We start from the raw sequence: 230,686 nt of genomic DNA, 5'->3' as shown, positions 1-230,686 counted from the left end.
CCACTGACAGGGAAAACAGGCGGCTGGCAAGAAAGCAAAGATGACCGTGAGGGAGGTCACAGATTCTCTTCATGAGCATCAGGGAAGAGGATGTGATGTTGTCCGCAGTTCCCGATCTTTCCGGCTGTTTCTTGAAAAAGCGGCAGGTTTTACGAATTTTGCGGTCAAAAATTGAAGGCTGGATTGCGGACCCTTAATTACTATTTGTGACACTGATTGATAACATTTCTCATTTCGAGGGTGCCGTTATGACCATTTTGCACAGCGTGGATTTCTTTAAGTCCGGGACTTCTGCTGTGGCCATTGAGCCACGCCTCCCTCAGGCGGCGTTCCCGGAACATCATCACGATTTCCATGAAATCGTCATCGTTGAGCACGGCACGGGGATTCATGTGTTCAACGGTCAGCCCTATACCATCAGCGGCGGTTCGGTGTGCTTTATTCGCGATCACGATCGTCATCTCTATGAACATACGGACAATTTATGCCTGACTAACGTGCTCTATCGCGCGCCGGATGCCTTTCGCTTTCTGAATGGCGTCAATCAGCTGTTACCGCAGGAGCAAGAGGGGAATTACCTCTCTCACTGGCGGGTGAACCAGGCCGTGCTACAGCAGGTACGACAGATCGTCGGACAGATGGAAGACGTCGGCCTCGAACCGGATATGCATACGCTCGCCGGACGGGAGATTCTCTTTATGCAGCTGCTTGTCCTGCTGCGTAAAAGCAGCCTCGCGGAAGGGGCGGCCGACAACGAAGCGCGGCTGAATCATCTGATGGCCTGGCTGGAAGATCACTTTGCCGAGGATGTCTGTTGGGAAGAGGTGGCGGATAAGTTTTCCCTGTCGCTGAGGACATTGCATCGCCAGCTGAAGCAACAGACCGGCCTGACGCCGCAGCGCTACCTCAATCGGGTGCGACTGATGAAGGCGCGTCACCTGCTACGCCATAGCGATGAGAGCATCACGGATATCGCCTATCGTTGCGGTTTCGGCGACAGTAACCACTTTTCGACGCTTTTTCGCCGCGAGTTTTCCTGGTCGCCGCGCGATATCCGTCAGGGACGGGACGCCATTCTTCAGTAACGCGAGAGCAGTCAACGTTTTAGCGAGCAAAAACGCGAATAATAAACCGTTATTGGCGGTGGAGTTCTGGTAGTGGCTGGTCAGCTGATTCTGCGCAAAGATGAGTTTTTTGCCTCTCCTTCTCAGGCGGTAGCGGTTGCCGACCGTTATCCGCAAAATGTCTTCGCCGAGCATACCCACGAGTTCTGCGAACTGGTACTGGTATGGCGGGGAAATGGCCTGCATGTCCTTAACGATCGCCCATGGCGCATTACCCGTGGCGACCTGTTTTATATTCGCGCCGAAGACAAACACTCCTACGCCTCGGTGAATGATTTAGTCCTGCAAAACGTCATCTATTGCCCGGATCGTCTGCGGCTTAACTTTGACTGGGCGGCCCATATTCCCGGTCTGTTTGGGACGTCGTGGATGCCGCACTGGCGGATCGGCAGTTCTGGTATGGCTCAGGTTCGCCAGGTGATTACTCAGCTGGAGCAGGAGAGCGCCCGCGGCGATGCGCAGTCTAATAACATGGCCGAGCTGCTGTTTGCGCAGCTGGCGTTGATTCTTCATCGCCACCGCTATGCGACCGATAACCGGGCGGCGACCCAAAGCGAAACGCTCCTCGATAAGCTGCTGACCGAACTGGCCGGCAGCCTGAACCGACCTTTTATTCTTGAGCTGTTTTGTGAGCGGGAGGGGTGCGGCGAGCGTGCGCTGCGTCAGCAGTTTCGCCAGCAGACCGGGATGACGATCAACCATTACCTGCGTCAGCTGCGTATCTGCCACGCGCAGTATTTATTGCAGCACACCGAGCGGTTGATTGGTGACATTGCGATGCAGTGCGGATTTGAAGACAGTAACTACTTTTCCGTCGTCTTTAATCGCGAAATTGGCATGACCCCAGGGCAGTGGCGGCAACGCAGTCGCGTTGCCGCATAGGGCATTAGCTGGCCATGCCGAGGCCAACGATATTGGCGGCGATGATAATCACCACGCAGCCCAGACTTAACACGCTGACCGGACGACGCCCGGCATTGTTCCACTCTTTCAGCACCAGCCCGACCAGCCCGCCGCACAGCACATAGAAGCTCATATGCAGCATCCAGCTCATGTAGTCATACTGCGCGGGAATGCTGGCGTGGCCCCAGGCATAGAAGAAAAACTGGAGATACCACATCAGACCGCCCAGCGCCGACAGCAGCACGTTGGCGATAATCAGCGGTTTTGCCAGCGAGAAGTCGGCTTTGATCGACAGGTTTTTGACTTTAGCCAGACGAATAAAGCAGAAGCCAAGGTTGACCAGCGCGCCGCCGCCCATAATCACCACATAGCTGGGCAGCGCGGTATACAGCGGGTCAACTCCCAGCGCTGCCGCGGCATCATGCATTGGCCTGGCGGCGTTCATCGCAAAGGACATCCCGGCAGAGAAAATGCCGCACATCACCGCCAGCATGAGCCCTTTTTTCAGATTGAAGTCTTCGGCTTTAATGCCCATCTTGCGCTCTTTCAACTGGCCGGCCCGGGTGACTATCGCCACGCCGATCACCGCAACCAGCACGCCGAGCAGCGTCATCTGGCCACCCTGGGTATGAAGGAGCACATCGATCTGCCCGTTGATAATTGGAGTCATCAGCGTGCCGACAATCAGGGTAATCCCGATGGCGATACCGATCCCCATCGACATACCGAGGTAGCGCATGGTCAGGCCGTAGTTAATATTGCCGATCCCCCACATGGCGCCAAACAGAAACACCGGCAGGAGCGTGGGGGCGTTGAAGGAACGGTAATAGGCCCAGAAATCAGGCAGCAGCATCGCGCTGATAGCCCAGGGAAGAATCAGCCAGGAGACAATCCCGCCGATTGACCACATGGTTTCCCATGACCACTGTTTAACTTGTTTGAACGGGGCATAGAAACAGGCTGCACTGGCCGCACCTATCAAATGCCAAAAAATACCCATCGTAATCGCGTGATTCATTGATTTTATCCTCATCTATTTTTTTATCGGATAAATCTTCTTCCGACACGATGAGTGTAAAAATCGGTCAGTTTTCTCGCCTTCAGGCTGTTGCCATGTGACGCTGAACTCTGGCAACCAACAACTTAATTACTTGTTCCAGCTCACAAAATTGCAGGTATACCCTGCGGTTATAACCTTATTAAAAATACGGCATTGATAAGCGTTTTCAATATCATTTAATTAACTATAATGAACCAACTGCTTACTCGGCATTAACACTTCCTGCCGCTTGACAATAATGGAGATGATTATGAGTTATACACTGCCAGCCCTGCCGTACGCTTATGACGCCCTGGAACCGCACTTTGATAAGCAGACGATGGAAATCCATCACACTAAACATCACCAGGCCTACGTTAACAACGCCAACGCTGCGCTGGAGAGCCTGCCGGAATTTGCTGACCTGTCTGCTGAAGAACTGATCGCCAAACTGGATCAGCTGCCGGCTGACAAAAAAACCGTACTGCGTAACAACGCGGGCGGCCACGCTAACCACAGCCTGTTCTGGAAAGGCCTGAAAACCGGTACCACCCTGCAGGGCGACCTGAAAGCCGCTATCGAACGTGATTTCGGTTCCGTTGATAACTTCAAAGCGGAGTTTGAAAAAGCGGCTGCGACCCGTTTCGGTTCTGGCTGGGCATGGCTGGTGCTGAAGGGCGACAAACTGGCCGTGGTTTCTACCGCTAACCAGGACTCCCCGCTGATGGGCGAAGCTATCTCCGGCGCTTCCGGCTTCCCGATTCTGGGCCTGGACGTTTGGGAACACGCTTACTACCTGAAATTCCAGAACCGTCGTCCGGACTACATCAAAGAGTTCTGGAACGTGGTTAACTGGGACGAAGCAGCAGCGCGTTTTGCCGCCAAAAAATAAGGTTGCATTGTGCTGAACGAGAAGCGAGTCTGATGACTCGCTTTTTTTATATCCGCAGCAAAGGAGCAGCGATGCACTATCCGGTGAATGTCTTTGTGGGCAAGGTAAGGGATTACGACGGCAGCCGTCCAAGCGCCATCGGGAAAATTCAGGTCGACGGTGAACTGACCCTCGGCGAACTGGGGCTGGAGGGCGATGAACAGGCGGAGACGAAAATACATGGCGGGCCGGACCGCGCGCTGTGCCACTATCCCCGTGAACACTACGCCCATTGGGCTCTTGAACTTCCGCAGCAGGCGGATCTTTTCTGCGCCCCGGCGTTTGGCGAGAATCTCTCGACCGAAGGGCTGACCGAAAAAGAGGTCTGTATCGGCGACATCTTTCGCTGGGGAGAGGCGCTGATTCAGGTGACGCAGCCGCGTTCACCGTGCTTCAAGCTTAACTATCATTTTACTGTCAGCGATATGGCGCAGCTTATGCAGAACAGCGGTAAAACCGGCTGGCTGTATCGGGTCGTGGCGGGCGGGCGGGTATCCGGCGATGCGCCGCTGGAGCTGGTTTCCCGACTAAGCGATGTGAGCGTCCATGAGGCGGGGGCCATTGCCTGGCATATGCCGTTCGATGACGAACAATACCATCGCCTGCTCTCGGCGGCGGGGCTGTCGGTGAGCTGGAGCCGTACCATGCAGAAACGGCGCCTGAGCGGGCAGATAGAAGACAATTCGCGGAGATTGTGGGGAAAATAATTCGCCGATAACGCCGCAGGCGCTGGCTGCGAACGATCCCTGAGGCGGCGCGCTGCGCCTGTCCGGGCTACCCGTCTGCGGACAGTTGTGGTAGCCCGGCTAAGCGCAGCGTAAGCCGGAGAAGAGCGATCAGGTGCGCTTATACAGCGGCAGCCAGATGGTCAGCCGCAAACCGCCTAACGGGCTGTCATCGGCTTTGACCCAGCCGCGATGCTGCTGAATCGCCGCCTCGACAATCGCCAGCCCCAGACCGGTGCCGCCGGACTCGCGATCGCGTGCCTCGTCGGTACGGTAGAACGGACGGAAAATCTGCTCGCGATCCTCCGGACTGACGCCCGGACCATCATCATCGACGTTGACCGTGATGCCGTCTTTATCCACCGAAAAACTGACCGAAATTTTGGTGTGCGAGTAGCGCAGCGCGTTACGGACGATATTTTCCAGCGCGCTTTCCAGCGCATTAGGATTGCCGTACAGCGGCCACGGACCCGGCGGATACTCGACGGTGAAGGATTTTCCAACCTGCTCGGCTTCAAACGCCGCGTTATCCAGCACTTCGCCCCACAGCTGATTGGCCTTCACCGTTTCACTGACCAGCGCGTTATTCGCCTGATTGCGCGACATCACCAGCAGGTCGTTAATCATGCTGTCCAGCCGGTGGGCTTCGGTCTCAATACGCTCAAGCTCTTTGCTCTCGCCGCTGCGACGGCGCAGTAAGGCCGTACCCAGCTGCAGGCGCGTGAGCGGCGTACGCAGCTCGTGGGAAATATCGGACAGCAGGCGCTGCTGACCGGTCATCATGCGTTCCAGTGCCGTGACCATCTGGTTAAAACTGGCCCCGGCGGCTAAAAACTCCTGCGGGCCGGCTTCCAGTTCCGGATGTTGACGCAGGTTGCCCTGGGCGACCTCATCGGCGGCGTTTTTCAACTTGCGGGCCGGTTTGGCCAGACTCCAGGCCAGCCACAGCAGCAGCGGCGAACTGACCAGCATCGTGACGATAAGCAGGAGCAGCGGGCGGTCGAACAGCAGGTTGATAAAGTCTGACTGGGATGTGCTGGCAGGGCGGATCAGATAGAGCTGGTAATTATCTTCCCCATCCCTGACGGAAAACGGCCCGACCATTTCCAGACGGCCGTAGCGTTTTTTCTGCGGATGATCGGCATTATCGGCCTGGCCGATAAAGTTACGAATGATCTGCATTTCGTTGCGTTCTGCACCGATCACGCGGCCTTCGCTGGTGACCAGCAGTAAACGCTGTCCCGGCGGAGCCCACTTATCGATAGCGCGAAACAGCCGACGCCACCACATCAGGTCATTGGGGGGATCGGTCGCCAGTTCGGCCTCGACGTGCTGTTCAATCATGGTGCCCTGACGCTGTTCGCTCTCCAGCAGTTCGGTCATCTGGCGCGAGTCCAGCTTGGGCAACATCAGAACCAGCATCAACACCAGCGCCAGCGTGAGCCAGAAAATAGCGAAGATGCGTGCAGTTAAACTTCCTATCATGAAGCCGAAACCATCAGGTAGCCGCGTCCGCGCAGGGTTTTAAACCACGGATGGCCGTCTTTGCGTTCCGGCAGCTTACGACGCAGATTGGAAATATGCATGTCGATGGCGCGATCGAACGGCGTCAGGCGTTTTCCCAATACTTCCTGGCTCAGATGTTCACGAGAAACAACCTGGCCAAGATGCTGTGCCAGCAGGTAGAGCAGGGTGAACTCCGTGCCGGTCAGTTCCAGGGTCTGACCATCGAAATTGGCTTCCTGGCGGCCGGGGTTGAGGCTCAAGGCGTCAACTTCCAGCGTCGGGGAACCGACTTCGGTAGTTTGCTGCTGCTCACTCCAGTGAGAACGGCGCAGAATCGCGCGTATACGCGCCACCAGCTCACGATCGTTGAAGGGCTTAGGCAAGTAATCATCCGCGCCCAGCTCGAGGCCGAGAACGCGATCCAGCTCGCTGCCGCGGGCAGTTAGCATGATAACCGGGGTCTGGTGTGTCTGACGTAACTCTTTAAGCGTATCGATACCGTTTTTCTTCGGCATCATCACATCAAGCAAAAGTAAATCGATGCTGTCGTCCAGAAGGGCCAGCGCCTGTTCCCCGTCATGGGCCACGAGCACGTTAAATCCTTCCATATCGAGCAGCTCTTTTAACAGGGAGGTGAGCTCCCGGTCATCATCAACTAACAGGATTTTATTCATTGTTTAAATACCTCCGAGGCAGAAATTACGTCATCAAGGCTCGCTAATCCATGACTTTACGTTGTTTTACACCCCCTGACGCATGTTTGCAGCCCGAATCGTAGACTGTATCTCGTTGAATCGCTACACAGACACAAACGTATTGGGAGTATGTGATGCGCAATGTTATTGCTGCCGTCATGGCCTCAACGCTGGCGCTAAGTGCATATAGCCAAGCCGCTGAAGTCGTTACCAGCGTTAACTGGCTCCCCGGAGATGACGGGGCGCAGCGCACCAGCCAGAGTCATATGTTTGACGGCATAAGTTTAACCGAACAGCAACGCCAGCAGTTACGAGATCTTATGCAACGGGCACGCCATGACAGGCAACCCATTAATGTTAGCGAAATGGAGACAATGCATCGTCTTGTCACCGCAGAAAATTTTGATGAAAACGCTGTGCGCGCTCAGGCTAATAAAATGGCGCAGGAACAGGTTACTCGCCAGATTGAAATGGCGAAGGTTCGCAACCAGATGTACCACCTGTTAACGCCGGAGCAGCAAGCGGTTCTTAATGCGAAACACCAGCAACGAATGGATCAGTTGCGCGAGGTTGCAAGGATGCAAAAAGGTTCAGCAACCATGCTGTCGAGTAGTAGCAATACCGTGCAACCCCAGTAGTAGACCCTGTTTTCCTTGCCATAGACACCATCCCTGTCTTCCCCCACATGATGTGGGGGTTTTTTTTGCCTGTCATTCGGCGAAACGACTCCCGCCTTGCTCCTCGTTGCGACAACAGTTCAGGTTATACTAAGCGCATCGCCGAAGAGGAGCATGTATGAATCAATCTTATGGGCGGCTGGTGAGCCGTGCGGCTATTGCGGCGACGGTGATGGCGTCCGCGTTACTTTTGATCAAGATTTTTGCGTGGTGGTACACCGGGTCTGTGAGTATTCTGGCTGCGCTTGTGGACTCGCTGGTGGATATTGCCGCCTCGTTAACGAATCTGCTGGTCGTGCGCTATTCGCTCCAGCCGGCAGATGAGGAACATACTTTTGGTCACGGTAAGGCAGAATCGCTGGCCGCGCTGGCACAAAGTATGTTTATCTCCGGGTCGGCTCTGTTTCTGTTTTTGACCGGTATTCAGCACCTGGCGCGTCCGGAACCGATGCAGGCGGCGGGTGTCGGTATTGCCGTGACGCTGATCGCGCTGGTCAGCACGCTGGTGCTGGTAACGTTCCAGCGTTGGGTGGTCAGAAAAACGCAAAGTCAGGCGGTGCGAGCAGATATGCTTCATTATCAGTCTGATGTTATGATGAACGGCGCAATTCTGGTGGCGCTGGGCCTCTCCTGGTATGGTTGGCATCGTGCCGACGCGCTGTTTGCTCTCGGGATTGGCATCTATATTTTATATAGCGCTCTGCGTATGGGTTATGACGCCATTCAGTCGTTGTTAGACCGCGCGCTTCCTGACGAGGAACGTCAGGAAATTATCAATATCGTGACCGAATGGCCAGGCGTCAGTGGGGCACACGATCTACGGACGCGGCAGTCAGGGCCGACTCGCTTTATTCAAATACATTTGGAAATGGAAGATAACCTCCCGCTGGTTCAGGCACACGTGATTGCCGATCAGGTGGAGCAGGCAATTCTGCACCGTTTCCCGGGTTCTGATGTCATTATCCATCAGGATCCCTGTTCTGTGGTGCCGCTGGCGCGGCAGGGCGTTTTTTGAGCTTTGGGTTATAGTCTGTAAACTCGATGTAAAAGTGTGGGGCAGATCGGCATTTTTTGTATAAATTACCGCCATTTGGTCTGACCTGAATCAATTCAGCCAGAAGCGTTTGATATACTATTGCAATTATCGTCGTGCACTCCTGGTGAAGGAGCGCTTCAGGCAACAGGATTATTTTTTGCTTCCTAAGTTCAGAGGTAGTCATGATTAAGAAAATCGGTGTATTGACAAGTGGCGGTGATGCTCCGGGCATGAACGCAGCAATTCGCGGCGTTGTGCGCGCAGCATTAACGGAAGGTCTGGAAGTTTTTGGAATCTATGACGGTTACCTCGGCCTGTATGAAGATCGCATGGTTCAGCTCGACCGCTACAGTGTTTCCGACATGATCAACCGTGGTGGCACTTTCCTCGGGTCAGCACGCTTCCCCGAGTTCCGCGAAGAACATATTCGTGCCGTTGCGCTCGAGAACATGAAAAAGCGTGGCCTGGATGCGCTGGTCGTTATCGGCGGTGATGGTTCTTACATGGGGGCGATGCGTCTGACTGAAATGGGCTTCCCGTGCATCGGCCTGCCAGGCACCATCGATAACGATATCAAAGGCACTGACTACACTATCGGTTTCTTTACCGCGCTGAGCACCGTAGTGGAAGCCATTGACCGCCTGCGCGATACCTCTTCTTCCCACCAGCGTATTTCGGTTGTTGAAGTGATGGGGCGTTACTGCGGCGATCTGACTCTGGCTGCGGCGATTGCCGGCGGGTGTGAGTTCATCATGGTGCCGGAAGTGGAATACACGCGTGACGATCTGGTCGCTGAAATCAAAGCCGGCATCGCCAAAGGTAAGAAACACGCCATCGTGGCCATTACCGAACATATGTGCGACGTGGACGAGCTGGCGCACTACATTGAGAAAGAAACCGGCCGTGAAACCCGGGCGACCGTTCTGGGCCACATTCAGCGCGGCGGTTCCCCGGTTCCTTATGACCGTATTCTGGCATCCCGCATGGGCGCCTACGCGATTGAACTGCTGCAGCAGGGATTCGGTGGCCGCTGCGTCGGTATTCAGAACGAGAAGCTGGTGCACCACGACATCATCGACGCTATCGAGAACATGAAGCGTCCGTTCAAAAATGACTGGCTGGATTGCGCGAAGAAACTGTACTAATTCTGGCGTGAAACAAACGAAAAGGCCTTCTCAGAGAGAAGGCCTTTTTAATTAGTGGGCAGGCTATTCGATATCCAGTGCATCCTCGGACAGGATGATCCCGGTATTATCGGCATACAGATGGTCACCGGAGAAGAAGGTCACGCCGCCGAAATTGACGCGTACGTCGCTTTCGCCGATACCTTCGCCAGCAGCCCCCACGGGAATGGCGGCCAGCGCCTGGATGCCAATATCCAGATCTTCAAGGTCGTCAACCTGACGCACCGCGCCATAGACGACAATCCCTTCCCACTCATTTTGTACGGCAAGACGCGCCAGGTCAGCGTCAATCAACGCACGTCGGACGGAACCCCCGCCATCGATCAGCAAGATGTGACCACGGCCGTTCTGTTCGAGCATATCGTATAGCAACCCGTTATCCTCGAAACATTTCACCGTGATGATTTGTCCACCAAACGACGACCGCCCCCCAAAGTTGGAGAACAGAGGTTCCACTACGTTGACATCCTCCTGGTAGATGTCACAAAGCTCGGAAGTATCGTATTTCATAGGCTTAACGTTCAGTTGCTGCGAGAGATTTTAGTATATCTCGCGAATCGTATTGTTGGCAAAATCATCAATTGTTAATTGATATTTGTCAGTTAACCCACCAGCTTGCTGCAAATAATCCCAATGACAAACAGCAGGTTGGTCAGCAGCGCTGCTTTCACCGTGCGTTCCAGCATCGGGCGCATCGCCACCGGCTCGCGCTCGCGCATCACAAATCGCGCCTGCTTCACCAGCAGCGGCGTGGCGAGCAGGAACAGCCAACCCCATGGGCTATGCAGAGAAATCAGGGTAAACAGCGCCAGGCACAGCGGCGCACCGATGAGCAGGCAAGCGTGATAGCGGCGAGCGTTGAGCGGCCCCAGACGTACTGCCAGCGTGTTTTTGCCGTTCTCTCTGTCGCTGTCGATATCGCGCAGATTATTGATATTCAGCACTGCGGCGGCTAACAGACCACAGGCGGTAGCGGGGAGGAAAATGGTTGCTTCAATCGTGTGGGCCTGGAGATACCAGCTCCCTGCGACGCTAAGCCAGCCAAAGAAGACCAGCACCGAGATATCGCCAAGGCCGATGTAGCCATAGGGCCGGGTGCCGACGGTGTAGGTGATCGCGGCGATAATCGCTAAACTCCCCAGCACCATGAAACCAATAAAATCGGCCATCGTCTGCCAGGCGCAGAACAACAGCGCCAGCCCGGAGAGGCAAATCAGCACCACGGTAACGATCAGCGCGCGTTTCATCTGCGGCTGGGTAATGGCCCCTTTTTGCATGCCGCGTAGCGGCCCGATACGGTCGGGTTTATCGCTGCCCTTAACGGCATCGCCATAATCGTTCGCCAGGTTGGATAAGATTTGCAGCAGGCCGGCGGTGATCAGCGCCAGCAGCGCCACCCAGGGATCGAAGTACCCCTGATGCCACGCGAGCGTCGTACCGACAACAATGGCGGAAAAGGCCAGCGGTAGCGTTTTTGGCCGCAGGCTTTCCAGCCAGGCCTGGGTTCGGTTTATCGGTTGTTCAGTCATAATTCCTGGCCAAAAAAATGGGGCTATATATAGCCCCATCGATTGTGATGAAAATACATTGAACCGGATTATAGGATAAAACGGCTCAGATCTTCATCCGCCACCAGCACATCCAGATGCTTACCAACATACTCGGCATCAATAATGATGCTCTGACCACCCATTTCGCTGGCGTCAAAGGAGATGTCTTCAATCAAACGCTCCAGCACGGTGTGCAGACGACGAGCGCCGATGTTTTCGGTGGTTTCGTTAACCTGCCATGCCGCCTGCGCAATGCGCTTGATGCCGTCTTCCGTAAACTCGATGTTGACGCCTTCGGTCGCCATCAACGCTTTATACTGAACGGTGATGGAGGCGTTCGGCTCGGTCAGGATGCGCTCGAAATCTTCCGTCGTCAGCGCTTTCAGCTCGACGCGAATCGGCAGACGACCCTGTAGTTCAGGGATCAGGTCAGACGGACTGGCCACCTGGAATGCGCCAGAGGCGATAAACAGAATGTGGTCAGTTTTCACCATGCCGTGTTTGGTCGACACCGTGCAGCCTTCGACCAACGGCAGCAGGTCGCGCTGCACGCCTTCGCGAGAGACATCCGGGCCGGAGCTGTTGCCGCCGCGCTTACAGATTTTGTCGATCTCATCGATAAATACGATACCGTGTTGTTCTACGGCGTCGATGGCATCCTGTTTGAGCTCTTCCGGGTTGACCAGCTTCGCCGCTTCTTCTTCAATCAGCAGCTTCATTGCGTCTTTGATTTTCAGCTTGCGCGGTTTTTGCTTCTGGCCGCCCAGGTTCTGGAACATCGACTGCAGCTGGCTGGTCATCTCTTCCATGCCCGGAGGGGACATGATTTCCACACCCATCGGTGCAGCGGCAAGATCGATCTCGATTTCTTTATCGTCGAGCTGACCTTCGCGCAGTTTTTTGCGGAATGCCTGACGGGCGGCAGACGGTTCCTGAGGCTGTTCCGCCTGGCCCCAGTTGTTTTTTGCCGGCGGGATCAGCACATCAAGAATGCGCTCTTCCGCCAGCTCTTCCGCGCGATAGCGGTTTTTATCGATCGACTGCATGCGGACCATTTTGATCGCCGCATCGGTCAGGTCGCGGATAATCGAATCCACTTCTTTCCCGACATAGCCCACTTCGGTGAATTTTGTGGCTTCAACTTTGATGAACGGCGCGTTGGCCAGTTTCGCCAGACGACGGGCAATTTCCGTTTTACCCACACCGGTCGGACCGATCATCAGAATGTTTTTCGGCGTGACTTCGTGACGCAGCTCTTCGTTCAGCTGCATACGGCGCCAGCGGTTACGCAGCGCGATAGCGACAGAACGCTTCGCCGCGTCCTGGCCGATAATATGTTTGTCGAGTTCGCTGACAATTTCGCGTGGGGTCATTTCAGACATGGGAGATCCTTACGCTTTAGAGGCTAATTCTTCGATGGTGTGGAAATGGTTGGTATAAATGCAGATATCACCTGCAATATTCAACGCCTTCTCTGCGATATCGCGTGCGCTCATATCGGTATTTTCCAGCAGAGCGCGGGCAGCGGCCTGAGCGTAGGGACCACCGGAGCCGATAGCAATCAGGTCGTTTTCTGGCTGCACCACGTCACCGTTACCGGTGATGATCAGCGAAGCGTTTTCATCCGCCACGGCCAGCAGAGCTTCCAGTTTGCGCAGCATACGATCGGTACGCCAGTCTTTCGCCAGTTCCACGGCGGCTTTGACCAGGTGCCCCTGATGCATTTCCAGTTTACGTTCAAACAGTTCAAATAGCGTGAAGGCGTCGGCGGTGCCGCCGGCGAAGCCCGCGATCACTTTGTCGTTGTAGAGACGACGCACTTTTTTCACGTTACCTTTCATGACGGTATTGCCAAGCGTGGCCTGGCCATCACCGGCAATAACCACATGGCCGTTACGGCGAACACTAACTATTGTTGTCACGAGCAGACCCCTTGGTTACAAAAGCGGAATAGGGGCCCCGCGCTTCACGCGGGGCAGAATGCAATTATAGATGGGGGGGATTTTTAGGGTTTCAACCCCTGGCGGCGAGACGAATGCAGTTTGCGTGTCCGGCCATCTTCAGGCGAGTGATCATATCGTTGGCGCTCTCCTTGCCCTTCAGTGGCCCAATGACCACGCGATTCCAGCCATTGTTGGTGGTAATGCGCGAGGAGAACCCTTCAAACGCCAGCTGCGCCCGAACGGTTTCCGCCTGTTCTGCGCCTTTAAAGGAGCCGCACTGAATCATCCAGCTACGATCGTCTTTCTTCTCCGCCGCTGCTTTCGGCGCCTCTTCAACGCGAGCAACCGGCGCAGCTGCCTGGGCTTTAGGCTGTGCGGCGGTATGCGCAGGCGTCTGCAGCAGATCCTGATACGGCTGTTGCGTCGAGGCGGTTTGTTTCGGCTGTTGTACCGGCTTTGGCTGCTGGTACGGCTGCTCTGCAACGCGCTGCTGCGCGCGCGGCTGTTGTTGCACCGGCGCCTGCTGCTGGGTTTGCGCCCATTGTTGCTGAGCCTGCTGCTGCTGTTGTACCTGCTGCTGCGCCAGACGCTGACGCTGCAGCGTTTGCTGGCGCTGAGCCGGGGTTTGTTCGTTCCACGGCACCTCGGTCAGCTGGGTCGGCTGCTGGCGCATATCCGCCTGCATTTGTGCCAGCAGCTGGCGCTGTTCATTGGTCAACTGCTCGGGCTTCATGACTTCCCCGCCGGCCGTCGGTTCAGTAGGCGCACGTACGCCAGGCTGGCGACTTTCCAGCTCTTTGATATAGCGCCAGCGCTCTTCCGGTTTCGGCGGGAGACCATTACCTGCCACCTGACGGTTTTGCAGCGCTTCCGCTTCTTCTTTTTTATGGTGCGTGATGAAGTACAGCCCACCGATAAAGGCCACCAGCACTGCCGCCGCGATCGCAACCATAGTCGGTGAAACCGCCGGAAGGCTGCTCTGTTTATTCCTTGAGCTTCGGGTATTACCCTTTTTGCGCCGCGAAGGAGCCGGTTGGCTGCGGCGTACATAATCTCGTTGTGCCACTATCGTTTCGCTGTTTTATTCGTTCGTCAGTCCGCCATGTTACTTAAGCGGCGGGCCTTTGACCAGAAGAGCAGGCCCGAAAACCTGATGGTTATGCTCTGATTTTGCGTGTACTGCCGCGAACGATCAGTTCGCAGTCCAGCAATCGTGAACCGCTGTTCACATTGTGACCATGTAGCTGATCCAGTAACAGGAGCATTGCTTCGCGGCCAATATCAAAGCGCGGTTGCGCAACGGTCGTCAATGGCGGATCGCAAAATTCGGATAAAGAGATATTATCGAAACCGACAATAGACAGATCGTCAGGTACCTTCAGTCCCCGGCGTTTTGCCAGCGACAGCGCCCCCAGCGCCATGATATCGCTATGGCAGAAGACCGCGGTTGGCGGCACCGGCAGCGCCAGAAGCTGTTCCAGCGCGCTGGCCCCGGCTTCATAGGTAAAGTTTCCGCGAGCGATATAGTGCGGATCGATGGTGATCCCGCTACGACGCAACGCCTGCACATAGCCCTGGAGGCGATAGTGGCAGAGCGGCATCTCTTCCGGGCCGGCGATACAGCCAATACGCTGGTGACCCAGTTCGTGCAGATAATTCACGGCATTAAATGCGGCGGTGAGGTTATCGATGTGCACCGTGGGCAGCTCCAGCTCCGGCGCAAATTCATTCGCCATCACCATCGGCGGTAGATTGCGCTGTTCTTCAACGCCTGCGTCAAACGGCAGACGGGAGCCTAGCAACAACATACCGTCGATCTGCTTGGTAATGATCAGGTCGATAAAAGTCTTTTCCTGCCGGTTCTGGTGGGCGCAGTCGCCGATCAGCACCAGATAGCCCTGTTCTGCCGCGGTAATCTCAATGCCGCGGATAATCTCGCTGAAAAAGGGATCGCAAATATCCGGTACGATGACCAGAATCGTACGCGACTCGTTACGTTTCATATTGCGTCCGAGCGACTGCGGCAAATAGCCGACTTCCAGCGCCGCCTGCTCCACCCGGTTACGGGTAGTCTGAGAAACCTTATCCGGATTCATTAACGCTCGGGACACGGTTGCCGTTGAAACGTTTGCCTTCAGGGCGACGTCTTTCATTGTGGCGGCAACCACCTGTTTTTTGGGCTTCACCTGTTTTCTCCTCGCTGACTGGCGCAGACACTTCCCTTGTGTTCTGACATCAGCAACATTTTTAGCAGATAGTCGACGCAGAGAGTTACAGAATTTTCATGAAAAACGTGATGGTTGTTGAATTTTTTCGATCCGTCTCGCAAGAGAAGGCTTAACCTTCAATAGGATCGACGTCCAGGACCCATTTTACCTTGCGCGCTTCCGGCAGCGTATTGATCAAGGCCAGCGTACCGCTGACGATATGCTGCAAGCGAACGCGTGAAGGGTGCTGGAGCAGAATTTGCCAGCGCCAGCGGCCCCCGCGTTTGGGCGCCAGCGCCGGAACCGGACCCAGCACCCACAGTTTGTCATCGGCCAGCGGACTGGCCTGCAGTAAATTACGCAACTGCTGCAGGAACAACGGCGCCTGCTGATTGTTATGGTCTTCGGCACGAATCAGGACATGGCTGGTCCACGGCGGCAGCTGCATGGTCTGCCTTTCGGCCAGCGCCTGTTCGGCAAAGGCGTCGTAGCCTTTATATAACAGCGTTTGCAGCAGCGGATGTTCCGGATGGTGGGTTTGCAAAATCACCTCTCCCTGTTTACCCGCGCGTCCTGCGCGGCCAGAGACCTGGGTATAGAGCTGAGCGAAGCGTTCTGCCGAGCGGAAATCGGCGGAAAACAGCGCACCATCGACATCCAGCAGCGACACCAGGGTAACATCCGGGAAATGATGACCTTTGGCCAGCATTTGAGTGCCGATCAGGATGCGTGCGCCGCCGCGATGAATATCGGAGAGGTGCTGTTCGAGCGCGCCTTTACGGCTGGTGGTATCCCGGTCGACGCGAGAGACCGGCACACCGGGAAACAGCGGCGCCAGCGCCTGCTCCAGCTGTTCGGTGCCCAGTCCGACCGGCACCAGATGCGTAGAGCCGCAGGAGGGGCACTGGCGCGGGATCGGACGCTGGCTGTCGCAGTGGTGGCAGCGTAAATGATGCTGTGCCTGATGCAAGGTGTAGTAGCTGTCGCAGCGCGGACACTCTGCGATCCAGCCGCAGTCATGGCACAGCAGCGCCGGGGCGAAACCGCGGCGGTTCAAAAACAGAATCACCTGATTATCGGCCTGCAAATGCTGACGCATGCGGGCAATCAGCGCCGGGGAGAGTCCCGCCTGCAATTGCTGTCCTTTCAGATCCAGCACGTGCTGCTGCGCCGGACGAGCGTTACCCGCACGCTTTGTCAGCTTCAGCTGGCGATATTTCCCCTGGCGGACATTGTATAGCGTCTCCAGCGCCGGGGTTGCCGAGCCAAGAATAATCGGGATTTGCTCGCTATGAGCGCGCCACACCGCCAGATCGCGGGCGTGATAGCGCCAGCCTTCCTGCTGCTTATAGGAGCTGTCGTGCTCTTCATCGATAACGATCACGCCCAGGTTTTTAAATGGCGTGAACAGCGAGGAACGCGTGCCGATGACGATAGCTGCTTCGCCATTTTTGGCCTTCAGCCACGCGGAAAGACGTTCGCTGTCGTTAAGGCCGGAGTGCAGGACTTCAACCGGGGCGTTAAATCGCTGACGGAAACGGGCGATGGTTTGCGGCGTCAGGCCAATTTCCGGCACCATCACCAGCGCCTGTCGGCCTTGCGCCAGCACGTTTTCCAGCACGCTGAGGTAAACTTCCGTTTTCCCGGAGCCGGTAATCCCCGCCAGCAGCCAGGTTGAAAACCGATCCGATGCGCTGTGAATCGCCCCGACGGCCGTGGCCTGCTCGGTGTTGAGGCGCAGCCGCTCGCCGGGTACAGCAAAGTGGGTTCGCCAGTCGGTGAGGGCGGGCGCTTCGCTTGCCAGCTCGCAAAGCCCTTTCCCGCGCAGGGCCTGCAACGCCGCATCGTTGAACTCCAGCTCCGCAACCTGGTGACGCCAGATCCTTCCCTGACGCAGTGCGGCCAGAGCCTGCTGCTGTTTCGGCGAGCGTTTGAGGCTGTTGATATCGACAGCCTGGCCCTGCTCGGTCGCGAACCAGTACCACTGCGGCGCTGCGCTGGCCGGTTTCCCCTGGCGAAGCATGATCGGCAGGGCGTGGAACAGCACATCGCCGATGGGATGATGATAGTAGTCAGCCGCCCACAGCAGCAGTCGCCAGACGGCAGAGGAAAATACCGGTTCGGCATCCAGCGTGGCGATGACCGGTTTGAGCTCATCCAGCGGCAGCTCGCTGCGTTCGCTGACGGCGGTCACAATCCCAATACGCTCTTGCTTACCGAACGGCACGCGCACGCGGCAGCCTGCTTTGACCGGCATTCCCTCAGGTAGCAGGTAGTCAAAGGTACGGGGCAGCGGGACGGGCAGGGCAACGTGGGCGACGGGCATGTCATCTTCCTGACTTGAAATCTGGCCGGTTAGTATACACATTGTGATAAGGGCTCGCGGATCAGTTTGCATATGCTGGTCAAATTCTGTATGATTCGCCGCCTTTGGTGCGCTTCGTGCAGCATCAGAATCTATTACCCGGGGATTACGCTTAGCGGAATTGCGCCGGGAAATTATTAACATCGCGTGGTGTCTGGCGTTAGGGCTGGAAGAGCGACGCGGCCTTAACTGAGGTTCTCCCATGAAAAAAGATATTCATCCGAAATACGAAGAAATTACTGCTTCTTGCTCTTGCGGTAATGTCATGAAAATCCGTTCTACCGTAGGTCACGACCTGAACCTCGACGTGTGCGGTAAATGCCACCCGTTCTACACTGGCAAGCAGCGTGATGTTGCGACCGGTGGCCGCGTTGACCGCTTCAACAAGCGCTTCAGCGTTCCAGGCACCAGCAAGTAAGTTGCCGGAAGAAAAAGCCGCCCACGGGCGGCTTTTTTTGTTTCTGTCGTTATGCCCGGCATGCAGATTCAGGGTGGGCAGAGACGTAAAAAAGGGCGGAAGGTCACTTCCGCCCTTTTTTATTGACTCAGTATTCCCACGTATCCGGGTCGATACCCATCTCGCGCATAATCTGTTTCGCCGCTTCCGGGATCTCATCGCTGCGCTCTTTACGCAGGTCTTCATCGTTGGGTAACGGTTGACCGGTAAATGCATGCAGGAACGCTTCACACAGCAGTTCGCTATTGGTGGCGTGGCGCAGGTTGTTGACCTGACGACGCGTGCGTTCATCGGTGAGGATCTTCAACACCTTCAGAGGAATGGATACCGTAATTTTTTTTACTTGCTCACTCTTCTTACCGTGCTCAGCGTATGGGCTGATATATTCGCCGCTCCATTCAGCCATGAGATACCTTTAATCCTCTAGTCATTAGTTAAGGGCCAGAACCACGGTCCGGGCCATAATTGCGCGTAGTTTACCGTAGAGGGGGCGTTCTGACACCCGATAAGCCCCTGCAGAGATGCGCTAATGCATATAATTTTAACGGCTATTCTCTATTTGCTCAATCTATACGCAAAGAAGTTTAGATGTCCAGATGTATTGACGTCTATTGTGACAATGATTACTCTGGTGCCTGACTTTTCACCGATTCAGCCCAGGAACTGCCCAACATGACGCGTAAACAGGCCACCATCGCAGTGCGTAGCGGTTTAAATGACGACGAACAATACGGTTGCGTTGTCCCGCCGATTCACCTTTCCAGTACCTACAACTTTACCGGCTTTAATGAACCCCGTGCCCACGACTACTCCCGCCGCGGTAACCCTACCCGCGATGTGGTGCAGCGCGCGCTGGCGGAGCTGGAAGGGGGAGCGGGCGCCGTTCTGACCAATACCGGTATGTCGGCGATTCTGCTGGTGACGACCGTGTTCCTGAAGCCCGGCGATCTGCTGGTGGCCCCTCACGACTGCTACGGCGGCAGCTATCGTCTGTTTGATAGCCTGGCGAAGCGCGGCTGCTATCGGGTTCTGTTTGTCGATCAGAACGATGAACAGGCGCTGAGTGCGGCATTGTCTGAAAAACCGAAGCTGGTGTTGGTCGAAAGCCCAAGTAATCCATTGCTGCGCGTGGTGGATATTGCGAAAATCTGCACGCTGGCTCGTGAAGCGGGTGCGGTGAGCGTGGTGGATAACACCTTCCTGAGCCCGGCGCTGCAAAATCCGCTGGCGCTGGGAGCCGATCTGGTGCTGCATTCGTGCACAAAATACCTGAACGGGCATTCTGACGTGGTCGCCGGGGTGGTGATTGCGAAAGATCCGGCTGTTGTCACCGAACTGGCATGGTGGGCGAATAATATCGGCGTAACCGGCGGCGCATTTGACAGCTACCTGCTGCTGCGTGGTTTACGTACGCTCTCTCCGCGTATGGAAGTCGCACAGCGCAATGCGCTGGCGATTGTCGACTATCTGAAAACCCAGCCGCTGGTGAAAAAACTGTATCATCCATCTCTGCCGGAAAATCAGGGGCATGAGATTGCTGCCCGTCAGCAAAAAGGTTTTGGCGCGATGTTAAGCTTTGAGCTGAAGGGCGATGAGCAGACGCTGCGTCGTTTTCTGAGCGGATTATCGCTGTTTACGCTGGCCGAATCGCTGGGGGGCGTAGAAAGTCTGATTTCGCACGCTGCGACGATGACCCATGCAGGTATGGCGCCTGAGGCGCGCGCGGCGGCAGGGATTTCAGAAACGCTTCTGCGTATTTCGACCGGTATTGAAGATGGTGAAGATTTAATTGCCGACCTGGAAAATGGCTTCCGGGCAGCAAACGAGGAATAAACATGAGTGTGAATGCGCAGGCAGGGGCGAAGGGTCGTCAGCTGCACAAATTTGGTGGGAGTAGTTTAGCGGATGCGAAATGTTACCTGCGCGTCGCGGGGATCATGACGGAATACTCGCAGGCCGGTGACATGATGGTTGTCTCCGCCGCTGGCAGCACCACCAACCAGCTGATTAGCTGGCTGAAGCTCAGCCAGACCGATCGCCTTTCTGCGCATCAGGTACAGCAGTCGCTGCGCCGTTACCATATGGAGCTGATCGCCAGCCTGCTGTCGGCAGAAGCGGCAGATACGCTGATCGCGTCGTTTATTCACGACCTAGAGCGTCTCGCCGGCTTGCTGGATAGCGGCGTGACCGATGCGGTCTATGCTGAAGTGGTCGGCCATGGCGAAGTGTGGTCTGCACGTCTGATGGCCGCGGTGCTCAACCAGCTGGGACTGGAAGCGGCATGGCTTGACGCACGTAGCTTCCTGCGCGCCGAACGCGCTGCGCAGCCGCAGGTGGATGAAGGTCTGTCTTATCCGCTGCTGCAACAGCTGATGGCGCAACATCCCAACAAACGTCTGGTGGTGACCGGCTTCATCTCGCGCAACAGCGCCGGGGAAACCGTCCTGCTGGGGCGTAATGGTTCTGACTATTCCGCGACCCAAATTGGTGCCTTGGCCGGGGCGTCTCGCGTCACTATCTGGAGCGATGTGGCCGGGGTCTACAGCGCGGATCCGCGTAAAGTGAAGGATGCGTGCCTGCTGCCGCTGCTGCGCCTGGATGAAGCCAGCGAGCTGGCGCGCCTGGCGGCTCCGGTCCTGCACGCCCGTACCCTTCAACCGGTCTCCGGTAGCGATATCGATCTGCAGCTGCGCTGTAGCTACACGCCTGAGCAAGGCTCCACGCGCATTGAGCGCGTGCTGGCGTCCGGCACCGGCGCGCGAATTGTCACCAGCCATGATGATGTCTGCCTGATTGAGTTCCAGGTGCCCGCCGGTCAGGATTTCAAGCTGGCGCACAAGGAGCTGGATCTTATCTTTAAACGCGCCCAGCTGCGCCCGCTGGCGGTGGGGGTGCATGCCGATCGTAAGCTGCTGCAGTTCTGCTATACCTCGGAAGTGGCCGACAGCGCGCTGCGTCTGCTCGATGAAGCGGGTCTGCCGGGCGAGCTGCGTCTGCGTCAGAAGCTGGCGCTGGTGGCGATGGTCGGGGCGGGCGTCAGCCGTAACCCGCTGCATTGCCACCGTTTCTGGCAGCAGTTGAAAGGACAGCCGGTCGAGTTTACCTGGCAGTCTGAAGAGGGGATTAGCCTGGTGGCGGTGTTGCGCGCAGGCCCGACGGAAAGCCTGATTCAGGGCCTGCATCAGTCCCTGTTCCGGGCAGAAAAACGTATTGGCCTGGTCCTGTTTGGTAAAGGCAACATCGGTTCGCGCTGGCTGGAGCTGTTTGCCCGTGAACAGAGTACGCTCTCAGCCCGCACCGGCTTCGAGTTTGTCCTCGCCGGCGTGGTGGACAGCCGCCGCAGCCTGCTTAACTACGACGGTCTGGATGCCAGCCGCGCGTTAGCGTTCTTTAACGATGAAGCCGTTGAGCAGGATGAAGAGTCGCTGTTCCTGTGGATGCGCGCTCATCCCTATGATGATTTAGTGGTGCTGGACGTGACCGCCAGCGAGCAGCTGGCCGATCAGTACCTTGATTTTGCCAGCCACGGCTTCCACGTCATCAGCGCCAATAAGCTGGCCGGGGCCAGCAGCAGCGACAAATATCGTCAGATTCACGATGCGTTCGAGAAAACGGGCCGCCACTGGCTGTACAACGCTACGGTCGGCGCGGGTCTGCCGGTGAACCATACCGTGCGCGACCTGATTGACAGCGGCGATACTATTCTGGCGCTGAGCGGTATTTTCTCCGGCACGCTCTCCTGGCTGTTCCTGCAGTTTGACGGCACCGTGCCGTTTACCGATCTGGTCGATCAGGCCTGGCAGCAGGGGCTGACGGAGCCGGACCCGCGCGTTGACCTGGCGGGGAAAGACGTGATGCGTAAGCTGGTTATCCTTGCGCGCGAAGCCGGTTATGACATCGAGCCCGATCAGGTGCGCGTCGAATCGCTGGTGCCTGCGCACTGTGAAGAGGGTTCTGTGGATCACTTCTTTGAGAATGGCGAAGAGCTGAACGAACAGATGCTGCAACGTCTGGAGGCCGCCCGTGAACTGGGGCTGGTTCTGCGCTACGTGGCGCGTTTTGATGCCAACGGAAAAGCGCGGGTTGGCGTTGAAGCCGTCCGCGAGGAGCATCCGCTGGCGGCGCTGCTGCCGTGCGATAACGTGTTTGCTATCGAGAGCCGCTGGTACCGCGATAACCCACTGGTTATCCGCGGCCCGGGTGCCGGCCGCGACGTGACCGCTGGCGCTATTCAGTCGGATATTAACCGTCTGGCACAGCTGCTCTAATCCTGCCTCTGCCCGAGACCAGACCGGCGTCTGGTCTCGGAGTATCAATGCGCCGCAAAGACCTCTTTGGCGGCGAACAGGCCATTTAAGGCCGCCGGGAATCCGGCATACACCGCCATCTGCATGATGACTTCGATAATCTCCTCCTGCGACAAACCGACGTGCAACCCGGCGGCAATATGCACTTTTAGCTGCGGTGCGGCATTGCCCAGCGCGGTTAAGGCGGCAATGGTGGCGATTTCACGGCTGCGTAAATCGAGCCCCGGGCGGGCGTAAATATCGCCAAACGGGAATTCAATCAGGTAGCGGGCAAAGTCCGGGGCGATGGCCTGCAGGCTTTTGACGACGGCATCGCCGCCTTTACCGTCAACGCGCTGCAACATGTCCAGGCCGGTGGTATAACGCTCGGATGTCATGATCTTTCCTCATAATGATGATGGGTTGGGAAGAAGGTTAGAGGCGTTGATCGGACTTGAGTAATACCCTTTTCGTGATACCTTTCAGGTATGACAAGTTTACGCTTACAGACTCTTGATATTCGCCTGCTGCGCTATTTTGCCGTGGTGGCGGAAGAGAATAATATCAGCCGGGCGGCGCAGCGGTTGTTCATCTCGCAGCCGCCGCTGAGCCGTCATATCCGTCATCTGGAAACGTTGCTGGGCGTGACGCTTTTTGTCCGCCATACCAAAGGGCTGATTCTTACCGCAGAGGGTGAGCGGGTGCTGGAGCTTATTCGTCCGCTTCTGGCGCTGCAGGAGGCGACGCTGAGTGCGCTGGGGCAGCTGTCCGATGACCGGCAGCAGCCCTTACGTCTGGGGCTGACGACTGCCTTCGAACAGGGTATTTTTGCGTCTCTGGAATCGGCGTTGGGTCGCCAGGTCAGGGCGCTCTCCCTCCTTCGCCACTCCTCGCCTGCCCTGGCTCAGCAGGTGCGCAAAGGCAAGCTGGACGCCGCGCTGATTGCGCTGCCGCTGGATGCCGCTGGATTAACGCTTTCTCCTTTGCCCTATCATGAACCGCTGATTGCGGCGCTACCCGCGTCATGGCCGGAATCCGCAATCTCCCGGCTGGTCTTAGAACAGCTGAATCATCGGCCGCTGTTTTGGTTCAGGCGCGAACGTAATCCGGCCTTTTTTGACGCAACCCGGTGCATTTTTGAGCGTATTGGCTACGTGCCGGCGTATGTGGAGGAGCCCGCTGAGCATGACGTACTGCTGGCACGTATCGCACGCGGAGAAGGGATGATTTTGCTGCCGGCATCATTTGCCGCGATACAGCGTCAGGGGGTGGTATTTCATCCGCTGGAGGGGACTCGCTTGCGTTTGTCGCTGGGATTAGTGACGCGACCGGAAGATGAAGCTTTGCGCGCGTGGTTGCTGCCGTTTATTGAGGAATCATTATCTTAGCGTTGAGTTGCATGAATTAATCTCATCTTCACTGAATATTCCTCACTCTTTACGCTGATTTTTCTATTGACGCCTGCTCTCTTTTCCGTCATTTTTACATCTGGACGTCTAAACGTATAGAAGTTCGCAACACAACAAACAATAAAATGCGATTGATGAGGTAAGGTATGAGCTTTTTTCACGCCAATCAGCGGGAAGCCCTGAATCAGAGCCTGGCAGAAGTGCAGGGCCAGATTAATGTGTCCTTTGAATTCTTTCCGCCGCGCACCAGTGAAATGGAGCAAACCTTGTGGAAATCCATCGATCGCTTAAGCAGCCTGAAGCCAAAGTTTGTCTCGGTGACCTATGGCGCCAACTCCGGCGAGCGCGACCGTACTCATAGCATCATAAAGGGGATTAAGGAGCGTACCGGTCTGGAAGCGGCACCGCATCTGACCTGTATTGACGCCAGCCGCGATGAACTGCGCACGATCGCCGAAGACTACTGGAACAACGGTATTCGCCACATCGTTGCCCTGCGCGGCGATCTGCCGCCGGGTAGCGGTAAGCCTGATATGTATGCCGCAGATCTGGTGACGCTGCTGAAAGAGGTCGGGGATTTTGATATCTCCGTTGCGGCCTATCCTGAAGTTCACCCGGAAGCCAAAAGCGCGCAGGCAGATCTGCTGAACCTGAAGCGTAAAGTCGATGCGGGTGCTAACCGCGCGATTACCCAGTTCTTCTTTGATGTTGAAAGCTATCTGCGCTTTCGCGATCGCTGCGTGTCCGCCGGTATCGATGTCGAAATTATTCCAGGCATCCTGCCGGTTTCTAACTTCAAACAGGCGAAAAAGTTTGCCGACATGACTAACGTCCGTATTCCCGTATGGATGTCTAAAATGTTTGAAGGGCTGGATAACGATGCGGAAACTCGTCAGCTGGTGGGGGCGAATATCGCCATGGACATGGTGAAGATTTTAAGCCGTGAAGGGGTGAAGGATTTCCACTTCTACACGCTGAACCGTGCTGAGATGAGCTACGCCATCTGCCATACGCTGGGCGTGCGTCCGGCGGTATAAAAAATGGCCCTCATCGAGGGCCATGTTGTTTTATTCCCACTCGTCCAGAAAACGCTGGCCGTACTGATCGGCGACCAGTAGCGCGGCGTAGACTTCATCAGCGGTCGCGCCGCCGGGCATATTGTGGATAGTTTCTCCCTCTGCGCAGGCCGCTTCCGCGACGGTACGCATTTTGCCGGGAATATCGCCCTTAATATCCAGCTGAGCCAGGGTGAGAGGCAGCCCGACGCTGTGACACAGCGCGGCGACGGTTTCAATCTCTTCCACCGGGGCATTTTCCAGAACCAGCTGCGTCAGTGTCCCGAAGGCGACCTTTTCACCGTGATAGTAGTGATGCGCGTCCGGAATGGCGGTAAGGCCGTTATGGATCGCATGCGCTGCCGCCAGCCCGCCGCTTTCAAAACCAACGCCGCTGAGATAGGTGTTGGCTTCGATAACTTTCTCCAGCGCCGGCGTGACGACATGTTGCTCCGCCGCCAGCATCGCTTTTTCACCTTCTTCAATCAGCGTGTTGTAGCACAGCTCAGCCAGCGCCAGCGCCGCCTGAGTGCATTTGCCCCCGGCCATTGTCGTGGCGCCGCTGCGTGAACAGGCCCGGGCTTCAAACCAGGTGGCCAACGCATCACCGATGCCCGCTGCCAGCAGGCGCGGCGGAGCGCCGGCGACAATTTGCGTATCGACAATCACCATGTTCGGGTTGCGCGGCAGCATCAGATAGCTGTCAAACTCGCCTTCGTCGGTATAGATAACGGAGAGGGCGCTGCAGGGGGCATCCGTTGAGGCAATTGTCGGGGCAATCACTACCGGAAGATTCATAAAGTGGGCTAATGCTTTAGCGGTATCCAGCGTTTTTCCGCCGCCGATTCCCAGCACGGCATTGCAGCGAGCAGCGCCGGCGATTTCACGCAAGCGATTGATTTCATTATGCGAGCATTCACCGCCAAACGGCACGATTTCAGCAGCCAGACCCGCATCGGTCAGGCTTTTACGCAGCTTTTCTTCGGCAAAACCCAGCACAAACTTGTCGCCGACAATGAGCCAGCGTTCGGCCAGCGGTTTGAGATAGTTGCCAAGGCGGGTGATAGCATTCGCACCCTGAATATATTTGCCTGGGGATTGAATAATGCGATCCATTTCGATTCCTCCTGGTTGATCGTGGCGCCGCCCTCTGGCGACGCGACAATCGGGTTACAGGTTCAGATTGCCAAAAGCGTTATTCCAGTCTTGCTCAAACTTCTCTATGGCTGACTCTACCGCAGGGGTGCCGAGCATTTGTTGCGCTACGTCTAAGGGAAGGGTGATAGCTTCACAGCCGGTCAGCAGGCAATCCAGCGCCTGACGCGGAGTTTTAAAGCTGGCGGCCAGCACTTTGCTCCCCGGCGCGTGCTGTTCCAGCAGGGATTGCAGCTCCTGCACCATGCGAATCCCGTCCCCCCCCTGGGCATCGACGCGGTTGACATAAGGGGCAACATATTTTGCCCCCGCCAGCGCTGCCAGCAGCCCCTGCGCGGCGCTATAGACCGCGGTACCCAGCGTCGGGATGCCTTCTTTCTTCAGTAATTTGATAGCGGCGAGGCCTTCAGCGGTGACCGGGATTTTAACCACGATGCCCGGAACGGCATTACTCAACCGTTTGGCTTCCGCCACCATGCCCTCAGCATCGCGACTCATCGTCTGGGCAAACAGCGTTCCATCGGCTCCAATGGCCTTTTGCAGACGCGGGAGAACATCCCAGATCGGCGTTTTGCCTGCGGCGATAATGCTCGGGTTGGTGGTCACTCCGGCCAGCGGATAGATTCGTGCCAGACGTTCAACTTCTGCTACGTTCGCGGTGTCCAGATAGAGTTCCATAGCCTTTCCTCAATTCAGTGATGTTGAGGTAAGGATACGGCTTCTCCTCGGCGGGTCGCCAGATGACAAATTTGCCAAAAACTGGATAAATGTACGCATTGCGGGTAAGGATGATTTAGATCACATTTTCCAGCTATATCTGGCGAACCTGGGCAGGGCGAGCGTAAAAACGCGATGGCTTACTTACAAAAATCTAGTTTCTGCTTAGCGCGGCTTCTCCGTCAGCTGGCTGTGATACTGGCGGCGATACTCGGAGGGAGAACGCTCGGTATTCTTGCGAAACAGACGGCAGAAATAGTTGCTGTCGACAAAACCACAGGCGTGAGCGACATCTTTGATTTTCATGTCGTGGCCTTTTAACAGCATTCGGGCCTGCTCAAGTCGGATGTGATTCAGATACTCGTTAAACCCCATGGGCCCGCATTTCTGGAACAGATGGGAGAGATAGTTTGGCGAGAGATAAAATTCCTGTGCCACCGATTCGCGGGTTAACGGTTCGGCAAAGCGAGCGTCGATGTATTTGCGGATCGCTTCAAAGAGCGCCTGACTTCGGGAGGCGGTTTGCACCTGGCTACCAAGCAGGTCGGCGCAGTGGCTCAGCAGGCTGATAACGATGTATCTCGCGGTGTGTTGTTCCTGCGGTTGCATCTGCATCTCATTGAGCGCCTGGAGCAGGAAGGAGCCGGTCCGGGGGCCGCGGCGCGGTACCTGAAGCCTCTCCTCAACATTCACCATACTGCCGTTCCAGCGCGTCAGGGTGAGCTCTAACTGCTGCTTGCCAAACACAATGCTCAGAACGGTACAGGGCGACTGCCAACGGGGAGAATGCCATCCGCCGGCGTGAATAAACAGCACGTCATGCCGGGACAGCACGGGCGGATCGGCTTTGATACCGGCATCGTGAAGCTGCCCATCAAGCATGATGTCGAGGCGTGGAAAATCCGCCTTCTGCACGTTACCGGAAGCCGGACGGCTGTCGGTGGCAAATCGGATCTGCCGGATCGTCGCCGGGCTTTTGATTAACGCGTCGATGTGCTGATTGAGGTCGGTATCCATTCTTGCTCCGTAGAAGGCGCCACATTTTTATCATACCGGACAGCGTGGAAAGGGTAAAAGCAGAGGGTAATGAAGGGGAATCGTATTGCAGATTATACATGATATGTTATATCGTAACATAACATTGCAAATGTTAACTCAGGAGAGAGTGATGACCAAAAAGATTTCTGCCCTTGCGCTGGGGGTTGGCATGCTGTTAGCCAGTGCTCAGACCTTTGCTCACGGCCACCATAGCCATGGCCCCGCGTTAACGGAGGCGGAGGTGAAGGCCAGCGAGGGTATTTTTGCCGATGCCGACGTTAAAGATCGGGCGCTGAGCGACTGGGATGGGATCTGGCAGTCGGTGAATCCGTATCTGCTGAAGGGGGATTTGGATCCGGTGCTGGAGCAAAAAGCCAAAAAAGCGGGCGGCAAGAGCGTGGCGGAATATCGGGAATATTATAAGAAAGGGTATGCCACCGATGTGGACCAGATTGGGATCGAAGATAACGTGATGGAGTTCCACGTTGGCAAAACCGTTAATGCCTGTAAATACACCTATTCCGGCTATAAGATCCTGACCTATGCTTCCGGCAAGAAAGGCGTGCGTTACCTGTTCGAATGTCAGCAGGCGGAATCAAAAGCGCCGAAATTTGTTCAGTTCAGCGATCATATTATCGCACCGCGTAAATCACAGCATTTCCATATCTTCATGGGCAATGACTCGCAGGAGGCCCTACTGAAAGAGATGGATAACTGGCCGACGTATTATCCTTATGCTCTGCATAAAGAGCAGATTGTCGACGAAATGCTGCACCATTAATAAAAATCCCCGGCCGCGTGATGCGGACCGGGGAAAGCGTAACCGGATCGGGCGCGATCCGGTTTTTTCCCGGTAAATATCGTCTTACCGGGAACGGCTGATAAATTAGCCCGTGTTGCGCATACCTGCGGCAACGCCCGCGATGGTGACCATCAGCGCTTGTTCGACGCGCGGATCCGGCTCTTTACCTTCTTCTTCCGCCAGACGCGAACGGTGCAGCAGTTCTGCCTGCAGGACGTTCAGCGGGTCGGTATAGATGTTACGCAGCTGGATAGATTCGGCGATCCACGGCAGGTCGGCCATCAGGTGGGAGTCGTTTGCAATATCGAGCACCACTTTGATCCCGTTGGACAGCAGCTCACGCAGCTCCGCGCCCAGTTTCCATAGCTCCGGTTTCACCAGACGCTGATCGTAGTATTCCGCCAGCCACAGGTCAGCCTTCGAGAACACCATTTCCAGCATGCCCAGACGGGTAGAGAAGAACGGCCAGTCGCGACACATGGTTTCCAGCTCGCTCTGCTTGCCATCTTCTACCACTTTTTGCAGCGCGGTACCTGCGCCCAGCCAGGCCGGCAACATCAGGCGGTTCTGGGTCCAGGCGAAAATCCATGGAATAGCGCGCAGGGACTCGACGCCACCGGTGGCGCGACGTTTTGCCGGACGCGAGCCGAGCGGCAGTTTGCCCAGTTCCTGCTCCGGCGTTGCGGAGCGGAAATAAGGGACAAAGTCTTTATTTTCACGCACGTAGCCACGATACATGTCACAAGAGATGTCCGACAGCTCGGCCATGATGTGACGCCATTCCGGTTTGGGTTCCGGCGGCGGCAGCAGGTTGGCCTCCAGGACTGCGCTGGTGTACAGCGACAGACTGCTGATGGTGACTTCCGGCAGACCGTATTTAAAGCGGATCATCTCGCCCTGTTCCGTCACGCGCAGGCCGCCTTTCAGGCTTCCCGGAGGCTGAGAAAGCAGCGCCGCGTGCGCCGGGGCGCCGCCGCGACCGATAGAGCCGCCGCGTCCGTGGAACAGCGTCAGTTCAATACCGGCTTTTTCGCAGGTTTTGATCAACGCATCCTGCGCCTGGTATTGCGCCCAGGACGCGGCCATCACGCCGGCATCTTTCGCCGAATCGGAGTAGCCGATCATGACCATCTGTTTGCCCTGAATAAAGCCGCGATACCAGTCGATGTTCAGCAGCTGGGTCATTACGTCATTGGCGTTGTTCAGATCGTCCAGGGTTTCAAACAGCGGTGCAACCGGCAGAGCAAAGCCGATACCGGACTCTTTCAGCAGCAGGTGAACCGCCAGCACATCGGATGGCGTCTTCGCCATGGAGATCACGTAAGCGGCGATGGATCCGTGCGGCGCTTCGGCGATCACCCGGCAGGTATCGAGCACTTCGCGGGTTTCATTGCTTGGCTCCCACTGACGTGGCAGCAGCGGGCGTTTGGAGTTCAGTTCGCGGATCAGGAAGGCCTGTTTGTCGGCTTCTGACCAGCTTTCGTAATCACCGATGCCGAGATAGCGGGTCATCTCCCCCAGCGCTTCGGTATGGCGGGTGCTTTCCTGACGAATATCGATACGCACGAGCGGTACGCCGAACGATTTCACGCGGCGCAGGGTATCGAGCAGTTCGCCGTTGGCGATAATGCCCATGCCGCAGGACTGTAGCGACTTATAGCAGGCATAAAGCGGTTCCCACAGCTGTTCGTTCTGGGTAATCAGGCCGACAGGTTTCGGCAGCTTCTGTCCTTTCAGGCGAGCTTCCAGCCAGGCCTGGGTTTCCATCAGCTGGGTACGCAGTTTTTTCATCAGATAACGATACGGTTCCTGCGCGCCTTCCGCACCGGCCAGCTCCCGCAGTTCGTCGGTACATTCGACCATCGACAGTTCGGAAATCAGCAGCTGAATATCTTTCAGGAACAGGTCGGTGGCTTTCCAGCGGCTCAGCAGCAGCACCTGACGGGTGATATCGGCGGTCACATTAGGGTTACCGTCGCGGTCACCACCCATCCAGGAGGTGAAGCGCACCGGTACAAAGTCAACCGGCAGCTGATAGTTGAGGTTCTCTTCCAGCTGTTCATTCAGCTCGCGCAGGTAGTTTGGTACCCCTTCCCACAGGCTGTTTTCAACAACGGCAAAACCCCATTTCGCTTCATCAACCGGGGTCGGGCGGTACTTACGGATTTCATCCGTATGCCATGACTGGGCGATCAGCTGGCGCAGACGGCGCATCAGCTGATGGTGTTCGTAATCCGCGATATCTTTATTATCAAGCTGCTTCAGGCAGTTGTTCACTTCCACCATTTTGTGGATCAGCGTACGGCGGGTGATCTCGGTGGGGTGAGCGGTTAACACCAGCTCCAGAGACAGGGACTCCACCGCTTTTTTAATGGTGTCTTCGTTGAGATGAGGTTGGTCTTTGAGTTTTCTCAGGGTGCGGGCAATCACTTCCGGATTGCTGGCCGCTTCGCCGTTTGGCGAAATACTGTGGTACTGCTCCGCCGTATTCGCCAGGTTCAGGAACTGGCTGAAGGCGCGAGCGACCGGCAGCAGCTCGTCGTTGGACAAGTTTTGCAGCGTGGTGAGCAATTCCTGGCGATTGGCTTCATTGCCGGCGCGAGAAGACTTGGACAATTTACGGATAGTTTCGACACGATCAAGAATGTTCTCTCCCAGTGCATCCTTGATGGTATCGCCTAGCACCTTACCGAGCATACTGACATTACTACGCAAAGCGGAATATTGTTCGTTCATGTTACCCCAGACACCCCATCTCATTTTATTTTGTTATACCCGGCACTCTGCAACGTTGAGCGGCGGATAAGCAGCCGTCTTTTATAAAGCCACGTAAAAACCCCCACGTCAATTGTTGCGAAATCGCTTCAGCAAACGAATAAATGGCGGCAATTTGCGAAATTTAACTCAGACGTCGCTTGATAAGCGTTGCTTATGGAAATGTGACCAGAATCACCGTCCCGCCCCAGGAAAAGGGGCGGGATCCGCTGGCTTTTAGTGCCAGCAGAAATGGTGGACAACCTGCGTAATCAGCTCACGGGTCGGCTTGATAAAGCGGGTTTCCAGATATTCATCCGGCTGGTGGGCCTGATTAATAGAGCCTGGACCTAAAACCAGCGTCGGGCAGAGCGTCTGAATAAACGGCGCTTCGGTGCAGTAGTTCACGACTTCAGTTTGTGCGCCGAGTAGCTTTTCAACGACCTGGACCAGCCGGTGGTCCGGCGGGCATTCGTAACCCGGAATCGGCGGATGCAGCTCGGAGACGGTCAGGCGACCCGGCCAGCGTTCGCTAACCGGTGCCAGCGCTTCATCCAGCAGTCCGTTGAGATCGTTGAGCGTCATGCCCGGAAGCGGGCGAATATCCATATGCAGCTCGCAGCAGGCGCAGATTCGGTTTGACGCGTCGCCGCCATGGATAGCCCCGAGGTTGAGCGTCGGATAGGGTACGGTGAAGGCATCGTAGTGATAGCGCTCTTTCAGCGAGTCGCGCAGCTGCATGATGCGACCAATGGCATCGTGCATCAGCTCAATGGCGTTGACGCCGCGCGCCGGATCGCTGGAGTGGCCGGACTGCCCCTGGATACGGATGGCGTTGGACATATGGCCTTTGTGCGCGCGTACCGGCTGCAGAGAGGTTGGTTCGCCGATGATGGCGCAATCCGGGCGTAGCAGGGTCGTTTCGGCAAAGTAACGGGCGCCGGCCATGCTGGTCTCTTCATCGGCGGTAGCCAGGATGTAGAGCGGCTTTTTCAGCTTACTGACATCGACATCGCGCAGTGCATCAAGAATAAAGGCAAAAAAGCCTTTCATGTCGGCGGTGCCGAGGCCGTACAGCTTGTTTTCGTGCTCGGTGAGGGTGAAAGGATCGCGGGTCCAGCGGCCGTCATCAAAGGGAACGGTATCCGTATGGCCGGCGAGAAGCAGGCCGCCAGCGCCGTGGCCGGTACTGGCCAGCATATTGAATTTGTTGCGCGTATCTGGCACCGGCTGCACTTCGACATTGAAGCCGATTTCGCGGAACCAGCCGGCGAGTAAATTGATTAAAGTCTCATTACTTTGATCCAGCGCCTCTTCGGTTGCGCTGATGGAAGGTGTGGCGATCAATGCGCGGTAAATCTCGATAAAGGGTGGTAAATTGTTTTTCATTGTTGACACACCTCGGGTCATGATAGTATCAATATTCATGCAGTATTAGTGAATAAAAATACATTATCGTTGAGCGTAAGAAAACCCATAAAATGTAGGGAAAGTGCTTACGGCTTAACAGGGTGAGGAAGAGAAATGCTTCCTGGACAAATATGACGTAAGAAGGTGAAGAGCCCCGATGTTGAAGACGCTGATTGTGGGTGCCAGCGGTTATGCCGGCGCAGAGCTAGTGACCTATGTAAATCGCCATCCTCATATGACCATAACCGCTTTGACGGTCTCCGCGCAAAGCAATGATGCAGGGAAATCAATTTCCGATTTGCATCCGCAGCTGAAAGGCATTGTGGATTTACCGCTGCAGCCGATGTCAGATATCAGCGAATTTAGCGCCGGGGTGGATGTCGTCTTCCTCGCTACCGCCCATGAAGTGAGCCACGAGCTGGCGCCGCAGTTCCTTGCCGCAGGCTGCGTGGTGTTCGACTTATCCGGCGCCTTCCGCGTAAATGACGGTGCGTTCTACGAAAAATATTACGGCTTTACTCATCAGCATCCGGCCCTGCTTGAGCAGGCGGTATATGGCCTGGCAGAGTGGAGCGTCGACAAACTGAAAGAGGCGAATCTGGTCGCCGTACCGGGCTGCTATCCAACGGCGGCTCAGCTGTCGCTGAAGCCGTTGATCGATGCGGACCTGCTGGATCTTACCCAGTGGCCGGTGATCAACGCCACCAGCGGCGTCAGCGGTGCGGGACGTAAAGCGGCCATCGGCAATAGCTTCTGTGAAGTCAGTCTGCAGCCGTATGGCGTGTTCAACCATCGTCACCACCCGGAAATCTCGACCCATCTTGGCGCAGAGGTGATTTTTACGCCTCATCTCGGCAACTTTAAACGTGGGATTCTGGAAACCATTACCTGCCGCCTGAAGCCGGGCGTCAGCAAAGAGCAGGTTGCCGGTGTGTTCCAGCAGGCGTATGCCGATAAGCCATTGGTACGTTTATACGATAAAGGCGTGCCCGCATTGAAAAACGTCGTAGGTCTGCCATTCTGTGATATCGGTTTTGCGGTTCAGGACCAGCATATCATCGTGGTGGCGGCGGAAGATAACCTGCTGAAAGGCGCGGCAGCACAGGCAGTACAGTGCGCGAATATTCGTTTCGGCTTCGCTGAAACGCAGTCTCTTATTTAAGGTGTGATGATGAACCCATTAATTATCAAACTCGGCGGCGTTTTACTCGACAGCGAAGAAGCGCTGGAGCGTCTGTTTACCGCGCTGGTCAATTATCGTGAAACGCATCATCGCCCGCTGGTTATTGTTCACGGCGGCGGCTGTGTGGTGGATGAGCTGATGAAGCAGCTCAACCTGCCGGTGAACAAGAAAAACGGTCTGCGGGTGACGCCTGCGGATCAGATCGACATTATTACCGGTGCGCTGGCGGGAACCGCGAATAAGACGCTGCTGGCATGGGCGAAGAAACACCATATTATGTCCGTTGGCCTTTTCCTTGGCGATGGTGATAGCGTGAAGGTCACTCAGCTTGATGAAGATCTGGGCCACGTTGGCCTGGCGCAGCCGGGATCGCCGGCGCTGATTAACACCCTGCTGGCCGGCGGCTACCTGCCGGTAGTCAGTTCGATCGGCGTGACCGATGAAGGAGAGCTGATGAACGTGAATGCTGACCAGGCGGCCACTGCGCTGGCGGCGACCCTCGGCGCGGATCTGATTCTGCTTTCCGATGTCAGCGGTATTCTCGATGGTAAAGGCCAGCGCATCGCGGAGATGACCGCGGCGAAGGCGGAGCAGCTGATCGAACAAGGCATTATCACTGACGGCATGATCGTCAAGGTGAATGCCGCGCTGGATGCGGCGCGCGCGCTGGGACGCCCGGTGGATATCGCCTCCTGGCGTCACGCGGAACAGCTGCCGGCATTATTTAATGGCACGCCTATCGGCACGCGTATTCTGGCTTAATATTTCATGCCCGGCGGCGTATTGCTGGCCGGGCCTACAAGACTGTAGGTCGGGTTAGCGAAGCGTCACCCGGCAGAACTAAACGAATTTAAGGAAAATGGTTATGGCACTTTGGGGCGGGCGTTTTACTCAGGCAGCAGATCAGCGGTTCAAGCAGTTCAACGACTCTTTGCGCTTCGACTATCGCCTGGCGGAGCAGGATATCGTTGGCTCTGTTGCCTGGTCTAAAGCGCTGGTGACGGTGGGCGTTCTGAGTGCCGCTGAGCAGCAGCAGCTGGAAGAGGCGCTCAGCGTGCTGCTGGAAGAGGTGCGGGCGAATCCGCAGCAAATTCTTGCAAGCGATGCGGAAGATATCCACAGCTGGGTGGAAGGTAAACTGATCGACAAAGTGGGCCAGCTGGGTAAAAAATTGCATACCGGGCGGAGCCGTAACGATCAGGTCGCAACCGACCTGAAGCTGTGGTGTAAAGATACCGTTGCGGAGCTACTCTCTGCGAACCGCCAGCTGCAAAGCGCGCTGGTGGATACGGCGCAGAACAACCAGGATGCCGTTATGCCGGGTTATACCCACCTGCAGCGTGCGCAGCCGGTGACGTTCGCCCACTGGTGCCTGGCCTACGTTGAGATGCTGGCGCGGGATGAAAGCCGCCTGCAGGATACCCTTAAGCGTCTGGACGTCAGCCCTCTGGGCTGCGGTGCGCTGGCGGGTACCGCCTATGATATCGATCGCGAGCAGCTGGCTGACTGGCTGGGTTTTGCTTCGGCGACCCGCAATAGCCTGGACAGCGTTTCTGACCGTGACCACGTACTGGAGCTGCTCTCCGATGCGTCGATTGGCATGGTTCACCTGTCACGTTTCGCCGAAGATCTGATTTTCTTTAATACGGGCGAAGCCGGTTTTATTGAATTATCCGATCGCGTTACCTCCGGTTCCTCGCTGATGCCACAGAAAAAGAATCCGGATGCGCTCGAACTTATCCGCGGAAAATGTGGCCGTGTTCAGGGTGCCCTGACCGGAATGATGATGACTCTGAAAGGTCTGCCGCTGGCCTACAATAAAGATATGCAGGAAGACAAAGAAGGGCTGTTCGACGCGCTCGATACCTGGCTTGACTGCCTGCATATGGCGACGCTGGTGCTGGATGGTATTCAGGTCAAGCGTCCGCGTTGTGAAGAGGCGGCGCAGCAGGGCTACGCAAATGCGACCGAACTGGCGGATTATCTGGTTGCAAAAGGCGTACCGTTCCGTGAAGCGCACCATATTGTCGGGGAAGCGGTTGTTGAAGCGATCGCCCAGGGCAAACCGCTGGAAGATCTGGCGCTGGCCGACCTGCAGAAGTTTAGCAGCGTGATTGCCGACGATGTCTATCCGATTCTGTCGCTGCAGTCTTGTCTGGATAAGCGCTCGGCAAAAGGCGGCGTCTCGCCGAAGCAGGTTGCCCAGGCGATTGCTGACGCGAAACAGCGTCTGGTGTAAATCCTCGCCGCTCCTGAATGATTCCAGTGGGATGAGTGAGAAAAGAGGCTCGGGCTATGTCCGGGCTTTTTTATGCAAAAAAAAGCGGACACAAGGTCCGCAAAAGTTCACGTTGGCTTTAGTTATCTGGTCAGGGAATATGCTGAGGCAATGTCGTGATTTTCTGACTTTTGCCTCGTTTCTGGGTTTATTATTGAACAGAAAACTTGATAGGGATAATCGTTCGTTGCTATGCTATCTATCGCCATGAACTATCATGGCGACGGAGGATGAATAATGAATATTCGCGATCTTGAATACCTGGTTGCGCTAGCCGAGCACCGCCACTTCCGGCGCGCGGCGGACTCCTGCCACGTCAGCCAACCCACGCTTAGCGGACAAATTCGCAAGCTGGAGGATGAACTTGGGGTCATGTTGCTGGAGCGCACCAGCCGTAAGGTTCTGTTTACCCAGGCCGGACTGTTGCTGGTGGATCAGGCGCGTACCGTGTTACGCGAAGTCAAAGTGCTCAAGGAAATGGCAAGTCAACAGGGTGAAACCATGTCCGGGCCGCTGCATATTGGCCTGATTCCGACCATTGGTCCTTACCTGTTGCCACAAATCATACCGATGCTGCACCAGACGTTTCCCAAGCTGGAAATGTACCTGCATGAAGCCCAAACGCATCAGCTGCTGGCCCAGCTGGACAGCGGCAAGCTGGACTGCGCGATCCTCGCGCTGGTGAAAGAGAGCGAGGCCTTTATCGAGGTGCCGCTGTTTGACGAGCCGATGATGCTGGCAATCTACGAAGATCACCCGTGGGCAAATCGCGATCGCGTGCCGATGTCCGATTTGGCCGGGGAGAAGCTGCTGATGCTGGAAGATGGCCACTGCCTGCGCGATCAGGCGATGGGGTTCTGTTTTGAGGCCGGTGCGGATGAAGATACGCATTTCCGCGCGACCAGTCTCGAAACGCTGCGTAACATGGTGGCCGCAGGCAGCGGGATCACGCTGCTGCCGGCGTTAGCGGTGCCGCAGGAGAGAAAACGCGATGGCGTGGTCTATATTCCGTGCATTAAGCCGGAACCGAGACGAACGATCGGGTTGGTTTACCGCCCCGGTTCCCCGCTGCGCAGCCGCTACGAACATCTGGCGGAGGCCATCCGCAGCACCATGGATGGCCATTTCGACAAAGCGTTAAAACAGGCGGTTTAAGCCGTTTAGCGCGGCAACCCGATAGGCTTCCGCCATGGTCGGGTAGTTAAAGGTGGTGTTGACGAAGTACTCAATGGTGTTGCCACCACCTTTTTGCTCCATAATCGCCTGGCCGATATGAATAATCTCGGCCGCGCGCTCGCCAAAGCAATGAATCCCAAGGATCTCTTTCGTTTCCCGATGGAACAGGATCTTCAGCGTGCCCACGCTCATGCCGACGATTTGCGCCCGTGCCAGATGTTTAAACTGCGCGCGGCCCACTTCGTACGGTACCTTCATGGCGGTCAGCTGCTGCTCGGTTTTACCGACGGAGCTGATTTCCGGGATGGTATAGATGCCGGTGGGGATATCCTCGATCAGATGGGCAGAAGCCTCACCTTTAATCAGCGCCTGCGCGGCGATGCGACCCTGATCGTAAGCGGCTGATGCCAGACTTGGATAACCGATGACGTCGCCTACGGCATAGATATGTGGCAGCGCGGTCTGATACATGCTGTTGACCTTGAGCTGACCGCGGCTATCGGTTTTCAGACCAATATTTTCCAGTGCCAGGGAATCGGTGTTACCGGTACGCCCGTTGGCGTACAGCAGGCAATCTGCTTTTAGTTTTTTACCCGATTTCAAATGCATGATCACGCCGTCATCAACGCCTTCAATCTTCTCGTACTCTTCGTTGTGGCGAATAACCACACCGCTGTTCCAGAAGTGGTAGGAGAGGGAGTCGGACATCTCCTGATCGAGGAATGCCAGCAGACGATCGCGGGTATTTATCAGGTCCACTTTGACTTCCATACCGCGGAAAATGGACGCGTACTCACAGCCAATCACCCCGGCACCATAGATAATGACGTGGCGGGGCTCGTGCTGCAGGCTGAGAATAGAATCGCTGTCGTAAAGGCGCGGGTGGGAAAAGTCGACATCAGCCGGATGATACGGACGGGAGCCGCAGGCGATGACGAATTTCTCCGCGGTGATCGTTTCGACGGTGCCGTCGTGACATTCCAGGGCGAGCGTGTGTTCATCAACAAAGTGCGCGTTGCCCTGCAATATTTCGCAGTGGTTGCGCTCATAGAAACCCTGACGCATATGGGTCTGCTGGTTAATGACGCTGTCGGCATGGTTAAGAATGTCGGCGAAGGAAGAACGAAGAAGACGGGAATGGTCGCTGTAGAGAGGGTTTTGGTTAAACTCGATAATACGACTGACGGCATGGCGGAGGGCTTTCGACGGGATGGTACCCCAGTGGGTACAGCCGCCGCCGACGTTATGATAGCGCTCAATAACGGCGACGCGCGCTCCCTGTTTAACCAGTCCCATCGCAGCACCTTCACCGCCAGGGCCGGAACCAATCACTATTGCATCATAATCCCAAGAGTGTGACATGGCATTACTCACCTGTTTTATACATAAAATAAACACGATGATAACATTCGCCGGGCTTTAACCCAATTATCGTTGTGCTTTTTTGCGGCATAAAAGCAGATTCGGCTCGTAAACAATCATTCACAAACCTGGCTAAACCGATTAGTTTTAATCTCTGGTATAGTGCCAACAGGTCTATTGGAAGGATTCAGACATCGTGATGGGCGTAAGAGCGCTACAAAAAGAGAAAACCCGACGTTCGCTGGTCGAGGCCGCATTCAGCCAGCTGAGCGCTGAGCGGAGTTTCGCCAGCTTGAGTTTGCGCGAAGTTGCGCGCGAGGCGGGGATTGCACCAACGTCCTTTTATCGCCATTTTCGCGATGTTGACGAACTCGGTCTGACGATGGTCGACGAGAGCGGGCTCATGCTACGTCAGCTGATGCGTCAGGCGCGGCAGCGTATCGCCAAAGGCGGCAGCGTGATTCGCACCTCTGTCTCCACATTCATGGAATTTATAGGTAATAACCCAAACGCTTTCCGTCTGTTGTTGCGGGAACGTTCTGGCACATCCGCGGCGTTTCGTGCCGCCGTGGCGCGTGAAATTCAACATTTCATCGCGGAACTTGCCGATTATTTAGAAATCGAAAACCATATGCCGCGCGCCTTTACCGAAGCGCAGGCTGAAGCTATGGTCACTATCGTTTTCAGCGCGGGCGCTGAGGCGCTGGACGTCAGTCCTGAACAGCGTCGGCAGCTGGAAGAGCGACTGGTACTGCAGCTCAGAATGATCTCGAAAGGCGCGTATTACTGGTATCGCCGCGAACAAGAAAAAATGTCAAATCATTCCGAATAACGTGAAGGACGAGCAATGAAACACTCAGTTCAAGATAAAGGTACGCTGCTGCTGGCGCTGATCGCTGGTTTATCCATTAATGGAACCTTCGCCGCGCTGTTCAGCTCGATTGTTCCCTTTTCCATCTTCCCGGTTCTGTCTTTGCTGCTGACAGTTTACTGTCTGCATCAGCGCTACCAGAACCGCAGTATGCCCGTGGGGCTGCCAGGCCTGGCGGCGGCCTGCTTTATTCTCGGCGTTCTGCTGTATAGCACCGTGGTACGCGCGGAATATCCGGACATCGGCTCCAATTTCTTCCCGGCCGTGCTGTCGGTGATTACCGTGTTCTGGATCGGCTACCGGATTCGTAACCGGAAGGATGCGGCGGCAGAGTAACCGCTTAACGCCAGAACCCGGCAAGTATCGTGGGGCCGGGTTCTGTAAAAATCGCCTACTTGCGGGTTAATAAGACGCCGCACTCCATATGATGGGTGTACGGGAACTGATCGAACAGCGCCAGACGCGTGACGTCATGGGTCTGGCTTAAGGTTTCCAGATTCTGGCACAGGGTCTCCGGATTACAGGAGATGTACAGAATACGCGGGTACGCCTGCACCATCTTCTCGGTTTCACTATCCAGCCCGCTGCGCGGCGGATCGACAAAAATCGTCTCACACTGATAGCTTTTCAGGTCAATACCCTGCAGACGATTAAACTCCCGGACACCGTTCATGGCCTGCGTAAACTCTTCCGCCGACATACGGATAATCTGCACGTTATCAATATGGTTAGCCGCAATGTTGTACTGCGCTGCCGCGACCGACGGTTTGGCGATTTCCGTTGCCAGTACGCGATCGAAGTTGCGCGCCAGGGCCAGCGAGAAGTTACCATTGCCGCAGTACAGTTCCAGTAAATCTCCCGTCGCCTCTTTGGTGGCGTCCAGCGCCCACTCCAGCATCTGGATATTCATGGCGGCATTCGGCTGAGTGAAGCTGTTTTCTACCTGGCGGTAGATCATTTCGCGACCGGCAACCGGCAGACTCTCATCGATGTAATCTTGATCGAGCTCGATTTTGGTTTTGGTGGCCCGGCCAATCAGATGCACGTTGAGGTTTTTCGCGCGCAGCGCATCGCGCAGGATCTCGGCCTGCTGGCGCCACTCATCGTCGAGTTTTTTGTGGTACAGCAGCGATACCACGGCCTGGTTGCTCAGGGTCGTCAGATAATCGACCTGGAACAGTTTATGGCGCAGAACCGGGTTATCGCGCACGCCGTCAAGAATCTCGACCATCAGTTGATTGATGAGCTCACTTGCCGCCGGGAAGCTATCGACGCGAATCCGGGATTTCGTCTGCTGATCGAACATGATGTGGTACAGGTCGTCACCGTCATGCCACAGGCGGAATTCAGCACGCATACGATAATGACTTACCGGCGAACGAAACACCTCCGGAACCGGCGCGGCAAAAGGCACCATCATTTTTTGCAGACGGACGACTTTTTCTGCCAGCTGCGCTTCATATTGTTCGGTCGGAAGGTGTTCTGGGGTCATGATGCATCCTGAATAAAATAAGTACGCGGGGATTGTAGGGAAAGCGTTGGGGATGTCCAGCCCGGAGAAGGGATCAAATATAATTATAGAAGTCTGGACATCTATATGTTTCTAATTATAGCATTGTGTAACCGGTCCTGTGAGTTAAAAGGGAACCCAGTGCAAATCTGGGGCTGACGCGCAGCGGTAAGGAAGGTGGGATGAACGCATTATGCAGACACTGCCGATGTCAGGTGGGAAGTCCTCATCCATAACACGCCCCAAGCCCGAAGACCTGCCGGAATACGTCGCATTTGGTTTCTATCATCGCGTGCTACTGATGAAACCAGCGGCATCCTTTATATGTTACGGATGCTTTTACAATGATTAAAAAAGCTTCGCTGATGACGGCTCTCTCCGTCACGGCATTTTCCGGCTGGGCGCAAGACAGCAATTCAGATACGTTAGTGGTGACAGCAAATCGTTTTCAACAGCCGGTCAACACGGTTCTTGCACCGACCGACGTAGTTACCCGGGAAGATATCGATCGCTGGCAGGCGAAGGATTTGAATGACGTTATGCGTCGACTGCCTGGGGTGGATATTGCCCAGAATGGGGGGATGGGACAGAGCTCTTCTTTATTTGTCCGCGGGACCGAGGCCAAACAGGTTCTGGTGCTGATCGATGGCGTTCCCATGCCGCGCCCCGGTATTACAAACAACCCTGACCTCAATCAAATACCGCTTTCTCTGGTACAACGCGTGGAATACATCCGCGGCCCGCGTTCGGCTATTTATGGTTCCGGCGCGATGGGCGGCGTAATTAACGTCATCACCCATTCTGATAAAGAAGAATCTAAGGTCACCGCAGGCGTCGGTTCTGAAGGCTATCAGCAATACGACGGCACGCTTCGCCATCGTTTCGGTGATACGGTGGCGACGGTCGCCGGTTCCTATGAGGGCAACAAGGGCTTTAACGTTCAGCCTGACTCGAGCTGGTCTCACGATCAGGATCGCGATGGTTTCCGCAGCAAAGCGTTCTGGGGCGGTCTTGAACATAAATTTAACGATAATCTGAATGGCTTCTTCCGCGGGCGTAGCTATACCAATAATAGCGATTACGATCTGGGAAGCCCGCCATACAGCCCTGCCTACAGTGCAGATGAAGAGCAGCTCTATAACCAGAGCTGGGACGCGGGCCTGGCATTCAGCTCCGGGATCTACTCTTCACAACTGATTGCCAGCTACCAGAAGGTCAAAGACTACAACTACAGCAGCATATACGGCCGGTACAATGATGGTACGACGCTCGATCGGATGACTCAGCGTAACCTGCAGTGGGGCAATAACGTTATTGTTGGCCACGGTTCGGTGAGCGCCGGCGTCGACTGGCAACAGCAGCGGCTGACCTCGTCGGATACGGTCATATCGGATACCTACAAGCGTGATAACACCGGCCTGTATCTGACCGGTCAGCAGCAGTTTGGCGATGTGACGCTTGAAGCGTCCGGTCGCGAAGACCATGACGAGCAGTTTGGCTGGCACGGGACCTGGCAGACCACCGCCGGTTGGGAGTTTGTGGAAAACTATCGCGTGACCCTCGGCTATGGTACCGGCTTCCTCGCGCCTTCACTGGGACAGCAGTTTGGTTCGACCCGTTTTGGTATCAGTTCAAATCCGAACCTGAAACCTGAAGAGTCCCAACAATGGGAAGCCGGACTTGACGGTCTCACCGGCCCGCTGGACTGGCGCCTGTCTGCGTATCACTACAAGATCACCAATCTGATTACCTATTACTCGGATCCTGTCACCTATGAAGGCGAGTATGACAATATCAATGCCGCAACCATTAAAGGTGTTGAGTGGACCGGTAATATCGACACCGGCATTTTCAGCCACCGCGTCACGTTGCAGTACGTCGACCCGCGTAATGATGACAATGGTGAAGTCCTGGCCAGACGCTCTAAGCGACAGGCGAAGTACCAGGTGGACTGGACGATGTTCAACGTCGATATGGATGTATCGTGGCAGTATTACGGTAAACGCTACGATAACAACACGTCTCAGTACAATAATACGCAGCGCATTTTGCCAAGCTACAGCACGCTTGATGTATCTGCCGCGTATCCGATCACCGATCGCCTGACAGTTCGTGGTAAAATAGCTAACCTGTTCGATAAAGATTACGAGACAGCTTATGGCTACCAAACTGCAGGACGAGAATACTACTTGTCTGGCAGCTACACCTTCTGATCCACGTCCCACCGTGCTGGTGTTTGACTCCGGCGTCGGTGGGTTGTCGGTTTATCATGAGATTCGGCAGCTGCTGCCGAATCTGCATTACATCTACGCTTTCGATAACGTGGCTTTTCCTTACGGGGAGAAGAGTGAAGAATTCATCGTTGAACGCGTGCTCGAAATCGTCACTGCCGTTCAACAACGTTATCCGCTGGCGCTGGCCGTCATTGCCTGTAACACCGCCAGCACGGTCTCTCTTCCCGCCCTTCGTGAAAAATTCGCCTTTCCTGTTGTGGGCGTCGTCCCGGCGATTAAGCCTGCGGCCCGCTTGACGGCGAATGGCGTCGTCGGCCTGCTGGCGACGCGCGGTACGGTCAAACGCCCCTATACGCGTGAGCTGATCAGCCGCTTTGCGAATGAATGCAAAATAGAGATGCTGGGCTCCGCGGAGCTGGTCGAGCTGGCGGAAGCGAAGCTGCACGGCGAACCGGTCCCGCTGGAGGAGTTGCGGCGTATTCTGCGCCCGTGGCTGCGAATGGCGGAGCCGCCTGATACGGTGGTGCTGGGCTGCACGCATTTTCCTCTTTTACAGGAAGAGCTGCAGCAGGTGCTGCCGGAAGGTACCCGGATGATTGATTCCGGTGCTGCGATTGCTCGTCGTACCGTCTGGCTGCTGGAACATGAGGCGCCAGATGCGAAATCCAGTGACCCGAATATGGCTTATTGCATGGCGCTGACGGCAGAAACTGAACAACTTTTACCCGTTTTACAGCGTTACGGCTTTGAGAAGCTCGAAAAACTGCCACTTTAATGGCGTTTTGCACAAAAAAGAGACGGTTGAAAAGTTTTTTTAAAACAGGGCTTGTCAACGTCTCAGAACTCCCTATAATGCGCCTCCACTGACACGGAACAACGGCTTACAGGCCGCCGGGTTAGCGGGGTTCAGCGATGAACGCCAACAGATAAAAGCAAAAATAAATGCTTGACTCTGAATGAGGAAAACGTATTATACGGGACCTCGCGACAGAGCGCTCAGCGCCGTCGCACTGCTCTTTAACAATTTATCAGACAATCTGTGTGGGCACTCAAAGTGACATGGATTCTTAACGTCCTCGGACGAAAAATGAATACCAAGTCTCTGAGTGAACACGTAATTCATTACGAAGTTTAATTCACGAGCATCAAACTTAAATTGAAGAGTTTGATCATGGCTCAGATTGAACGCTGGCGGCAGGCCTAACACATGCAAGTCGAGCGGTAGCACAGAGAGCTTGCTCTCGGGTGACGAGCGGCGGACGGGTGAGTAATGTCTGGGAAACTGCCTGATGGAGGGGGATAACTACTGGAAACGGTAGCTAATACCGCATAACGTCGCAAGACCAAAGTGGGGGACCTTCGGGCCTCATGCCATCAGATGTGCCCAGATGGGATTAGCTAGTAGGTGGGGTAATGGCTCACCTAGGCGACGATCCCTAGCTGGTCTGAGAGGATGACCAGCCACACTGGAACTGAGACACGGTCCAGACTCCTACGGGAGGCAGCAGTGGGGAATATTGCACAATGGGCGCAAGCCTGATGCAGCCATGCCGCGTGTATGAAGAAGGCCTTCGGGTTGTAAAGTACTTTCAGCGAGGAGGAAGGCGTTAAGGTTAATAACCTTAGCGATTGACGTTACTCGCAGAAGAAGCACCGGCTAACTCCGTGCCAGCAGCCGCGGTAATACGGAGGGTGCAAGCGTTAATCGGAATTACTGGGCGTAAAGCGCACGCAGGCGGTCTGTTAAGTCAGATGTGAAATCCCCGGGCTCAACCTGGGAACTGCATTTGAAACTGGCAGGCTTGAGTCTTGTAGAGGGGGGTAGAATTCCAGGTGTAGCGGTGAAATGCGTAGAGATCTGGAGGAATACCGGTGGCGAAGGCGGCCCCCTGGACAAAGACTGACGCTCAGGTGCGAAAGCGTGGGGAGCAAACAGGATTAGATACCCTGGTAGTCCACGCTGTAAACGATGTCGACTTGGAGGTTGTTCCCTTGAGGAGTGGCTTCCGGAGCTAACGCGTTAAGTCGACCGCCTGGGGAGTACGGCCGCAAGGTTAAAACTCAAATGAATTGACGGGGGCCCGCACAAGCGGTGGAGCATGTGGTTTAATTCGATGCAACGCGAAGAACCTTACCTACTCTTGACATCCAGAGAACTTAGCAGAGATGCTTTGGTGCCTTCGGGAACTCTGAGACAGGTGCTGCATGGCTGTCGTCAGCTCGTGTTGTGAAATGTTGGGTTAAGTCCCGCAACGAGCGCAACCCTTATCCTTTGTTGCCAGCGGTTCGGCCGGGAACTCAAAGGAGACTGCCAGTGATAAACTGGAGGAAGGTGGGGATGACGTCAAGTCATCATGGCCCTTACGAGTAGGGCTACACACGTGCTACAATGGCATATACAAAGAGAAGCGACCTCGCGAGAGCAAGCGGACCTCATAAAGTATGTCGTAGTCCGGATTGGAGTCTGCAACTCGACTCCATGAAGTCGGAATCGCTAGTAATCGTAGATCAGAATGCTACGGTGAATACGTTCCCGGGCCTTGTACACACCGCCCGTCACACCATGGGAGTGGGTTGCAAAAGAAGTAGGTAGCTTAACCTTCGGGAGGGCGCTTACCACTTTGTGATTCATGACTGGGGTGAAGTCGTAACAAGGTAACCGTAGGGGAACCTGCGGTTGGATCACCTCCTTACCTGAAAGAACCTGCCTTTGTAGTGCTCACACAGATTGTCTGATGAAAAGTAAATAGCAAGGCGTCTTGCGATTGAGACTTCAGTGTCCCCTTCGTCTAGAGGCCCAGGACACCGCCCTTTCACGGCGGTAACAGGGGTTCGAATCCCCTAGGGGACGCCACTTGCTGGTTCGTGAGTGAAAGTCGCCGACCTCTATATCTCAAAACTGATTCTCAGGAATCACGTTTGAGATATTTGCTCTTTAAAAATCTGGATCAAGCTGAAAATTGAAACGACACACTGTTTCCTTTCTCCGTAATAAGAGAGGAAAAGCGGTGTGTTCGAGTCTCTCAAATTTTCGCAACGCGGACTGTTTTACGAAACAGTTTCGGGTTGTGAGGTTAAGCGACTAAGCGTACACGGTGGATGCCCTGGCAGTCAGAGGCGATGAAGGACGTGCTAATCTGCGATAAGCGTCGGTAAGGTGATATGAACCGTTATAACCGGCGATTTCCGAATGGGGAAACCCAGTGCAATTCGTTGCACTATCGTTAAGTGAATACATAGCTTAACGAAGCGAACCGGGGGAACTGAAACATCTAAGTACCCCGAGGAAAAGAAATCAACCGAGATTCCCCCAGTAGCGGCGAGCGAACGGGGAGCAGCCCAGAGTCTGAATCAGCGCGTGTGTTAGTGGAACGGTCTGGAAAGTCCGGCGGTACAGGGTGATAGCCCCGTACACTAAAATGCACACGTTGTGAACTCGAAGAGTAGGGCGGGACACGTGGTATCCTGTCTGAATATGGGGGGACCATCCTCCAAGGCTAAATACTCCTGACTGACCGATAGTGAACCAGTACCGTGAGGGAAAGGCGAAAAGAACCCCGGCGAGGGGAGTGAAAAAGAACCTGAAACCGTGTACGTACAAGCAGTGGGAGCCTCTTTATGGGGTGACTGCGTACCTTTTGTATAATGGGTCAGCGACTTATATTCTGTAGCAAGGTTAACCGTATAGGGGAGCCGCAGGGAAACCGAGTCTTAACTGGGCGTTAAGTTGCAGGGTATAGACCCGAAACCCGGTGATCTAGCCATGGGCAGGTTGAAGGTTGGGTAACACTAACTGGAGGACCGAACCGACTAATGTTGAAAAATTAGCGGATGACTTGTGGCTGGGGGTGAAAGGCCAATCAAACCGGGAGATAGCTGGTTCTCCCCGAAAGCTATTTAGGTAGCGCCTCGTGAACTCATCTTCGGGGGTAGAGCACTGTTTCGGCTAGGGGGTCATCCCGACTTACCAACCCGATGCAAACTACGAATACCGAAGAATGTTATCACGGGAGACACACGGCGGGTGCTAACGTCCGTCGTGAAGAGGGAAACAACCCAGACCGCCAGCTAAGGTCCCAAAGTCATGGTTAAGTGGGAAACGATGTGGGAAGGCACAGACAGCCAGGATGTTGGCTTAGAAGCAGCCATCATTTAAAGAAAGCGTAATAGCTCACTGGTCGAGTCGGCCTGCGCGGAAGATGTAACGGGGCTAAACCATGCACCGAAGCTGCGGCAGCGACACTATGTGTTGTTGGGTAGGGGAGCGTTCTGTAAGCCGTTGAAGGTGGCCTGTGAGGGTTGCTGGAGGTATCAGAAGTGCGAATGCTGACATAAGTAACGATAAAGCGGGTGAAAAGCCCGCTCGCCGGAAGACCAAGGGTTCCTGTCCAACGTTAATCGGGGCAGGGTGAGTCGACCCCTAAGGCGAGGCCGAAAGGCGTAGTCGATGGGAAACAGGTTAATATTCCTGTACTCGGTGTTACTGCGAAGGGGGGACGGAGAAGGCTATGTTAGCCGGGCGACGGTTGTCCCGGTTTAAGCATGTAGGCGGAACGATTAGGTAAATCCGGTCGTTTATTCAACGCTGAGGTGTGATGACGAGGCACTACGGTGCTGAAGTAACAAATGCCCTGCTTCCAGGAAAAGCCTCTAAGCATCAGGTAACAACGAATCGTACCCCAAACCGACACAGGTGGTCAGGTAGAGAATACCAAGGCGCTTGAGAGAACTCGGGTGAAGGAACTAGGCAAAATGGTGCCGTAACTTCGGGAGAAGGCACGCTGATGGTAAGTGAAGTGACTTGCTCATGGAGCTGAAATCAGTCGAAGATACCAGCTGGCTGCAACTGTTTATTAAAAACACAGCACTGTGCAAACACGAAAGTGGACGTATACGGTGTGACGCCTGCCCGGTGCCGGAAGGTTAATTGATGGGGTTATCCGTAAGGAGAAGCTCTTGATCGAAGCCCCGGTAAACGGCGGCCGTAACTATAACGGTCCTAAGGTAGCGAAATTCCTTGTCGGGTAAGTTCCGACCTGCACGAATGGCGTAATGATGGCCAGGCTGTCTCCACCCGAGACTCAGTGAAATTGAACTCGCTGTGAAGATGCAGTGTACCCGCGGCAAGACGGAAAGACCCCGTGAACCTTTACTATAGCTTGACACTGAACATTGAGCCTTGATGTGTAGGATAGGTGGGAGGCTTTGAAGTGTGGACGCCAGTCTGCATGGAGCCAACCTTGAAATACCACCCTTTAATGTTTGATGTTCTAACGTAGACCCCTAATCGGGGTTGCGGACAGTGTCTGGTGGGTAGTTTGACTGGGGCGGTCTCCTCCCAAAGAGTAACGGAGGAGCACGAAGGTTAGCTAATCCTGGTCGGACATCAGGAGGTTAGTGCAATGGCATAAGCTAGCTTGACTGCGAGCGTGACGGCGCGAGCAGGTGCGAAAGCAGGTCATAGTGATCCGGTGGTTCTGAATGGAAGGGCCATCGCTCAACGGATAAAAGGTACTCCGGGGATAACAGGCTGATACCGCCCAAGAGTTCATATCGACGGCGGTGTTTGGCACCTCGATGTCGGCTCATCACATCCTGGGGCTGAAGTAGGTCCCAAGGGTATGGCTGTTCGCCATTTAAAGTGGTACGCGAGCTGGGTTTAGAACGTCGTGAGACAGTTCGGTCCCTATCTGCCGTGGGCGCTGGAGAATTGAGGGGGGCTGCTCCTAGTACGAGAGGACCGGAGTGGACGCATCACTGGTGTTCGGGTTGTCATGCCAATGGCATTGCCCGGTAGCTAAATGCGGAAAAGATAAGTGCTGAAAGCATCTAAGCACGAAACTTGCCCCGAGATGAGTTCTCCCTGACTCCTTGAGAGTCCTGAAGGAACGTTGAAGACGACGACGTTGATAGGTCGGGTGTGTAAGCGTAGCGATACGTTGAGCTAACCGATACTAATGAACCGTGAGGCTTAACCTTACAACGCCGAAGCTGTTTTGGCGAAGAGACGAATGTTCAGCTTGATTACAGATTAAATCATCACGCAGAAATGCGGGGTGAAAACAGAATTTGCCTGGCGGCGATAGCGCGGTGGTCCCACCTGACCCCATGCCGAACTCAGAAGTGAAACGCCGTAGCGCCGATGGTAGTGTGGGGTCTCCCCATGTGAGAGTAGGGAACTGCCAGGCATCAAATTACGCAGTAAACTGATGTAAAAATCAGTAGTTGTAGAAAAATTCGGTGGAGCGGTAGTTCAGTCGGTTAGAATACCTGCCTGTCACGCAGGGGGTCGCGGGTTCGAGTCCCGTCCGTTCCGCCACTTATTAAAAGTTAAGCCTGCTAAGTTAATTAGCGGGCTTAATAGTAAGAGATTTAGGGGCGTAGCTCAGTTGGTAGAGCACCGGTCTCCAAAACCGGGTGTCGCGAGTTCGAGTCTCTCCGCCCCTGCCATATATAATCCTTTGCTCAGGCAAAGGATTTTTTTTGTCTGTTATTTTCCATCCCCAGAATCTGCCAACATCCTCCGTCCCTGGAGGCGTGCATTATTCCAGTATGTTTGTCTTCAGTATTTCGCGGATCTGTACCTGTTTATCGCTGTTTTGTAGCCAGATAGCGTACAGGGGGCGAGATAGCGTTGTACTGTCCGTCACCGTATGCAGGCCGCTTTTATCCTTCGCCCAGCGTGTCGGCAGCCATGTACAACCATTTAGCGCGGCGAGTTGCTGATAGGCCAGTTCAGCAGAGCTGGTTGTCAGCAGAGGAACATCATCACTGCCAATCAGTCCGACCTCATTTTGTTGGAAGTCCGGGCCCCATTCAAGGCGCAGATAATTCAATTCATTCTTAGTTTTAAATGGCGAGGCACAGTAGAGTGCCAGCGTAAAATTACCAAGCAACTGGCTGCTTAATTCGTCCATTTTCGGCGATTCTGTCGTGATCAGTAGATCAAGCTGTCGCTCATGTAACTGTTTAACAAGCGATTGTCGCTGCGCAATCCGCGCTTCAAACTGCAGGTTACAGGGCTCTTTGTAGAGCTTCCCCAGCCATCCGTTAAGCATGCATTCCCACAAAGATGCGCTGCCGCCAATTGAGAATTCATTATGTCGGGAAGCATTCGCAACCTCTTTTCGTGCCGCCTGCCAGGTGTTCATCAGGGTTTCGGCATAAGGAAGGAGCTTATCGCCGGCTGACGTCAGGCGGATATTATTGCGATGGCGGGTAAAAAGGTTCACGCCAAGCTGGTTTTCCAGCTGACGAATACGAAAGCTGACGGCCGACTGCGTCAGATAAAGCGCCTCTGCTGCTCGTCCAAAGTGGCGAGTTCTGCTCACCTCAAGGAAAGTTTTGAGCAATTCCGTATCCACACTCTTCTCCGCAAAATTATTTGTCGTAATGATTTAAATCTTTTGTTTTACACTCTGTCAAGCGTAACTAATACTCCGCGCCATAAATAGCTCGGCCAAAGAATCAGGAGCGTGTAGGATGGCGGAAAGCTTTATGACGACTAATCGTTTTTTCGATAATAAACATTATCCGCGCGGGTTCTCCCGTCATGGTGATTTCACCATCAAAGAGGCACAACTGCTGGAACAGCATGGTTATGCTCTTAACGAACTGGAACTGGGTAAACGCGAACCTGTCACCGAAGATGAAAAACAGTTTGTTTCGGTATGTCGTGGTGAACGTGAGCCAGCCACGGAAATGGAACGCGTCTGGATTAAGTATATGGCGCGTATTAAGCGGCCTAAGCGTTTTCATACGCTGTCCGGCGGTAAACCGCAGGTTGAAGGCGCTGAAGATTACACCGAAAGCGATGATTAACAAAAAAGGGCGTAAGCCCTTTTTTTATGCCATGAGTTTTTGCAAATGGTTCAACATCCTGTCTATCGCTCGATAGCCAAGAGCCTCCTGCAGGTGGTGGCGCTCAATACAGGGCTCCCCTCCTATATCGGCGATGGTCCGGGCGACTTTCAGCAGACGCTGCCAGGCGCGGATAGAAAGCCCCAGCTGCGATAATACCTGTTCCAGCCAGATAGCATCCTCTTTACTGAGCGGACACCAGATTTTCATTTCGTTACTCTCCAGCTGGGCATTGAGTTTCTCCTGCCGGGCCAGCTGTTTGTCTCGGGCGACGAGAACCCGCTTCCTCACGCTGGCGCTATTTTCCACGCCAGAGGCTGCCTGGCTAAGCGCTCCCGGGGGCGGTAGAGGAATTTCCAGCGAGAGATCGAACCGGTCGAGGAACGGTCCGGACAGGCGGCTCAAATAGCGTAGGGTTTGTTCCGGTGATGCGCGATTATGATGGCCCCGGTAATGCCCGGTGGGGCTGGGATTCATGGCCGCAATAAGCTGAAAATGTGCCGGATAGTCAATTTTCGCACGGGTTCGTGAAATATGTATTTTTCCTGACTCTATCGGCTCCCGCAAAGCATCCAATACCCGACGTTCAAACTCCGGTAGTTCATCCAGAAACAGCACCCCATTGTGTGCCAGCGAGATCTCTCCGGGTATCGGGATTGAACCGCCCCCCACCATTGCCGCGAGAGAAGCACTGTGATGTGGACTGCGAAACGGTCGCCGACGCCACTGTTTTGTTGCGCGATAGCGGCTCAACAGACTAAGGATAGCGGCGCTTTCGAGCGCCTCCTGATTGCTTAACGGTGGCAGAAGACCTGGCAGCCGGCTGGCAAGCATGGTTTTTCCTGTTCCGGGAGGGCCAATCAACAGCAGGTTGTGGCCCCCTGCGGCAACGATTTCCAATGCACGTTTTCCTTGCTGCTGGCCAATCACATCACTCAGATCAGGTAGAGAGTCATCAGGATGCTCTTCCTCCGGTATGGAAGGATTGAGCGCATGGCGTCCCTCGAGAAACGCACACACCTCCTGCAGATGCCCGGCGACAAGACACTCGTGGCCCTCAATGAGCCCCACTTCCGCCGCGTTATCCTCAGCGACGATAATTTGTCGCCCGGCTTTTATCGCTTCCATTGCACTGGAGATAGCGCCAGGAACGCCACGTAGCGCCCCTGTGAGCGCGAGCTCGCCGATAAACTCATATTGCTTCAACCTGGACGCATCTAACTGCTCCGACGCGACCAGAAGCGCGAGAGCGATGGGGAGATCGTATCGCCCGCCTTCTTTTGGCAAATCGGCAGGGGCCAGATTGATGGTGATCTTTTTGGCCGGAAACGTATAGCCGCTGTTAATTATCGCGCTGCGTACCCGGTCGCGAGCCTCTCTGACCGTGGTTTCAGGAAGCCCTACCATGGTTAATCCCGGAAGCCCGTTGCTGATATGAATTTCGATCGTAATAAGCGGGGCACTGATACCAAAAGCAGCCCGTGTGTAGATAATCGCGAGTGACATAATGCCTCCTGAGTACGAGCATTATGTCGGCAGAAAAAGGGGCAGTAATGAGTAAGAAATGCATTTTACGCGGCATGTTCCAGCGAATATCGCCGGATATTGTGACATTTCACACATGATGGAAGCGGCATCGCAGACGCTCATCATGGTGAAAGAGCATATTGGCGGAAACCGCCGCAGCATCATAGAAAAGGGTGATAAATTGAATTTTTTTCATTTTATATTTTTTCTATTAAAAACAATTGTTTTACAAAAAACTGTTAGCACGATCAGTAAGTGATGTATAAAAAAATCTTGTGTTTATTGTGATGTCTGTGGTAACTCTTTAGGTATTCCTTCGAACAAGAAGCCAGAAAGTACAGAAAATGACAGCCCTTCTACGAGTGATTAGCCTGGTCGTGATTAGCGTGGTGGTGATTATTATCCCACCGTGCGGGGCTGCACTTGGACGAGGAAAGGCTTAGAAATCAAGCCTTAACGAACTAAGACCCCCGCACCGAAAGGTCCGGGGGTTTTTTTATAACTTAAAAACGATAAGCGAGGAGCAGACAATGACGAATAGCATAAAATTCTGTTTCTCCCGATCTATGACGGGGAACTAACTATGAATGGGGCGCAGTGGGTAGTACATGCTTTGCGGGCACAGGGGGTCGACACGGTTTTTGGCTATCCTGGTGGCGCGATTATGCCGGTTTACGATGCATTGTATGACGGCGGCGTGGAACACCTGTTGTGCCGCCACGAGCAAGGAGCGGCCATGGCAGCTATCGGCTATGCTCGCGCCACCGGCAAAACCGGCGTATGCATCGCCACATCAGGTCCAGGTGCGACGAACCTGATCACCGGCCTGGCTGATGCGTTACTGGACTCTATCCCTGTTGTCGCCATCACCGGTCAGGTCGCGGCGCCGTTTATCGGCACCGATGCTTTCCAGGAAGTGGACGTCCTTGGTTTGTCGCTGGCCTGTACGAAACACAGTTTTCTCGTGCAGTCGCTGGAAGAGCTGCCGCGAGTGATCGCTGAAGCTTTCCAGGTCGCAAACTCTGGCCGCCCAGGTCCGGTTCTGGTTGATATCCCTAAAGATATCCAGCTGGCGAAGGGCGAGCTTGAACCGTATTTCTCGACGGTTGATAACGACATTGCCTTCCCCCATGCAGAAGTTGAGCAGGCGCTGCAGATGTTAGCTGCCGCGCAAAAACCGATGCTGTACGTCGGCGGTGGCGTGGGTATGGCGCAGGCGGTTCCTGCGTTACGCGAGTTTATCGCCATTACGCAAATGCCGGTCACCTGCACGCTGAAAGGTCTGGGCGCCGTTGATGCGGCCTATCCGTACTATCTGGGAATGCTGGGGATGCACGGCACCAAAGCGGCCAATCTGGCGGTACAGGAATGTGACCTGTTGATCGCCGTTGGCGCCCGCTTCGATGACCGTGTTACCGGGAAGCTGAACACCTTTGCTCCGCACGCCAAAGTTATCCATCTGGATATCGATCCGGCGGAGCTGAACAAGCTGCGTCAGGCACATGTTGCCCTGACGGGCGATCTGAATACATTGCTGCCAGCGTTGCAGAAGCCGCTGACCATCGACGCCTGGCGCCAGCATAATCAGGCGCTGCGTGATGAGCACGCATGGCGCTACGACCACCCGGGTGAGGGTATTTACGCACCGCTGCTGCTCAAACAGCTCTCCGACCGTAAGCCGGCCGATAGCGTTGTCACAACCGACGTGGGTCAACATCAAATGTGGTCAGCGCAGCATATGACCTATACACGTCCTGAGAATTTTATTACCTCCAGCGGTTTGGGCACGATGGGTTTTGGCCTGCCGGCGGCGGTTGGCGCTCAAGTTGCACGTCCGAACGATACCGTTATCTGCGTCTCCGGCGATGGCTCGTTCATGATGAACGTGCAGGAGCTGGGTACCGTGAAGCGTAAACAGCTGCCGTTGAAGATCCTGTTACTGGATAACCAGCGTTTAGGCATGGTGCGTCAGTGGCAGCAGCTGTTTTTTGAGGAGCGCTATAGCGAAACCACCCTCACCGATAATCCCGATTTTGTCACGCTGGCCAGCGCCTTCGGCATTCCTGGACAGCACATCACCCGTAAAGACCAGGTTGAAGCGGCTCTCGACACCATGCTTTCGAGCCAGGGGCCATACCTGCTTCATGTCTCAATCGATGAGCTTGAGAACGTCTGGCCGTTGGTACCGCCCGGTGCCAGTAATGCAGAAATGCTGGAGAAATTATCATGATGCAACATCAGGTCGCTTTACAGGCTCGCTTCAACCCGGAAACCTTAGAACGCGTGCTGCGCGTGGTTCGTCACCGCGGCTTTCAGGTTTGTTCCATGAATATGGAAACCGCGGCAGATGCCGGCAACATAAATATCGAATTGACCGTTGCCAGCCAGCGGCCCGTCGAATTACTGTTTAGTCAATTAAGTAAGCTGGTCGACGTCGCCTGCGTCGAGATCCAGCAACCAACATCACAACAAATCCGCGCATAAGCGCAAGGGAAGAAAAATGACGACGAAAAAAGCTGATTACATTTGGTTCAACGGCGAGATGGTTCCGTGGGGAGAGGCGAAGGTTCACGTGATGTCTCACGCGCTTCACTACGGTACTTCCGTGTTTGAAGGCATCCGTTGCTACGACTCGCATAAAGGACCGGTGGTGTTCCGTCATCGCGAACATATGCAGCGTCTGCATGACTCAGCCAAAATCTATCGTTTTCCGGTCTCTCAAAGCATTGATGAGCTGATGGAAGCCTGCCGCGAAGTTATCCGCAAAAATAACCTGACCAGCGCGTACATTCGTCCACTGGTCTTTGTTGGCGACGTCGGCATGGGTGTTAACCCGCCTGCGGGATACAGCACTGACGTGATCATCGCGGCGTTCCCGTGGGGAGCTTATCTTGGCGCTGAAGCGCTGGATCAGGGGATCGATGCGATGGTTTCTTCCTGGAACCGTGTCGCGCCCAACACCATCCCGACCGCTGCAAAAGCCGGTGGTAACTACCTCTCTTCCCTGCTGGTTGGCAGCGAAGCGCGCCGCCATGGTTATCAGGAAGGGATCGCGCTGGACGTTAACGGCTATATCTCCGAGGGCGCGGGTGAGAACCTGTTTGAAGTGAAAGATGGCGTGTTGTTCACGCCGCCATTTACCTCTTCTGCGCTGCCGGGCATTACCCGCGACGCGATCATTAAACTGGCAAAAGATCTGGATATTGAAGTCCGCGAGCAGGTGCTGTCCCGTGAATCTCTGTATCTGGCTGATGAAGTCTTTATGTCTGGTACTGCTGCGGAAATCACCCCGGTGCGCAGCGTGGACGGTATTCAGGTTGGCGAAGGTCGCTGTGGCCCGGTCACCAAGCGTATTCAGCAGGCCTTCTTTGGTCTCTTCACCGGTGAAACCGAGGACAAATGGGGCTGGTTGGATCAGGTTAACCAATAAATATACCCGTCATATTTCAAGCATAAGCATAAAAAAATGGGGTGGCACGCAGCGCCCCATGTCACAGAGACTGGGAGTAACTAAAGCATGCCTAAGTACCGTTCCGCCACCACCACTCACGGCCGTAATATGGCGGGTGCCCGCGCGCTGTGGCGCGCAACCGGGATGACCGATGCTGATTTCGGTAAGCCGATTATCGCCGTTGTTAACTCCTTCACCCAATTCGTACCGGGTCACGTACATCTGCGCGATCTGGGTAAGCTGGTTGCTGAGCAGATTGAAGCCTCAGGCGGCGTTGCCAAAGAATTTAACACCATCGCGGTGGATGATGGGATCGCCATGGGGCATGGGGGTATGCTTTATTCACTGCCATCCCGTGAACTGATCGCCGACTCGGTTGAGTACATGGTTAACGCGCACTGCGCCGATGCCATGGTCTGCATTTCCAACTGCGACAAAATCACCCCGGGGATGCTGATGGCCTCCTTGCGCCTGAATATTCCGGTGATTTTTGTTTCCGGTGGCCCAATGGAAGCCGGGAAAACCAAGCTTTCTGACAAAATCATCAAACTCGACCTTGTCGATGCGATGATTCAGGGGGCGGATCCAAAAGTCTCCGACGAACAGAGTGAGCAGGTCGAGCGTTCCGCCTGTCCGACCTGTGGTTCCTGTTCGGGGATGTTTACCGCCAACTCGATGAACTGCCTGACCGAAGCGCTGGGTCTGTCCCAGCCGGGTAATGGTTCTCTGCTGGCGACTCACGCCGACCGTAAAGAGCTGTTCCTCAACGCAGGTAAACGTATCGTTGAACTGACGAAGCGCTATTACGAGCAGGATGACGAATCTGCGCTGCCACGTTATATCGCCAGCAAAGCGGCGTTCGAAAACGCCATGACGCTGGATATCGCCATGGGGGGGTCGACGAACACCGTTCTGCACCTGCTGGCCGCCGCGCAGGAAGCGGAAATTGACTTCACGATGAGCGATATCGATAAGCTGTCCCGCAAGGTTCCGCAGCTGTGTAAGGTGGCGCCGAGCACGCAGAAGTACCATATGGAAGATGTGCACCGCGCGGGCGGCGTACTGGGTATTCTCGGCGAGCTCGATCGTGCCGGGCTGCTGAACCGCGATGTGAAAAACGTTCTCGGTCTGACTCTGCCACAAACGCTCGATCAATATGATGTCATGCTGACCAAAGATGACGCGGTGAAAAAAATGTTCCGCGCCGGCCCGGCGGGTATTCGGACGACTCAGGCGTTCTCGCAGGACTGCCGCTGGGATACGCTGGATGACGATCGTGCCGAAGGGTGTATCCGTTCGCTGGAGCATGCTTACAGCAAAGACGGCGGTCTGGCGGTGCTGTACGGCAACTTTGCGGAAAACGGCTGTATCGTTAAAACCGCAGGGGTGGATGACAGTATTCTGAAATTCACCGGCCCGGCGAAAGTCTACGAAAGTCAGGACGAAGCCGTTGACGCGATCCTTGGCGGTAAAGTGGTGGCGGGCGACGTCGTGGTTATTCGCTATGAAGGGCCGAAGGGTGGTCCGGGAATGCAGGAAATGCTCTATCCGACGACCTTCCTGAAGTCCATGGGCCTGGGTAAAGCCTGTGCGCTGATCACCGACGGACGTTTCTCTGGCGGTACCTCGGGCCTGTCGATTGGCCACGTCTCGCCGGAAGCAGCCAGCGGCGGCAATATTGCGATCATTGAAGATGGCGATATGATTGCCATTGATATTCCAAACCGGGGTATTCAGCTGCAGCTGAGCGATGCCGAAATTGCCGCGCGTCGTGAAGCACAAGAGGCCCGCGGCGATCGTGCCTGGACGCCGAAAGCGCGTGAACGTCAGGTCTCCTTCGCACTCCGCGCGTATGCCAGCCTGGCAACCAGCGCCGATAAGGGCGCGGTTCGCGATAAATCAAAACTGGGGGGTTAATGATGGCTGAATCACAACCCCTGTCTGCCGCCCCCGAGGGGGCGGAATATCTCAGGGCGGTGCTGCGCGCACCGGTCTATGAAGCGGCGCAAATTACGCCGTTGCAAAAAATGGAAAAAATCTCGTCGCGTCTTGATAACGTGATTCTGGTGAAGCGCGAAGATCGCCAGCCGGTTCATAGCTTCAAGCTGCGTGGGGCCTACGCAATGATGGCAGGCCTGACGGAAGAGCAAAAAGCGCAGGGCGTGATCACCGCTTCTGCGGGCAACCACGCCCAGGGGGTTGCGTTCTCGGCATCGCGTCTTGGCGTGAAGGCGCTGATCGTCATGCCGGTTGCCACGGCGGATATCAAAGTGGATGCCGTGCGTAACTTTGGCGGTGAGGTCCTGCTCCACGGCGCTAATTTCGATGAAGCAAAAGCGAAAGCTATCGAACTGGCGCAACAGCAGAACTTCACCTGGGTCCCGCCGTTTGACCACCCGATGGTGATTGCCGGGCAGGGAACGCTGGCGCTGGAGCTGCTACAGCAGGACGCACATCTGGACCGCGTGTTTGTCCCGGTAGGCGGCGGTGGTCTGGCCGCAGGCGTAGCGGTGCTGATCAAGCAGCTGATGCCGCAGATCAAAGTGATCGCGGTGGAAGCAGAGGACTCCGCCTGTCTGAAAGCCGCGCTGGACGCCGGGCATCCGGTCGATCTGCCGCGCGTCGGGCTGTTTGCCGAAGGCGTGGCGGTGAAACGTATCGGTGACGAGACCTTCCGCCTCTGCCAGGAGTATCTTGACGATATCGTCACCGTCGACAGCGATGCGATTTGCGCGGCGATGAAAGACCTGTTCGAAGATGTCCGCGCCGTGGCTGAACCGTCTGGTGCGCTGGCGCTGGCAGGAATGAAAAAGTATATCGCGCAGCATGACATCCGCGGCGAGCGGTTGGCACATGTGCTTTCCGGGGCCAACGTTAACTTCCACGGCCTGCGCTACGTTTCCGAACGCTGCGAGCTGGGAGAGCAACGTGAAGCGCTGCTGGCGGTGACCATTCCGGAAGAGAAGGGCAGCTTCCTGAAGTTCTGTCAGCTGCTGGGCGGTCGTTCAGTGACCGAGTTCAACTACCGTTTTGCTGATGCCAAAGATGCCTGCATTTTTGTCGGGGTTCGTCTGAGCCGCGGTCTGGAGGAACGCAAAGAGATTTTGAGTCTGCTGCACGAAGGCGGCTATAGCGTTGTCGATCTTTCTGATGACGAAATGGCGAAACTTCATGTGCGCTATATGGTCGGTGGGCGGCCGTCAAAACCGCTGCAGGAGCGACTGTTCAGCTTCGAATTCCCCGAATCACCGGGGGCGCTGCTCAAGTTCCTGCATACGTTAGGGACCCACTGGAACATCTCGTTGTTCCATTACCGCAGCCACGGAACCGATTATGGCCGCGTGCTGGCGGCGTTCGAGCTTGGCGATCATGAGCCGGATTTCGAAACCCGACTCCATGAGCTGGGCTACGACTGCCACGACGAAACCAATAACCCGGCGTTCAGGTTCTTTCTCGCGGGCTAATGCCTGATGGCGCTGCGCTTAGCGGGCTGACAATCAGATCCCCGTCCGGGTAAGGCGTTTCGCCGCCATCCGGCAAAAACGTCAGTGGTTAGGCAGAATCGACCAGAAAGCATCAATAAGCGGCTCATACAGCCGCTTTTTTTGTGCGCATACGCCCAGTTCAAACGGCGTTTTCTCATCGCTGCGCTCTAAAATCATCACGCGATTGCGTACCGGTTCCGGACTGTTCTCCAGTACTACTTCCGGAATTAAAGCCACGCCGCAGCCGAGCGCGACCATCGACACCATCGCTTCATGGCCGCCCACGGTGGCGTAAATCGAGGGATTGCTGATTTTATGGCGGCGAAACCACAGTTCGATGCGGCGACGCACCGGCCCTTGATCGGCCATGATAAACGGTACGGTTGACCAGTCGGGCTTCTCCTGGCTCACCTGGGTGCGCACCGGACAGGCTAATGCCGGGGCGATCAGCACGACCGCCAGGTTTTCCAGCATCGAAAACGCCACGGAGCCCGGTAGCGTTTCCGGCTTGCCGGCAATCGCGAGATCGGCCTCGCCGGTGACGACCTTCTCCATCGCATCGGCGGCATCGCCGGTGGAAAGCTTGATCTCCACCGAAGGGTGGGCAGCGCGGAAGCGATCGAGAATCGGCGGCAGATGGCTGTAGGCTGCCGTTACCGAGCAGAAGATATGCAGCTCGCCGGAAAGCGAAGGACCTTGCTGATCGATGGCGTGACGAAGCTGCTGGTACTGTAGCAGCGTCTGCTGTGCGAACAGGCGCAGCTCTTCGCCCGCTTCGGTCAAGGTGACGGTACGGTTATCGCGAACAAACAGCGGCTGCCCGAGATCTTCTTCCAGGCGCTGGATCTGGCGTGAAAGGGTGGAAGGACTGACGTGCATCGCCCGCGCGCTGCGGCCAAAATGGCGGCTTTCGGCCAGATGCAGGAAGGTTTTCAGATCGCGTAAATCCACACTCCGTACTCCACGGTTTTGCATTGCAGAAATTGCAACGTGACGTTGTGAATATATCAATTTCCGCAATAAATTTCCTGTCATATAGTAAGTTCATTCTCTCTTGCACAGACACGGCAAGCGAACCGAACAATAAGACAGTACAACATCACGAGGTATCACCATGGCTAACTACTTTAATACACTGAATCTGCGCCAGCAGCTGGCGCAGCTGGGTAAATGTCGCTTTATGGGCCGCGACGAATTCGCCGATGGCGCGAGCTACCTTCAGGGTAAAAAAGTGGTCATTGTCGGCTGTGGCGCGCAGGGTCTGAACCAGGGCCTGAACATGCGTGATTCCGGCCTGGATATCTCCTATGCGCTGCGTAAAGAAGCGATTGCTGAAAAGCGCGCATCCTGGCGTAAAGCGACCGAAAACGGCTTCAAAGTGGGTACCTACGAAGAGCTGATCCCGCAGGCTGACCTGGTGGTTAACCTGACGCCGGACAAACAGCACTCCGACGTTGTGCGTTCCGTTCAGCCGCTGATGAAAGATGGCGCGGCGCTGGGCTACTCCCACGGCTTCAACATCGTCGAAGTGGGTGAGCAGATTCGTAAAGACATCACCGTCGTGATGGTGGCGCCGAAGTGCCCGGGTACCGAAGTGCGTGAAGAGTACAAACGTGGTTTCGGCGTACCGACTCTGATCGCGGTTCACCCGGAAAACGACCCGAAAGGCGAAGGCATGGCGATTGCTAAAGCCTGGGCCGCGGCAACCGGTGGTCACCGTGCGGGCGTTCTGGAATCATCCTTTGTTGCGGAAGTGAAATCTGACCTGATGGGCGAGCAGACTATCCTGTGCGGTATGCTGCAGGCCGGTTCTCTGCTGTGCTTCGACAAGCTGGTGCAAGAAGGTACCGATCCGGCATACGCCGAAAAACTGATTCAGTTCGGCTGGGAAACCATCACCGAAGCGCTGAAGCAGGGCGGTATCACCCTGATGATGGATCGCCTGTCTAACCCGGCGAAACTGCGTGCTTATGCGCTGTCCGAACAGCTGAAAGAGATCATGGCGCCGCTGTTCCAGAAACATATGGATGACATCATCTCCGGCGAATTCTCCTCTGGCATGATGGCTGACTGGGCCAACGACGATAAGAAACTGCTGACCTGGCGTGAAGAGACCGGTAAAACCGCGTTCGAAACCGCACCGCAGTTTGAAGGCAAAATCGGCGAGCAGGAGTACTTCGATAAAGGCGTTCTGATGATCGCGATGGTGAAAGCGGGCGTTGAGCTGGCGTTCGAAACCATGGTTGATTCCGGTATCATCGAAGAGTCTGCTTACTACGAATCACTGCATGAGCTGCCGCTGATCGCGAACACCATCGCGCGTAAGCGTCTGTATGAAATGAACGTGGTTATCTCCGATACCGCAGAATACGGTAACTACCTGTTCTCTTATGCCTGCGTACCGCTGCTGAAAGAGTTCATGACTACCCTGCAGACCGGCGACCTGGGCAAAGCGATTGCCGAAGGCGCGGTAGACAACGCTCAGCTGCGCGACGTGAATGAAGCCATCCGCAGCCACGCTATTGAGCAGGTGGGTAAGAAACTGCGCGGCTATATGACTGATATGAAGCGTATTGCAGTAGCGGGTTAACCCGATTGTCGGGTGGCGCTCCGCTTACCCGACCCACACAACCGCAAGATGTAGGCCGGGTAAGGCGTAGCCGCCACCCGGCTTTTTATTTGCGGTACAGGACTTTGATAATGTGGTAGCCAAACTGAGTGTGTAGCGGGCCGGTCGGCTCCAGCTCAGGGCAGGAGAAGACGACTTTATCAAATGCCGGAACCATCTGGCCCTGTTTGAACTCGCCTAAATGACCGCCCTTTTTGCCTGACGGGCAAGTGGAGTGCTTTTTCGCCAGCTTCTCGAAATCGGCGCCGTTTTTAATCTGCTCCAGCAGGTCGAGTGCCAGTTTCTCTTCTTTCACCAGGATGTGCATTGCTGCCGCTGTTTTTGCCATGATCGTACCTTGATAATTGACGATGAATCAGAGGGCAATATTAGCATGCGCTAGCGGCGGTAGAGCACCTTAATGATGTGGTAGCCGAACTTCGTTTTTACCGGTCCGTAGGGCTTTAGCAGCGGGCAGGTGAAGACGGCTTTATCAAACGGCCCGACCATCGCCCCCTGCGTAAACTCACCGAGATCGCCGCCGTTGCGTCCGGACGGGCATTTCGAATAGCGTTTTGCCAGGTGATCGAAGCTGACGCCTCGCGCCAGTTTAGCGAGGATCTCCAGGGCCAGTTTCTCTTCTTTTACCAGGATATGCAGGGCTGCTGCGGACTTTGCCATTGTTTTGTTCTCTGGATTATCGGTGTTGCCAACACTTTACCATTAGCCGGTAAATCTCCACCCGGCTTTCTGCTACAATCCCCACCCCGTTCGAAGATTGAGCAAGACTCCCATGCGTTTAAACCCTGGCCAACAACAAGCCGTCGAATTTGTTACCGGACCGTGCCTGGTGCTGGCGGGCGCCGGTTCCGGTAAGACCCGCGTTATCACCAATAAAATCGCTCACCTGATCCGCGGATGCGGCTATCAGGCGCGCCATATTGCGGCGGTAACCTTTACCAACAAAGCGGCACGTGAAATGAAAGAACGTGTCGGGCAAACGCTGGGGCGCAAAGAAGCGCGGGGCCTGATGATTTCCACCTTCCATACCCTGGGGCTGGATATTATTAAGCGCGAATATGCTGCGCTGGGGATGAAATCTAACTTTTCTCTGTTCGATGATACCGACCAGGTTGCGCTGCTTAAAGAGCTGACCGAAGGGCTCATCGACGACGATAAAGTCGTGTTACAGCAGCTGATCTCGACGATCTCCAACTGGAAAAACGATCTGCAAACCCCGGCACAGGCCGCGGCAGGCGCAAAGGGTGAACGGGATCGGATCTTTGCCCACTGCTACGGGCTCTATGATGCCCATATGAAGGCCTGCAACGTGCTGGATTTTGACGATCTGATCCTGTTGCCGACCCTGCTGTTACAGCGCAATGAAGAGGTGCGTGAACGCTGGCAGAACAAGATTCGCTATCTGCTGGTGGATGAATATCAGGATACCAACACCAGTCAGTATGAGATGGTGAAGCTGCTGGTGGGGCAGCGTGCGCGCTTTACCGTCGTCGGCGATGATGACCAGTCGATCTACTCCTGGCGCGGAGCACGGCCGCAGAACCTGGTCCTGCTGAGCCAGGATTTCCCGGCGCTGCAGGTGATTAAGCTGGAACAGAACTACCGTTCTTCCGGGCGCATACTAAAAGCCGCTAACATCCTGATTGCCAACAACCCGCACGTCTTCGAAAAACGCCTGTTTTCCGAGCTGGGATATGGCGCAGAGCTTAAAGTGCTTTCAGCGAACCATGAAGAACATGAAGCGGAGCGGGTGACCGGGGAACTGATCGCCCACCACTTTATCAATAAGACGCAATATAAAGATTACGCCATTCTCTACCGCGGCAACCATCAGTCGCGGGTCTTTGAAAAGATGCTGATGCAAAACCGCATCCCGTACAAAATTTCGGGCGGTACGTCGTTCTTTTCACGGCCCGAGATTAAAGACCTGTTGGCCTATCTGCGCGTGCTGACCAACCCGGATGATGACAGCGCTTTCCTGCGTATCGTTAATACGCCAAAGCGCGAAATCGGCCCGGCCACCTTGCAAAAGCTGGGCGAGTGGGCGATGACCCGTAACAAAAGCTTATTTACCGCCAGTTTTGATATGGGCCTCAACCAGACGCTAACCGGTCGCGGCTATGATGCGCTCACCGGGTTTACGCAGTGGCTGGCTGACATCCAGCGCCTGGCGGAGCGCGAACCGGTCGCCGCGGTGCGCGATCTGATTCGCGGGGTGGATTATGAATCCTGGCTGTATGAGACCTCTCCGAGCCCGAAGGCCGCAGAAATGCGGATGAAAAACGTCAATCAGCTGTTCAGCTGGATGACGGAGATGCTCGAGGGCAGCGACATAGACGAGCCAATGACCCTGACCCAGGTGGTCACCCGTTTTACTCTGCGCGATATGATGGAGCGCGGCGAGTCCGATGAAGAGTCGGATCAGGTGCAGTTGATGACCCTGCACGCCTCAAAGGGGCTGGAGTTTCCCTACGTCTATCTGGTGGGTATGGAAGAGGGGCTGCTGCCGCATCAGAGTAGCATCGATGAAGACAACGTGGATGAAGAGCGCCGCCTGGCGTATGTCGGGATTACCCGCGCGCAAAAAGAACTGACCTTCACGCTGTGTAAAGAGCGTCGTCAGTACGGAGAGCTGGTGCGCCCTGAGCCCAGCCGTTTTCTGCTGGAGCTACCGCAGGATGACCTGATCTGGGAGCAGGAGCGCAAGGTTATCTCGCCGGAGGAGCGGATGCATAAAGGGCAGGCCAACGTCGCCAATATTCGCGCGATGCTGGCAAAAGCGAAAGGGAAGTAGTACGACCGCGTATCTCCCGGTGGCACACAGCGGGAGATTTTACTGAGCCCGCTGCTTATCAGGCGAAATTAAGCCACTTCGAGAGCCCAGTGGACATAGCTTTGCCACTGGCACTCCTGCTCCACCATCTCCCGACCCAGCGGATGACTTTCCAGCCACCCCTCCGGCAGCGTCAGCACCAGTTTCTCGCCGTCGACGGCGAGTGAAATGGCCGGCAGCAGATCGTCGCGACGGCGGCTGGCAAACAGGATTGCCAGACGCAGCAGCCGACACAGGTGCTCAGCAACCCGCGGTTTCACCGCATTTTGCTGATGGAGCGAGGAGAGGTCGATGGTATTGGTCTGGTTGAGCAGCAGCGTGGCGAGCAGTTTTTTCTGCGCCGGCGTGAAGCCGGGGAGATCGAGGTTGCTCACCAGATAGGCGGCGTGCTGCGGGGCGCGTTTAAAATCGACGCTCAGGCCAATTTCGTGCAGCTCGCAGGCGCTGGCGAGCAGCTCGCGGCTGAGCGATTCCAGCTCCCAGGCATCGTCCAGCTGATTCACCAGATGTGCGGCGAGTTGGGTTACACGCTGGGCCTGCTCGGTGTCGATCATGAAGCGGCGTTGAATATTGCGCAGCGTACGGCTACGGATATCCTGATCGACGGACAGATGCAGCATGCCGTAAACCAGGCCTTCACGGAGCGCACCGCCCGCGAGGGTCATACACTGAATATTCAGTTCGCTGAAGATGGCGATAAGTATGGCCAGCCCGCTGGGGAAAACCAGCGCTCGTTCTAAGGTTAAACCTTCGATTTCCAGCTCTTCCAGGCGCCCGCACTGGATCGCACGCTGCTTGAGCTGCTGCAATTTAGCCAGGGTGATACGCTCGTCCATTCCCTGCGCCATCATGATTTCCTGCAGAGCCTGAACGGTACCGGATGCGCCGACGCAAACTTTCCAGCCGTGGTAATTCAGGATGTCAGTAATCGGACGCAGAACTTCCCGAGCCGCATTTTCTGCGAGATCGAAGTTTTCTTTTGTCAGGTTGCGATCGGCGAAGTAGCGTTCCAGCCAGGTGACGCACCCCATCGACAGGCTAAAAAGAGAGGTGGTCTGTGCCCCCGTACCAGTCACCAGTTCGGTACTGGCGCCGCCAATATCGACAACCAGGCGCCGGTCTTCGCCGCCGGTCGTATGGGCAACGCCTTGATAAATCAGACGGGCTTCTTCTTCACCGCTGATTACCTGCACCGGACAGCCGAGAATTTCCCGGGCCTTGGCTAAAAACTCGTCGGCATTGACGGCCAGGCGCAGCGTGGCGGTGGCCACAACGCGAATCTGAATGGGGGGGATATCCTGCAGGCGTTCGGCAAACAAACGCAAACACTGCCATCCACGCTCCATCGCTTCCGCGGAGAGCGTGTTATCGCTGTTCAGGCCAGCGGCCAGACGCACTTTGCGCTTGATGCGGCTGAGCGTCTGGATGCTCCCGGCCACCTCGCGTACAACCAACATATGAAAGCTATTAGAACCAAGATCGATAGCTGCATAAAGCGAGGTGGAACTGAGCATAAATGTATTTAACCTGAACGACGACGGTTACGAGGCGGACCGCTGCGACGCGGGCCATTGCCAGTGCGCGGGCGCGTCAGGCGCAGCGGCTTAGGCAAATCTGTCATAAGTGCATCTGGGTTGTACTTGCTGACCGGAATAGAGTGACCGGTGTAGGTCTCAATCGCCGGAAGATTCAGCGCGTACTCTTCGCAGGCCAGGCTGATGGAGTGACCGCTGGCGCCCGCGCGACCGGTACGGCCGATACGGTGGACGTAATCTTCACAGTCGTCCGGCAGGTCATAGTTAAAGACATGCGTTACGGCCGGGATATGCAGACCACGTGCAGCAACGTCGGTCGCCACCAGAATGTCGATATCGCCACGGGTGAACTCTTCAAGAATCCGCAGACGTTTTTTCTGTGCGACGTCGCCGGTTAACAAGCCGACGCGATGACCGTCTGCTGCCAGGTGGCCCCAGATATCTTCGCAACGATGTTTAGTGTTCGCGAAAATAATGGCGCGATCCGGCCACTCTTCTTCCAGAAGCGTCTGCAGCAGGCGCATTTTTTCTTCGTTGGAAGGATAGAACAGCTCTTCTTTAATCCGGTGACCCGTTTTCTGTTCCGGCTCGACTTCAACATATTCGGCGTTGTTCATTTGTTCAAACGCCAGTTCGCGGACACGGTAAGAAAGGGTTGCGGAGAACAGCATGTTCAGACGCTGATTGGTCGGCGGCATGCGACGGAACAGCCAGCGGATATCTTTAATAAAGCCGAGATCGTACATGCGATCGGCTTCATCCAGTACGACGACCTGAATCGCACCAAGGTTAATGTGATTCTGTTTAGCGTAATCAATAAGACGACCGGTGGTCCCGATCAGAATATCGACGCCGCTTTCCAGCACTTTCAGCTGCTTATCGTAGCCATCGCCGCCGTACGCCAGACCCAGCTTCAGGCCAGTGGCCGCAGCCAGCGGTTCTGCGTCAGCGTGAATTTGTACCGCCAGCTCACGCGTAGGAGCCATGATCAGCGCACGCGGTTGGTTTACCTGGCGGTCAGCGCTGGCCGGGTGAGAGAGAAGGTAATGAAACGTTGACGTCAGGAACGCCATCGTTTTTCCGGTACCGGTTTGCGCCTGCCCGGCGACATCACGACCTTCCAGCGTTAGCGGAAGAGCGAGTGCCTGAATGGGCGTACAATTATGAAACCCTTTCTTTTCAAGGGCTTCAATCACTGCCGGGTGCAGGGCGAAGTCGGAAAACTTCTGTTCTGTTAAATGTGTTTTGCTCATAGTGTGGTAGAATATCAGCTAACTATTGCATTAAGAAAGCGTATCCGTTGAAATAACGTCAACCTTTCGTTGGCTATACGCGAAATGACTTAAGGTGCATCTACGGCAACCTGATGAATCCTCGAAAGCTTAGACTACTCAGCGAGTCGAGGAGAATTAATCTACCGGGAACGGTTTGAAGGCGGTTTGCTTTGGCTCCTGCAAGACGACATCCATGAGGGATCGGATCGCGCAGTGGCCAGTAATAGAGGCATCCTGAAAAATAACGTGTATAACGTAGCATCGGCACGTCGTTGATGTCTGCGACACCAACACACCAGGCTTATTCCTGTGGAGTTAAATATGAGCGATAAAATTATTCACCTGACTGACGACAGTTTTGACACGGACGTACTCAAGGCTGACGGGCTAACCCTCGTCGATTTCTGGGCAGAGTGGTGCGGTCCGTGCAAAATGATCGCCCCGATTCTGGATGAGATCGCTGAAGAGTATCAGGGCAAACTGACCGTAGCTAAACTGAACATCGATCAGAACCCGGGTACTGCGCCGAAATACGGCATTCGCGGCATCCCGACTCTGCTGCTGTTTAAGAACGGCGAAGTGGCGGCAACTAAGGTTGGCGCACTGTCTAAAGGCCAGCTGAAAGATTTCCTCGACGCCAACCTGGCGTAAGCAGTTTGCCATTCCGGCGTCCGGGTTCCTATTTTTAGCGGAACTCTGGACGCCCGGCCAGAGTCGTGCTAAGTTAACTTCAGACTTCGTTTTAAACATACCTTATTGTTTGAATCTTGTTTTACCCGAAGCGTCCCGCAGAAAATGCGCGAGAGGCTACAAATTCCGGGCTTTTCACTCATTCCGTTTTGTCGTTCCAGCTCTGCGTTCTTTCCTGTGACCAGGCAACGTACAGGCACGAGATGAAGGCCGTTAACAGGCATGGATGTTCCTGCCATACCATTCACAACATTAAGTTCGAGTTCTACCCCGAGTTTAAGAACCCACACCATTATGAATCTTACCGAATTAAAGAATACGCCGGTTTCTGAGCTGATTACTCTCGGCGAAAATATGGGGCTGGAAAACCTGGCCCGTATGCGTAAGCAGGATATTATTTTTGCCATCCTCAAGCAGCATTCGAAGAGTGGCGAAGATATCTTTGGCGATGGCGTACTGGAGATACTGCAGGATGGATTTGGTTTCCTCCGCTCCGCAGACAGCTCCTACCTCGCCGGTCCCGATGACATCTACGTATCCCCAAGCCAAATCCGCCGTTTCAACCTCCGCACTGGTGACACCATTTCCGGTAAGATTCGTCCTCCTAAAGAGGGTGAGCGTTACTTTGCGCTGTTGAAAGTTAACGAAGTTAACTACGACAAGCCGGAAAACGCGCGTAATAAGATCCTGTTCGAGAACTTGACGCCGCTGCATGCGAACTCACGTCTGCGCATGGAACGTGGTAACGGTTCAACCGAAGACTTAACCGCACGTGTGCTGGATCTGGCTTCGCCAATTGGTCGCGGTCAGCGTGGTCTGATTGTTGCACCGCCGAAAGCCGGTAAAACCATGCTGCTGCAGAATATCGCGCAGAGCATCGCGTACAACCATCCTGACTGCGTGCTGATGGTGCTGCTGATCGACGAACGTCCGGAAGAAGTGACCGAGATGCAGCGTCTGGTTAAAGGTGAAGTGGTTGCTTCTACCTTTGACGAACCGGCTTCTCGCCACGTTCAGGTTGCCGAGATGGTTATCGAGAAGGCGAAACGTCTGGTTGAGCACAAGAAAGACGTTATCATTCTGCTCGACTCCATTACTCGTCTGGCACGTGCCTACAACACCGTTGTTCCGGCTTCCGGTAAAGTATTGACCGGTGGTGTGGATGCCAACGCCCTGCATCGTCCGAAGCGTTTCTTCGGTGCAGCACGTAACGTGGAAGAGGGCGGCAGCCTGACAATCATCGCCACCGCGCTGATTGATACCGGCTCCAAAATGGATGAGGTTATCTACGAAGAGTTTAAAGGCACCGGTAACATGGAGCTGCATCTCTCGCGTAAAATCGCTGAAAAACGCGTCTTCCCGGCTATCGACTACAACCGTTCCGGTACCCGTAAAGAAGAGCTGCTCACCACCCAGGAAGAGCTGCAGAAGATGTGGATCCTGCGTAAAATTATCCATCCGATGGGTGAGATTGACGCGATGGAGTTCCTCATCAACAAACTGGCGATGACCAAAACGAACGATGACTTCTTCGATATGATGAAGCGCTCGTAAGTTAAAAAAAAGCCCAAAAACGCCACGCAATCGCGTGGCGTTTTGTTTTTTGGGTTTGTATGATCCAGGAAGGGAAAAGGAAGCAGGGATTATCGTATGATTAGCGCACCACTCCAGGCAGAGATGATTTTAACAGACTAAAATCTATACAATAAATTTGTAATGTTCTGCTTTACCCCTTCAGGAGTTGAGACATCGTCGTTATACTTCCCGGATTAACCATGCTGAGAGCACATGTGTTGTGAATTTACTCACTGCTATTACTGAATTAATCAGTATTTTCTTATTCACTACCCTTTTTATATTTGTTGCCCGAAAAGCAGCAAAAAAAGTCGGGTTAGTGGATAAACCTAACTATCGAAAACGGCACCAGGGTTTGGTTCCGTTAGTGGGTGGCATCTCAGTTTATGCTGGCATTTGTTTTACTTTTGCCATCGCTGATTATTACATTCCCCATTCATCCTTATATCTGGCCTGTGCCGGCATCCTTGTGCTGGTCGGTGCGCTGGATGACCGGTTTGATATCAGTGTAAAAATTCGCGCGGTGATTCAGGCCGCCATTGCCGTTGTCATGATGACGGCAGGAAATCTGCACCTGAGTAGTCTGGGCTATATTTTTGGTTCGTGGGAGCTGGTCCTCGGCCCCTTTGGTTTCTTCCTCACCCTTTTTGCCGTCTGGGCCGCGATTAACGCCTTTAATATGGTCGATGGTATCGACGGCCTGCTCGGCGGTCTGTCATCGGTCTCCTTTGCGGCAACCGGTATTATTCTGTGGTTTGACGGCCAATACAGCCTGGCAATGTGGTGTTTTGCGATGATAGCCGCCATTCTGCCCTATATTTTACTTAACCTCGGCGCGCTTGGCCGTCGTTATAAAGTTTTTATGGGGGATGCCGGCAGTACCATGATTGGCTTCACCATCATCTGGATTCTGCTGGAAACGACCCAGGGCAAAACGCATCCCATTAGCCCGGTGACCGCCCTGTGGATTATTGCGATTCCGTTGATGGATATGGTGGCGATTATGTATCGTCGCCTGCGTAAAGGCATGAGTCCGTTCTCTCCGGATCGCCAGCATATTCATCATTTGATCATGCGTGCCGGGTTTACTTCCCGACAGGCGTTTGTCCTGATCACGCTGGCGGCCGCGCTGCTGGCGCTGGTGGGCGTGGTGGCGGAATATACCCGTATCGTTCCTGAATGGGTGATGTTAATTCTCTTTTTGTTGGCCTTTTTCCTTTATGGCTACTGCATTAAACGCGCATGGAAAGTGGCGCGACTGGTTAAGCGCATCAGACGCAGAATACGGCGACACAGCGGCAATAATCCAAAATTAACCAAGTAGAACTGGGGACGTGATGACTCAACCATTACCGGGAGCACAAGCAGTGAACGTTGAGAATGAGCTGGATATTCGCGGGCTGTTTCGCGCCTTATGGGCAGGAAAAATCTGGATAGCCGGTATGGCCGTGCTATTTGCGCTGATCGTTCTGGTTTACGCCTTCTTTGCTCGCCAGGAGTGGAGCGCAACGGCGATAACCGATCGGCCAACCGTGAATATGCTGGGCGGTTACTATTCTCAACAGCAGTTCTTACGCAATCTGGATATTAAAGCCAATCTGGTTCCTGTCGACCAGCCGTCGGCGATGGATCAAGCCTACAAAGAGTTCATCATGCAGCAGGGATCCTGGGATACCCGCCGCGATTTTTGGTTGCAAACCGACTATTACAAACAGCGCCAGTCGGGCAATGCCCGCGCGGACGCTGCGCTGCTGGACGATCTGATTAACAATATTCAGTTCATGCCCGGCGACCCGCTAAAAAATGTTAACGACAGCGTGAAGCTGACGGCCGAGACCGCGGCGGATGCCAATAATCTGCTGCGCCAGTACGTGGCCTTCGCCAGCCAGCGTGCGGCAGGGCATCTGAATGACGAGCTGAAAGGTGCCTGGGCGGCCCGCACCGTGCAGATGAAAGCACAGGTGAAGCGCCAGGAAGAGGTGGCGCGCGAAATTTTCAACCGTCGTACTCACAGCGTGGAAGAGGCGTTGAAAGTGGCGCAGCAGCACAACATCTCCCGCAGTGAAACGGATATCCCGGCCGATCAGCTGCCGGATTCCGAGCTGTTCTTGCTCGGCAGGCCAATGCTGCAGGCGCGGCTGGAAAACTTGCAAGCGGTGGGGCCGGAATACGATCTCGACTATGACCAAAGCCGGGCCATGCTGAATACGCTCAACGTCGGACCGACATTAGATCCACGTTTTCAGACTTACCGGTATTTGCGTACGCCGGAAGAACCGGTAAAACGCGATAGCCCGCGGCGCGTATTTCTGATGGTGATGTGGGGTATCGTGGGCGCGCTCATCGGCGCAGGCGTTGCATTATCGCGACGCAGAGTCCAGTGAATGCGGCCTGTGATGGAGCATTAATCAACTTCATCACCTAATCGAAGAGAATCGATGTGAAAGTACTAACGGTATTTGGCACCAGACCCGAAGCCATCAAAATGGCACCTCTGGTTCATGCGCTGGCAAAAGATCCTCACTTTGAGGCGAAAGTTTGCGTCACGGCGCAGCATCGGGAGATGCTCGACCAGGTGTTGAAACTTTTTTCTATTGTGCCGGATTACGACCTCAATATTATGCAGCCAGGTCAGGGCCTGACGGAAATCACCTGCCGTATCCTCGAAGGGTTAAAACCGGTGCTGGAATCGTTCAAACCGGACGTTGTGCTGGTTCACGGCGATACCACGACGACGATGGCTGCAAGTCTGGCCGCGTTCTATCAGCGTATCCCGGTCGGACACGTCGAAGCGGGGTTGCGAACCGGCGATCTGAGCTCGCCGTGGCCGGAAGAGGGGAACCGTACGCTGACCGGACATCTGGCAACCTACCACTTTGCCCCGACAGAAACCTCGCGGCAGAATCTGCTCCGCGAAAATATCACCGATGGCCATATCACGGTCACCGGCAATACGGTCATTGATGCGTTGTTCTGGGTTCGCGACCGGGTGCTGGGCGATGAGGCGCTGCGTAACGTACTGATGCAGCGCTACCCTTTCCTGGCGAACGGCAAGAAGATGATTCTGGTCACCGGCCACCGCCGGGAAAGCTTTGGCCGCGGGTTTGAGCAAATTTGCCACGCGCTGGCAGAAATCGCCGCCAGCAATCCCGATGTCCAGATTGTGTACCCGGTGCACCTGAACCCGAACGTCAGCGAGCCGGTGAACCGTATTCTCGGTCATGTCGATAACGTGATGTTGATTGAACCGCAGGATTATCTGCCGTTTGTCTGGTTGATGGATCGCGCATGGCTGATCCTCACCGACTCCGGCGGTATTCAGGAGGAGGCGCCATCGTTAGGGAAACCGGTACTGGTGATGCGTGAGATGACGGAGCGCCCGGAGGCGATTGCCGCAGGTACCGTGCGTCTGGTCGGGACCGACAGCCAGCGTATCGTCGCTGAAGTCACGCATTTGCTGCAGGATGATGCCGCGTATCAGGCAATGAGCCGGGCGCATAATCCTTACGGCGATGGTCAGGCATGTCGCCGTATTTTGTCCGCACTTAAAAATAATCAGGTAACGCTATGAGTTTTTCTACCATTTCAGTGATTGGCCTTGGATATATTGGCCTGCCAACCGCTGCCGCGTTCGCCTCCCGGCAAAAGCGGGTGGTCGGCGTTGATATCAATCAACATGCCGTGGAGACCATTAACCGTGGCGAGATTCATATTGTAGAGCCGGATCTGGCGAGCGTGGTCAAAACGGCGGTTGAGCAGGGCTATTTATGTGCGACGACCGAGCCGGTTGCGGCAGATGCATACCTGATTGCCGTACCCACCCCGTTCAAAGATCTGCATGAACCGGATATGGTCTTCGTCGAGTCGGCGGCAAAATCCATTGCGCCAGTGCTGAAGAAGGGGGCGCTGGTGATTCTGGAGTCCACTTCTCCGGTTGGTTCGACGGAGCAAATGGCCGCGTGGCTCGCTGAAATGCGCCCGGACCTGAGCTTCCCGCAGCAGGCTGGTGAAGCGGCGGATGTCAATATTGCCTACTGCCCGGAGCGCGTGTTGCCAGGCCAGGTCATGGTCGAGCTGATTAAAAACGACCGCGTTATCGGCGGTATGTCGCCGGTTTGCTCCGCCCGCGCCAGCGAGCTGTATAAAATTTTTCTCGAAGGCGAATGCGTGGTCACCAACTCCCGCACCGCCGAGATGTGTAAGCTGACCGAAAACAGCTTCCGCGACGTTAACATTGCGTTTGCGAACGAGCTGTCGCTGATCTGCGCTGAGCAGGACATTAACGTCTGGGAGCTGATTCGCCTGGCGAACCGTCATCCGCGCGTGAATATTCTGCAGCCGGGACCTGGGGTAGGAGGACACTGCATCGCCGTCGACCCGTGGTTCATCGTGGCGCAAAATCCGCAGCAGGCGCGGCTGATTCGCACCGCTCGTGAAGTTAACGACCATAAACCTGACTGGGTTATCGAGCAGGTCAAAGCCCGGGTCGCCGATTGTCTGGCCGCCAGTAATAAACGCGCCAGTGAGCTGAAGATCGCCTGTTTTGGCCTGGCTTTTAAGCCGAATATCGACGATTTGCGCGAAAGCCCGGCGATGTCGATCGCTATGCAAATCGCCCGCTGGCACAGCGGTGAAACGCTGGTCGTGGAACCCAATATTCACCAGCTTCCGGCGAAACTTGACGGTCTGTGTACGCTGGCCTTGCTGGATGACGCATTGGCGAACGCCGATGTGCTGGTGATGCTGGTTGACCATCACGAGTTTAAAGCCATCAGCGGCGATAGTGTGACGCAGGATTATATTGTCGATACCAAAGGGGTGTGGCGGTGAGTACGGTTCTGGTCACCGGTGGGGCCGGGTTTATTGGCTCAGCGGTTGTTCGCGAAATCATTCACGCAACTTCTGACACGGTCGTCGTCGTTGATAAGTTGACCTATGCCGGTAATTTACAATCACTGTCTCCTGTTGCCCAGGATGCCCGATTTGCTTTTGAACAAGTGGATATTTGTGATCGAACTGAACTCGATCGCATTTTTTGCCGCTACCAGCCCGACATCGTGATGCACCTTGCGGCTGAAAGTCATGTCGATCGCTCCATTGACGGTCCGGCGGCGTTTATTGAAACCAATATCGTCGGGACCTATACGCTGCTGGAGGCCGCACGTGCTTACTGGAATGGGGCTGACGATGAGAAAAAATCGGCGTTTCGCTTCCACCATATTTCGACAGACGAGGTATATGGCGATCTTCACGATAGCGGCGCGTTTTTTACCGAAATGACGCCTTATGCGCCTAGTAGTCCTTATTCCGCTTCTAAAGCCAGCAGTGATCATCTGGTGCGCGCATGGCAGCGCACCTATGGCCTGCCAGCGCTGATCACGAATTGTTCAAATAACTATGGACCGTATCATTTCCCAGAGAAGCTGATTCCGCTTACCATCCTCAATGCGCTGGCAGGCAAGCCGCTGTCGGTTTATGGCAATGGCCAGCAAATTCGCGACTGGCTGTACGTTGAAGATCACGCCAGAGCACTGTACCTGGTGGCGACACGCGGTAAGTCGGGCGAAACTTACAATATCGGTGGGCACAACGAGCGTAAGAATATTGAGGTAGTGGAAACCATTTGCGATCTGCTGGAAGAGCTGGCACCGCACAAGCCGAATGGCGTGGCGCACTATCGCGATCTCATCACCTTTGTCGCCGATCGCCCTGGCCACGATCTTCGCTATGCCATCGATGCGTCGAAAATTGAAACTGAACTAGGCTGGACACCGGATGAGACTTTTGCCAGCGGTATGCGCAAAACGGTTCAGTGGTACCTGACAAATGAAACCTGGTGGCAGCAGGTTCTGGACGGTAGCTATCAAGGTGAGCGTCTGGGACTGCAGGCCTGAACGCCCGGGAGAGAACAATGAAAGGTATTATTCTGGCAGGTGGTTCGGGCACCCGTTTGCATCCAATTACCCGCGGAGTGTCAAAGCAGCTGTTGCCTGTCTACGATAAGCCGATGATTTACTATCCGCTTTCGGTGCTGATGCTGGCCGGTATTCGTGAGATTCTGGTGATCACCACGCCTGAGGATCAACGTGATTTTCAGCGCCTGCTCGGCGATGGGGAAGAATTCGGTATTCAGCTGCATTATGCCGTGCAACCAAGCCCGGATGGCCTGGCGCAGGCCTTTATCCTCGGAGAAGAGTTCCTTAATGGTGAACCTTCTTGTCTGGTGCTGGGTGATAATATCTTCTTTGGCCAAAGCTTCAGTCCTAAGCTACGCAGCGTCGCGTCGCGTACTCAAGGTGCGACGGTATTTGGGTATCAGGTCATGGATCCAGAGCGTTTTGGCGTAGTGGAGTTCGACGATAATTTTCGCGCGCTTTCTCTGGAAGAAAAACCGCAGAATCCCAAATCTAACTGGGCGGTAACGGGTCTCTACTTCTATGATGGCAAAGTTGCTGAATATGCGAAGCAGGTGAAACCGTCATCGCGTGGCGAGCTGGAAATTACCAGTATCAACCAGATGTATCTGGAGGATGGTGCGCTGACCGTTGAGCTTCTTGGGCGTGGTTTTGCATGGCTGGACACCGGTACGCACGATAGCCTGATCGAGGCCAGTATGTTCGTACAAACGGTGGAAAAGCGTCAGGGCTTCAAAATTGCCTGTCTTGAAGAAATTGGCTGGCGCAACGGTTGGTTGGATGATGACGGCGTGAAGCGGGCAGCCAAACGTCTGGAAAAAACCGGCTATGGCCAATACTTACTGGATCTTGTCCGTGTTCGCCCGCGCCAGTATTGAACCCCTGGAGTGGGAAAATCGCTTCTTCGGCATCCAGAGCGCGATTGTGCGCTTTGGCGATGACGCCCCGCCGCTGACGGCTCAGGCGCTGGCCGGCTGGACGCGTTTGCAGGCGAAGATTGCGGCGGATGATGGCGTGCGGCTGGATGCGCTACAGCAGCTGGGTTTCCAGCTCGTAGAAGGCGAAGTCGATCTGGCACTGCCGGTCGGTCGGTCTGCCGATGCGGGCTGTGAAGTGGCTACGGCGGCAGAGATTCCACGACTGCGCGAGCTGGCGGCGCAGGCCTTTGCGCAAAGCCGCTTCCGCGCGCCCTGGTATGCTGCCGATGCCAGCGGCCGTTTCTACGCCCAATGGATTGAAAACGCGGTGCGGGGAACCTTCGATAACCAGTGTCTGATTTTTCGCGCCGCCGATGGCGACATTCGCGCTTTTGTTTCACTGCGTCAGCTCAATGAGACGGATGCCCGAATCGGCCTGCTGGCCGGTCGCGGCGCGGGTGCTGAACTGATGCAGGCCGCACGGCATTGGGCCGAACTCCGCGGGCTGTCTACACTGCGGGTGGCAACCCAGATGGGGAACACCGCCGCGCTTAAACGTTATATTCTCAGCGGTGCGAATGTGGAAAACACCGCGTACTGGTTATACAGGTGACATGATGATTCCATTTAACGCACCGCCGGTGGTGGGAACCGAGCTTGATTATATGCAATCCGCGATGGACAGCGGAAAACTGTGCGGCGACGGCGGATTTACCCGCCGCTGCCAGCAGTGGATGGAGCAGCGGTTCGGGACTGCCAAAGCACTGTTGACGCCTTCCTGCACCGCTTCGCTGGAAATGGCCGCGCTGCTGCTGGATATCCAGCCGGGCGATGAAGTGATTATGCCGAGCTATACCTTCGTCTCCACCGCCAACGCCTTTGTATTGCGCGGGGCGAAAATCGTCTTTGTCGATATTCGTCGCGATACGATGAATATCGATGAAACCAAAATTGAAGCGGCAATCACTGAGAAAACCCGCGCTATTGTGCCGGTACACTATGCCGGCGTGGCCTGCGAGATGGACACCATCATGGCCCTTGCCAGCAAGTACAATCTGTTCGTGGTGGAAGATGCCGCGCAGGGCGTCATGTCGACTTACAAAGGGCGAGCGCTGGGCACGATCGGCCATATCGGCTGTTTCAGTTTCCATGAAACCAAAAATTATACTGCCGGTGGTGAAGGTGGCGCGACGCTGGTTAACGATCGTAAGCTGATCGAACGTGCGGAAATTATCCGCGAAAAAGGGACCAACCGTAGCCAGTTCTTCCGCGGGCTGGTGGATAAATACACCTGGCGCGATATCGGCTCCAGCTATCTGATGTCTGACCTGCAGGCGGCATATCTGTGGGCGCAGCTGGAAGCGGCGGAACAGATTAACCAGCAACGTTTAACGCTCTGGCAGCGCTATTATGATGCGCTGCTGCCACTGGCTCGGGCCGGTCGCATCGATCTGCCGGTCATTCCGGCCGACTGCGGGCACAACGCGCACATGTTTTATATTAAGCTGCGCGATATTGACGATCGCAGTAACCTGATCGCCTGGCTAAAAGAGGCCGAAATTCTGGCCGTGTTCCACTACATTCCGCTGCATAGCTGCCCGGCGGGGGAGCACTTTGGCGAATTCCGCGGTGACGATCGTCATACCACCCAGGAGAGCGAACGTCTGCTGCGCCTGCCGCTGTTCTATAACCTGTCGTCAGCCAATCAGCGTACGGTGATTAATTCGCTGCTGAGCTATTTCTCCTGATATGTCGCTGGCTAAAGCTTCACTGTGGACCGCCGCGTCCACGCTGGTCAAAATTGGGGCCGGACTGCTGGTGGTTAAACTACTGGCTGTCTCCTTTGGCCCGGCAGGGGTGGGTCAGGCCGGTAACTTTCGCCAGCTGGTGACCGTGCTTGGCGTACTGGCGGGCGCCGGTATTTTCAACGGCGTCACCAAACTGGTCGCGCAGCATCATGACGATCGCCAGCAGCTGAATAAGGTCGTCGGCACCTCCTCAGCGATGGTGCTTGGCTTCTCAACGCTGCTGGCGCTGGTCTTTCTGCTGGCGGCCGCGCCGGTCAGCCAGGGGCTGTTCGGCCACACGCACTATCAGGGGCTGGTGCGGCTGGTGGCGCTGGTGCAGATGGGCATTGCCTGGGCAAACCTGCTGCTGGCCTTGATGAAAGGTTTTCGCGATGCGGCGGGTAATGCCCTGTCGCTGATCGCCGGTAGCCTGATTGGTGTCGTGGCCTATTACGCCTGCTATCACTTCGCGGGCTATCAGGGGGCGCTGCTCGGGCTGGCGCTGGTGCCGGCGCTGGTGGTGATCCCGGCGGCAATCGTGCTATGGCGGCGCGGGACAATCCCGCTCAGCGCACTGCGTCCGCGTTGGGATAACGGCCTTGCGGGACAGCTTTCCAAATTTACCCTGATGGCGCTGATTACCTCGGTGACGCTGCCGGTGGCTTACGTGATGATGCGTAACCTGCTGGCGGAGCATTATGACTGGGAGGCGGTTGGGATCTGGCAAGGGGTCAGCAGCATTTCCGATGCCTACCTGCAGTTTATCACCGCATCGTTTAGCGTCTACCTGCTGCCTACGCTCTCCCGATTGACGGCCAAATCAGAGATTACCCGTGAGATCGGCAAATCATTAAAATTTGTCCTGCCAGCGGTGGCAGTGGCGAGCTTAACCGTCTGGCTACTGCGCGACTTTGCCATCTGGCTGCTGTTTTCTGACCGCTTTACGGCGATGCGCGACCTGTTTGCCTGGCAACTGGTCGGCGATGTGCTGAAGGTCGGCGCCTATGTTTATGGCTATCTGGTGATTGCGAAAGCGTCGCTGCGTTTTTATATACTCACGGAAATCAGCCAGTTCACGCTGTTGACCGCATTCTCGCACTGGCTGATCCCGGCGCACGGCGCGATTGGCGCAGCGCAGGCGTATATGGCTACGTATATTGTTTATTTCGCCCTCTGTAGTGGCGTATTTTTACTCTGGCGTAAACGGGCATGACAGCACTGATACATGTACTGGGATCGGATATCCCACACCACAACCAGACCGTGTTGCGGTTCTTTAACGACGAGCTGGCCGTCCATGACGAGCAGGCGCGTAGGTTTATGGTCGTCGGTGATGCAACGGGAGTGCGCGAGGCCTGTCCGGCCTTGTCTGTCACCTGTTATCCCGGAAAAAAATCCCTGGCACAGGCGGTGATAGCTCTGGCAAAAGCCGATCGCCAACAGCGCTTTTTCTTCCACGGCCAGTTTAATACCGGGCTGTGGCTGGCGCTGTTGAGCGGGGGGATTCGTCCTGCCCAGTTTAACTGGCATATCTGGGGTGCCGATCTGTATGAAAATTCGTCCAGCCTGAAGTTTCGCCTGTTCTATCCGCTGCGGCGTCTTGCCCAGGGCCGGGTCGGGCGCGTTTTTGCCACCCGGGGCGATCTCAGCTGGTTTGCTCGCCGTCATCCGCGCGTGCCCGGCGAACTGCTCTATTTTCCGACGCGCATGGATCCGGCGCTCAATTCGCTGGCCGATAGCGCACCGCACGCCGAGACGCTGACGATTCTGGTCGGGAACTCGGGTGACCGCAGTAATGAGCATATTGCGGCGCTGCGCGCTATCCATCAGCAATTTGGCGATACGGTAAACGTGATCGTGCCGATGGGGTATCCGGAAAACAATACGGACTATATTAACGAGGTCCGTGAAGCGGGCGCTGCGCTATTTAGCGCCACGCACCTGCAGATTCTCAGTGAGAAGCTGGCGTTTCCTGATTATCTGAATCTGCTGCGCCGCTGCGATCTGGGCTATTTCCTGTTTGCTCGCCAGCAGGGCATCGGCACACTATGTTTATTAATTCAGGCAGGGATACCCTGCGTGCTGAACCGGGAAAACCCGTTCTGGCAGGATATGACGGAGCAGAATATTCCGGTGCTGTTTACCGGCGATGCGCTGGATGTTGCCGTGGTGCGTGAAGCCCAGCGTCAGCTGGCAAGCGTTGATAAGAACCAGATTGCTTTCTTCCGGCCGAACTACCTGGCGGGCTGGCAGCAGGCATTGCAGATTGCCGCGGGGGTCAACGCATGACATTAATGCAATTTTGCGGGCTGCTGGTGGTCTGGCTGCTGTCAACGCTGTTTATCGCCACCGCGACGTATTTTGAGTTTCGCCGCGTGCGCTTTAACTTCAATGTGTTCTTCTCGTTGCTGTTTCTGCTGACTTTCTTCTTTGGTTTCCCGCTGACCAGTATCCTGGTGTTCCGCTTTGATGTCAGCGTTGCTCCGCCGGATGTGCTGTTGCAAACCTTACTGGTGTCGGTCTGTTTCTATGCGGTCTATTACGTGACCTATAAAACGCGTCTGCGTTCGGCCACGCACGACAGCCAGCGGCGGCCGCTCTTTACGATGAACCGCGTGGAAACGCATCTGGCATGGATCATTCTGCTGGGCCTGGCGCTGCTGTGCGTCGGGATTTTCTTTGCCCACAATGGCTTCCTGCTGTTTAAGCTCAACTCCTACAGTCAGATCTTCTCTGCCGAAGTCTCCGGCGTGGCGCTGAAGCGCTTTTTCTATTTCTTTATCCCGGCGATGCTGGTGGTCTATTTCCTGCGCCAGGATTATAAGGCGTGGATATTCTTCCTGCTCAGCACCGTGGCGTTTGGGCTGCTGACCTATGCCATCGTCGGCGGGACCCGCGCGAATATCATTATCGCTTTCGCCATTTTCCTGTTTATCGGCATTATTCGCGGCTGGATCAGCCTGTGGATGCTGGCGGCGGCTGGCGTCCTGGGCATCGTGGGAATGTTCTGGCTGGCGCTTAAGCGCTATGGCATGAACGTCAGCGGCGATGAAGCGTTTTATACCTTCCTCTATCTGACCCGCGATACGTTTTCGCCGTGGGAAAATCTGGCGCTGCTGCTGCAAAACTACGACAAGATTGCCTTCCAGGGGCTGGCGCCGATGATCAGGGATTTCTACGTCTTTATCCCCAGCTGGATGTGGCATAGCCGACCATCGATGGTGCTCAATACCGCTAACTACTTTACCTGGGAAGTGCTGAATAACCACTCCGGCCTGGCAATCTCGCCGACGCTGATCGGCTCGCTGGTGGTGATGGGGGGGATCTGGTTTGTTCCGCTGGGCGCGGTGGCGGTCGGACTGATTATTAAGTGGTTTGACTGGCTGTATGAGCTGGGTAACCGCGAGAGTAACCGTTATAAAGCGGCTATTCTGCACAGTTTCTGTTTTGGCGCTATCTTCAACATGATAGTGCTGGCGCGCGAAGGGCTGGACTCATTTGGCTCCCGCGTGGTGTTTTTCCTCGTGATCTTTGGTATCTGCTTACTGGCGGCGAAATTGCTGTACTGGTTCCTGGATAGCGCGGGACTGATTCACCGGCGGGTTAAACCGCTTTCGCAACCTCAGGTCAGATAAGGATGGACATGACTGAGACTATTTCTGCGCCGTTGTATCTGCTGAGAGGGTTACAACTCATTGGTTGGCGCAATATGCAGCACGCTCTGGACTATCTGTATGCGGACGGCACTATCCGCCAGGGAACGCTGGTGGCAATCAACGCCGAAAAGATGTTGGCAGTCGAGGACGATCCCGAGGTTCGGGCGCTGATTGAAGCGGCTGAATTTAAATATGCCGACGGCATTAGCGTGGTGCGTTCATTACGTAAAAAATATCCTCAGGCGCAGGTATCGCGCGTGGCGGGCGCTGACCTCTGGGAAGCGCTGATGGAACGGGCGGGCGCACAGGGGACCCCGGTTTTCCTGGTTGGCGGCAAGCCGGAGGTGTTGGCACAGACGGAGGCGCAGCTGCGTGCCCGCTGGAAGGTCAATATTGTCGGCAGTCAGGATGGGTATTTCACTGCCGATCGGCGCCAGGCGTTGTTCGAGCGTATTCGCGATAGCGGTGCGAAAATCGTGACCGTGGCGATGGGCTCACCGCGTCAGGAGATTCTGATGCGCGACTGCCGGGAGGTCTATCCGCAGGCGCTGTATATGGGGGTTGGCGGCACCTACGATGTGTTCACCGGCCATGTCCACCGGGCGCCAAAATTCTGGCAGAACCTGGGGCTGGAGTGGTTCTATCGTTTGGTCTCTCAGCCGAGCCGGATTAAAAGACAGATTCGCCTGCTGCGATATTTACGTTGGTATTATACCGGTCAGCTCTGATATTCCACTGCAAACTGGCGAGTTTACGTACGTATTGTGTTTACTACAGTAACTCGCCTGATACTTTATTTGCCATTTCCTGAAAATTCATTAACCATTCGCATGCTTAATGCACGGCGGGCAGCGTGTGCCGTCGTGCAGGCAAGAACATTTCCTTTCATTCATTAATAAAAATAACCGGTATATGGGCAGGACCATTCGCAGGTCGCGCCATGGCAAACCTGTCACTCCCCGGCGGCATGAATCGCTGTGCTACGGGAAGGTGTGAGGCTGGCCATCAGGCGTGCCGTTCGAGGGGCGAGGAACAAAAACCGGAAGCAGGGCAAACACAAGAGGTTATATGACAGAGAAAAAAGCGGAACTCCAGCGCGGACTGGAGGCCAGACACATTGAGCTTATCGCCCTTGGCGGGACGATTGGCGTGGGTTTGTTTATGGGGGCGGCAAGCACGCTGAAGTGGGCCGGTCCTTCGGTCCTGCTGGCGTATATTATCGCCGGTTTATTTGTCTTCTTTATCATGCGCTCAATGGGCGAAATGCTGTTCCTTGAGCCGGTGACCGGTTCATTCGCCGTTTACGCACACCGCTATATGAGCCCGTTTTTCGGCTATCTTACCGCCTGGTCATACTGGTTTATGTGGATGGCGGTCGGGATCTCGGAGATTACGGCTATCGGGGTGTATGTACAGTTCTGGTTCCCGGATATGGCGCAATGGATACCGGCGCTTATTGCCGTCGGGCTGGTGGCGCTGGCAAACCTGGCCGCAGTACGCCTGTACGGTGAGATCGAATTCTGGTTCGCGATGATAAAGGTCACCACCATCATTGTGATGATTGTCGTCGGGCTGGGGGTTATTTTCTTTGGCTTTGGTAATGGTGGGCACTCTATCGGCTTTGGCAACCTGACCGAGCACGGCGGCTTCTTTGCCGGCGGCTGGAAAGGGTTCCTGACGGCGCTGTGTATCGTGGTGGCCTCCTATCAGGGCGTTGAACTTATCGGCATCACCGCCGGTGAGGCGAAGAATCCGCAGGTCACGCTGCGCAGCGCGGTGGGTAAGGTTCTGTGGCGTATCCTGATTTTTTATGTGGGCGCGATTTTCGTGATTGTCACGATTTTCCCGTGGAATCAAATTGGTTCCGGCGGCAGTCCGTTCGTCCTGACCTTTGCGAAAATCGGTATTACTGCGGCGGCGGGTATTATCAACTTTGTGGTGCTGACGGCGGCGCTTTCCGGCTGTAATAGCGGGATGTATAGCTGCGGTCGTATGCTCTACGCGCTGGCGCGCAACCGGCAGCTGCCTGCGGCGATGGCGAAAGTTTCGCGCAATGGCGTACCGGCCGTGGGCGTCGCGCTGTCGATTCTGATTCTGCTGATTGGCTCCTGCCTGAACTATATTATTCCCAATCCGCAGCGGGTCTTCGTCTATGTCTATAGCGCAAGCGTACTGCCGGGCATGGTGCCGTGGTTTGTGATTCTGATTAGTCAGCTGCGTTTTCGCCGTGCGCATCAGAAGGAGATGGCCAGCCACCCGTTCCGTTCGCTGCTGTTCCCGTGGGCGAACTATTTCACGATGGCGTTTCTGGTTTGTGTGCTGATCGGCATGGGCTTTAATGACGACACCCGTATGTCGCTGTTCGTCGGAATACTTTTCCTGGCCCTCGTGACGCTTATTTATAAGGTGTTTGGTCTCGGTCGACATGGAAATGTCGATAAAACGACGGAATAAACGCCAAAGTGCACAAAGCGTGAGCAAACAGAAATTTTATTTAAAAAGGCACTAGACAGCGGGGGGGGAAGTCCGTATTATCCGACCCCGCAACGGCGCTAAGCGCCCGTAGCTCAGCTGGATAGAGCGCTGCCCTCCGGAGGCAGAGGTCTCAGGTTCGAATCCTGTCGGGCGCACCATTTAACCCGGTGCTTGAGCTGCGGTGGACTGTTAATTTAACAGTGCCGCGTGAAAAGATTTGCAGTGGTGGCTATAGCTCAGTTGGTAGAGCCCTGGATTGTGATTCCAGTTGTCGTGGGTTCGAATCCCATTAGCCACCCCATTATTTGATAGAGTTGTGAAATGCGAAGGTGGCGGAATTGGTAGACGCGCTAGCTTCAGGTGTTAGTGTTCTTACGGACGTGGGGGTTCAAGTCCCCCCCCTCGCACCACGACTTTAACGAATTGAACTAAAAATTCAAAAAGCAGTACATCGGCGAGTAGCGCAGCTTGGTAGCGCAACTGGTTTGGGACCAGTGGGTCGGAGGTTCGAATCCTCTCTCGCCGACCAATTTTGAACCCCGCTTCGGCGGGGTTTTTTGTTTTCTGTCGTACCGCAACAATCTTATATCTCCCTGATCTCCCGAATAAAAAGCGGCTATCCGTGCGCTATGCGAACGCGTAATTTCTTGGCCGGAATCCTCCCAATTTACCGTTGTGGCTAATGCAATTTCCACGGAACCTGTGCGATAATAAACGGGTAGATGCTCATTCCATCTCTTATGTTCGCCCTCGGGCCTCATAAACTCAGGAATGATGCAGAGCCGTTTACGGTGCTTATCGTCCACTGACAGATGTCGCGTTTATACGCACGTTCTTCACGCTGCTTCGACGCAGCCTGAGAGATACAGCGTATCGTCTCATCAAACACCATGGACATAACGTTGAGTGAAGCACCCAATTTGTTGTCAAACAGACCTGTTTTAACGCCTGCCCTGATTTCAGTGCAGGCGTTTTTTTATGCCCGCGACGGGATGAGCAGAAGAGAGCGAAGAGAAGCGCGCTATCGCCTCTGGAAGAGACGATAGCGAAAGGGCAGGTTAAGGCTGAGGATTGTTCTGTAGCGTTAACAGCAGGCCATCACGGCGCATTAATGCCGCTTCTTCTGGCTGATGCATACGGTCGAGCGTATCGGCCAGCCATGCATAATCAAAGGCATCCGGACGCTGCTTCAGCGCAGCACGGAACGCGATGCTGGCTTCCTGCCACTCGCCGTGGCGCATCAGGGATTGCCCCAGCGTGCTCCACAGTAAAGGCCGATCGCCGACCGATTTAATCTGCTGACGCAGCACTTTTTCCAGCTGCTCCGGATTATTCGTCTTCAGACGCGGAATAAGCATCACCAGGCGGTCATCATACTGCTTCTTCAGTCCGTCGATAATAATCTGCTGCGCGGTATCGTGATCGTCGCTCTCGATGAGCAGACTGGCCATCGCCACCTGCAGGGACACCTGGCCGCGAGTTTTGCGGTTCTGGTTTTTCCACCACTCACGTAACCCATCGCTTCCGCGATCGGCCAGGGTCTGGTCCATCAAGCCAATCCAGGCCTGCTGCTCCAGCGCGGCGCGGTGCTCTTCATCGCTGACGTTGGCTTTTGCCATTGACGGCAGGATATCCAGCAGTGAATTCCACGCGCCGGTGCGGGTATAGGCCTGCTCGGCCAGGCGCAAGACTTCCGGATGCCGTGGGGTAATCTCCAGCAGCTTATCAATGCCGTGGCGGGCCGCATGGTTTTCATTGCGGGCCAGCTGCAGGCGCACGCGCGCAATCTCGACCGGAATCAGATCGTCTCCGGCCAGCTCCGTGGCGCGCTCCAGATGCTGATTCGCCCGGGCTTCATCACCACGCTGCTGGGCCGCTTCCGCCGCCAGCAGATAGTTCACCACCGGTTGTTCGGCATGATCGGCATTCTTCGCCATCAGCTTCTCAACCTGCTGATAGTCGCCTTCCGCCAGCTTCAGCAATGCCTGTTCGGTTTGCTTACGTGCGCGACGGCGTTTGCGACCTACGAACCAGCCGCGGGTATGGGCGCCGGTACGGAAAATACGGCGGAACAGCCACTCAATCGCAAACAGTACCACCATGGTGAGGATCATGATGATCGCCAGTCCGGTTACGCTGGTTTCGATATTGTAGTTATCGGTCTGGATCAGAACGTAGCCCTGGTGCCCGGAGATAATCGGGCCGACAACGATCCCGGCGATCAGCAGTGCGAAGAGTAAGAGAATTTTCAGCATGCGTTACTCTCCTTGTGGCGCAGGTGCAGGTGCGGGTGCAGGTACAGGGGGCGTCGGCGCCGGGGCACTGCTCTGAGTCACGGCAGGCTGCGCCATCAGGTTGCGTACCCGCGTTTGCATCAGCTTCTCGAGAATGGCCTGGCTTTGCAGATTTTCCGGCACATTCATCGTGATGCTTTGCTGACTCAGCTTATCGACATCTTCCAGGAATGCCCTGGTCGTGGCATCTTCCGTGTCGTAATACGCGCGAACCCAGGTGGAAACATTATCCAGCGCTTGTTTGTATGTCTCTTCCTGATGGCGCGGTACCGCTTGTGCCGCAACCAGCAGACGGGAGCGAATATTTTCGCGCAGGTAGATATCCTGGTTTGGCGCCAGCAGCGGGACTGCCGTTTCGTCGCGGCGTCGAATGGTAATAAAGCTGTCCATAAAGCTCTGCCAGCTCTTTTGCAGATTCACGCGCCATTCGCCAATGGAGCTGGAGAGCTCTTCGCTGTCGGAGTCCATCGGGGAGTCGTCATCGTTATTGTCGGCAAGGCGCAGGTTATCAATCTGGTTAGCAAGCTGGTTGACCTTGAGAATGATACCGTCGTAGTCAACCTGGCTGACGGCCGACAGCGACGCGATATCGTCGGTAATGGCGCGGCGGGCGCTAATCAGACTGGGATCGTTCATATCGGCGAGGCTGGCATCGGCGCTTTTTAACAGCGCAGCGGCGGTGGTGACGTCCCGATCGCTCCACAGCTTACGCCCGGCCGATTTGACCAGAAAATCAGCCTGCGCCAGCAGCCAGGTTTTGGCATCGCTGCCGGAAATGACGGCCACTTTTTGCTGCACGTCTTCCAGCTGCTTCGCCAGCGTCTCCTGCTGATGCTTCGCATCGGCTAGCTGGTCCGCCTGCTGCTTGATAATCCCTTCGAGTTCATTTTTTTGGCTTTCTTGCGCTTTTTGCAGTTCCGCCACCCGATCGGCGAGCGCCGTGCTGGTCTCGTTCTGTCGTGATACTTGCTGTTTATTTAAACCAAACAGGCCGACGCCAGCGGCGAGGGCAATGGCGATAGCAACCGCGCTCAGAACGAGGCTGGTTTTATTGCCGCCGTTTTTCTTTCCGGTATTCTCTGGCTGTGGCGCCTTGTCCACGGCCTCCCTGGTCTCTTCAACCACGGCGGATTGGTTTTGTTGTTCCGTCATTATGGCTTCCAATGTTGAGAGTTATTGTAATGCGCGTAGCAGCGCATCGTTGTCGGCGCTATCGGCAACCTGGATATCCTGCCAGCCCAATTCACGGGCCTGCCGGGCCAGGCGTTCACTGACAACTAAAATGCGACAGCGAAGGAGCCACCGTTCGCGATACCATTGGGGTATCAGCGCCCAAAGCTGTTGCAGCATCTCGCCGCTGGTGACGACCAGCGTAGTGACGCCGCGGGACTGCCAGCGCATTGCTTCTTCTGCGCCATCGTAATGCTTTGCACTACGTTGATAGCATTCACAAAAAGTGACGTCGGCGCCGCGCTCGCGGAGCGTTTCGCCTAATAATTCCCGCCCGCCGTTACCGCGAAGAAGAAGGGCTTTCTTCCCGGCAATGTTTTGTAATTCAGGTAATTGTAGCAAGACTTCGCTAATTTCCCGATCTAATGGGTAGCGAATATTCTGCCCACTGACCGTATGCAGGGCCAGCGCCGTAGTGCGGCCAATCGCAAAATAGCCGGGTGCTTTCGGCCAGCGTTGGCCCAGTTGATGCAAGCGAGCATGGGCAAACTCTACCGCATGCTGCGAGAGCGCAAACAAAAGATCGCCTGTGGATAAGGCGGCCAGCTGGCCGCTTAGCGCAGGCAGTTCGCGCCCGGGCGTAAACTCAATGAGTGGAAAACTCCAGGCCACATGTCCCAGCGCGCGCAGGCGGCTGACCAGCTCTTCACTTTGGGGCAACGGACGGGTGACCAGAATACTCATCGAGGCGCTTCTCCTGCATACACGGCGGCGAGAATGTCGCGGGCGCCACTATCCAGCAGCTCTTCCGCCAGCGAGACGCCGAGGCGCTCGGCATCTTCCGGCTGGCCGCGTCGTTCACCGCGCACCACCTGCGAACCGTCCGGCGCACCGACCAGGGCGCGCAGCCACAGCTCACCGTTAATCAGCTCAGCGTAGCTGCCGATCGGAACCTGACAGCCGCCTTCCAGCCGGGTATTCATCGCGCGTTCCGCGCGGACGCGAATGGCGGTTTCCGCATGATTCAGCGGTGCTAACAGCGTTTGCGTCCATTGATCGTCAAGACGACATTCAATACCGACTGCGCCCTGGCCGACCGCGGGCAGCGACTGCTCAGGCGTTAACGGTTGACGAATGCGCGACTCCAGCCCCAGGCGTTTCAGCCCGGCCGCCGCAAGGATAATCGCATCATATTCGCCGCTATCGAGCTTGCCGAGGCGGGTCCCGACGTTACCGCGCAGAGAGCGGATCTCCAGATCGGGACGTTGAGCTGCCAGCTGGCACTGGCGACGTAAACTTGAAGTGCCAACGATGCTGCCGTGCGGCAGCGCATCGATTGACGCATAGTGATTAGAGACGAAGGCGTCGCGCGGATCTTCGCGCTCGCAAATCGTGACCAGCCCCAGTCCCTCGGGAAACTCGACGGGAACATCTTTCATGGAATGCACGGCGATATCCGCGCGCCCTTCCATAATGGCCAGTTCTAATTCTTTGACAAACAAGCCCTTGCCGCCCACTTTTGCCAGCGGAGTATCAAGGAGCACGTCGCCGCGAGTGACCATCGGCACCAGTTCCACCGCCAGCCCAGGATGGCAGGACTCAAGGCGCTCTTTCACATAATGCGCCTGCCATAGCGCAAGTGGGCTTTGCCGTGTGGCAATTCTCAAAACTTTGTCTAACATGCTTGTTACCGTCATTGTCGACCACAAACTATCCTAACATTGTTGCCTTATGGATGTTAGTTTTGTGGGATTAGGGGGGCGGCTCTTTCTTTTTTTGCGTTATTTGCGTTTGGTGCCATTGCGGTTGCCACAACCGTAGTGAGGAATTTACACGCAGTAAACGGTGCTACACTTGTATGTAGCGCATCTTTCTTTACGGTCAATGAGCAAGGTGTTAGATTGATCACGTTTTAAACCATTTGTCCGTCAGCAGCTCATCACAACCACACCGACGACAAATGGTGACGGTTTTTGTTGAAATACTGAAATCCTCCGTACTATTGTACGACGGGTTTTTGAACATCAGGCGATATGTCTTGTACCTCTATATTGAGACACTGAAACAGAGACTGGATGCCATCAACCAACTGCGCGTGGATCGCGCGCTTGCTGCCATGGGACCCGCTTTCCAGCAGGTTTACAGTCTACTGCCGACATTACTACATTATCATCACCCGTTGATGCCGGGTTACCTTGACGGTAACGTTCCCCGCGGCATTTGCCTCTACACGCCTGATGAAACCCAACGCCACTACCTTGACGAGTTAGAACTGCACCGCGGCATGCTGGCGCAGGAGCCGCCGAAAGGCGAACTGCCGATTACCGGCGTCTACTCGATGGGCAGTACCTCCTCCGTAGGCCAAAGCTGCTCTTCCGACCTGGATATCTGGGTTTGTCATCAGGCATGGCTTGATACCGAAGAGCGTCAGCTGCTGCAGCGCAAATGTAGCCTGCTGGAAAGCTGGGCGGCATCACTGGGGGTTGAAGTCAGCTTCTTCCTGATTGACGAAAACCGCTTCCGCCATAACGAAAGCGGCAGCCTTGGCGGCGAAGACTGCGGGTCGACGCAGCATATCCTGCTGCTGGATGAGTTCTACCGCACCGCCGTGCGCCTCGCCGGGAAACGTATTCTGTGGAATATGGTGCCGTGCGACGAAGAGGATCATTACGACGATTACGTGATGGGACTCTACGCGCAAGGCGTACTGACGCCCAATGAGTGGCTCGATCTGGGCGGCCTGAGCTCGCTGTCGGCGGAAGAATATTTCGGCGCCAGCCTGTGGCAGCTCTATAAAAGTATCGATTCACCGTATAAAGCGGTGCTGAAAACGCTGCTGCTGGAAGCCTACTCCTGGGAGTACCCGAACAACCGCCTGCTGGCGAAAGACATTAAACAGCGTCTGCATGACGGAGAAATCGTCTCGTTTGGGCTCGATCCCTACTGCATGATGCTGGAGCGCGTGACCGCCTATCTGCAGGCCATTGAAGACGACACGCGTCTCGATCTGGTGCGCCGCTGTTTCTATCTGAAGGTGTGCGAAAAACTCAGCCGCGAGCGCGCCTGCGTGGGCTGGCGTCGTGAAGTCGTGAGCCACCTGGTGAAAGAGTGGGGCTGGGATGAAAAGCGTCTGATGATGCTGGACAACCGGGCTAACTGGAAGATCGACGAAGTACGCAAAGCGCACAACGAACTGCTGGATGCGATGATGCAAAGCTATCGCAACCTGATCCGCTTTGCGCGGCGTAACAACCTCAGCGTGTCCGCCAGTCCGCAGGATATCGGCGTACTGACCCGTAAGCTGTATGCGGCGTTTGAAGCGCTGCCGGGCAAAGTGACGCTGGTGAACCCGCAAATCTCTCCGGATCTCTCCGAGCCGAATCTGACCTTTATCCACGTGCCTCCTGGCCGCGCCAACCGTACCGGTTGGTATGTGTATAACCGTGCGCCGGATATGGAATCGATCATCAGCCATCAGCCGCTGGAATATAACCGTTATCTTAATAAGCTGGTGGCATGGGCCTGGTTTAACGGCCTGCTGACGTCACGCACTCGCCTGTTTATTAAGGGCAACGGCATCGTCGATCTGGCGAAGCTTCAGGAGATGGTCGCCGACGTTGCGCACCATTTCCCGCTGCGTCTGCCGTCACCAACGCCTAAAGCGCTGTATAGTCCCTGTGAAATCCGCCACCTGGCGATTATCGTCAACCTCGAATATGACCCGACGGCGGCGTTCCGTAATCAGGTCGTGCATTTTGACTTCCGTAAACTGGATGTCTTTAGCTTTGGCGAAGAGCAGAAGTGTTTAATCGGCAGCGTCGATCTGCTGTACCGCAACTCGTGGAACGAAGTGCGAACCCTGCACTTTAACGGCGAGCAGGCGATGATCGAAGCGCTGAAGACCATTCTGGGTAAAATGCATCAGGATGCTGCGCCGCCGGATAGCGTTGAAGTGTTCTGCTACAGTCAGCATCTGCGCGGTCTAATCCGCACCCGCGTGCAGCAGATGGTCTCCGAGTGCATTGAACTGCGCCTTTCCAGTACCCGTCAGGATACCGGGCGCTTTAAGGCGCTGCGCGTTTCCGGGCAGACCTGGGGACTGTTCTTCGAACGTCTTAACGTGTCGGTGCAGAAGCTGGAGAACGCCATTGAATTCTACGGCGCCATCTCGCATAACAAGCTGCATGGTCTGTCGGTTCAGGTGGAAACCAACCATGTTAAGCTGCCGGCGGTAGTGGATGGCTTTGCCAGCGAAGGGATTATTCAGTTCTTCTTTGAAGAGGCGGATAACGAGAGCGGATTTAATATCTATATTCTCGACGAGAGCAACCGCGCCGAGGTTTATCATCACTGTGAAGGCAGTAAAGAGGAGCTGGTGCGTGACGTGAGCCGCTTCTACTCTTCATCCCACGATCGTTTCACCTACGGCTCCAGTTTTATCAACTTCAACCTGCCGCAGTTCTATCAGATTGTCGACGTTGACGGTCGACCTCAGGTGATTCCGTTCCGCAGCCAGGCGATCGGGGCGGCTGCCGCGCCGGTGAGCCCGGATGCCGTGGCGTCGCCCATGCTGCAGCAGCACTATTCCTGATCGACATTCCTGAGTCACTATTTCCCCGGCGACGTTGTGTTTTCGCCGGGGTTTTGCTTTTCCGGTTACGATGAAAGCGCGGGCTTAGCGAAAACTCACGGCTTCGCCAGCCTGCCGGGTCGCCGCCTGCTCCAGTAGATCCCAGAAGGTTTCACCGCTGCGGTCGCACACCCACTCATCACCTTTAAGATCAAAATGGTAGCCGCCTTGCTTGGTCGCCAGCCACACCTGATGCAGCGGCTCCTGACGGTTGATAATAATTTTGCTGCCGTTCTCAAAACTGAGAGTCAGCACGCCGCCGTTGATCTCACAGTCGATATCGCTATCGCCGTCCCGCTCGTCCAGACGCTCTTCGATGGTCATCCACAGGCTATCAGCCAGGCGATGGAATTCACTGTCGTTCATGGTTCTACCCTGCTTTTTTGAAGATGGCGGCAGTATAGCGCGAAACAAAAGCGCGCGCAGTCGGATGCTAAACGCTTGCTTTTACGTCTTCTCCTGCGATGATAGAAAGCAGAAAGAGTGAATCACGGGCAACTATCAATGAAAAACGTTTTTCCAACGCTTGCCGTTTTATTGGCGATCTTCAGCCTGACCGGCTGTGGTCTGAAGGGACCGCTTTATTTCCCTCCGGCAGAAAAGACGGCGGCTCCGCCAACCAAACCGGTCAATAGCGGTATCCAGAGCTCGGCGCCAGATCGTAACGATCGCGGCGATAGCGGCGGCCCGACCCAGGTAAACTATTAACGATAACGTTCTGTTCCGCGCGACTGGAGTAGATGATGCAGTTCTCTAAAATGCATGGCCTTGGCAACGACTTTATGGTCGTTGACGCGGTAACGCAGAATGTTTTTTTCTCACCGGAGCTGATTCGCCGCCTGGCGGATCGGCATCTGGGCGTCGGTTTCGATCAGCTGCTGGTTGTTGAGCCGCCTTACGATCCGGATCTGGATTTCCATTATCGTATCTTCAACGCCGACGGCAGCGAAGTGTCGCAGTGCGGTAACGGCGCGCGCTGCTTTGCCCGATTTGTCCGTCTGAAAGGCCTGACCAATAAACGTGACATCCGCGTGAGCACGGCGAACGGTCGTATGGTATTAAGCGTAACGGAAGACGATCTGGTGCGCGTCAACATGGGGGAGCCGAACTTCGAGCCCTCTCAGGTACCCTTCCGCGCCAACAAAGCGGAAAAGACCTATATTATGCGCGCCGCCGAGCAGACAGTATTGTGCGGCGTGGTCTCGATGGGGAACCCGCACTGCGTCATTCAGGTCGATAATGTGGAAACCGCCGCGGTGGAAACTCTCGGTCCGGTGATGGAAAGCCACGAACGCTTCCCGGAGCGCGCCAACATCGGTTTTATGCAGGTGGTCGAGCGCGATCGCATTCGTCTGCGAGTTTATGAGCGCGGCGCAGGTGAAACTCAGGCCTGCGGCAGCGGGGCCTGTGCGGCGGTAGCGGTTGGTATCCAACAGGGACTGCTGGCCGAAGAAGTACGCGTGGAATTGCCAGGCGGGCGTCTTGATATCGCCTGGAAAGGCCCGGGCCAACCGTTGTTTATGACTGGCCCGGCGGCACATGTCTACGACGGATTTATTCACTTATGAAACAAGTCGGGGAAGAACAGCAGGAAATCACCGGCGCGCTGAATGACCGCGCGGTGGTGGACTATCTGTTGCAACATCCTGAATTTTTTATTCGTAATGCTGCGCTGGTCGAGCACATGCGCGTTCCGCATCCGGTACGCGGCTCGATCTCGCTGGTGGAATGGCACATGGTGCGGGCACGTAACCATATCAACGTGCTGGAAGAGAACATGATGCTGCTGATGGAGCAGGCAACGGCGAATGAGAGCCTGTTCCAGCGTCTGCTGCATCTGCAGACGCGGCTGGCGGCGGCGGAAAGCCTTGATGAGATGCTGAACCGTTTTCATCGCTGGGCGCGCGAGATAGGGCTGGCGGGCGCGACGGTGCGTTTGTTTCCCGATAGCTGGCGGCTGGGCGCACCGTCAAAATTCACCCATCTGGCGCTAAGCCGGCAGGCATTTGAGCCGATCCGCATTCAGCGTCTTGGGCAGGCTCGTCATTATCTCGGGCCGCTGCACGGACCTGAACTGCTGGTGGTGCTGCCGGAAGCGAAAGCTATCGGCTCGGTGGCGATGTCGCTGCTGGGCGGCGATGACGCCCCTGGCGTGATGCTTTTCAGCAGTCGCGATGCCCAGCATTATCAACAAGGCCAGGGAACGCAGCTGCTGCAGGAAATTGCGTTAATGCTGCCGGGTCTGTTGGAGCGCTGGGTTGAACGCGCATGACCGACTCTCCCTTATTCACCGCCGTTGACCGCTTTCTACGCTACCTGGGCGTGGAGCGTCAGCTGAGCCCGATCACGCTACTGAACTACCGGCGTCAGCTTGATGCGCTGATGGCGCTCGCTGAACAGGCGGGGCTCAAAAGCTGGCAGCAGTGCGATGCCGCTCAGGTTCGTGGCCTGGCGGTCCGTAGCCGTAAACAGGGCCTGGGGCCGGCAAGTCTTGCGCTGCGGCTTTCCGCGTTGCGCAGTTTCTTTGACTGGCTGGTGGCGCAGGGCGAGCTGGCGGCGAACCCGGCGAAAGGTATCTCCGCCCCGAAAATTCCCCGTCACTTACCTAAAAATATTGATGTCGATGATGTCAACCGGCTGCTGGATATCGATCTTAACGATCCGCTGGCGGTACGCGATCGGGCGATGCTGGAGGTCATGTACGGCGCGGGTCTGCGTCTCTCCGAGCTGGTCAATCTTGATATTAAACACCTCGATCTGGAATCCGGGGAGGTGTGGGTGATGGGCAAAGGAAGCAAAGAACGCCGTCTGCCGATTGGGCGCAGCGCGGTGGCGTGGATCGAACACTGGCTCGATTTACGCGGTCTGTTTGGCACGGATGACGATGCGCTGTTTTTATCTAAACTCGGGAAACGTATTTCCGCGCGTAATGTGCAGAAGCGCTTTGCCGAGTGGGGCATTAAGCAGGGGCTGAATAGCCACGTGCATCCGCATAAACTGCGCCACTCCTTTGCCACCCATATGCTGGAGTCGAGCGGCGATCTGCGCGGCGTACAGGAGCTGCTGGGTCATGCCAATCTCTCGACGACTCAAATCTATACCCATCTTGATTTTCAACACCTTGCCTCGGTGTATGATGCGGCGCATCCGCGCGCCAAACGGGGGAAATAATGCGTTTTTACCGACCGCTGGGCCAAATTTCTGCACTGACGTTTGACCTGGACGATACCCTTTACGACAACCGCCCGGTCATCGACCGGACGCTGCACGAGTCGCTGGCCTTTGTGCGCAGCTACCATCCGTCACTGAGCCGGTTTGATGCGAACGAGCTGCAACAGCTGCGTCAGACGCTGCTCGAGACAGAACCGGAGATTTACCACGACGTGACCGAGTGGCGGCGACGCGCGCTGGTGCTGGGGATGACCAATGCCGGGCTCTCTCCCGGGCAGGCTGCCGCGGGCGCGGATGCGGCAATGGCGAATTTTGCCCACTGGCGGAGTTTGATCGATGTGCCGCAGGAAACTCACGATACGCTGGCTGCGCTGGCGGAGAAATGGCCGCTGGTGGCGGTGACCAACGGCAACGCGCAACCTGAACTCTTTGGTTTGAGCGACTATTTCCGTTTTGTTCTGCGTGCTGGTCCGGACGGGCGATCGAAACCCTTTGCCGATATGTATCATCTGGCGGCGGAGCGTCTTGATTTGCCGCTGGATCGGATACTTCACGTGGGGGATGATCTGACCACCGATGTGGCGGGCGCTATTCGCTGCGGCATGCAGGCCTGCTGGATCAAACCGCAGGGGGCTGATCTGATGCGTGCGACCGACAGCCGCCTGCTGCCGCACATTGAAATTTCACGGTTGGCATCTCTGACCTCGCTGATATAATCACCACTAGTTCTGTATATATTAACAGTATGCCCGGTAGACGATGCGTGGCCGGGCAGCTCATTTCCGGCGGTGCCAATGGACGTTTCTTACCTGCTCGACAGCCTCAATGATAAACAGCGTGAAGCCGTAGCCGCTTCACGCACCAATATGCTGGTTCTGGCGGGAGCGGGTAGCGGTAAGACGCGGGTTCTGGTACACCGTATTGCCTGGCTGCTGAGCGTGGAAAACTGCTCACCGTATTCGATTATGGCGGTAACCTTTACCAACAAAGCGGCAGCGGAGATGCGCCATCGTATTGGCCAGCTGATGGGGACAACCCAGGGCGGCATGTGGGTCGGGACATTCCACGGGCTGGCGCATCGCCTGCTGCGGGCCCACCATCTGGACGCTAACCTGCCGCAAGATTTTCAGATCCTCGATAGCGAAGACCAGCTGCGTCTGCTGAAGCGTCTGATTAAGGCGATGAACCTCGACGAGAAGCAGTGGCCGCCGCGTCAGGCGATGTGGTACATCAATAGCCAGAAAGATGAAGGGCTGCGCCCGCATCATATTCAGAGCTACGGCAACCCGGTGGAACAGACCTGGCAGAAAGTTTATCAGGCCTATCAGGAAGCCTGCGATCGCGCCGGTCTGGTGGACTTTGCTGAACTGCTGCTGCGCGCGCACGAGCTGTGGCTCAATAAACCGCATATTCTCCAGCACTACCGCGAACGCTTCACCAACATCCTCGTGGATGAGTTTCAGGATACCAACAACATCCAGTATGCCTGGATTCGCCTGCTGGCGGGCGATAGCGGCAAGGTGATGATTGTGGGGGATGATGACCAGTCGATCTACGGCTGGCGCGGCGCCCAGGTTGAGAATATTCAGCGCTTTCTCACCGATTTCCCCGGCGCGCAGACCATCCGCCTGGAGCAGAACTACCGCTCGACCAGCAACATCCTGAGCGCCGCTAACGCCCTGATTGAAAACAACAGCGGGCGTCTGGGCAAAAAGCTGTGGACCGACGGGGCCGACGGTGAGCCTATCTCCCTCTATTGCGCGTTTAACGATCTTGATGAAGCGCGCTTTGTCGTCAACCGCATCAAAACCTGGCAGGAGAACGGCGGGGCGCTTGAGCAGTGCGCCATTCTCTACCGCAGTAACGCCCAGTCGCGCGTGCTGGAAGAGGCGCTGCTGCAGGCCAGCATGCCGTACCGTATCTATGGCGGCATGCGCTTCTTCGAACGCCAGGAGATCAAAGATGCGCTCTCCTATCTGCGCCTGATCGCCAACCGTAACGACGATGCGGCGTTTGAGCGGGTGGTGAATACGCCCACTCGCGGTATCGGCGACCGCACGCTGGACGTGGTGCGCCAGACCTCGCGCGACCGTCAGCTCACGCTGTGGCAGGCTTGCCGCGAGCTGTTAAAAGATAAAGTCCTCGCCGGGCGCGCCGCCAGCGCGCTGCAACGCTTTATGGAGCTGATTGACGCCCTGGCGCAGGAGACGGCGGATATGCCTCTGCATGTGCAGACCGACCGGGTGATTAACGACTCCGGCCTGCGGACGATGTACGAGCAGGAAAAGGGCGAAAAAGGCCAGACGCGGATAGAAAACTTAGAAGAGCTGGTGACGGCAACGCGCCAGTTCAGCTACAACGATGAAGATGAGGATTTAATGCCGCTGCAGGCCTTCCTTTCTCACGCCGCGCTGGAAGCGGGTGAAGGGCAGGCGGATACCTGGCAGGATGCGGTGCAGCTGATGACGCTGCACTCGGCGAAAGGTCTGGAGTTCCCGCAGGTGTTTATCGTCGGCGTGGAAGAGGGGATGTTCCCGAGCCAGATGGCGCTGGATGAAGGTGGCCGACTGGAAGAGGAGCGTCGCCTGGCTTACGTCGGCGTGACGCGCGCGATGCAGAAACTGACTCTCACCTATGCGGAAACCCGCCGTCTGTACGGCAAAGAGGTTTACCATCGCCCGTCGCGCTTTATCGGCGAGCTGCCGGAGGCCTGTGTGGAAGAGGTACGCCTGCGCGCGACGGTGAGCCGTCCGGTCAGCCATCAGCGGATGGGGACGCCGATGGCGGAAAACGATACTGGCTACAAATTGGGACAGCGCGTACGCCATCCGAAGTTTGGCGAAGGCACCATCGTGAATCTGGAAGGCAGCGGCGAGCATAGCCGTTTGCAGGTCGCCTTCCAGGGGCAAGGTATTAAATGGTTAGTGGCGGCCTATGCCCGGCTGGAAACAGTGTAACAGTAAGAAAAATATCGTTTTTTTGTAATAATCTGCTAGCCTTATATGCTAAAGGGCAGGATTTGCTCTTTAGCGTTCCGTTGCGTGTTGACGCCGTTTTTGTGCTGGCGTAACATGCGCGCACGATTACGCTAAGAGGACATTCGCCTTGGACACACCCAGTAGATGCTGGCTCAACTTCCTGTCCGTCAGGAACAACTCCTAAGGCTATCCTCTTATGCTGATAGCCTTAGCGGTTGTCAGCGACCCGTCATACCCGTCGCTCTGAGTCAGGCTTAATGGTCTGAAACCCAAATTGTTTCTGTGTGCCCACCGAACTGTCCGATAATTTTTTTGCATTGGGAGTCCCGGTCATGCTGAGCGCATTTCAACTGGAAAATAATCGTTTAACACGCCTGGAAGCTGATGAGATCAAGCATCTCGCCAGTTCGGTGTGGGTCGATCTGGTCGAGCCCGACGACGAAGAACGAAGCCGCGTGCAGACGGAATTGGGTCAGAACCTGGCAACGCGCCCGGAACTGGAAGATATCGAAGCATCGGCGCGTTTCTTCGAAGATGAAGACGGTTTACACATTCACTCTTTTTTCTTTTTTGAAGATGCAGAGGATCACGCCGGTAACTCCACCGTGGCATTTACGATTCGTGAAGGGCGCCTGTTTACCCTGCGCGAACGTGAATTACCGGCATTTCGCCTCTATCGCATGCGCGTTCGCAACCAGCTAATGGTTGATGGCAACGCCTATGAACTGCTGCTGGATCTGTTCGAAACCAAAATCGAACAGCTGGCGGATGAAATCGAAAATATCTATAGCGACCTGGAAAAACTCAGCCGCGTGATCATGGAAGGTCGTCAGGGCGATGAGTACGACGACGCGCTCTCAACGCTTGCCGAGCAGGAAGATATCGGCTGGAAGGTCCGCCTGTGTCTGATGGATACCCAGCGCGCTCTGAACTTCCTGGTGCGCAAGGCGCGTTTACCTGCGGGGCAGCTGGAGCAGGCGCGCGAAATCCTGCGAGATATCGAATCCCTGCTGCCGCACAACGAATCGCTGTTCCAGAAGGTCAACTTCCTGATGCAAGCGGCGATGGGCTTTATCAACATCGAGCAGAACCGCATCATCAAGATCTTCTCGGTGGTTTCCGTGGTCTTCCTGCCGCCTACGCTGGTGGCTTCCAGCTACGGGATGAACTTCGAGTTTATGCCGGAGCTGCACTGGAGCTTTGGCTATCCCGGCGCGATTGTTTTTATGATGCTTGCCGGTCTGGCGCCGTATCTCTACTTCAAGCGTAAAAACTGGCTTTAAAACAATAAATTATATCAAAGCCGGCTCCCTTCTGGGGGGCCGGCTTTTTTTTGCCTTTATGGCTGCCATCGCGGTGGCCACCGGAAATATGCTTTTATTATCGCCGCCGCTTAATTCTCTGCGCACCAGAAGTGTGGGCCGTGTATCACAAAAAGGGGGTGGGATAATTGTTACCATCGCAATATTCCCGGTAAAAAAAAGGCGAAATTTTACAATGAAAAGTATCTTTACATTAACATTTTTGGCTCTTGCCTGCCTCTCTGTCAATGCACAAGCTGTTGAAAAACTTGCTGGTAATGAAATTCTCGCGGTTCAAAAAGGCGGCGTTGCGGATAAAGTCTATGCCGAGAATTATCCTCAGCTGAAGATTGCGACCTATAACATCGGCAAGAATGAAGCTTCCGATAACGTTGCGGATTTTACTTCACTCAATTTAGCGATTAAGAACATTGGCGCCGATATTATTGCGGTTCCGGAAGTCGATAATAAAACCGCCAGAAGCCAAAAAATCGATCAGCTCAAAACCATCGCGGACGCTAACGGCTACCACTATGCCTTCGGCAAAGCGCTGGAGTTCGACGGCGGAGAGTACGGTGTCGGTATTCTGTCTAAATATAAAATTGAGCACACTCAGGTTATTAAACTGCCGTCAGGGGATGCCGAGCAGCGAATAGCGCTATTGGCGCAAATCGCCGTTCCCGGCTTTGATAGCCCGGTGCTGGTGATGGTGACCCATCTCGACTGGCAAAAAGATCCGACGATGCGCATTGAGCAGGTCCGCCATCTTCTGGACGTGAGCATCGGCGATGCCCCATCGGACTTCAAAGATATCGCCTCATCAATCAAAATTCTCGCGGGTGATTTTAACTCCACGCACGATGAGCAGCCGCTAAAAGAGGTCGGTTATTTCTTTAACCCCGTGGCGAAGCAGGGGACGGATTACCGCACCTGGCCTGCGGTTAACCCGGCAATAGATATTGACCATATTTTCACCTTCAAAGGGCAAAAATGGAATGTGAAAAACATCGAGGTGCCGCACAACTCACCGGCCTTTAACTGGTCATCCGCCAGCGATCATTTACCCCTGATTGCCGAACTGGAGCTCACCGAGCAGTAAAATAACGCACCTGCCTCTACGCACGAGAGGCAGGTGCGTGATGTGGAGGTAGTGGCGTTATGCCCGACGCAGCCGGCGCTGGGTATACAGCGCATCGACGATAAACACCGCCAGCGCTACCCAGATAAAGGCGAAGGTCACCATCTTATCTGCCCCCGGCACTTCCCCGTAAAATACGACCGCCAGCAGGAACATCAGCGTCGGACCAATATACTGGAAGAATCCCAGCGTGGAGAGACGCAGGCGGGTGGCGGCCCCGGTAAAGCACAGCAGAGGAATCGTGGTGACAACGCCCGCCGCCATCAGCAGCAGGTTCAGCGACCACGGGTTCTCTCCCATATGGCTGGTTGGGCTGTCGGCGATGGCAAACAGGTATACGGCGGCGACCGGCAGGAGCCACAGGGTTTCAACTAACATTCCGGTTTGCGCATCCACGGCGATCTTTTTACGCAGCAGCCCGTAAAAGGCAAAGCTGAAGGCCAGCCCAAGGCCGATAACCGGCAGCGAACCAAAGGTCCACAGCTGTACCAGCACACCGCACACGGCCAGCAGCACCGCCAGCCACTGCATGCGGCGAAAACGCTCGCCGAGGAAAATCATCCCCAGCACAATATTCACCAGCGGGTTAATGAAGTAGCCGAGACTGGCCTCCAGCATGTGGTGGTTATTCACCGCCCAGATGAAGAGCAGCCAGTTACCGCCAATCAGCACCGCCGACAGCGCCAGCAGGAAAATCTTGCGCGGCATATGCAGCAGTTTTTTCACCTGTGGCCACTGGTGGCTGAGGCTGATTAACGCCAGCATAAAAAAGAATGACCAGATCACGCGATGCGTCAGGATTTCATCGGCGGGAACATAGTAGATAAGTTTGAAGTAGGCAGGTGCGATGCCCCAGATAAAATAGGCGGCAAGAGCCAGCATCACCCCCAGCCGCGTTTGTTTTGCATCCATCGGTAAAATCCGTTACGCCAAAACAACGATGTTACTTTATTTACCGCGATCAACCCACCATATACGTCGCCGTGGCGCTGGCGATATAGACCCGATCTTCGTTATGCAACTCCACGCGGGCGACCGCGACCTTATTCCCGGCACGCAACAGGCTGCTGGTGGCGGTAAAGTGCTCGCCGCGCCCAGGGCGCAGATAATCAACGCGCAGATCGATGGTCCCCATCCGCGACAGCCGCTGGCGTAACTCTTCTTCATTAATGGTGTCATGCCGGGTCAGCGTACTGCCCACGCACACCAGCCCTGCGGCCACATCCAGCGCGGAGGCGATGACCCCGCCATGCAGAATACTTTGCGCCCAGTTGCCAACCATCATAGGCTGGTTTTTAAAGCTGAGCTGAGCAAACTCTTTTTCGTAACGCTCCAGCTTCAGTCCTAAGGCGCGATTAAAAGGCATGTGGTAGACAAAGATTTCTCCCACCAGCTTAAGGGCGGCTTCGGCTGTGAGTTCAGACATGACGATTGTATCCATTCGTTAATGAAATGTTGATTTTATGCTTCTAAAACGGTGATTTCCACTTTCAGAACGGATAACCGGGCGGGGAGCCCGTAAACAGGTAGAATGATGCCGGGTAAAACAGAAATAATAATCACTCATTCAGGAGAACAGTAATGCGTATCTCTTTGGCCTGGCTGTTAGCGCTGAGCGCGCTTCCGGCTGGCGTTTTGGCGCAGGATGCGCCGGTTAGTCATCCTGTTCATGATACCCCTGCGGTACGCGGTAGCATTATCGCTAACCTGTTGCAGGACCATGATAATCCTTTCTTGCTGTATCCCTACGAGAGCAACTACCTGCTCTATACGTGGAGTAGCGATATCAACAAGGAAGCGATCTCCAGCTATGACTGGGCGGAAAATGCCCGCAAGGACGAAGTGAAATTCCAGCTCAGTCTGGCGTTTCCGCTGTGGCGAGGGATCCTCGGCGAGAACTCGCTGCTCGGGGCTTCCTATACGCAGAAGTCCTGGTGGCAGCTCTCCAACAGCAAAGAGTCCGCGCCGTTTCGTGAAACCAACTATGAACCGCAGCTGTTCCTGGGTTTTGCGACGGATTACCAGCTTGCCGGCTGGACGTTGCGTGATGTCGAAATGGGTTACAACCACGATTCTAACGGCCGCTCGGATCCCACTTCCCGCAGCTGGAACCGCCTGTATGCCCGCCTGATGGCGCAAAATGGCAACTGGCTGGTGGAGGTGAAGCCCTGGTACGTTGTCGGGAGCACCAACGATAATCCGGATATCACGAAATATATGGGCTATTACCGCCTGAAGGTTGGTTATCAACTCGGTGACGCTATCCTGAGCGCCCAGGGGCAATATAACTGGAACAGCGGTTATGGCGGCGCAGAGCTCGGCGTCAGCTATCCGATCACCCGCCACGTGCGTTTCTACACCCAGGTCTACAGCGGTTATGGCGAGTCGCTCATTGATTATAACTTTAACCAGACCCGGGTTGGCGTCGGTGTGACGCTCAACGATCTGTTTTAATCGTTGCACTCTGGCTCACTGGCGCTGAAAATAGCGCCTGTTTTCTTTTCAGGCAGACGGGGTCAACGTGGCGCAGGCGGAAGTATTGAATCAAACATTGCTGGCAAAGCAGGTTTTACAGGAAACCTTCGGCTACCAGCAGTTTCGCCCAGGCCAGGAAACCATTATCGATACGGCGCTGGGCGGGCGTGACTGCCTGGTCGTAATGCCCACCGGCGGCGGCAAATCGCTGTGCTATCAGGTGCCCGCGCTGGTGCTGGGCGGCCTGACGGTGGTGGTATCGCCGCTGATCTCGCTGATGAAAGATCAGGTCGACCAGCTGCTGGCGAACGGCGTGGCCGCTGCCTGTCTTAACTCGACCCAGAGCCGCGAACAGCAGCAGGAAGTCATGGCCGGCTGTCGCAGTGGGCAGATTCGCCTGCTGTATATCGCCCCCGAACGCTTGATGCTGGATAACTTCCTTGAGCATCTCAGCCACTGGAACCTGGCAATGGTGGCGGTGGATGAAGCGCACTGTATTTCCCAGTGGGGACATGATTTCCGGCCGGAATATGCTGCCCTGGGCCAGCTGCGCCAGCGCGTGCCGCAGATCCCGTTTATGGCGCTCACCGCCACCGCCGATGACACCACCCGCCGCGATATCGTTCGCCTGCTGGGGTTGAATGACCCGCTGATTCAGGTCAGCAGCTTCGACCGCCCGAACATCCGCTACATGCTGATGGAGAAGTTTAAACCGCTCGATCAGCTGATGCGCTACGTGCAGGACCAGCGCGGCAAATCGGGCATTATCTACTGCAACAGCCGTTCGAAAGTGGAAGATACCGCCGCTCGACTGCAAAGCCGTGGAATCAGCGCGGCCGCCTACCATGCCGGGCTGGAGAACGACGTTCGTGCGGATGTGCAGGAGAAATTTCAGCGCGACGATCTGCAAATCGTGGTGGCCACGGTAGCTTTCGGCATGGGGATCAATAAACCCAACGTCCGCTTCGTGGTGCACTTCGACATTCCCCGTAATATTGAATCCTACTATCAGGAAACCGGTCGCGCCGGTCGCGATGGCCTGCCGGCGGAAGCGATGCTGTTTTACGATCCGGCCGATATGGCGTGGTTGCGTCGCTGTCTGGAGGAGAAACCCGCCGGGCCGCTGCAGGATATTGAACGCCATAAACTGAACGCGATGGGCGCTTTTGCCGAAGCGCAAACCTGCCGCCGTCTGGTACTCCTCAACTATTTTGGCGAAGGGCGCCAGGAAGCATGCGGCAACTGCGATATCTGCCTCGATCCGCCGAAGCAGTACGACGGATTAATGGATGCGCGTAAGGCGCTCTCGACTATTTACCGCGTGAATCAGCGCTTTGGCATGGGCTATGTGGTGGAGGTGCTGCGCGGGGCGAATAATCAGCGTATCCGCGAAATGGCGCATGACAAGCTGCCGGTATACGGCATCGGTCGCGAACAGAGCCATGAACACTGGGTGAGCGTGATTCGTCAGCTGATTCATCTTGGCCTGGTCACGCAAAACATCGCCCAGCATTCGGCGCTGCAGCTGACCGAAGCCGCGCGTCCCGTGCTGCGTGGCGAGGTTCCGCTGCAGCTCGCCGTTCCGCGTATCGTGGCGCTGAAGCCGAAGGCGATGCAAAAATCCTTCGGCGGCAATTACGACCGCAAGCTGTTCGCCAAGCTGCGCAAACTGCGTAAAGCGATTGCCGATGAAGAAAATATCCCGCCGTACGTTGTATTTAACGATGCGACGTTGATCGAAATGGCGGAGCAGTCGCCGATAACCGCCGGCGAGATGCTGAGCGTGAACGGCGTGGGAACGCGAAAACTGGAGCGTTTCGGGAAAGAGTTTATGGCGCTGATCCGCGCGCACATTGATGGTGAAGATGAGTAGTCAGCCGGACGAAAAAGTGTCAGGATAGTTTCGGTCTTCACTATATTCCTGCGATCCAAATTGCCGATAGATTAGGGTTCAATCATGCTGATGCTTTTCCTCACCGTCGCGCTGGTGCATATCATTGCGCTGATGAGTCCAGGTCCGGACTTTTTCTTTGTTTCTCAGACCGCCGTTAGCCGTTCTCGTAAAGAGGCATTGATGGGCGTGCTGGGGATTACCTGTGGCGTCATGGTCTGGGCGGGCGTCGCGCTGCTTGGCCTGCACCTGATTATCGAAAAAATGGCCTGGCTGCACACCATTATTATGGTCGGCGGCGGCTTATACTTGTGCTGGATGGGCTATCAGATGCTGCGCGGTGCGCTGAAGAAAAGCGATGCGCCGGCGCCGGAGCCGCAGGTCGAGCTGGCCCGCAGTGGCCGTAGCTTCCTGAAAGGGCTGCTGACCAACCTCGCTAACCCGAAGGCGATTATCTATTTTGGTTCCGTCTTCTCACTCTTTGTCGGCGATAACGTCGGCACGGGCGAGCGCTGGGGGATTTTCCTGCTGATCGTTCTGGAAACGCTGGCCTGGTTTACCGTCGTGGCCAGCCTGTTTGCCTTACCGGCTATGCGTCGTGGTTACCAGCGGATGGCAAAATGGATCGACGGCATTGCCGGAACGCTGTTCGCCGGTTTCGGTATTCATCTGATCATTTCGCGCTAAGCGCTGGTTTTCCCGGTTTGCTGAAGGCAAACCGGGGTTCTCGCCTCAGGCATGGCGTGCGGAAGCCAACAGCGCGCCCACCAGCATAAACAACGATCCGAAGACTTTGTTCAACGCCTTCATCTGTTTCGGTCCTTTAATCCATGCCGCAATACGCTGCGCCAGCGTCGCGTAGCCAATCATCACGATGATATCCACCGCAATCGTGGTAACGCCGAGAACCAGATACTGCATGACCTGCGGCTGATGCGGCACGATAAACTGCGGGAACAGGGCCGCCAGAAAGACAATGCTTTTCGGGTTGGTCAGGTTGACGAAAACCGCGCGCTGGAACAGTTTTCCACGCGTTTGCGCCTTTGCCAGGGTATTGAGATTGAGCGATCCCGCCGCGCGCCATTGCTGAATACCCAGCCAGATAAGATAAGCCGCCCCGGCCCACTTCAGCACCTCGAAGGCCAGCACCGAGCGGGAAAACAGCGTTCCCAGGCCGATACCAACAAGGACGATATGAATCGCCAGTCCGGTTTGTAATCCGGCAATCGAGGCGGCCGCGCCGCGGTAGCCGTGGTTGATCGAGGTCGTCATGGTATTAATGGCCCCGGAACCTGGCGACAGGCTGAGGATAATGGATGTCAGCAGATAGGCGAACCACCACTCGAACGTCATGAGAAACTCCCTGGTTGTCTGTTTTTATGCCACAATACGCTATTGCGTAAGCATTGTGTGATGCGCGCTAAAAAAACGATTTTCAGTGGTTAACAGGGGTGTAAGCCCGATGTTTCGGCAGCAAAAGGATTGGGATACACGAGAAAACGCGTTTGCGGCTTTTACGATGGGGCCACTTACCGATTTCTGGCATCAGCGGGAAGAGGCGGAATTCAGGGGCGTTGATGATGTCCCGGTCCGTTTTGTTCGCTTTTGCGCCAAAGAAAACGATCGGGTCGTGGTCATCTGTCCGGGGCGTATTGAAAGCTATGTGAAATACGCCGAGCTGGCTTACGATCTGTTCCACAGCGGTTTCGACGTGATGATTATCGACCATCGCGGCCAGGGGCGTTCCGGGCGAATATTGACCGACAGCCATCGCGGCCACGTGGTGCGCTTTAGCGATTATGTTGACGATCTGGCTGCGCTCTGGCAGCAGGAAGTTGCCCCCGGCCACTGGCGAAAAAGGTTTATCCTCGCCCATTCGATGGGGGGCGCCATTGCGACGCTGTTTTTGCAGCGTCACCAGCAGCATTGCGACGCTATTGCGCTGTGCGCGCCTATGTTCGGTATCGTCATGCGTTTCCCGGACTGGATGGTACGCCATATTCTCGATTGGGCTGAGGGCCATCAGCGCATTCGTGAAGAGTATGCGCTGGGTACCGGTCGCTGGCGGGCGCTGCCCTTTTCGGTCAACGTGCTGACGCACAGTCGCCAACGCTATCGTCGTAATCTGCGCTTCTATGCCGATGAACCACAGCTGCGCGTCGGCGGGCCAACCTACCACTGGGTGCGTGAGGGGATCCTCGCAGGTGAAGAGGCGCTGGCGGGCGTAGAGAAAGACACCACTCCCACATTGTTATTGCAGGCAGAAGAAGAACGCGTAGTCGATAACCGCATGCACGAACGCTACTGCGAACTCCGTGCCGCGGCAGGTCGGCCCTGCGAAGGTAATAAGCCGCTTGTTATAGAAGGGGCATACCATGAGATCCTTTTTGAAAAGGACGCCATGCGCTCAGTCGCGCTGAATGCCATCGTCGATTTTTTCAGTCGACACAATGAATCCGACGAAAACGCTCGTCGCCCTGCTTAGAGGTTAAAATTTTTATGTACCAGGTTGTTGCGTCTGACTTAGATGGCACGCTGCTTTCTCCCGATCACTACTTAACTCCCTACGCAAAAGAGACGCTGCAGCTGCTGACCGCGCGCGGGATCGATTTTGTCTTTGCCACCGGTCGTCATTACATCGATGTCGGTCAGATTCGCGATAATCTCGGCATCCGGTCCTACATGATCACCTCCAACGGCGCGCGCGTGCACGACGGCGAGGGGAAACAGATCTTTGCCCATAACCTTGACCGCGACATTGCGGCCGATCTGTTTGAAATGATGCGCAATGACCCGAAAGTGGTGACCAACGTCTACCGCGAAGATGAGTGGTATATGAACCGCCACCGCCCGGAAGAGATGCGTTTTTTCAAAGAGGCCGTCTTCAACTATCAGCTCTACGAAGCGGGCGAGCTTGATCCGCAGGGGATCAGCAAAGTGTTTTTCACCTGCGAGGATCATGAGCATCTGCTGCCGCTGGAACAGGCGATCAATGCCCGCTGGGGCGATCGCGTGAACGTCAGCTTCTCCACGCTGACCTGTCTGGAAGTGATGGCCGGTGGCGTGTCGAAGGGGCATGCGCTGGAAGCGGTCGCTAAAATGCTGGGCTATCGCCTGAAAGACTGCATCGCTTTTGGTGATGGCATGAACGACGCAGAAATGCTGTCGATGGCGGGAAAAGGCTGCATTATGCAGAATGCTCACCAGCGGCTGAAAGACCTGCATCCGGATCTGGAAGTGATCGGCAGCAACGCTGACGATGCGGTGCCGCACTATCTGCGTAAGCTCTATCTCGCCTGATAAAGATTGACGACTGTTTGTTTATTGCCCAGTCGTCAACCTGACTCTCCGCTACAATGAGTGCTCTTCTTCCTGAGAGACATTCATTGTGGCGCTACTGATTATTACCACTATCCTGTGGGCTTTTTCCTTTAGCCTGATAGGCGAATACCTGGCTGGCAGCGTCGATAGCTACTTTTCCGTGCTAATGCGCGTGGGGCTGGCGGCACTGGTGTTTCTGCCGTTTCTGCGTACCCGCGGGCAATCGCCGCGTACTATCGTGCTCTACATGCTGGTCGGCGCCATGCAGCTTGGCATCATGTACCTGCTGGCATTCCGCGCCTATGTGTACCTGACGGTGTCTGAATTCCTGCTGTTTACCGTCTTTACGCCGCTTTATATCACGCTGATTTACGATCTGCTCAGCGGACGCAAGCTCCGCTGGGGATATCTGCTGAGCGCGGGGCTGGCGGTGCTGGGCGCGGCCATTATTCGCTATGACAAAGTGAGCGATCATTTCTGGACGGGGCTGCTGCTGGTTCAGCTGTCGAACCTTAGCTTTGCTATCGGAATGGTGGGCTATAAGCGGCTGATGGAGCTACGTCCTATGCCGCAGCACAACGCGTTTGCGTGGTTCTATATGGGGGCTTTCCTGGTGGCAGTGGCGGCCTGGTTTATGCTGGGCAATCCGCAGAGGCTGCCAACCACAACCCTACAGTGGGGGGTCCTGGTCTGGCTGGGCGTGGCAGCGTCGGGGCTGGGGTACTTTATGTGGAACTACGGGGCTACGCAGGTGGATGCCGGAACGCTGGGCATTATGAATAACGTGCATGTCCCCGCCGGGCTGCTGGTTAACCTTGCCATCTGGCAAGAACAGCCCCACTGGCCGAGCTTTATTACAGGAGCTCTGGTGATCCTGGCCTCACTGTGGGTCCATCGCCGTTGGGTCGCTCCGCACTCCGGACAAACGGCAAATGATCGCAAGCGTGATTCCGCGCTGAGCGAATAAACGCTTCGGTGACCGGCTGGCGCTGCTCGCCGTCGCGTACCGCGGCGTACAGTCGGCTCCACAGTCCTTCGCCCAGGGTTTTGGTGACGACCAGACCCTGGCGCTCAAAACTTTCCACCACCCAGTGCGGCAGGGCGGCGATGCCCATCCGCGCGGCGACCATCTGAATTAACAGCAGGGTATTGTCGACGCTTTTGAGCTGCGGGCTGATGCCGGCCGGCTGCAGGAAGTGGCGCCAGATATCCAGGCGACCGCGCTGAACCGGATAAATCAGCAGCAGTTCCGATGCCAGATCTTCCGGCGAGATGCGCGTTTTCGCTGCCAGCGGATGCTCCGGCGCCAGCACCAGGCGAACTTCAAAATCGAACATAGGCGAATAGTGCAGGCCGCTACGCGGCAGGATATCCGAGGTCATGACCAGGTCCAGCTCGCTTTGCTGCAGAGCTGGCTGCGGGTCAAAGGTTACGCCGGACTGAAAATCCACTTCGACATGCGGCCAGCGGGCGCGGAAACTCTCCAGCGCCGGGGTCAACCACTGTATACAGCTATGACACTCGATAGCGATGCGCAGACGGGTTTGCTGCGGCTCGTGGCAGTCCTGCAGCGCGCGGCTGATTTGCGGCAGAACCTGGTTTGCCAGCTGGAGCAGGATCTCCCCCTGTGGGGTGAAGCGCAGAGGCTGACTTTTACGCACAAACAAGCGGAAGCCAAGGCGTTGTTCCAGATCGCTGAACTGGTGAGACAGGGCGGACTGAGTTTGATGCAGAGCTGCCGCAGCGCCTGCCAGCGACCCGCTATTCCGCAACGCCTGTAGCGTTTTCAGGTGTTTTATTTCGATCATGAAAGTCCTTCACTTCGGCATGAATAATTTGCGCTTGAGGAATATACAGTAACCGCCAATTATGGATGTGTAAACATCTGGACGTCTAAATCCTTTATCTTTCGAATTTATGGTGCGTTGGCCGCACTTCCTCACCCCGGTCACTTACTTCAGTAAGTTCCTGGGGATGAGCAAGTTTGCCGCCTTCCCTGAATCCGAAATCTTTCGGATTGCAATCATGAGGCTCAAAAAATGACAATTATTAATCACACCCTCGGTTTCCCTCGCGTTGGTCTACGTCGCGAGCTGAAAAAAGCGCAAGAGAGCTACTGGGCGGGTAACTCAACCCGCGAAGAACTGCTGGCGGTGGGCCGCGAGCTGCGCGCCCGTCACTGGGAGCAGCAGAAGCAGGCGGGCGTTGACCTGCTGCCGGTGGGTGATTTCGCCTGGTACGACCATGTTCTGACTACCAGCCTGCTACTGGGTAACGTGCCGGCTCGTCATCAGAACAAAGATGGCTCGGTTGATATCGATACCCTGTTCCGCATTGGCCGCGGCCGTGCGCCGACCGGCGAACCGGCGGCAGCGGCAGAAATGACCAAATGGTTTAACACCAACTATCACTACATGGTGCCAGAGTTTGTAAAAGGGCAGGCGTTCAAACTGACCTGGACCCAGCTGCTGGATGAAGTGGACGAAGCGCTGGCGCTTGGTCATAAGGTTAAACCCGTCCTGCTGGGGCCGGTCACTTATCTGTGGCTGGGCAAAGTCAAAGGCGAACAGTTTGACCGTTTGAGCCTGCTGAAGGATATCCTGCCGGTTTACCAGCAGGTGCTGGCAGAGCTGGCAAAACGCGGCATCGAGTGGGTACAGATTGACGAGCCGGCTCTGGTGCTGGAACTGCCGCAGGCGTGGCTGGAGGCGTTCAAACCGGCGTATGACGCGCTCGCAGGTCAGGTTAAGCTGCTGCTGACCACCTACTTTGAAGGCATCACCGCCAACCTCGACACCATCACCGCGCTGCCGGTGCAGGGTCTGCACGTTGACCTGGTTCACGGTAAAGATGATGTGGCCGATCTGCACCGGCGTCTGCCAGCCGACTGGCTGCTCTCTGCGGGCCTGATCAACGGCCGTAACGTCTGGCGCGCCGATCTGACGGAGAAGTATGCGCAAATTAAAGACATCGTCGGCCAGCGTGCGCTGTGGATCGCGACCTCATGCTCCCTGCTGCACAGCCCGATCGACCTGAGCGTGGAAACCCGTCTCGATGCGGAAGTGAAAAGCTGGTTCGCTTTTGCCCTGCAGAAATGTACCGAGCTGGCCCTGCTGCGCGATGCGCTGAATAGCGGCGAGACCGCAAAACTGGTTGAATGGAGCGCGCCGATTCAGGCTCGCCGTCACTCTACCCGCGTACATAATGCGGCGGTAGAAAAACGTCTGGCGGCCATTACCGCTCAGGACAGCCAGCGCAACAGCCCATATGCTGAACGCGCCAGGGCGCAGCGTACGCGCTTCAATCTACCGGCGTGGCCGACCACGACCATCGGCTCTTTTCCACAGACTACCGAGATCCGTGGCCTGCGTCTGGACTTCAAAAAAGGCAATCTCGATGCCAACCACTATCGCACCGGTATTGCGGAGCATATCAAGCAGGCGATTGTTGAGCAGGAACGTTTAGGGCTAGATGTTCTGGTTCACGGCGAAGCCGAGCGTAACGACATGGTGGAGTACTTCGGTGAGCACCTCGACGGGTTCATCTTCACGCAAAACGGTTGGGTACAGAGCTACGGCTCCCGCTGCGTGAAGCCGCCGGTGGTCATCGGGGATGTCAGTCGCCCGGAAGCAATCACCGTTGAGTGGGCGAAGTTTGCCCAGTCGCTGACCGACAAGCCGGTGAAAGGCATGCTGACCGGTCCGGTGACGATTCTTTGCTGGTCATTCCCGCGTGAAGACGTCAGTCGCGAAACCATCGCCAAACAGATTGCGCTGGCGCTGCGTGACGAAGTGGCGGATCTGGAGGCGGCCGGTATCGGTATCATCCAGATTGATGAGCCGGCGCTGCGTGAAGGACTGCCGCTCAAGCGTAGCGACTGGGATGCTTATCTGCAGTGGGGCGTGGAAGCCTTCCGGATCAATGCCGCGGTGGCGCGGGATGATACCCAGATCCACACCCATATGTGCTACTGCGAGTTCAACGACATCATGGATTCGATTGCCGCGCTGGATGCGGACGTGATCACCATTGAAACCTCGCGTTCTGACATGGAGCTGCTGGAGTCGTTTGAAGAGTTCGAATACCCGAACGAAATCGGACCGGGCGTGTATGACATCCATTCGCCGAACGTTCCGAGCGTGGAGTGGATTGAAGCACTGCTGGAGAAAGCGGCGCAGCGTATCCCGGCAGAGCGTCTGTGGGTCAACCCGGACTGTGGCCTGAAAACTCGCGGCTGGCCGGAAACCCGCGCCGCGCTGGCTAACATGGTGAAAGCCGCGCAGAATCTGCGTCAGGCATAACTCCGTTAACCCTCGTCCCGGAGGAGGCCCAGGCCTCCTCTTCTTTTCTCTTTTTCTTTTCTCTTTCGTGCTGGCAAATGTCCCGTCTAACCTGCGGAGTGCCTGCGGCTGGGCTACGCTTAGCTGCACTGAGCAAGCACAGACATTTCCGGGGGAGAATGATGACCAGGCTCGACGATCCGCAGCGGTCCTTATGTTTTGCTATTAATCTGGGGAACCCGGTTCTCGCCACGTTATTGCCGGATAATACCCCGGGTGGCATCACCGCCGAGTTAGCCAAAAAACTGGCCGCGGAATGCGGTTGCGAGGCGCGATTTGTGACCTGGCCGACGGCCGGGAAAGTGGTTGATGTAGCTTTGCTGGACCAGTGGGATATTGCTTTCCTGGCGATTGATCCCGCTCGTGAAGACAAACTGTGCTTCACCCCGCCGTATGTCACGATTGAAAGTTCAGTGCTGGTCAGAAACGACAGCGATATTCACTCCGTACAAGCGATGGATCGCCCGGGAGTAACGATTAACGTCGGGAGAGGGGCGGCCTATGAACTGTATCTGATTCGAACGCTACGCCATGCGGCGATGCAGCAGTACGCTACCTCCCAGGAGGCGATCCGCGCGTTTATCGCCGGGGAAGGGGAGATGGTTGCCGGGATCCGTCAGCCGCTTGCCAGCGTGGCGCGGGAACATCCCCAGTATCGCCTCCTGCCTGATAGTTTCAGCCAGATACAGCAAGCGATTTGCGTTCCCCGAAACCGGCTACAGCACTATGAATTTGTCTGTGGTTGTCTGGCGGCATGGAAGAGTGACGGAACGATCGCCGATATGATTAACCGCCATATCGGCAACCGATAGCGGCTTACGCGCGCTTCCCGCCATACTGCGCAAACCATGCCAGCATACGCTGCCAGCCGTCTTTGGCCGATTCTTCATGATAGCTGGCGCGATAATCGGCGTTAAAGGCGTGATCGGCTTCCGGGTAGACGATGATCTCCGCTTTGGCGTTGGCCGCGCGAAGCGCGTGACGCATGGTTTCCACCGTATCCTGCGGAATGCTGGCGTCTTTGCCACCGTACAACCCCAGCACCGGCGCGTTGAGATCAACGGCGATATCCACCGGATATTTCGCTGAGTTCAGGGTTTTCTGCCCGACCAGCTTCCCGTACCAGGCGACGGCGGCTTTCAGCTGCGGGTTATGGGCGGCATAAAGCCAGGTAATGCGTCCACCCCAGCAGAAGCCGGTGATCAGCAGACGATGAGCATCGCCTCCGTGGCGTGCGGCCCAGCTGGCGACATGGTCGAGGTCGGCCAGCACCTGCGCATCCGGCACTTTGCTGACCAGCTCCTGGAACAGGGTGGGGATATCGGTATAGTCATTCGGATCGCCCTGGCGGAAGTAGAGCTCTGGTGCGATAGCCAGATATCCCTCCTGCGCCAGACGGCGGCAAATGTCGCGGATATGTTCATGGACGCCGAAAATTTCCTGAACAACGATAACGACCGGCAGCAGGCCATCGGCGTTCTTCGGACGAGCATGATAGGCCGGCATGTTCTCTCCCTGAGTGGGGATCGACGTTTCGCCTGTGATGATGCTCTCCTCCGAGGTATGAACGGCGGTAGAAGCGTGCGGCGTGGCTGCAGGCGCAAAGCCAGGTTGCTTGGTTGTGGTCATGGTATTCTCCGTACCCTTATTTATTAGCGCATCGATAACTATAGACGCTATCGACCGGACGTTAACAAAGCACAGTGCCTGAAACAGGCTATCTTTTGTTCAGACACGATGAATATAACTTGTTAATGTGATGTTTATCACTTTTTGATGGAAAATCATTGCAATGATTTTTGTTCATGGTGATTTTTGTCACAAAACTAAGCGGGTAGCTTCTGTAAAGTACCGTTTTGCTTCTGCTGATAATTCGACCCACAGAGGAGTTTTTTATGTCTAAGTCTGATGTTTTTCATCTCGGCCTCACCAAAAACGATTTACAAGGGGCTACGCTGGCTATCGTCCCTGGCGATCCGGAGCGTGTGGAAAAGATCGCCGCGCTGATGGATAAGCCGGTCAAGCTGGCATCTCACCGCGAATTTACCTCCTGGCGTGCCGAACTGGATGGCAAGTCGGTCATTGTCTGCTCTACCGGTATCGGCGGCCCGTCAACGTCCATCGCCGTTGAAGAACTGGCGCAGCTGGGGATTCGTACCTTCCTGCGTATCGGCACCACCGGCGCTATCCAGCCACACATTAACGTCGGTGACGTGCTGGTTACCACCGCATCCGTACGTCTCGATGGCGCGAGTCTGCACTTTGCGCCGATGGAATACCCGGCCGTGGCTGACTTTGCCTGCACCACTGCGCTGGTTGAAGCGGCCAAATCGATCGGCGCGACCACCCATATCGGCGTGACCGCATCATCTGACACCTTCTACCCGGGCCAGGAGCGCTACGACACCTTCTCCGGTCGCGTGGTCAGCCGTTTTAAAGGTTCTATGGAAGAGTGGCAGTCAATGGGGGTCATGAACTACGAGATGGAGTCTGCGACTCTGCTGACCATGTGTGCCAGCCAGGGGCTGCGTGCCGGGATGGTTGCCGGGGTTATCGTCAACCGTACCCAGCAGGAAATTCCGAACGCGGAAACCATGAAGCAAACCGAAAGCCACGCGGTAAAAATCGTCGTCGAAGCGGCTCGCCGTCTGCTGTAATTCCTCGCCTCTCCACCCAGGGCCGGATCTTCCGGCCTTTCTTTTTTGCGCTGCGCCTCGCAGGAAATCTCTTTTAAACTGGACGTTTGTACAGCACAATTCTATTTTTGTGCCGTAAGTTGTTGCCGCAGGGGGCGTTGTGGATATCTCGATTGTGATAAGTGCCATCGTGGCGCTGGCCGTAGGGCTGGTCGCAGGGTGGCTGGCGACCAAAGCCAAAGCTGACCAAATTCGCGCCGACCTTATCGAGGAGCGCCGTGAACTGGATATCGAGCTCAGCGCCGCGCGCCAGCAGCTGGTGCAGGAGGCCCACTGGCGCGATGAATGTGAGTTGCTGAATAACGAACTGCGCAGCCTGCGTGATATCAATAGCTCTCTGGAGGCCGATCTCCGCGAAGTCACCACCCGCCTTGAATCTACCCGGATCCACGCCGAGGATAAAATCCGCCAGATGGTGAACAGCGAACAGCGTCTGAGCGAGCAGTTTGAAAACCTGGCAAACCGCATTTTCGAACACAGCAACCGGCGCGTCGATGAGCAGAACCGGCAGAGTTTACATGGCCTGCTGACGCCGCTGCGTGAACAGCTGGACGGTTTCCGCCGCCAGGTGCAGGACAGTTTTGGCCAGGAGGCGCGTGAGCGGCATACGCTGGCCCATGAGATCCGCAATCTGCAGCAGCTGAACGCGCAGATGGCGCAGGAGGCGTTGAACCTGACCCGGGCGTTGAAAGGGGATAACAAAACGCAGGGTAACTGGGGAGAGGTGGTGCTAACCCGCGTGCTGGAAGCTTCCGGGCTACGCGAAGGGTATGAATACCAGACCCAGGTCAGCATCGAAACAGAAGGTCGTTCGCGCATGCAGCCCGATGTCATCGTTCGCCTGCCGCAGGGGAAAGACGTGGTCATTGATGCCAAAATGACGCTGGTGGCCTACGAACGCTATTTCAATGCCGAAGATGACTACACCCGCGAGGCGGCGCTGCAGGAGCATATCGCCTCGGTGCGTAACCATATTCGCCTGCTCGGACGTAAAGATTATCAACAGCTGCCGGGCCTGCGCTCGCTCGACTATGTGCTGATGTTTATTCCCGTGGAGCCGGCTTTCCTGCTGGCTATCGACCGCCAGCCTGAACTTATCAGCGAAGCGCTGAAGAACAACATTATGCTGGTCAGTCCGACGACGCTGCTGGTGGCGCTGCGGACGATTGCCAATCTCTGGCGTTATGAACATCAAAGCCGCAATGCGCAGAAAATCGCTGAGCGCGCAGGTCGTCTGTACGACAAAATGCGACTGTTCGTTGATGATATGTCCGCCATCGGGCAGAGCCTGGATAAAGCCCAGGATAACTATCGCCAGGCGATGAAAAAGCTTGCTTCCGGGCGCGGAAATCTGCTGGTGCAGGCAGAAGCGTTCCGCGGTCTTGGCGTTGAAGTGAAGCGCGGGATTAATCCTGATTTAGTCGATCAGGCAACGGCTCAGGATGACGAATATCGTTCTGAAGAAGACGAAAAAGCGCTTGAAGATAACGAATTTACCTCCGATCCGGCCGATGAGACGATGTCCGGCGAGTCCTCTATGCCGCGTTGAACCGTATGGGAAATGCGCTGAATCTGTTACACTCGGCGAACATTTTCTTGATAAGCAGGCATTGAGATGGTTGAGGATTCACAAGAAACGACGCACTTTGGTTTTCAGACGGTAGCCAAAGAGCAGAAGGCGGACATGGTGGCACATGTATTCCATTCTGTGGCCGCAAAATATGATGTTATGAATGATCTGATGTCGTTCGGTATTCATCGTTTGTGGAAGCGTTTCACCATCGATTGCAGCGGCGTACGCCGTGGACAGACCGTTCTGGACCTGGCCGGCGGTACCGGCGACCTGACGGCGAAGTTCTCTCGCCTGGTGGGTGAAACGGGGCGCGTCATGCTGGCAGATATCAACGACTCTATGCTGAAAATGGGGCGCGAAAAGCTGCGCAACATCGGCATCGTCGGCAACGTTGAATACGTTCAGGCTAACGCAGAAGCGCTGCCGTTTGCCGACAACACTTTTGACTGCATCACGATTTCATTTGGCCTGCGTAACGTCACCGATAAAGAAAAGGCGCTGCGTTCAATGTATCGCGTCCTGAAGCCGGGCGGTCGTCTGCTGGTGCTCGAGTTCTCGAAACCGATTATTGAGCCGCTCAGCAAAGCCTATGATGCCTACTCCTTCCACGTGCTGCCGCGCGTAGGGGAACTGGTTGCCAAAGACGGTGAAAGCTATCGCTACCTGGCGGAATCTATTCGTATGCACCCGAATCAGGACACCCTGAAAGCCATGATGCAGGACGCCGGTTTCGAAAACGTCGACTACTACAACCTGACGGCTGGTATCGTTGCGTTGCACCGCGGTTATAAGTTCTGACAGGAGGGATCGCATGCCTTTCAAACCACTGGTTACCGCTGGCATTGAAACCGCCCTCAATACCTTTCTCTGGCGCGACAAAGCGTTAAAACCTGCTCGCCAGCGTCTGCTGGGGAAGGTGCTGCGCGTTGAGCTGAAGGAGCTGTCGACGCCGGTTGTGCTGGTCTTCAGCGAGCGTCAGGTGGATGTGCTGGGGACCTGGGAAGGCGATGCCGACTGTACCGTCATTACTCGTCTCAGCGTGCTGCCACAGCTGCGCAACCGTCAACAGCTCACGGCGCTTATTCGCAGCGGTGATCTGGAAGTGCAGGGCGACCTGCAGGTGGTGCAGAACACGGTGGCGCTATGTGACCTGGCGGAATTCGATCCGGCTGAGCTGCTGGCGCCTTACACCGGCGATATCGTTGCGGAAGGGGTCAGTAAGGTCTTTCGCTCCGGAGCTCGTTTTCTGCTGCACGGCGCTCAGCGTCAGCAGCGGTATGTCGCTGAAGCGCTGACCGAAGAGTGGCGTATGGCGCCTGGGCCGCTGGAAATGGCCTGGTTTGGCGAAGAGACCGCGGCTGTGGAACGCGCGCTTTCCGCACTGGAAAAACGGCTGGAAACGCTGGAGGGCAAATGACGCCAGGAGAATTACGGCGCCTGTATCTTATTATCCGCACCTTTTTGAGCTATGGGCTTGATGAGCTCATTCCCAAAATGCGTATCACGCTGCCGCTGCGTATCGGGCGGCGGATGCTGTTCTGGATGCCGAATCGTCATAAAAACCAACCTCTCGGCGAACGTCTACGCCTTGCGCTGCAGGAGCTGGGGCCGGTGTGGATCAAGTTCGGCCAGATGCTCTCCACCCGCCGCGATCTGTTCCCGCCGCAAATCGCCGATCAGCTCGCGCTGCTGCAGGATCGCGTAGCGCCCTTCGATGGCCGGTTGGCAAAACAGCAGATCGAACAGGCGATGGGCGGTCTTCCCGTAGAGGCCTGGTTTGACGATTTCTCGATTGAACCGCTGGCATCGGCCTCTATTGCGCAGGTCCATACCGCACGGCTGAAAGAAAACGGTAAAGAGGTCGTTATCAAAGTGATCCGCCCGGATATCGTGCCGGTGATTAAAGCGGACATGAAGCTTATCTATCGTCTCGCGCGCTGGGTGCCGCGTTTACTGCCCGACGGTCGCCGCCTGCGCCCGCAGGAAGTGGTTCGCGAATACGAAAAAACGCTGCTGGATGAACTTAACCTGCTGCGTGAATCGGCGAACGCCATTCAGCTGCGGCGCAACTTTGAAGACAGCCCGATGCTATATGTACCGGAGGTCTACTCCGATTACTGTAGCGAAAACATGATGGTCATGGAGCGGATTTACGGGATCCCGGTTTCCGACGTGGAGGCGCTGGAAGCGCAGGGCACGAACATGAAGCTGCTGGCGGAACGCGGCGTGCAGGTCTTTTTCACCCAGGTGTTCCGCGACAGCTTCTTCCACGCAGACATGCATCCAGGCAATATTTTTGTTAGCTACGACCATCCGGAGAACCCCCAGTACATCGGGATCGACTGCGGTATCGTGGGGTCGCTGAACAAAGAAGATAAGCGCTACCTGGCGGAAAACTTCATTGCGTTCTTCAACCGCGATTATCGTAAAGTCGCCGAGCTGCACGTAGATTCAGGCTGGGTTCCTGCGGATACCAATGTTGAAGAGTTCGAGTTTGCTATTCGCACCGTCTGCGAGCCGATCTTCGAGAAGCCGCTGGCTGAGATCTCGTTTGGTCATGTGCTGCTGAACCTGTTTAACACCGCCCGGCGCTTCAATATGGAAGTGCAGCCGCAGCTGGTATTACTGCAGAAGACATTACTTTACGTAGAAGGGGTAGGCCGCCAGCTCTATCCTCAGTTAGACTTGTGGAAAACGGCGAAACCTTTCCTTGAGTCGTGGATTAAAGATCAGGTCGGCATTCCGGCGCTGGTGCGTGCGTTTAAAGAAAAAGCGCCGTTCTGGATCGAAAGAATGCCGGAAATACCTGAGCTGGTGTACCAGACTTTGCAGCAAAGCAAACAGCTGCAGACCAGCGTGGATACCATCGTGCGCGACTTCCAGGTGCGACATGTTCGTCAGGGGCAGTCCCGTTATCTGTTTGGTATAGGCGCGGTTCTGTTACTGAGTGGTACGCTGTTATTTATCCACCGCCCGGAATGGGGCATGATGCCAGGCTGGCTGATGGCCGCTGGCGCGGTGTCCTGGCTGATTGGCTGGCGGAAAACGCACTGATGGGAAGCGCCTTTATCACCGCGCATTCGTTGTTGCGCGAAGTCATACGAGCGGCCTGACAAAGAGGCGGCTTGTGGGATGACGTGTATAATGCGTCCTAATAATTCATCATCTGTCATAGAGGAATGTGTATGGGTGGTATCAGTATTTGGCAGTTATTAATTGTTGTCGTCATTGTGGTTCTGCTTTTCGGGACGAAAAAGCTGAGCTCGCTGGGGTCAGATTTGGGTGCATCGATTAAAGGCTTTAAAAAGGCCATGAGCGATGATGAAAAACCTGAAAAGTCTGCTCCGGATGCAGATTTCACGGCGAAATCGATCGCCGATAAGCCGGATGATGCGAAAAAAGACGAGACAAAACGCCACGACAAAGAGCAGGTGTAATTCGTGTTCGATATCGGTTTTAGTGAACTACTGCTGGTGTTCGTTATTGGCCTCATTGTTCTGGGGCCACAGCGATTGCCTGTAGCGGTAAAAACGGTGGCCAGCTGGATTCGTACGCTACGATCGCTGGCGGCCACCGTACAAAATGAGATCACTCAGGAACTAAAACTGCAGGAGTTCCAGGAAAGCCTGAAGAAAGTGGAAAAGGCGAGCCTGGATAACCTGACGCCGGAGCTGAAAGCGTCGATGGATGAGCTGCGTGAAGCCGCTGAATCTATGAAACGTTCTTATACCGCCCACGATCCTGAGAAAGCGAGCGACGAAGCGAACACGATTCATAACCCGGTAGTGAAGGGCAGTGAAGCGCAGCGCCAGGACATTACGCCGGCGACGGCTGAACATCAGGCCAGCGCGCCCGTTCACGCTCCAGCCGCAGAAGAGAGCGTGGCGTCAGAGCAGCTGGCTGCGCAGCCTGACCCTCTCCCGGTCGCCAAAGAAAAAGTTGCCGTGACAGCTTCCGATTCCTCCCCTGCATCGAGTGATAAACCGTAAAAATGGGCGTAGAAGATACTCAACCGCTAATTTCGCATTTGATTGAGCTGCGCAAGCGCCTGATCAATAGCATCATCGCGATACTGGTCATTTTTCTGGCGTTAGTGTACTTCGCCAACGACATCTATCAGCTGGTTTCCGCACCGCTTATCCGGCAGATGCCGGTGGGTGCAACGATGATCGCCACCGACGTGGCTTCCCCTTTCTTTACGCCGATCAAACTGACCTTCATGGTTTCGGTGATTCTGTCGGTGCCGGTTATTCTTTACCAGGTCTGGGCGTTTGTTGCCCCGGCGCTGTATAAACATGAGCGTCGGCTGGTTATGCCGCTGCTGGTTTCCAGTACGCTGCTGTTCTATATCGGTATGGCGTTTGCCTACTTTGTCGTTTTCCCGCTGGCGTTTGGTTTCCTGACCCACGCGGCGCCGGAGGGCGTGCAGGTCTCGACGGATATTCGCAGCTATCTCGATTTCGTCATGGCGCTGTTTATCGCCTTTGGCGTTTCGTTTGAAGTGCCGGTTGCGATCGTGCTGCTGTGCTGGATGGGCGTCACGACCCCGGAAGATTTGCGTAAGAAGCGGCCGTACGTGCTGGTGGGAGCATTCGTCGTCGGCATGCTGCTGACGCCGCCGGATGTCTTCTCGCAAACGCTGCTGGCGATTCCGATGTACTGCTTGTTTGAGATCGGGGTTTTCTTTGCGCGTTTCTATACCGGAAAACGTCTGACGCGTGACGAGGATGCCGCCGCTGAAGAAGCGGGGAGCAAAGAAGAGTAACCAGCCGCCCGTCAGGGCGGTTGTCATATTGGAGAAGCGATGTTTGATATCGGCGTCAATCTGACCAGTCCACAGTTTTCCCGCGATCGCGATGAGGTCGTGGCCCGCGCTCAGGCGGCGGGCGTGACCGGCATGCTGTTCACCGGGACTAACCTGCATGAAAGCGAGCAGGCCCGGCAGCTGGCACATCGCTATACCCGCTGCTGGTCAACCGCCGGCGTGCATCCGCATGACAGCAGCAGCTGGACGGCAGCGGTGGCCGACTCCATCTTTCAGCTGGCGCGCCAGCCGGAGGTCATCGCTATCGGCGAATGTGGGCTGGACTTCAACCGCAACTTTTCTACTCCTCAGGAGCAAGAGGCCGCCTTCAGCGCACAGCTGGCGCTGGCAGCCGAGCTGTCTATGCCGGTTTTTTTGCACTGCCGCGATGCCCATGAACGTTTTCTGACGCTCCTGACGCCCTGGCTGGATAAACTGCCTGGTGCGGTGCTGCACTGCTTTACCGGAACCCGCGAAGAAATGCGTGCCTGTGTGAACCACGGTTTGTATATTGGCATTACAGGCTGGGTCTGCGACGAGCGACGCGGACTGGAGCTGCGCGCGCTGTTGCCGGATATCCCGGCAGAACGCCTGTTGATTGAAACGGATGCCCCGTATTTGCTGCCCCGCGACCTTAGCCCGAAGCCCGCTTCCCGGCGCAATGAACCGGTATATCTGCCGCATATTCTGGCCAGTATTGCGGGATGGCGCGGGGAGGAGGCTCAGCGGCTGGAAGAGATCGCTGACACGAATGTCAGAACGCTCTTTGGCATCCGTTTTTAAGCGTACCGTCAGATTTTATGAAAGTCGGTATTTTTGATGCTTTGCAGTACCTGTTTGTTAAGCAGATTCAGCAGCAGCATGGAGCGCGCTTCACCATCCGGTTCGCTAAAGATAGCCTGCAGGCCTTCAAACGCGCCGTCGGTAATCAAGACGAAGTCACCTTCGTGCGGCGTTTCCGGGTCGGTGATGCCTTCCGGCTTATAGATAGAGAGCTGGTGAATGACCGCGGACGGTACCGTGGCTGGCTGGGCGCCAAAGCGCACGAAGTTATTCACACCTCGCGTGGCGCTGATAGTTGTAGTGTGGATAATTTCCGGATCGAATTCGACAAACAGGTAATTGGGGAACAAAGGTTCACTGACCGTAGTGCGTTTGCCGCGGATGATTTTTTCCAGTGCGATCGTCGGCATCAGGCAATTCACTGCCTGTCGTTCGAGGTGTTCCTGGGCGCGCTGAAGCTGCCCACGTTTGCAATACAGTAAATACCAGGCTTGCATAATAACTCTTTCCACTCTATTAGCTGCAAGCATAACAAAAGCCTGGGGCGATCGCGAAAGCCAATATAAGTGAAATCAAAAATTCTATGTTCTTTCACTCTAATTTAACAAAAGTACAGCATGGCGCTGGCGAACACCGTATAATCAGCCGCCTGTATAGAGGTTAATAATAACTCCATGAAATACCACGATCTACGCGACTTTCTGACATTACTGGAGCAGCAGGGCGAACTGAAAAGAATATCCCTGCCGGTCGATCCGCACCTTGAGATCACCGAAATTGCCGATCGCACTTTACGTGCCGGCGGCCCGGCCCTGCTTTTTGAAAACCCCAAAGGCTACACCATGCCCGTGTTGTGCAATCTGTTTGGCACTCCGCGCCGCGTCGCCATGGGAATGGGGCAGGAGGATGTCAGCTCGTTGCGTGAAGTGGGTAAGCTGCTGGCTTTTCTGAAAGAGCCGGAACCGCCGAAAGGCTTTCGCGATCTGTTCGATAAGCTGCCGCAGTTCAGGCAGGTCTTGAATATGCCGACAAAGCGCCTGCGCGGAGCACCCTGCCAGCAAAAGATCATTGAAGGCGACAACGTTGATTTGACGCGTATCCCGATCATGACCTGCTGGCCAGAAGATGCTGCCCCGCTGATTACCTGGGGACTGACGGTTACTCGCGGTCCGCATAAGGAACGGCAGAACCTGGGCATCTATCGCCAGCAGCTCATTGGTAAGAACAAGCTGATCATGCGCTGGCTCTCCCATCGCGGCGGCGCGCTGGATTTTCAGGAGTGGTGTGCGGCTCATCCGGGCGAACGTTTTCCGGTTTCCGTGGCGCTGGGCGCTGACCCGGCGACCATCCTTGGGGCCGTCACTCCGGTTCCCGATACGCTGTCAGAGTATGCGTTTGCCGGCCTGCTACGCGGCACCAAAACGGAAGTGGTCAAGTGCATTTCCAACGATCTTGAAGTACCGGCCAGCGCGGAAATTGTGCTGGAAGGGTATATTGAGCCAGGTGAAATGGCGCCGGAAGGGCCGTACGGCGATCATACCGGCTACTACAATGAAGTGGATAATTTCCCGGTATTTACGGTTACGCATATCACTCAGCGTGAAGATGCGATTTATCATTCAACGTATACCGGACGCCCGCCGGATGAACCTGCGGTCCTGGGCGTCGCGCTGAATGAAGTCTTCGTGCCGATTCTGCAAAAGCAGTTCCCTGAAATTGTTGATTTCTACCTGCCGCCGGAAGGTTGCTCTTATCGTCTGGCCGTGGTCACGATGAAGAAACAGTACGCCGGACATGCCAAGCGCGTCATGATGGGCGTGTGGTCATTCCTGCGCCAGTTTATGTACACCAAGTTCGTGATCGTCTGCGATGATGACGTTAATGCACGCGACTGGAACGACGTGATCTGGGCGATTACTACCCGAATGGACCCGGCTCGTGATACGGTACTGGTAGAAAATACGCCGATCGATTATCTGGATTTTGCCTCGCCGGTTTCCGGCCTGGGTTCAAAAATGGGGCTGGATGCCACAAATAAATGGCCAGGCGAAACCCAGCGTGAATGGGGTCGTCCTATTAAGAAGGATCCTGAGGTGACGGCGCGCGTTGACGCCATCTGGGATGAGCTGGCTATCTTTAAATAACAGTAAGCGGGGCTAACGCCGCTGTTTTGCTCTATAGACCCGACAGAGGGGACGCATGACAACCTTAAGCTGTAAAGTGACCTCGGTGGAGGCAATTACCGATACCGTGTATCGCGTTCGATTAGTGCCGGAAGCGGCGTTTTCTTTCCGCGCTGGTCAATATTTGATGGTGGTAATGGACGAGCGTGACAAGCGTCCGTTCTCCATGGCTTCCACTCCGGCGGAGCAGGAATGTATTGAACTGCATATCGGCGCCTCTGAGCTCAACCTGTATGCGATGGCGGTGATGGATCGCATTCTGAAAGAGCGCGAGATCGAGGTTGATATTCCGCATGGTGAGGCCTGGCTGCGTGAGGACGAAGATCGTCCGCTCATTCTCATCGCCGGAGGAACCGGGTTCTCCTATGTGCGTTCCATTCTGCTCACGGCGCTGGCTCGTAACCCGAACCGCGATATCGCAGTGTACTGGGGCGGTCGCGAAGCGAAACATCTCTACGATCTGGCAGAGCTGGAAGCGCTGAGCGTGGAGCACCCGGGTCTGCGTGTTGAGCCGGTGGTGGAACAGCCGGAAGAAGAGTGGCGTGGGCGCTCTGGCACCGTGTTGACCGCGGTACTGCAGGACTATGGCACTCTGGCAGAGCATGATATTTATATTGCCGGCCGCTTCGAAATGGCAAAAATTGCCCGTGAGCTGTTCTGCAATGAGCGCAATGCCCGCGAAGATCGCCTGTTTGGCGATGCGTTTGCCTTTATCTGATTCTCATGCCCTCTTCTTCAGGGAGAGGGAAGAGAACGGCAGAAATAAAAAACCCGCCCCTGACAGGCGGGAAAAACGGCAACTAAACCCCCTCTCTTCGCCATGGTCACCATAACTGCGTTGGCTGCGCTTATTCACCCGAATCACTGACGGTGGGTAAGTTCATCGGGATGAATAAGGGACATCCGCGTCCCTCACCAAAGGCAGCCTTCGGCTGTTCAAATTCGTTCCTGACGAATTGGCCATTCGCTTGCCGCCTTGTTCTGGCACCCATGGTTTTGAGATAACTCTTTAATCAAACACGCTCGAATACCGTCGCAATGCCCTGACCTAAACCAATACACATGGTAGCCAGACCGAACTGTGCGTCTTTACGCTCCATCTGGTTAATCAAGGTTGTACTGATACGTGCGCCGGAGCAGCCGAGCGGGTGACCCAGGGCAATCGCGCCGCCGTTGAGATTGATCTTCTCGTCGATCTGCTCCATCAGGCCAAGATCTTTAATGCACGGCAGGATCTGCGCGGCAAAGGCCTCATTCATTTCAAAAACGTCGATATCGCTGGTAGCCAGTCCGGCCTTTTTCAGCGCCAGCTTTGATGCCGGTACCGGACCATAACCCATAATCGATGGGTCACAGCCGACCACCGCCATGGAGCGCACGCGAGCGCGCGGTTTCAGCCCCAGTTCGCGGGCACGGCTTTCGCTCATTAATAACATGGCGGCTGCGCCGTCGGAGAGCGCGGATGAAGTTCCTGCCGTGACGGTGCCGGTCACCGGATCGAATGCGGGTCTTAATGCAGCCAGCGCTTCCACGGTCGTTTCCGGGCGGATCACTTCGTCATAGTTAAATGACTTCAGCACGCCGTCGGCATCATGGCCGCCTGTCGGAATGATTTCCGCTTTAAATGCGCCGGACTGCGTTGCCGCCCATGCGCGAGCGTGGGAACGCGCGGCGAACTGGTCCTGCATTTCCCGGCTGATGCCGTGCAGACGCGCCAGCATTTCGGCGGTCAACCCCATCATACCGGCCGCTTTTGCCACGTTACGACTCAGACCCGGGTGAAAATCCACGCCATGGCTCATCGGGACGTGGCCCATATGCTCCACGCCGCCAATCAGGCAGACGCTGGCGTCGCCGGTCATGATCATGCGCGCCGCATCGTGCAGCGCCTGCATCGATGAACCGCACAGGCGGTTGACCGTCGTGGCCGGTACCGAATGCGGAATCTCGGCCAGCAGCGCGGCGTTACGCGCAATGTTGAAACCTTGCTCCAGCGTTTGCTGTACGCAGCCCCAGTAAATATCGTCAATCGCGGCCGGATCAAGCGACGGGTTACGCGACAGCAGGCTACGCATCAGGTGCGCAGAGAGGTCTTCCGCGCGCACGTGGCGAAAGGCGCCGCCCTTCGAACGGCCCATCGGGGTGCGAACTGCATCAACAATGACAACCTGTTCCATTGTGACTCCTTAAGCCGTTTTCAGAACGCCCGCCGGGCGGGCTGGTTCTACCGGGGGATAATAGGGTTCGTTATGGCGTGCTTTATTACGCAGTCCTTCCGGCACTTCATACAGCGGACCGAGGTGCTGGTACTGCTGCGCCATATCGAGATATTTTGCGCTGCCCAGGGTATCCAGCCAGCGGAATGCGCCGCCGTGGAACGGAGGGAAGCCGAGACCATAAACCAGCGCCATATCCGCTTCCGCCGGGCTGGCGATAATGCCTTCCTCCAGGCAGCGGACCACTTCGTTGACCATCGGAATCATCATCCGGGCGATAATCTCATCGTCGCTGAAGTCATGTTTTGGCTGACTGACTTCCGCCAGCAGGGCGTCGACGGCCGGGTCTTCTTCTTTCTTCGGTTTGCCTTTACTGTCTTCTTTATACCGCCAGAAGCCGAGACCGTTTTTCTGGCCGAAACGGCTGGCGTCGAACAGCGCGTCGATCGCGTCGCGATAATCTTTCTGCATGCGCTGCGGGAAGCCGGCGGCCATCACCGCCTGCGCGTGGTGTGCGGTGTCGATGCCGACCACGTCGAGCAGGTATGCCGGGCCCATTGGCCAGCCGAACAGTTTCTCCATCACCTTATCGACTTTGCGGAAGTCCGCGCCGTCGCGAAGTAGTTGGCTGAATCCCGCAAAGTAGGGGAACAGCACGCGGTTGACGAAGAAGCCGGGGCAATCGTTAACCACGATCGGCGTTTTGCCCATTTTGCTCGCCCAGGCCACGACTTTTGCGATGGTGTCATCTGAGGTTTTTTCCCCGCGAATCACTTCTACCAGCGGCATGCGATGCACCGGGTTAAAGAAGTGCATACCGCAGAAGTTTTCCGGACGTTTCAGGACGCTGGCCAGTTCACCGATTGGAATCGTTGAAGTGTTAGAAGCCAGAACCGTATCCGGGCGGACTTTCTCTTCGGTTTCCGCCAGCACGGCCTTTTTCACTTTCGGATTCTCGACGACGGCTTCGACCACGACATCTACGCGCTCAAAACCAGCATAATCGAGGGTCGGGTGAATCGTGCCAATAACGCCGGCCAGCTTCAGCCCATCGATTTTGCCGCGCTCAAGCTGCTTGTTGAGCAGCTTAGCGGCTTCGTTCATGCCGAGCGTCAGCGATTTGTCGTTAATGTCCTTCATGATCACCGGCACGCCTTTCCAGGCGGACTGATACGCGATACCGCCACCCATGATCCCGGCCCCCAGCACGGCGGCCTGTTTCGGCGTCTCAACGTTTTTGGTCAGCTTCTTCGCTTTGGCTTTGACATACTGATCGTTAAGGAAGATACCGACCAGCGCGCGGGCCTCTTTGGTGTGCGCCAGCGGGACAAAACTTTGGTTTTCCAGATTCAGCGCCTCTTCGCGGCCGAAACGAGCGGCCGCTTCGATGGTTTTTACCGCTGTTATCGGCGCCGGATAGTGTTTCCCGGCGGTCTGCGCCACCATGCCTTTGGCGATAGTGAAGCTCATGGCCGCTTCAATTTTACTGAGCTTCAATGGCTCCAGCTTCGGCTGGCGCTTCGCTTTCCAGTCCAGGTCGCCATTAATGGCCTGACGCAGAATGGCGAGTGCGCCATCGCGCAGTTTCTCTGGTTTAACGATACCGTCGACGAGGCCGATTTTCAGCGCCTGATCGGCACTGACATCTTTCCCGGCGGCAATAATTTCCAGCGCGCTATCGGCGCCGAGCAGACGCGGCATTCGTACTGAGCCGCCAAAGCCCGGCATGATACCCAGTTTGGTTTCCGGCAGGCCGATACGCAGATCCGGCGTAGCCAGACGGTAGTCCGTCGCCAGCACGCACTCGCAGCCGCCGCCCAGCGCATAGCCGTTCACCGCAGAAATAGTCGGTACCGGTAAATCTTCCAGGCGGTTAAAGACGCTGTTGGCAAAATGGAGCCACTGGCTCAACTGCTCCTGTGGTACCAGGAACAGGGACAAAAATTCGGTGATGTCAGCGCCGACAATGAAGGCCGCTTTCCCGGAGCGCAGCAACAGCCCCTTAAGATCGTGTTGTTTTTCGAGTACGTCCAGCGCCTCACCGAGGCTGGCTACGGTTGCGGTATCGAGCTTGTTCACCGAGCCGGGAGCATCGAACACCAGTTCGGCAATGCCATCTTCCAGCCAGTCGAGGTACAGGTTGTCGCCTTTGTAGAGCATGTCAGTCTCCTGAATCCAGCAATGTGATCTGGTCGTACCAGATGCAACGGAGTGTGGGATTTATGTTAAAGAATTGCAAATGAGTCTTTAAATAAATGCTGGTCTGATCACACCTGGCGGAAATCACCCTGCCCGGGGCCGATGTGCTAAGATGCGGGGAATTACGATCGAATAAAAGCAAAGGATGAAAGATGGAATCACTAGCCGCGCTCTATAAAAATCATATCGTTACCCTACAAGAACGTACCCGTGATGCTTTAGCTCGTTTTAACCTTGATGCGTTGCTGATTCACTCCGGTGAGCTGGTCAATGTCTTCCTGGACGATCATCCGTACCCGTTTAAGGTCAACCCGCAATTTAAATCCTGGGTCCCGGTGACGCAGGTGCCCAACTGCTGGCTGCTGGTTGATGGCGTCAACAAACCGAAACTGTGGTTCTACCTGCCGGTTGATTACTGGCATAACGTTGAACCGCTGCCGACCTCGTTCTGGACGGAAGAGGTTGAAGTGATTGCCCTGCCGAAAGCCGACGGTATTGGCAGCCAGCTGCCTGCGGCGCGCGGCAATATCGCCTATATCGGGCCGGTGCCGGAGCGTGCGCTTGGTCTGGAGATCGCTGCCAGTCATATCAACCCGAAAGGGGTGATTGATTTCCTGCACTACTATCGTTCCTTTAAGACCGATTATGAGTTGGCCTGCATGCGCGAAGCGCAGAAGTCGGCGGTTAACGGGCATCGCGCGGCCCATGAAGCATTCCTCTCAGGAATGAGCGAATTCGATATCAACCAGGCGTATCTGACGGCTACCGGTCATCGCGACACCGATGTGCCTTACAGCAATATCGTGGCGCTTAACGAACATGCCTCTGTACTGCATTACACCAAACTGGATCATCGTGCGCCGGCAGAAGCGCGCAGCTTCTTACTGGATGCCGGAGCGGAATATAACGGCTATGCGGCAGACCTGACGCGTACCTGGGCGGCACACGGCGATAATGACTTTGCCCATTTGATTAAAGACGTTAACGATGAGCAGCTGGCTCTGATTAGCACGATGAAGGCTGGAAAAAGCTATGTGGATTACCACATCCAGTTCCACCAACGCATTGCTAAACTGTTGCGTAAGCACCAGATCGTGACCGACATGAGCGAAGAGGCCATGGTTGAAAACGATCTGACCGGACCGTTTATGCCGCACGGTATTGGCCATCCGCTGGGCCTGCAGGTCCATGATGTGGCCGGTTTCATGCAGGATGATACCGGTACCCATCTGGCGGCGCCGTCGAAGTATCCCTATCTGCGCTGCACGCGTATTTTGCAGCCGCGTATGGTGCTGACCATCGAGCCGGGCATCTACTTTATTGAATCTCTGCTGGCGCCGTGGCGTGAAGGGCAGTTTAGCAAACACTTCAACTGGCAAAAAATTGAAGCATTGAAGCCGTTTGGCGGCATCCGTATTGAAGATAACGTCGTCATCCACGAAAACAGTGTTGAAAATATGACGCGTGACCTGAAACTGGCGTAATGGAAAGCTGGTTGATACCGGCCGCGCCGGTGACCTTTGTCGAAGAGATCAAAAAAAGTCGTTTTATCACGCTGTTGGCACATACTGACGGCGTGGTAGCGGCAAAGGCGTTTGTTGAGTCCGTCAGGGCGGAGCACCCTGACGCCCGTCATCATTGTGTGGCGTGGGTGGCCGGGCCACCCAATGACTCTCAACAGCTGGGTTTTTCTGACGATGGCGAACCGGCAGGCACCGCGGGTAAACCTATGCTGGCGCAGCTGATGGGCAGCGGCGTCGGCGAAATAACGGCCGTCGTGGTACGCTACTACGGCGGTATTTTACTTGGTACCGGCGGTCTGGTTAAAGCGTATGGCGGCGGCGTCCATCAGGCGCTTGCCGGGCTGACAACGCAGCGCAAGACGCCGTTGACCGCATATACTTTGCAGTGTGAGTACGGGCAGTTAGCCGGAGTTGAAACGCTGTTGGCTCAGTTCTCAGGACAAATTGTCGCCAGTGACTATCAGGCCTCCGTCCAGCTTCGTGTGGCGCTTCCGCAAGCTGAAGTGGCGTCTTTTTCGACAAAACTGGCTGATTTTAGTCGTGGTTCGTTGCAATTACTGAAGATTGACGAATAATCCCCACCTGATTTTTTGCATACCAAAGGAAGCGCCAGAGATGCATTTTCGCGCCATAACCCGAATCGTTGGACTGTTGGTCATTTTGTTTTCGGGGACGATGATCCTTCCGGGATTAGTGGCCCTGATATACCGCGATGGCGCGGGGCGGGCGTTTACCCAGACCTTTTTTGTCGCGCTGGCGATAGGCTCTCTATTATGGTGGCCGAACCGCCGTGAGAAGGGCGAACTGAAATCCCGCGAGGGTTTTCTGATTGTCGTCCTCTTCTGGACCGTGCTGGGCAGCGTCGGTGCGCTACCGTTTATTTTCGCCGAACAACCGAATCTGACGATAACAGATGCGTTTTTTGAGTCATTCTCAGGCCTGACTACGACCGGCGCCACCACGCTGGTGGGGTTGGACTCTTTACCACATGCCATCCTCTTTTATCGACAGATGCTGCAGTGGTTTGGCGGTATGGGGATCATTGTGTTGGCAGTAGCAATACTGCCGATACTGGGCGTCGGTGGGATGCAGTTGTATCGGGCGGAAATGCCGGGGCCACTGAAGGACAATAAGATGCGCCCGCGTATCGCCGAGACGGCCAAAACGCTGTGGCTTATCTACGTGCTGTTGACGGTCGCCTGTGCGCTTGCGCTCTGGTTCGCGGGTATGCCGGCATTTGATGCTATCGGTCACAGCTTTTCGACTATCGCGATCGGCGGCTTTTCTACGCATGACGCCAGCGTAGGGTATTTTAACAGTCCAACCATTAACACGATTATTGCGGTTTTCCTGCTGATCTCAGGCTGTAACTATGGCCTCCATTTTTCATTGCTCAGCGGGCGCAGTCTGAAGGTGTACTGGCGCGATCCTGAATTCCGCATGTTTATTGGTGTCCAACTGACGCTGGTGGTGATTTGTACGCTGGTGTTGTGGTTGCATGATGTGTATAGCTCGGCGCTGACGACGCTGAATCAGGCCTTCTTCCAGGTCGTCTCAATGGCGACGACCGCGGGCTTTACCACCGACAGTATCGCGCGCTGGCCGTTATTCCTGCCGGTGCTGCTATTGTGCTCGGCATTTATTGGCGGTTGTGCCGGGTCGACGGGCGGCGGGCTGAAGGTTATCCGTATACTGCTGTTGTTCAAACAGGGGAACCGGGAACTCAAGCGTCTGGTGCATCCGAATGCGGTATACAGTATTAAGTTAGGTAACCGTGCGCTGCCGGAACGTATTCTGGAGGCGGTGTGGGGATTCTTTTCTGCCTATGCGCTGGTGTTCATTATTAGCATGCTGGCGATCATCGCGACCGGAGTGGATGACTTTTCTGCTTTCGCCTCGGTTGTGGCAACGTTAAACAACCTCGGGCCAGGACTTGGCGTAGTGGCGGACAACTTCGCGACAATGAACCCGGTCGCGAAATGGATCTTGATTGCTAATATGCTGTTTGGTCGTCTGGAAGTGTTCACCTTACTGGTGCTCTTTACCCCCACTTTCTGGCGCGAATAACAGGAGTGCTTGTGAAAACGTTGATATTATTCTCTACCCGCGACGGGCAGACGCGTGAAATTGCCTCCTTCCTGGCCTCTGAGCTGAAAGAGCTGGGTATCGATGCGGATACGGTTAATCTCAACCGTACTGAAGAGGTTGAATGGCGCCACTACGATCGCGTGGTGATTGGTGCATCGATTCGTTACGGACACTTTCATCCGGCGCTGGACCGTTTCGTGAAGAAACACCTGCAGTCGTTGAATGCGCTGCCGGGGGCGTTTTTCTCGGTGAACCTCGTGGCGCGTAAGCCGGAGAAGCGCACGCCGCAGACAAATAGCTATACGCGTAAGTTTCTGCTCAATTCACCATGGCAACCGCAGCGCAGCGCGGTGTTTGCCGGCGCGCTGCGCTACCCGCGCTATAGTTGGTACGATCGCGTCATGATTCGTCTGATAATGAAGATGACCGGCGGTGAAACGGATACCAGTAAAGAAGTTGTCTATACCGACTGGAAGCAGGTTGCCAATTTTGCGCGGGAAGTCGCACAAATGACGAGCAAATAGCCCATAAAATGGGCGTGATGGCGGGAATTTGAGCGGTTGAAAAGTTTTTTTAAAACAGGGCTTGTCAACGTCTCAGAACTCCCTATAATGCGCCTCCACTGACACGGAACAACGGCTTACAGGCCGCCGGGTTAGCGGGGTTCAGCGATGAACACCGGCAGAGAAAAGCAAAAATAAATGCTTGACTCTGAGTGAGGAAAACGTATTATACGGGACCTCGCGACAGAGCGCTCAGCGCCGTCGCACTGCTCTTTAACAATTTATCAGACAATCTGTGTGGGCACTCAAAGTGACATGGATTCTTAACGTCCTCGGACGAAAAATGAATACCAAGTCTCTGAGTGAACACGTAATTCATTACGAAGTTTAATTCACGAGCATCAAACTTAAATTGAAGAGTTTGATCATGGCTCAGATTGAACGCTGGCGGCAGGCCTAACACATGCAAGTCGAGCGGTAGCACAGAGAGCTTGCTCTCGGGTGACGAGCGGCGGACGGGTGAGTAATGTCTGGGAAACTGCCTGATGGAGGGGGATAACTACTGGAAACGGTAGCTAATACCGCATAACGTCGCAAGACCAAAGTGGGGGACCTTCGGGCCTCATGCCATCAGATGTGCCCAGATGGGATTAGCTAGTAGGTGGGGTAATGGCTCACCTAGGCGACGATCCCTAGCTGGTCTGAGAGGATGACCAGCCACACTGGAACTGAGACACGGTCCAGACTCCTACGGGAGGCAGCAGTGGGGAATATTGCACAATGGGCGCAAGCCTGATGCAGCCATGCCGCGTGTATGAAGAAGGCCTTCGGGTTGTAAAGTACTTTCAGCGAGGAGGAAGGCATTAAGGTTAATAACCTTAGTGATTGACGTTACTCGCAGAAGAAGCACCGGCTAACTCCGTGCCAGCAGCCGCGGTAATACGGAGGGTGCAAGCGTTAATCGGAATTACTGGGCGTAAAGCGCACGCAGGCGGTCTGTTAAGTCAGATGTGAAATCCCCGGGCTCAACCTGGGAACTGCATTTGAAACTGGCAGGCTTGAGTCTTGTAGAGGGGGGTAGAATTCCAGGTGTAGCGGTGAAATGCGTAGAGATCTGGAGGAATACCGGTGGCGAAGGCGGCCCCCTGGACAAAGACTGACGCTCAGGTGCGAAAGCGTGGGGAGCAAACAGGATTAGATACCCTGGTAGTCCACGCTGTAAACGATGTCGACTTGGAGGTTGTTCCCTTGAGGAGTGGCTTCCGGAGCTAACGCGTTAAGTCGACCGCCTGGGGAGTACGGCCGCAAGGTTAAAACTCAAATGAATTGACGGGGGCCCGCACAAGCGGTGGAGCATGTGGTTTAATTCGATGCAACGCGAAGAACCTTACCTACTCTTGACATCCAGAGAACTTAGCAGAGATGCTTTGGTGCCTTCGGGAACTCTGAGACAGGTGCTGCATGGCTGTCGTCAGCTCGTGTTGTGAAATGTTGGGTTAAGTCCCGCAACGAGCGCAACCCTTATCCTTTGTTGCCAGCGATTCGGTCGGGAACTCAAAGGAGACTGCCAGTGATAAACTGGAGGAAGGTGGGGATGACGTCAAGTCATCATGGCCCTTACGAGTAGGGCTACACACGTGCTACAATGGCATATACAAAGAGAAGCGACCTCGCGAGAGCAAGCGGACCTCATAAAGTATGTCGTAGTCCGGATTGGAGTCTGCAACTCGACTCCATGAAGTCGGAATCGCTAGTAATCGTAGATCAGAATGCTACGGTGAATACGTTCCCGGGCCTTGTACACACCGCCCGTCACACCATGGGAGTGGGTTGCAAAAGAAGTAGGTAGCTTAACCTTCGGGAGGGCGCTTACCACTTTGTGATTCATGACTGGGGTGAAGTCGTAACAAGGTAACCGTAGGGGAACCTGCGGTTGGATCACCTCCTTACCTGAAAGAACCTGCCTTTGTAGTGCTCACACAGATTGTCTGATGAAAAATAAGCAGTAAAAAATCTCTGCAGGCTTGTAGCTCAGGTGGTTAGAGCGCACCCCTGATAAGGGTGAGGTCGGTGGTTCAAGTCCACTCAGGCCTACCAAATTCATCCTGAATACTGCGTTGTGAAACGACTCGCATACTTCAGTATGTTTCGTCCTTCCACGCCTTGTCTCAGTCTGAATTACCGGTACAAGAGATTTAGCATTACGATGGGGTTATAGCTCAGCTGGGAGAGCGCCTGCCTTGCACGCAGGAGGTCTGCGGTTCGATCCCGCATAGCTCCACCATCCTTTACTGCGGCACAACAAGAAAACTTCAGAGTGTACCTGAAAAGGTATGCTGCGAAGTTTTGCTCTTTAAAAATCTGGATCAAGCTGAAAATTGAAACGACACACTGTTTCCTTTCTCCGTAATAAGAGAGGAAAAGCGGTGTGTTCGAGTCTCTCAAATTTTCGCAACGCGGACTGTTTTACGAAACAGTTTCGGGTTGTGAGGTTAAGCGACTAAGCGTACACGGTGGATGCCCTGGCAGTCAGAGGCGATGAAGGACGTGCTAATCTGCGATAAGCGTCGGTAAGGTGATATGAACCGTTATAACCGGCGATTTCCGAATGGGGAAACCCAGTGCAATTCGTTGCACTATCGTTAAGTGAATACATAGCTTAACGAAGCGAACCGGGGGAACTGAAACATCTAAGTACCCCGAGGAAAAGAAATCAACCGAGATTCCCCCAGTAGCGGCGAGCGAACGGGGAGCAGCCCAGAGTCTGAATCAGCGCGTGTGTTAGTGGAACGGTCTGGAAAGTCCGGCGGTACAGGGTGATAGCCCCGTACACTAAAATGCACACGTTGTGAACTCGAAGAGTAGGGCGGGACACGTGGTATCCTGTCTGAATATGGGGGGACCATCCTCCAAGGCTAAATACTCCTGACTGACCGATAGTGAACCAGTACCGTGAGGGAAAGGCGAAAAGAACCCCGGCGAGGGGAGTGAAAAAGAACCTGAAACCGTGTACGTACAAGCAGTGGGAGCCTCTTTATGGGGTGACTGCGTACCTTTTGTATAATGGGTCAGCGACTTATATTCTGTAGCAAGGTTAACCGTATAGGGGAGCCGCAGGGAAACCGAGTCTTAACTGGGCGTTAAGTTGCAGGGTATAGACCCGAAACCCGGTGATCTAGCCATGGGCAGGTTGAAGGTTGGGTAACACTAACTGGAGGACCGAACCGACTAATGTTGAAAAATTAGCGGATGACTTGTGGCTGGGGGTGAAAGGCCAATCAAACCGGGAGATAGCTGGTTCTCCCCGAAAGCTATTTAGGTAGCGCCTCGTGAACTCATCTTCGGGGGTAGAGCACTGTTTCGGCTAGGGGGTCATCCCGACTTACCAACCCGATGCAAACTACGAATACCGAAGAATGTTATCACGGGAGACACACGGCGGGTGCTAACGTCCGTCGTGAAGAGGGAAACAACCCAGACCGCCAGCTAAGGTCCCAAAGTCATGGTTAAGTGGGAAACGATGTGGGAAGGCACAGACAGCCAGGATGTTGGCTTAGAAGCAGCCATCATTTAAAGAAAGCGTAATAGCTCACTGGTCGAGTCGGCCTGCGCGGAAGATGTAACGGGGCTAAACCATGCACCGAAGCTGCGGCAGCGACACTATGTGTTGTTGGGTAGGGGAGCGTTCTGTAAGCCGTTGAAGGTGGCCTGTGAGGGTTGCTGGAGGTATCAGAAGTGCGAATGCTGACATAAGTAACGATAAAGCGGGTGAAAAGCCCGCTCGCCGGAAGACCAAGGGTTCCTGTCCAACGTTAATCGGGGCAGGGTGAGTCGACCCCTAAGGCGAGGCCGAAAGGCGTAGTCGATGGGAAACAGGTTAATATTCCTGTACTCGGTGTTACTGCGAAGGGGGGACGGAGAAGGCTATGTTAGCCGGGCGACGGTTGTCCCGGTTTAAGCATGTAGGCGGAACGATTAGGTAAATCCGGTCGTTTATTCAACGCTGAGGTGTGATGACGAGGCACTACGGTGCTGAAGTAACAAATGCCCTGCTTCCAGGAAAAGCCTCTAAGCATCAGGTAACAACGAATCGTACCCCAAACCGACACAGGTGGTCAGGTAGAGAATACCAAGGCGCTTGAGAGAACTCGGGTGAAGGAACTAGGCAAAATGGTGCCGTAACTTCGGGAGAAGGCACGCTGATGGTAGGTGAAGTGACTTGCTCATGGAGCTGAAATCAGTCGAAGATACCAGCTGGCTGCAACTGTTTATTAAAAACACAGCACTGTGCAAACACGAAAGTGGACGTATACGGTGTGACGCCTGCCCGGTGCCGGAAGGTTAATTGATGGGGTTATCCGTAAGGAGAAGCTCTTGATCGAAGCCCCGGTAAACGGCGGCCGTAACTATAACGGTCCTAAGGTAGCGAAATTCCTTGTCGGGTAAGTTCCGACCTGCACGAATGGCGTAATGATGGCCAGGCTGTCTCCACCCGAGACTCAGTGAAATTGAACTCGCTGTGAAGATGCAGTGTACCCGCGGCAAGACGGAAAGACCCCGTGAACCTTTACTATAGCTTGACACTGAACATTGAGCCTTGATGTGTAGGATAGGTGGGAGGCTTTGAAGCGTGGACGCCAGTCTGCGTGGAGCCAACCTTGAAATACCACCCTTTAATGTTTGATGTTCTAACGTAGACCCCTAATCGGGGTTGCGGACAGTGTCTGGTGGGTAGTTTGACTGGGGCGGTCTCCTCCCAAAGAGTAACGGAGGAGCACGAAGGTTAGCTAATCCTGGTCGGACATCAGGAGGTTAGTGCAATGGCATAAGCTAGCTTGACTGCGAGCGTGACGGCGCGAGCAGGTGCGAAAGCAGGTCATAGTGATCCGGTGGTTCTGAATGGAAGGGCCATCGCTCAACGGATAAAAGGTACTCCGGGGATAACAGGCTGATACCGCCCAAGAGTTCATATCGACGGCGGTGTTTGGCACCTCGATGTCGGCTCATCACATCCTGGGGCTGAAGTAGGTCCCAAGGGTATGGCTGTTCGCCATTTAAAGTGGTACGCGAGCTGGGTTTAGAACGTCGTGAGACAGTTCGGTCCCTATCTGCCGTGGGCGCTGGAGAATTGAGGGGGGCTGCTCCTAGTACGAGAGGACCGGAGTGGACGCATCACTGGTGTTCGGGTTGTCATGCCAATGGCATTGCCCGGTAGCTAAATGCGGAAAAGATAAGTGCTGAAAGCATCTAAGCACGAAACTTGCCCCGAGATGAGTTCTCCCTGACCCTTTAAGGGTCCTGAAGGAACGTTGAAGACGACGACGTTGATAGGTCGGGTGTGTAAGCGTAGCGATACGTTGAGCTAACCGATACTAATGAACCGTGAGGCTTAACCTTACAACGCCGAAGCTGTTTTGGCGAAGAGACGAATGTTCAGCTTGATTACAGATTAAATCATCGCGCAGGAATGCGGGGTGAAAACAGAATTTGCCTGGCGGCGATAGCGCGGTGGTCCCACCTGACCCCATGCCGAACTCAGAAGTGAAACGCCGTAGCGCCGATGGTAGTGTGGGGTCTCCCCATGTGAGAGTAGGGAACTGCCAGGCATCAAATAAAACAAAAGGCTCAGTCGAAAGACTGGGCCTTTTGTTTTATCTGTTGTTTGTCGGGAAACACTCACCGGGGCAGGATGTCCGCCATAAACGGCCAGGCATCAAATCAGTCAGAAGCCCGTCCTCACCGACGGGCTTTTTGCGTCTTTATCCATGAAAAACTAAAACATCCTGAATAGCCGCCTGGCCGCAATCAAGCAAGCCTTCCCCCAGCAGATACGGTAAACTAGTGCAGATTTTGCATCAGGAAGCCACTATGAATCACTCCCTCAAACCCTGGAACACCTTTGGCATTGACCGCATGGCCAAAGCGATTGTACGTGCTGAAAATGAACAGCAGCTATTGTCCGCATGGCAACAGGCCACTGCAGAGGATCAGCCCGTTTTGATCCTTGGTGAGGGGAGCAACGTACTCTTCCTGAAGGATTATGCCGGTACGGTGATAATCAACCGCATCATGGGAATTGAGGTCACGGAAACACCTGATGCCTGGCATCTACACGTTGGCGCCGGAGAAAACTGGCATCAACTGGTGCAGTTTACGCTGGATAATGACATGCCGGGTCTGGAAAACCTCGCCTTGATTCCTGGGTGTGCAGGCTCTTCCCCGATTCAGAATATCGGCGCATATGGCGTCGAGCTACAGCGTGTTTGCCAGTATGTTGATTGTATCGAGCTGGCAACTGGCCATAAGCAGCGTCTTTCTGCGAGTGAATGCCGTTTTGGCTATCGTGACAGTATTTTCAAACATGAATACCAGGATCGCTTTGCCATCGTTGCGGTAGGTCTCCGCCTGACAAAGGTCTGGGATCCGATATTAACCTACGGTGACCTGACCCGCCTTGACCGACAGACCGTGACTCCGCGTCAGGTGTTTGACGCCGTTTGTCATATGCGAATGACTAAGCTCCCTGATCCGAAGGTGAGTGGAAATGCCGGCAGTTTCTTTAAAAATCCGGTGATTGATGCCGGGAAAGGGCAGACGCTACTGGCCATGTTCCCGAATGCTCCGCACTACCCGCAGGCAGATGGGCGTATAAAACTGGCCGCAGGCTGGCTAATCGATCAATGCCAGCTGAAAGGGAAAACCATCGGCGGGGCCGCGGTGCATCGTCAGCAGGCTTTAGTATTAATCAATGCTAATCAGGCAACCAGCGACGATGTCATTAAGCTGGCGCATTATGTCCGTCAGCAGGTAGGCGAGAAGTTCAATGTCTGGCTCCAGCCGGAAGTCCGCTTTATTGGCGCAACCGGTGAAGTGAATGCCGAGGAGGCTATTGCATGAGAGATAATACAATCCCCCTGACATTGATATCAATTTTAGCGGATGGCGAATTTCATTCCGGAGAGCAACTTGGCGAGCGTCTGGGAATGAGTCGGGCGGCAATCAATAAACATATTCAGACTCTCCGCGACTGGGGAGTTGATGTGTTCACCGTCCCAGGAAAAGGTTACAGCCTGCCAGAGCCGATCCAGCTATTAGATGAACAGCGAATCGCTGCACAGATCGAACATGGACGGGTAACAGTGCTTCCCGTTATTGACTCGACGAACCAGTATTTGCTGGATCGTCTTAATGAATTGCAATCCGGCGATGCCTGTGTTGCTGAATATCAGCAGGCCGGCCGCGGTCGTCGAGGGCGCAAGTGGTTTTCTCCCTTTGGCGCAAACCTCTATCTCTCGATGTACTGGCGGCTTGAGCAAGGGCCCGCTGCCGCAGTGGGATTGAGTCTGGTCATCGGGATTGTTATTGCAGAAGTGCTCCAGAGCCTGGGGGCTGATAAAGTTCGGGTGAAGTGGCCAAATGACCTCTATCTTCAGGATCGTAAACTGTCAGGTATTTTGGTTGAGCTGACGGGAAAAACCGGCGATGCGGCACAGATAGTCAGCGGGGCGGGGATCAACCTGGCCATGCGTCACGTCGAGTCAGATGTCGTAAACCAGGGATGGATTAGCTTGCAGGAAGCTGGCGTATCTATCGATCGTAATACGCTGGCCGCGCGCCTGATTAAAGAGCTTCGTGCGGGCCTGCAGCTCTTTGAGCAGGATGGCCTGGCGCCTTATCTGACGCGTTGGGAAAAATTAGATAACTTCCTCAACCGCCCGGTGAAGCTTATTATTGGCGATAAAGAAATATTTGGTATTTCGCGCGGTATCGATACTCAGGGCGCGTTATTGCTTGAGCAGGATGGCGTGATAAAACCCTGGGTTGGTGGTGAGATATCATTGCGCAGTGCAGAATAAACTGAATAAAAAGGGAGCCCAGGCTCCCTTTTTATTTTCTGTAATCGTTATTTCCGTAACCGAACCTGATCAACGGAGTGATTAGCACTTTTCGTCATGATAAGACTGGCTCGTTCACGAGTTGGTAATATGTTTTCTTTTAAATTCAGCAGGTTAATCTCATTCCATAATGAGGTGGCAATGTTCACAGCTTCGTCTTTGGAAAGCTTTGCGTAATTATGGAAATAAGAGTCCGGGTCAGTAAAAGCCCCTTCACGGAATTTTAAGAAGCGGTTGATATACCATGTTTTTAGCAACTCTTCGGGCGCATCAACATATATCGAAAAGTCAACGAAGTCAGATACAAATACGTGGTGCGGATCATGAGGATAATCCATCCCGCTTTGTAAAACATTTAATCCTTCCAGAATCAAAATGTCCGGCTGCGCGACGGTTTTATCTCCATCGGGGATCACATCATAAATCAGATGCGAATAAACCGGAGCGGTAGCGTTAGGGATACCGGATTTCAGGTCGGAGACGAACTTGACCAGACGATGCATATCATAGGATTGCGGGAAGCCTTTCTTCTTCATCAGCCCGCGTTCTTTCAATACGGCGTTAGGATGCAAGAAGCCATCGGTCGTTATCAATTCAACATGACGATGTTCCGGCCAGCGGCTGAGCAGCGCCTGTAATACGCGCGCCGTTGTGCTTTTCCCTACCGCAACGCTCCCGGCAATACTGATGATATAGGGAATGCGTTGCCCGTTAGTTCCGAGGAATTGTTCCAGCACGGCCTGACGGCGCAAGTTAGAACTGATATAGAAATTAAGCAAACGCGACAGCGGCAAATAGATCTCGGCAACTTCTTCAAGAGAAAGATCTTCGTTGATGCCTTTTAACCGCGTGATTTCTTCCTCTGTCAGCGTCATCGGAACGGAATCACGAAGTGCAGCCCATTGGTTGCGGTTAAATTGTAGATAGGGTGTCATTAACGTCTGCTCTTTTTTGCTCATAAGCATGTTCTTAGCATCGCCGAATCAAATGCAGCGAGGGATGCTTCACACAAGTTAATCAGGACAATGGGCAGGAGGGTAACACCAGATTGCGAGGAATAATAAGAAAAAAACTCATCGGATAGTGCTTTCTAATGCAGACATCACAAGAGCGGGGTGCGCAGGTAATTACTAAACAGGTGAATAGAGCGCTCAGGTTACGTGAGCGATAAATGCCGCGGAAGGGAGTCGTCAGCGATGCAGCCAGGCGAAGCTGGAATATCTGCTTTGCGGGCTAAAAGATCGATTATCGTATGCAGAGGTGCTCAGGAAATCGCCCGGGAGGTCAAAAATGCCGGTCTTGAACAAAATATCCCGGGTCAGCGTACGATTTACGCTTAGGTAAATGCCGTTTTTTTGTGCTCCGTTGTTTGAAATTGCAACGATTTTCCTTGTTTGAGCACAAAATATGAGCAATGGAACATTTTATGCAATTTTTTAGTTGCATGAACTCGCAGGTCTCCCTAAAATGCGCGCTACTTGATGCCGACTTAGCTCAGTAGGTAGAGCAACTGACTTGTAATCAGTAGGTCACCAGTTCGATTCCGGTAGTCGGCACCATCAAGTGCCTGGTGGGGTTCCCGAGCGGCCAAAGGGAGCAGACTGTAAATCTGCCGTCATCGACTTCGAAGGTTCGAATCCTTCCCCCACCACCATCTTTCGGCAACGCTTTGCGGAGCCAGAGTTGCTTGGTTAAACTAATCAACTCAAACAGAAAAAGAGATAAGTCTCTTTTTTTTGTTATAGAAAGAACTGGGTAGCCGAGTTTCAGGATGCGGGCATCGTATAATGGCTATTACCTCAGCCTTCCAAGCTGATGATGCGGGTTCGATTCCCGCTGCCCGCTCCAGACGTGCTGATATGGCTCAGTTGGTAGAGCGCACCCTTGGTAAGGGTGAGGTCCCCAGTTCGACTCTGGGTATCAGCACCACTTCTTTATCTCTCCTTCCCTGTTTCTCTCTGTTTATTGCATTCAACAAGTCGGGCATGTTGCCCGGTTGATGTGGTGATATCACCGATTTATCCGTGTCTTAGAGGGACAATCGATGTCTAAAGAAAAGTTTGAACGTACAAAACCGCACGTTAACGTCGGTACTATCGGCCACGTTGACCATGGTAAAACAACGCTGACTGCTGCAATCACTACCGTTCTGGCTAAAACCTACGGTGGTTCTGCTCGCGCATTCGACCAGATCGATAACGCGCCGGAAGAGAAAGCTCGTGGTATCACCATCAACACTTCTCACGTTGAATATGACACCCCGACTCGCCACTACGCACACGTAGACTGCCCGGGCCACGCCGACTATGTTAAAAACATGATCACCGGTGCTGCTCAGATGGATGGTGCGATCCTGGTTGTTGCTGCGACTGACGGCCCGATGCCGCAGACTCGTGAGCACATCCTGCTGGGTCGTCAGGTAGGCGTTCCGTACATCATCGTGTTCCTGAACAAATGCGACATGGTTGATGACGAAGAGCTGCTGGAGCTGGTTGAAATGGAAGTCCGTGAGCTGCTGTCTCAGTACGACTTCCCGGGCGACGACACGCCGATCGTTCGTGGTTCCGCTCTGAAAGCGCTGGAAGGCGAAGCAGACTGGGAAGCGAAAATCATCGAACTGGCTGGCTACCTGGATTCTTACATCCCGGAACCAGAGCGTGCGATTGACAAGCCGTTCCTGCTGCCGATCGAAGACGTATTCTCCATCTCCGGTCGTGGTACCGTTGTTACCGGTCGTGTAGAGCGCGGTATCATCAAAGTGGGCGAAGAAGTTGAAATCGTTGGTATCAAAGAGACTGCGAAGTCTACCTGTACTGGCGTTGAAATGTTCCGCAAACTGCTGGACGAAGGCCGTGCTGGTGAGAACGTTGGTGTTCTGCTGCGTGGTATCAAACGTGAAGAAATCGAACGTGGTCAGGTACTGGCTAAGCCGGGCTCTATCAAGCCGCACACCAAGTTCGAATCTGAAGTGTACATTCTGTCCAAAGACGAAGGCGGCCGTCATACTCCGTTCTTCAAAGGCTACCGTCCGCAGTTCTACTTCCGTACAACTGACGTGACTGGCACCATCGAACTGCCGGAAGGCGTAGAGATGGTCATGCCGGGCGACAACATCAAAATGGTTGTTACCCTGATTCACCCGATCGCGATGGACGATGGTCTGCGTTTCGCAATCCGTGAAGGCGGCCGTACCGTTGGCGCGGGCGTGGTAGCAAAAGTTCTCGGCTAATCGCTGATAACATTTGACGCAATGCGCAATAAAAGGGCATCATTTGATGCCCTTTTTGCACGCTTTCGAACCAGAACCTGGCTCATCAGTGATTTTTTTTGCCATAATCATTGCTGAGACAGGCTCTGTAGAGGGCGTTAAGTCCGAAACGCAGCAGAGCATTTCGGTTTGGTTGCCTCGCTCTCGCGGGGCAAAATTATTTGTCTGAATTCTTGTGACAGGTTGGTTTATGAGTGCGAATACCGAAGCTCAAGGGAGCGGGCGCGGCCTGGAAGCGATGAAGTGGGTGATCGTTGCTGCGCTGCTGATTGTGGCCATCGTAGGCAACTTCCTTTATCGTGACATTATGCTGGCGGTGCGTGCGCTGGCTGTAGTGATTCTGATCGCTGCTGCCGGTGGCGTCGCGCTGTTAACCACTAAAGGTAAGGCGACCGTCGCCTTCGCCCGCGAAGCGAGAACCGAAGTCCGCAAGGTTATCTGGCCAACTCGCCAGGAAACGCTGCACACCACGCTGATTGTTGCTGCGGTTACTGCGGTAATGTCACTGATCCTGTGGGGACTGGATGGTATTCTGGTTCGCCTGGTATCCTTTATCACTGGCCTGAGGTTCTGAGATGTCTGAAGCTCCTAAAAAACGTTGGTACGTCGTTCAGGCGTTTTCCGGTTTTGAAGGTCGCGTAGCTACCTCGTTGCGTGAACATATCAAATTACACAATATGGAAGAGTTGTTTGGCGAAGTCATGGTGCCGACCGAAGAAGTGGTCGAGATCCGTGGTGGCCAGCGCCGCAAGAGCGAGCGCAAATTCTTCCCGGGTTACGTTCTGGTCCAGATGGTAATGAACGACGCAAGCTGGCACCTGGTGCGCAGCGTACCGCGCGTGATGGGCTTTATCGGCGGTACTTCTGACCGTCCGGCACCGATCAGCGACAAAGAAGTTGATGCGATCATGAATCGCCTGCAGCAGGTTGGCGATAAGCCGCGTCCGAAAACGCTGTTCGAGCCGGGCGAAATGGTTCGCGTCAGCGACGGTCCGTTTGCTGACTTTAACGGCGTGGTTGAAGAAGTTGACTACGAGAAGTCTCGTCTGAAGGTCTCTGTTTCTATCTTCGGTCGTGCGACTCCGGTTGAACTGGACTTTGCTCAGGTAGAGAAAGCCTAACCGGCGATCAAAAAAGCAGCGATTTAATCGTTGCATGAGGCGCGAAATTGACATACAATTTCGCGCCTTTTGTTTTTATGGGTCTGATTCCCATAAAGCGATATTTATCACGGGGAGCCTTTTCAGGCGCTACACCCAAACGAGGAAATTTAAATGGCTAAGAAAGTACAAGCCTACGTCAAGCTGCAGGTTGCAGCTGGTATGGCAAACCCGAGTCCGCCGGTTGGTCCAGCACTGGGTCAGCAGGGTGTGAACATCATGGAATTCTGCAAAGCGTTCAACGCCAAAACTGAATCCATGGAAAAAGGTCTGCCGATTCCGGTTGTTATTACCGTTTACGCTGACCGTTCTTTCACTTTCGTTACCAAAACTCCGCCGGCAGCAGTTCTGCTGAAAAAAGCGGCTGGTATCAAGTCTGGTTCCGGTAAACCGAACAAAGACAAAGTTGGTAAAATTTCCCGCGCTCAGCTGCAGGAAATCGCGCAGACCAAAGCTGCCGACATGACTGGTTCCGACATTGAAGCGATGACTCGCTCCATTGAAGGTACTGCACGTTCCATGGGCCTGGTAGTGGAGGACTAAGAAATGGCTAAACTGACCAAGCGCATGTCCGTGATTCGTGACAAAGTTGATGCGACCAAACAGTACGACATCAACGAAGCCATCTCTCTGCTGAAAGAACTGGCTACTGCTAAGTTCGTTGAAAGCGTAGACGTTGCCGTTAACCTCGGCATCGACGCGCGTAAATCTGACCAGAACGTCCGTGGCGCGACTGTACTGCCGCACGGTACTGGCCGTTCCGTTCGCGTAGCCGTATTTGCCCAGGGCCCGAACGCTGAAGCTGCTAAAGCTGCAGGCGCCGAGCTGGTAGGTATGGAAGATCTGGCTGACCAGATCAAAAAAGGCGAAATGAACTTTGACGTTGTTATTGCTTCTCCGGATGCAATGCGCGTTGTTGGCCAGCTGGGCCAGGTTCTGGGTCCACGCGGCCTGATGCCAAACCCGAAAGTGGGTACCGTTACTCCGAACGTTGCTGAAGCTGTTAAGAACGCTAAAGCAGGTCAGGTTCGTTATCGTAACGACAAAAACGGCATCATCCACACCACCATCGGTAAAGTGGACTTTGACGCTGACAAACTGAAAGAAAACCTGGAAGCTCTGCTGGTTGCGCTGAAAAAAGCAAAACCGACTCAGGCTAAAGGCGTGTACATCAAGAAAGTTAGCATCTCCACCACCATGGGTGCTGGTGTTGCCGTTGATCAGGCTGGTCTGAGCGCTTCTGCGAACTAAGATTAGCTTTACGTGGGCGGTGGATTTGTCTACAATTCTACCCCCACGATTCTGTCAATAAGACAGACGCTATGCGAGTCATTTGAATTGTAGCAAGGCAGCAATCGAGTGAATCACCGGGAGTGTAGTTAACTACATGACCGGTGTGAGCGAGAGCAGCTAACGCCGCTGCGGTTCGAAGGACGAAGTCATAGGAAGAATTTGTTCGTTGGAGCCTGGCCTATCCAGGCCTCCGTCGAAGACCGCAGGTGTTTCGTCAGAAACTTAATCCCCTGCGTAGACGGTGACAGAACGCTAAGATTATTTTTTGGATACTCTGGCTTGTTTCTGCTCACCGTATTAAAGACGCTCTTTCGTTGGAAAGAGTGAAGTGAGTTCCAGAGCATAAGCTCTGGCAAACATCCAGGAGCAAAGCTAATGGCTTTAAATCTTCAAGACAAACAAGCGATTGTTGCTGAAGTCAGCGAAGTAGCCAAAGGTGCGCTGTCTGCAGTAGTTGCGGATTCCCGTGGCGTTACTGTGGATAAAATGACTGAACTGCGTAAAGCAGGTCGTGAAGCTGGCGTTTACATGCGTGTTGTTCGTAACACCCTGCTGCGCCGCGTCGTTGAAGGTACTCAGTTTGAGTGCCTGAAAGACACGTTTGTTGGTCCGACCCTGATTGCATACTCTATGGAACACCCGGGCGCTGCTGCTCGTCTGTTCAAAGAGTTCGCGAAAGCGAATGCAAAATTTGAGGTCAAAGCTGCAGCCTTTGAAGGTGAGCTGATCCCGGCGTCGCAAATCGACCGCCTGGCAACTCTGCCGACCTACGAAGAAGCAATTGCACGCCTGATGGCAACCATGAAAGAAGCTTCGGCTGGCAAACTGGTTCGCACTCTGGCTGCTGTACGCGATGCGAAAGAAGCTGCTTAATCGCAGTTATCTTTATAAAGCGCTCGCTTACGTATAAACTTATTCTGATATTCAGGAACAATTTAAATGTCTATCACTAAAGATCAAATCATTGAAGCAGTATCCGCTATGTCCGTAATGGACGTTGTTGAGCTGATCTCTGCAATGGAAGAAAAATTCGGTGTTTCCGCTGCTGCTGCTGTAGCTGTAGCTGCTGGCCCGGCTGAAGCTGCTGAAGAAAAAACTGAATTCGACGTAATTCTGAAAGCTGCAGGCGCTAACAAAGTTGCTGTTATCAAAGCAGTACGTAGCGCAACTGGCCTGGGTCTGAAAGAAGCTAAAGACCTGGTAGAATCTGCACCGGCTGCACTGAAAGAAGGCATCAGCAAAGACGACGCTGAAGCTCTGAAAAAATCTCTGGAAGAAGCTGGCGCTGAAGTTGAAGTCAAATAAGCCAACCCTTCCGGTTGCAGCCTGAGAAATCAGGCTGAGGCTGGTGACTTTTTGGTCACCAGCCTTTTTGCGCTGTAAGGCACCAGTAGCGTTTCACGCTGTTTGACTACTGGGTTGTCCTTTCAATGCTTGTTTCTATAGACGACTTAATATACTGCGACAGGTCAGGGCCCCTGAGCTGTGTAAATCGCAACGAAATGGTTTAAGCGTGATAGAAACAGGCATTGCGGAAAGTGTTCCATTTTCCGGTCCACAAAATAGTGTTGCATAAAAAACTGCCTTATTTGGGCAGACGGGTCGACTTGTCAGCGAGCTGAGGAACCCTATGGTTTACTCCTATACCGAGAAAAAACGTATTCGTAAGGATTTTGGTAAACGTCCGCAGGTTCTGGACATACCTTATCTCCTTTCCATCCAGCTTGACTCGTTTCAGAAGTTTATCGAGCAAGATCCTGAAGGGCAGTACGGTCTGGAAGCAGCTTTCCGTTCCGTGTTCCCGATTAAAAGCTACAGCGGTAACTCTGAGCTGCAATACGTCAGCTACCGTCTGGGCGAACCTGTTTTTGATGTTAAAGAATGTCAGATCCGTGGCGTGACCTACTCGGCACCGCTGCGCGTTAAACTGCGTCTGGTGATCTACGAGCGTGAAGCGCCGGAAGGCACCGTTAAAGACATTAAAGAACAAGAAGTCTACATGGGCGAAATTCCGCTCATGACCGACAACGGTACCTTTGTTATCAACGGTACTGAACGTGTTATCGTTTCTCAGCTGCACCGTAGCCCGGGCGTCTTCTTTGACTCTGACAAAGGTAAGACTCACTCTTCCGGTAAGGTCCTGTATAACGCACGTATTATTCCTTACCGCGGTTCCTGGCTGGACTTCGAGTTCGATCCGAAAGACAACCTGTTTGTCCGTATCGACCGTCGTCGTAAGCTGCCGGCCACCATCATCCTGCGCGCGCTGAATTACACCACTGAGCAGATCCTTGACCTGTTCTTCGAGAAAGTGGTCTTTGAAATTCGCGACAACAAGCTGCAGATGGAACTGGTTCCGGAGCGTCTGCGCGGTGAAACGGCTTCCTTCGACATCGAAGCGAACGGCAAAGTCTACGTCGAGAAAGCCCGTCGCATTACCGCTCGCCATATCCGTCAGCTGGAAAAAGACGATATCAAGCATATCGAAGTTCCGGTGGAATATATTGCGGGTAAAGTTGCGGCCAAAGATTATATCGATGAAGCTACTGGCGAACTGATCTGCCCGGCGAACATGGAGCTGAGCCTGGATCTGCTGGCGAAGCTGAGCCAGTCCGGTCACAAGCGCATCGAGACTCTGTTCACCAACGATCTGGACCACGGTCCGTACATTTCTGAAACTGTACGCGTCGACCCAACTAACGATCGTCTGAGCGCGCTGGTAGAAATCTACCGCATGATGCGCCCGGGTGAGCCGCCGACTCGTGAAGCGGCTGAAAGCCTGTTTGAGAACCTGTTCTTCTCCGAAGACCGCTACGATCTGTCTGCGGTAGGTCGTATGAAGTTCAACCGTTCTCTGCTGCGTGACGAAATCGAAGGTTCCGGTATCCTGAGCAAAGACGACATCATCGAAGTGATGAAGAAGCTCATCGATATCCGTAACGGTAAAGGCGAAGTCGATGATATCGACCACCTCGGCAACCGTCGTATCCGTTCCGTAGGCGAAATGGCGGAAAACCAGTTCCGCGTTGGCCTGGTACGTGTTGAGCGTGCGGTGAAAGAGCGTCTGTCTCTGGGCGATCTGGATACCCTGATGCCTCAGGATATGATCAACGCCAAGCCGATTTCTGCGGCAGTGAAAGAGTTCTTTGGTTCCAGCCAGCTGTCTCAGTTTATGGACCAGAACAACCCGCTGTCCGAGATTACGCACAAACGTCGTATCTCCGCACTCGGCCCAGGCGGCCTGACCCGCGAACGTGCGGGCTTTGAAGTTCGAGACGTACACCCGACTCACTACGGTCGCGTATGTCCAATCGAAACGCCTGAAGGTCCGAACATCGGTCTGATCAACTCCCTGTCCGTGTACGCACAGACTAACGAATACGGCTTCCTCGAGACTCCGTATCGTAAAGTGACCGACGGTGTTGTGACCGACGAAATTCACTACCTGTCTGCTATCGAAGAAGGCAACTACGTTATCGCTCAGGCGAACTCCAACCTGGATGACGAAGGCCACTTTGTAGAAGACCTGGTTACCTGCCGTAGCAAAGGCGAATCCAGCTTGTTCAGCCGCGATCAGGTTGACTACATGGACGTTTCCACCCAGCAGGTGGTTTCTGTCGGTGCGTCGCTGATCCCGTTCCTGGAACACGATGACGCCAACCGTGCATTGATGGGTGCGAACATGCAACGTCAGGCGGTTCCGACTCTGCGCGCTGATAAGCCGCTGGTGGGTACCGGTATGGAACGTGCTGTTGCCGTCGACTCCGGTGTTACTGCAGTTGCTAAGCGTGGCGGTACCGTACAGTACGTCGATGCATCCCGTATCGTTATCAAAGTTAACGAAGACGAGATGTACCCGGGCGAAGCAGGTATCGACATCTATAACCTGACCAAGTACACCCGTTCTAACCAGAACACCTGCATCAACCAGATGCCTTGCGTGTCCCTGGGTGAGCCAATTGAGCGCGGCGACGTGCTGGCAGACGGTCCGTCCACCGACCTCGGTGAACTGGCTCTCGGTCAGAACATGCGCGTAGCGTTCATGCCGTGGAACGGCTACAACTTCGAAGACTCCATCCTCGTCTCCGAGCGTGTGGTTCAGGAAGATCGTTTCACCACGATTCATATTCAGGAACTGGCCTGTGTGTCCCGTGACACCAAGCTGGGGCCGGAAGAGATCACCGCTGATATCCCGAACGTGGGTGAAGCTGCGCTCTCTAAACTGGATGAATCCGGTATCGTTTACATCGGTGCAGAAGTGACCGGCGGCGACATTCTGGTTGGTAAGGTCACGCCGAAAGGTGAAACCCAGCTGACGCCAGAAGAGAAACTGCTGCGTGCGATCTTCGGCGAGAAAGCGTCTGACGTTAAAGACTCTTCTCTGCGCGTACCAAACGGTGTTTCCGGTACTGTTATCGACGTTCAGGTCTTCACCCGCGATGGCGTGGAAAAAGACAAACGTGCGCTGGAAATCGAAGAGATGCAGCTGAAGCAGGCCAAAAAAGACCTGTCTGAAGAACTGCAGATCCTCGAAGCTGGCCTGTTTGGTCGTATCTACGCGGTGCTGGTTGCCGGTGGTGTTGAAGCTGAGAAGCTCGACAAGCTGCCGCGCGATCGCTGGCTGGAACTGGGCCTGACCGACGAAGAGAAACAAAATCAGCTGGAACAGCTGGCTGAGCAGTACGACGAACTGAAACACGAGTTCGAGAAAAAACTCGAAGCGAAACGCCGCAAAATCACTCAGGGCGACGATCTGGCACCGGGCGTGCTGAAGATTGTTAAAGTGTATCTGGCCGTTAAACGTCAGATTCAGCCGGGTGACAAAATGGCAGGTCGTCACGGTAACAAGGGTGTTATTTCTAAGATCAACCCGATCGAAGATATGCCTTACGATGAAAACGGTACGCCGGTCGACATCGTACTGAACCCGCTGGGCGTACCATCTCGTATGAACATCGGTCAGATTCTGGAAACCCACCTGGGTATGGCTGCGAAAGGTATCGGTGAGAAAATCAACGCGATGCTCAAACAGCAGCAGGAAGTCGCCAAACTGCGCGAGTTCATCCAGAAAGCGTATGACCTGGGTACCGATGTTCGTCAGAAGGTCGATCTGAATACCTTCACCGATGATGAAGTTCTGCGTCTTGCTGAAAACCTGAAAAAAGGTATGCCGATCGCAACGCCGGTCTTCGACGGTGCGAAAGAGTCTGAAATCAAGGAACTGTTACAGCTGGGTGGCCTGCCGACTTCCGGTCAGATCACTCTGTTCGACGGTCGTACCGGTGAGCAATTCGAGCGCCAGGTTACCGTTGGCTACATGTACATGCTGAAACTGAACCACCTGGTTGATGACAAAATGCATGCGCGTTCTACCGGTTCTTACAGCCTGGTTACTCAGCAGCCGCTGGGTGGTAAGGCTCAGTTCGGTGGTCAGCGCTTCGGTGAGATGGAAGTGTGGGCGCTGGAAGCTTATGGCGCGGCATACACCCTGCAGGAAATGCTCACCGTTAAGTCTGATGACGTCAACGGTCGTACCAAGATGTATAAAAACATCGTGGACGGCAACCATCAGATGGAACCGGGCATGCCGGAATCCTTCAACGTACTGTTGAAAGAGATTCGCTCGCTGGGCATCAACATCGAACTGGAAGACGAGTAACTCTCGCTCAAACAGGTCACTGGTGCCGGGGTAACCCCCGGCGCCAGATTGTGCTAACTCCGACGGGAGCAAATCCGTGAAAGACTTATTAAAGTTTCTGAAAGCGCAAACTAAAACCGAAGAGTTTGATGCGATCAAAATTGCTCTGGCATCGCCAGACATGATCCGTTCATGGTCTTTTGGTGAAGTTAAAAAGCCGGAAACCATTAACTACCGTACGTTCAAACCAGAGCGTGACGGCCTTTTCTGCGCCCGTATCTTTGGGCCGGTAAAAGATTACGAGTGCCTGTGCGGTAAGTACAAGCGCCTGAAACACCGTGGTGTTATCTGTGAGAAGTGCGGCGTTGAAGTGACCCAGACCAAAGTGCGTCGTGAGCGCATGGGCCACATCGAACTGGCCTCTCCGACCGCCCACATTTGGTTCCTGAAATCGCTGCCGTCCCGTATCGGCCTGCTGCTGGATATGCCGCTGCGCGATATCGAACGTGTTCTGTACTTCGAATCCTATGTGGTTATCGAAGGCGGAATGACCAACCTGGAACGTAATCAGATCCTGACTGAAGAGCAGTATCTGGATGCGCTGGAAGAGTTTGGTGACGAATTCGATGCGAAGATGGGTGCGGAAGCTATTCAGGCCCTGCTGAAAAGCATGGATCTGGAGCAAGAGTGCGAGCAGCTGCGTGAAGAGCTGAACGAAACTAACTCCGAAACCAAACGTAAAAAGCTGACCAAGCGTATCAAGCTGCTGGAAGCGTTCGTTCAGTCTGGCAACAAGCCGGAGTGGATGATCCTGACCGTTCTACCGGTTCTGCCGCCAGATCTGCGCCCGCTGGTACCGCTGGATGGTGGTCGTTTCGCGACTTCTGACCTGAACGATCTGTATCGTCGCGTCATTAACCGTAACAACCGTCTGAAACGTCTGCTGGATCTGGCTGCGCCGGATATCATCGTACGCAACGAAAAACGTATGCTGCAGGAAGCGGTTGACGCCCTGCTGGATAACGGTCGTCGCGGTCGTGCGATCACCGGTTCTAACAAGCGTCCTCTGAAATCTTTGGCCGACATGATCAAAGGTAAACAGGGTCGTTTCCGTCAGAACCTGCTCGGTAAGCGTGTTGACTACTCCGGTCGTTCTGTTATCACCGTAGGTCCATACCTGCGTCTGCATCAGTGCGGTCTGCCGAAGAAAATGGCGCTGGAGCTGTTCAAACCGTTCATTTACGGCAAGCTGGAACTGCGTGGCCTGGCCACCACCATCAAAGCCGCGAAGAAAATGGTTGAGCGCGAAGAAGCGGTTGTCTGGGATATCCTGGACGAAGTTATCCGCGAACACCCGGTACTGCTGAACCGTGCACCAACCCTGCACCGTTTGGGTATCCAGGCATTTGAACCGGTACTGATCGAAGGTAAAGCTATCCAGCTGCACCCGCTGGTTTGTGCGGCCTATAACGCCGACTTCGATGGTGACCAGATGGCTGTTCACGTACCGCTGACGCTGGAAGCCCAGCTCGAAGCGCGTGCGCTGATGATGTCTACCAACAACATCCTGTCCCCGGCGAACGGCGAACCAATCATCGTTCCGTCTCAGGACGTTGTACTGGGTCTGTACTACATGACCCGTGACTGTGTTAACGCCAAAGGCGAAGGCATGGTGCTGACTGGCCCGAAAGAAGCGGAGCGTATTTATCGCGCCGGTCTGGCCTCTCTGCATGCGCGCGTTAAAGTGCGTATCACCGAATACGAAAAAGATGAAAACGGCCAGTTCGTTGCGAAAACCAGCCTGAAAGACACGACCGTTGGCCGTGCGATTCTGTGGATGATCGTGCCGAAAGGTCTGCCGTTCTCTATCGTGAACCAGGCGCTGGGTAAGAAAGCCATCTCTAAGATGCTGAATACCTGCTACCGTATTCTGGGCCTGAAACCGACCGTTATTTTTGCGGACCAGACGATGTACACCGGCTTTGCTTATGCAGCGCGTTCAGGTGCATCCGTTGGTATTGATGACATGGTCATCCCGGAGAAAAAACACGAGATCATCTCTGAGGCGGAAGCCGAAGTTGCTGAGATCCAGGAACAGTTCCAGTCCGGTCTGGTTACCGCGGGCGAACGCTATAACAAAGTTATCGATATCTGGGCTGCGGCGAACGATCGTGTATCCAAAGCGATGATGGATAACCTGCAAACCGAAACCGTGATTAACCGTGACGGCGTCGAAGAGCAGCAGGTTTCCTTCAACAGCATCTACATGATGGCCGACTCCGGTGCGCGTGGTTCTGCGGCACAGATTCGTCAGCTGGCGGGTATGCGTGGTCTGATGGCGAAGCCGGATGGCTCCATCATCGAAACGCCAATCACCGCGAACTTCCGTGAAGGTCTGAACGTACTCCAGTACTTCATCTCTACTCACGGTGCGCGTAAAGGTCTGGCGGATACCGCACTGAAAACAGCGAACTCCGGTTACCTGACCCGTCGTCTGGTTGACGTTGCCCAGGATCTGGTTGTCACTGAAGATGACTGTGGCACCCTGGAAGGCATCACCATGACCCCGGTTATCGAGGGTGGCGATGTTAAAGAGCCGCTGCGCGATCGCGTACTGGGTCGTGTGACCGCTGAAGACGTTCTGAAGCCGGGTACCGCGGACATTCTGGTTCCACGCAACACGCTGCTGCACGAGCACTGGTGTGACCTGCTGGAAGAGAACTCCGTTGACTCCGTCAAAGTGCGTTCCGTTGTATCCTGTGACACCGACTTTGGTGTATGTGCGCACTGCTACGGTCGTGACCTGGCGCGTGGCCACATCATCAACAAAGGTGAAGCAATCGGCGTTATCGCGGCACAGTCCATCGGTGAGCCGGGTACACAGCTGACGATGCGTACGTTCCACATCGGTGGTGCGGCATCTCGTGCGGCTGCTGAATCCAGCATTCAGGTGAAAAACAAGGGTAGCATCAAGCTGTCTAACGCCAAGTCGGTTGTGAACTCCGCTGGCAAGCTGGTTGTGACCTCGCGTAACACCGAACTGAAGCTGATCGACGAATTCGGTCGTACTAAAGAAAGCTATAAAGTGCCTTACGGCGCCGTTATGGCGAAAGGCGATGGCGAGCAGGTTGCCGGCGGTGAAACCGTGGCAAACTGGGATCCGCACACCATGCCGGTTATCTCTGAAGTTAGTGGTTTCATCCGCTTTACTGACATGATTGACGGCCAGACCATTACCCGTCAGACCGACGAATTAACCGGTCTGTCTTCGCTGGTGGTTCTGGATTCTGCAGAACGTACCGCGGGCGGTAAAGATCTGCGTCCAGCGCTGAAAATTGTTGATGCACAGGGCAACGACGTTCTGATCCCAGGTACCGATATGCCTGCTCAGTACTTCCTGCCGGGCAAAGCGATTGTCCAGCTGGAAGATGGCGTACAGATCAGTGCGGGTGACGCTCTGGCGCGTATTCCTCAGGAATCCAGCGGTACCAAGGACATCACCGGTGGTCTGCCGCGCGTTGCGGACCTGTTCGAAGCACGTCGTCCGAAAGAGCCGGCTATCCTGGCGGAAATCAGCGGTATCATTTCCTTCGGTAAAGAAACCAAAGGCAAACGTCGTCTGGTTATCACTCCGTTAGACGGCAGCGATCCGTACGAAGAGATGATTCCGAAATGGCGTCAGCTGAACGTGTTCGAAGGTGAACGTGTAGAACGTGGTGATGTGGTTTCCGACGGTCCGGAAGCACCGCACGACATTCTGCGTCTTCGTGGCGTACACGCGGTAACGCGTTATATCACCAACGAAGTACAGGACGTTTACCGTCTGCAAGGCGTTAAGATTAACGATAAGCACATCGAAGTTATCGTTCGTCAGATGCTGCGCAAAGCGACCATCGAAAGCGCAGGTAGCTCCGACTTCCTGGAAGGCGAACAGGTTGAATACTCCCGCGTCAAGATTGCTAACCGCGATCTGGAAGCGAACGGCAAAGTGGCGGCGACTTACTCCCGCGACCTGCTGGGTATCACCAAAGCGTCTCTGGCAACCGAGTCGTTCATCTCTGCCGCATCGTTCCAGGAGACCACGCGTGTCCTGACCGAAGCAGCCGTTGCGGGCAAACGCGACGAACTGCGCGGCCTGAAAGAGAACGTTATCGTCGGTCGTTTGATCCCGGCGGGTACCGGCTATGCGTACCACCAGGATCGTATGCGCCGCCGCGCCGCGGGCGAACAGCCTGCAGCACCTCAGGTGAGCGTGGAAGAAGCTTCTGCTAACCTGGCAGAACTGCTGAACGCAGGTCTGGGCGGTTCCGACAACGATTAATCGTTGACGCTACGCTTAAAAAGCCAGTCAGGTCTCCTGACTGGCTTTTTTATTATCCCGACATCTGCCACGATAATATCCGCTTCCGTCCCCTCATAATGAATTACATTCCATTAATATTTCCCCCTCAATTAAGCAGCAAACAATTCATATAAAAGTTGGCTGGCTGTTTTTTCTTAATACCCACACTTATTGATGGGTAAAAATTCTACACGTATCAAAAAATCAGCAAATCAAAGGCGATATAGTCAAAAAGTCCAATTAATCATGTGATTACTTTTTCTTTTATCTTCGGGTTCATAAAGCCGAGGAGGGCGGTTTATACCCGTAAAACGCGATGCGGGAGATGGCTAAATAATACGGCAGCAGAAGATAAGTCTTTTGATTTTCATAGCCAGGGGCTGGGGGATGCATGGAATTCGCAATACAACTCATCATTATCTTAATTTGTCTCTTTTATGGTGCCAGAAAGGGCGGTATCGCACTGGGTCTTTTAGGCGGTATCGGGCTGGTTATTTTGGTCTTTGTCTTTCATCTTCAGCCGGGTAAGCCACCGGTTGATGTGATGCTGGTGATTATTGCGGTTGTTGCCGCTTCGGCGACGCTTCAGGCTTCCGGCGGGTTAGATGTGATGCTGCAGATCGCTGAGAAACTTCTGCGGCGCAATCCAAAATATGTCTCCATTGTGGCTCCTTTCGTCACCTGTACGCTGACCATTCTTTGCGGCACCGGCCACGTGGTTTATACGATTTTGCCGATTATTTATGACGTCGCTATCAAGAACAATATTCGTCCCGAGCGCCCGATGGCGGCCAGCTCCATTGGCGCACAGATGGGGATTATCGCCAGTCCGGTGTCCGTAGCGGTGGTGTCACTGGTGGCGATGCTGGGCAATTTTACCTTCAACGGTAAGCATCTCGAATTTCTCGATCTGCTGGCTATTACCATTCCCTCTACGCTGCTGGGGATTCTGGCAATCGGTATTTTTAGCTGGTTTCGCGGTAAAGACTTAGATAAAGACGACGCGTTTCAGGCTTTCATCTCAACGCCGGAAAACCGTCATTATGTTTATGGCGATACGGCAACGCTGCTGGATCGAAAACTGCCGACCAGTAACTGGGTCGCCATGTGGATCTTCCTGGCGTCGATTGCCGTGGTTGCCGTTCTGGGGGCCTTCTCCGAACTGCGCCCGGCATTCAACGGCAAGCCGCTGTCGATGGTACTGGTGATTCAGATGTTCATGCTGCTCTCCGGCGCACTCATCATCATCATCACCAAAACTAACCCGGCGTCGATTTCTAAGAATGAGGTTTTCCGCTCGGGGATGATCGCCATTGTGGCGGTGTACGGTATTGCCTGGATGGCGGAAACGATGTTCGGCGCGCACATGACGGAGATTAAAGGCGTGCTCGGCGAAATGGTGAAGGAGTATCCGTGGGCCTATGCCATCGTACTGCTGCTGGTCTCCAAGTTTGTCAATTCCCAGGCCGCAGCGCTGGCGGCGATTGTCCCGGTGGCGCTGGCGATTGGCGTCGATCCGGCCTACATTGTCGCCTCCGCGCCAGCCTGCTATGGCTATTATATTCTGCCAACCTACCCGAGCGACCTGGCGGCGATTCAGTTCGATCGCTCAGGGACGACGCATATCGGCCGCTTTGTGATTAACCATAGCTTTATTCTGCCGGGGCTCATTGGCGTCAGCGTTTCGTGCGTGTTTGGCTGGGTCTTCGCCGCGCTTTACGGCTTCTTGTAATAAAAAAAGCAGGTGCCTGGCGGGCACCTGCTATTCACTGCGTTTATTGACTACGCGGTGCGACGATACAGTTCAATCATATCGGTTGCCAGATCCTGTATCACCATGGCATTCATCAGATGATCCTGGGAGTGAACGGTAATCAGGTTCACCGGCAGCTTACCTGTGCCTTCATCGAGACCGATGAGCTGGGTCTGGATTTTATGCGCATGCTTCACAAACTCATGTGATTCTGCCATTGCCTGCTCAGAAGCCGCAAAATCACCTTTGCGGGCCAGCTGCAGAGCCGTTAATGCCGAACTGCGGGCAGAACCCGCATTCACCAACAGCTCCATAATGATCGTTTCTAAATCTTCCATGACTTACTCCATCAACTTCAGGGCTTTATCGAGAACAGCATCGCCTTTCATCATGCCGTAATCCATCATATCGATAACGGCGACTTTTTTACCAAACGGGTCGGCCAGCGCCTGGAGCTTAGCTTGCTCGTACTTCACCTGAGGACCGAGCAGGATAATATCGGCAGTAGCAAGATTATCTTTAAACTCGGCAACCGGTACGGCTTTGATGGAGACTTCCACACCTTTCTGTTGTGCCGCGGCCTGCATGCGTTGAACCAGCATGCTGGTGGACATTCCAGCGGCGCAGCATAAAACGATATTCTTCATAGTTGATGGCCCTTATGTTCCCTTGATGCATCATCTTTATCGCGGGCCGACAGACACGACAACCGCTTTGCCGTGATTGTGTGTAAGGCATCACAAAATAATGAAACCGGTTTCGGTTTTAGGGTTGAAAACAGTAAAATCCGGGCTGACGGGCCTGCAGATGCAGGTGGTTTTAAGCGCGGACGATACGGTTTTTGCCCTGCTGCTTGGCTTTATAAAGCGCTTCATCAACGCTCACCACTAGCTGCTCCAGAGGCTCCATATTCCATTCGCCCAGGCCCGCGCTGAAGGTTACCATCAGTCCTTCTTCACGCCAGGTGCGTTGGGCAATGCTGAGTCGCCAGCTTTCCAGTATCGCCGGCGCATTGGCAATATGCTCGCCGGTGAAAATCACGGCAAACTCTTCGCCGCCATAGCGGTAGAGTGAAATATTCTGAGGTTGCAGGATTTGCAGTCCTTCACGTGCGACGTTGCGTAAAACAATATCGCCGTTGAGGTGACCCCAGGTGTCGTTAATCGATTTGAAGTTATCGATATCGACCAGGGCCAGCGCGAAAGGTTGATGATCGTTCATTAGCGCGGCGGTATCGCTGTCGAAGGCGCGGCGGTTTTTACAGCCGGTGAGCGCATCGATGGTAGCCTGGCGGACATAGATCAGTTCGCGCTGTTTATTACTTTCGATGGCTTTACTCAGCATCGCTTCCAGCCGCGGAGCACGGTTAACGTCGCCGGTTTTAATCGCGTTGATGATATTCATCAGCACCGTGTGGGATGCGTGGCGCAGATAGAGGCCAAAGAGAATAATCACAATGGCGGCCAGGGCAAACCCCCAAAGCACGATATCGGTTTCATACCGGGTTAAATCGACCAGCGTGGTGTTATCCACGCGGTAGATGACAAACCAGTCTGGATTGGTGAACGAATAATAGTAATACCAGATGCCCTTTTTCTCGTCATACAGCTGACCCTCGGCGCTGGTCATTTTGTCCATGAGATCGTCGCGGACATAGGGTTTAAAAAGCGCGCCGGTATCCGGATGGAGTACGACTTTCCCGTCGCGCTGCACGACGAAAAACTCGCCCTGAACAGGTGCGACCATCTGGCGTAAAGCGTATCCCATTGAGGTCAGATCCAGATGAAATGCGAGGCTGCCTTTGAGCCGGCCTTCCGGTGAGATGACCGGTTTGTAGAGCGTAATGGTCGGATGCTGTGTAAAGAAATCCAGATAGGGACTGGTATAGTGGCTGAAAGTACTGGCCTCCGCCTGTTTGATAAACCACGGTCTGGACTTCGGATCGAAGGCGCGGCTGTTATCATTTTCCAGCACTTCAGGCGCCCGGAGGTAATGGCCCTGGGTATCCGCCAGCGAAATAGAAGAGACGGTTGGCATCAGCTCCTGCAGCTGCATTAATTCCTGCAACCCACTTTGCGGATCGATATTAATGGCCTGATTTAACTTATCGTTGTTCGCAAAGAACTTAGTTGCCCTGGCGAGGATATAATCATTTCCACGCAGCAGCGATTCCGTATAGTTCACGGCCAGGTTATGGGTGAAATTGCGATTAACGTGGTGATAGTCCTCGAGAAAGTTCTGTCTCTGCGTCGTGGTGACGAATACGGCGATCAGCAAAAAGCTGAGTAAAATCCCGGCAAAGCCAATAAGAATTGGCATAGTAAAAGAGAGCTTTCTACTGTGACGAGCCATGTGTTTTAAATCGTTCCAGAAGGTTTTTTCCATGGGAAGAAGCGCAGGATTAGTCGCAATGCCTGGCAAGCGAATCAGATGTTGCCTGGTTAATTATAACTGTGGCCAGCGGGAGGATGGGATTTATCTTCGATCGTGAGAGCTATGAATGCGATGAAGCAGGGCGAAAATGAGGAAGAGAAGTTTCGCCCTGGTCAGCATCCGCTGCTGACCAGGGCAGAATAGAGAAACGGAAATATGACCACAATCTCCCGTTTCTCTCATTACGATCGTCCACGAAGAACGTTTACGACGTTACATTCCTCATCATGATGAGCGGGAAGCGCGTCCCAGCCAGCTATCCCAGTCTTTCCATACCGGCTGCAGTCCGCTGGCTACCAGCGCGCTGGCAACCTCTTCCGGGCGACGGTCATCGTGAGGCGCGAACTGCTCCAGCTCCGGATGGTTATCGGCATACCCGCCGGGCTGCGTTTTCGAAAATGCACTGATGTTGTTGATGGCCAGCGGGATCACCCGATCGCGGAACCAGGGGGATTCACGGGTGGAGAGCGAGAGCTCCACTTCCGGGGCCAGCAGGCGGAAGGCGCAAATGGTTTGCACCAGCTGCCGTTCATCCATTAATGAGGCGGGCTCGATGCCCCCGGCGCAAGGGCGTAATCGCGGAAAGGAGATGGAGTAGCGGCTGCGCCAGTAGCGTTGCTGGAGCCACAGCAGATGTTCCGCCACCATAAAGCAATCCACGCGCCAGCTGTCGGAGAGGCCAATTAATGCGCCAAGGCCAATCTTATCAATTCCCGCCTCTCCAAGCCTGTCCGGCGTATCCAGTCGCCAGAAAAAATCCTGCTTTTTGCCTTTCAGATGATGTTTCGCATACATACTTTCATGATAGGTCTCCTGATAGACCATCACGCCGTCCAGCCCGAGGGTTTTCAGCTCGGCATACTCCGCCATCGCCAGCGGCTGGACCTCCATATGCAGCGAGGCGAACTGGCGGCGAATCGCGGGCAGATGCTGGCGAAAATAGTCCATGCCGACTTTGCTTTGATGTTCGCCGGTCACCAGCAGCAGATGCTCAAAGCCCATTTCGCGGATCGCCGCGCATTCACGGGCAATTTCCGCCTCATCCAGAGTCTTGCGCTTGATACGGTTACTCATTGAGAAACCGCAGTAGGTACAATCGTTGGCGCACAGATTAGAGAGATACAGCGGGACATAAAAGCTGACGGTATTACCAAAACGCTGGCGAGTCAGGCGCTGCGCACGCTGCGCCAGCGGCTCCAGATAACCCGCGGCGGCAGGAGAGAGCAGGGCCATCATATCGTCGCGGCTGAGCTGTTTTGCCGCCAGGGCGCGTTCAACGTCGGCGGGGGTTTTACTGTTGATACGCAGGCGAATATCGTCCCAGTCCAGCTGCCGCCAGCGGTCAGTGAAGGTATTCATACCAGCGCCTCCAGAAAGCCGGTCAGTGGGCTGGTGGCCTGCGCCTGCGCGCTGCGCGTCCCCGGGCCAGCCTGTCGCGCCAGCAATCCGGCATCAATCGCCAGGCGGAAAGCCCGGGCCATGGTGACCGGGTCGTCGGCGACGGCGATGGCGGTATTCACCAGTACCGCGTCGGCACCCATTTCCAGCGCCTGAGCTGCATGGCTCGGCACGCCAATACCGGCATCAACCACCACAGGTACCGTGGCCTGCTCGATAATAATTTCCAGCATCGCTCTGGTTTCCAGCCCCTGGTTGGAACCGATCGGCGCGCCGAGTGGCATCACCGCCGCGCAGCCCGCCTCTTCCAGACGCTTGCACAGTACCGGATCGGCGCCGCAGTAGGGCAGCACCACAAAGCCTTCCCGTACCAGAATTTCTGCCGCTTTCAGCGTTTCAATCGGATCGGGGAGCAGCCAGCGCGCATCCGGATGGATTTCCAGCTTCAGCCAGTGGGTACCCAACGCTTCCCGCGCCAGACGGGCGGCAAATACGGCTTCTTCTGCCGTTTTGGCCCCGGAGGTATTGGGCAGCAGGCTCACGCCAGCCGCCAGTAGCGGTGCGAGGATAGCGTCATTATGCTGACGTAAATCGACGCGCTTCATTGCCAGCGTCACCAGCTGACTGCCGGAGGCGCGAATGGCCTCCACCATCACGTCGGGAGCGGCGAATTTACCGGTACCGGTGAAAAGATGTGATTCAAATGTTTTATCCGCAATACGTAACATGTCAGCCTCCGGCGATAACCTGAAAAAGCAGGATTTGGTCGCCTTCCTGCAGAAGATGGTGTTCCCACCGCTCGCGCGGCAGGATGTGTTGATTGAGCGCCAGCGCGACGCCCGGCTGATGCTGTTCCAGCTGAGTGAGCAGGGCGGCGACGGATGTCGCTTCGGCGCACTGCAACGGTTCATCGTTAAACCACACCTGCATGCTGCCCTCCACATACTGGACAACCCTGAGCCCGCTGTAATGCAAGTGCGCGCCAGCTGCTGGTGCGGGCATCGAACAACCGCAAAGTATTACGCGGCGTTGCCATGCCGCTGAGCAGCTTGATAGCCTCCAGCGCCTGCAGGGTACCCATCATGCCGACTACCGGGCCGATAATGCCCGCCGTACGACAGTTGCGTTCGGGTTCGTTAGCATCCGGCCACAGGCAGCGATAGCAGCCCTGTTCCCACGGCGGCGTCAGTACCATCAGCTGGCCTCCCAGCCCGACGGCGCTGGCGGTAATCAACGGTGTTGCAAGGGCGACGCAGGCGGCATTGATCGCCTGGCGGGTCACCATATTATCGGTGCAATCCAGTACCACATCGGCCTTCGCCACTTCATCCAGCAGGGCCTTTCCGCCTAACCGCTGCTTCAGCGCAATCAGTCCAATTTGCGGGTTGAGACGAGCGAGCCTTGCTCTGGCGGCCGTGGTTTTGGGTTGCGCGATATCATCGCTGGTGAACAGAATTTGCCGCTGTAGGTTGCTGACGTGCACGTCGTCGTCATCGGCCAGCACCAGCGTGCCGACACCGGCCCCGGCCAGGTACAGCGCAGCAGGCGAGCCCAGCCCGCCGAGACCGACGATCAATACCCGGCTGGCCAGCAGCTTTTGCTGCCCTTCGATGGCGATATCCTCCAGCAGCAGCTGGCGGCTATAGCGCATAAAATCATTGTCATTCATCACCGGCTCCCGCGATCGTCAGCAGTTGCGCGGTAGCCTGCTGCCAGTCCGCCGCCTGGGTGATTGCGCTGACCACGGCAATGCTGCCAACGCCGGTACCCAGTACCGCCGGCGCGCGTTCGAGGCTGATGCCGCCAATCGCCACCGCCGGATAATCTTCCAGACGCTGGATATGGCGGGCAAGCTGTTCCAGCCCCTGAGGGGCGGAAGGCATCTGTTTGGTTTGCGTAGGAAAAACGTGGCCCAGGGCGATATAGGAGGGGCGTGCCGCCAGCGCAACGTCGATCTCCATATCGTCATGGGTCGAGACCCCAAGACGCAGGCCGGCGTTGCGGATCGCGCTCAGGTCCGTCGTTTCCAGGTCCTCCTGGCCCAGATGCACGCCGTAGGCCTGATGCTTAATGGCCAGCTGCCAGTAGTCGTTGATAAACAGCCGGGCATGATATTGACGACCGAGCGCGATAGCGGCGATCACATCGTCCTCAACGTCGCTGTCGCGCTTATCTTTGATGCGCAGCTGAAGGGTACGCACGCCGGCTTTCAGCAGGCGCTCAATCCATACCACGCTATCAACAACCGGATAGAGGCCTAAACGGAACGGGACGGACGGAAAATCGGGTTGATACATCAGGCTTGCTCCTTACGTAAATAGATTTCGCCGCCGCGAGCGCGGAAGTTCTGCGACATATCGGCCATTCCGCTTTCGATATCCTGGCGGGCGGCGTAGTCGCGCACTTCCTGGCTGATTTTCATTGAACAGAATTTGGGTCCGCACATGGAGCAGAAGTGGGCGACTTTTCCCGACTCCTGCGGCAGGGTTTCATCGTGCCAGGCGCGGGCGGTGAACGGGTCGAGGGCGAGGTTGAACTGATCCTCCCAGCGGAACTCAAAACGCGCTTTGGACATGGCGTTATCGCGGATCTGCGCCCCGGGATGGCCTTTGGCGAGGTCGGCGGCGTGGGCGGCGATTTTGTAGGTAATCAGCCCCTGCTTCACGTCCTCTTTATTCGGCAGCCCGAGGTGCTCTTTCGGCGTGACGTAGCAGAGCATCGCGCAGCCAAACCAGCCGATCATCGCGGCGCCGATACCGGAGGTGAAGTGATCGTAGCCGGGAGCGATATCGGTGGTTAACGGCCCGAGGGTATAGAACGGCGCTTCGTGACAGTGCTCCAGCTCTTCGGTCATGTTGCGGCGGATCATCTGCATCGGCACGTGACCCGGGCCTTCAATCATCACCTGCACGTCGTACTCCCAGGCGATTTTCGTCAGCTCGCCTAAGGTTCGCAGCTCGGCAAACTGCGCTTCATCGTTGGCGTCCTGGATCGAACCCGGGCGCAGACCGTCGCCGAGCGAAAGCGAAACGTCATAGGCGGCGCAGATTTCACAAATTTCGCGGAAGTGCTGATAGAGGAAGTTTTCCTGATGGTGCGACAGGCACCATTTCGCCATGATCGAACCGCCGCGGGAGACAATACCGGTGAGGCGTCTGGCGGTCAGCGGCACGTAGCGCAGCAGGACGCCGGCGTGGATGGTGAAGTAGTCAACGCCTTGCTCCGCCTGCTCCAGCAGGGTGTCGCGAAAGGCTTCCCAGCTCAGGTCTTCGGCAATGCCGTTGACCTTTTCCAGCGCCTGATAGATCGGCACCGTACCGATAGGCACCGGACTGTTGCGCAGGATCCACTCGCGGGTTTCGTGGATATAGCGGCCGGTGGAGAGATCCATCACCGTATCCGCTCCCCAGCGGGTTGACCACACCAGCTTTTCGACCTCCTCCTCAATGGACGAGGTGACGGCGGAGTTGCCGATATTGGCGTTAACTTTGACCAGAAAGTTACGGCCGATGATCATCGGCTCCGACTCGGGATGGTTAATATTGGCGGGAATAATGGCGCGCCCGGCAGCCACTTCGTCGCGGACAAACTCCGGCGTGATGTTGTCCGGCAGATGGGCGCCGAACCCTTCTCCCGGGTGCTGGTGGCGCAGCACTTCGCTACGAATGCGCTCGCGGCCCATATTTTCGCGGAGGGCGATAAACTCCATCTCCGGCGTGACGAGGCCCCGGCGGGCGTAGTGGAGCTGAGTCACGCGGCGGCCGGCTCTGGCCCGCTTTGGCGTCAGCAGGCGGCTGAAGCGCAGCCCGTCAAGGCCGTCATCAGCCAGGCGTTGCTGGGAGTAAGCGGAGCTGCGATGGCTCAGCGGTTCGCTATCGTTACGCGCGTCAATCCACGGCTGGCGCAGCTTTGCCAGACCCTGGTGGACATCGATCGGGATATTGGGGTCGCCGTAGGGACCGGAGGTATCGTACACCGGGATCGCTTCGTTATCTTCATAGCGCGGATTTTCTTTGCCGCCGCCGATAAGCGTGGGGCTAAGCTGGATTTCACGCATCGGGACGCGAATATCATCCTGCGAACCCTGAATGTAGATACGCTGCGAGTTGGGGAAGGCCGAGCCTTCAAGCGTGTCGATAAAACGCTGAGCGCGTTCGCGCTGCTGTCGGCGGGTCAGTTTTTCTGTAGACATAGCTCATTCCAGATGAAAAGGAGATGGCTTGTCAGACGACGGATGGAGTAACAGATGCGTTTAGTCCCTGAGGGACGGCCGCTCTTTGCAGTTTACTCTTGTTCCCTTCGCAGGTATTAGCCTGATCAGGTTCCGCGGATCCCGAATTAACGGTCTCAGCCTTTTCCAGTGTGGAAAATAGGCACTCCGACAAGATAACGCTCCCTCCGCAGAGGGAGAATGTCTGTAAATTACTCGTTAACGGTTCACAACTCAAGCAGTCGGCGCGATATTGTCGCTGACGTTGTCCCGCAGGTTGTACGAAATGGCGAGGGCGATCAGCTTATCTTCCAGCGCAAAGCGGGCTTCCAGCGCTTCGCCGATATCGGACAACGCCTGCTGGAACTCAAGATAATTATCATGATCGATAGCATTTTCGAGGCAGGAGTCGTAGTAATCCATAATTTGCTGGGTATTGGCTTCCAGCTGCGGATAGAGTCTGGTGGCCGCCAAAAGTGGCGTATCACCTTCCATTTCGCCAAGAATACGTTCATAAATACTAAAATGGCCGGAGGAGAGGTAATCCACCAGGCTTTGGCAAAAGCTATCCAGCGCCTTTTCGTTAAGCCGCATAAAGGATTCTTTTCCTGGTTTCAGGCCAACCAGCTTGTAGTAAGCGACGAGCAAATGCTTACGTACATGCAGCCAGCGATCGACCAGTTCATTACTGCCTCCAACACGTTCCGTTAGGTTTTCCAGCTGGTTTAACATGGTTGACTCCGCAAGATTAAGAAAATAACGTTGCTCACCAAAATGTAAATATAATGTTAAAAGTGCCAGTAAAACGAAGGTAGTGCAATAGATATGGATCGTATTATTGAAAAATTAGATCGCGGCTGGTGGATCGTCAGTCACGAACAAAAATTATGGTTACCCGACGGGGAATTACCACATGGCGAAGCGGTAAATTTCAATCTTGTCGGCCAGCACGCACTGCATATTGGCGAATGGCAAGGCGACGCGGTGTGGATGGTGCGCCAGGATCGTCGGCATGATATGGGATCGTTGCGTCAGTTATTGGATCAGGATCCGGGGCTGTTTCAACTGGCGGGACGCGGGATCCAGCTGGCCGAATTTTACCGCTCGCATAAATTCTGCGGCTACTGCGGGCATCCTATGCATCCCAGCAAAACCGAATGGGCGATGCTATGCAGCCACTGCCGCGAACGTTATTACCCGCAAATTGCGCCCTGCATGATCGTGGCGATTCGCCGGGACGATTCTATCTTGCTGGCACAGCATACCCGCCATCGCAATGGCGTACATACGGTGCTGGCCGGGTTTGTCGAAGTGGGAGAGACGCTGGAGCAGGCGGTTGCCCGCGAGGTGATGGAAGAGTGCGGTCTGAAGGTGAAAAATCTGCGCTACGTGACCTCCCAGCCGTGGCCGTTCCCGCAGTCGCTGATGACCGCATTTATGGCGGAATATGACAGCGGCGAGATTGTGATCGACAAGAAAGAGCTGCTGCAGGCTGGCTGGTATCGCTATGACGATTTACCGCTGCTGCCGCCGCCGGGTACCGTAGCGCGCCGCCTGATAGAAGACACCGTGGCAATGTGTCGGGCCGACGAGGAATGACGTGATACAATAACGGCCTGACGCTTAAGGAACTGCAAAATGACCGAACTGAAGAACGATCGTTATCTGCGTGCGCTGCTGCGCCAACCCGTTGATGTGACCCCGGTGTGGATGATGCGCCAGGCGGGCCGCTATTTACCGGAGTACAAAGCCACTCGTGCCCAGGCGGGCGACTTTATGTCGCTGTGTAAAAACGCCGAGCTGGCCTGCGAAGTCACATTGCAGCCGCTGCGCCGCTATGCGCTGGATGCGGCGATCCTCTTCTCGGACATTTTGACCATCCCTGACGCAATGGGGCTGGGGCTCTATTTCGAAACCGGCGAAGGCCCACGTTTCACCTCGACGATTACCTGCAAAGCCGATGTCGACAAACTGCCGGTGCCCGATCCGGAAGATGAGCTCGGTTACGTGATGAACGCCGTGCGGACGATTCGCCGCGAACTAAAAGGCGAGGTTCCGCTGATTGGTTTCTCCGGTAGCCCGTGGACGCTGGCGACCTATATGGTTGAAGGGGGCAGTAGCAAGGCCTTCACTGTGATCAAGAAAATGATGTATGCCGACCCGCAGGCGCTGCATGCGCTGCTCGAAAAGCTGGCCAAAAGCGTCACGCTGTACCTGAACGCGCAAATCAAAGCGGGCGCCCAGTCGGTGATGATTTTTGATACCTGGGGTGGCGTGCTGACCGGCCGCGATTATCAGCAGTTCTCGCTCTATTACATGCACAAAATCGTTGATGGCCTGCTGCGTGAAAACGAAGGCCGCCGCGTACCGGTGACCTTATTCACCAAAGGCGGCGGACAGTGGCTGGAAGCGATGGCCGAAACCGGCTGTGATGCGCTGGGCCTCGACTGGACCACCGATATCGCCGATGCGCGCCGCCGCGTCGGTCACAAAGTGGCGCTGCAGGGCAATATGGACCCTTCCATGCTCTATGCGCCTGCGGGCCGTATTGAAGAAGAAGTCGCGACCATACTGGCCGGCTTTGGTCAGGGAGAGGGCCATGTCTTCAACCTCGGTCATGGCATCCATCAGGATGTGAATCCTGAACACGCCGGCGTATTTGTGGAAGCGGTGCACCGGCTGTCGGCGCAATATCATCGCTAAGGAGCGAATATGGATCTGGCGTCGCTACGCGAACGGCAGCAGGAGCTGGCCGCGTCGGTCATTCGTGAGGATCGACTGGATCGGGATCCTCCCCGGCTGATCGGCGGTGCGGACGTTGGCTTCGAGCAAGAAGGTGAAGTGACGCGGGCGGCTATTGTGCTGCTCGCTTATCCATCTCTGGAACTGGTTGAGTATCAGGTGGCGCGCGTTGCCACCACCATGCCGTATATCCCCGGTTTTCTCTCCTTTCGTGAAACGCCCGCGCTGCTGGCGGCATGGCAGCAGCTCGCACAAAAACCAGATCTGCTCTTTGTCGATGGCCACGGGATTTCTCATCCCCGGCGTCTGGGCGTCGCCAGCCATTTTGGCCTGCTGGTGGATGTTCCGACCATTGGCGTGGCAAAAAAGCGCCTGTGCGGTCAGTTTATGCTGCCCGGCGATGAGCCGGGAGCGCTGGCGCTGCTGATGGATAAAAACGAGCAGCTGGCGTGGGTCTGGCGCAGCAAAGCGCGTTGCAACCCGCTGTTTGTCAGCACCGGTCACCGGGTGGCTCTCGATAGTGCGTTGACATGGGTTCAGCGCTGCATCAAGGGCTACCGCCTGCCGGAGCCTACGCGCTGGGCCGATGCGGTTGCCTCGCGGCGTCCGGCATTTGTGCGTTGGCAAGCAAATCATCGCTGATTCAGGTACACTGCGGCTAATTTCTGACTTCGAGAATTCATCATGTTACAAAACCCGATTCATCTGCGCCTGGAGAAGCTGGAAAGCTGGCAGCACGTCACCTTTATGGCCTGTTTGTGCGAGCGCATGTACCCCAATTACGCGATGTTCTGCCAGCAAACCGGATTTGCCGACGGCCAGCTGTATCGTCGTATCCTCGATCTGATTTGGGAAACTCTGACCGTCAAAGATGCGAAGGTGAATTTCGATAGCCAGCTGGAAAAACTGGAAGAGGCGATTCCGGTGGCCGACGACTATGATCTGTACGGCGTGTACCCGGCTATCGATGCCTGCGTTGCTCTGAGTGAACTGATTCATTCGCGTCTGAGCGGAGAAACGCTTGAGCACGCCATTGAGGTGAGCAAGAGTTCGATTACGACCGTCGCGATGCTGGAAATGACCCAGGCAGGTCGTGAAATGACCGATGAAGAGCTCAAAGAGAACCCGGCGGTTGAGCAAGAATGGGATATTCAGTGGGAAATTTTCCGCCTGCTGGCCGACTGTGAAGAACGCGATATTGAACTGATCAAAGGGCTGCGTGCAGACCTTCGTGAAGCCGGTGAGAGCAATATCGGTATAAATTTTCAGCAGTGAGACCAGAAAACGTGATTTACCGCCTGAATTGTAGCGTCTGAAGGCTTCCATTCCGCCCCCCGTCTGGTCTACATTTGGAGGGCGAAAAAAAGTGGCTATCGGTGCGTGTATGCAGGAGAGTGCTTTTCAGGCATTTCCGTCGCACTCGGTGCTTAGCAAGCGATAAACACATTGTAAGGATAACTTATGAACAAGACTCAACTGATTGATGTAATTGCGGACAAAGCTGACCTGTCCAAAGCACAGGCAAAAGCTGCCCTGGAATCTACCCTGGCTGCAATTACTGAGTCTCTGAAAGAAGGTGATGCTGTTCAACTGGTTGGTTTCGGTACCTTCAAAGTGAACCACCGCGCTGAGCGTACTGGCCGCAACCCGCAGACCGGTAACGAAATCAAAATTGCCGCTGCTAACGTGCCGGCGTTTGTTTCTGGTAAAGCACTGAAAGACGCAGTTAAGTAAGACCGCGTGGCAGTGTACAGTTTTAACGAAGGGGCCTTAAAGCCCCTTTTGTCTATCTGGCGTCGCGCATTGATGCTGGCAGGCGTCGTGCTGATCTCTGCCTGTAGCCATGATTCTTCTGTCCCACCTTTTACCGCCAGCGGGTATGCGGACAACCAGGGCGCGATGCGTATCTGGCGTCTGGACTCCAACGGCGAAGTGCATCTGCTTGCGGCCTTCAGCCCGTGGCGTCACGGCAACACTTCAACCAGCGAATACCGCTGGCAGGGCGACCGGCTCACGCTTATCGAACTCAACGTCTACGGCAAACCGACGGAACACATTCGCGCCCGTTTTGATGATCAGGGCGAACTGAGCTTTATGCAGCGCGAAGTGGACGGACAAAAACAGCAGCTTTCCAGCGATCAGGTGGCGCTTTACCGCTACCGGGCAACGCAGATTCGCCGGACCAGCGACGCATTGCGACAAGGGCGCGTTGTTCTGCGTCAGGGGCGCTGGCATGCCAACCAGACGGTGACGACCTGTGAAGGGCAAACCGTGAAGCCGGATCTGGATGCGCGGGCCTTAGCCCATATTGAACGCCGCCAGAATCACTCCTCCGTTGAGGTGAGCGTGGCGTGGCTGGAAGCCTCAGACGGCGCTCAGCTTTTGCTGGTGGCCAACGAAGACTTCTGTACCTGGCAGCCGCAGGAAAAAACCTTCTGACCTCCTGTCAGAGACGCTTTGCGCTATCGGCGCGGTTACCATTCCCTCTGTCCTCCTCCACCATACGCTTCTCTGAGGCGGGTAGCCGCACATCCTCCGTGACAGGTTGGCGGGCTGACGATAAAAAACGGGCGACTCCAGAATGAAGCCGCCCGTCAATGAGGCCTGTTATGAGGTTACGCTCAGACGCTAGCGTTGCTCGCGGGCAATAGCGCGCCAGCCGATATCGCTACGGCTGAAGCTTCCTTCCCAATGAATACCGGTCAGGAGTTCGTAGGCACGCTGCTGCGCCTGGGCTACGGTGTCGCCCAATGCCGTCACGCACAGTACGCGGCCGCCGTTAGTCACCACGCGCTGATCGTCGGCAAGCTTCGTCCCGGCATGGAAGACCTTGCCATCCACCGCTTCTTCCTGCGGCAGGCCGAAGATTTCGTCACCGGTGGCGTAGTTGCCCGGATAGCCGCCTGCGGCAACCACCACGCCAAGCGAGGCGCGATCGTCCCACTCGGAGGTTTTCTCATCCAGCTTACCGTCACAGGCGGCGAGGCACAGCTCCACCATATCGGATTTCATACGCAGCATAATGGGCTGCGTTTCCGGATCGCCGAAACGGCAGTTGAACTCGATGACTTTTGGATTGCCCTGTTTGTCGATCATCAGACCGGCGTACAGGAAACCGGTATAGGTATTGCCTTCCGCCGCCATGCCTTTGACCGTTGGCCAAATGATGCGATCCATCGTGCGCTGATGCACCTCATCCGTGACCACCGGGGCGGGTGAGTAGGCGCCCATACCGCCGGTATTCGGACCGGTATCGCCATTGCCTACGCGTTTGTGGTCCTGGCTGGTGGCCATCGGCAGGACGTGCTCGCCGTCGACCATGACGATAAAGCTGGCTTCTTCACCATCGAGGAACTCTTCGATCACGATCCGATGACCCGCGTCGCCAAATGCGTTGCCGGCCAGCATATCCTGAACCGCCTCTTCCGCTTCTTGTAGCGTCATCGCGACAATCACGCCTTTACCGGCCGCCAGACCGTCCGCCTTGATAACAATCGGGGCGCCTTTTTCGCGCAGATAGGCCAGTGCCGGTTCGACTTCGGTGAAGTTCTGATATTCCGCGGTCGGAATGTTATGCCGCGCGAGGAAATCTTTGGTAAAGGCTTTTGAGCCTTCCAGCTGGGCGGCGCCTTCGGTCGGGCCGAAGATTTTCAGGCCCGCAGCGCGGAACGCATCGACAATGCCAATCACCAGCGGCGCTTCCGGGCCGACGATGGTCAGATCGATCTTTTCGCGCTGTGCAAAGTCCAGCAGCGCCGGAATATCGGTCACGCCGATATTCACGTTTTGCAGCGCAGGCTCCAGGGCGGTGCCGGCGTTACCCGGCGCCACGTAGACGGTGTCGACCAGCGGAGACTGTGCCGCCTTCCATCCCAGCGCGTGCTCGCGGCCGCCGTTGCCAATCACTAATACTTTCATGTTCTGCTCCGTGAATTAATGGCGGAAGTGACGCATGTCGGTGAAGATCATCGCAATGCCGTGTTCGTCAGCTGCGGCAATGACTTCATCATCACGGATAGAGCCGCCAGGCTGGATAACACAGGTAATGCCCACTGCAGCAGCAGCGTCGATACCGTCACGGAACGGGAAGAATGCGTCAGAAGCCATTGCCGAGCCTTTCACTTCCAGACCTTCATCGCCCGCTTTGATACCGGCAATTTTCGCCGAGTAAACGCGGCTCATCTGGCCTGCACCTATCCCGATGGTCATGTTCTCTTTTGCATAGACAATCGCGTTGGATTTCACGAACTTCGCCACTTTCCAGCAGAACAGCGCGTCGCGCAGTTCCTGCTCGGTAGGCTGGCGTTTCGTCACGACGCGCAGATCGCTCTCGGTGACCATGCCCAGGTCGCGATCCTGAACCAGCAGGCCGCCGTTAACGCGTTTGAAATCGAGACCCGGGACGCGTGCCGCCCACTCGCCGCAGGTCAGAACGCGGACGTTCTGCTTGGCCGCCGTCACCTTCAGGGCCTCTTCGCTGGCGGATGGGGCAATGATCACTTCAACAAACTGGCGAGAAATGATGGCCTGTGCGGTTTCCGCATCCAGTTCACGGTTGAAGGCGATAATGCCGCCGAATGCGGAGGTCGGGTCGGTTTTGTAGGCGCGATCGTAAGCATCCAGAATTGAAGTGCTGACTGCGACGCCGCACGGGTTGGCGTGTTTGACAATCACGCAGGCCGGTTCGCTGAACTCTTTCACGCACTCCAGCGCCGCATCGGTATCGGCGATGTTGTTATAAGAAAGGGCTTTGCCTTGAACCTGAGTGGCGGTCGCAACCGACGCCTCTTTAATGTCTTCTTCTATATAGAAGGCAGCCTGCTGATGGCTGTTCTCGCCGTAGCGCATATCCTGCTTCTTAATGAAGTTCAGGTTCAGCGTACGCGGGAAGCGGCCGGAGGCTTCCTGAGTCTCACCATGATAGGCCGGAACCATGCTGCCGAAGTAGTTGGCAATCATGCTGTCGTAGGCAGCGGTGTGCTCGAAAGCTTTAATGGCGAGATCGAAGCGGGTTTCCAGAGTCAGGGAACCGTCGTTAGCATCCATCTCTTTAATAATGGCGTGGTAGTCATGGCTCTTCACGACGATAGCCACGTCTTTATGGTTCTTGGCCGCGGAGCGCACCATGGTCGGGCCGCCGATATCGATATTTTCTACCGCATCTTCCAGCGAACACCCTTCGCGGGCGACGGTCTGGGCAAACGGATAAAGGTTAACAACAACCATATCGATAGGAGAGATCGCGTGCTGGGCCATGATCTCATCATCCTGGCCGCGACGGCCGAGAATACCGCCGTGTACTTTTGGATGCAGGGTCTTAACGCGTCCATCCATCATTTCCGGGAAACCGGTGTAGTCAGAGACTTCGGTTACCGGCAGACCTTTCTCAGCCAGCAGGCGTGCGGTACCACCCGTAGACAGTAGCTCAACACCACGAGCGGAAAGAGCCTGCGCGAATTCGACGATACCGGCCTTGTCAGAAACACTGAGCAGAGCGCGGCGGACTGGACGACGTTGTTGCATGGTATTAAATCCCCAGGATTTGAACATTACAGAGAGCGTTAGGTGAGTTTTTGTCGAAAAACTCACCTAACGCACCCAACCGGGCATCCTTGTCATAGCGCGGCATTGTAACGAAAACGTTTGCGCAACGCTCGCGAATTTTTATCTTTCTCTTTTTTGCCGCTCTCTTCTCTATATAGAAGGGGCTTTTGACGGACTTTATCAGGTAAGAAGGGGCGCGATCTGTGGATAATTCTGTGTGTAACAGGGTATAAAGCGGGGTTTTGCTGGGGAATGCAGCAGTCAGTCATTTTTCTGCAATTTTTCTATTGCGGGCGCTCGAGAACTCCCTATAATGCGCCTCCATCGACACGGAACAACGGCAAACAAGCCGCCGGGTTGAAAGAGAAAACTTCTGAAAAACGAGGTTGACTCTGAAAGAGGAAAGCGTAATATACGCCACCTCGCGACAGAGCGCTCAGCGCCGTCGCACTGCTCTTTAACAATTTATCAGACAATCTGTGTGGGCACTCAAAGTGACATGGATTCTTAACGTCCTCGGACGAAAAATGAATACCAAGTCTCTGAGTGAACACGTAATTCATTACGAAGTTTAATTCACGAGCATCAAACTTAAATTGAAGAGTTTGATCATGGCTCAGATTGAACGCTGGCGGCAGGCCTAACACATGCAAGTCGAGCGGTAGCACAGAGAGCTTGCTCTCGGGTGACGAGCGGCGGACGGGTGAGTAATGTCTGGGAAACTGCCTGATGGAGGGGGATAACTACTGGAAACGGTAGCTAATACCGCATAACGTCGCAAGACCAAAGTGGGGGACCTTCGGGCCTCATGCCATCAGATGTGCCCAGATGGGATTAGCTAGTAGGTGGGGTAATGGCTCACCTAGGCGACGATCCCTAGCTGGTCTGAGAGGATGACCAGCCACACTGGAACTGAGACACGGTCCAGACTCCTACGGGAGGCAGCAGTGGGGAATATTGCACAATGGGCGCAAGCCTGATGCAGCCATGCCGCGTGTATGAAGAAGGCCTTCGGGTTGTAAAGTACTTTCAGCGAGGAGGAAGGCATTAAGGTTAATAACCTTAGTGATTGACGTTACTCGCAGAAGAAGCACCGGCTAACTCCGTGCCAGCAGCCGCGGTAATACGGAGGGTGCAAGCGTTAATCGGAATTACTGGGCGTAAAGCGCACGCAGGCGGTCTGTTAAGTCAGATGTGAAATCCCCGGGCTCAACCTGGGAACTGCATTTGAAACTGGCAGGCTTGAGTCTTGTAGAGGGGGGTAGAATTCCAGGTGTAGCGGTGAAATGCGTAGAGATCTGGAGGAATACCGGTGGCGAAGGCGGCCCCCTGGACAAAGACTGACGCTCAGGTGCGAAAGCGTGGGGAGCAAACAGGATTAGATACCCTGGTAGTCCACGCTGTAAACGATGTCGACTTGGAGGTTGTTCCCTTGAGGAGTGGCTTCCGGAGCTAACGCGTTAAGTCGACCGCCTGGGGAGTACGGCCGCAAGGTTAAAACTCAAATGAATTGACGGGGGCCCGCACAAGCGGTGGAGCATGTGGTTTAATTCGATGCAACGCGAAGAACCTTACCTACTCTTGACATCCAGAGAACTTAGCAGAGATGCTTTGGTGCCTTCGGGAACTCTGAGACAGGTGCTGCATGGCTGTCGTCAGCTCGTGTTGTGAAATGTTGGGTTAAGTCCCGCAACGAGCGCAACCCTTATCCTTTGTTGCCAGCGATTCGGTCGGGAACTCAAAGGAGACTGCCAGTGATAAACTGGAGGAAGGTGGGGATGACGTCAAGTCATCATGGCCCTTACGAGTAGGGCTACACACGTGCTACAATGGCATATACAAAGAGAAGCGACCTCGCGAGAGCAAGCGGACCTCATAAAGTATGTCGTAGTCCGGATTGGAGTCTGCAACTCGACTCCATGAAGTCGGAATCGCTAGTAATCGTAGATCAGAATGCTACGGTGAATACGTTCCCGGGCCTTGTACACACCGCCCGTCACACCATGGGAGTGGGTTGCAAAAGAAGTAGGTAGCTTAACCTTCGGGAGGGCGCTTACCACTTTGTGATTCATGACTGGGGTGAAGTCGTAACAAGGTAACCGTAGGGGAACCTGCGGTTGGATCACCTCCTTACCTGAAAGAACCTGCCTTTGTAGTGCTCACACAGATTGTCTGATGAAAAGTAAATAGCAAGGCGTCTTGCGATTGAGACTTCAGTGTCCCCTTCGTCTAGAGGCCCAGGACACCGCCCTTTCACGGCGGTAACAGGGGTTCGAATCCCCTAGGGGACGCCACTTGCTGGTTCGTGAGTGAAAGTCGCCGACCTCCATATCTCAAAACTGATTCTCAGGAATCACGTTTGAGATATTTGCTCTTTAAAAATCTGGATCAAGCTGAAAATTGAAACGACACACTGTTTCCTTTCTCCGTAATAAGAGAGGAAAAAGCGGTGTGTTCGAGTCTCTCAAATTTTCGCAACGCGGACTGTTTTACGAAACAGTTTCGGGTTGTGAGGTTAAGCGACTAAGCGTACACGGTGGATGCCCTGGCAGTCAGAGGCGATGAAGGACGTGCTAATCTGCGATAAGCGTCGGTAAGGTGATATGAACCGTTATAACCGGCGATTTCCGAATGGGGAAACCCAGTGTGATTCGTCACACTATCGTTAAGTGAATACATAGCTTAACGAAGCGAACCGGGGGAACTGAAACATCTAAGTACCCCGAGGAAAAGAAATCAACCGAGATTCCCCCAGTAGCGGCGAGCGAACGGGGAGGAGCCCAGAGTCTGAATCAGCGCGTGTGTTAGTGGAACGGTCTGGAAAGTCCGGCGGTACAGGGTGATAGCCCCGTACACTAAAATGCACACGTTGTGAACTCGAAGAGTAGGGCGGGACACGTGGTATCCTGTCTGAATATGGGGGGACCATCCTCCAAGGCTAAATACTCCTGACTGACCGATAGTGAACCAGTACCGTGAGGGAAAGGCGAAAAGAACCCCGGCGAGGGGAGTGAAAAAGAACCTGAAACCGTGTACGTACAAGCAGTGGGAGCCTACTTGTTAGGTGACTGCGTACCTTTTGTATAATGGGTCAGCGACTTATATTCTGTAGCAAGGTTAACCGTATAGGGGAGCCGCAGGGAAACCGAGTCTTAACTGGGCGTTAAGTTGCAGGGTATAGACCCGAAACCCGGTGATCTAGCCATGGGCAGGTTGAAGGTTGGGTAACACTAACTGGAGGACCGAACCGACTAATGTTGAAAAATTAGCGGATGACTTGTGGCTGGGGGTGAAAGGCCAATCAAACCGGGAGATAGCTGGTTCTCCCCGAAAGCTATTTAGGTAGCGCCTCGTGAACTCATCTTCGGGGGTAGAGCACTGTTTCGGCTAGGGGGTCATCCCGACTTACCAACCCGATGCAAACTACGAATACCGAAGAATGTTATCACGGGAGACACACGGCGGGTGCTAACGTCCGTCGTGAAGAGGGAAACAACCCAGACCGCCAGCTAAGGTCCCAAAGTCATGGTTAAGTGGGAAACGATGTGGGAAGGCACAGACAGCCAGGATGTTGGCTTAGAAGCAGCCATCATTTAAAGAAAGCGTAATAGCTCACTGGTCGAGTCGGCCTGCGCGGAAGATGTAACGGGGCTAAACCATGCACCGAAGCTGCGGCAGCGACACTATGTGTTGTTGGGTAGGGGAGCGTTCTGTAAGCCGTTGAAGGTGGCCTGTGAGGGTTGCTGGAGGTATCAGAAGTGCGAATGCTGACATAAGTAACGATAAAGCGGGTGAAAAGCCCGCTCGCCGGAAGACCAAGGGTTCCTGTCCAACGTTAATCGGGGCAGGGTGAGTCGACCCCTAAGGCGAGGCCGAAAGGCGTAGTCGATGGGAAACAGGTTAATATTCCTGTACTCGGTGTTACTGCGAAGGGGGGACGGAGAAGGCTATGTTAGCCGGGCGACGGTTGTCCCGGTTTAAGCATGTAGGCGGAACGATTAGGTAAATCCGGTCGTTTATTCAACGCTGAGGTGTGACGACGAGGCACTACGGTGCTGAAGTAACAAATGCCCTGCTTCCAGGAAAAGCCTCTAAGCATCAGGTAACAACGAATCGTACCCCAAACCGACACAGGTGGTCAGGTAGAGAATACCAAGGCGCTTGAGAGAACTCGGGTGAAGGAACTAGGCAAAATGGTGCCGTAACTTCGGGAGAAGGCACGCTGATGGTAAGTGAAGTGACTTGCTCATGGAGCTGAAATCAGTCGAAGATACCAGCTGGCTGCAACTGTTTATTAAAAACACAGCACTGTGCAAACACGAAAGTGGACGTATACGGTGTGACGCCTGCCCGGTGCCGGAAGGTTAATTGATGGGGTTATCCGTAAGGAGAAGCTCTTGATCGAAGCCCCGGTAAACGGCGGCCGTAACTATAACGGTCCTAAGGTAGCGAAATTCCTTGTCGGGTAAGTTCCGACCTGCACGAATGGCGTAATGATGGCCAGGCTGTCTCCACCCGAGACTCAGTGAAATTGAACTCGCTGTGAAGATGCAGTGTACCCGCGGCAAGACGGAAAGACCCCGTGAACCTTTACTATAGCTTGACACTGAACATTGAGCCTTGATGTGTAGGATAGGTGGGAGGCTTTGAAGTGTGGACGCCAGTCTGCATGGAGCCAACCTTGAAATACCACCCTTTAATGTTTGATGTTCTAACGTAGACCCCTAATCGGGGTTGCGGACAGTGTCTGGTGGGTAGTTTGACTGGGGCGGTCTCCTCCCAAAGAGTAACGGAGGAGCACGAAGGTTAGCTAATCCTGGTCGGACATCAGGAGGTTAGTGCAATGGCATAAGCTAGCTTGACTGCGAGCGTGACGGCGCGAGCAGGTGCGAAAGCAGGTCATAGTGATCCGGTGGTTCTGAATGGAAGGGCCATCGCTCAACGGATAAAAGGTACTCCGGGGATAACAGGCTGATACCGCCCAAGAGTTCATATCGACGGCGGTGTTTGGCACCTCGATGTCGGCTCATCACATCCTGGGGCTGAAGTAGGTCCCAAGGGTATGGCTGTTCGCCATTTAAAGTGGTACGCGAGCTGGGTTTAGAACGTCGTGAGACAGTTCGGTCCCTATCTGCCGTGGGCGCTGGAGAATTGAGGGGGGCTGCTCCTAGTACGAGAGGACCGGAGTGGACGCATCACTGGTGTTCGGGTTGTCATGCCAATGGCATTGCCCGGTAGCTAAATGCGGAAAAGATAAGTGCTGAAAGCATCTAAGCACGAAACTTGCCCCGAGATGAGTTCTCCCTGACCCTTTAAGGGTCCTGAAGGAACGTTGAAGACGACGACGTTGATAGGTCGGGTGTGTAAGCGTAGCGATACGTTGAGCTAACCGATACTAATGAACCGTGAGGCTTAACCTTACAACGCCGAAGCTGTTTTGGCGAAGAGACGAATGTTCAGCTTGATTACAGATTAAATCATCACGCAGGAATGCGGGGTGAAAACAGAATTTGCCTGGCGGCGATAGCGCGGTGGTCCCACCTGACCCCATGCCGAACTCAGAAGTGAAACGCCGTAGCGCCGATGGTAGTGTGGGGTCTCCCCATGTGAGAGTAGGGAACTGCCAGGCATCAAATAGAACAAAAGGCTCAGTCGGAAGACTGGGCCTTTTGTTTTATCTGCTATTTGCCGGGAAACGCTCACCGGGGCAGGATGTCCGCCATAAACGGCCAGGCATCAAATCAGTCAGAAGCCCGTCCTCACGGACGGGCTTTTTGCGTTTTAACGCGCGTCATAACGCAAATGAAGCAGCGGATAGGGTCGGCCATGGTCGTCATGATCGGATCGCCCGCTAACCACAAACCCCATATTCGCGTAAAATCCTACCGCCTGCGCGTTCTGCTCATTCACGTCGGTTGTGAGTCGGGGGATCAATCCCAGAGCATACATGACTAACTGGCGACCCACGCCCATACCGCGAAAGTCAGGGTCAACAAAAAGCGCTTCCAGATGCTGTTCGGACAGCAGCATCAATGCGCAGGGCCTGTCCTCATGCGTGACCGCAACCCATAGCGGCGCCTGAGGAAAAAATGCGCACACCTGCCGCTCAATTTCCCTTCGGTCCTGCGCTGAAAGAAAGTGATGCGTTGCATCAACGGAACGGCGCCAGATTTCAATCAGTTGTTCGCTCTCATCGCTGCGCGAACGTCGAATCACTATATTCATGATATTTCCTTGCGATTAACCGCTGTATTCTATCCTGGAGATGGTTGAAACTTTCTCACCTTCCGCTTGCAGACTCGACATTTTCATTATTCCTGGTTATTGTTAGCTGTCTGGATGTCTAAACGTTTATACGTATGCTATGAGGTAATCAAGTTATGCCGATTCGGGTGCAGGACGAGCTACCAGCCGTCAATTTCTTGCGTAGTGAGAACGTCTTTGTGATGACGACTACGCGTGCAACAACTCAGGAAATTCGTCCGCTGAAGGTACTTATCCTTAACCTGATGCCGAAAAAAATCGAGACGGAGAATCAGTTCCTGCGCCTGCTTTCGAACTCTCCGCTGCAGCTTGATATCCAGCTTCTGCGCATCGATGCGCGTGAATCCCGCAATACGCCAAGTGAACACCTGAATAACTTCTACTGTAACTTCGACGATATTTGCGACCAGAACTTTGACGGCCTGATCGTCACCGGCGCCCCGCTGGGGCTGGTTGAATTTAATGATGTTGCCTACTGGCCGCAGATCAAACAGGTGCTGGAGTGGGCGAAAGATCACGTCACTTCTACGCTTTTTGTCTGTTGGGCGGTACAGGCTGCACTCAATATTCTGTATGGCATTCCTAAGCAGACCCGCGCAGAAAAAATTTCCGGCGTTTATGAGCATCATATTCTGCATCCTCACGCGCTGCTGACCCGCGGTTTTGATGACTCTTTCCTCGCCCCACACTCTCGCTACGCGGATTTCCCGGCGGCGCTGATTCGCGACTACACCGATTTAGAGATCCTGGCAGAAACGGAAGAGGGTGATGCCTACCTGTTTGCCAGCAAAGATAAGCGAATTGCCTTTGTGACCGGCCACCCGGAATACGATGCCAACACTCTGGCCAGCGAATATTTCCGCGATGTGGAAGCCGGCCTGAGTCCGGACATCCCGTATAATTATTTCCCGCAAAACGATCCGCAAAACAAACCGCGAGCCACCTGGCGCAGCCATGGAAATCTGCTGTTTGCAAACTGGCTTAACTATTACGTCTACCAGATCACTCCATACGATCTGCGGAATATGAATCCGACTTTGGATTAATCCTCCAGATAACGCGATCCTAAAGCGTTTCAGCATTTTGCCTCTGGCACCTTCGGGTGCCTTTTTTGTTTCCGAAATTCAACTCACGATAAAGAATAACTTTAATTTTAATGTTATCAGTATGTTGTGTGTTAATTAAATTAAAAATGGAAATTGTTTTTGATTTTGTAATTTTATTGAGTAGTCTTAATTGTGTTGAGCGAAAACCAGACAACGATCGTTCACTCGCGCCAACTGGATCAACCAATAGGAGCTACAAAATGACGCAACAGGCGACAATAACTGACGAACTGGCCTTCGGCCGGCCATATGGCGAGCAGGAAAAGCAGATTTTAACGCCTGAGGCGGTGGAGTTTCTGACGGAACTGGTGAGCCGGTTTACGCCTGAGCGCAATAAACTACTGGCGGCGCGTATTCAGCAACAGCAGGCGATTGACGCAGGAAGACTGCCTGATTTTATTTCGGAAACAGCTTCCATTAGAAATGGTGACTGGACGATCCGCGGTATTCCCGCCGATTTACAGGATCGTCGGGTGGAAATCACCGGACCGGTAGAGCGCAAAATGGTGATTAACGCCCTCAATGCCAACGTGAAAGTCTTTATGGCAGATTTTGAGGACTCGCTGGCACCGGACTGGAACAAAGTCATTGATGGCCAGATTAACCTGCGCGATGCGGTAAATGGCACCATCAGCTACACCAATGAAGCCGGCAAGATTTACCAGCTGAATCCCGATCCGGCGGTACTGGTATGCCGCGTGCGCGGCCTGCATCTGCCGGAAAAGCATGTTACGTGGCGCGGTGAGTCGATTCCCGGCAGCCTGTTTGATTTCGCGCTCTATTTTTTCCACAACTACAAAAACCTGCTGGCAAAAGGCAGCGGTCCTTACTTCTATCTGCCGAAAACCCAGGCCTGGCAGGAAGCGGCATGGTGGAGCGATGTCTTCAGCTACACCGAAGATCGTTTTGCACTGCCGCGCGGCACGATCAAGGCCACGCTGTTAATTGAAACCCTGCCGGCGGTGTTCCAGATGGATGAAATTCTGCATGCGCTGCGGGACCATATCGTCGGTCTGAACTGCGGACGCTGGGATTACATTTTCAGCTATATCAAAACATTAAAAAACCATGGCGACCGCGTCTTACCCGACCGTCAGGTTGTCACGATGGATAAGCCGTTCCTCAGCGCCTATTCGCGTCTGTTGATTAAGACCTGCCATAAACGCGGCGCGTTCGCGATGGGGGGAATGGCGGCGTTTATCCCCAGCAAAGATGCTGACCGTAACCGCCAGGTCCTTGCCAAAGTTACCGCAGATAAAGAGCTGGAAGCGAAAAATGGCCACGACGGCACCTGGATCGCCCATCCGGGGCTGGCGGATACCGCCATGGCGGTCTTCAACCAGGTCTTGGGCGAACGTCCTAACCAGCTGTTCGTCAGCCGGGAAGAAGATGCGCCGATCGCCGCCGACCAGCTGCTGGCGCCCTGTGAGGGCGAACGTACGGAAGCGGGGATGCGCGCCAATATTCGCGTCGCGGTGCAGTATATCGAAGCCTGGATCTCCGGCAACGGCTGCGTCCCGATTTACGGTCTGATGGAAGATGCGGCGACCGCCGAAATTTCGCGGACCTCCATCTGGCAATGGATTCACCATCAGAAAACCCTCAGTGACGGTACGCCGGTTACCAAGACGCTGTTCCGTCAGTGGTTGGCGGAAGAGCTGATGGTTATTCAGGAGGAGCTCGGCGAACACCGCTACAGCAGCGGACGTTTTGACGATGCCGCTCGCCTGATGGAACAGATCACCACCTCAGAGGAGTTAATCGACTTCCTGACGCTGCCGGGCTACCGCCTGCTGGCGTAATCAGCGGGCAATTTTGTTTGTCTTTTTGGCCGCGGCCAAACTGCTTTCACCGATAACGCCTGGGAAGCCAGGAGAAAATAATGGAGCATCTGCACATGAAAACCCGTACCCAACAAATCGAAGAATTAAACAAAGAGTGGACACAACCGCGTTGGGAAGGCATTACCCGCCCCTATAGCGCTGAGGACGTGGTGAAATTGCGCGGCTCGGTCAATCCGGAATGCACGCTGGCGCAGCTGGGGGCGGCCAAAATGTGGCGACTGCTGCATGGCGAAGCGAAAAAAGGCTACATCAACAGCCTCGGCGCATTGACGGGCGGGCAGGCATTGCAGCAGGCGAAGGCCGGGATCGAGGCGATTTATCTCTCCGGCTGGCAGGTGGCGGCGGATGCCAACCTCGCCTCCAGCATGTACCCGGATCAATCGCTGTATCCGGCAAACTCGGTACCTGCGGTGGTCGATCGGATCAACAACACCTTCCGTCGCGCGGATCAGATCCAGTGGTCGGCGGGGGTTGAGCCGGGCGATCCGCGCTATACCGACTATTTCCTGCCGATCGTGGCGGATGCCGAAGCGGGTTTTGGCGGTGTGCTTAACGCGTTCGAGCTGATGAAATCGATGATTGAGGCCGGTGCAGCGGCCGTTCATTTTGAAGATCAGCTGGCATCGGTGAAGAAGTGCGGCCATATGGGCGGCAAAGTGCTGGTGCCGACGCAGGAAGCCATTCAGAAGCTGGTCGCGGCGCGTCTGGCCGCGGACGTGATGGGCGTACCGACGCTGGTGATTGCGCGAACGGATGCCGATGCAGCCGATCTGATTACGTCTGACTGCGATCCGTACGATCGCGAGTTTGTCACCGGCGAACGCACCAGCGAAGGATTTTTCCGTACCCATGCCGGTATCGAACAAGCGATCAGTCGCGGTCTGGCCTATGCGCCGTACGCGGACCTGGTGTGGTGTGAAACCTCGAAACCCGATCTGGAGCAGGCTCGCCGCTTTGCCGAGGCGATTCACGCGCGTTTCCCGGGCAAACTGCTGGCCTACAACTGTTCGCCGTCGTTCAACTGGAAGAAAAATCTTGATGACAATACCATCGCCCATTTCCAGCAGTCGCTGTCTGATATGGGTTACAAATACCAGTTCATCACGCTGGCGGGGATCCACAGCATGTGGTTCAACATGTTCGACCTGGCCCATGCCTACGCACAGGGTGAAGGCATGAAACACTATGTTGAGAAAGTGCAGCAGCCAGAGTTTGCCGCCGCGTCGCAAGGGTACACCTTCGTTTCTCACCAGCAGGAAGTGGGGACTGGCTACTTTGATAAAGTCACCACGATTATCCAGGGCGGGGCTTCCTCGGTCACGGCGTTGACCGGTTCGACGGAAGAAGAGCAGTTCTGATTGCTGCCCGGTGGCGCTGCGCTTACCGGGCCTACGAAAGCGGTAGGCCGGATAAGCGAACGCGCCATCCGGCATGAGCGGATGCCGGATGGGGAAAAGCGATGACGCGTGGCCTGGAATTATTGATTGCACAAACGATTTTACAGGGCTTCGATGCGCAGTACGGGCGTTTTCTGGAAGTCACTTCAGGCGCGCAGCAGCGTTTTGAACATGCCGACTGGCATGCGGTTCAGCAGGCCATGAAGCAGCGAATTCACCTTTATGATCATCACGTCGGGCTGGTGGTGGAACAGCTGCGCTGTATTACCGAAGGCAAAAGCACCGACGTGGATTTTTTACTGCGGGTGAAAGAGCAGTACACGCACCTGCTGCCGGATTACCCTCGCTTTGAGATTGCGGAGAGCTTTTTTAATTCTGTCTATTGCCGGTTGTTTGACCACCGCTCGCTGACACCCGAGCGGCTTTTTATTTTCACTTCTCAGCCGGAACGCAGCTTTCGTTCCCTGCCACGGCCACTGGCAAAAAACTTCTTTCCCGATCGCGGCTGGGAGGTGCTGTTAAGCAAAGTTCTCACCGACTTACCCCTGCGCCTGCCGTGGCAAAACAAGGCGCGCGACATCGGCTACATTAGCGCCAGCCTGCAGGAGGCGCTGGGAAGCGAGATGTTATCCCGCTCCCACCTGCAGATCGCGAACGAACTCTTTTACCGCAATAAAGCCGCCTGGCTGGTGGGTAAACTGGTTACGCCGGTGGCAACCCTGCCGTTTTTGCTGCCACTCCATCGCAGCGAGGAGGGCGAACTGTTTATTGATACCTGTCTGACGACTCATGCCGAAGCGAGCATCGTGTTTGGCTTCGCCCGCTCCTATTTTATGGTCTACGCGCCGCTGCCCGGTGCGCTGGTTGAATGGCTGCGCGATATTCTGCCGGGTAAAACCACCGCCGAACTGTATATGGCGATTGGCTGCCAGAAGCATGCGAAGACGGAAAGCTATCGCGAATACCTGCAGTATATTGCCCGCAGCGATGAGCAGTTTATTGAGGCGCCGGGCATCCGCGGCATGGTGATGCTGGTCTTTACTCTGCCGGGATTTGACCGGGTATTTAAGGTGATCAAAGACCGCTTTGCGCCGCAAAAGGAGATGACCGCTGCCCACGTTCGCGCCTGCTATCAGCTGGTAAAAGAACATGACCGCGTCGGTAGAATGGCCGATACCCAGGAGTTTGAAAACTTCGTGCTGGAAAAACGGCAGATTGCCCCGGCGCTGATGGCGTTACTGCAGACGGAAGCCGGCGCAAAAATCACCGATCTAGGCGATCGCATTGCCATCAGCCATCTCTATATCGAACGCCGGATGGTCCCGCTGAATATCTGGCTGGAGCAGGTGAATGGCCAGGCGCTGCGCGATGCGGTGGAGGAGTATGGCAACGCGATTCGCCAGCTTGCCGCCGCCAATATTTTCCCCGGCGATATGCTGTTTAAAAATTTCGGCGTGACCCGTCATGGCCGGGTGGTGTTCTATGATTACGATGAAATTTGCTACATGACCGAAGTGAATTTCCGCGATATTCCGCCGCCGCGCTACCCGGAAGATGAGCTGGCGAGCGAACCGTGGTACAGCGTGTCGCCGGGCGATGTTTTCCCGGAAGAGTTTCGACACTGGCTGTGCGCTGACCCGCGCATCGGGCCGCTGTTTGAAGAGATGCATGCCGATCTGCTGCGGGCGGACTACTGGCGAGCGCTGCAGACGCGCATTCGTCACGGCCATGTGGAGGATGTCTATGCCTACCGTCGCCGTCAGCGTTTTTGCGTTCGCTACGCCGCGTTGCAGCAGGCGGGGTAGGCGTGCTTCTCAGGCCACCTCGATCACGGCGAACTCTTCAAAGACCAGCTCCATATCGGGCGACCAGCTGCCTTCCCGGGCAAAAAATGCCTGATGAGCCTGCTGCCAGTACGCCAGACTGAGATCGCCTTCCCCTTCCAGCGCGGCCAGTTCCGCGCTCATTTCATTAAAGCGGATGAGGCGTAGCGACAGCGTGCGTATGACGCAGACTGCTTCGCCCGCGCCGTTAAGCACAATATGTACCGCACCAGGCGTCACCGGGCGCTCCTCAGCCTGATAGCTGGCGAAAGAGCCGCAGGTGGCACGTTTTTTCCCGGCAATGACCAGAGAGGCCAGTTCATCGGCCATTTCTGGTGAATCGCCAAAAGACCAGCAGAAGGCCTGCGGGTACTTTTCCTGCCAGAACGCGAGCGGCTTGCTCATCATAGGATCCTTTTATTGCTTTATTGCCGGAGGTTAGCGCATACCGCCGTAGGCCAGGGTTACCTCTTTCGCCGCTTTAATAACCAGCGCCCCCAGTTCGGTGACGCGATCGTCGGTCATCCGGGAAATCGGCCCGGAAATAGAGATTGCGGCAAACGGTTCGCGGTGTTCGTCATAAATACAGGAGGCGACGCAGCGTAAACCGAGGGCATGTTCTTCATCGTCAAATGAATAGCCGCGCTTGCGCGTCTGGGCTAAATCCTCTTTCAGATGGACCGGAGAGACCAGCGTGGCGTGAGTATAAGCATGCAGTCCTTTGCGATGCAGCAGACCGGTGACCTGCTCTTCGCTGAGCTGTGACAGGAACGCTTTACCCGCGCCGGAGGCGTGCATCGGGAGCTTACCGCCAATCGGCGCCGACATGCGCATCAGCTGCGTACACTGCACCTGATCAATAATAATTGCCTGGTGATCGCTTTGATCGAGCACCGCCAGATTGACGGTTTCACCGGAATCTTCCATCAGCTGGCGCAGGATCGGGTGGACGATCGCCAGCAGATTGCGGCTTTGCAGAAAGCTGCTGCCGACCACAAAGGCATGTGCGCCCACGGACCAGTGGCCCAGCTCACCAACCTGGCGGACAAAGCCCAGCTGCTGCATGGTCGTCAGCAGACGATGGGTGGTGGAGTTCGGCAGCCCGGCCTGCTGGGCCAGTTCGGTCAGTGCCACGCTGCTGTGAGACTCAGCAATCCATTCAAGCAATTTTAATCCACGGGTGAGCGACTGAACCTGGCCGCCAGCCTGAGGGGCGGCGGGCGTCGCGGGTTTTCTGCCGCGCTTAGCGGGAACGGGAGTAGCCATCGCAGATTCCTTTTTTCTGTATCGTGGAAATAGTTTTCATTTTATTTGCCGGATTTGCAATCACAACCGGACTGATCGGAGGAGTGAAGCTGAACATGTCTCATATTGCCCGTCGTTCTCTTTTCCGCTCTGGTGCTTTATGCCAGTATGGTCCGTTGAGTTTTTTCGGTCTGGTTGAGCGTTGTCGGGAGCGAGTGTGAGCAGCAAAGTTGAACAACTGCATCAGCAGTTAAAAAAACGTATTCTGGTTCTGGATGGGGGCATGGGCACCATGATCCAGGGCTATCGTCTGAGTGAAGAGGACTTCCGCGGCGAACGCTTTGCCGACTGGCCGTGCGATCTGAAAGGCAATAACGATCTGCTGGTGCTCAGTAAGCCGGAGGTGATAACCGCTATCCATGACGCCTACTTTGAGGCGGGGGCGGATATCATTGAAACCAACACCTTTAACTCGACGACTATCGCGATGGCGGATTACCAGATGGAATCCCTGTCGGCGGAAATCAACTTTGTCGCGGCAAAGCTGGCGCGCGCCTGCGCCGATGAGTGGACTTCCCGCACGCCGGAAAAACCGCGCTACGTCGCGGGCGTGCTCGGCCCGACCAACCGCACCGCTTCTATTTCCCCTGATGTTAACGACCCGGCCTACCGCAATATTACCTTTGATGGGCTGGTGGAGGCTTACCGCGAGTCCACCAAAGCGCTGGTGGAAGGGGGCGTTGACCTGATTCTGATCGAGACCGTGTTCGATACCCTGAACGCCAAAGCGGCAATCTTCGCCGTGAAAGAGGAGTTTGAGGCGCTGGGCGTTGAACTGCCGATCATGATCTCCGGTACCATCACCGACGCCTCCGGGCGTACGCTCTCCGGGCAAACGACCGAAGCCTTTTACAACTCGCTGCGCCACGCCGATGCGCTCACCTTCGGCCTGAACTGCGCGCTGGGGCCAGATGAGCTGCGCCAGTACGTGCAGGAGCTGTCGCGCATTGCCGAATGCTATGTCACTGCACACCCCAATGCCGGGCTGCCGAACGCCTTTGGGGAATACGATCTGGACGCTGACACCATGGCGGCGCAGATTCGCGAATGGGCGGAATCGGGCTTCCTGAACATCGTCGGCGGCTGCTGCGGCACCACGCCGGAACATATCGCCGCCATGACGCGCGCCGTTACGGGCCTCGCGCCGCGCGTGCTGCCGGAGATCCCGGTCGCCTGCCGTCTGGCCGGCCTGGAACCGCTGAATATCGGCGACGACAGCCTGTTTGTTAACGTCGGTGAGCGGACCAACGTGACCGGTTCAGCTAAATTCAAGCGCCTGATTAAAGAAGAAAAATATAACGAAGCGCTGGACGTTGCCCGTCAACAGGTGGAAAGCGGCGCGCAGATTATCGATATCAACATGGATGAGGGGATGCTCGACGCCGAAGCGGCGATGGTGCGTTTCCTTAATCTGATCGCCGGCGAGCCTGATATCGCCCGGGTACCGATTATGATCGACTCCTCGAAATGGGAGGTCATCGAAAAGGGTCTGAAATGTATTCAGGGCAAAGGTATCGTCAACTCCATCTCGATGAAAGAGGGCGTAGAGGCCTTCGTTGAGCATGCGAAGAAGGTGCGTCGCTACGGCGCTGCCGTGGTGGTGATGGCCTTTGATGAAATTGGCCAGGCCGATACCCGCGCGCGGAAAATCGAAATTTGCCGCCGGGCGTACAAGATTCTGACCGAAGAGGTGGGCTTCCCGCCGGAAGATATTATTTTTGACCCCAATATCTTCGCCGTCGCCACCGGCATTGAAGAGCACAACAACTATGCGCAGGACTTTATCGGCGCCTGTGAAGACATTAAACGCGAGCTGCCTCACGCGCTGATTTCCGGCGGCGTCTCGAACGTCTCCTTCTCATTCCGCGGCAACGATCCGGTTCGCGAAGCGATTCACGCCGTCTTCCTGTACTACGCCATCCGTAACGGCATGGATATGGGGATCGTTAACGCCGGCCAGCTGGCGATTTATGACGATCTGCCGGTGGAACTGCGCGATGCCGTTGAAGACGTGATCCTCAACCGTCATGCTGACGGCACCGAGCGTCTGCTGGAGCTGGCGGAAAAATACCGCGGTAGCAAAACGGACGACTCCGCCAACGCCCAGCAGGCGGAATGGCGTAGCTGGGACGTGAAAAAACGGCTTGAATACTCGCTGGTAAAAGGCATTACCGAGTTTATCGAGCTGGATACCGAAGAGGCGCGCCAGCAGGCCGCTCGTCCGATAGAAGTGATTGAAGGTCCGCTGATGGACGGCATGAACGTGGTCGGCGATCTGTTCGGCGAAGGCAAAATGTTCCTGCCGCAGGTGGTGAAGTCGGCCCGCGTGATGAAACAGGCGGTCGCCTATCTGGAACCGTATATTGAAGCCAGCAAGGAAAAGGGCTCCAGCAACGGCAAGATGGTCATTGCGACCGTGAAAGGCGACGTCCACGACATCGGTAAAAATATCGTTGGCGTGGTGCTGCAGTGCAATAACTACGAAATTATCGATCTTGGCGTGATGGTGCCGGCGGACAAAATCCTCAAAACCGCCCGCGAAGTGAATGCCGACCTGATTGGCCTCTCCGGGCTGATTACCCCGTCGCTGGACGAAATGGTCAATGTGGCGAAAGAGATGGAACGCCAGGGCTTTACGATTCCTCTGCTGATTGGCGGAGCCACGACGTCGAAGGCCCATACGGCGGTCAAAATCGAGCAGAACTACAGCGGCCCGACGGTCTACGTTCAGAATGCCTCGCGCACCGTGGGCGTGGTCTCGGCTCTGCTCTCCGACACGCAGCACGATGATTTTGTTGCGCGCACGCGTCGCGAGTACGAAACCGTACGTATCCAGCACGCTCGCAAGAAACCGCGCACGCCGCCGGTGACCCTGGCTGCCGCTCGTGATAACGATCTGGCCTTTGACTGGGCCAGCTACACGCCGCCGGTTGCCCATCGTCTGGGCGTGCAGAGCGTGGAAGCCAGCATCGAAACCCTGCGTAACTACATCGACTGGACGCCATTCTTTATGACCTGGTCGCTGGCCGGCAAATACCCGCGTATCCTCGAAGACGAGGTGGTGGGCGAAGAAGCGAAGCGGTTGTTCCACGATGCGAACGAGATGCTGGATAAACTGAGCGCAGAGAAGACGCTGAATCCGCGCGGCGTGGTGGGGTTATTCCCGGCCAACCGGGTGGGGGATGATATTGAAATCTACCGCGATGAAACCCGTACCCATGTGCTGACGGTCAGCCACCATCTGCGTCAGCAGACGGAAAAAGTCGGCTTTGCCAACTACTGCCTTGCCGATTTTGTGGCGCCGAAGCTCAGCGGCAAAGCTGACTACCTCGGCGCGTTTGCGGTGACCGGCGGGCTGGAAGAGGACGCGCTGGCGGAAGCGTTTGATGCGCAGCACGATGATTACAACAAGATCATGGTCAAAGCCATCGCCGACCGTCTGGCGGAAGCGTTTGCCGAATACCTGCATGAACGTGTGCGTAAGGTCTACTGGGGCTACGCGGCGAATGAGAACCTCAGTAACGAGGAGCTGATCCGCGAAAACTACCAGGGGATTCGCCCTGCGCCGGGCTACCCGGCCTGTCCGGAGCACACCGAAAAAGCGGTGATCTGGGAACTGCTGGATGTCGAGGCGCATACCGGCATGAAGCTGACCGAGTCGTTCGCCATGTGGCCGGGCGCATCGGTTTCCGGCTGGTACTTCAGCCATCCTGACAGTAAGTATTACGCGGTGGCGCAAATTCAGCGCGATCAGGTGGAAGATTATGCCCGGCGTAAAGGGATGACGCCTGCGGAAGTTGAACGCTGGCTGGCGCCAAACCTGGGATATGACGCGGACTAGAAGGCGAGCAGTCACCAATCCGTCATCTTAGCTGACAACTTAGCTGACAACTTAGCTTACAACTTACAGGGCGCCATTATGGCGCCCTGTCTCTTTATTGTGGTTAAACCCTTATACTGGTGTATTGATCCACAACGGCCGGCATCGACTGATATCGCCCCGGACGATATCTCCCGGATAAGCCCGGTGCGTTCAGGGCGGGTTATCGGTATCTGTCCGTCGGGTAATAAGGAGAATAAGAATCCGTGTTAACTCTGCTGCATCTGCTGTCTGCTGTTGCCCTGCTGGTCTGGGGCACCCACATTGTTCGTACCGGCGTGATGCGCGTATTTGGCGCGCGCCTGCGTTCCGTCCTCAGTAGTAGCGTTGAGAAAAAACCGCTCGCCTTCTGCGCGGGGATTGGCGTCACGGCTCTGGTCCAGAGCAGCAATGCCACCACCATGTTGGTGACCTCATTCGTCGCTCAGGATCTGGTCGCGCTGACGCCTGCGCTGGTGATTGTGCTGGGGGCCGATGTGGGGACCGCATTGATGGCGAGGGTGCTGACCTTCGATCTGTCGTGGCTGTCGCCGCTGCTGATTTTTATCGGCGTGATTTTTTTCCTCGGGCGCAAACAAACGCGTGCCGGCCAGCTCGGACGGGTGGGGATCGGCCTGGGGCTGATTCTGTTAGCGCTGGAACTGATTGTGCAGGCGGTTCATCCCATCACCCAGGCAAATGGCGTGCAGGTGATTTTCGCCTCGCTGACCGGCGACATTATGCTCGACGCGCTGATTGGTGCCATGTTTGCCATTATCAGCTACTCCAGCCTGGCGGCCGTGCTGCTAACGGCAACGCTGACTTCAACCGGGGTGATTTCATTTCCGGTTGCGCTGTGCCTGGTGATTGGCGCCAACCTCGGCTCGGGGATTCTGGCGATGATCAACAACAGCGCCGCCAACGCTTCTGCGCGCCGCGTGGCGCTCGGCAGTCTGTTGTTCAAGCTGGTGGGCAGCCTGATTATTCTGCCGTTTGTGCATGTGCTGGCCGATGCGATGCATCGTATGCCGCTGCCGGAATCGGAACTGGTTATCTACTTCCACGTCTTCTACAACCTGATTCGCTGCGTGGCGATGGTGCCCTTTGCCGAGCCCATGGCCAGACTCTGCAAACGGATGATTCATGAAGATCCCGAGCAGGACCTCCATCTCAAACCAAAACATCTGGATACTACGGCGCTGGATACGCCGGCGCTGGCGTTGGCCAATGCCGCGCGCGAAACGTTGCGCATTGGCGACGCGATGGAGCAGATGCTCGAGGGGCTGCACAAGGTGATGCACGGCGAGCCGCGGGAGGAGAAAGAGCTGCGCAGGCTGGCGGACGATATCAACGTGCTCTACACCGCGATCAAGCTCTATCTGGCCCGCATGCCGAAAGACGAGCTGGCCGAAGAAGAGTCCCGCCGCTGGGCGGAGATCATCGAAATGGCGCTCAATCTGGAGCAGGCTTCCGATATCGTTGAGAGAATGGGCAGCGAAATCGCCGATAAATCGCTGGCGGCGCGCCGCGCCTTTTCAGTGGAAGGGCTGAAGGAGCTGGACGGGCTGTACGAGCAGCTGCTCAGCAACCTGCAGCTGGCGATGTCGGTCTTTTTCTCCAGCGATGTCCAGAGCGCCCGACGCCTGCGCCGCAACAAGCATCGTTTCCGCATCCTGAACCGCCGCTACTCGCACGCGCACGTCGACCGTCTGCACCAGCAGAACGTGCAGAGTATCGAGACCAGCTCGCTGCATCTGGGGTTACTGGGGGATATGAAACGCCTGAACTCGTTGTTCTGCTCGGTGGCTTATAGCGTGATGGAGCAGCCGGATGAAGATGACGATCGGGATGAATACTAAGTCGTTTCCCCCGTCGGCGGATTAACCGGTCACGGGGGCGATATCCCGGCGGCGACGCTGACGCCGCAAGCCGGGAACCGTCATTTTAAAAGCGGTGACCAGCCTGCAGAGGCAGCGCTTCCTCACCGGCTTTAAACAGCAGCGTCGGATTCGGGCCGCCGAGGGTGGCCTGCCCCTGTGTCACCTGAATCCAGTTGCCCTCCGGCAGGCCGATGATCGTCAGCTCCGGGGCCACGACCAGCAGTTCGCGAATACGTTGCTCACGGGTTTCGCCCTGATGTCCTGCCGGCAGCGCGTTGGTAAAGTGCGGGTTAATCTGCAGCGGGAACAGCCCCAGCGCGTCAAACCCCTGCGGATCGACAATCGGCATATCGTTGGTGGTGCGGATGGTCGGGCAGGCGAGGTTTGCGCCCGCGCTCCAGCCAATGTACAACGCGCCACGCTGCACAACGTCCACAATGGGCGCCAGAAGCCCGCGTCCGCGGCACTCTTTCAGCAGTTGAAAAGTATTGCCGCCGCCGACAATCACCACTTCAGCGGCTGCAATCGCCGCCACGGGGTCGGCGACGCTGTGAATACCGGTGACGGAAACGCCGAGCGGGGCGAGCACCGCGGCGGCTTTGGCCGTGTAGTCATCCCAGGTTTGCGTCACTCCGGCAAAGGGGATAAACACCGCGGAACGGCGTCCGTTTAGCTGTCCGGCAATTAGCGGCAGCGCATGTTCCAGCCATGCTTTGCCAGGCAGCGACGAGTTACTCAATAACAGCAGTTCCATCTTTTCTCCATTTAGCCAGGTTACAGAGTCGCAGAGGATCCTACCACCGCTTGCCCGCAGGCTCACTGATATGGCTCACGATGTTGCAAGGTGGCGGCGCGTCATCGGGCCTCTTGCTGCGGTGACGCGTGAGAAGAGGGGGACGGTTAACGGAAGGCAAAGCGTATGGAACCGGAGTAGGACACCGGAGAAAGAGCGCCCTCCCTGGCGCTCAGGCTTACCCCGCCCGCGCAAATGCCGCCGCCTCGTTGACGAGAGCGGCATCCGGACGGACGCCGGTATAAAGCACGAATTGTTCCACCGCCTGCAGCGCAATCACCTCTGCGCCGCTGATAATCTGCTTATCCAGCTTCTGCGCCAGACGAATCAGCGGTGTTTCCGACGGCAGCGCCACCACGTCGAACACCACCTGAGCCTGCCCAACCATCGACTGGCTGAACGCCAGAGTGTCGCTATGCGTACCGCCGGCCATGCCGAGCGGCGTGACGTTGACCAGAATATCGACCCTGATCCCTTCAGGCTGCGGCTGCCACTGAAAACCGTACTGTTTCGCCAGCGCCAGGCCGCTATCGCGATTGCGGGCGGCGATAACCACATCGCGGAAGCCGGCGTCGCGAAAGGCGGCGATAACCGCTTTCCCCATGCCGCCGCTGCCCTGAATCATCACGCTGGCACGGGTATCCAGCTGGTGGCTGTCGATCAGGCTCTTCACCGCGATATAGTCGGTGTTGAGCCCGGTCAATCTGCCGTTGTCGTTCACGATGGTATTGACGGAATCAATCACCCTGGCCGAAGGGTCGATGGCGTCAAGGAAAGGCATACAGCTCTCTTTAAACGGCATCGAGACCGCGCAACCGCGAATCCCCAGCGCCCGTACCCCTCCCACCGCGGCGGCGATATCCTGCGTGGTAAAGGCTTTATAGATAAAATTTAGCCCCAGCTTCTCATACAGATAGTTATGAAAGCGGGTGCCGAAGTTGCCTGGCCGGCCGGCCAGCGACATGCAGAGCTGTGTTTCGCGATTAATCATGAGCAATGTCCGGTGCGTGGGCCAGCAGGTACCGTTCCGCTTCGGCGGACCAGATCCCGTGATTACGCGCCATAATGGCCGCCAGCTCAGGGTCAGCAATAGCGCCAAGAGGGGTCAGGGGAAGCGATTTTTCGGTATACACCAGCTTTTTACCACCGCCGACGGCCGGCAAATCGAGGGTTGTTTCACCCGCCGCATTCAGTCCGAGAATATGGGTCACCACTTTCGCCGCCTGGACTTTTTTCGCCTGCATCAGCGCCACGGCGGCCCGCATATCGTCAGTATTGCCGCCGGAAGTCCCGACGTAATGCGTAAAGGCATAATGCACGTCGTAAAAGTTTATCGGGGCGCTGAACTGCTTATCCTGCGGACCGGCAAAGAAGTTCAGGCAGCCGTCCGGGGCCAGCAGCGAAGACGCCATGGTAATCAGCTGCTCATTCGGCACGAACACAAAAATATCATCGAAGCCGTGGCCGCCGGTCAGCGCCATCAGCGTTTCGCGTCCGGCATCGTGGCCGTCGAGGTAATGGATCAACGTTTGCGGCTCTGACGGATAATGCTGGCGGGCGTAGCTCAGCTTCGGCTTATTGGTGTCGGTCACGACCAGCAGGGCAGGGTTAACCGGTCCATGCAGCGCATAGTCGATCGCCAGCAGCCCCATTGGGCCGGTACCGCCGAGGATCAGCGTGCGGCCCTGAGGCCGGATGCCCATCACATGGTTATAGCTCCCTTCCTGCAGATGATAGTTGGCGTTGAATGCACCGATCACGCAGGAGAGCGGTTCGACCAGCGAGCCTTCAAACCAGGTATCGCCTTCCCAGGTGAGCAGACAATCTTGCGTCATGACCTCATCCGGGATCACCACGTGAGTCGCTTCGCCACCGATCCACGGGAAGGAGTAGCCGGGGCAATCGGGGCGATCCGGCAGCTGCAGGTTGGCCTGAATCACATAGCGCTGGCCGGCCTGGAATTTATGCTGCCACTTTTTCCCGACCGCGAGGATTTCGCCACAGAATTCATGGCCGATGATAATCGGATTCACCGCCACGTCGTCCGGCACCTTTTTATGGTTTTCCCCCTGGTTGGCCTCCTTCCAGGAAGAGAGGCACAGGCTGTCGGTGACCACGCGGGCGAGGATCTCGTCATCCTGCATTTCCGGGAGTGCAAAGGTTTCCAGACGCAGGTCGCGTTTACCGTAAAGGCGTAGAGCTGTCGTTTTCATGTTTACCACCTCATCCCCTTTTACTGCGGGGTTAGCTTATTGAAGTGGCCCCGGCGCGACCGGGGCCGAATAATCAGGACAAGAAGCCCAGTGCGTTACCGATAATCCCCAGACCAAACAGGGCAAAGATCAGCCATACCGGGTTAACTTTTTTATTGAGCAGGCGCACCATCAACAGCGTCAGGCCCAGCGCCAGCAGGCCGGGACAAAGCTGGTCGAGGATGTTTTGTACGGTCATGGTGACGGTGGTGCCGTCGGCCCCTGGCGTTTGCGACACCACCAACGGCACGTGGATGGAGGTCCACTTGGTGACCAGCACGCCCATCACGAACAGACCTAAAATAGAGGCCCCTTCGGTCAGTTTTTGCAGCAGGTTACCGCCCATATCGCTGACGATATTGACCCCCTTACGGAAACCAAGCTGCAGGCCGTACCATTTCATTGCCAGGCGTACTGCATTGAAAATAAAGAAAAAGAGTAATGGGCCTAGTATGTTTCCCGAGAGTGCCAGCGACGCGCCGAGTGCCGCGGTAATCGGGCGTAACGTGCCCCAGACCAGCGGATCGCCGACCCCGGCCAGCGGCCCCATCAGGCCAACTTTGATGCCGTTGATCGCCCCATCGTCGATGGCCGCGCCGTTGGCGCGCGCTTCTTCCATCGCCGCGGTGACGCCCAGCACCGGGCCGCAGACGGCGGGAGTGGTGTTGAAGAACACCAGATGGCGTTTTAGCGCCGCCACCTGATCCTCTTTTAGCGGATAGAGACGCTTGATCGCCGGGATCATGTCGTAGCAAAAGCCGAGGCCATGAATGCGTTCAAAGTTGAAGGAGGCCTGCTGCAGGTTGGAGCGCAGAAAGATGTTAACCAGGTCGCCTTGGGTGAGTTTTTTCGGTTCCATAACGGGCTCCATCAGTCGTCAAGTTGGTCAAGGGCGGCGGAAGAGGCGGAGGCCTGCGGGGCCTCAGCCTTACGCCATTGCGGGTTCAGCTGGATATAAATCAGCGCGATAATGACGCCCACGCCGCCGAAGGCCAGCAGGCTGAAATCGAGATAGCCTCCCGCCAGAAAACCGAGGAAAAAGAACGGCATCAGGTATTTGACGCCCATCATGCGCAGCACCATGGCGTAGCCCACCACCACAATAAAACCACCGGCGATTTGCAGGCCGCGGGTAACAAATTCCGGAATGGCGTTCAGCATGTTGCTGACCATGTCGGCGCTGACAAACAGCGAGACCACCAGTGCCGGAATCGCGACGCGGAGCGCCTGTACGCCCAGCGCCGAGATATGCAGCATGTCAATAGTGCGAAAACGCGCGTCCTCCGCCGCCTTGTCCGCTGCGTGTTGAAAGACCACCGTGATGGTGCGGGCGAAAACGGTGAGCACCTGGCCTGCTGCGGCTACCGGCAGCGCGATGGCGATCCCGGTGGCGATACTTTGATGGCCGACGATAACCAGAATCGCGGAGATAATGCTGGCCAGCGCCGAATCCGGCGATTGCGCGGCGCCGACGTTCATCCAGCCGAGTGCGATTAGTTCCAGCGTGCCGCCGAGCATAATCCCGGTTTTTAAATCACCGAGAATTAAGCCAATGACCGTGCAGGCAATTAACGGGCGATGCGTCTGAAATTCATCCAGTACGCTGCCCATTCCGGCAATACAGGAAAAAAGAAATATGGCGATTATTTGTAGGGTACTGATTTCCATAATATGTCACCTTGAGGGTATGCAAATCCCTGCCTGTTACGGCATTAACACGGTATTACTCTGACGGTCACGGTATGGCTTTTATATTTTTAAACCTGTCACCAAAGATTGTGCTAAGTCTATTTCCAGGGTGTGCCATGCAGAATAACGATGTGCAAAATACAGGCGCTGTTTTATTCTGTGGCAGTGTGCTCGGCTATTTTGTCGAGGATATTAATGGACGGATCTGATGCCACCACACGCAAATCCAGTTTTACGCCCAGTTTATCCAGTTGACGAAATGCATGAATATCCTCGTCGTCTAAAGAGACTGCCTTGGTTAATTGTTTTTTACCCGGTCGCCAGGCCATGCCGCCAATATTTAAGGTGGCAATATTGACCCCCTGTTTGACCATCGTTAAAACATCCTGAGGGTTGGTAAATAAATAAAAAACGGTCTCGTTCTGATATTGCGGGTTGTGATAAACGGCGACTGCTTTTTCGAGGTTAACGACATTGACCTTCATGCCCGGAGGCGCGGCCTGGCGGAGTAAGGTCCGACGTACCTCATCGTTATAGACCTCGTCGTTGCAGATAATAATGCGCCGGGCGTTGGCGACTTTTGACCACACGGTGGTCACCTGGCCATGGATCAGGCGGTCATCAATACGGGCAAGCGTAATGTTCATCAAAAATCCTCCTCAATGGTTTCCGGCTGTCGCCAGACCACGCAGCACTGGCTGGCAATGGTCGTCAGATGTGCACACAGGGCGTCTGCGGTCAGGGTCTGCTGGTTATCCACCAGTTCCAGCGCCAGCGGTAATGAGAGGCCGCTGATGACCCGCAGCCGCGGGTTTTTCATCGCCAGCCCGGCAGCGGCATTCCACGGGCTGCCGCACTGTAAATCGACGGCGATCAGCCACTCACTGTCATTGTGAGTGTTTACTAACTCATCCAGCCTGGTGGCGATGTCGCTGGCGTTTTCGCCGGGCATAAATGCCACGGCGCTGGCCTGCACGTCACCATAGACCATGCGCACCGAATCCAGCATGGCGCAGGCCAGCTGACCGTGGGCGCAGAAAATCACATTCACCATATCGACTCCTTATCCGCGGGTTTTTCCGCCGGCGATGTTAGTGGTTACTCCGGTTATATAGCTTGCCCGCTCTGACAGCAGGTAGCAGACATAGTCGGCTACTTCGCTCAGACGACCGGAGCGACCAATCGGTATCGCGTTTTTGCTATAGCCCGCGCGCAGCTGCTCGACGGTGATATTGCGCGTCCAGGCCAGCGCTTCTTCGTATTCCGGCGTGCGCAACCCGGTTTTTTCGAGGATGCCAGGCGCCACGCCCACAACGCGGATACCGTGTTTCCCCAGCTCTTTGGACCATGAACGCGTGAAGCTATTCAGCGCGGCTTTGGTCGCGGCATAGCAGCTCTGACCTTCAGAGCCTTCCAGCCCGCTTTCTGACGAGACGTTAACAATGACGCCTGCGCGCTGTTTCACCATCTGCCGGGCCACCGCCTGCGACATCAGAAAGACCCCTTTTTGGTTGATGTTCACCATCTTTTCAAAGGCGGCCTCATTGAGTTCATAGCGTCCTGCCGGGGCTTTCTCATCGACGAGGAGACGCGGAAAATTCACTCCGGCATTATTCACCAGACCATCGATACGACCGTATTGTTGAATAATCTGTTCGACGGTGTGATTCACCTCGCTGGCGCTGGAAATATCCGTAGGCCAGAACCTGTAATGGTCATGGTGGTGATGCTTGTCACCGCCGTGAATATCGATCATCTGGACATTTGCACCGAGACTTAATAACTCGTCAACAATTGCCAGACCAATTCCCGACGCGCCGCCGGTAACAATAATTGTTTTATCTTGCAGATTTAGCCATGTTTGCATAATCGTCATCTCATTTTCAGGTAAAGGGATCCCACGCAGCGCGAGCTGCGTCAAAAGAAAACGTCTTTTATTTCAGTAACCGTTCTGCGGTCTCTCGATTCGTCACCAGACAGTTAATATAACCCCCGCGCAATGCGCCAATAATTCCGGTATATTTTTCTTCGCCGATGGCGATACCCACGGAATAACGCACCTGTTTTAATCTGGCAATATCGATGGAGAGCGTTTTTTCATTCATATTGGTTTCAACGGCGATACCGTTGATATCATAAAAGCGTGAACAAATATCGCCGGCGACGTGTCGCGCGTTAAGATCATCGCTCTCTTCGCTACCATAAAACGCATGCCAGTTGGCGCCATCGCGAATCGCCGGAGAACCGATACCCACCAGCGCCACATCGAGATTCTCCCAGTAGGATGAAATCGTTTTAAAATGCTGGGACTGCATAATACCGTTGCGAATCAATGTGTTTTCCAGCAGCGCCGGGAAGTCGGCAAGATGCGATTCGGCTTTCAGCCTGGCGGCGGCGCCGTAGGTCAGCGTGTTCACATGATACCGGCTCTCCAGCTTGCCCGAGGGGCCGCCGATAATCGGTACGCAAATCACCTGCCGCGACTGACTGGCCTGCGGTAGCGTTTCGACCAGCGCACGAACCGCCCGCCCCCAGGAAAAGCCGATAATATCGCCAGGTTCAAGCAGGCGGTCGACCAGCTGAGCGCCATGCTGCCCGATGGTGCTCAGCTGGTCCTCTTCCTGTGATGACTCGCAGGAGGCGACCACCGCCTCTTTGAGAGCGAACTTTTGCTTCAGCTGCTGTTCCAGCCACAGATTTTCGTTGTAGTCGTAGTTGATGGCGATGGTGACAATACCCTGCTCACGACCGCGTTTTAGCAGGCGGCTGATCGTGGTGCGGTAAATACCCAGCTCACGGGCAATCTGCGCCTGGGTCATCTCCTGCTCATAATAGAGCTGGGCAACTTTAACGATTAAGCGGATATCATCGCTATTTTCGATCGCCATCTTTGGGCTCCTGCACATTTGTGCAAACGGTGTTCTTGCTCTCTTGATCTGATATAACCCCAACTATCGCCGGCGACAAAGCAATTTTCCGCTATATCATCACCATAAGATGGCGGTTTGTTTTGCACATTTGATTGCTGACCTGCCTGGAGATGGCACGTTTGTGCGTGATGAGCTAATGGTTTGATTCTGCTTATTTTCGCCGGGCAGAATTGCACGGCACGGGGTGGAACACTTTTGTGTAGAAAGGTGTGACGGATCACATTTAGCGGCGAGTCGTGGAGACGCGATTATTTTTGATTGTCCGCGGCCTGAGGTATATTTCGCTTTTACAGGAGAATTTATGCTGCCCGACTCATCAACCCGACTCAATAAATACATCAGTGAAAGCGGAATTTGCTCGCGTCGCGAAGCCGATCGCTACATTGAACAAGGCAATGTTTTTATCAATGGCAAGCGTGCGACCATTGGCGATCAGGTTAATCCTGGCGATGTCGTGAAGGTCAACGGTCAATTGATCGAGCCGCGCGAGGCCGAAGATCTGGTCTTCATCGCCCTGAATAAACCGGTCGGTATTGTCAGCACAACGGAAGACAGCGAGCGCGATAACATTGTGGACTTTGTTAACCACAGCAAGCGTGTCTTCCCGATTGGTCGACTGGACAAAGACTCTCAGGGGCTGATCTTTCTGACCAACCACGGCGATCTGGTGAATAAGATCCTGCGTGCCGGCAACGATCACGAGAAAGAGTATCTGGTGACGGTGGACAAGCCGGTGACCGAGGAGTTTATCCGCGGTATGGGCGCTGGCGTCCCGATTCTTGGCACGGTGACGAAGAAGTGTAAAGTCAAGAAGGAAGCGCCGTTCGTGTTTCGTATTACCCTGGTTCAGGGCCTGAACCGGCAGATTCGCCGGATGTGCGAGCACTTTGGCTATGAGGTCACGAAGCTGGAACGGACGCGGATCATGAACGTCGGGCTGTCGGGACTGCCGCTTGGTGAGTGGCGCGACCTGACGGATGATGAGCTGGTGGCGCTGTTTAAGCTGATTGAGAATTCATCCTCTGAGGCCAAACCGAAGGCGAAAGCCAAACCGAAAACCGCCGGGATCAAACGTCCGGTGGTGAAGATTGAAAAGAGCAGTGAGAAAAACGAGAAAGGGCGCCCGGCGTCTAACGGAAAACGTTTTACTCAGCCGGGGCGTAAAAAGAAAGGGCGTTAACGCCTGCCGCGCGTTGGCGTGCTCGCCGACCACGAAAATGATGCTTCGTTATCGGGTTTGTAGGCCTGCTTTTTCTTTAACTGGCGGGCCTTTTTCGCTTCGGCTTCTCGCAGCACCATCAGCTTGTCGATGTACTCTTTCTTGACGGCGTTGGTCTCCGCGTTGGTCAGCGGACGGCCGTGCGCAATTCGGGCCCGGTCAAGCAGCGTTTTGAGTTCGCGTTGCTCGCGCTCTGTCATCTCTTTTTGCGTAATGCGGGGAAGTGCCATAGTGGTGCCCTCAGTCTGCCGGATAACCCAGTGTACGGTAATCGCGGGCCGACGGACAGCGCGTTAGTCCCGTTGAGGAACGCGTAAACGGGGAAATTACCCGGGCCGTTGGCCCGGGTGAGTGAATATTAGCGTTTGTTCACGTTTTTGGCGGTAGGTTTCCCGGACCAGTAGCCCGCCAGCAGCGAACCGGACAGGTTGTGCCAGACTGAAAACAGCGCACCGGGCAGCGCGGCGAGCGGGCCGAAGTAGATTTTCCCCAGCGCGGCAGCCAGACCAGAGTTTTGCATCCCTACTTCAATCGCCAGCGTCCGGCAGGTTGACTCGTCAAAGCCAAACAGCCGCCCGCCCCAGTAGCCGCCGAGCAGACCGATGGCGTTATGCAGGATCACCGCGACAATCACCACCAGGCCCACCGAAGCGATATGGGAGGCGGAGCCGGCGACGACGGCGCTGATAATCGCCAGGATGCAGATCATCGAGAAGGCGGGCAGAAAAGGTTCAACCGCTTTCACCACTTTGGGCAGCGTATGGTGAATCACCAGGCCCAGCGCAATCGGGATCACGACGATCTGCAGGATGCTGAGCAGCATCCCCATTACGTCGACCTGAATGTGCGCATCCACATACAGCCGCGTCAGCAGCGGCGTGGCAACCACGCCGACCAGCGTAGAAACAGATGAGATGGTGACAGACAGCGCCACATCGCCTTTCGCGAGATAGATCATCACGTTCGATGCTGTCCCGCTGGCGACGCTCCCGACCAGTACCATGCCGGCTGACAGCTCAGGCGGCATATGGAACAGCAGCGCCAGCGCCCAGGCGGCGAGAGGCATCACCAGATAGTGAAGAAAAATACCTGCAGCAACCGGCGCCGGGCGCGACAGCACGCGCTTAAAGTCATCCAGTTTCAGATGCACCCCCATTCCGAACATGATGAGCATCAGCAGCGTGGTGACCCACGGCCCGACGGGCGTAAAGGTCGACGGGGTATAATAAGCCAGAACAGAGAGCAGCAGCGCCCATAACGGGAACAGCCTCGTCAGAGTAGCGAGCATGTTGTTTTCCTTGCGATTAACGCCTCATCCTTCGGGCAACGCGTGCGCAGGCGGTGTCTGTTTCCCCGGGCACGTTGTCTGCTGTGCATCAGGGGGCGTCGCACCGGCCCGTCGCCCGAACGATTGAGGGGATGTTGTGTTGATATAGTTATAAAAAAGCCGGGTTCGAGCCCGGCTATAGGTAATTTTTATCGCGTGAAGAAATATTATTCAAACAAATTATGATGCAATTTCTGCACGACTTTCTCGGCATCCGCCCCAGGCACCAGGAAGCAGAGGTTATGGCTGGATGCGCCGTAGCAAATCATACGAATATTGAACGGCTCCAGGACGCCGAAAACTTCTTTGCCCACGCCACAGGCGCGCGACAACTCGTTACCGATTAACGCCACCAGCGCCAGATCCTGCTCCACTTCTACGCGGCACAGGGAGGAGAGTTCGGTCAGCAGCGCCTGCGTCAGCAGAGTATCGGTGGCGGAGGTTGAACCGGTGGTATCCATAGTCAACGCGATGCTGACTTCGGACGTGGTGATCAGATCCACGGAAATATTGTGGCGCGCGAGGATCCCGAACACTTCCGCCAGGAAGCCGCGAGAGTGCAGCATATTCAGGCTATGCAGCGTCAGCAGCGTCTGGCGGCGGCGCAGGGCCAGCGCGCGGAACAGCGGCGGATTTTCGGTTTTATTACACACCAGCGTTCCGCCGGCGGTGGGTTCTTTGCTGGATCCCACGAACACCGGAATATCGCTACGCACGGCGGGCAGCAGGGTGGCCGGATGAAGCACTTTGGCGCCAAAGGTGGCCATTTCTGCCGCTTCGGCAAATGCGATGACATCAATGCGTTTTGCCGCCGGCGCGACGCGCGGGTCGGTGGTGTAGATACCCGGGACATCGGTCCAGATATCGACACGGCTGGCGTTCAGCGCTTCGCCCAGCAGAGCGGCGGTATAGTCGCTGCCGCCGCGGCCCAGCGTTGTGGTACGGCCTTTGGCTTCGCTGCCGATAAAGCCCTGGGTGACCACCAGACCTTCAGCCAGCCGCGGAGTCAGCTGCAGCTGCGTCAGCTCGGCGAGTGCGGCAATGTCTGGCTCGGCGCGGCCGAAGCGATCGTTGGTGCGCATAATCTTACGTACATCGAACCACTGTGACGCAATACCGCGCTCGCGGAGAATTTCGACAAACAGCAGGGTGGACATCAGTTCGCCATGGCTGACCAGCTCGTCGGTCAGCGCAGCGGAACTTGCCAGCGCAGCGGCTTCTGCCAGGGTGGTGATATTTTCCAGCAGACGCTCGATCTCTTCGCGAATCACGTTGGGATAGCGCAGACGCTCCAGGATATTGAATTGAATCTGGCGCAGCGATTCGAGCTTTTCAAAACGCTCAGCGGGTTCCAGCCCTTCAGCCAAAGCAACCAGAAGATTGGTCACACCCGCAGAGGCCGATAACACCACGACGCGCGTGTTCTCATCAAGTCGCGCAACATCAACGCTGCGATTCATGGCATCGAAATCGGCAACGCTGGTGCCGCCGAATTTGGCTACAACTAAATCTGTCATAACAACCTCGTGTCAGGGGGGGCCTGACTTATTAAAACGATTCCTGAGTGGGGCTGGGCTGGACACCAACTTACAGTAATAAAATGTCTTAATAAGCCAGGCCAAATTATTCAGCCATGGCACAAGGGAAGAGCGAAAAACAGGGTGGGCGCAGAGCAATAAACAGCTACGATGTCACCCAGAAGTGCTCCACCTTGTAGACCCGCTCCCCAACGCCTTGCGTCAGTTCCTGGGTATGAAACGCCCGACTGCGAACGTTTCTGGTGACAACCCAGGGGATTCAGCCCCTGTGGCCGGTGATGTGCGTACCAGACGCTTTATCACCTCGGCGTTGCTCCCCCTCACGTATTTTCGCCGGACTGGTTCCTCCAATACGGTTACCTGGGCAACGCACCTCTTCTGGCAATTACCGACGTCTTTCACTTTGCCTGGGGGCGCTGGTGATGATCCCCCTGCAATACCCTTTCGCTGTAGCGTGAAATGCGCGAGCAATACAAACCTGCATAAATGCAGGCAGTGCAGTTATATAAAGGCTTCGGAGTAGGTATGTCAACGTTGCGGTTATGCGGATTTTTCATGCGGGGGTGATTAACAGAAAAAAGCCTTATGATGGCTATACTAGTAGAGGCTTTTTGCCCCGAACTGACCCTATTCCTGACACGTGTCATAGGCATAACATAAAAATCATCACAATTTTTTGCCGCCGGCGCTACAATCGACCGCAGTCACAATTCTCAAATCAGAAGAGTATTGCTAATGAAAAACATCAACCCAACGCAGACCTCTGCCTGGCAGGCATTACAGAAACACTTTGATGAAATGAAAGATGTCACTATCAGCGAGCTTTTCGCGCAAGATAGCGACCGTTTTTCTAAGTTTTCCGCAACGTTCGACGATCTGATGCTGGTGGATTTCTCCAAAAACCGCATCACTGAAGAGACGCTGACCAAACTGCAGGATCTGGCGAAAGAGACCGATCTGGCAGGGGCGATCAAGTCCATGTTCTCCGGTGAGAAGATCAACCGCACTGAAGATCGCGCTGTTCTGCACGTTGCTCTGCGCAACCGTAGCAATACCCCGATTATTGTTGATGGCAAAGATGTGATGCCGGAAGTGAATGCTGTTCTCGAAAAGATGAAGCATTTCTCTGAAGCGATCATCTCCGGCAGCTGGAAAGGCTATACCGGTAAAGCGATTACCGATGTAGTGAATATCGGTATCGGTGGCTCTGACCTCGGCCCGTTCATGGTGACCGAAGCGCTGCGCCCGTATAAAAACCATCTCAATATGCACTTTGTATCTAACGTCGATGGCACCCACATCGCCGAAGTGCTGAAAACGGTGAACCCGGAAACCACCCTGTTCCTGGTTGCGTCGAAAACCTTCACCACCCAGGAAACCATGACCAACGCCCACAGCGCGCGCGACTGGTTCCTGGCGACCGCGGGCGATGAGAAGCACGTGGCGAAACACTTCGCCGCACTCTCCACCAATGGCAAAGCGGTGGGCGAGTTCGGGATTGATACTGCCAATATGTTTGAGTTCTGGGACTGGGTTGGCGGCCGTTACTCCCTGTGGTCAGCCATCGGCCTGTCCATTATCCTGTCCGTGGGCTTCGACAACTTTGTTGAGCTGCTCTCCGGCGCGCATGCGATGGACAAACATTTCTCCACCGCCGCGCCAGAAAAAAACCTGCCGGTGTTGCTGGCGCTGATCGGCATCTGGTACAACAACTTCTTCGGTGCTGAAACCGAAGCCATTCTGCCGTACGACCAGTACATGCACCGCTTCCCGGCGTATTTCCAGCAGGGCAACATGGAATCTAACGGCAAATACGTTGACCGTAACGGCAACGCCGTAGATTACCAGACCGGCCCGATCATCTGGGGTGAGCCGGGCACCAACGGTCAGCACGCGTTCTATCAGCTGATTCACCAGGGGACCAAAATGGTACCGTGCGATTTTATCGCCCCGGCCATTACCCATAACCCGCTCTCCGATCACCATCCGAAGCTGCTGTCTAACTTCTTTGCGCAGACCGAAGCGCTGGCGTTCGGTAAATCCCGTGAAGTGGTTGAGCAGGAGTATCGTGACCAGGGTAAAGATCCGGCAACCCTGGATCACGTGGTGCCGTTCAAAGTGTTCGAAGGCAACCGCCCGACCAACTCCATCCTGCTGCGTGAAATCACCCCGTTCAGCCTCGGCGCGCTGATTGCCCTGTATGAACATAAGATCTTCACCCAGGGCGCGATCCTCAACATCTTCACCTTCGACCAGTGGGGCGTTGAGTTAGGTAAACAGCTGGCAAACCGCATTCTGCCAGAGCTGAAAGATGGCGAAGAAATCAGCAGCCACGACAGCTCGACGAACGGCCTGATTAACCGTTACAAAGCCTGGCGCGCATAAGGCGCCGGTGCCTGAATACCGGTCAGGGCGATCGGTATTCAGGCTATGTGCTTTCTGCATTCACCCGGCGGTGCGTTGTTTGCGCGGGCCGACGACTGTGTTTTGTAGGCCGTGCAAGGCGTCAGCCGCCGTCCGGCAGACGTCCAGCGAACCGATCTCAATGCCGACCTTCCGGGGCGGCATTTTTGTTTATAGCCGCCGCAGCAGTTTCGCCGGGTTACCCGCCCAGACGCCTTTTTCTGTTATCGATTTCGTGACCACGCTCCCGGCGCCAATCACCGCGCCATCGCAGATGCTGACCGCCAGAATGGCCGCGCCGCTGCCGATAGAAACATCGTTGCCAAGCGTAATTCGCCCCCAGTTTTCCCGGTTGGCATCGGGGCGGCCCTCGCGAAACATATCGTTGGCAAACATCACGCCGTGGCCGATAAAGCAACGCTCGCCGATCGTGACATACTCGCAGATAAAGGTATGGGACTGGATTTTACTGTCGGCACCGATGCGCGTATGGCCCTGAATTTCGACGAATGGCCCGACAAAGACGTTATCGCCAAGCGTGCAGTCATAGAGATTGGCAGGTTGATAAATCACCACGTTCTCGCCGCTGGTGACGTTGCGGATGCCGGTTTCACGAAGAGTGTGCATAGCGCCTCTCAGATAGGTTTGGCCAGAATATGTAGCGTGCTCGTCTGGGTTGCGGAGCGGAATACGCTGTCTTTCACATATTGCATACCTGAACGCTCATAAAAACGCCTGGCGCCGGGGTTGCTGGCGAGGACTTCCAGCCACAGCCAGTCGTCACCCGCCGCCTTTGCCCGCGCTTCAACGGCGCTAAAAATCTGCTCACCGTAGCCATGCCCTGTTTCAGTCGGCAGTAAATAGAGCTTATGCAGTAACGTGCCGCGCGGACCATCGGACGCTATCGGCTGATGGCAGCTGTATTTCGCGAAGCCGACAGGATGCCGGGCTTCGGCAATCAGCCAGCAGCTGCGCTCATCGGCGAGGCTGCGGTGAAGGGCGGGCAGGGAGTACTCCTGCTGGAGGAAGTGCGCCAGCTCGCTGGCGCTGTGCCAGAGGTGGGCGAAGTGGTGGCGATAGCTGGCGTTCCCCATTTCACTCAGCAGGGGAGCGTCTTCCCGGTGCGCCGTACGTATTGTCAGCATTGCTGTATCCTTTTTAACCCGCCAGTCTGGCAAGTGATTGTTACATTTGACGCAACAGACGCAAAAAGTTAACGAATAATATCGATCTGGATCACGTTTTTGCGTTATACAGATCGGCAGGAATAACGAATATAAGAGGTACGCATATGCCGTCGGTCTATCGTCCGTTGGTCAATTTTGTGGCGACCGCCATGCAGGCAGTTTTGAATCTGGCGCTGCTGTGTCTGGGGGTCATCCTGGTGGTTTTTCTGGGGAAAGAGACGTTCCATCTGGCGCATGTCCTGTTTACTCCGGAGCCGGTGAGTAAGTACAAGCTGGTCGAAGGGCTGGTGGTTTATTTTCTCTATTTCGAGTTTATCGCGCTGATTGTGAAGTACTTTGAGTCGGGCTTTCACTTTCCGCTGCGCTATTTTGTCTATATCGGCATTACGGCGATTGTGCGTCTGATTATTGTCGATCACGAATCGCCGATGGCGGTGCTTATCTATTCGGCAGCGATCCTGATTCTGGTGATTACGCTGTGGCTGTGTAACTCCAACCGCCTGAAACGCGAATAAAAAAAAGCGGCCTCCAGAGGCCGCTGACCAACAGTCACAAAACTTAATTTATGTAGGGTCCAGTTGAGGATAGCAGTGGCATTTGCCTTACTTTTTCAGCTGAGGGCGGTAGTTGCCGTACCCGGTTGGGGTTCGTGTACAGCAACTAAGTCACCGTCCCTCCTCTGAAATTTGGGGCGGGTATAACGATGAAACTTAACCTTTCACCCCGCCTGCCGTCAGGCCGTTAACCAGCCAGCGCTGGGCCAGCAGGAAGACAACCGTAATCGGAATGGCGGAGAGCACCGCCGCAGCGGCAAAGTCACCCCACAGGTAGTTCTGCGGGTTGAGATACTGTTGCATACCTACGGCCAGGGTATAGCTGTTCACATCGCGCAGCAGCAGCGAGGCTACCGGGACTTCGGTAATCGCAGCAATGAACGACAGAATAAATACGACGGCCAGAATCGGTACCGACAGCGGCAACAGGACCAGACGGAAGGCCTGCCACGGCGTCGCGCCATCCAGCGCCGCCGCTTCTTCCAGCGAGCCGTCGATGGTTTCGAAGTAGCCCTTAATCGTCCAGACGTGCAGCGCGATGCCGCCCATATAGGCGAAGATGACGCCGCCGTGGGTGTTCAGGCCGACGAACGGTAAATACTGGCCGAGGCGGTCAAACAAGGCGTATAGCGCCACCAGCGACAGCACCGCCGGGAACATCTGGAAAATCAGCATCCCTTTCAGCAGGGTCGCTTTGCCCGGGAAGCGCATACGGGCAAAGGCGTAGGCGCAGGTCGTGGACAGCGCCACGATACCGATGGCGGTGATCCCGGCCACTTTCACCGAGTTCCACAACCATAGCAGAACCGGGAAAGGTGGCGGGGTGACGCGGCCGTCAGCGTGTTCGACGCTGAAGCCCAGCGCCAGCCGCCAGTGCTCCCAGGAGATTTGGTCCGGGATCAGGCTGCCGGTGGCGAAGTTACCCTCGCGCAGAGAGATAGCAATAACCATCAGCAGCGGGAACATAATCGCCGCGATGAAAACCAGCAGCAGGAGGTGCGTGGTGAGCAGACGCAGCTTCTGAGATTTGGGTTGTACCATAGCCATAATATTTTTATTCCCCTTGATACCGCTCCAGGCTATCTCACTTGCCATTTTGAACCCGGGCAGTGCTCATCATCCTCACGTACTACGTGTACGCTCCGGTTCTTGCGCGCTGGCCGGGCCCAAACTGGCTGCGTCAATGACGCCTGGTTATTCCAGTTAGTCGAATTTCATTCGTGTGGCTTTCAGGTTAACAATCGCCAGTACGCCCACCAGCAGGAAGATCAGGGTGGCAATCGCTGCCGCCAGACCGAAGTCCTGACCGCCGCCGCCTTCGAAGGCGATACGGTAGGTGTAGCTGACCAGCAGGTCGGTATAACCGGCCGGCGTGGTGGTGCCGAGACGGTCCGGACCACCGTTGGTTAACAGCTGAATCAACACGAAGTTGTTAAAGTTAAAGGCGAAGCTGGCGATCATCAGCGGCGTCAGCGGCTTAATCAGCAGCGGCAGCGTAATCTTAAAGAAGTTCTGGAACGGACCGGCGCCGTCCATTGCCGATGCTTCGTACAGGTCGTCAGGAATCGCTTTCAGCAGGCCCATGCACAGAATCATCATGTACGGGTAGCCCAGCCAGGTGTTGACGATGACGATCATCGAACGCGCGGTGGTCGGGTCGCTGAACCAGGCCGGTTTGATGCCGAACAGCGCGCTGAGCATCATGTTGATTTCACCAAAGCTCTGGTTGAACAGCCCTTTGAAAATCAGAATCGAGATAAACGACGGTACGGCGTAAGGCAGAATCAGCAGAACACGGTAAATCGCTTTACCTTTCAAGGATTCCCACTGTACGAGGCAGGCGAGGATCATGCCCACGGCCACGGTCAGAATCACGGTCAGGACTGAGAAGACCACCGTCCAGACGAAGATAGCGAAGAACGGTTTCTGAATCCCTTCGTCGGTAAAGACGCGGGTGAAGTTATCCCAGCCGATCCCGACGGTGTAGCCCGGGCTCAGCTTCTCAGCGCCCCAGCTACCGTCGGCGTTGATGGACTGGTAGAAACCGACGTCATTGTTCGGACGATATTTTACGCCGCTCTGGTTGTTGGCCAGCGTGCCATCATTGGCCAGCGTATACAGCGGCTGGGTACCGGAGAACTGGCGCAGTGAGCTCATGATCACTTTGCTGTCGTCAGGCAGGATGGCGGTCAGCTGGTTCAGCGCGGTGCGGTTTTGGGTGATGATCCGCAGGTTTGCGCGTTCACCTTCCGGCAGCGCTTCAGCTTCTTTTAAGGCCAGTTTCTGCTCGCCGCCGAGTTTAAAGGCATCGGAGACGTAATTTTTGCCGCTGTCGCCATCGGTCAGCGCCAGTTTCCACTCATCTCCCGCCGGGAACAGCGAGAAGTTGTAGGATTTACCGGCCTGGAACGAGCGATCCATCAGCACTTCCTGAGCGCGCTCAAAGGTTAGCTGGTTGGTGCTGCTGTAGTTGGTGAAGGCGATGGCGATGGTACAGACCAGCGGGAACAGGACGAACAGCCCCATCCCGGCGAGCCCCGGGTAGACATAGCGCCAGGCATAGGCCTTGCGGTTGGTAAAGATATACAGGCCAGCTGAGCTTAAAATCAGCGTCAGGATGGCAAACAGGTACTCCCCCTGGGCGTACATCAAAACGACAAGGTAACCCACCAGCAGGCACAGCAAGCCAATCACAGACCATGTCAGCTGCGGGCTTTGCCACCAGTGTTTCTTTTTAACGACATCCATGGGGATCATCCTCTACAGCGGTGAAAACTTATTTGTCAGGCCGCGCTTATGCTCGCCTGACCTACGGCCCAGGCCGTAGTTGTAAGGCGGGTAAGCGTAAGCGCCACCCGCCATTTTCTTATTTAGTGATACGAGACTGTGCGTCTTTCAGCGCGGCATCGACGGTCTGACGACCGCTAGCTGCGTTGATAACCGCGGTACGTACGGCATACCAGAAGGCGGACATCTGCGGGATGTTCGGCATAATTTCGCCTTTCTGGGCGTTCGCCATGGTTGCAGCGATACGCGGATCTTTCTCCAGTTTTTCCTGGAAGGATTTCAGCGCAACGGCGCCCAGCGGTTTGTCCTTGTTCACTTCGTCCAGACCCTGGTCGGTCAGCAGATAGTTTTCGAGGAACTCTTTCGCCAGTTCTTTGTTCGGGCTGGCGGCGTTGATACCGGCGCTCAGTACGCCGACAAACGGTTTAGACGCTTTGCCTTTGAAGGTTGGCAGCAGCGCGACGCCATAGTTGACCTTGCTCTTATCGATATTCGACCATGCCCACGGACCGTTGATGGTCATCGCGGTTTCGCCTTTGTTGAATGCGGCTTCAGCGATGGAGTAATCGGTATCGGCATTCATGTGTTTATTCTTGATGAGGTCAACCAGGAAGGTCAGACCGGCTTTCGCGCCAGCGCTGTCCACGCCTACGTTTTTGACGTCATACTTGCCGTTTTCAAATTTGAACGCATATCCGCCGTCAGCGGCAATCAGCGGCCAGGTGAAGTACGGTTCTTGCAGGTTGAACATCAGCGCGCTCTTACCTTTCGCTTTCAGTTCTTTATCCAGCGCCGGGATCTCTTCCCAGGTTTTCGGCGGATTCGGGACCAGGTCTTTGTTGTAAATCAGCGACAGCGCTTCAACCGCGATAGGGTAGGCGATCAGTTTGCCGTTATAGCGTACGGCGTCCCAGGTAAACGGATAGAGTTTGTCCTGGAAAGCTTTGTCCGGGGAGATTTCAGCCAGCAGGCCAGATTGCGCATAGCCACCGAAACGGTCATGAGCCCAGAAGATGATGTCCGGGCCGTCGCCAGTCGCCGCGACCTGCGGGAATTTCTCTTCCAGCTTATCCGGGTGTTCGATGGAAACTTTAATGCCGGTATCTTTTTCAAACTTCTTACCCACTTCGGCGAGACCGTTATAGCCTTTGTCGCCGTTAATCCAGATAACCAGCTTACCTTCTTCAATTTTGGCGAGGGCAGAGGCGGAAAACATCATCGTGGTCAATGCAGACAACGCGAGGATGCGAGCGCCGGTTTTGATTTTCATATACCAGTCCTTTTTGGTGATGTGCTCGTGGATACACTTAGGTGGCTTAACGGTGATGAGTTTCCTTTTTTAACAACCCCTTTCCATCCTCCCTATGTCTACGCCCCACCCATGGTTTGTGTGATCTGTATTGCAGAAATGCCCGTATTGGGGTCTGGAGCACATAAAAACGGGGCCATTTTTGCTACTTGCATCACGAAAATGGCTTTGCCACGCCATCCCCCGCAGCGAGGGGCAATCTCTCATCCTCCCGTCTCCTCCCCCATAAAAAAGGCGGGGGTGGAGGATTCACCAGGTGAATGAATGCCGCATAGTCAGCCCATCTTGAATGTGTCTTTTAGTGACAGGTTGTAACGAAGGGAGATGGGGATGGCGAGCGTACAGCTGCGAAATATAACGAAAGCCTGGGGTGACGTGGTGGTGTCGAAAGATATCAATCTCGACATCCAGGAAGGGGAGTTCGTGGTGTTTGTCGGGCCATCGGGCTGCGGCAAATCAACCCTGCTGCGTATGATTGCCGGGCTGGAAACCATAACCAGTGGTGATTTATTTATTGGTGATGCGCGAATGAACGATATCCCTCCTGCCGAACGCGGTATCGGGATGGTGTTCCAGTCGTATGCGCTTTACCCTCATCTTTCCGTTGCGGAAAACATGTCCTTCGGCCTCAAGCTGGCCGGTGCTAAAAAAGAGTTAATTAACCAGCGCGTCACCCAGGTAGCGGAAGTGCTGCAGCTGGCGCATTTGCTGGAGCGTAAGCCGAAGGCATTATCCGGTGGACAGCGTCAGCGTGTGGCGATTGGCCGTACCCTGGTTGCTGAACCCCGCGTGTTCCTGCTCGACGAACCACTTTCTAACCTCGACGCCGCGCTGCGTGTGCAGATGCGTATCGAAATCTCCCGTCTGCATAAGCGCCTTGGGCGCACGATGATCTACGTTACCCACGATCAGGTCGAAGCGATGACGCTGGCCGACAAAATTGTGGTGCTGGACGCCGGCCGCGTGGCGCAGGTCGGGAAACCGCTGGAACTGTATCACTACCCGGCCGATCGCTTTGTTGCGGGCTTTATTGGTTCGCCAAAGATGAACTTCCTGCCGGTAAAAGTCACCGCAACCGCCATTGAGCAGGTTCAGGTCGAACTGCCGAACCGCCAGCACGTCTGGCTGCCGGTGGACAGCGCCCGCGTTCAGGTTGGCGCCAACATGTCCTTAGGTATCCGTCCGGAACACCTGCTGCCCAGCGATATCGCCGACGTCACCCTTGAAGGGGTCGTTCAGGTGGTTGAGCAGCTTGGTCACGAAACACAAATTCATATCCAGATCCCCGCCATCCGTCAAAACCTGGTTTACCGCCAGAACGACGTGGTGTTGGTAGAAGAGGGAGCCACATTCGCTATCGGTTTGCCACCAGAGCGCTGCCATTTATTCCGTGAGGATGGTACGGCGTGTCGTCGGTTGCATAAAGAGCCGGGCGTGTAAGGCTTCCCATTAAAAAAAACACGAACCCCATAGGGCGCTGCAACCAGGCATAACGACGGGCGAAGTGTTCAAAGAAAAGCAATGATCTCAGGAGATAGAATGATGATTACTCTGCGCAAACTTCCACTGGCGGTCGCCGTCGCGGCAGGCGTTATGTCTGCTCAGGCGCTGGCCGTTGATTTCCACGGTTATGCTCGTTCCGGTATCGGCTGGACCGGTAGCGGCGGTGAACAACAGTGCTTCCAGGCAACCGGTGCTCAAAGTAAATACCGTCTTGGTAACGAATGTGAAACCTATGCGGAATTAAAACTGGGCCAGGAAGTATGGAAAGAAGGTGATAAGAGCTTCTACTTCGATACTAACGTTGCCTACTCCGTATCGCAGCAAAATGACTGGGAATCCACCAGCCCGGCATTCCGTGAAGCCAACGTGCAGGGTAAAAACCTGATCGACTGGCTGCCAGGCTCCACCATCTGGGCCGGTAAGCGCTTCTACCAGCGTCATGACGTCCACATGATCGACTTCTACTACTGGGATATCTCCGGTCCTGGTGCGGGTCTTGAAAACATCGACGTTGGCTTTGGTAAACTCTCTCTGGCAGCGACCCGTTCTTCTGAATCCGGCGGCTCTGCGACCTTCGCCGATCGTGATGCGCTGGGTAACCGCGTATATGACAACATCGTTCCGAACGACGTCTTCGACGTGCGTTTAGCACAGATGGAAATCAACCCGGGCGGTACTCTGGAGCTGGGTGTTGACTACGGTCATACCAACGTTCCGGATAATTACTACCTGCAGCCAGACGCGTCTAAAGATGGCTGGATGTTCACCGCTGAGCACACCCAGAGCATCCTGAAAGGCTACAACAAGTTTGTTCTGCAGTACGCCACCGACGCGATGACCTCTAACGGTAAAGGCGTTCCGCAGGGCGGCAGCATCAACAACGACGGTTCCATGTGGCGCGTGCTTGACCACGGTGCAGTCTCTCTGGCTGACGATTGGGACATGATGTACGTGGCGATGTACCAGGATATCAACCTCGACAACAACAACGGCACCAAATGGTGGACCGTCGGCGTACGTCCTATGTACAAATGGACGCCGATCATGAGCACCCTGCTGGAAGTCGGCTACGACAACGTCAAGTCGCAGAAAACTGGCGACAGCAACAACCAGTACAAAATTACCCTGGCGCAACAGTGGCAGGCGGGCGACAGCATCTGGTCCCGTCCGGCAATTCGTCTGTTCGCAACCTACGCCAAGTGGGATGAGAAATGGGGCTACGCGAACGGTGATTCCGGTGCGGGCTACACCTCCGGCGTGGCGTACAACGACACTTCTGCGAAGACCTTCAGCCGTGGCGATAGCGACGAGTGGACCTTCGGTGCCCAGATGGAAATCTGGTGGTAATCCAACCTGACGTGTGATGACCAAAAGAGGGGCGCAAGCCCCTCTATCTTCGGCTCAGCGGGCTATTGCCTGGCTACCGCTTGGCCATCGGAATTGAGGTGATAACAATGAAAATGAAGAAAAGTCTCGTTGCCCTCTGCCTGTCCGCCGGCCTGCTGGCCAGCGTACCCGCAGTCAGTTTTGCTGATGTGAATTTTGTGCCGCAGAATACCTCTGCCGCACCGACCATCCCTGCTTCCGCGTTACAACAGCTAACCTGGACGCCGGTCGACCAATCGAAAACGCAAACCACGAAGTTAGCGACGGCAGGCCAGTCGCTGAACATCCCCGGCATCGTCGGCCCCGTGGCGGCCTACAGCGTCCCGGCAAATATCGGTGAGCTGACCCTGACTCTGACCAGTGAAGTCAATAAGCAAACCAGCGTTTATGCGCCAAATGTGCTGATTCTTGACCAGAATATGACGCCATCGGCGTTTTTCCCAAGCAGCTACTTCACCTATCTGGAGCCGGGCGTGATGAGCTCGGATCGCCTGGAAGGGGTGATGCGCCTGACGCCGGCTTTAGGTCAGCAAAAAATCTATGTGCTGGTCTTTACTACCCCGCAGGATTTGCAGCAGACCACCAAATTAATCGATCCGGCGAAGGCCTACGCCAAAGGTACCGGTAATGCGGTGCCGGATATTCCGGATCCGATCGCCAAACATACCACCGAAGGTACCCTGGGTCTGAAGGTGAAAACCTCTTCCGGTTCCAGCGTGCTGGTTGGGCCGCTGTTTGGCTCCTCCGGTCCAGGGCCAGTGACCGTCGGCAATACGGCGGCACCGGTCTACAACGCGCCAGCCGCCGCGCCGGTTGTTGCTCCAGTTGCGGCGCCAGCGCCGGCTGCGAAGAGCGAACCGATGCTTGACGATACGGAAACCTACTTTAACAACGGCATCAAACAGGCGGTTGCGAAAGGTGATATCGATAAAGCCCTCAAATTGATGAACGAAGCCGAACGCCTCGGTTCGAAATCTGCTCGTTCCACCTTTATCAGCAGTGTAAAAGGCAAGGGGTGATCGTCTCCCCACAATGCTGATGTTTAGGCACAGCCTTTAGGTGCGTCCGCCTGGACGCACCTTTTTTTATCGCGTGGCGGCTGCTGTTGCATGGCTGTTACGCCGATGATCGTATCTTGACGCTTTGCCCGCCCTGACTGGCTTATTCTGCGATACAATGCTGCTACGTTATGTAACGGAGAACCAGGCATGTCACATCCTGCGCTTACGCAACTGCGTGCGCTGCGCTATTTTGCCGCGATACCCCCGCTGGAACCGCACCTGCGCGATTGGCTGTTGCTGGAAGACTCAATGACTCAACGCTTTGAGCAACAAGGGAAAAAGGTCAGTGTTAATCGAGTCAACGAAGGTTTCGTCGGCCGGGAAGCGCTGGTGGGTGAAGAGGCGTTGCTGCCGGATGAAGCGCGTTACTGGCTGCGGGAAATCATCCTTTGCGCCAATGGTGAACCCTGGCTCGCTGGCCGAACGGTGGTGCCTGAGTCGACGCTGTGCGGCCCGGAGCTGGCTCTGCAGCAGCTGGGGCAGACGCCGCTGGGGCGTTATTTGTTCACGTCATCCACATTAACCCGCGATTTTATTGAAATTGGGCGCACGGCAGAGCTGTGGGGGCGTCGTTCTCGCCTTCGGCTGAGCGGCAAACCGCTGCTGCTGACAGAACTTTTTCTGCCTGCGTCGCCGCTGTATTAAGAGGAAAAGAAAATGGAGAGGAGTCTGGCGCAGAATAAGCTGTTGGCGTTTCATCGCCTGATGCGTACTGACAAACCCATTGGCGCGCTGCTGCTGCTGTGGCCGACGCTGTGGGCACTGTGGGTGGCGACGCCGGGGATTCCACCGCTGTGGATTCTGGCCGTTTTTGTCGCCGGTGTCTGGCTGATGCGCGCCGCCGGCTGCGTGGTGAATGATTACGCCGACCGAAAGTTTGACGGCCATGTCAAACGCACCGCCCGCCGTCCGTTACCCAGCGGCGATGTCTCGGAGAAAGAGGCCCGGATTCTGTTTGCCGTGCTGGTTTTGCTTTCGTTCCTGCTGGTGCTGACCTTAAACACCATGACTATCCTGCTTTCGGTTGCCGGGCTGGCGCTGGCGTGGGTGTATCCGTTTATGAAGCGCTACACTCATCTGCCGCAGGTGGTGCTGGGCGCAGCGTTCGGCTGGTCGATTCCGATGGCCTTCTCGGCGGTGAGCGAAGCGTTGCCGCTGAGCTGCTGGCTGATGTTCCTCGCCAATATTCTGTGGGCGGTGGCTTACGATACCCAGTACGCGATGGTCGACAGGGACGATGACGTCAAAATTGGGATTAAATCAACGGCGATCTTGTTCGGCGAACATGACCGTACCATTATCGGTATGTTGCAGATTGGGGTGCTGATACTATTGGCTGCCATCGGCTGGCTGAACGGGCTGCACTGGGAATATTACTGGTCGCTGTTTATCGCCGCAGGGCTTTTTTTCTGGCAGCAGAAGCTGATTTTCCGGCGCGAACGGGACGACTGCTTTAAAGCGTTTTTAAATAATAACTACGTCGGACTGGTGGTGTTTCTCGGTCTGGCAATGAGCTATCTGCAGTAGTCTCTTCCTTCCCCCGGCGTGCGGCGCGAACGCCATGGCCGGGGGAGAGGAAGGCCCGCCTCAGCCGTTACGCTTCATCCTGCGTGACGCTTTCAATCGTCAAGCGCACATCCGACGTAATCAGATCGGCCAGCATCTGGTAGACCTTCAGCGTCTCTGCCGGCTCAGCATCGCCGGTATCGCTGATATAGCCCTCATCGCGCAGCGTCAGCACTAACGTACTGAATACCGCTTTATCGAAGAACTCCGGCGCGTTGATACCGTGCAGCACCGACAGACGCTGCGCCACCGTGCGGCTCTCTTTCTCCAGCGAACTGCGGTTGATAGACGGGTTCGCGCTCAGCAGCCAGAAGGTAATGGCGTAGCGCTGGAGCGTTTCACGCGCGCCTGCGGCCAGCAGTTGCAAGGAACGGGAGTGGGACGGATTGATGCTGATGGCATCATCGCTCAGGACAATCAGTCCCTGACGCTGCATTTCCGCCGCCAGGGCATCGATGACGCCAGCCAGCTCTGCTTTTTCCCAGCGCAGGAACAGCTCGGCCTTCAGCAGCGGATAGAACATCTCAACGTGACGCAGCACTTCCGCGCGGGTGATACGACGATGCTGGGTAATGATCGCCGCCAGCAGCGACGGCAGCATCAACATATGGGCGATGTTGTTGCGATAGTAGGTCATCAGCACCGCCTGCTCGCGCGGCAGAATGATGATATCGCCGATGGTATCTTTCTCGACCTCGAACTTATTCATCTTCAGCGCGTGGTCAATCAGCTCGCTGGCCGAGGCCGCCGGCGTGGTCGCATCCGGGGAGTACGGTACGTTGCGCAGCAGATCGAGGTAGCACTCCAGCTGTTGCGTCAGCTGTTCGCGGGTCAACGAGCGTTGACGAGAGGCCAGCAGCGCGGTGCAGCACAGGTTCATGGCGTTGGCCGCGCCGGCGTTGTTGATGCGCACCATCAGATCGGAAGCAATGTTGTTGACCGTCGGTGTCAGCCACGATGGGCGCACCGCTTCGATCGGATCGATTGACTCACGCCATTCCGGAACATGCTGGTTCAGGTAAGTCATCAGCGGCAGTGGTTCGCCAAAGTTAACATAGCCCTGACCGAGGTTACGCAGCTTGCTCAGGCCGCGCAGCATCTGCGGCAGACTCTCTTTTTCTTTCGTCGCACCGCGCAGCTCTTTGGCGTAGGTGCCCACTTCCATCACGTGCTCGTAACCGATGTAGATAGGCACCAGCGTGATCGGTCGGGTCCCGCCGCGCAGCATGGCCTGGATGGTCATCGACAGGGTGCCGGTTTTCGGATCCAGCAGACGGCCGGTACGCGAGCGGCCCCCTTCAACGAAGTACTCCACGGAGTAACCCCGGCTGAACAACTCGCCGAGATATTCGCGGAACACCGTGGAATAGAGCTTATTGCCCTTAAAGGTACGGCGAATAAAGAATGCGCCACCGCGGCGGAAAATGGGGCCTGCTGGCCAGAAGTTCAGGTTGATACCGGCGGCAATATGCGGCGGCACCAGCCCCTGGTGATACAGCACGTAGGAGAGCAGCAGATAGTCCATATGGCTACGATGGCACGGTACGTACACAATTTCGTGCCCTTCATGGGCCAGCTGACGTACGCGCTCGGCGTTGTGGACGTTGATCCCCTGATAGAGACGGTTCCAGGTAAAACCGAGAACGCGGTCGGTCAGGCGAATCATCTCATAAGAGAAATTCGCGGCGATCTCTTCCATCAGCGCGATGGCGTTTTGCTGCGCCTTCTCATGGGAAATTTTCTTGCTGCGCGCTTCATCTTCCACCGCGCGGGCGATGGCTTTGGAGGCCAGCAGCTTATTGAACAGATCCTGACGTGCCGGCAGACGTGGGCCGACGGCGGCCAGACGTTGGCGGGCGAAGTGCATACGCGCGACGCGGGCCAGCTTCTGGGCGATAATTTTATCGGTGCCGTGTTCGGTGGCCATTCTGCGCAGAGAAACCGGCGGCGAGAAACGGACAAAGCTGTCGCGGCCCAGCCACAGAACGGCGAAGAACTTCTGAATGCCATTCAGCATGCGCAGCGGCGGGTTTACTTCGCCTTTTTCGCGCCCTGGCGCACGACCAAACATCACCGAGACTGGCACCATTTGCACGTCCAGGTCAGGATGGTTGCGGTGCAGATCCAGGTAGTCGTGGAACAGCTTAATCGACTCTTCTTTCGGCGCGTAGTAGGTAAAGACGCGCGGGCCACCGTGGATAAATACGTAGCGCGGCAGCAGCGCGCCATCGATTTCCAGCGGTTCAAGCGGATCGGGTAAATCGTGCTCCAGGCACTGGGCGCGCAGGGTCAGCAGGTCCGCCTTGGAATTATAAGGCAGGACGTACATGATCGGACGCGAGGTATCCAGCCCTAATTCCTGAGCAGGTTCTGCGGGAATAGACTTGCTTTTTACCAGCACCCGTAATGGTAAATTCAGTAATTTATAGTAAATTCGTTGCCAGCCGGACATAAACGATGTGAAGCCTCTGGTTAATCATGCAAATGCGCGGCAAGAATAACAGAAAGCGCGCAAAATTTCCGTTGCCACGCGGCAAACGCGTACACTCATTGACGTCATTTACATAAAAAGGTTCTTTTGATGGCCAATAATACCACTGGGTTAACCCGAATCATTAAAGCGGCAGGTTATTCCTGGAAAGGGTTCCGTGCGGCATGGATAAATGAGGCCGCATTTCGTCAAGAAGGCATCGCCGCCATTGTTGCTGTCGCGATCGCCTGCTGGCTGGACGTTGACGCCATCACGCGTGTGCTGCTGATAGGCTCGGTCCTGATAGTGATGATAGTCGAAATTCTTAATAGCGCGATTGAGGCGGTGGTGGACCGTATTGGCCCGGAACATCATGAGCTGTCCGGTCGGGCGAAAGATATGGGTTCTGCGGCGGTGCTGCTGGCCATTGTGATCGCGCTGATCACCTGGGGCCTCTTGCTGTGGGCCCGCTATCACTGAGCGACCACTTTGTGAGATGCCCCCGCCTGGCGATGTCCTCCCGGCGATCGGCCGACCCCCGATGGGTTTTGCCCGGCTGGCGACAACCACCCCTGGCGCAATGGGCTATCGGGGACGCAAAATGGAAAGAATCTCCTGATTTTTGTGTGAAATTTGATTCCAAAATCACCGTTAGCTGTATATACTCACAGCATAACTGTATATACACCCAGGGGGCGGGATGAAAGCGTTAACGACCAGGCAGCAAGAGGTGTTTGATCTCATTCGGGATCACATCAGCCAGACGGGCATGCCGCCGACGCGTGCGGAAATTGCTCAGCGCTTGGGGTTCCGTTCCCCAAACGCGGCGGAAGAACACCTGAAAGCGCTGGCGCGTAAGGGCGCGATCGAGATTATCTCCGGCGCCTCCCGGGGGATTCGCCTGCTTACGGAAGAAGAACCGGGTTTACCGTTGATTGGCCGCGTGGCGGCCGGTGAGCCGCTGCTGGCTCAGCAGCATATCGAAGGCCACTTCCAGGTCGATCCGGCGATGTTCAAGCCGAACGCCGACTTTTTGCTGCGGGTAAGCGGCATGTCAATGAAAGATATCGGTATTCTCGATGGCGATCTGCTGGCGGTCCATAAAACGCAGGATGTACGCAACGGCCAGGTTGTCGTGGCGCGTATTGACGAAGAGGTCACCGTTAAGCGTCTTAAAAAACAGGGCAATATCGTCGAACTTCTGCCAGAAAACAGCGAGTTTTCCCCTATCGTGGTGAATCTACGCGAACAAAATTTCACTATCGAAGGGCTGGCCGTTGGCGTGATTCGCAACGGCGAGTGGCTGTAACACCTTCCCCACGCAGCATCGTCTGATGCATGATGCTGCGCTGTCTCCTCCCGGTCAGGCTCTTTCTCATGTTCTTTAACGCCGCTGATAAGGCCCTGTGGCGCCTGGCGCTACCCATGATTTTCTCCAATATCACCGTTCCGCTGCTGGGACTGGTGGATACCGCCGTGATTGGCCATCTCGACAGCCCGGTTTACCTCGGCGGTGTCGCGGTCGGCGCGACGGCCACCAGTTTTCTCTTCATGCTGCTGCTTTTCCTGCGGATGAGTACCACCGGACTGACGGCGCAGGCCTTTGGCGCCAAAGATCCTCTCCGCCTGGCGCGGGCACTGGTGCAGCCGCTGGGGCTGGCAACAGGCGCCGGCCTGCTGATTGTGATTTTCCGAACCCCGCTTATCGATCTGGCGTTGCATATTGTTGGCGGCAATGACGCGGTGCTGGAGCAGGCGCGGCGCTTTCTCGACATCCGCTGGCTGAGTGCGCCGGCATCGCTGGCAAACCTGGTGCTGCTCGGTTGGCTGTTGGGCGTACAGTACGCCCGGGCGCCGGTGATTTTGCTGATCGTTGGCAACCTGCTGAATATTGTGCTCGATCTGTGGCTGGTGATGGGCCTGCACCTGAACGTGCAGGGGGCCGCGCTGGCGACGGTCACCGCCGAATATGTCACCTTTATCATCGGGCTGCTGATGGCAAGGCGCGTGCTGGCGCTACGCGGCGTGTCATTTGCCCTGCTCAAGCGCGCGTGGCGCGGAGATGTGCGCCGCTTGCTGGCGCTCAATCGCGATATCATGCTGCGCTCTCTGCTGCTTCAGTTGTGCTTTGGTGCGGTGACCGTTTTCGGCGCTCGTCTTGGCGGTGAGATCGTTGCCGTCAACGCGCTCCTGATGACCATGTTGACCTTCACCGCCTATGCCCTGGATGGTTTTGCTTATGCCGTGGAAGCGCACTCCGGACAGGCGTACGGCGCGCGTGACGGTAGCCAGTTGCTTGATGTCTGGCGGGCGGCCTGCCGCCAGTCGGGAATGGTGGCGCTGGCCTTTGCGGCAACCTATGCCGTAGCCGGGCAGCAGATTATCGCCCTGTTGACTTCGCTACCCTCGCTTCAGCTGCTTGCCGATCGCTATCTGATCTGGCAGATCGTTTTGCCGGTGATTGGCGTGTGGTGTTATTTGCTGGATGGCATGTTCATCGGCGCGACGCGCGGGGCTGAGATGCGCAACAGCATGGCGGTGGCGGCGGCGGGGTTTGCCCTGACGCTGCTGACGCTGCCGGTCCTTGGCAACCACGCGCTATGGCTGGCGCTGGCGGTCTTCCTCGCGCTGCGCGGTCTGTCGCTGGCGGTCATCTGGCGGCGACACTGGCGGCGTGGCACCTGGTTTTCGTAGCGATTTTTGATATGTAATTGGTTAAAGATTCCGAATAATAAATTCAACTCAGAATTCTTATCTATAGTTAATACTATGTCCGGCACACAGCGGGCTGTTAACTCACCGAACGATGAGGATTGAATTATGAACAAAGACGAAATCGGCGGTAACTGGAAACAGTTGAAAGGTAAAGCGAAAGAAAAATGGGGCAAGCTGACCGATGACGATATGACCGTCATTGAAGGTAAGCGTGACCAGCTGGTCGGGAAAATCCAGGAGCGTTATGGATACGCTAAAGATCAGGCGGAGAAAGAAGTGTCTGACTGGGAACGAAAAAACGATCACCGCTGGTAGCGGTGAGTGTTAACGAATTAACCCTTTGTTATTGCCTGCCCGATGGTACATGGAGGTACCGGCAACCTGGATTCCCGCTGCGGCGATAGCCTCAGCGGGCTTTCTTTTTAATCTGAATGGTATGGTCGTGATGGCAGTGTCCCGGGGTGCTACAGGCTTCGACCTCGACACAACCCGCGCACAGGCCGTGTGCTTCAATCACATTGTGGCGTAGCGCAAAACCCATTCTGGCCGCCAGCGTATGCATAATGTCTTCAACGCCTTCGGCACACTCTTCTTTGACCACGCCGCAGCGGTCGCAGATAAACATGGCTGAGCTATGGGTCGGCTGATCGAAAAGATGGCACAGCACGTAGCTGTTGGTCGATTCCACCTTGTGCACGAATCCCTGTTCCAGCAGAAACTCCAGCGCCCGGTAGACCGTCGGCGGTTTCGCCTGCGGCTCTTTCTCGCGCAGCAGGTCGAGCAGGTCATACGCGCTAATCGCCCCTTGCTGGAGGCTCATCAAACGCAACACTTCCAGGCGCTGCGGAGTCAGGCGCACGCCGCGCTGTGCGCAGAGCTTTTCAGCATGCGCTAACATTTCTTGCGAAGTGGTCTTATTCATGAGCATCCTCTGGTTGCGTGAGTCTGAAGTTGTTACTTTATCACGATCCAGGCAAAACGCCGAGAACCGGCGGCTTGTGCTATACCTGATGCATCTCATTTTCGGGAGAAAACGATGAAAAGACCTGATTGCATTCGACATTGGCGCGAACTGGAAGGCCCAGATGATGCCACTTATCCCAATAACCCGGAGCGTTTTTCCATCGGCGCGCCGCTGGCGCGAGGATTAAGGCTCAACCGGCTGGGTATTCATCATGAACGTTTGCCTCCGGGCCGTCGAACCTCTTATCCCCATGCTGAAAGTGATGAGGAGGAGTTTATCTATGTGCTGGATGGCTACCCCGAAGTCTGGATTAACGGCTATCTGTGGAAGCTTGAGCCGGGCGACAGCGTCGGTTTTCCGGCCGGAACCGGAGTGTGTCACACCTTTTTGAATAATACCGACCAGGAAGTTCGCTTGTTAGTGGTGGGGGAGTCGAACAAGAAATTTAACCGCATCTACTATCCGCTGAACCCGGAATATGCCGCTACGCGTCAGGATCGCTGGGTCGATCATCCGCCGCAATTTTTCGGCCCGCACGATGGTAAACCGCGCAGGCGCTAGCCCGTCCAGCAGATGCACAGCACCCGTCGCGGTGCTATGCCTCTGTGATTTATCTTTGTGCTATAGTAGCGCCCCTTTTTACCCGGATGCCTGTTTATCGCCATGATGCCAGAATCAACATCTCACGCTTTTGCCGCCCATCGTTTTTCCATCGCGCCGATGCTCGACTGGACAGACAGGCACTGTCGCTATTTCCTGCGCCTGCTGTCGCGCCATACGCTGCTGTATACCGAAATGGTGACGACCGGGGCGATTATTCATGGCAAAGGCGACTATCTGGCCTATAGCGAAGAAGAGCATCCGCTGGCCCTGCAGCTGGGCGGCAGCGATCCTGCTGCACTCGCGCAGTGTGCGAAACTGGCGGAAGCGCGCGGCTACGATGAGATCAACCTCAACGTCGGCTGTCCGTCCGACCGCGTGCAAAACGGGATGTTCGGCGCCTGCCTGATGGGCAATGCGCAGCTGGTAGCGGACTGTATCAAAGCGATGCGCGACGTGGTGTCCATCCCGGTCACGGTAAAAACCCGTATCGGCATCGATGACCAGGATAGCTATGAATTCCTGTGTGATTTCATCAATACCGTCTCCGGAAACGGTGAGTGCGAGATGTTTATCATCCACGCCCGCAAAGCCTGGCTCTCCGGCCTGAGTCCAAAAGAGAATCGTGAAATTCCACCGCTGGATTATCCGCGCGTTTATCAGCTGAAACGCGACTTCCCGCACCTGACGATGGCGATCAACGGCGGGATTAAGTCGCTGGAAGAGGCGAAATTGCATCTGCAGCATATGGACGGCGTGATGGTGGGGCGCGAGGCCTATCAGAATCCGGGGATCCTGACCGCGGTCGACCGGGAGATCTTTGCGGTGGATGGTGCCGACAGCGACCCGGTCGCCGTGGTGCGCGCGATGTACCCGTATATCGAGCGTGAGCTGTCCAACGGCACCTATCTGGGCCATATCACGCGTCATATGCTGGGCCTGTTCCAGGGTATCCCAGGCGCACGGCAGTGGCGTCGCTACCTGAGTGAAAATGCGCACAAGGCGGGGGCGGATATTAACGTGCTGGAACATGCGCTGAAGCTGGTTGCCGATAAGCGTTAATCTTGCGCTAAAATTTAGTCAAATACGCCACGCCCTGATTTAATCGTCAGGGCGTTTTCCTTTAAATTCAATACGTTAATTTTGGCACGTTTCTTGTAATATCCGGAGAGTCATTCGGTTATTTCTTTGGGGAGAAGACGATGCTGGAACTCTTATTTGTCATTGGATTTTTTGTCATGTTGCTGGTCACCGGCGTGTCGATTCTGGGGATTCTTGCCGCGATTGTCGTTGCGACAGTGCTGATGTTTGTCGGCGGGCTGTTTGCGATGATGATTAAGCTGCTGCCGTGGCTGCTGTTAGCCATTGCGGTCGTGTGGGTGATTCGGTCGATAAATACGCCAAAAACGACAGGCTACCGTAGTAACAACCGCTGGCGTTATTAAGGGAGTGAGCGGTCTGTCACAACCTGAAGAATTTTGCATAGAACAGCGTAGGTTTTGCTTATTAAATCTGTCACTATTAGCGCGTTAACGAATTCATCGCGCTGTACCCTACATACAGCCGAACTAAAAAAAGTCAGGGCTTCCTTATGGAAGCCCTAAACTTTTCTGCTCTCCCGTCCCTCCCGTCATACTTCAGACTACAGGGGCGTTGGCTACGTTAGCTCACCCCGGTCACTTACTGGAGTAAGCTCCCGAGGATTCGCTCTCTTGCCGCCTTCCTGTAGCCCGAATTATTTAGGGAGGGCTTCCCGTGATACTTCGAACTACAGAAGCGTTGGCTACGTTAGCTCACCCCGGTCACTTACTGGAGTAAGCTCCCGAGGATTCGCTCTCTTGCCGCCTTCCTGTCGCCCGAATTATTTAGGGAGGGCTTCCCGTCATACTTCGAACTACAGGGGCGTTGGCTACGTTAGCTCACCCCGGTCACTTACTGGAGTAAGCTCCCGAGGATTCGCTCTCTTGCCGCCTTCCTGTCGCCCGAATTATTTAGGGAGGGCTTCCCGTGATACTTCGAACTACAGAAGCGTTGGCTACGTTAGCTCACCCCGGTCACTTACTGGAGTAAGCTCCCAAGGATTCGCTCTCTTGCCGCCTTCCTGTAGCCCGAATTATTTAGGCAGAGCCTCCATAAATACGCGATTAAGAGACCGAAACGTTGGCAGCGTTAACCTTGCTCGATTTACTCGTTACGGCAGCAGCAGGCTTGAGCCTTCGGTGGCGCGGCTCTCCAGCACTTCATGCGCGCGCCGGGCATCGGTCAGGGCATATTTCTGGCTGTCCGCCACGTCAACGTTAATCGCGCCGCTGGCAATCAACGAAAACAGTTCGCTGCTGGCTTCCGCCAGCTCTTGACGGTTGGTGATATAGCCCTGCAGTGAAGGGCGGGTGACGTACAGCGATCCTTTCTGGTTGAGGATCCCCAGGTTGACGCCGGTTACCGGGCCGGAAGAGTTCCCGAAGCTGACCATCAGCCCCCGGCGCTGCAGGCAATCCAGCGATGCTTCCCAGGTATCTTTGCCCACGGAATCATAGACCACATGGACTTTTTTCCCTTCGGTTATCTCTTTCAGGCGTTCAACGATATTCTCTTCGCGATAGTTGATGACCTGCCAGGCGCCGGCCTGTTTTGCCCGCTGCGCTTTTTGCGCGCTGCCGACGGTACCGATCAGTTTAGCGCCCAGCGCCTTCGCCCACTGGCAGGCAATCAGCCCGACGCCACCGGCCGCCGCATGAAACAGGAACGGTTCACCGGGCTTGATTTCGTAGGTTTTCCGCAGCAGGTAATAGACCGTCAGCCCTTTCAGGA

193 protein-coding genes, 14 tRNA genes, 9 rRNA genes and 3 riboswitches (1 of these 219 running past the window's edge) are annotated in these 230,686 nt (G+C 55.4%); of the genes, 141 read left to right on the top strand and 75 right to left on the bottom strand.

Translation table 11 applies throughout. The features are described from left to right. Nucleotides 1-248 precede the first annotated feature (248 nt). Together rhaS and rhaR are read left to right on the top strand one after the other, a co-directional pair. The gene (gene rhaS, locus AC236I_RS24625; protein WP_004869353.1) at nucleotides 249-1,085 is read left to right on the top strand and encodes an HTH-type transcriptional activator RhaS; all 837 of its coding nucleotides are present in this window, start codon (nucleotides 249-251) and stop codon (nucleotides 1,083-1,085) included. A 72-nt stretch (nucleotides 1,086-1,157) separates the two neighbouring features. Continuing rightward, the gene (gene rhaR, locus AC236I_RS24620) at nucleotides 1,158-2,006 is read left to right on the top strand and encodes an HTH-type transcriptional activator RhaR (RefSeq protein ID WP_004869355.1); all 849 of its coding nucleotides are present in this window, start codon (nucleotides 1,158-1,160) and stop codon (nucleotides 2,004-2,006) included. A 4-nt stretch (nucleotides 2,007-2,010) separates the two neighbouring features. Here the strand turns inward: rhaR and rhaT are convergent, their stop codons facing one another. Further along, nucleotides 2,011-3,045, bottom strand: coding sequence for an L-rhamnose/proton symporter RhaT (gene rhaT / locus AC236I_RS24615; RefSeq protein WP_069476341.1), 1,035 nt, complete (start codon nucleotides 3,043-3,045; stop codon nucleotides 2,011-2,013). Nucleotides 3,046-3,337: 292 nt separating this feature from the next. On the opposite strand from rhaT, the gene sodA reads away from it, so the two are divergent. Continuing rightward, entirely contained in the window at nucleotides 3,338-3,958 is a 621-nt protein-coding gene (gene sodA / locus AC236I_RS24610) for a superoxide dismutase [Mn] (RefSeq protein WP_004869361.1), read from the top strand. 71 nt (nucleotides 3,959-4,029) lie between these two features. Next, nucleotides 4,030-4,704 carry a 6-hydroxyaminopurine reductase gene (gene yiiM / locus AC236I_RS24605; protein ID WP_069476340.1) on the top strand — a complete coding sequence of 225 codons (675 nt, stop codon included), beginning with the start codon at nucleotides 4,030-4,032 and terminating at the stop codon, nucleotides 4,702-4,704. A 129-nt stretch (nucleotides 4,705-4,833) separates the two neighbouring features. Here the strand turns inward: yiiM and cpxA are convergent, their stop codons facing one another. Together cpxA and cpxR are read right to left on the bottom strand one after the other, a co-directional pair. Next, entirely contained in the window at nucleotides 4,834-6,207 is a 1,374-nt protein-coding gene (gene cpxA / locus AC236I_RS24600) for an envelope stress sensor histidine kinase CpxA (RefSeq protein WP_004869367.1), read from the bottom strand. After that, nucleotides 6,204-6,902: an envelope stress response regulator transcription factor CpxR gene (gene cpxR, locus AC236I_RS24595; protein ID WP_004869370.1), complete on the bottom strand. Its 699-nt coding sequence runs from the start codon at nucleotides 6,900-6,902 to the stop codon at nucleotides 6,204-6,206. Before cpxR ends, cpxA begins: the two co-directional genes overlap by 4 nt. A gap of 155 nt (nucleotides 6,903-7,057) precedes the next feature. On the opposite strand from cpxR, the gene cpxP reads away from it, so the two are divergent. The 3 genes from cpxP (at nucleotide 7,058) to pfkA (ending at nucleotide 9,781) form a co-directional block, all read left to right on the top strand. Next, nucleotides 7,058-7,561 carry a cell-envelope stress modulator CpxP gene (gene cpxP / locus AC236I_RS24590; RefSeq protein ID WP_004869373.1) on the top strand — a complete coding sequence of 168 codons (504 nt, stop codon included), beginning with the start codon at nucleotides 7,058-7,060 and terminating at the stop codon, nucleotides 7,559-7,561. Between the two features lie 157 nt (nucleotides 7,562-7,718). Beyond that, nucleotides 7,719-8,615 (top strand): CDF family cation-efflux transporter FieF, encoded by an 897-nt coding sequence (gene fieF / locus AC236I_RS24585; RefSeq protein ID WP_004869375.1) that lies wholly within the window; start codon nucleotides 7,719-7,721, stop codon nucleotides 8,613-8,615. Nucleotides 8,616-8,818: 203 nt separating this feature from the next. Next, nucleotides 8,819-9,781 (top strand): 6-phosphofructokinase, encoded by a 963-nt coding sequence (pfkA, locus tag AC236I_RS24580; protein ID WP_004869378.1) that lies wholly within the window; start codon nucleotides 8,819-8,821, stop codon nucleotides 9,779-9,781. Nucleotides 9,782-9,844: 63 nt separating this feature from the next. On the opposite strand, the gene rraA is transcribed toward pfkA, so the two are convergent. The 7 genes from rraA to priA form a co-directional block, all read right to left on the bottom strand. After that, nucleotides 9,845-10,330 carry a ribonuclease E activity regulator RraA gene (gene rraA / locus AC236I_RS24575; protein WP_004869382.1) on the bottom strand — a complete coding sequence of 162 codons (486 nt, stop codon included), beginning with the start codon at nucleotides 10,328-10,330 and terminating at the stop codon, nucleotides 9,845-9,847. Nucleotides 10,331-10,422: 92 nt separating this feature from the next. Then, nucleotides 10,423-11,349: a 1,4-dihydroxy-2-naphthoate polyprenyltransferase gene (gene menA, locus AC236I_RS24570; RefSeq protein WP_004869386.1), complete on the bottom strand. Its 927-nt coding sequence runs from the start codon at nucleotides 11,347-11,349 to the stop codon at nucleotides 10,423-10,425. A 68-nt stretch (nucleotides 11,350-11,417) separates the two neighbouring features. Next, nucleotides 11,418-12,752, bottom strand: coding sequence for an ATP-dependent protease ATPase subunit HslU (gene hslU, locus AC236I_RS24565; protein ID WP_004869389.1), 1,335 nt, complete (start codon nucleotides 12,750-12,752; stop codon nucleotides 11,418-11,420). Nucleotides 12,753-12,761: 9 nt separating this feature from the next. Then, nucleotides 12,762-13,292: an ATP-dependent protease subunit HslV gene (gene hslV / locus AC236I_RS24560; RefSeq protein WP_004869393.1), complete on the bottom strand. Its 531-nt coding sequence runs from the start codon at nucleotides 13,290-13,292 to the stop codon at nucleotides 12,762-12,764. Nucleotides 13,293-13,383: 91 nt separating this feature from the next. Continuing rightward, complete coding sequence (ftsN, locus tag AC236I_RS24555; RefSeq protein ID WP_071887201.1) at nucleotides 13,384-14,379, bottom strand: cell division protein FtsN; 996 nt, start codon at nucleotides 14,377-14,379, stop codon at nucleotides 13,384-13,386. A gap of 91 nt (nucleotides 14,380-14,470) precedes the next feature. Next, nucleotides 14,471-15,499 carry a DNA-binding transcriptional regulator CytR gene (gene cytR, locus AC236I_RS24550; protein WP_004869399.1) on the bottom strand — a complete coding sequence of 343 codons (1,029 nt, stop codon included), beginning with the start codon at nucleotides 15,497-15,499 and terminating at the stop codon, nucleotides 14,471-14,473. A 151-nt stretch (nucleotides 15,500-15,650) separates the two neighbouring features. Then, nucleotides 15,651-17,846 carry a primosomal protein N' gene (gene priA, locus AC236I_RS24545; RefSeq protein WP_004869402.1) on the bottom strand — a complete coding sequence of 732 codons (2,196 nt, stop codon included), beginning with the start codon at nucleotides 17,844-17,846 and terminating at the stop codon, nucleotides 15,651-15,653. Nucleotides 17,847-18,087: 241 nt separating this feature from the next. On the opposite strand from priA, the gene rpmE reads away from it, so the two are divergent. Continuing rightward, a complete protein-coding gene (rpmE, locus tag AC236I_RS24540; RefSeq protein WP_004869403.1) occupies nucleotides 18,088-18,303 on the top strand; it encodes a 50S ribosomal protein L31 in 216 nt (71 codons plus the stop codon). Between the two features lie 127 nt (nucleotides 18,304-18,430). Here the strand turns inward: rpmE and metJ are convergent, their stop codons facing one another. Then, on the bottom strand, nucleotides 18,431-18,748 hold the full coding sequence (gene metJ / locus AC236I_RS24535) for a met regulon transcriptional regulator MetJ (protein ID WP_004869405.1): 318 nt from the start codon (nucleotides 18,746-18,748) through the stop codon (nucleotides 18,431-18,433). Between the two features lie 266 nt (nucleotides 18,749-19,014). On the opposite strand from metJ, the gene metB reads away from it, so the two are divergent. After that, nucleotides 19,015-20,175, top strand: a complete 1,161-nt coding sequence (metB, locus tag AC236I_RS24530; RefSeq protein ID WP_004869407.1) for a cystathionine gamma-synthase — start codon at nucleotides 19,015-19,017, stop codon at nucleotides 20,173-20,175. 2 nt (nucleotides 20,176-20,177) lie between these two features. Then, entirely contained in the window at nucleotides 20,178-22,610 is a 2,433-nt protein-coding gene (locus AC236I_RS24525; RefSeq protein WP_004869409.1) for a bifunctional aspartate kinase/homoserine dehydrogenase II, read from the top strand. A 44-nt stretch (nucleotides 22,611-22,654) separates the two neighbouring features. Here AC236I_RS24525 and AC236I_RS24520 read toward each other — a convergent pair whose 3' ends face one another. After that, nucleotides 22,655-23,026 (bottom strand): carboxymuconolactone decarboxylase family protein, encoded by a 372-nt coding sequence (locus AC236I_RS24520; RefSeq protein WP_004869411.1) that lies wholly within the window; start codon nucleotides 23,024-23,026, stop codon nucleotides 22,655-22,657. Nucleotides 23,027-23,116: 90 nt separating this feature from the next. Between AC236I_RS24520 and AC236I_RS24515 the strand changes: the two genes are divergently transcribed. Beyond that, the gene (locus tag AC236I_RS24515) at nucleotides 23,117-24,016 is read left to right on the top strand and encodes a LysR family transcriptional regulator (protein WP_182952106.1); all 900 of its coding nucleotides are present in this window, start codon (nucleotides 23,117-23,119) and stop codon (nucleotides 24,014-24,016) included. 167 nt (nucleotides 24,017-24,183) lie between these two features. Continuing rightward, nucleotides 24,184-25,074, top strand: a complete 891-nt coding sequence (gene metF / locus AC236I_RS24510) for a methylenetetrahydrofolate reductase (protein WP_004869418.1) — start codon at nucleotides 24,184-24,186, stop codon at nucleotides 25,072-25,074. Nucleotides 25,075-25,104: 30 nt separating this feature from the next. Here metF and gldA read toward each other — a convergent pair whose 3' ends face one another. The 3 genes from gldA to AC236I_RS24495 form a co-directional block, all read right to left on the bottom strand. Beyond that, nucleotides 25,105-26,208, bottom strand: coding sequence for a bifunctional L-1,2-propanediol dehydrogenase/glycerol dehydrogenase (gene gldA / locus AC236I_RS24505; RefSeq protein WP_032724973.1), 1,104 nt, complete (start codon nucleotides 26,206-26,208; stop codon nucleotides 25,105-25,107). 54 nt (nucleotides 26,209-26,262) lie between these two features. Then, nucleotides 26,263-26,925, bottom strand: a complete 663-nt coding sequence (gene fsa, locus AC236I_RS24500) for a fructose-6-phosphate aldolase (protein WP_004869426.1) — start codon at nucleotides 26,923-26,925, stop codon at nucleotides 26,263-26,265. 204 nt (nucleotides 26,926-27,129) lie between these two features. Further along, nucleotides 27,130-27,981, bottom strand: a complete 852-nt coding sequence (locus AC236I_RS24495; RefSeq protein ID WP_182952105.1) for a helix-turn-helix transcriptional regulator — start codon at nucleotides 27,979-27,981, stop codon at nucleotides 27,130-27,132. A 151-nt stretch (nucleotides 27,982-28,132) separates the two neighbouring features. Here AC236I_RS24495 and zinT point away from each other — a divergent pair, with 151 nt between their 5' ends. After that, on the top strand, nucleotides 28,133-28,783 hold the full coding sequence (gene zinT, locus AC236I_RS24490; RefSeq protein ID WP_015585425.1) for a metal-binding protein ZinT: 651 nt from the start codon (nucleotides 28,133-28,135) through the stop codon (nucleotides 28,781-28,783). Between the two features lie 105 nt (nucleotides 28,784-28,888). On the opposite strand, the gene ppc is transcribed toward zinT, so the two are convergent. Together ppc and argE are read right to left on the bottom strand one after the other, a co-directional pair. Beyond that, nucleotides 28,889-31,540, bottom strand: coding sequence for a phosphoenolpyruvate carboxylase (ppc, locus tag AC236I_RS24485; RefSeq protein ID WP_004869440.1), 2,652 nt, complete (start codon nucleotides 31,538-31,540; stop codon nucleotides 28,889-28,891). A gap of 255 nt (nucleotides 31,541-31,795) precedes the next feature. Continuing rightward, nucleotides 31,796-32,947 carry an acetylornithine deacetylase gene (gene argE / locus AC236I_RS24480; protein ID WP_004869442.1) on the bottom strand — a complete coding sequence of 384 codons (1,152 nt, stop codon included), beginning with the start codon at nucleotides 32,945-32,947 and terminating at the stop codon, nucleotides 31,796-31,798. A 178-nt stretch (nucleotides 32,948-33,125) separates the two neighbouring features. Here argE and argC point away from each other — a divergent pair, with 178 nt between their 5' ends. The 4 genes from argC to oxyR all read left to right on the top strand — a co-directional run bounded on the left by argC (nucleotide 33,126) and on the right by oxyR (nucleotide 37,584). Beyond that, nucleotides 33,126-34,130 (top strand): N-acetyl-gamma-glutamyl-phosphate reductase, encoded by a 1,005-nt coding sequence (gene argC / locus AC236I_RS24475; RefSeq protein ID WP_097358185.1) that lies wholly within the window; start codon nucleotides 33,126-33,128, stop codon nucleotides 34,128-34,130. Between the two features lie 6 nt (nucleotides 34,131-34,136). Continuing rightward, nucleotides 34,137-34,913, top strand: a complete 777-nt coding sequence (argB, locus tag AC236I_RS24470) for an acetylglutamate kinase (protein ID WP_088402725.1) — start codon at nucleotides 34,137-34,139, stop codon at nucleotides 34,911-34,913. A 103-nt stretch (nucleotides 34,914-35,016) separates the two neighbouring features. Continuing rightward, a complete protein-coding gene (gene argH / locus AC236I_RS24465; RefSeq protein WP_015585423.1) occupies nucleotides 35,017-36,390 on the top strand; it encodes an argininosuccinate lyase in 1,374 nt (457 codons plus the stop codon). A gap of 276 nt (nucleotides 36,391-36,666) precedes the next feature. Next, complete coding sequence (gene oxyR / locus AC236I_RS24460) at nucleotides 36,667-37,584, top strand: DNA-binding transcriptional regulator OxyR (RefSeq protein WP_004869452.1); 918 nt, start codon at nucleotides 36,667-36,669, stop codon at nucleotides 37,582-37,584. On the opposite strand, the gene sthA is transcribed toward oxyR, so the two are convergent. Further along, entirely contained in the window at nucleotides 37,567-38,967 is a 1,401-nt protein-coding gene (sthA, locus tag AC236I_RS24455; RefSeq protein ID WP_004869456.1) for a Si-specific NAD(P)(+) transhydrogenase, read from the bottom strand. The genes oxyR and sthA overlap by 18 nt on opposite strands. Nucleotides 38,968-39,163: 196 nt before the next feature. On the opposite strand from sthA, the gene fabR reads away from it, so the two are divergent. Beyond that, entirely contained in the window at nucleotides 39,164-39,799 is a 636-nt protein-coding gene (fabR, locus tag AC236I_RS24450; protein ID WP_004869459.1) for an HTH-type transcriptional repressor FabR, read from the top strand. Nucleotides 39,800-39,814: 15 nt separating this feature from the next. Then, entirely contained in the window at nucleotides 39,815-40,174 is a 360-nt protein-coding gene (locus AC236I_RS24445; protein ID WP_004869462.1) for a YijD family membrane protein, read from the top strand. 55 nt (nucleotides 40,175-40,229) lie between these two features. Here AC236I_RS24445 and trmA read toward each other — a convergent pair whose 3' ends face one another. After that, nucleotides 40,230-41,330 carry a tRNA (uridine(54)-C5)-methyltransferase TrmA gene (gene trmA, locus AC236I_RS24440; RefSeq protein ID WP_137056176.1) on the bottom strand — a complete coding sequence of 367 codons (1,101 nt, stop codon included), beginning with the start codon at nucleotides 41,328-41,330 and terminating at the stop codon, nucleotides 40,230-40,232. 115 nt (nucleotides 41,331-41,445) lie between these two features. After that, nucleotides 41,446-41,625: riboswitch (cobalamin riboswitch) on the top strand. A gap of 67 nt (nucleotides 41,626-41,692) precedes the next feature. Here trmA and btuB point away from each other — a divergent pair. From btuB to AC236I_RS24400, 8 genes are all read left to right on the top strand, one after another. After that, nucleotides 41,693-43,561 (top strand): TonB-dependent vitamin B12 receptor BtuB, encoded by a 1,869-nt coding sequence (gene btuB / locus AC236I_RS24435; protein WP_004869468.1) that lies wholly within the window; start codon nucleotides 41,693-41,695, stop codon nucleotides 43,559-43,561. Continuing rightward, nucleotides 43,506-44,357: a glutamate racemase gene (gene murI / locus AC236I_RS24430; protein ID WP_004869471.1), complete on the top strand. Its 852-nt coding sequence runs from the start codon at nucleotides 43,506-43,508 to the stop codon at nucleotides 44,355-44,357. The genes btuB and murI overlap by 56 nt, the downstream gene beginning before the upstream one ends. Before the next feature lie 378 nt (nucleotides 44,358-44,735). Further along, nucleotides 44,736-46,275: ribosomal RNA gene (locus AC236I_RS24425) — 16S ribosomal RNA — on the top strand. Nucleotides 46,276-46,360: 85 nt separating this feature from the next. Continuing rightward, nucleotides 46,361-46,436, top strand: a tRNA-Glu gene (locus AC236I_RS24420). A 218-nt stretch (nucleotides 46,437-46,654) separates the two neighbouring features. Continuing rightward, a 23S ribosomal RNA gene (locus AC236I_RS24415) occupies nucleotides 46,655-49,561 on the top strand. 93 nt (nucleotides 49,562-49,654) lie between these two features. After that, nucleotides 49,655-49,770 (top strand): 5S ribosomal RNA (rrf, locus tag AC236I_RS24410). Together the 16S, 23S and 5S rRNA genes with 3 tRNA genes alongside form the textbook arrangement of a ribosomal RNA operon. Nucleotides 49,771-49,824: 54 nt before the next feature. After that, nucleotides 49,825-49,901, top strand: a tRNA-Asp gene (locus tag AC236I_RS24405). A gap of 55 nt (nucleotides 49,902-49,956) precedes the next feature. Next, nucleotides 49,957-50,032: transfer RNA gene (locus AC236I_RS24400), tRNA-Trp, on the top strand. 92 nt (nucleotides 50,033-50,124) lie between these two features. Here the strand turns inward: AC236I_RS24400 and hdfR are convergent. Further along, complete coding sequence (hdfR, locus tag AC236I_RS24395; RefSeq protein WP_032690060.1) at nucleotides 50,125-50,946, bottom strand: HTH-type transcriptional regulator HdfR; 822 nt, start codon at nucleotides 50,944-50,946, stop codon at nucleotides 50,125-50,127. A 118-nt stretch (nucleotides 50,947-51,064) separates the two neighbouring features. Between hdfR and AC236I_RS24390 the strand changes: the two genes are divergently transcribed. Beyond that, entirely contained in the window at nucleotides 51,065-51,403 is a 339-nt protein-coding gene (locus AC236I_RS24390) for a MaoP family protein (protein WP_004869479.1), read from the top strand. 24 nt (nucleotides 51,404-51,427) lie between these two features. Here AC236I_RS24390 and AC236I_RS24385 read toward each other — a convergent pair whose 3' ends face one another. Further along, a complete protein-coding gene (locus AC236I_RS24385; RefSeq protein WP_015585420.1) occupies nucleotides 51,428-52,948 on the bottom strand; it encodes a YifB family Mg chelatase-like AAA ATPase in 1,521 nt (506 codons plus the stop codon). Nucleotides 52,949-53,313: 365 nt separating this feature from the next. Here AC236I_RS24385 and ilvL point away from each other — a divergent pair, with 365 nt between their 5' ends. From ilvL to ilvA, 7 genes are all read left to right on the top strand, one after another. Beyond that, entirely contained in the window at nucleotides 53,314-53,412 is a 99-nt protein-coding gene (gene ilvL, locus AC236I_RS24380; RefSeq protein WP_001311244.1) for an ilv operon leader peptide, read from the top strand. A gap of 87 nt (nucleotides 53,413-53,499) precedes the next feature. Beyond that, a complete protein-coding gene (gene ilvX, locus AC236I_RS24375) occupies nucleotides 53,500-53,550 on the top strand; it encodes a peptide IlvX (protein WP_202403780.1) in 51 nt (16 codons plus the stop codon). Between the two features lie 2 nt (nucleotides 53,551-53,552). Continuing rightward, nucleotides 53,553-55,199, top strand: a complete 1,647-nt coding sequence (gene ilvG / locus AC236I_RS24370) for an acetolactate synthase 2 catalytic subunit (protein WP_004869487.1) — start codon at nucleotides 53,553-53,555, stop codon at nucleotides 55,197-55,199. After that, nucleotides 55,196-55,453 carry an acetolactate synthase 2 small subunit gene (gene ilvM, locus AC236I_RS24365; RefSeq protein ID WP_004869489.1) on the top strand — a complete coding sequence of 86 codons (258 nt, stop codon included), beginning with the start codon at nucleotides 55,196-55,198 and terminating at the stop codon, nucleotides 55,451-55,453. The genes ilvG and ilvM overlap by 4 nt, the downstream gene beginning before the upstream one ends. A 16-nt stretch (nucleotides 55,454-55,469) precedes the next feature. Then, nucleotides 55,470-56,399: a branched-chain-amino-acid transaminase gene (ilvE, locus tag AC236I_RS24360; protein WP_004869492.1), complete on the top strand. Its 930-nt coding sequence runs from the start codon at nucleotides 55,470-55,472 to the stop codon at nucleotides 56,397-56,399. 87 nt (nucleotides 56,400-56,486) lie between these two features. Further along, entirely contained in the window at nucleotides 56,487-58,337 is a 1,851-nt protein-coding gene (ilvD, locus tag AC236I_RS24355; RefSeq protein WP_004869495.1) for a dihydroxy-acid dehydratase, read from the top strand. A 2-nt stretch (nucleotides 58,338-58,339) separates the two neighbouring features. After that, nucleotides 58,340-59,884 (top strand): threonine ammonia-lyase, biosynthetic, encoded by a 1,545-nt coding sequence (ilvA, locus tag AC236I_RS24350; RefSeq protein WP_015585418.1) that lies wholly within the window; start codon nucleotides 58,340-58,342, stop codon nucleotides 59,882-59,884. Between the two features lie 81 nt (nucleotides 59,885-59,965). Here ilvA and ilvY read toward each other — a convergent pair whose 3' ends face one another. Then, nucleotides 59,966-60,856, bottom strand: coding sequence for an HTH-type transcriptional activator IlvY (gene ilvY, locus AC236I_RS24345; RefSeq protein ID WP_004869503.1), 891 nt, complete (start codon nucleotides 60,854-60,856; stop codon nucleotides 59,966-59,968). A 163-nt stretch (nucleotides 60,857-61,019) separates the two neighbouring features. On the opposite strand from ilvY, the gene ilvC reads away from it, so the two are divergent. Continuing rightward, nucleotides 61,020-62,495: a ketol-acid reductoisomerase gene (gene ilvC / locus AC236I_RS24340; RefSeq protein ID WP_015585417.1), complete on the top strand. Its 1,476-nt coding sequence runs from the start codon at nucleotides 61,020-61,022 to the stop codon at nucleotides 62,493-62,495. A gap of 85 nt (nucleotides 62,496-62,580) precedes the next feature. Here ilvC and ppiC (AC236I_RS24335) read toward each other — a convergent pair whose 3' ends face one another. Further along, a complete protein-coding gene (ppiC, locus tag AC236I_RS24335) occupies nucleotides 62,581-62,862 on the bottom strand; it encodes a peptidylprolyl isomerase PpiC (RefSeq protein WP_004869510.1) in 282 nt (93 codons plus the stop codon). 50 nt (nucleotides 62,863-62,912) lie between these two features. Continuing rightward, nucleotides 62,913-63,194, bottom strand: a complete 282-nt coding sequence (gene ppiC, locus AC236I_RS24330; protein ID WP_004869513.1) for a peptidylprolyl isomerase PpiC — start codon at nucleotides 63,192-63,194, stop codon at nucleotides 62,913-62,915. 112 nt (nucleotides 63,195-63,306) lie between these two features. Here ppiC (AC236I_RS24330) and rep point away from each other — a divergent pair, with 112 nt between their 5' ends. Continuing rightward, complete coding sequence (gene rep / locus AC236I_RS24325; RefSeq protein WP_004869516.1) at nucleotides 63,307-65,328, top strand: DNA helicase Rep; 2,022 nt, start codon at nucleotides 63,307-63,309, stop codon at nucleotides 65,326-65,328. A 68-nt stretch (nucleotides 65,329-65,396) separates the two neighbouring features. Here rep and gppA read toward each other — a convergent pair whose 3' ends face one another. Beyond that, entirely contained in the window at nucleotides 65,397-66,881 is a 1,485-nt protein-coding gene (gppA, locus tag AC236I_RS24320) for a guanosine-5'-triphosphate,3'-diphosphate diphosphatase (RefSeq protein WP_015585415.1), read from the bottom strand. Between the two features lie 8 nt (nucleotides 66,882-66,889). Continuing rightward, entirely contained in the window at nucleotides 66,890-68,155 is a 1,266-nt protein-coding gene (rhlB, locus tag AC236I_RS24315; RefSeq protein WP_004869522.1) for an ATP-dependent RNA helicase RhlB, read from the bottom strand. A 342-nt stretch (nucleotides 68,156-68,497) separates the two neighbouring features. Between rhlB and trxA the strand changes: the two genes are divergently transcribed. The 19 genes from trxA (at nucleotide 68,498) to AC236I_RS24220 (ending at nucleotide 85,720) form a co-directional block, all read left to right on the top strand. Continuing rightward, a complete protein-coding gene (gene trxA / locus AC236I_RS24310; protein ID WP_004869525.1) occupies nucleotides 68,498-68,827 on the top strand; it encodes a thioredoxin TrxA in 330 nt (109 codons plus the stop codon). Between the two features lie 333 nt (nucleotides 68,828-69,160). Next, on the top strand, nucleotides 69,161-70,420 hold the full coding sequence (gene rho / locus AC236I_RS24305; RefSeq protein WP_002883293.1) for a transcription termination factor Rho: 1,260 nt from the start codon (nucleotides 69,161-69,163) through the stop codon (nucleotides 70,418-70,420). Between the two features lie 241 nt (nucleotides 70,421-70,661). Then, on the top strand, nucleotides 70,662-71,765 hold the full coding sequence (wecA, locus tag AC236I_RS24300) for a UDP-N-acetylglucosamine--undecaprenyl-phosphate N-acetylglucosaminephosphotransferase (protein WP_004869531.1): 1,104 nt from the start codon (nucleotides 70,662-70,664) through the stop codon (nucleotides 71,763-71,765). 13 nt (nucleotides 71,766-71,778) lie between these two features. Then, the gene (wzzE, locus tag AC236I_RS24295) at nucleotides 71,779-72,825 is read left to right on the top strand and encodes an ECA polysaccharide chain length modulation protein (protein ID WP_015585414.1); all 1,047 of its coding nucleotides are present in this window, start codon (nucleotides 71,779-71,781) and stop codon (nucleotides 72,823-72,825) included. Between the two features lie 56 nt (nucleotides 72,826-72,881). Beyond that, nucleotides 72,882-74,012, top strand: coding sequence for a non-hydrolyzing UDP-N-acetylglucosamine 2-epimerase (gene wecB, locus AC236I_RS24290; protein WP_004869538.1), 1,131 nt, complete (start codon nucleotides 72,882-72,884; stop codon nucleotides 74,010-74,012). Then, nucleotides 74,009-75,271, top strand: a complete 1,263-nt coding sequence (wecC, locus tag AC236I_RS24285; protein WP_004869543.1) for a UDP-N-acetyl-D-mannosamine dehydrogenase — start codon at nucleotides 74,009-74,011, stop codon at nucleotides 75,269-75,271. The genes wecB and wecC overlap by 4 nt, the downstream gene beginning before the upstream one ends. Continuing rightward, the gene (gene rffG, locus AC236I_RS24280) at nucleotides 75,268-76,335 is read left to right on the top strand and encodes a dTDP-glucose 4,6-dehydratase (RefSeq protein ID WP_004869547.1); all 1,068 of its coding nucleotides are present in this window, start codon (nucleotides 75,268-75,270) and stop codon (nucleotides 76,333-76,335) included. The genes wecC and rffG overlap by 4 nt, the downstream gene beginning before the upstream one ends. Before the next feature lie 17 nt (nucleotides 76,336-76,352). Further along, the gene (gene rfbA, locus AC236I_RS24275) at nucleotides 76,353-77,234 is read left to right on the top strand and encodes a glucose-1-phosphate thymidylyltransferase RfbA (RefSeq protein ID WP_004869550.1); all 882 of its coding nucleotides are present in this window, start codon (nucleotides 76,353-76,355) and stop codon (nucleotides 77,232-77,234) included. After that, complete coding sequence (gene rffC / locus AC236I_RS24270) at nucleotides 77,212-77,886, top strand: dTDP-4-amino-4,6-dideoxy-D-galactose acyltransferase (RefSeq protein ID WP_032718473.1); 675 nt, start codon at nucleotides 77,212-77,214, stop codon at nucleotides 77,884-77,886. Before rfbA ends, rffC begins: the two co-directional genes overlap by 23 nt. A 4-nt stretch (nucleotides 77,887-77,890) precedes the next feature. Then, the gene (gene rffA / locus AC236I_RS24265; protein ID WP_048024911.1) at nucleotides 77,891-79,021 is read left to right on the top strand and encodes a dTDP-4-amino-4,6-dideoxygalactose transaminase; all 1,131 of its coding nucleotides are present in this window, start codon (nucleotides 77,891-77,893) and stop codon (nucleotides 79,019-79,021) included. 1 nt (nucleotide 79,022) lies between these two features. Further along, a complete protein-coding gene (wzxE, locus tag AC236I_RS24260) occupies nucleotides 79,023-80,273 on the top strand; it encodes a lipid III flippase WzxE (RefSeq protein WP_004869559.1) in 1,251 nt (416 codons plus the stop codon). Continuing rightward, nucleotides 80,270-81,349: a TDP-N-acetylfucosamine:lipid II N-acetylfucosaminyltransferase gene (locus AC236I_RS24255; RefSeq protein WP_032718474.1), complete on the top strand. Its 1,080-nt coding sequence runs from the start codon at nucleotides 80,270-80,272 to the stop codon at nucleotides 81,347-81,349. Before wzxE ends, AC236I_RS24255 begins: the two co-directional genes overlap by 4 nt. Then, on the top strand, nucleotides 81,346-82,695 hold the full coding sequence (wzyE, locus tag AC236I_RS24250) for an ECA oligosaccharide polymerase (protein WP_015585409.1): 1,350 nt from the start codon (nucleotides 81,346-81,348) through the stop codon (nucleotides 82,693-82,695). Before AC236I_RS24255 ends, wzyE begins: the two co-directional genes overlap by 4 nt. 8 nt (nucleotides 82,696-82,703) lie before the next feature. After that, nucleotides 82,704-83,444: a lipopolysaccharide N-acetylmannosaminouronosyltransferase gene (gene wecG, locus AC236I_RS24245; RefSeq protein ID WP_004869570.1), complete on the top strand. Its 741-nt coding sequence runs from the start codon at nucleotides 82,704-82,706 to the stop codon at nucleotides 83,442-83,444. 340 nt (nucleotides 83,445-83,784) lie between these two features. Further along, complete coding sequence (gene thrP / locus AC236I_RS24240) at nucleotides 83,785-85,170, top strand: bifunctional threonine/serine APC transporter ThrP (protein ID WP_004869573.1); 1,386 nt, start codon at nucleotides 83,785-83,787, stop codon at nucleotides 85,168-85,170. Between the two features lie 102 nt (nucleotides 85,171-85,272). Further along, nucleotides 85,273-85,349 (top strand) — tRNA-Arg (locus AC236I_RS24235). Between the two features lie 67 nt (nucleotides 85,350-85,416). Continuing rightward, a tRNA-His gene (locus tag AC236I_RS24230) sits at nucleotides 85,417-85,492 on the top strand. A 22-nt stretch (nucleotides 85,493-85,514) separates the two neighbouring features. Next, nucleotides 85,515-85,601, top strand: a tRNA-Leu gene (locus AC236I_RS24225). A gap of 42 nt (nucleotides 85,602-85,643) precedes the next feature. Then, nucleotides 85,644-85,720: transfer RNA gene (locus AC236I_RS24220), tRNA-Pro, on the top strand. A 529-nt stretch (nucleotides 85,721-86,249) separates the two neighbouring features. On the opposite strand, the gene hemY is transcribed toward AC236I_RS24220, so the two are convergent. Genes hemY through hemC form a run of 4 tightly spaced genes read right to left on the bottom strand, consistent with a single transcriptional unit; the run spans nucleotide 86,250 to nucleotide 90,337 of the window. Beyond that, complete coding sequence (hemY, locus tag AC236I_RS24215; RefSeq protein ID WP_004869575.1) at nucleotides 86,250-87,446, bottom strand: protoheme IX biogenesis protein HemY; 1,197 nt, start codon at nucleotides 87,444-87,446, stop codon at nucleotides 86,250-86,252. A gap of 3 nt (nucleotides 87,447-87,449) precedes the next feature. Continuing rightward, a complete protein-coding gene (gene hemX, locus AC236I_RS24210; protein WP_032718476.1) occupies nucleotides 87,450-88,637 on the bottom strand; it encodes a uroporphyrinogen-III C-methyltransferase in 1,188 nt (395 codons plus the stop codon). A gap of 21 nt (nucleotides 88,638-88,658) precedes the next feature. Beyond that, the gene (hemD, locus tag AC236I_RS24205; protein WP_015585406.1) at nucleotides 88,659-89,399 is read right to left on the bottom strand and encodes a uroporphyrinogen-III synthase; all 741 of its coding nucleotides are present in this window, start codon (nucleotides 89,397-89,399) and stop codon (nucleotides 88,659-88,661) included. Next, a complete protein-coding gene (gene hemC, locus AC236I_RS24200) occupies nucleotides 89,396-90,337 on the bottom strand; it encodes a hydroxymethylbilane synthase (protein WP_032724311.1) in 942 nt (313 codons plus the stop codon). The genes hemD and hemC overlap by 4 nt, the downstream gene beginning before the upstream one ends. Before the next feature lie 356 nt (nucleotides 90,338-90,693). On the opposite strand from hemC, the gene cyaA reads away from it, so the two are divergent. Then, nucleotides 90,694-93,246 (top strand): class I adenylate cyclase, encoded by a 2,553-nt coding sequence (gene cyaA / locus AC236I_RS24195; protein WP_015585404.1) that lies wholly within the window; start codon nucleotides 90,694-90,696, stop codon nucleotides 93,244-93,246. A gap of 84 nt (nucleotides 93,247-93,330) precedes the next feature. Here cyaA and cyaY read toward each other — a convergent pair whose 3' ends face one another. Beyond that, nucleotides 93,331-93,651 carry an iron donor protein CyaY gene (cyaY, locus tag AC236I_RS24190; RefSeq protein ID WP_004869588.1) on the bottom strand — a complete coding sequence of 107 codons (321 nt, stop codon included), beginning with the start codon at nucleotides 93,649-93,651 and terminating at the stop codon, nucleotides 93,331-93,333. A 138-nt stretch (nucleotides 93,652-93,789) separates the two neighbouring features. Here cyaY and lptM point away from each other — a divergent pair, with 138 nt between their 5' ends. From lptM to AC236I_RS24145, 9 genes are all read left to right on the top strand, one after another. After that, nucleotides 93,790-93,993, top strand: a complete 204-nt coding sequence (gene lptM, locus AC236I_RS24185) for an LPS translocon maturation chaperone LptM (RefSeq protein ID WP_015585402.1) — start codon at nucleotides 93,790-93,792, stop codon at nucleotides 93,991-93,993. Between the two features lie 35 nt (nucleotides 93,994-94,028). Beyond that, nucleotides 94,029-94,853, top strand: coding sequence for a diaminopimelate epimerase (gene dapF / locus AC236I_RS24180; RefSeq protein WP_004869591.1), 825 nt, complete (start codon nucleotides 94,029-94,031; stop codon nucleotides 94,851-94,853). Beyond that, entirely contained in the window at nucleotides 94,850-95,557 is a 708-nt protein-coding gene (locus tag AC236I_RS24175) for a DUF484 domain-containing protein (protein ID WP_004869595.1), read from the top strand. Before dapF ends, AC236I_RS24175 begins: the two co-directional genes overlap by 4 nt. Further along, on the top strand, nucleotides 95,554-96,456 hold the full coding sequence (xerC, locus tag AC236I_RS24170) for a tyrosine recombinase XerC (RefSeq protein WP_004869598.1): 903 nt from the start codon (nucleotides 95,554-95,556) through the stop codon (nucleotides 96,454-96,456). The genes AC236I_RS24175 and xerC overlap by 4 nt, the downstream gene beginning before the upstream one ends. Then, the gene (gene yigB / locus AC236I_RS24165) at nucleotides 96,456-97,172 is read left to right on the top strand and encodes a 5-amino-6-(5-phospho-D-ribitylamino)uracil phosphatase YigB (RefSeq protein WP_004869603.1); all 717 of its coding nucleotides are present in this window, start codon (nucleotides 96,456-96,458) and stop codon (nucleotides 97,170-97,172) included. The genes xerC and yigB overlap by 1 nt, the downstream gene beginning before the upstream one ends. A gap of 78 nt (nucleotides 97,173-97,250) precedes the next feature. Beyond that, on the top strand, nucleotides 97,251-99,413 hold the full coding sequence (gene uvrD, locus AC236I_RS24160) for a DNA helicase II (protein ID WP_004869607.1): 2,163 nt from the start codon (nucleotides 97,251-97,253) through the stop codon (nucleotides 99,411-99,413). A 148-nt stretch (nucleotides 99,414-99,561) separates the two neighbouring features. Then, nucleotides 99,562-99,618, top strand: coding sequence for a YsgD/CorL family protein (gene ysgD / locus AC236I_RS24155; protein ID WP_350028775.1), 57 nt, complete (start codon nucleotides 99,562-99,564; stop codon nucleotides 99,616-99,618). Between the two features lie 148 nt (nucleotides 99,619-99,766). After that, nucleotides 99,767-100,717 carry a magnesium/cobalt transporter CorA gene (corA, locus tag AC236I_RS24150; protein ID WP_004869610.1) on the top strand — a complete coding sequence of 317 codons (951 nt, stop codon included), beginning with the start codon at nucleotides 99,767-99,769 and terminating at the stop codon, nucleotides 100,715-100,717. Nucleotides 100,718-100,931: 214 nt separating this feature from the next. Next, nucleotides 100,932-101,834 carry an endonuclease/exonuclease/phosphatase family protein gene (locus AC236I_RS24145; RefSeq protein WP_004869612.1) on the top strand — a complete coding sequence of 301 codons (903 nt, stop codon included), beginning with the start codon at nucleotides 100,932-100,934 and terminating at the stop codon, nucleotides 101,832-101,834. 57 nt (nucleotides 101,835-101,891) lie between these two features. On the opposite strand, the gene rarD is transcribed toward AC236I_RS24145, so the two are convergent. Then, nucleotides 101,892-102,785, bottom strand: coding sequence for an EamA family transporter RarD (rarD, locus tag AC236I_RS24140; protein WP_004869614.1), 894 nt, complete (start codon nucleotides 102,783-102,785; stop codon nucleotides 101,892-101,894). Between the two features lie 49 nt (nucleotides 102,786-102,834). Continuing rightward, a complete protein-coding gene (gene yigI / locus AC236I_RS24135) occupies nucleotides 102,835-103,299 on the bottom strand; it encodes an acyl-CoA thioesterase YigI (RefSeq protein WP_004869617.1) in 465 nt (154 codons plus the stop codon). A 155-nt stretch (nucleotides 103,300-103,454) separates the two neighbouring features. Between yigI and pldA the strand changes: the two genes are divergently transcribed. The 3 genes from pldA to rhtC all read left to right on the top strand — a co-directional run bounded on the left by pldA (nucleotide 103,455) and on the right by rhtC (nucleotide 106,926). Continuing rightward, nucleotides 103,455-104,327 (top strand): phospholipase A, encoded by an 873-nt coding sequence (pldA, locus tag AC236I_RS24130; protein WP_004869621.1) that lies wholly within the window; start codon nucleotides 103,455-103,457, stop codon nucleotides 104,325-104,327. A gap of 67 nt (nucleotides 104,328-104,394) precedes the next feature. Then, on the top strand, nucleotides 104,395-106,221 hold the full coding sequence (gene recQ, locus AC236I_RS24125; protein ID WP_004869624.1) for an ATP-dependent DNA helicase RecQ: 1,827 nt from the start codon (nucleotides 104,395-104,397) through the stop codon (nucleotides 106,219-106,221). 84 nt (nucleotides 106,222-106,305) lie between these two features. Continuing rightward, entirely contained in the window at nucleotides 106,306-106,926 is a 621-nt protein-coding gene (gene rhtC / locus AC236I_RS24120; RefSeq protein WP_015585398.1) for a threonine export protein RhtC, read from the top strand. A gap of 45 nt (nucleotides 106,927-106,971) precedes the next feature. Here rhtC and rhtB read toward each other — a convergent pair whose 3' ends face one another. Next, nucleotides 106,972-107,592: a homoserine/homoserine lactone efflux protein gene (gene rhtB, locus AC236I_RS24115; protein ID WP_004869632.1), complete on the bottom strand. Its 621-nt coding sequence runs from the start codon at nucleotides 107,590-107,592 to the stop codon at nucleotides 106,972-106,974. Between the two features lie 109 nt (nucleotides 107,593-107,701). Here rhtB and pldB point away from each other — a divergent pair, with 109 nt between their 5' ends. From pldB to AC236I_RS24100, 3 genes are all read left to right on the top strand, one after another. Further along, on the top strand, nucleotides 107,702-108,724 hold the full coding sequence (pldB, locus tag AC236I_RS24110) for a lysophospholipase L2 (RefSeq protein ID WP_004869634.1): 1,023 nt from the start codon (nucleotides 107,702-107,704) through the stop codon (nucleotides 108,722-108,724). A gap of 14 nt (nucleotides 108,725-108,738) precedes the next feature. After that, nucleotides 108,739-109,539, top strand: a complete 801-nt coding sequence (gene yigL / locus AC236I_RS24105) for a sugar/pyridoxal phosphate phosphatase YigL (protein WP_004869637.1) — start codon at nucleotides 108,739-108,741, stop codon at nucleotides 109,537-109,539. An 88-nt stretch (nucleotides 109,540-109,627) separates the two neighbouring features. Continuing rightward, nucleotides 109,628-110,527: a carboxylate/amino acid/amine transporter gene (locus AC236I_RS24100; RefSeq protein WP_004869640.1), complete on the top strand. Its 900-nt coding sequence runs from the start codon at nucleotides 109,628-109,630 to the stop codon at nucleotides 110,525-110,527. On the opposite strand, the gene metR is transcribed toward AC236I_RS24100, so the two are convergent. After that, nucleotides 110,415-111,368, bottom strand: a complete 954-nt coding sequence (gene metR, locus AC236I_RS24095; RefSeq protein ID WP_004869643.1) for an HTH-type transcriptional regulator MetR — start codon at nucleotides 111,366-111,368, stop codon at nucleotides 110,415-110,417. The genes AC236I_RS24100 and metR overlap by 113 nt on opposite strands. A 231-nt stretch (nucleotides 111,369-111,599) precedes the next feature. Between metR and metE the strand changes: the two genes are divergently transcribed. Both metE and AC236I_RS24085 read left to right on the top strand, forming a co-directional pair. Then, entirely contained in the window at nucleotides 111,600-113,861 is a 2,262-nt protein-coding gene (gene metE, locus AC236I_RS24090; protein WP_086817465.1) for a 5-methyltetrahydropteroyltriglutamate--homocysteine S-methyltransferase, read from the top strand. Between the two features lie 161 nt (nucleotides 113,862-114,022). After that, nucleotides 114,023-114,712, top strand: a complete 690-nt coding sequence (locus tag AC236I_RS24085) for a transporter substrate-binding domain-containing protein (protein ID WP_004869649.1) — start codon at nucleotides 114,023-114,025, stop codon at nucleotides 114,710-114,712. Between the two features lie 4 nt (nucleotides 114,713-114,716). On the opposite strand, the gene AC236I_RS24080 is transcribed toward AC236I_RS24085, so the two are convergent. Continuing rightward, nucleotides 114,717-115,529: a dienelactone hydrolase family protein gene (locus tag AC236I_RS24080; protein WP_004869653.1), complete on the bottom strand. Its 813-nt coding sequence runs from the start codon at nucleotides 115,527-115,529 to the stop codon at nucleotides 114,717-114,719. Nucleotides 115,530-115,795: 266 nt separating this feature from the next. On the opposite strand from AC236I_RS24080, the gene udp reads away from it, so the two are divergent. The 9 genes from udp (at nucleotide 115,796) to tatD (ending at nucleotide 123,756) form a co-directional block, all read left to right on the top strand. Beyond that, entirely contained in the window at nucleotides 115,796-116,557 is a 762-nt protein-coding gene (gene udp, locus AC236I_RS24075) for a uridine phosphorylase (RefSeq protein ID WP_004869655.1), read from the top strand. Nucleotides 116,558-116,696: 139 nt separating this feature from the next. Next, a complete protein-coding gene (gene rmuC / locus AC236I_RS24070; protein ID WP_004869657.1) occupies nucleotides 116,697-118,145 on the top strand; it encodes a DNA recombination protein RmuC in 1,449 nt (482 codons plus the stop codon). A 66-nt stretch (nucleotides 118,146-118,211) separates the two neighbouring features. Beyond that, nucleotides 118,212-118,967: a bifunctional demethylmenaquinone methyltransferase/2-methoxy-6-polyprenyl-1,4-benzoquinol methylase UbiE gene (gene ubiE, locus AC236I_RS24065; protein WP_004869660.1), complete on the top strand. Its 756-nt coding sequence runs from the start codon at nucleotides 118,212-118,214 to the stop codon at nucleotides 118,965-118,967. Nucleotides 118,968-118,980: 13 nt separating this feature from the next. Further along, nucleotides 118,981-119,586, top strand: coding sequence for a ubiquinone biosynthesis protein UbiJ (gene ubiJ / locus AC236I_RS24060; RefSeq protein WP_004869663.1), 606 nt, complete (start codon nucleotides 118,981-118,983; stop codon nucleotides 119,584-119,586). Further along, nucleotides 119,583-121,223, top strand: a complete 1,641-nt coding sequence (ubiB, locus tag AC236I_RS24055) for a ubiquinone biosynthesis regulatory protein kinase UbiB (RefSeq protein WP_004869667.1) — start codon at nucleotides 119,583-119,585, stop codon at nucleotides 121,221-121,223. Before ubiJ ends, ubiB begins: the two co-directional genes overlap by 4 nt. 131 nt (nucleotides 121,224-121,354) lie before the next feature. Further along, nucleotides 121,355-121,606, top strand: coding sequence for a Sec-independent protein translocase subunit TatA (gene tatA, locus AC236I_RS24050; RefSeq protein WP_004869668.1), 252 nt, complete (start codon nucleotides 121,355-121,357; stop codon nucleotides 121,604-121,606). Between the two features lie 3 nt (nucleotides 121,607-121,609). Further along, complete coding sequence (gene tatB, locus AC236I_RS24045) at nucleotides 121,610-122,158, top strand: Sec-independent protein translocase protein TatB (RefSeq protein WP_118860561.1); 549 nt, start codon at nucleotides 121,610-121,612, stop codon at nucleotides 122,156-122,158. A 2-nt stretch (nucleotides 122,159-122,160) separates the two neighbouring features. Further along, nucleotides 122,161-122,934 (top strand): Sec-independent protein translocase subunit TatC, encoded by a 774-nt coding sequence (gene tatC / locus AC236I_RS24040; RefSeq protein ID WP_004869672.1) that lies wholly within the window; start codon nucleotides 122,161-122,163, stop codon nucleotides 122,932-122,934. A 27-nt stretch (nucleotides 122,935-122,961) separates the two neighbouring features. Continuing rightward, nucleotides 122,962-123,756 carry a 3'-5' ssDNA/RNA exonuclease TatD gene (tatD, locus tag AC236I_RS24035; protein WP_160873640.1) on the top strand — a complete coding sequence of 265 codons (795 nt, stop codon included), beginning with the start codon at nucleotides 122,962-122,964 and terminating at the stop codon, nucleotides 123,754-123,756. Nucleotides 123,757-123,764: 8 nt separating this feature from the next. Here tatD and rfaH read toward each other — a convergent pair whose 3' ends face one another. Continuing rightward, nucleotides 123,765-124,253, bottom strand: a complete 489-nt coding sequence (rfaH, locus tag AC236I_RS24030; protein ID WP_004869678.1) for a transcription/translation regulatory transformer protein RfaH — start codon at nucleotides 124,251-124,253, stop codon at nucleotides 123,765-123,767. A gap of 177 nt (nucleotides 124,254-124,430) precedes the next feature. Here rfaH and ubiD point away from each other — a divergent pair, with 177 nt between their 5' ends. Together ubiD and fre are read left to right on the top strand one after the other, a co-directional pair. Then, nucleotides 124,431-125,900: a 4-hydroxy-3-polyprenylbenzoate decarboxylase gene (gene ubiD, locus AC236I_RS24025; RefSeq protein WP_015585392.1), complete on the top strand. Its 1,470-nt coding sequence runs from the start codon at nucleotides 124,431-124,433 to the stop codon at nucleotides 125,898-125,900. 55 nt (nucleotides 125,901-125,955) lie between these two features. Continuing rightward, nucleotides 125,956-126,657 (top strand): NAD(P)H-flavin reductase, encoded by a 702-nt coding sequence (gene fre / locus AC236I_RS24020; RefSeq protein ID WP_004869682.1) that lies wholly within the window; start codon nucleotides 125,956-125,958, stop codon nucleotides 126,655-126,657. A 295-nt stretch (nucleotides 126,658-126,952) separates the two neighbouring features. Here the strand turns inward: fre and fadA are convergent, their stop codons facing one another. Both fadA and fadB read right to left on the bottom strand, forming a co-directional pair. After that, nucleotides 126,953-128,116: an acetyl-CoA C-acyltransferase FadA gene (gene fadA, locus AC236I_RS24015; protein ID WP_004869684.1), complete on the bottom strand. Its 1,164-nt coding sequence runs from the start codon at nucleotides 128,114-128,116 to the stop codon at nucleotides 126,953-126,955. A 9-nt stretch (nucleotides 128,117-128,125) separates the two neighbouring features. Further along, a complete protein-coding gene (fadB, locus tag AC236I_RS24010; protein WP_004869686.1) occupies nucleotides 128,126-130,315 on the bottom strand; it encodes a fatty acid oxidation complex subunit alpha FadB in 2,190 nt (729 codons plus the stop codon). 191 nt (nucleotides 130,316-130,506) lie between these two features. Between fadB and pepQ the strand changes: the two genes are divergently transcribed. The 11 genes from pepQ to birA all read left to right on the top strand — a co-directional run bounded on the left by pepQ (nucleotide 130,507) and on the right by birA (nucleotide 142,324). Beyond that, complete coding sequence (gene pepQ / locus AC236I_RS24005) at nucleotides 130,507-131,838, top strand: Xaa-Pro dipeptidase (RefSeq protein WP_004869689.1); 1,332 nt, start codon at nucleotides 130,507-130,509, stop codon at nucleotides 131,836-131,838. Then, a complete protein-coding gene (locus tag AC236I_RS24000) occupies nucleotides 131,838-132,452 on the top strand; it encodes an IMPACT family protein (protein WP_015585390.1) in 615 nt (204 codons plus the stop codon). Before pepQ ends, AC236I_RS24000 begins: the two co-directional genes overlap by 1 nt. Before the next feature lie 40 nt (nucleotides 132,453-132,492). Continuing rightward, on the top strand, nucleotides 132,493-133,944 hold the full coding sequence (gene trkH / locus AC236I_RS23995; protein ID WP_004119068.1) for a Trk system potassium transporter TrkH: 1,452 nt from the start codon (nucleotides 132,493-132,495) through the stop codon (nucleotides 133,942-133,944). Nucleotides 133,945-133,955: 11 nt separating this feature from the next. Continuing rightward, nucleotides 133,956-134,489, top strand: a complete 534-nt coding sequence (gene hemG, locus AC236I_RS23990) for a menaquinone-dependent protoporphyrinogen IX dehydrogenase (protein WP_032718488.1) — start codon at nucleotides 133,956-133,958, stop codon at nucleotides 134,487-134,489. 388 nt (nucleotides 134,490-134,877) lie between these two features. Then, nucleotides 134,878-136,417: ribosomal RNA gene (locus AC236I_RS23985) — 16S ribosomal RNA — on the top strand. Nucleotides 136,418-136,488: 71 nt separating this feature from the next. Next, nucleotides 136,489-136,565: transfer RNA gene (locus tag AC236I_RS23980), tRNA-Ile, on the top strand. 111 nt (nucleotides 136,566-136,676) lie between these two features. Beyond that, nucleotides 136,677-136,752 (top strand) — tRNA-Ala (locus tag AC236I_RS23975). Nucleotides 136,753-136,958: 206 nt separating this feature from the next. Further along, nucleotides 136,959-139,865, top strand: a 23S ribosomal RNA gene (locus tag AC236I_RS23970). 93 nt (nucleotides 139,866-139,958) lie between these two features. Continuing rightward, nucleotides 139,959-140,074, top strand: a 5S ribosomal RNA gene (rrf, locus tag AC236I_RS23965). 262 nt (nucleotides 140,075-140,336) lie between these two features. Then, nucleotides 140,337-141,365, top strand: coding sequence for a UDP-N-acetylmuramate dehydrogenase (gene murB, locus AC236I_RS23960; protein ID WP_015585389.1), 1,029 nt, complete (start codon nucleotides 140,337-140,339; stop codon nucleotides 141,363-141,365). Further along, entirely contained in the window at nucleotides 141,362-142,324 is a 963-nt protein-coding gene (birA, locus tag AC236I_RS23955; RefSeq protein ID WP_004118405.1) for a bifunctional biotin--[acetyl-CoA-carboxylase] ligase/biotin operon repressor BirA, read from the top strand. Before murB ends, birA begins: the two co-directional genes overlap by 4 nt. 47 nt (nucleotides 142,325-142,371) lie before the next feature. Here the strand turns inward: birA and coaA are convergent, their stop codons facing one another. Next, the gene (gene coaA / locus AC236I_RS23950) at nucleotides 142,372-143,322 is read right to left on the bottom strand and encodes a type I pantothenate kinase (RefSeq protein ID WP_015585388.1); all 951 of its coding nucleotides are present in this window, start codon (nucleotides 143,320-143,322) and stop codon (nucleotides 142,372-142,374) included. A gap of 524 nt (nucleotides 143,323-143,846) precedes the next feature. On the opposite strand from coaA, the gene AC236I_RS23945 reads away from it, so the two are divergent. The 14 genes from AC236I_RS23945 to AC236I_RS23880 all read left to right on the top strand — a co-directional run bounded on the left by AC236I_RS23945 (nucleotide 143,847) and on the right by AC236I_RS23880 (nucleotide 159,796). After that, a tRNA-Thr gene (locus AC236I_RS23945) sits at nucleotides 143,847-143,922 on the top strand. Nucleotides 143,923-143,932: 10 nt separating this feature from the next. Beyond that, nucleotides 143,933-144,017: transfer RNA gene (locus AC236I_RS23940), tRNA-Tyr, on the top strand. A 119-nt stretch (nucleotides 144,018-144,136) separates the two neighbouring features. Then, nucleotides 144,137-144,211: transfer RNA gene (locus tag AC236I_RS23935), tRNA-Gly, on the top strand. A 5-nt stretch (nucleotides 144,212-144,216) separates the two neighbouring features. Next, nucleotides 144,217-144,292 (top strand) — tRNA-Thr (locus tag AC236I_RS23930). Between the two features lie 115 nt (nucleotides 144,293-144,407). Further along, nucleotides 144,408-145,592: an elongation factor Tu gene (gene tuf / locus AC236I_RS23925; RefSeq protein WP_004118409.1), complete on the top strand. Its 1,185-nt coding sequence runs from the start codon at nucleotides 144,408-144,410 to the stop codon at nucleotides 145,590-145,592. Between the two features lie 229 nt (nucleotides 145,593-145,821). Next, on the top strand, nucleotides 145,822-146,205 hold the full coding sequence (gene secE / locus AC236I_RS23920; RefSeq protein ID WP_004118411.1) for a preprotein translocase subunit SecE: 384 nt from the start codon (nucleotides 145,822-145,824) through the stop codon (nucleotides 146,203-146,205). A 1-nt stretch (nucleotide 146,206) separates the two neighbouring features. Beyond that, complete coding sequence (gene nusG / locus AC236I_RS23915; protein ID WP_002438628.1) at nucleotides 146,207-146,752, top strand: transcription termination/antitermination protein NusG; 546 nt, start codon at nucleotides 146,207-146,209, stop codon at nucleotides 146,750-146,752. A gap of 153 nt (nucleotides 146,753-146,905) precedes the next feature. Next, nucleotides 146,906-147,334, top strand: a complete 429-nt coding sequence (gene rplK / locus AC236I_RS23910) for a 50S ribosomal protein L11 (protein WP_003862340.1) — start codon at nucleotides 146,906-146,908, stop codon at nucleotides 147,332-147,334. 3 nt (nucleotides 147,335-147,337) lie between these two features. Further along, nucleotides 147,338-148,042, top strand: a complete 705-nt coding sequence (gene rplA, locus AC236I_RS23905; protein WP_004118413.1) for a 50S ribosomal protein L1 — start codon at nucleotides 147,338-147,340, stop codon at nucleotides 148,040-148,042. Nucleotides 148,043-148,459: 417 nt separating this feature from the next. Continuing rightward, nucleotides 148,460-148,957: a 50S ribosomal protein L10 gene (gene rplJ, locus AC236I_RS23900; protein ID WP_001207203.1), complete on the top strand. Its 498-nt coding sequence runs from the start codon at nucleotides 148,460-148,462 to the stop codon at nucleotides 148,955-148,957. A 66-nt stretch (nucleotides 148,958-149,023) separates the two neighbouring features. After that, complete coding sequence (gene rplL / locus AC236I_RS23895; protein ID WP_004118416.1) at nucleotides 149,024-149,389, top strand: 50S ribosomal protein L7/L12; 366 nt, start codon at nucleotides 149,024-149,026, stop codon at nucleotides 149,387-149,389. Between the two features lie 325 nt (nucleotides 149,390-149,714). Next, nucleotides 149,715-153,743 carry a DNA-directed RNA polymerase subunit beta gene (gene rpoB, locus AC236I_RS23890; protein WP_004118418.1) on the top strand — a complete coding sequence of 1,343 codons (4,029 nt, stop codon included), beginning with the start codon at nucleotides 149,715-149,717 and terminating at the stop codon, nucleotides 153,741-153,743. Between the two features lie 76 nt (nucleotides 153,744-153,819). Next, nucleotides 153,820-158,043 carry a DNA-directed RNA polymerase subunit beta' gene (rpoC, locus tag AC236I_RS23885; protein WP_015585387.1) on the top strand — a complete coding sequence of 1,408 codons (4,224 nt, stop codon included), beginning with the start codon at nucleotides 153,820-153,822 and terminating at the stop codon, nucleotides 158,041-158,043. A 412-nt stretch (nucleotides 158,044-158,455) separates the two neighbouring features. Further along, nucleotides 158,456-159,796 carry an anaerobic C4-dicarboxylate transporter gene (locus tag AC236I_RS23880; RefSeq protein WP_004118421.1) on the top strand — a complete coding sequence of 447 codons (1,341 nt, stop codon included), beginning with the start codon at nucleotides 158,456-158,458 and terminating at the stop codon, nucleotides 159,794-159,796. 50 nt (nucleotides 159,797-159,846) lie between these two features. Here AC236I_RS23880 and AC236I_RS23875 read toward each other — a convergent pair whose 3' ends face one another. From AC236I_RS23875 to AC236I_RS23830, 10 genes are all read right to left on the bottom strand, one after another. Beyond that, nucleotides 159,847-160,155, bottom strand: a complete 309-nt coding sequence (locus tag AC236I_RS23875; protein ID WP_004118423.1) for a PTS lactose/cellobiose transporter subunit IIA — start codon at nucleotides 160,153-160,155, stop codon at nucleotides 159,847-159,849. A 3-nt stretch (nucleotides 160,156-160,158) separates the two neighbouring features. Next, entirely contained in the window at nucleotides 160,159-160,464 is a 306-nt protein-coding gene (locus AC236I_RS23870) for a PTS sugar transporter subunit IIB (protein ID WP_004118425.1), read from the bottom strand. A gap of 172 nt (nucleotides 160,465-160,636) precedes the next feature. After that, a complete protein-coding gene (locus AC236I_RS23865; protein ID WP_032718527.1) occupies nucleotides 160,637-162,169 on the bottom strand; it encodes a sensor domain-containing diguanylate cyclase in 1,533 nt (510 codons plus the stop codon). Nucleotides 162,170-162,475: 306 nt separating this feature from the next. Further along, the gene (thiH, locus tag AC236I_RS23860; protein WP_487608658.1) at nucleotides 162,476-163,609 is read right to left on the bottom strand and encodes a 2-iminoacetate synthase ThiH; all 1,134 of its coding nucleotides are present in this window, start codon (nucleotides 163,607-163,609) and stop codon (nucleotides 162,476-162,478) included. Beyond that, entirely contained in the window at nucleotides 163,606-164,376 is a 771-nt protein-coding gene (gene thiG, locus AC236I_RS23855; protein WP_004118434.1) for a thiazole synthase, read from the bottom strand. Before thiG ends, thiH begins: the two co-directional genes overlap by 4 nt. Before the next feature lies 1 nt (nucleotide 164,377). Beyond that, nucleotides 164,378-164,578, bottom strand: coding sequence for a sulfur carrier protein ThiS (gene thiS / locus AC236I_RS23850; protein ID WP_004118436.1), 201 nt, complete (start codon nucleotides 164,576-164,578; stop codon nucleotides 164,378-164,380). Continuing rightward, nucleotides 164,562-165,317, bottom strand: a complete 756-nt coding sequence (locus tag AC236I_RS23845) for a HesA/MoeB/ThiF family protein (RefSeq protein ID WP_044346568.1) — start codon at nucleotides 165,315-165,317, stop codon at nucleotides 164,562-164,564. The genes thiS and AC236I_RS23845 overlap by 17 nt, the downstream gene beginning before the upstream one ends. Beyond that, entirely contained in the window at nucleotides 165,310-165,945 is a 636-nt protein-coding gene (gene thiE, locus AC236I_RS23840) for a thiamine phosphate synthase (RefSeq protein ID WP_487608657.1), read from the bottom strand. Before thiE ends, AC236I_RS23845 begins: the two co-directional genes overlap by 8 nt. Next, complete coding sequence (thiC, locus tag AC236I_RS23835; RefSeq protein WP_004118441.1) at nucleotides 165,945-167,840, bottom strand: phosphomethylpyrimidine synthase ThiC; 1,896 nt, start codon at nucleotides 167,838-167,840, stop codon at nucleotides 165,945-165,947. The genes thiE and thiC overlap by 1 nt, the downstream gene beginning before the upstream one ends. A gap of 85 nt (nucleotides 167,841-167,925) precedes the next feature. Then, nucleotides 167,926-168,039, bottom strand: a riboswitch (TPP riboswitch). A gap of 53 nt (nucleotides 168,040-168,092) precedes the next feature. Next, the gene (locus AC236I_RS23830) at nucleotides 168,093-168,590 is read right to left on the bottom strand and encodes an Rsd/AlgQ family anti-sigma factor (RefSeq protein ID WP_004118442.1); all 498 of its coding nucleotides are present in this window, start codon (nucleotides 168,588-168,590) and stop codon (nucleotides 168,093-168,095) included. A gap of 93 nt (nucleotides 168,591-168,683) precedes the next feature. Here AC236I_RS23830 and nudC point away from each other — a divergent pair, with 93 nt between their 5' ends. From nudC to AC236I_RS23800, 6 genes are all read left to right on the top strand, one after another. Beyond that, nucleotides 168,684-169,457, top strand: a complete 774-nt coding sequence (gene nudC, locus AC236I_RS23825; protein WP_004118443.1) for an NAD(+) diphosphatase — start codon at nucleotides 168,684-168,686, stop codon at nucleotides 169,455-169,457. A 39-nt stretch (nucleotides 169,458-169,496) separates the two neighbouring features. Further along, complete coding sequence (gene hemE, locus AC236I_RS23820; protein ID WP_004118444.1) at nucleotides 169,497-170,561, top strand: uroporphyrinogen decarboxylase; 1,065 nt, start codon at nucleotides 169,497-169,499, stop codon at nucleotides 170,559-170,561. Nucleotides 170,562-170,570: 9 nt separating this feature from the next. Next, entirely contained in the window at nucleotides 170,571-171,242 is a 672-nt protein-coding gene (nfi, locus tag AC236I_RS23815) for a deoxyribonuclease V (RefSeq protein ID WP_183114452.1), read from the top strand. 42 nt (nucleotides 171,243-171,284) lie between these two features. After that, nucleotides 171,285-171,875 carry a YjaG family protein gene (locus AC236I_RS23810; protein WP_004118446.1) on the top strand — a complete coding sequence of 197 codons (591 nt, stop codon included), beginning with the start codon at nucleotides 171,285-171,287 and terminating at the stop codon, nucleotides 171,873-171,875. Nucleotides 171,876-172,061: 186 nt separating this feature from the next. Further along, complete coding sequence (gene hupA, locus AC236I_RS23805) at nucleotides 172,062-172,334, top strand: nucleoid-associated protein HU-alpha (RefSeq protein WP_004097675.1); 273 nt, start codon at nucleotides 172,062-172,064, stop codon at nucleotides 172,332-172,334. A 12-nt stretch (nucleotides 172,335-172,346) separates the two neighbouring features. Further along, a complete protein-coding gene (locus AC236I_RS23800; protein WP_015585384.1) occupies nucleotides 172,347-173,039 on the top strand; it encodes a DUF1481 domain-containing protein in 693 nt (230 codons plus the stop codon). Nucleotides 173,040-173,228: 189 nt separating this feature from the next. Here the strand turns inward: AC236I_RS23800 and purD are convergent, their stop codons facing one another. Both purD and purH read right to left on the bottom strand, forming a co-directional pair. Next, nucleotides 173,229-174,518: a phosphoribosylamine--glycine ligase gene (gene purD, locus AC236I_RS23795; protein ID WP_015585383.1), complete on the bottom strand. Its 1,290-nt coding sequence runs from the start codon at nucleotides 174,516-174,518 to the stop codon at nucleotides 173,229-173,231. A gap of 15 nt (nucleotides 174,519-174,533) precedes the next feature. Continuing rightward, nucleotides 174,534-176,123, bottom strand: a complete 1,590-nt coding sequence (purH, locus tag AC236I_RS23790; RefSeq protein WP_015585382.1) for a bifunctional phosphoribosylaminoimidazolecarboxamide formyltransferase/IMP cyclohydrolase — start codon at nucleotides 176,121-176,123, stop codon at nucleotides 174,534-174,536. A gap of 614 nt (nucleotides 176,124-176,737) precedes the next feature. On the opposite strand from purH, the gene AC236I_RS23785 reads away from it, so the two are divergent. The 4 genes from AC236I_RS23785 (at nucleotide 176,738) to rrf (AC236I_RS23770) (ending at nucleotide 181,773) form a co-directional block, all read left to right on the top strand. Then, nucleotides 176,738-178,277, top strand: a 16S ribosomal RNA gene (locus AC236I_RS23785). Nucleotides 178,278-178,362: 85 nt separating this feature from the next. Then, nucleotides 178,363-178,438 (top strand) — tRNA-Glu (locus AC236I_RS23780). A 219-nt stretch (nucleotides 178,439-178,657) separates the two neighbouring features. Further along, nucleotides 178,658-181,564 (top strand): 23S ribosomal RNA (locus AC236I_RS23775). A gap of 93 nt (nucleotides 181,565-181,657) precedes the next feature. Continuing rightward, nucleotides 181,658-181,773: ribosomal RNA gene (rrf, locus tag AC236I_RS23770) — 5S ribosomal RNA — on the top strand. Nucleotides 181,774-181,925: 152 nt separating this feature from the next. Here rrf (AC236I_RS23770) and AC236I_RS23765 read toward each other — a convergent pair. Beyond that, a complete protein-coding gene (locus AC236I_RS23765) occupies nucleotides 181,926-182,369 on the bottom strand; it encodes an acetyltransferase (protein ID WP_048024718.1) in 444 nt (147 codons plus the stop codon). A gap of 155 nt (nucleotides 182,370-182,524) precedes the next feature. On the opposite strand from AC236I_RS23765, the gene metA reads away from it, so the two are divergent. From metA to aceK, 4 genes are all read left to right on the top strand, one after another. Continuing rightward, nucleotides 182,525-183,454, top strand: a complete 930-nt coding sequence (gene metA / locus AC236I_RS23760) for a homoserine O-acetyltransferase MetA (protein WP_004856375.1) — start codon at nucleotides 182,525-182,527, stop codon at nucleotides 183,452-183,454. Nucleotides 183,455-183,714: 260 nt separating this feature from the next. Beyond that, on the top strand, nucleotides 183,715-185,316 hold the full coding sequence (gene aceB, locus AC236I_RS23755; protein WP_487608656.1) for a malate synthase A: 1,602 nt from the start codon (nucleotides 183,715-183,717) through the stop codon (nucleotides 185,314-185,316). A gap of 95 nt (nucleotides 185,317-185,411) precedes the next feature. Then, entirely contained in the window at nucleotides 185,412-186,716 is a 1,305-nt protein-coding gene (gene aceA, locus AC236I_RS23750; RefSeq protein ID WP_032718554.1) for an isocitrate lyase, read from the top strand. A gap of 101 nt (nucleotides 186,717-186,817) precedes the next feature. After that, nucleotides 186,818-188,560 carry a bifunctional isocitrate dehydrogenase kinase/phosphatase gene (gene aceK / locus AC236I_RS23745; RefSeq protein WP_004856382.1) on the top strand — a complete coding sequence of 581 codons (1,743 nt, stop codon included), beginning with the start codon at nucleotides 186,818-186,820 and terminating at the stop codon, nucleotides 188,558-188,560. A 9-nt stretch (nucleotides 188,561-188,569) separates the two neighbouring features. Here the strand turns inward: aceK and AC236I_RS23740 are convergent, their stop codons facing one another. Both AC236I_RS23740 and iclR read right to left on the bottom strand, forming a co-directional pair. After that, a complete protein-coding gene (locus AC236I_RS23740; protein ID WP_004856384.1) occupies nucleotides 188,570-188,983 on the bottom strand; it encodes an ASCH domain-containing protein in 414 nt (137 codons plus the stop codon). A gap of 33 nt (nucleotides 188,984-189,016) precedes the next feature. Beyond that, the gene (iclR, locus tag AC236I_RS23735; RefSeq protein WP_032689970.1) at nucleotides 189,017-189,844 is read right to left on the bottom strand and encodes a glyoxylate bypass operon transcriptional repressor IclR; all 828 of its coding nucleotides are present in this window, start codon (nucleotides 189,842-189,844) and stop codon (nucleotides 189,017-189,019) included. Nucleotides 189,845-190,040: 196 nt separating this feature from the next. Here iclR and metH point away from each other — a divergent pair, with 196 nt between their 5' ends. Then, on the top strand, nucleotides 190,041-193,724 hold the full coding sequence (metH, locus tag AC236I_RS23730) for a methionine synthase (RefSeq protein ID WP_032718530.1): 3,684 nt from the start codon (nucleotides 190,041-190,043) through the stop codon (nucleotides 193,722-193,724). A 245-nt stretch (nucleotides 193,725-193,969) separates the two neighbouring features. After that, entirely contained in the window at nucleotides 193,970-195,601 is a 1,632-nt protein-coding gene (locus AC236I_RS23725; protein WP_160873604.1) for a Na/Pi cotransporter family protein, read from the top strand. Nucleotides 195,602-195,686: 85 nt separating this feature from the next. Here AC236I_RS23725 and pepE read toward each other — a convergent pair whose 3' ends face one another. From pepE to AC236I_RS23680, 9 genes are all read right to left on the bottom strand, one after another. After that, entirely contained in the window at nucleotides 195,687-196,376 is a 690-nt protein-coding gene (gene pepE / locus AC236I_RS23720) for a dipeptidase PepE (protein ID WP_004856395.1), read from the bottom strand. A 217-nt stretch (nucleotides 196,377-196,593) separates the two neighbouring features. Beyond that, on the bottom strand, nucleotides 196,594-197,406 hold the full coding sequence (locus AC236I_RS23715; RefSeq protein WP_004856397.1) for a shikimate 5-dehydrogenase: 813 nt from the start codon (nucleotides 197,404-197,406) through the stop codon (nucleotides 196,594-196,596). Next, nucleotides 197,399-198,628, bottom strand: coding sequence for an L-sorbose 1-phosphate reductase (sorE, locus tag AC236I_RS23710; RefSeq protein ID WP_032718535.1), 1,230 nt, complete (start codon nucleotides 198,626-198,628; stop codon nucleotides 197,399-197,401). Before sorE ends, AC236I_RS23715 begins: the two co-directional genes overlap by 8 nt. A 73-nt stretch (nucleotides 198,629-198,701) precedes the next feature. Further along, a complete protein-coding gene (locus tag AC236I_RS23705) occupies nucleotides 198,702-199,526 on the bottom strand; it encodes a PTS system mannose/fructose/sorbose family transporter subunit IID (RefSeq protein ID WP_004856400.1) in 825 nt (274 codons plus the stop codon). 11 nt (nucleotides 199,527-199,537) lie between these two features. Next, nucleotides 199,538-200,335: a PTS mannose/fructose/sorbose transporter subunit IIC gene (locus AC236I_RS23700; protein WP_004856402.1), complete on the bottom strand. Its 798-nt coding sequence runs from the start codon at nucleotides 200,333-200,335 to the stop codon at nucleotides 199,538-199,540. A 173-nt stretch (nucleotides 200,336-200,508) separates the two neighbouring features. After that, nucleotides 200,509-201,003 (bottom strand): PTS sugar transporter subunit IIB, encoded by a 495-nt coding sequence (locus tag AC236I_RS23695; protein WP_032718537.1) that lies wholly within the window; start codon nucleotides 201,001-201,003, stop codon nucleotides 200,509-200,511. Next, the gene (locus AC236I_RS23690; RefSeq protein WP_487608655.1) at nucleotides 201,003-201,410 is read right to left on the bottom strand and encodes a mannose/fructose/sorbose PTS transporter subunit IIA; all 408 of its coding nucleotides are present in this window, start codon (nucleotides 201,408-201,410) and stop codon (nucleotides 201,003-201,005) included. The genes AC236I_RS23695 and AC236I_RS23690 overlap by 1 nt, the downstream gene beginning before the upstream one ends. Nucleotides 201,411-201,419: 9 nt before the next feature. Beyond that, nucleotides 201,420-202,223, bottom strand: coding sequence for an SDR family oxidoreductase (locus AC236I_RS23685; protein ID WP_004856408.1), 804 nt, complete (start codon nucleotides 202,221-202,223; stop codon nucleotides 201,420-201,422). 67 nt (nucleotides 202,224-202,290) lie between these two features. After that, nucleotides 202,291-203,244, bottom strand: a complete 954-nt coding sequence (locus AC236I_RS23680; RefSeq protein WP_004856410.1) for a sugar-binding transcriptional regulator — start codon at nucleotides 203,242-203,244, stop codon at nucleotides 202,291-202,293. Nucleotides 203,245-203,587: 343 nt separating this feature from the next. Between AC236I_RS23680 and rluF the strand changes: the two genes are divergently transcribed. Next, nucleotides 203,588-204,466 carry a 23S rRNA pseudouridine(2604) synthase RluF gene (rluF, locus tag AC236I_RS23675; protein WP_234580693.1) on the top strand — a complete coding sequence of 293 codons (879 nt, stop codon included), beginning with the start codon at nucleotides 203,588-203,590 and terminating at the stop codon, nucleotides 204,464-204,466. On the opposite strand, the gene AC236I_RS23670 is transcribed toward rluF, so the two are convergent. From AC236I_RS23670 to lysC, 3 genes are all read right to left on the bottom strand, one after another. Beyond that, nucleotides 204,463-204,735, bottom strand: coding sequence for a YjbD family protein (locus tag AC236I_RS23670; protein ID WP_075808967.1), 273 nt, complete (start codon nucleotides 204,733-204,735; stop codon nucleotides 204,463-204,465). The two genes, rluF and AC236I_RS23670, sit on opposite strands and share 4 nt — an antisense overlap. A gap of 128 nt (nucleotides 204,736-204,863) precedes the next feature. Beyond that, a complete protein-coding gene (panS, locus tag AC236I_RS23665) occupies nucleotides 204,864-205,793 on the bottom strand; it encodes a ketopantoate/pantoate/pantothenate transporter PanS (RefSeq protein WP_004856416.1) in 930 nt (309 codons plus the stop codon). A 206-nt stretch (nucleotides 205,794-205,999) separates the two neighbouring features. Beyond that, nucleotides 206,000-207,349 carry a lysine-sensitive aspartokinase 3 gene (lysC, locus tag AC236I_RS23660; protein WP_004856417.1) on the bottom strand — a complete coding sequence of 450 codons (1,350 nt, stop codon included), beginning with the start codon at nucleotides 207,347-207,349 and terminating at the stop codon, nucleotides 206,000-206,002. A gap of 174 nt (nucleotides 207,350-207,523) precedes the next feature. Next, a riboswitch (Lysine riboswitch) is annotated at nucleotides 207,524-207,756 on the bottom strand. A 349-nt stretch (nucleotides 207,757-208,105) separates the two neighbouring features. On the opposite strand from lysC, the gene pgi reads away from it, so the two are divergent. Beyond that, on the top strand, nucleotides 208,106-209,755 hold the full coding sequence (gene pgi, locus AC236I_RS23655; RefSeq protein ID WP_004856418.1) for a glucose-6-phosphate isomerase: 1,650 nt from the start codon (nucleotides 208,106-208,108) through the stop codon (nucleotides 209,753-209,755). A 189-nt stretch (nucleotides 209,756-209,944) separates the two neighbouring features. Here the strand turns inward: pgi and AC236I_RS23650 are convergent, their stop codons facing one another. Continuing rightward, nucleotides 209,945-210,400 carry an acyltransferase gene (locus tag AC236I_RS23650; protein ID WP_004856419.1) on the bottom strand — a complete coding sequence of 152 codons (456 nt, stop codon included), beginning with the start codon at nucleotides 210,398-210,400 and terminating at the stop codon, nucleotides 209,945-209,947. Nucleotides 210,401-210,408: 8 nt separating this feature from the next. Beyond that, a complete protein-coding gene (locus AC236I_RS23645) occupies nucleotides 210,409-210,918 on the bottom strand; it encodes a GNAT family N-acetyltransferase (RefSeq protein ID WP_015585371.1) in 510 nt (169 codons plus the stop codon). Between the two features lie 146 nt (nucleotides 210,919-211,064). Here AC236I_RS23645 and psiE point away from each other — a divergent pair, with 146 nt between their 5' ends. Then, the gene (gene psiE / locus AC236I_RS23640) at nucleotides 211,065-211,475 is read left to right on the top strand and encodes a phosphate-starvation-inducible protein PsiE (protein ID WP_004856423.1); all 411 of its coding nucleotides are present in this window, start codon (nucleotides 211,065-211,067) and stop codon (nucleotides 211,473-211,475) included. Between the two features lie 195 nt (nucleotides 211,476-211,670). Here the strand turns inward: psiE and malG are convergent, their stop codons facing one another. The 3 genes from malG to malE all read right to left on the bottom strand — a co-directional run bounded on the left by malG (nucleotide 211,671) and on the right by malE (nucleotide 215,571). Continuing rightward, entirely contained in the window at nucleotides 211,671-212,561 is an 891-nt protein-coding gene (gene malG / locus AC236I_RS23635) for a maltose ABC transporter permease MalG (protein ID WP_015585370.1), read from the bottom strand. 156 nt (nucleotides 212,562-212,717) lie between these two features. Then, nucleotides 212,718-214,262, bottom strand: a complete 1,545-nt coding sequence (malF, locus tag AC236I_RS23630; protein WP_004856427.1) for a maltose ABC transporter permease MalF — start codon at nucleotides 214,260-214,262, stop codon at nucleotides 212,718-212,720. Nucleotides 214,263-214,380: 118 nt separating this feature from the next. Next, nucleotides 214,381-215,571, bottom strand: a complete 1,191-nt coding sequence (malE, locus tag AC236I_RS23625; protein ID WP_015585369.1) for a maltose/maltodextrin ABC transporter substrate-binding protein MalE — start codon at nucleotides 215,569-215,571, stop codon at nucleotides 214,381-214,383. Between the two features lie 369 nt (nucleotides 215,572-215,940). Here malE and malK point away from each other — a divergent pair, with 369 nt between their 5' ends. The 5 genes from malK (at nucleotide 215,941) to ubiA (ending at nucleotide 221,087) form a co-directional block, all read left to right on the top strand. Next, nucleotides 215,941-217,050 (top strand): maltose/maltodextrin ABC transporter ATP-binding protein MalK, encoded by a 1,110-nt coding sequence (gene malK, locus AC236I_RS23620; RefSeq protein WP_004856431.1) that lies wholly within the window; start codon nucleotides 215,941-215,943, stop codon nucleotides 217,048-217,050. 99 nt (nucleotides 217,051-217,149) lie between these two features. Continuing rightward, nucleotides 217,150-218,460, top strand: a complete 1,311-nt coding sequence (locus AC236I_RS23615) for a maltoporin (RefSeq protein WP_004856433.1) — start codon at nucleotides 217,150-217,152, stop codon at nucleotides 218,458-218,460. A gap of 107 nt (nucleotides 218,461-218,567) precedes the next feature. Further along, nucleotides 218,568-219,518: a maltose operon protein MalM gene (gene malM, locus AC236I_RS23610; RefSeq protein ID WP_015585368.1), complete on the top strand. Its 951-nt coding sequence runs from the start codon at nucleotides 218,568-218,570 to the stop codon at nucleotides 219,516-219,518. Between the two features lie 189 nt (nucleotides 219,519-219,707). Beyond that, complete coding sequence (ubiC, locus tag AC236I_RS23605) at nucleotides 219,708-220,205, top strand: chorismate lyase (protein WP_004856438.1); 498 nt, start codon at nucleotides 219,708-219,710, stop codon at nucleotides 220,203-220,205. Nucleotides 220,206-220,217: 12 nt separating this feature from the next. Further along, a complete protein-coding gene (gene ubiA / locus AC236I_RS23600) occupies nucleotides 220,218-221,087 on the top strand; it encodes a 4-hydroxybenzoate octaprenyltransferase (RefSeq protein WP_004856440.1) in 870 nt (289 codons plus the stop codon). 67 nt (nucleotides 221,088-221,154) lie between these two features. Here ubiA and plsB read toward each other — a convergent pair whose 3' ends face one another. Then, nucleotides 221,155-223,578 carry a glycerol-3-phosphate 1-O-acyltransferase PlsB gene (plsB, locus tag AC236I_RS23595; RefSeq protein ID WP_004856443.1) on the bottom strand — a complete coding sequence of 808 codons (2,424 nt, stop codon included), beginning with the start codon at nucleotides 223,576-223,578 and terminating at the stop codon, nucleotides 221,155-221,157. 129 nt (nucleotides 223,579-223,707) lie between these two features. Here plsB and AC236I_RS23590 point away from each other — a divergent pair, with 129 nt between their 5' ends. From AC236I_RS23590 to AC236I_RS23575, 4 genes are all read left to right on the top strand, one after another. Continuing rightward, on the top strand, nucleotides 223,708-224,076 hold the full coding sequence (locus AC236I_RS23590; RefSeq protein ID WP_004856446.1) for a diacylglycerol kinase: 369 nt from the start codon (nucleotides 223,708-223,710) through the stop codon (nucleotides 224,074-224,076). Nucleotides 224,077-224,296: 220 nt separating this feature from the next. After that, a complete protein-coding gene (gene lexA / locus AC236I_RS23585) occupies nucleotides 224,297-224,905 on the top strand; it encodes a transcriptional repressor LexA (RefSeq protein ID WP_004856448.1) in 609 nt (202 codons plus the stop codon). 68 nt (nucleotides 224,906-224,973) lie between these two features. Then, on the top strand, nucleotides 224,974-226,290 hold the full coding sequence (gene dinF, locus AC236I_RS23580) for an MATE family efflux transporter DinF (RefSeq protein ID WP_004856454.1): 1,317 nt from the start codon (nucleotides 224,974-224,976) through the stop codon (nucleotides 226,288-226,290). A 126-nt stretch (nucleotides 226,291-226,416) separates the two neighbouring features. Then, nucleotides 226,417-226,626: a CsbD family protein gene (locus AC236I_RS23575; RefSeq protein ID WP_004856456.1), complete on the top strand. Its 210-nt coding sequence runs from the start codon at nucleotides 226,417-226,419 to the stop codon at nucleotides 226,624-226,626. A 91-nt stretch (nucleotides 226,627-226,717) separates the two neighbouring features. Here AC236I_RS23575 and zur read toward each other — a convergent pair whose 3' ends face one another. After that, on the bottom strand, nucleotides 226,718-227,233 hold the full coding sequence (gene zur / locus AC236I_RS23570) for a zinc uptake transcriptional repressor Zur (protein WP_004856459.1): 516 nt from the start codon (nucleotides 227,231-227,233) through the stop codon (nucleotides 226,718-226,720). 114 nt (nucleotides 227,234-227,347) lie between these two features. On the opposite strand from zur, the gene AC236I_RS23565 reads away from it, so the two are divergent. From AC236I_RS23565 to pspG, 3 genes are all read left to right on the top strand, one after another. Next, the gene (locus AC236I_RS23565; protein WP_004856461.1) at nucleotides 227,348-227,836 is read left to right on the top strand and encodes a cupin domain-containing protein; all 489 of its coding nucleotides are present in this window, start codon (nucleotides 227,348-227,350) and stop codon (nucleotides 227,834-227,836) included. A 102-nt stretch (nucleotides 227,837-227,938) separates the two neighbouring features. Beyond that, nucleotides 227,939-228,937: a tRNA dihydrouridine(20/20a) synthase DusA gene (gene dusA, locus AC236I_RS23560; protein WP_004856463.1), complete on the top strand. Its 999-nt coding sequence runs from the start codon at nucleotides 227,939-227,941 to the stop codon at nucleotides 228,935-228,937. Between the two features lie 140 nt (nucleotides 228,938-229,077). Beyond that, nucleotides 229,078-229,320 (top strand): envelope stress response protein PspG, encoded by a 243-nt coding sequence (gene pspG / locus AC236I_RS23555; protein ID WP_004856466.1) that lies wholly within the window; start codon nucleotides 229,078-229,080, stop codon nucleotides 229,318-229,320. Between the two features lie 746 nt (nucleotides 229,321-230,066). Here pspG and AC236I_RS23550 read toward each other — a convergent pair. Beyond that, nucleotides 230,067-230,686, bottom strand: partial view of a quinone oxidoreductase gene (locus AC236I_RS23550; RefSeq protein WP_004856468.1) — the 3' portion only. The gene runs 364 nt beyond the window's last position; 620 of the gene's 984 nt are visible here — the last part of the coding sequence; its start codon lies beyond the right edge, outside the window; it ends in the stop codon at nucleotides 230,067-230,069.

The sequence above is a fragment of the Klebsiella sp. Sb-30 genome (assembly GCF_057652795.1).
Note: the sequence above shows the minus strand (reverse complement) of the source record. Positions and strands in the feature narration are given on the sequence as shown.

Bases quoted from the DNA above. Each gene is read 5' to 3' on its own strand.
- rhaS (WP_004869353.1), top strand. From the start codon at position 249: ATGACCATTTTGCACAGCGTGGATTTCTTTAAGTCCGGGACTTCTGCT.
- rhaT (WP_069476341.1), bottom strand. From the start codon at position 3,045: ATGAATCACGCGATTACGATGGGTATTTTTTGGCATTTGATAGGTGCG.
- sodA (WP_004869361.1), top strand. From the start codon at position 3,338: ATGAGTTATACACTGCCAGCCCTGCCGTACGCTTATGACGCCCTGGAA.
- yiiM (WP_069476340.1), top strand. From the start codon at position 4,030: ATGCACTATCCGGTGAATGTCTTTGTGGGCAAGGTAAGGGATTACGAC.
- cpxA (WP_004869367.1), bottom strand. From the start codon at position 6,207: ATGATAGGAAGTTTAACTGCACGCATCTTCGCTATTTTCTGGCTCACG.
- cpxR (WP_004869370.1), bottom strand. From the start codon at position 6,902: ATGAATAAAATCCTGTTAGTTGATGATGACCGGGAGCTCACCTCCCTG.
- cpxP (WP_004869373.1), top strand. From the start codon at position 7,058: ATGCGCAATGTTATTGCTGCCGTCATGGCCTCAACGCTGGCGCTAAGT.
- fieF (WP_004869375.1), top strand. From the start codon at position 7,719: ATGAATCAATCTTATGGGCGGCTGGTGAGCCGTGCGGCTATTGCGGCG.
- pfkA (WP_004869378.1), top strand. From the start codon at position 8,819: ATGATTAAGAAAATCGGTGTATTGACAAGTGGCGGTGATGCTCCGGGC.
- rraA (WP_004869382.1), bottom strand. From the start codon at position 10,330: ATGAAATACGATACTTCCGAGCTTTGTGACATCTACCAGGAGGATGTC.
- menA (WP_004869386.1), bottom strand. From the start codon at position 11,349: ATGACTGAACAACCGATAAACCGAACCCAGGCCTGGCTGGAAAGCCTG.
- hslU (WP_004869389.1), bottom strand. From the start codon at position 12,752: ATGTCTGAAATGACCCCACGCGAAATTGTCAGCGAACTCGACAAACAT.
- priA (WP_004869402.1), bottom strand. From the start codon at position 17,846: ATGCCCGTCGCCCACGTTGCCCTGCCCGTCCCGCTGCCCCGTACCTTT.
- rpmE (WP_004869403.1), top strand. From the start codon at position 18,088: ATGAAAAAAGATATTCATCCGAAATACGAAGAAATTACTGCTTCTTGC.
- metJ (WP_004869405.1), bottom strand. From the start codon at position 18,748: ATGGCTGAATGGAGCGGCGAATATATCAGCCCATACGCTGAGCACGGT.
- metB (WP_004869407.1), top strand. From the start codon at position 19,015: ATGACGCGTAAACAGGCCACCATCGCAGTGCGTAGCGGTTTAAATGAC.
- AC236I_RS24525 (WP_004869409.1), top strand. From the start codon at position 20,178: ATGAGTGTGAATGCGCAGGCAGGGGCGAAGGGTCGTCAGCTGCACAAA.
- AC236I_RS24520 (WP_004869411.1), bottom strand. From the start codon at position 23,026: ATGACATCCGAGCGTTATACCACCGGCCTGGACATGTTGCAGCGCGTT.
- AC236I_RS24515 (WP_182952106.1), top strand. From the start codon at position 23,117: ATGACAAGTTTACGCTTACAGACTCTTGATATTCGCCTGCTGCGCTAT.
- metF (WP_004869418.1), top strand. From the start codon at position 24,184: ATGAGCTTTTTTCACGCCAATCAGCGGGAAGCCCTGAATCAGAGCCTG.
- gldA (WP_032724973.1), bottom strand. From the start codon at position 26,208: ATGGATCGCATTATTCAATCCCCAGGCAAATATATTCAGGGTGCGAAT.
- fsa (WP_004869426.1), bottom strand. From the start codon at position 26,925: ATGGAACTCTATCTGGACACCGCGAACGTAGCAGAAGTTGAACGTCTG.
- AC236I_RS24495 (WP_182952105.1), bottom strand. From the start codon at position 27,981: ATGGATACCGACCTCAATCAGCACATCGACGCGTTAATCAAAAGCCCG.
- zinT (WP_015585425.1), top strand. From the start codon at position 28,133: ATGACCAAAAAGATTTCTGCCCTTGCGCTGGGGGTTGGCATGCTGTTA.
- ppc (WP_004869440.1), bottom strand. From the start codon at position 31,540: ATGAACGAACAATATTCCGCTTTGCGTAGTAATGTCAGTATGCTCGGT.
- argE (WP_004869442.1), bottom strand. From the start codon at position 32,947: ATGAAAAACAATTTACCACCCTTTATCGAGATTTACCGCGCATTGATC.
- argC (WP_097358185.1), top strand. From the start codon at position 33,126: ATGTTGAAGACGCTGATTGTGGGTGCCAGCGGTTATGCCGGCGCAGAG.
- argB (WP_088402725.1), top strand. From the start codon at position 34,137: ATGATGAACCCATTAATTATCAAACTCGGCGGCGTTTTACTCGACAGC.
- argH (WP_015585423.1), top strand. From the start codon at position 35,017: ATGGCACTTTGGGGCGGGCGTTTTACTCAGGCAGCAGATCAGCGGTTC.
- oxyR (WP_004869452.1), top strand. From the start codon at position 36,667: ATGAATATTCGCGATCTTGAATACCTGGTTGCGCTAGCCGAGCACCGC.
- sthA (WP_004869456.1), bottom strand. From the start codon at position 38,967: ATGTCACACTCTTGGGATTATGATGCAATAGTGATTGGTTCCGGCCCT.
- AC236I_RS24445 (WP_004869462.1), top strand. From the start codon at position 39,815: ATGAAACACTCAGTTCAAGATAAAGGTACGCTGCTGCTGGCGCTGATC.
- trmA (WP_137056176.1), bottom strand. From the start codon at position 41,330: ATGACCCCAGAACACCTTCCGACCGAACAATATGAAGCGCAGCTGGCA.
- btuB (WP_004869468.1), top strand. From the start codon at position 41,693: ATGATTAAAAAAGCTTCGCTGATGACGGCTCTCTCCGTCACGGCATTT.
- murI (WP_004869471.1), top strand. From the start codon at position 43,506: ATGGCTACCAAACTGCAGGACGAGAATACTACTTGTCTGGCAGCTACA.
- AC236I_RS24390 (WP_004869479.1), top strand. From the start codon at position 51,065: ATGGCGGAAAGCTTTATGACGACTAATCGTTTTTTCGATAATAAACAT.
- AC236I_RS24385 (WP_015585420.1), bottom strand. From the start codon at position 52,948: ATGTCACTCGCGATTATCTACACACGGGCTGCTTTTGGTATCAGTGCC.
- ilvL (WP_001311244.1), top strand. From the start codon at position 53,314: ATGACAGCCCTTCTACGAGTGATTAGCCTGGTCGTGATTAGCGTGGTG.
- ilvG (WP_004869487.1), top strand. From the start codon at position 53,553: ATGAATGGGGCGCAGTGGGTAGTACATGCTTTGCGGGCACAGGGGGTC.
- ilvM (WP_004869489.1), top strand. From the start codon at position 55,196: ATGATGCAACATCAGGTCGCTTTACAGGCTCGCTTCAACCCGGAAACC.
- ilvE (WP_004869492.1), top strand. From the start codon at position 55,470: ATGACGACGAAAAAAGCTGATTACATTTGGTTCAACGGCGAGATGGTT.
- ilvD (WP_004869495.1), top strand. From the start codon at position 56,487: ATGCCTAAGTACCGTTCCGCCACCACCACTCACGGCCGTAATATGGCG.
- ilvA (WP_015585418.1), top strand. From the start codon at position 58,340: ATGGCTGAATCACAACCCCTGTCTGCCGCCCCCGAGGGGGCGGAATAT.
- ilvC (WP_015585417.1), top strand. From the start codon at position 61,020: ATGGCTAACTACTTTAATACACTGAATCTGCGCCAGCAGCTGGCGCAG.
- ppiC (WP_004869510.1), bottom strand. From the start codon at position 62,862: ATGGCAAAAACAGCGGCAGCAATGCACATCCTGGTGAAAGAAGAGAAA.
- ppiC (WP_004869513.1), bottom strand. From the start codon at position 63,194: ATGGCAAAGTCCGCAGCAGCCCTGCATATCCTGGTAAAAGAAGAGAAA.
- rep (WP_004869516.1), top strand. From the start codon at position 63,307: ATGCGTTTAAACCCTGGCCAACAACAAGCCGTCGAATTTGTTACCGGA.
- gppA (WP_015585415.1), bottom strand. From the start codon at position 66,881: ATGCTCAGTTCCACCTCGCTTTATGCAGCTATCGATCTTGGTTCTAAT.
- rhlB (WP_004869522.1), bottom strand. From the start codon at position 68,155: ATGAGCAAAACACATTTAACAGAACAGAAGTTTTCCGACTTCGCCCTG.
- trxA (WP_004869525.1), top strand. From the start codon at position 68,498: ATGAGCGATAAAATTATTCACCTGACTGACGACAGTTTTGACACGGAC.
- rho (WP_002883293.1), top strand. From the start codon at position 69,161: ATGAATCTTACCGAATTAAAGAATACGCCGGTTTCTGAGCTGATTACT.
- wzzE (WP_015585414.1), top strand. From the start codon at position 71,779: ATGACTCAACCATTACCGGGAGCACAAGCAGTGAACGTTGAGAATGAG.
- wecC (WP_004869543.1), top strand. From the start codon at position 74,009: ATGAGTTTTTCTACCATTTCAGTGATTGGCCTTGGATATATTGGCCTG.
- rfbA (WP_004869550.1), top strand. From the start codon at position 76,353: ATGAAAGGTATTATTCTGGCAGGTGGTTCGGGCACCCGTTTGCATCCA.
- rffA (WP_048024911.1), top strand. From the start codon at position 77,891: ATGATTCCATTTAACGCACCGCCGGTGGTGGGAACCGAGCTTGATTAT.
- wzxE (WP_004869559.1), top strand. From the start codon at position 79,023: ATGTCGCTGGCTAAAGCTTCACTGTGGACCGCCGCGTCCACGCTGGTC.
- AC236I_RS24255 (WP_032718474.1), top strand. From the start codon at position 80,270: ATGACAGCACTGATACATGTACTGGGATCGGATATCCCACACCACAAC.
- wzyE (WP_015585409.1), top strand. From the start codon at position 81,346: ATGACATTAATGCAATTTTGCGGGCTGCTGGTGGTCTGGCTGCTGTCA.
- wecG (WP_004869570.1), top strand. From the start codon at position 82,704: ATGACTGAGACTATTTCTGCGCCGTTGTATCTGCTGAGAGGGTTACAA.
- thrP (WP_004869573.1), top strand. From the start codon at position 83,785: ATGACAGAGAAAAAAGCGGAACTCCAGCGCGGACTGGAGGCCAGACAC.
- hemY (WP_004869575.1), bottom strand. From the start codon at position 87,446: ATGCTGAAAATTCTCTTACTCTTCGCACTGCTGATCGCCGGGATCGTT.
- hemX (WP_032718476.1), bottom strand. From the start codon at position 88,637: ATGACGGAACAACAAAACCAATCCGCCGTGGTTGAAGAGACCAGGGAG.
- hemD (WP_015585406.1), bottom strand. From the start codon at position 89,399: ATGAGTATTCTGGTCACCCGTCCGTTGCCCCAAAGTGAAGAGCTGGTC.
- hemC (WP_032724311.1), bottom strand. From the start codon at position 90,337: ATGTTAGACAAAGTTTTGAGAATTGCCACACGGCAAAGCCCACTTGCG.
- cyaY (WP_004869588.1), bottom strand. From the start codon at position 93,651: ATGAACGACAGTGAATTCCATCGCCTGGCTGATAGCCTGTGGATGACC.
- lptM (WP_015585402.1), top strand. From the start codon at position 93,790: ATGAAAAACGTTTTTCCAACGCTTGCCGTTTTATTGGCGATCTTCAGC.
- dapF (WP_004869591.1), top strand. From the start codon at position 94,029: ATGCAGTTCTCTAAAATGCATGGCCTTGGCAACGACTTTATGGTCGTT.
- AC236I_RS24175 (WP_004869595.1), top strand. From the start codon at position 94,850: ATGAAACAAGTCGGGGAAGAACAGCAGGAAATCACCGGCGCGCTGAAT.
- xerC (WP_004869598.1), top strand. From the start codon at position 95,554: ATGACCGACTCTCCCTTATTCACCGCCGTTGACCGCTTTCTACGCTAC.
- yigB (WP_004869603.1), top strand. From the start codon at position 96,456: ATGCGTTTTTACCGACCGCTGGGCCAAATTTCTGCACTGACGTTTGAC.
- uvrD (WP_004869607.1), top strand. From the start codon at position 97,251: ATGGACGTTTCTTACCTGCTCGACAGCCTCAATGATAAACAGCGTGAA.
- corA (WP_004869610.1), top strand. From the start codon at position 99,767: ATGCTGAGCGCATTTCAACTGGAAAATAATCGTTTAACACGCCTGGAA.
- AC236I_RS24145 (WP_004869612.1), top strand. From the start codon at position 100,932: ATGAAAAGTATCTTTACATTAACATTTTTGGCTCTTGCCTGCCTCTCT.
- rarD (WP_004869614.1), bottom strand. From the start codon at position 102,785: ATGGATGCAAAACAAACGCGGCTGGGGGTGATGCTGGCTCTTGCCGCC.
- yigI (WP_004869617.1), bottom strand. From the start codon at position 103,299: ATGTCTGAACTCACAGCCGAAGCCGCCCTTAAGCTGGTGGGAGAAATC.
- pldA (WP_004869621.1), top strand. From the start codon at position 103,455: ATGCGTATCTCTTTGGCCTGGCTGTTAGCGCTGAGCGCGCTTCCGGCT.
- rhtC (WP_015585398.1), top strand. From the start codon at position 106,306: ATGCTGATGCTTTTCCTCACCGTCGCGCTGGTGCATATCATTGCGCTG.
- rhtB (WP_004869632.1), bottom strand. From the start codon at position 107,592: ATGACGTTCGAGTGGTGGTTCGCCTATCTGCTGACATCCATTATCCTC.
- pldB (WP_004869634.1), top strand. From the start codon at position 107,702: ATGTTTCGGCAGCAAAAGGATTGGGATACACGAGAAAACGCGTTTGCG.
- yigL (WP_004869637.1), top strand. From the start codon at position 108,739: ATGTACCAGGTTGTTGCGTCTGACTTAGATGGCACGCTGCTTTCTCCC.
- metR (WP_004869643.1), bottom strand. From the start codon at position 111,368: ATGATCGAAATAAAACACCTGAAAACGCTACAGGCGTTGCGGAATAGC.
- metE (WP_086817465.1), top strand. From the start codon at position 111,600: ATGACAATTATTAATCACACCCTCGGTTTCCCTCGCGTTGGTCTACGT.
- AC236I_RS24085 (WP_004869649.1), top strand. From the start codon at position 114,023: ATGACCAGGCTCGACGATCCGCAGCGGTCCTTATGTTTTGCTATTAAT.
- AC236I_RS24080 (WP_004869653.1), bottom strand. From the start codon at position 115,529: ATGACCACAACCAAGCAACCTGGCTTTGCGCCTGCAGCCACGCCGCAC.
- udp (WP_004869655.1), top strand. From the start codon at position 115,796: ATGTCTAAGTCTGATGTTTTTCATCTCGGCCTCACCAAAAACGATTTA.
- ubiE (WP_004869660.1), top strand. From the start codon at position 118,212: ATGGTTGAGGATTCACAAGAAACGACGCACTTTGGTTTTCAGACGGTA.
- ubiJ (WP_004869663.1), top strand. From the start codon at position 118,981: ATGCCTTTCAAACCACTGGTTACCGCTGGCATTGAAACCGCCCTCAAT.
- ubiB (WP_004869667.1), top strand. From the start codon at position 119,583: ATGACGCCAGGAGAATTACGGCGCCTGTATCTTATTATCCGCACCTTT.
- tatA (WP_004869668.1), top strand. From the start codon at position 121,355: ATGGGTGGTATCAGTATTTGGCAGTTATTAATTGTTGTCGTCATTGTG.
- tatC (WP_004869672.1), top strand. From the start codon at position 122,161: ATGGGCGTAGAAGATACTCAACCGCTAATTTCGCATTTGATTGAGCTG.
- rfaH (WP_004869678.1), bottom strand. From the start codon at position 124,253: ATGCAAGCCTGGTATTTACTGTATTGCAAACGTGGGCAGCTTCAGCGC.
- ubiD (WP_015585392.1), top strand. From the start codon at position 124,431: ATGAAATACCACGATCTACGCGACTTTCTGACATTACTGGAGCAGCAG.
- fre (WP_004869682.1), top strand. From the start codon at position 125,956: ATGACAACCTTAAGCTGTAAAGTGACCTCGGTGGAGGCAATTACCGAT.
- fadA (WP_004869684.1), bottom strand. From the start codon at position 128,116: ATGGAACAGGTTGTCATTGTTGATGCAGTTCGCACCCCGATGGGCCGT.
- fadB (WP_004869686.1), bottom strand. From the start codon at position 130,315: ATGCTCTACAAAGGCGACAACCTGTACCTCGACTGGCTGGAAGATGGC.
- pepQ (WP_004869689.1), top strand. From the start codon at position 130,507: ATGGAATCACTAGCCGCGCTCTATAAAAATCATATCGTTACCCTACAA.
- AC236I_RS24000 (WP_015585390.1), top strand. From the start codon at position 131,838: ATGGAAAGCTGGTTGATACCGGCCGCGCCGGTGACCTTTGTCGAAGAG.
- trkH (WP_004119068.1), top strand. From the start codon at position 132,493: ATGCATTTTCGCGCCATAACCCGAATCGTTGGACTGTTGGTCATTTTG.
- murB (WP_015585389.1), top strand. From the start codon at position 140,337: ATGAATCACTCCCTCAAACCCTGGAACACCTTTGGCATTGACCGCATG.
- birA (WP_004118405.1), top strand. From the start codon at position 141,362: ATGAGAGATAATACAATCCCCCTGACATTGATATCAATTTTAGCGGAT.
- coaA (WP_015585388.1), bottom strand. From the start codon at position 143,322: ATGAGCAAAAAAGAGCAGACGTTAATGACACCCTATCTACAATTTAAC.
- tuf (WP_004118409.1), top strand. From the start codon at position 144,408: ATGTCTAAAGAAAAGTTTGAACGTACAAAACCGCACGTTAACGTCGGT.
- secE (WP_004118411.1), top strand. From the start codon at position 145,822: ATGAGTGCGAATACCGAAGCTCAAGGGAGCGGGCGCGGCCTGGAAGCG.
- nusG (WP_002438628.1), top strand. From the start codon at position 146,207: ATGTCTGAAGCTCCTAAAAAACGTTGGTACGTCGTTCAGGCGTTTTCC.
- rplK (WP_003862340.1), top strand. From the start codon at position 146,906: ATGGCTAAGAAAGTACAAGCCTACGTCAAGCTGCAGGTTGCAGCTGGT.
- rplA (WP_004118413.1), top strand. From the start codon at position 147,338: ATGGCTAAACTGACCAAGCGCATGTCCGTGATTCGTGACAAAGTTGAT.
- rplJ (WP_001207203.1), top strand. From the start codon at position 148,460: ATGGCTTTAAATCTTCAAGACAAACAAGCGATTGTTGCTGAAGTCAGC.
- rplL (WP_004118416.1), top strand. From the start codon at position 149,024: ATGTCTATCACTAAAGATCAAATCATTGAAGCAGTATCCGCTATGTCC.
- rpoB (WP_004118418.1), top strand. From the start codon at position 149,715: ATGGTTTACTCCTATACCGAGAAAAAACGTATTCGTAAGGATTTTGGT.
- AC236I_RS23880 (WP_004118421.1), top strand. From the start codon at position 158,456: ATGGAATTCGCAATACAACTCATCATTATCTTAATTTGTCTCTTTTAT.
- AC236I_RS23875 (WP_004118423.1), bottom strand. From the start codon at position 160,155: ATGGAAGATTTAGAAACGATCATTATGGAGCTGTTGGTGAATGCGGGT.
- AC236I_RS23870 (WP_004118425.1), bottom strand. From the start codon at position 160,464: ATGAAGAATATCGTTTTATGCTGCGCCGCTGGAATGTCCACCAGCATG.
- AC236I_RS23865 (WP_032718527.1), bottom strand. From the start codon at position 162,169: ATGGCTCGTCACAGTAGAAAGCTCTCTTTTACTATGCCAATTCTTATT.
- thiH (WP_487608658.1), bottom strand. From the start codon at position 163,609: ATGAATACCTTCACTGACCGCTGGCGGCAGCTGGACTGGGACGATATT.
- thiG (WP_004118434.1), bottom strand. From the start codon at position 164,376: ATGTTACGTATTGCGGATAAAACATTTGAATCACATCTTTTCACCGGT.
- thiS (WP_004118436.1), bottom strand. From the start codon at position 164,578: ATGCAGGTGTGGTTTAACGATGAACCGTTGCAGTGCGCCGAAGCGACA.
- AC236I_RS23845 (WP_044346568.1), bottom strand. From the start codon at position 165,317: ATGAATGACAATGATTTTATGCGCTATAGCCGCCAGCTGCTGCTGGAG.
- thiE (WP_487608657.1), bottom strand. From the start codon at position 165,945: ATGTATCAACCCGATTTTCCGTCCGTCCCGTTCCGTTTAGGCCTCTAT.
- thiC (WP_004118441.1), bottom strand. From the start codon at position 167,840: ATGTCTACAGAAAAACTGACCCGCCGACAGCAGCGCGAACGCGCTCAG.
- AC236I_RS23830 (WP_004118442.1), bottom strand. From the start codon at position 168,590: ATGTTAAACCAGCTGGAAAACCTAACGGAACGTGTTGGAGGCAGTAAT.
- nudC (WP_004118443.1), top strand. From the start codon at position 168,684: ATGGATCGTATTATTGAAAAATTAGATCGCGGCTGGTGGATCGTCAGT.
- hemE (WP_004118444.1), top strand. From the start codon at position 169,497: ATGACCGAACTGAAGAACGATCGTTATCTGCGTGCGCTGCTGCGCCAA.
- nfi (WP_183114452.1), top strand. From the start codon at position 170,571: ATGGATCTGGCGTCGCTACGCGAACGGCAGCAGGAGCTGGCCGCGTCG.
- AC236I_RS23810 (WP_004118446.1), top strand. From the start codon at position 171,285: ATGTTACAAAACCCGATTCATCTGCGCCTGGAGAAGCTGGAAAGCTGG.
- hupA (WP_004097675.1), top strand. From the start codon at position 172,062: ATGAACAAGACTCAACTGATTGATGTAATTGCGGACAAAGCTGACCTG.
- purD (WP_015585383.1), bottom strand. From the start codon at position 174,518: ATGAAAGTATTAGTGATTGGCAACGGCGGCCGCGAGCACGCGCTGGGA.
- purH (WP_015585382.1), bottom strand. From the start codon at position 176,123: ATGCAACAACGTCGTCCAGTCCGCCGCGCTCTGCTCAGTGTTTCTGAC.
- AC236I_RS23765 (WP_048024718.1), bottom strand. From the start codon at position 182,369: ATGAATATAGTGATTCGACGTTCGCGCAGCGATGAGAGCGAACAACTG.
- metA (WP_004856375.1), top strand. From the start codon at position 182,525: ATGCCGATTCGGGTGCAGGACGAGCTACCAGCCGTCAATTTCTTGCGT.
- aceB (WP_487608656.1), top strand. From the start codon at position 183,715: ATGACGCAACAGGCGACAATAACTGACGAACTGGCCTTCGGCCGGCCA.
- aceA (WP_032718554.1), top strand. From the start codon at position 185,412: ATGAAAACCCGTACCCAACAAATCGAAGAATTAAACAAAGAGTGGACA.
- aceK (WP_004856382.1), top strand. From the start codon at position 186,818: ATGACGCGTGGCCTGGAATTATTGATTGCACAAACGATTTTACAGGGC.
- AC236I_RS23740 (WP_004856384.1), bottom strand. From the start codon at position 188,983: ATGAGCAAGCCGCTCGCGTTCTGGCAGGAAAAGTACCCGCAGGCCTTC.
- iclR (WP_032689970.1), bottom strand. From the start codon at position 189,844: ATGGCTACTCCCGTTCCCGCTAAGCGCGGCAGAAAACCCGCGACGCCC.
- pepE (WP_004856395.1), bottom strand. From the start codon at position 196,376: ATGGAACTGCTGTTATTGAGTAACTCGTCGCTGCCTGGCAAAGCATGG.
- AC236I_RS23715 (WP_004856397.1), bottom strand. From the start codon at position 197,406: ATGATTAATCGCGAAACACAGCTCTGCATGTCGCTGGCCGGCCGGCCA.
- sorE (WP_032718535.1), bottom strand. From the start codon at position 198,628: ATGAAAACGACAGCTCTACGCCTTTACGGTAAACGCGACCTGCGTCTG.
- AC236I_RS23705 (WP_004856400.1), bottom strand. From the start codon at position 199,526: ATGGAACCGAAAAAACTCACCCAAGGCGACCTGGTTAACATCTTTCTG.
- AC236I_RS23700 (WP_004856402.1), bottom strand. From the start codon at position 200,335: ATGGAAATCAGTACCCTACAAATAATCGCCATATTTCTTTTTTCCTGT.
- AC236I_RS23695 (WP_032718537.1), bottom strand. From the start codon at position 201,003: ATGAACATTACGCTTGCCCGTATTGATGACCGCCTGATCCATGGCCAG.
- AC236I_RS23690 (WP_487608655.1), bottom strand. From the start codon at position 201,410: ATGGTGAATGTGATTTTCTGCGCCCACGGTCAGCTGGCCTGCGCCATG.
- AC236I_RS23685 (WP_004856408.1), bottom strand. From the start codon at position 202,223: ATGCAAACATGGCTAAATCTGCAAGATAAAACAATTATTGTTACCGGC.
- AC236I_RS23680 (WP_004856410.1), bottom strand. From the start codon at position 203,244: ATGGCGATCGAAAATAGCGATGATATCCGCTTAATCGTTAAAGTTGCC.
- rluF (WP_234580693.1), top strand. From the start codon at position 203,588: ATGCTGCCCGACTCATCAACCCGACTCAATAAATACATCAGTGAAAGC.
- AC236I_RS23670 (WP_075808967.1), bottom strand. From the start codon at position 204,735: ATGGCACTTCCCCGCATTACGCAAAAAGAGATGACAGAGCGCGAGCAA.
- panS (WP_004856416.1), bottom strand. From the start codon at position 205,793: ATGCTCGCTACTCTGACGAGGCTGTTCCCGTTATGGGCGCTGCTGCTC.
- lysC (WP_004856417.1), bottom strand. From the start codon at position 207,349: ATGACAGATTTAGTTGTAGCCAAATTCGGCGGCACCAGCGTTGCCGAT.
- pgi (WP_004856418.1), top strand. From the start codon at position 208,106: ATGAAAAACATCAACCCAACGCAGACCTCTGCCTGGCAGGCATTACAG.
- AC236I_RS23650 (WP_004856419.1), bottom strand. From the start codon at position 210,400: ATGCACACTCTTCGTGAAACCGGCATCCGCAACGTCACCAGCGGCGAG.
- AC236I_RS23645 (WP_015585371.1), bottom strand. From the start codon at position 210,918: ATGCTGACAATACGTACGGCGCACCGGGAAGACGCTCCCCTGCTGAGT.
- psiE (WP_004856423.1), top strand. From the start codon at position 211,065: ATGCCGTCGGTCTATCGTCCGTTGGTCAATTTTGTGGCGACCGCCATG.
- malG (WP_015585370.1), bottom strand. From the start codon at position 212,561: ATGGCTATGGTACAACCCAAATCTCAGAAGCTGCGTCTGCTCACCACG.
- malF (WP_004856427.1), bottom strand. From the start codon at position 214,262: ATGGATGTCGTTAAAAAGAAACACTGGTGGCAAAGCCCGCAGCTGACA.
- malE (WP_015585369.1), bottom strand. From the start codon at position 215,571: ATGAAAATCAAAACCGGCGCTCGCATCCTCGCGTTGTCTGCATTGACC.
- malK (WP_004856431.1), top strand. From the start codon at position 215,941: ATGGCGAGCGTACAGCTGCGAAATATAACGAAAGCCTGGGGTGACGTG.
- AC236I_RS23615 (WP_004856433.1), top strand. From the start codon at position 217,150: ATGATGATTACTCTGCGCAAACTTCCACTGGCGGTCGCCGTCGCGGCA.
- malM (WP_015585368.1), top strand. From the start codon at position 218,568: ATGAAAATGAAGAAAAGTCTCGTTGCCCTCTGCCTGTCCGCCGGCCTG.
- ubiC (WP_004856438.1), top strand. From the start codon at position 219,708: ATGTCACATCCTGCGCTTACGCAACTGCGTGCGCTGCGCTATTTTGCC.
- ubiA (WP_004856440.1), top strand. From the start codon at position 220,218: ATGGAGAGGAGTCTGGCGCAGAATAAGCTGTTGGCGTTTCATCGCCTG.
- plsB (WP_004856443.1), bottom strand. From the start codon at position 223,578: ATGTCCGGCTGGCAACGAATTTACTATAAATTACTGAATTTACCATTA.
- AC236I_RS23590 (WP_004856446.1), top strand. From the start codon at position 223,708: ATGGCCAATAATACCACTGGGTTAACCCGAATCATTAAAGCGGCAGGT.
- lexA (WP_004856448.1), top strand. From the start codon at position 224,297: ATGAAAGCGTTAACGACCAGGCAGCAAGAGGTGTTTGATCTCATTCGG.
- dinF (WP_004856454.1), top strand. From the start codon at position 224,974: ATGTTCTTTAACGCCGCTGATAAGGCCCTGTGGCGCCTGGCGCTACCC.
- AC236I_RS23575 (WP_004856456.1), top strand. From the start codon at position 226,417: ATGAACAAAGACGAAATCGGCGGTAACTGGAAACAGTTGAAAGGTAAA.
- zur (WP_004856459.1), bottom strand. From the start codon at position 227,233: ATGAATAAGACCACTTCGCAAGAAATGTTAGCGCATGCTGAAAAGCTC.
- AC236I_RS23565 (WP_004856461.1), top strand. From the start codon at position 227,348: ATGAAAAGACCTGATTGCATTCGACATTGGCGCGAACTGGAAGGCCCA.
- dusA (WP_004856463.1), top strand. From the start codon at position 227,939: ATGATGCCAGAATCAACATCTCACGCTTTTGCCGCCCATCGTTTTTCC.
- pspG (WP_004856466.1), top strand. From the start codon at position 229,078: ATGCTGGAACTCTTATTTGTCATTGGATTTTTTGTCATGTTGCTGGTC.